We start from the raw sequence: 230,686 nt of genomic DNA, 5'->3' as shown, positions 1-230,686 counted from the left end.
CGGAGCCGACCGTCGATGGCTTCAGGCACATGCGCCTGGGCTACGCCCTGCGGGGTCGGGGCAAGGGCACGGGGGAGGCCGTGCTGCGACCTGTAAGGACTGTGGGGGTTCCTTGGTGATGTTGAGCTCTGATACGTTCTCGTGACGCACCAGACACTGGTGGTGACCACGCCAGATGCGGCGGCAGGTGCCGCGGCGGCCAACGAGCTTGAGGGCGACTACAAGGTCCTCGAGGTCGACATGGGCAAGGTGGCTGACGAACTCGAGCTCCCGGAAGGAGCCTGCAGCGATCGTGGCGGGGAGGTCCTCGTCGCACCGCGCAACGCGGTCAACATCACGTACTCGACGGCTCCCGCCCAGGACGCCGCTGACAAGGCCGCAGATGCCGGCGACGCCGCGGCGGATGCGCAGCTCGCACTGGAAGAACTCGCCGAGACGTCCGATTCCTGCAATCTGAACGTGGAGTGGGAAGAGTCGTCGGAGCCCGACGACATGACGCAGTACGACCCCGAGCAGACCCCTGAAGGGGCGTCGGTGAAGGCGGCGGCGGTCCGGCCGTACGCGCAGAAGATCGCCAGTGACTGTTTCCGGCGCAAGACTCTCTCTGCGAAATGGCTCGGAAGGAAGATCTACGCTGCCTTCAACGACAGCTGCTATCAGAACTGGGTGGAGAGGTACGACGGGAACAAGACGTGGAACTTCTATTCCAAGCGTGCCTTGAGTACATGTGACGGCTAGTACTCCAGCCGTAGATCGTGATCTTCATGTCTGATTCGCGGCTTGTCTTCGGTAATGGCTGGCGCGGGCTCGGGCCTGATGACGGCGTCGCCAGGCTGACCAGCTGAGCCGGTGGGCCACATCGTGCACATGGTGGGCGACGAGCATCGTGAACAGTCGCTGGATCTCGTTGCAGGTGAGCGGGATCAGCCCGTCCGGGGCGGGATGGCGGGTGTGTTCGTCGGCGCGCACGACGGCGAGGAAGGCATGGGCGAGCATGGCCAGGGTGACCCAGCGAGACCACGAGGTGAAGCGGCGGAGTTGGTGCTCGTCCAGTCCGGCCAGGCCCTTCCCAGCCTGGAAGGTCTCTTCCACCCGCCATCGTGACCCGGCGACGCGGACGAGTGTGGCCAGGGGCACCGGGGCCGGCGAGAAGCAGCGGTAGTAAGCGTGTTCACCGGTGGTGCGGTTGCGGCGGATCAGCAGCCGGTGACTGCCTGGCCGGGGCTCGGCCAGGTCGATGACGGCCCAGTCGTAGAAGCGGTGCCCCTTGGCGCCGACGCCTGCCGACAGCTTCTGCCAGGCCCGCTTCGGGACCTTCGCGGCCAGGGCGTCCGCGCGGAACTTTCCCGCACCGGTGGTCACTTCGGCTGAGCAGGCGACGGCGAGCACGTAGCCGACTTTGCGCTCTTCCAGGGTGGACCGCAGCTTGGGGTTGCCGCCGTAGACTTCGTCGCCTGCGACCCAGCCCACGCGGTGCCCGGCGTCGAGGAACCGGCCGATCATGCGGGCGGCCAGTTCCGGCTTGGTCGCGAAGACGGTGTCCTCGCCCAGGCCCGCGGCCCGGCAGCGGTCCGGATCGCACGTCCACGAGCGCGGGATGTACAGCTCACGGTCCACCGCCGCGTGCCCGTGCAGTCCCGCGTAGACGAGGTAGACGGCGACCTGGGCGTTTTCGATCCTGCCGGCGGTGCCGGTGTACTGGCGCTGGACGGCGACGGTGTGCGTGCCCTTCTTCACATCGCCGGTCTCGTCGACCACCAGCACCGCATCCTCGTCGTGCAGATGCTCCAGCACGTACTCGCGCACGTCATCACGCACGCGGTCGGCATCCCACCTGGCCCGGCCGAGCAGGTGCTGCATGCCGTCCGGACTCGGCTCCCCGGCCCACTCGGCGATCGACCAGCAGTTCTTGCGCGGCAGCTCCGACAGCAGCCCCTGCACGAAGGCCCTCAACCGGCGCCGGGGCTCAACCCGCGCGAACCGGCCCGCTATCCGACCCATCAGGACCTCGAACTCCTCCTGCCAGCGGGCAGGGTCTACGCCGTGACCCACGGCCACCGCATAATCTTCAGTCTTCACACACCGATGATCAGCGGTGGCCGCGACCTTCCCGCAGTCTGTCCACCAGCAAGAGCGCGTACCACGGCTGGAGTACTAGGAGCGGGTCCGGCACAGTTCCCGACCCATGAGTGTGGTCATGGCCTGCTGGGTGTCCTGGCCGCCGTCACTGGTGACGTACACCACGGCGGTCCGGGTCCCGTCTCGGGTGGCGCCACCCCAGGTGACATAGCCGAGGAGTTCGCCCCGGTGGCCGAAGTAGCTGCCGCCACAGGGCAACGGAATCTCGGCAAGACCGAGTCCATACCTCACGCCCAGCTCGGGCGCGGGCATGGTGGTCGTCATCTCGTCGAGCTGCGCCGGAGCCAGCAGACGGCCGCCGAGCAGCGCGGCATAGAACCGGTTCAGGTCGTGTGCGGTGCTGATGATCGAGCCGGAGCCGACGGCCATACTCGGATTGAGGGTCGTGACGTCGATGCTCCTGTCGGTGCCGAACGCGGCGTAGCCCCGGGCGTTGGGACCCAGGATGAACGGGAAGGTGTCGGGCGTCGTCGTGTCCGTCAGGCTCAGTGGACGGATGATCCGGTCGTGCACCTCCGTTGCCCAACTACGGCCGGTGACCTTATGGATGATCATGGCGGCGATGGTGTAGTTGGTGTTGGAGTACGACCAGCCACGGCCCGGCGGGAAGTCGGGTCGGTTCCGCATCGCCCGCTCCACCAACTCCTCGGCGGTGTAGGTGCGATACCGCTCGGCCCGATAGCCGTTTGCGCTGTTCAACGCGGGAATCTCCGGCTTGACGTCAGGGATGCCGCTGGTGTGCTGCAGCAGCTGCCGTACGGTGATTTGGCTGCCGTCGTTGCCGTTGCCCCGGACCACTCCCGGCAGCCACTGCTCGACGGTGTCTTCCAGGGACATTCGCCCCTCGCCGACGAGTTGCAGCACGACCGTGGCGGTTAAGGTCTTGGTGGCACTGCCGATCCGGAACCTGCCGTCCCGCGGCATCGGCCTCCCTGTGTTCATCGCGGCCGTCCCGGCGTACGCGCTGTCGCGTGCGTCCGGTGACGCCACCTCGGCGTGCACACCGACGGCCCCGGTGTGGTGGATCGCCTCCACCTGCCATTTGAGCGGATCGGCCGGCCGCGGCTTCGCCGCCGCCGTGGGCGCGGTCGATGCGACGAGGACGGCTGTAGCCAGGCTGGTCAGGACGAGCAGGCCTCGCCGACGCCTTCTTAACCCATGCATGGCGACCCCTTCTGTGTTCAGGTTGCGCGCGTTCAGGGACCGCTCAAGCTGTGGCCCGAGACTGCGTCGCCCCCGAATGCGGCGGTCGGCGACCATCCCACCAGCGGAGGGGGGATCGGCCCATCCGGCTTCCCCCCTGACGTACCGATGCGCTGTCGTCAGGGTGGTGTCGGGGGTTACCCCCCGTAAGGATGCTGAGGCTTTCCCCGGCCGGCCCCGACCAGCAAGATCACGATCTACGGCTGGAGTACTAGGGGGCCTGGCGTATCTCGCGGTGCGGGCACGGTGTGTAGCGCAATCCGTACGGGCCCGTTGTGCGGTGGCAGGACTGGGCGCCCAACGCCAGCCAGGATCGTAACGACTGCCGGAGCCGAAGTGCGAGCGTCTCGCTGTGGAAGGCCAGTGTCTCTGCGAGCTTCGACGTATGTGAGAAGCAGCTGATCTTCAAGTACCGCGAGCCTGGCAAGATGAGCAGCTACTGGAAGGGCAAGGCGTCCCACTCCCGTGGTACTCAGCACCAAGTCGCGGTGAAGCTGGGCCAGTACAGCGGCCGCCCGAAGTGGAAGCACTGGATCAACGTCGGCGCAACTGTCTGACCCCTCCGACCTGGCCGGCCCCACGGGGCGGGAGCAGGCTTCGGCGTGCTTCCGCCCCGTGCCCCATCTCTCCCATCGACCCGGATTTGTAAGGCACCCATGCGACGATCAACCATGCTCCCCGCTCTGCTGTGCGTACCCCTTCTCCTTGCGGTGAGTGCCTGCTCCGAAGAAAGCGACCCCCCGGACAGCCAGCCTCCTGCCGCAGTCAGCGAGAAACAGGCGAAGCAGGTTCTGGACCGTGTAGTGGCCCGCGCGCCGAAGCTGAGCGCGGCACAGTTCTGTAAGGAACTCGCCTACCAGGAAAAGGCGTGCGCATACACACGCAAGCAGGCAGACACCTTCTGCCTGAAGCCAGGCCCCAAACCTCGTGTGCTGCGCTCCGTGGTCGTCCGGAACACGGAGGAGTCCGCCGGCGGCAGGGTGTTGGAGATTGAGGGAAAGACCGCAGGCGGGCAGCGGTACATCTCCGAATTCTTCGTCACCGCGCCCGAGGGCACACCGCAGGCGTCGACCGCGGTCTACTGGTCAGGAGCCGGACTCGGCGACTCGCCCCTGGGCAAGGACAACAAGGTTCTGCCACAGTCCGAATGCGGCGCCCGCGGGCGCGGCTGAGCCTCTTCCGTAGCGACAACGGCAGGGAGGCTGAGGCAAGGTCTGATGCGTGTGGCGGGTAGTAGCTCAACGCGCTCCCTACCAGAGGGGGCAGCTACCTTCTCGCCGCAGTTGGACGTCGATTCTGCGGTCCTTGAAGGTCTTGCATCAGGCGCCCCGCACTTTGTGGCTGGCGTGGTTCGTGCCGTCCACAGCGAAGTAGCGCATGGCGGTCAATAGTGGGCCGGAGCCCGGATGCGGTGGCTCGTGCGGCACCGCACTGCAGGAGGGTACGACATGAGGTGGTGTGGCTGGCGAACTCGCATGGCAGCACGATGAGTTGGCCCAGCCGCCGACGGTCGGCGCCTGGAGCTGACCGAGCACGGACGCCGACTGGTGACGCGGGTGACGCGTAAGCACCGCCTCGCGGAGTGCCTGTCGAGATGATCGGCCTGGAGTGGGAGCAGGCCCACGCCGAGGCGTGCTGGTGGGAACGCGTGATGAGCGAAGCCGTCGAGCGCCGCGTCCTGGAACTGCTGAAGTATCCGATGATGTCGCCCCGCGGTATTCCCATCCCCGGCCTGGACGAACTGGGCCACCAGAGCGACATGGGTCCGGTCCCCGAGGAGGACGCGGTCCGCCTCGGTGAGCTGAATCCCGGACCGAACAGCGCCAGTCCGCTCGTCGGGCGCCTCGAGGAGACGGCCCAGACCGCCCCCCCCGACTGATGCACACACTGCGGCACGCCGGGGTCGGGCCCGGTGCGGTGGTCATCGTGACGTCGACACCCGGCGATGTACGGGCCGGCAGCTGAGCGGGGGCCGCCGAACTGCCTGGCGACCGTGTCATGGCGCCTGGTCAGGTCCGGCTGGCGGTCGGCTCGCCTTGCTCCAGGACGCCGTCCCGCGCGGTCGCCGCACACTTGCGAAGGTCGGCGCTTGTCGGCGGCAGAGCGCTACCAAGGGAGGGTTGTCAGCGGCAAGCGGCCGCTATATCGTTTTTCGATAGCATCGATAAACGATATGGTGGGGGAGTTCCTGATGGCAACGCTGCGCAATCCGCTGGAGCCGATGTCGACGGCAGTCAAGGGGGCCGTGGCCTTGATTGCCGCGGTGGTCCTCGTGACGCTGCTGGCCGCCCCCTTCGTGAATGTCACCGTGCTGGGCATCGGGGGCGATTCTGTTTGCGCCACGGACCAGGCCACGACGGTCGGCGCCGGCAAGAACCCCTTCCCGGACGACATCCGACCCGCCCCCGGAGCGGCAGTCACTCTCGATGCTCACCCGCGATACTGCACCGACGACCCCAGCGCACTCCAGGGCCTGCTCAGCGCAGCGCATGTGGTGGGCCCTCTTGTCTACTTCCTCGGTGCCCTTGTGTTGGCCGTCCGGCTGATCCAGGGGGCGGAACGACAGGGGCTCTACACCGTGCAGACCGCTGGACGGTTGCGCGTACTCGGATGGTGGATGCTGGGTGGAAGCGTGTTCGCCGCGGTCACGAGCTCGGTGACCGAGACGAGCATCGCCGCTTCCCTCAGCGGCGACGGTGGCATTCTCGCCGCGTCCGGGCTGTGGATGTGGGACGTCCCCTTCACGGCGATCTTCGCCGGTCTCGGCCTCCTCACCTTCGCCCGGATCATGCGCATCGGCGCCGGTATGCGTGAAGACCTCGCCGGGACTGTCTGACGCCGCAGGAGCGGAGAGAGCTGGCGAGATATCACCTCGGCCGACCGAGGCGGTGAGGCCGGATAGCTGAGCCGAAGCCTCGGCGGTGGGCCGGCAACTGCCTCTGCCTGAAGCCCCGGCATGCGGTCCCGCGATGCAAAGTGGGGCGCGCGATTGAGGATGCCAACGATGTCGAAGTCGACCGGAGCGCGAGCCAGGTCAGGTGCTTCCCCAGGCAGATCGGCAGAAACTCCTCAGGCCATCTCGTCGAGGCAGAGGCGCTCAAGGCATTCGTCGATGCGCCGACCGCCCCGCCCGCATCCGAAATCCGGCTCGCTGGTGGGGATGTCGCCATCGTGACGACGAGTGGCGCGACGTCAACCGAAGAGCATGATGGAACGTTCCGCCGAAGAAGAGCGTGCGCATCTCGCGCGTCTCGACGCTGAGGAGCACGCGGCGCCGTGGCGCCGCAGGTACCACGCCTCAGATCCGGCGAAGGAAGGCAACGACTCCATCACAGACCGGCTAACCGCCATGACCGGGCCGCAGCCAGGCCGTTAGGCAGGCTGTTCACGTAGTAGTGCACGGCAGGCCCCGGGACAGTCACCACGACAGCTCCGGGGCCCGCGCCGTTGCCGGGGTGTTCGGGTTGAGCCGACGCCTGTTGGCATCGGTGTCGCCTTGGCGCGACATGGCACACAGGTTGTGTCCGGCCCGCTCGGACCCCCGCCCGATCACTTCCAGACGCCAGTGTGACGGCAAGCCCCCGGCCGTGAGCGGAGTGCCCACGTCCGTCCGCGGCGCAAAGCAGTCTTGCGGGCGTCCTCGCGGTGCTGGTTGCGTCGGAGACCGCACCGTCCTCGCCCCGGATGGCGGGGTTTCTCGGCGGCATCCGCGAAGGGGACAACCATGGCGAAGGGAACCCGTACCACTACCCGCAGACGCGTCGTGGGGACAGCGGTCGCGCTGTCCGTGGCGGCCTCCCTCCTCAGCGCGGCGTCCTCGTCCGCCACGCCGCCGGGCGGCCAGGCGCCACGCACGGACATCGTCAGTACGGCCGAGGACGGCACGCGGGGCAACAGTCACTCGTACGGGGCCCGCATCAGCTACGACGGCCGGTACGTCGCGTTCGAGACCCTTGCGTCCAACCTGGTGCCCGGCGACACCAACGACACCAGCGATGTGCTCGTCCGCGACCGCCGCACCGGCGCCTTCACCCGTGCCGGCGTGGCGGACGACGGACGCCAGAGCCAGCAACGCGTCTCGCTCAAGGCGCTGAGCGGCGACGGCCGCGTCGTCGGTTTCGACTCCCCCGACCCGGCACTGGCTCCCGGGGAACGGCCGCCCGCCATCAGTCACGCGTACGTCCGTGATGTGCGCAGCCGTCACACCGAGTTCGTCGGCATCGGCCCGGAGGGCCAACTGTTCGAGTGGTCCCATCTCGAAGCCCTCAGCGGGGACGGCCGGTACGCGGCCTTCTTCGGCTACGCCCGCATCCCCAGGCCGCCCTTCTACCTCGCCACGCTCTACGTGCGCGACCGCGAGCGCGGCCTCACGGAGGTCATCAGCGAGGATCTGCATCCCGGGCCGCTCATGAGCGATGTCTCGATCAGTGCGGACGGACGCCACGTGGCCTTCCGGGTGTACGACCACGACAGGTACGGCGTGGCCAGCGCCGTGTACGTGCGCGACCGCCGCACGGGCCGCCTGCACCACATCAACCACACGCCGGGCGACCCCAAACCGGTCAGCGACTGGTACGGCGAGCCGTCCCTGAGCGCGGACGGGCGCTCCATCGCGTACGTCACCAACCGCGACGGCCTGCCCGCCAGACATCCTCGCGCGCTGTGGGAGATCTTCGTGCACGACCTGCGCACCGGACGCACTGTGCTTGCGAGCACGGCCCCCGACGACGGACCGCTCAAAAAGCCCGCCCGGTTGCCGCAGATCAGCCCCGAGGGACGGTACGTGGCCTACCCCACCTCCGCCTGCGCCACCGGCGAGCAAGACTGCAAGGCGGCGTTGTACCTGCGCGACGTACGGCGTGAGGGCCCCGAGGCCACCCGCCGCGTCACCGTCGCCCTGGACGGCGGCTTCCCCTCGCACGGGGCGAGTGGCCCATCCCCGGCATGGGGCGGCTGCCTGGTGGCCTTCACCTCGTCCTCCACGAACCTGGTTCCCGACCACCCGGAACAAGTCGCCGACGTATACGTCCGGCACTTGTGCTGAATGAGCGTTTCGCCTGGCTGATAGCGCTGGATGATGGTTCGCGGAGGCTGTTCCGCTGGCCTCGAGGCAAAGGCGGGCCGGTGATGGCGGGGGAGTCGAAGGTCGTGATCGGAATGTGCTCGGCTCTTCCGGGTCGTCCCCCCTACCCGTACGGCAGCTCGGACCACGAGCGCCGGTCGTCCATCGTCGGGTTGCCGATCGCCAGCAGCTTCGCGTCGCCCGTGAGCAGGTTGTTGGTGCCGTTGCCTTCCCCCCCCCGCGGGCCAGCTGCGGATGGCGACGGCCTGGGTCGCGGGGGGCGGGCCGGTCGGCGAACGGGTGCGGCACTGGAGGCGGGGACAGTGCGCGACTCCTGGGTGAGTGACCGAGTGCTTCACATTCAAGGAGACGTGGCAGCCCGGGAAGGTGTTAGAGCGCGTTTGCGCAGCGCCACGATGAAGAACCAGAGCGAGGACGAAACCAATCGGCCGCAGGCCGAGCCGCTCAGCCTGAAGCCGGGATTCACGGAGGCTCATCTCCCAAAGACTTCGCGAAGGGCGAGGCCGGTCGCGGGGCTTGGGGCAGATGTGAAAGTGCTGGTCGCAGTCCCCAACGAGTGGGTGCGACAAGCACTTTCACAACAGACCCCAGCCCCGCTCTTGGATGGTGCGGATCTTCGGGCGGATCGTGTCGTACGGCAGGCCGGTGGCCTCGGCGAGGTCATGGATCTCCCCGCCATGCCAGGAGCCTTCAGGGGGCACCCTGCGCCCCTCCCCTTACGCACCCTTAGGTAACTACGCACTTTTTTGTGCGTACTTGTGAGATGTCAGGGTCGCGCCGAAGGTGAGGGGAAGGCGGCATCTGATCATGCGAGCACACCAACGGGAGCGCTTGTGGGTAACACGGCAGTCACGGTCATCGGCCTCGGTGAGATGGGACGGGCACTGGCGGACGCTCTGATCACCTCGGGGCACCCCACGACCGTATGGAACCGCAGCGCCGGCAAGGCCGATGACCTGGTGGCTCGCGGTGCATCGCGAGCCGCGACGGTCGAGGACGCGGTGCTTGCCAGCCCGCTGACAGTCGTCTGTCTGCTGGACTACGACGTCACAGACGCGATCCTTCGGCCCGCCGCCGACGCTCTGCGCGGCCGGACTCTGGTCAACCTCACCAATGGCACGCCCGCGCAGGCGCGAGAGGCGGAGTCCTGGGCAGTGGGACATGGTGCGGCCTACCTGGACGGCGGGATCATGGCGATTCCGTCGACGGTCGCAACGTCGCAGGCGTTCGTCCTCTACAGCGGTCAGAAGGCGCACTTCGACGCGCACAAGGAGACGTTGCAGGCGTTGGGGGCAGCCAAGTACGTCGGCGCCGACGCGGGCATCGCCGCACTGTATGACCTGGCGCTTCTCAGCGCGATGAATGTGATGTTCGATGGCTTCTTCCACGCGGTCGCCATGGCCACCTCGCACACGGAAGGCAACGCGGCTGGTTTCACGGAGCTCCTTGTGCCCTGGCTGACGAACATGACCCAAGTGATGCCCGCGTTCGCTGCCGACGTGGACTCGGATGCGGAGCCGGTGCTTGCCCAGGGCCTCGATGTGCTGCTGGCCGGTGTGCGCAATATGGCACAGGCGTCGCGGGACGCGGGAGTGCGCGCCGACTACTTCGAGCGCTCAGCCGCGGCGATGGAGCAGCAGCTCGCCGAGGGGATTACCGCCTTCACCGCTCCTGAGGCGGTGCAACGCCTCAGGACTCTCAACTGAGCGAGACTTCGGTCGTTCCGGGGCGCCTGCCGGGTATACCGGCGGAGCCATGGCGTTGCCGCACCCCTCCTCGACCGGAACGGCACTCCCGTCGCCGCCGTCTCGGTCACCCCCGGCGCCCCGCCGATCCAGCGCGGTCAGGAGTTCGCCGCCGTCCTGGCGCACTCCCTCGCGCAGCACCGGATGCTGTGCGACCTGCTCAGCACCCAGGCGGGCGTCCTGGAGCACAACGTCTCCGCGGACGTGGCCGCCCGCTACAAACGAGCGGCGCTCGACAACGTCGCCGCTCTGGCCGCCCTTGCCCGCGGACACCTCCCCGAACTCGGCGGCCGCACCGACCAGTTCTGTGCCCGGGCCGTCATGGTGAGCGGCGCGGTATGGACCCATGCCCGGCCCTCCGCCGCCATGCAGGACCGAGGAATGGCCAGGACCCAACCCGCCTCGCCGCCGCGTCTGCAGGCCGTCCAACGGCCGTGCGCCGCATGCAGGTTGTTGGTTAGGGTGGCGAGCAGGGGCTGAAGGTGACGCCCCTTGGCCGGGGTGAGGGGCAGGCTGCCGGGTTTCGAGGCCGTACGACCGATGGCCCGGACGGCGGGCCACGTCAGACACGACGGGGGACTGATCGGTGCGTCAACGGCCCCGCCCGGAGGGGGAGGCGCGGCACGAGGTGCTGCCCGTAGCGCTGCGCGCGTGGCTCGGTCTTGTCGCGGTACTCGCCGCGCTGGTGGTCGTCGTGATCGGGGTCATGTACTCCGGCCACAGCAAGCCCGGCAAGGTGGACGCCTGGATCGTCTCGCCGACGGCGGACAGCGTACGGCCGCCGTGGCGGAACGTCGCCCTCGCCACGGACTTCTGGGGGGAGCCCGCAGGAGCGGCACTGCTGGTCGCGGCCGCCGTGACGGGCTGCCTGTTCCTGAGGAGGCCTCGCGCGGCGGTGCTCGTCGTGGTCGGCGCCGGTGCGGCCGTGGTGACGACGACGCTGGTCAAGTCCCTGGTGGGGCGCACCATCCATGGCGCGGACAACTTGTCCTACCCGAGCGGGCACACCGCCTTCGCCACCGCGCTCGCCTTCGCGGTGGCGCTGCTCGTCACCGGCCTGCTCGGCCTCGACAGAACGGCCGGCACGGTGCTCGTGCTCGGCTCGGCGCTGGCGGCCGGGGCCGCCATGGGGTGGGCGCAGGTCGCCCTCAGCGCCCACTACCCGACCGACGTCCTCGGCGGCTGGTGCACCGCCCTCGTGGTGGTCCCGGCGACCGCGTGGCTGGTCGACCGGATCGCCGACCGGATGGCCGACGCGGGTCAGCGGGAGCACCGCTGACACCACGCCGAGCCACCTCACCTCACGCCAAGCGGCGGAACACGGGCTTCACCGGCCGCCCGGCCAGCCAGGGTGCGGGATCGGCGGCGTCCAGCGCCTTCCGGTACACCGCACAGGCCTGGGCCACCACGTCGACGGTGCGGTCGATGTCGGCGTCGTCGAGCGCGCTGCTCACCACGAACGACGGGGCGAGCACCCCGCCCGCCAGGAGTTGGCGCAGGAACAGGGTGCGGTACGGCTGCGACGGCTGCCGGTGCTCGTCGAGGGTGGCGAAGACCAGGTTGCTGGCCCGGCCCCGGACGACGATGTGGTCGCCGACGCCCATGCTGGCCGCGGCCTCGCGGACACCGGCGGCCAGCCGCTCCCCGAGGGCGTGAAGGCGCGCGGTGATGCCCTCCTCGACATAGGTGGCCTGCACGGCCATCGCGGCCGCCAGGGAGTGCGTTTCCGCACCGTGCGTGGTGGACAGCAGGAACACCCGGTCGTGGGAGTGGCGAAGGCCGCCCCGCTCCATGAGGTCGCGGCGCCCGGCGAGGGCGGAGACGGCGAAGCCGTTGCCCAGTGCCTTGCCGAACGTGGAGAGGTCGGGGACGACGCCGTACAGGCCCTGGGCGCCCGCCTCGGACCAGCGGAAGCCGGTGATCATCTCGTCGAAGACCAGGACGCAGCCGTGCCGGTCGGCCAGCTCGCGCAGGCCCGCGAGGTAGCCGGGCGCCGGTTCGGTGTGGGTGGCGGGTTCGAGGATCAGACAGGCGATCTCGTCCTGGTACCGGGTGAGCAGCTCCTCCGTGGCGGCCAGGTCACCGTAAGGGAACGTCACGGTGAGGTCGGTGGTCGCCGCGGGAACGCCGGTGGACATCGGCGTGGTGCCGATGAACCAGTCGTCGACGGAGAAGAACGGGTGGTCGCCGCAGAGGGCCACCCGCGGGCGGCCGGTGACGGCCCGGGCCAGACGCACCGCCGCGGTGGTGGCGTCGGAGCCGTTCTTCGCGAACTTCACCATCTCCGCGGTCGGCACGGTGGCCAGGAAGCGCTCCGCGGCCTCCACCTCCACGATGGAGGGGCGGACGAAGTTGCTGCCGCGGCCGAGCTCCCGCCGCACCGCTTCGAGCACGCGGGGGTGGGCGTGGCCGAGGCTGACCGACCGCAGCCCCGACCCGTACTCGATGTAGCGGTTGCCGTCGACGTCCCACACGTGGGCACCGCTGCCGTGGCTGATGACCGGGGCGAGACCTTCGGGGTACTGGTCGTCCCCCTTGGCGTAGGTGTGCGCGCCCCCGGGGATCAGGGCGTGCAGCCGCTCGTTCGCCGTCCGCGACCGGGGCAGGGAGAACTCTTCGCTGTCCACGCTGACTTCAGCTCTCCTTCTGCTTCAGGACCTCGGCGAGGCTCGGCGCCTCCCGGTCCCGCCGGGACATCGATGTGGGCGGCAGCGGCCAGGGAACGGCGAGCTCCGGGTCGTCGAAGGCGATCGTCACGTCCTCGGCCGGATCGTGCGGGCGGTCGATCCGGTACGAGGTGTCGGCGGTCTCGGTCAGCGCCTGGAAGCCGTGCGCGCACCCCGCCGGGACGTACAGGGTGGCCTGCGTCTCGCCGGACAGCTCGAAGGAGGCCACGTTGCGGTAGGTCGGCGAGTCGGGCCGCAGGTCCACGACGACGTCGAAGATCTTCCCGTACGAGCACCGCACCAGCTTGGCCTCGCCCGCGCCGGAGCGCAGGTGCAGGCCGCGCAGCACGCCCCGGACCGAGCGGGACACGCTGTCCTGGATGAAGGCGCCCGGGTCGAGGCCCACCGAGCGGACCACGTCGGCGTCGAAGGTGCGACAGAAGAAGCCGCGCTCGTCGGCGTACGGCGTCGGCTCGAACAGGTACGCCCCGGCGATCGCCGGGACTTGGGTCGCCTTCATGGAGTCTCCTGCCGGGTGCGGGCGTGCGGGTGGTCGTTCGTCGGGAACAGGGCGGCCGTCAGGGCGGCGAACTGGTCCTGGAGTTGCCGGGCGGCGAGCCGGTTCCGCTCGGCGAGGGTCTGCCGCAGCTCCGCCGAGCGCTTCTCCAGCGCGCGGAACTGCTCGACGAGCCGGTCGGCGTCGACCTCACGAGCCGGGTGGCAGTACGCGCCGAGGCCCATGCGTGCCATGAGCGCGTCGCTCTTCGCCGCATAGCTGAGGGCGAGCGTCGGCGTGCCGACCTTCAGGGCGCAGACCAGGTTGTGGTACCGGGTCGCCACCACAGCGTCCGCCGCGGCCGTCTCCTTCATCAGGTCGGCGAGGGAGGCCGCCCCGGCGGCGGTGACCAGCGGCGAGTCCACCGCGTCGAGGATCGCGTCGACCACCGCCACGTCGCACGCGTCGCCGGTGAGCAGCCGGACCGGCCTGCCGTCCTGGACAAGCGCGCGGACGAACCGGGTCGTCCCGTCGAGGTAGCGCCGGTGGATCTCCTCGGCCCTGGCGCGGTCGTCGTTGCCGCCGTGGAAGGCCATGACGCCGACGCAGACCGGACCCGGCGGGCCCGGGGGAGCGCTCGGCGGCGCCGTCAGGGCGAAGGCGAGGTCCGGGTGGACCTCGTCGCGCGCGGTGTCCACGCCCATCTCCCGCATCGCGTCACGGGACTGGGTGTCACGGTACGACCGGTACGCGGCCAACCGCGCCGACCAGCGGACCAGGGCCCGGGTCGGCCGGTTGCCGATCGGTCCCGCGCCCACGCCGACCAGCGCGACCCGGGTGCCGAAGAGGCGGCCCGACGCGCAGAGCAGGAACAGCGAGTACGGGAAGCCCCAGGGCCGCAGCGGCAGCGTGGCCTCCAGGACGCCCATGCCCGGCACGATCACCACGTCGTGCCGCCGCACCCAGGCGGCGGTGCGGAAGACGTCGACGACCTTGCCGAGGCCCTTCGCCGCGACCGCGCCCGCGCGGGAGGCGGTCCGGTACTCGCCGCGGTTCCAGTGCAGCCGCGTCGCCGGGATCCGGTACCGGGCCGCGACCACCTCGGGGCCGCCGCACAGCGCGTCCACGACCGCCCCCGGGTGCTCGGTGCGCAGATACCCGAGCACGGCTTCGAGGGACCCGTCGTTGCCGAGGTTGCCGGAGCCGAGCAGGCCGAACACCCCGACGCGCGCCGGAGACCTCATGCCCGCCGCCCCTCGCGCCCGGCCACCAGGTCGTCGACGGAGACGGTGAGCCGGGCCGGGTCGACCGGGGCGCGGTCCTCGACCCGCTCGCCCGCGCCCGGCCGGGCGCGGCTGGTCGCCCACGCGGCCAGATGGCGGTAGCACGCCCGCCGGTCGGCAGCGGTCAACGGCGTCCGCCGGATCGCCGAGACGAAGCCCCAGACGTACTCGGCGAGCAGCCGGGGCGTCGGGTGCAGCAGACCGGCCCGGCGCGGGTCCAGGTTCACGCACCGCGAGCGCTTGGAGGGGTTGGCCCGCTCGGCGCGGGTGGGGTGGTCGCGGCGGAAGTAGAGCAGCTCCGGCACCTGGTGGAAGGGCCCGTGCAGGCCGATCTCGGCGACGAAGGTGCGGTCCGCGTGGTGGTAGCTGTCGTGCGGCTTCACCCTGCGCAGCACGTCGGCCCGCATCACGCCGTAGAAGTCGTCGCCGCCGGGCTCGAACAGCATGCTGCGGAAGCGCTCGGGCGCGCGCGGGGACGCGGTGGCGAGGGTGTACTCGTACGGGACCTTCACCCGGCCGTCCTCGTCGATGACCGCCTGGTCGGCGTGGGCGAGGATCACGTCCGGCCGTTCGTCGAGCGCTTCCACACAGCGCCGCAGCAGGTCACGGGCGTACAGGTCGTCGTGCGAGGCCCACTTGAACAGCTCGCCGTGGCACTCGGTGAACACGTAGTTGTGGTTCGGCGCGGCGCCGATGTTCCGGGGCAGCCGGATGTACCGGATGCGCGGGTCCTTCTCGGCGTACCGGCGGCAGATGTCCTGGGTCCCGTCGGTCGAGGCGTTGTCGGAGATGACCAGCTCGAAGTCCTCGTAGGTCTGGCCGAGCAGGGCGTCGAGCGCCTCGGCGAGGTACTCCTCGCCGTTGTACACGGGCAGGCCGATGCTGAGCCGGGGTTGGGCGGTCATGACGTCCTCACTTCGGGGATGGAATTGCGGTGGTGCTCGCGCAGGGCGGACCGCAGCTGCAGCCACCACGCGGCCGAGCCGCAGACGGTCGCGGCGGCGACGCCCCAGGCCGAGCCGACCGTGCCGCCCACGGCCGCCCCGCCGAGCCCGCCGCCGACGTAGCAGGCGGAGGCGAACAGTTGACAGCGCAGGCTGCGCCGGGCCGCGGCGAGCGCGCGGAGCCCGGCCGCGGCCCCGCTGCCGAGCCCGGCGCCCGCGACGCCGAGCGTGGCCGGCACGATGAGCTCCGACGCGGAGTGCCAGACGCCGCCGAGCACCAGCTCACCGAACCGGTCAGGGACGAGGAGCAGCGCCGCGCCCCAGAGCAGCGCGGCGACGGCCTGCCCGCCGCCGAGCAGGAGACAGAACAGGCGCAGCCGGTGCGGGGCCTGCCGGAGCACCCGTGCCGCCTCCGCGACGGTGACCAGCGAAAGACCCATCAGGACGGCCAGGAACGGGCCGAGCAGGAGCTCGGCCCCCCGGACCACGCCCACCGCGCTGACGCCGACGATCGCGCCGAGCCCGTACGCCCGCAGCTGGCTGGCGCCGCTGACGCCGACGTTCTCGACCAGATAGCGGGAGCCGAGGTCGCGCTGCTCGCGCATCCACTGGGGCGCGCCGGTCAGCCGGGGGCGGATGCCGGACTGGAGGCAGCCGTATCCGGCGGCCACCGCGGCGGCCGCGCCCCAGGCGAGCACGAAGGCGCCCACGCTGCCCACGCGGGCCGCGAGGACCATGGCGGGGACGAGCGCGACGCACCCCAGGACGTCGTTGACGAACGCCTTGCGGCCGGTGCCCGCGGCGAAGAACGAGAACCGCCAGGCGTCCTGAAGGAGCAGCCCCGGCAGCACGACGCCGAGGCAGGCGAACGCGGGCCCCACCCGGCCGCCGACGCCGAGCCCGACCACCAGGCACACCGCGCCGACGGCGGCACCGACGCCGAGGGCGGTGCCCGACGAACGGGCCGTCGCGGCGCGCCAGGACGCGGTCGGCACGCCGCTGAAGCGCACCACGAGCGGGTCGGTGGCCAGGCCGCGGGAGACGCTGAGCACCACGCCGTAGGTCACCCAGGCCAGACTGAACACGCCGAACGCGGTCAGCCCGAGGGAACGTGCCACATAGATGCCCACCGCGAAGTTGTTCATGCTGCAGACCGCCTGGTCGGCGAGGCCCCAGGAGAGCCGCCCCGCCATGGCCCGCTTGGCGGTGCGCCCCGCGGACCCGGGCGGGGCCGCGGGGGCCGTCGTCTTCTCCTTCTCCGCGGTCATCACGTCACGCTTTGATCAGTCCGGCGGCGCCCAGGGCGTCGGCCGCGGCGGCGACCGCGTCGAACGGCAGCCCGGAGCGCTCGGCCACGTCCAGGAGCCCGTGCTCGCCGTCGGACATGCTGAGCACCCAGAGCATCGCCATCTGCGCCTGTCGCGCGTCGCTGCGGCCGCCGAGCGAGTCGTACAGGCCGCGCCGCCCGAGCTGCGGCTCGCCGTAGGGGCTGAGGTTGACGTACCGCCGGTTGCGGTCGAGGACGGCGAACGCCTCGCGGCAGACCGCGAGGGTGTCCGCCATCGCCTCGGGGGAGACGAAGTCCGGGTTGTCCGCCGAGGTGTGGTACTCGGGGTAGCCGGCGTACGGGGTCCGGCTGAGCGAGCCCACCCCGAGGTCGAACCCGGGGGAGCAGTACTGCCGCTCGTCGTAGCCGTACGGAGTGAACTCGTTCACGCGGTGCGGGCGTTCGGAGGCGGCGAGGACGTGCCGAAGGACTCGGTCGATCTCCGCGTCGCCGCGCCTGCTCCGCTTGTACGTCAGTTGGCCCCGGTCACCCGCGCAGGCCAGCACGAGCCCGTGCTTGACGTGCTCGATCCGCTCCGCGTTGCGGGCCAGCCAGGTGATCGCCCCGATGGTGCCGGGCGCGTAGATGAACCGGTAGGTGTAGTACGGCGTCTCCCGCGCCAGCTCCCGGGCCAGGAACGTCGCCACCGCGATGCCGGCCAGGTTGTCGTTGGCCAGCGACGGATGGCAGACGTGGCAGGAGACGATCACCTCGTCGGCGACCTGCCCGGGGACCACGTGCTCGGCGTAGGTGAGGTGACCGTCCGCGAGGGTGGAGTCGATCCGCACCTCGTAGTCGCCGTCCGGCAGCGCGTCCAGGGTCTCCTGGGACAGGCAGAACCCCCACTGCGGCTTGTAGTAGCTGGTGCGGTAGGGCACCCAACTCGGCTGTTCCGGAAGGGTGTACAGATGCTCGCGCAGCTCGGCGAGCGGCATGGTCGCCGACACCGGCACGCTGTAGCCGAGCACGTGCAGGCTGGACGCGGCGAAGTCGACGACCCGGTTTCCGGAGGCGTCGGCGACGTACGCGTCCCGGATGTTCCACTCCTGCGGCACCGTCCAGTCCAGCACCTGCGTCCCGGTCGGCACCTCGTGCACCTGCAGGGGAACGTACTCGCCGACGATGTCCAGGGTGGCGCGCACACCGTCCCCCGTGATGCTCCGGCACAGCGGGTACAGCCGCTCCACCAGCGCGTGCATCTCCGCCCCCGCGCCGTCACCCGCACGCGTGGTCATCGGCGCCACCGCAGGGTGTCGTCGACCGCACCGGCGTCGGACGCCGCGCGCAGCACGGCGAGGCGGGTGAAGCGACGGTCGAAGTCCTCCCGGGTGAGGCCGTGCTCGCGGTAGGCGTCGGCGAGTTCGACGGCGCCCTGCTTCACCGTCCACTCGCAGTCGAAGCCCGGGATCGCGGCGCGGAACCGGGAGAAGTCCACGCGGTACGAGCGCGGGTCGGCGCCGTTCTCCCCGGTGATGTTCACCTTCGCGCCGGACACCGCCTCGGCGACCTGCTCGGCGATCTCGGCGACCGTGACGTTGTTGACCTCGCTGCCGATGTTGAACGCCCGGTCGTGCACGGCGTCGCGCGGCGCGGTGAGGGCGGCCGTGAACGCCCGCGCGATGTCGACGGCGTGCACCAGCGGGCGCCAGGGTGTGCCGTCGGAGAGCACGAGGACCTCGCCGGACAGGAGTGCGTGGCCCACCAGGTTGTTCAGGACGATGTCGGCGCGCAGCCGGGGCGAGTAGCCGAAGGCGGTGGCGTTGCGCATGTACACCGGGCTGAAGTCGCCGTCGGCCAGCGCGTGCAGATCGTCCTCCACCCGCACCTTGGACTCCGCGTACGGCGTCACCGGGCGCAGCGGGGCGTCCTCGGTGACCAGGTCGCCGCCGCCCGCCGCGCCGTAGACCGAGCAGGTGGACGCGTACAGGAAGCGCCCCACCCCGGCGTCGCGGGCGAGGCGGGCCAGGCGTACCGACGCGTGGTGGTTGATGTCGTAGGTCAGCTCCGGGGCGAGCGATCCGAGCGGGTCGTTGGAGAGCGCGGCCAGGTGGATCACGGCGTCCACCCCGGCCAGGTGCTCGGCCGTGACGTCGCGCAGGTCCACCCGGGGCCCGGGCGGGTCCGCGGGCGCAGGGCCGAGGACGCAGTCGGCGAACAGACCGGAGTCGAGGCCGACGACGTCGTGCCCGGCGTCGCTCAGGACCGGGGCCATCACGGTGCCCAGATAGCCCTGGTGCCCGGTCAGCAGTACGCGCATGGTTCAGTTCCCCAGGTTCAGAGTGAGTTTGGTGGTGGCGAACGCCTCGGCGTAGCGCGCGTGGCATTCGATGCCGCGGATCCGGGCGAGGCCGAGGAAGGCCTCCCGGTCGTACCAGGGCCGGTGCCGCTGCGAGGGGTAGTGCTCCTGCAGCAGCCGCACCTTCTCCTCGGCGACCTCCGGCGTCAGCGGCTGGTATGCCGCGGGGCGGCCGAGGTCGCCGTCCCACTTGACGATCTCGTAGGCGAGGACGAGATGGTCGCGGAACGCGGTGGTCATCAGCTGCGCCAGGCCGCGGTGGTCCTGGTGCGCGTCATCGGTGCGCGGCGCCAGGATCAGATCCGGATCGCTCCGCTCGCGCAGCTCCTCGACCGCGGCCTTGGCCTCCTCCCAGTGCGCGGGAAGGCGGCCGTCCGGCAGCTTGAGCACGGTCAGGCGCAGGTCGGCGCCCGGGCAGAAGGCGGCGAGCGCGGCCTGCTCCTCCTGCTCCCGCTCGCTGCCACCGCCGGAGAGCACGAGCGCGTCGACGCGGACGCCCGGCCGCGCCCGGCACATCGTCAGGAGCGTGCCGCCGGCGCCGATGGCGATGTCGTCGCAGTGCGCGCCCACCGCGACGACGCGGTCCAGAGGTCCCGCCCCGAGCCGGATCACGCCCTGGCTCCCGCGGTGTCCCGCTCCCACACGGCCCACGGCCGGTCACCGCGGGCGTACGCGTCGTCGAGCGCGGCCCGCTCCTTGACGGTGTCGGTCGGCTTCCAGAAGCCGCGGTGCTGGTGTGCCACGAGCCGTCCCTGCTTGGCCAGTTGGGCACATCCGTCGGCGACCAGGTCCCCGTTCTCCGGTATGTGGTCGAAGACCTCCTGGCGGAGCACGAAGTAGCCGCCGTTCTCCCACAGCGGCAGCTCGCTCACCGCGGTGATGCCTCCGACCAGGCCGTCCTCACCCAACTCCACGCAGTGGAAGGAGGACTGCGGCGGCACCACCATCATCGACGCACCGGCGTCCCGCCGGGCGAACCGGTCGATCATCTCCGGCAGCGGGGCGTCGGTGAGCACGTCGGCGTAGTTGGCGAGGAACATCTCGTCGCCGTCCAGGTGGTGCCGCACCCGGCGCAGGCGCTCGCCGATCGGCGACTCGATGCCGGTCTGCGCGAACGTGATCGTCCAGTCGGCTATGTCGGTGGAGAGCAGTTCGGTGCGCCCGCCCCGCAGCACGAAGTCGTTGGACGTCGTCTCCTCGTAGTTGAGGAAGAAGTTCTTGATGTGGTGGGCGCCGTACCCCAGGCACAGGATGAACTCCTTGTGCCCGAAGTGCGCGTAGTAGCGCATGACGTGCCAGATCAGCGGTCTCGGACCGACCATCGCCATCGGCTTGGGCACGTCGTCGGCGGCGCCGCTGCGCATCCGCATCCCGTAACCGCCGCAGAACAGGACGACCTTCATGCTGTGACCTCTTTCACGACGCCGACCTCGACAACGCTCAGTTCCGGGATGGGGAAGACGAGGCGGCCGCCCCAGTCGTGGACGAAGGACAGTTGCTCGATGAGCTCGTCCCGCAGGTTCCACGGCAGGACGAGGACGTAGTCGGGCTTGTCGGCGGCGATCCGCTCGGGCGCCAGGATCGGGATACGGGTGCCCGGGGTGTACCTGCCGTGCTTGTAGGGGTTGCGGTCGACCGTGTACGCGAGCAGGTCGGGCCGGACGCCGCAGTGGTTGAGCAGGGTGTTGCCCTTGCCGGGGGCGCCGTAGCCGACGACCTTCTCGCCGCGCTCGGCCGCTGTGACGAGGAACTTCAGGAGGTCCCGGCGCACCTTGGCGACCCGGGCGGAGAACTCGGTGTACCCGGACAGCTCCTGAAGCCCTGCGGCCTCCTCCCGGGCCAGCACGTCCGCCACCCGCCGGGACGGCTCACCTGCCGCCTCGGCCGGCCGGGCCCACAGTCGGATGGAGCCGCCGTGCGTGGGCAGCAACTCGACGTCCACGAGCGCGAGTCCGCCGCTCGCGAGGGCCCGGATCGCGGACGCGACCGTGTAGTACTGGAAGTGCTCGTGGTAGATCGTGTCGTACTGGTTCTCCTCGATCAGGGTCAGCAGGTGCTGCACCTCGATGGAGACCCAGCCGTCGTCGGCGACCAGGGCGCGCAGGCCCTGGGTGAACCCGACCACGTCGGGGATGTGCGCGTACACGTTGTTGGCCACGACCAGGTCCGCCGGGCCGTGCTCGGCGCGGACGCCGGCGCCGGTGGCCGGGTCCAGGAACTCCGTGAGCGTGGGCACACCCGCGTCGCGCGCCGCGGCACCGACGTTCACCGACGGCTCGATGCCGAGGCAGCGGATCCCGCGCTCCACCACGTGCTTGAGCAGATACCCGTCGTTGCTCGCGACCTCGACCACGAAGGCGTCGGGGCCGAGCCCCACCCGCTCCGCCGCGTCGGCGACGAAGGTGCGCGCGTGCTCCACCCAGGAGGTCGAGAACGAGGAGAAGTACGCGTACTCCTTGAACGTCTCCTCCGGCGTGATCAGCGGCGGGATCTGCGCGAGCCAGCATGCGGTGCAGACCCGCAGGTGCAGCGGGTACGCGGGCTCCGGCAGGTCCAGCTGGTCCGCGGCGAGAAAGCTCTCGCACGGCGGTGTCGCCCCCAGATCGACGACGCTGGCCAGCGCCTCCGAGCCGCAGAGTCGGCATCCTGTCATCTACTTCCCCCCAATTCCGCCCGCGCGGGTGCCCCGCGGCGAGCCGGTGTTTCCGTTTGTCACCGGCGGCGCGTCGACGCCGCCGGACCGACCCGCGATCGCGGTGCGGTACCCCTCCACCAGGCGCTCCAGGCCGACCACCGGGCTGAAGTTCTGCTCGTAACGGCGTCGGGCCGCCTGGCCCATCTCTTTGTTGCGGGCCGGATCGGTCGCGATCCGGCGCAGGTGGGACGCGAGCGAGGCGGGGTCGCCCGGCCGGTGCAGCAGTCCGGTCACCCCGTCCTCGACGAGTTCGACGAAGGCGCCGTGCGCGGCGGCGACCGCCGGGACGCCCGCCGCCATCGCCTCCGCGACGACCAGGCCGAATGTCTCCATGGCCATCGAGGGAGCCACCACGGCGACCGATCGCGCGACGGCCTTCCGGCACTCCTCGGGGTCCTGCAGGCCGACGTACCGGACGTCGTCCCGCCCCGCGGCCCACGCGGTCACCTCCCGTTCCAGCGGCCCCGCGCCGGCGAGCACGAGCGGCAGGCCCACACCGCCCGCCGCGGCGACCTCGTCCCACGCGGTCATGAGCAGCCGCGTGCCCTTGGCCTCCGCGAGGCGGCCGAGGAAGAGCAGGTGCTCGCCGTCACCCGCTCGGCGGGTGCCCGGCTCCGGCACGAAGTTGTGCTTCACCGCGAGGCGCTCGGCCGGCATGCCGGACCGCACCAGGACGTCGCGCTGCGCCGCGGAGATGCAGAAGAACCGCTCCACGCCGGTCCACCACCGCCGCCGGTTGACCGCCAGGCTCATCGCGAGGGGAACCGTCGCGAGGCGCGAGTTCCGGTAGCAGCCGTGCCGGACGGCGGGCAGCGACATCGCCGAGCCGACGCACTCGGTGCACTGCCGTCCGTCCCTGTGCAGGGTGCCGGGCGGGCAGACCTGGGTGTAGTTGTGCAGCGTGGCGACGACGGGCACGCCCACGTCGGCGCAGGCGGCCAGCACCGCGGGCGACAGGAGCGGGAAGACGTTGTGGACGTGCACCACGTCAGGGCGCGAGGCACGGAGCCTGGCGGCGAGCTCCGAGCGGACCGCAGGGTTCCAGGGCACCAGGAGCGGCACCGCGGCCTTGCCCAGAAGGGACCGGTCGGCGATGTCGTCGCTGCGCCGCTCGAACACGTCGACCTGGTGCCCTGCCGCGCGCAGCAGCGCCACCTCTTCGTCGACGACCCTGTTCTCTCCGCTCGGCTGTGCCGAGGAGTAGCGGTTGTGCACTACGAGGACGTGCAAGCCGTGCAAGCCGTGCGTGCCGTGCATGGTCGGTTCACCTCCGGGCCCATCGCGGGACGTGTCGTCTGGGGACTTGGGCCGTGGGGACGGCCGTGGCCGTGGCGGGCGCCGCGAGGAGCGAGGCGGCCAGGGCCAGGTGCAGCAGATACGGCGAGGCGTCGCCGAGCCCGGCCTCGGTGTAGGACGAGATCGCGCAGTAGCTGATCAGGAAGATCGCGCAGGCCCTCGGCAGCGACGGCGGCCGCAGCAGCGCGACGCCGCCGAGGACGAGGATCAGCGTCGCCACGATGGAGACGCCGATCAGACCCTGCTCGTGGTAGACGGCCAGCCAGCTGTTGTCGATCGGGAGGCCGCCGAACGACTTGTCGCTCAGGCCCACGCCGAACACCTTCTCCCCGGTCGACCGGGGCGCCGCGAGGAGCGCGTCCCAGACCTTGGCCCGGCCGGTGAGGTTGGACATGTTCTCCTGGCTCTGTCCGCGCAGGTACCAGGACTGCAGCGCGGAGCTGAACGCCACCGCGGCCACCAGGGCGCACACCACCGTCCAGGCGAAGAACCGGCGGGCGGCGGAGCTGGTCAGGACGAGCGAGCCGATCGCGAGCACCAACCCGATGAGCAGGCCAAGGGTGGCGGTGCGGGTATGGGTCAACAAGAGCAGGACGATCGACGGCACGATGACCACCGCCGCGCTTGTCCGGTCCACCTGGCGGCCCAGCAGGAGCAGCACCGTGAGGCCGATGATGATCGCCGCGTACTGCCCGATCTGCGGCGGGGTGAGCGGCCACAACGCGCCGACCAGGCGCCCTCCGTAGTACTCGGGCATCGCCGTGCCCGGTGACACGACCAGACCGGCGGCGACCAGGACGAGCACCGCGAAGTACATCCGGATGTGGTAGCGGACGAACGTCGGACTGCCGTCCCACCAGCGCGTGAGCAGCCACAGCGTGCCGATGAAGAGGGAAAGGCGGGCGCAGCGGAACAGCGCGCCGTACCCGACCTCCAGATTCGCGCTGGCGATCACGCTCGGCACGAGGAGGAGGGTCAGCAGGAAGACGAAGGCGCTGGCCCGGACGCGCAGCCGGAGATTGAGCGCGAGCGCCAGCGCGAACGCGGACACCAGCGCGCCCATGGTCGCCATCTGGATGAGCGAGCGGGGCAGCGGAACGACGGTCTTCGCCCCGGCGGAGCCGAGCGTGTTGAGGGCGAGGAGCGCCCAGACGATCCCGACGGCCTTCGGCGTGCCCGCGGGGGGCGGTGCGGCACCGGGCGGCTCGCCCGCCGTGTCCGGCCCGCCGGGCAGCGCGCCGCGCATCAGGTCACCACCCATGTCAATCACCGGCCACGAGGTCGAAGACGCTGTCGGCGTCCTGCCGGTAGGGCGCGCTCTGCCACTGGGCGGGGTCGAGCTTCCGGCCCGGGTCGCCCACGACGAAGCTCCACGGCCCGCGGTAGAAGTTGTCGTGCCAGCGGTTGTGCTGCTTCAGAGTGATCGCCTCGGCCACCCGCTTGCCCTTGTACGGCGACCACTTCGGGTAAGTGCCGTAGTTCGCGAGGACCGCCATGCGCCCGCACTCCGCCCCGCACTTGACGACGGACGTGTCGAGGACGAAGCGGTTGTCGTGGATGTCCACCCGCTGGGTCTTCCACCGGCAGTCGCCGTAGAGCGGCGCGGTGGTGATCGCCGGACGCGCGCAGCGGTCGGTGTCCTTCACCAGAAGCGTGCAGTAGCCGGTCGAGGTGTTGGCCGGGCTGTTGCAGAACCGGTCGGCGTTCTCCCACAGGGTGATCCCGGACCAGTTGTTCTCCATCAGGTTCCGGTAGATCTCGATCTTGCTCGTGCGGGCCCGGATCCGTGGCTCGCCGCCCGCCTCGGACACATAGACGGTCGCGTACGGGAAGTCGTCGCCGCGCTTGGCGCTCCTGCGGCCCTCGACCCAGTTGTTCCGCCGGATCGTGTTGTTCCGGATGACCGCGTTGTAGCTGGTCTCATACATCAGCGCGGCGCCGTCGTTGGCTTCGAGCACGTTGTTCTCGATGCGGAAGTCATTGTTGTTGTTGTCCGCCCACAACCCCGCTCCGCGGTTGCCGTGCACCCAGTTGCCGCGGATGTCAGCCTCGTTGACGGCCCAGAACTTGATGCCTCCGGTGCAGCCGCAGCCCGGCTTGCGCCGCTCCCAGTCGTCGGTGTTGTTGCCCACGATCTCGTTGCCCTCGACCACCAGGCCCTTGATGGAGTCACCGGCCTTGTACGCGTTCATTCCGTACTGTCCGTTGGCGCGCAGGCAGCTCGCGCGGACCCGCTGGCGCGCACCGGCCATAAGGCCGGCACCGGAGTTGTACTGGATCTTCGCGTGCTCGATCACCCATCCGTCGGCCATGTCGTGGTTGACCACGCCCTCGTTGTTCGGCGCGACGAAACGCTGCACGGTCAGATGGCGGATGGTGACGTCGCGGGCGGTGCCGCTGAACGCGTACTGATTGGTCTTGCGCCCGTCGAGCACCGCGCCCGGCGCGCCGAGGTAGCGGTTCCCCTTCTTGGGCATGACCTGGGCGTAGCGGTCCGGCTCCAGCCGGTGCTTGCCCGGCCGCAGCCAGAACGTGGTGTGCGGCGGGCTGCTCTTCGTCTTCGCCGCCAGGTCGCCGACCACCGCGGGGTCGACCGTCACCGCGCCCGCGGGCGCCTTCGTCGGCCCGGCCGCGGGATTGGCGCACATCCGGGCCACGGACGCGGAGGGCGCCCCGGACGACGGTCTGCCCGTCGACTCCGCCGGGGAGTCCGACGTGCTCGTACAGCCGGTCGCCGCCAGCAGGACCACCGCCAGCGGTGCCGCCGACAGTGCCCAGTGCCGTCCCTTGACGCCCACGCGTCCTCCCCTCTCCCTAGCCGTGGAACCTGAGTGCGGTGGTGAACCCGTGCGCGCCCTCGGCGAAGCCGGTGCCGACCAGCGTGGTGGCGGGCTCCTTGCGCCCGAAGCCGGGGGAGTACCAGCCCAGCGGCGGTTCGCTCTCGCCGCGGTGGGGCCGCCAGGACAGCTCCCCGGGCAGGTCGAGTACCGCGGAGCGGTTCTCGCCGTCCCGGGACCAGGTGAGCACCGCCCGGCTGCCCACCAGGTCCGCGGTGATCGCGGGGCCGAGGTGGAACGCCAGGCGCACGGGCTTGTGATCGCCGGGGCTGACCTCGTCGACGATCCGTAACTCCCTGGTCGCTGCCGTCAGTTCAACCCTGCGGCGGTGCACGGCGGACTGGTAGCCGTCGTGCTCGGCACACCAGCGGGCCACGCCCCCCTCGGACGGTTCCGCGACCAGGACCCGGCTGCGGGCGTGCCGCGTCCACAGGAACGGGCCGCCGGAGACGGACTGGTCGCCGCCGTCCACTTGCAGGGTGTTGTGCCCGAGGGTCGACCGGAAGTACTGCCGCCACGCGGGCTGCCCGTGGTAGCAGTACGTCCCCGGGTCGGCGAGCACGTCGACCCCGTCGTGCCGGACCTCCACCGACAGCGCGTCCGCGTGGGCGTGCGCGGCGATGGAGAGGAATCCGTGCGGACCGCCGTCGCAGCGGCACCAGATCTCCCCGGGCCCGCGCAGGATGGTCATCCCCGCGTCGGCGAAGTGGGCCGGTCGGCTCGGCGGCCGGCGCACGGACCCGCCGCGCGCGTACGGGCGGATCAGCGCGGCGAGGAGCGGGGTGCGCACATCGGTGCCGGACACCGTCGGCCACCAGGCGAGACGGCCGAACACGGCGTCCCCGGTGGCGAGGAGCGAGCCCCAGCGGTCGGTGCCCGCGCCGTCCACGACCAGACCGTGGCCGTCGTCCGCGTCCCCCTGGCGCGGGGGCCGCAACCGGTTGTCCACGACGGCCGCGAGCGCGTCGGTCATCCGCAGCAGCACGACGCGGAGCGACGCCGGGACCGGCACGCCGGCGGCGTCCGCCTCGGCGAGCGCGGCCAGGCCGAGTTCAAGGACGAGGCCGTGGTACTCGGTGGCCAGCTCGCGGTTGAGGCCGGACGGAAAGGTGTTGGCGCGCAGCTGCCGTTCGAGCGACCGCAGCGCGTCGGCGCGCCAGCGGGCCGACGCGGGGAACCAGCCGAACGCGCAGGCCGCGGCGAACTGCCCGGCGGTCTCCGCGATGACGTGGTTGTTCGCCGAGGACCCCCGGCTGGGGAAGGCGGCGAGCCAGCGCTGGTGGTGCCAGATCTGGTTCAGGGCCACCGGGTTGCCCTCGAAGAGACCCGCCACGCCCGGCCAGCCGTCGAGCAACCGGCGGATCCACACCCACGAGAGCAGCCGGATCCCCAGCTCGATGCCGCTGATCCAGTGCACGCCGCGCAGCGGTGGGTTGGCCGTCCACCACGACCGCAGGTGCGCGGCCACCCGCTCGGCGTACCGGTCGTCCCCGGTGACCGCGTAGGCGGCGGCGAGCACGGTGAGGTACTGGTGCCGGGACGGCTCCCAGATCTGCTTGATGTCCCCGACCGCGTCCTCGCTCCGGTACGGCACGTCGAAGGCGTAGCCCCACGGAGCACGGCGCCCCGTCTTCGGGTCGTACCACCAGTCCGGCTCCGTCAGGTCGTCGCGGACCACCCCGAAGAACTCGGCGTGCCCGGCCATCAGACGGTCGGCCTCCGCGACGAGACGCTTCGCGGCGTCCGGCGGCACCGCGGCGACCGTCCCGGTGGGCAGCACCGAGGTGAACAGGGCGTCGGTCACCAGGGGACACTCCGGTCGCGCGGATCGCCACCGCCGCCTGCGCACCGCGTCGCCCACCCGGCCGCCGAGCTCCCGCGGCCCCATCCGGGAGAGGCGTCGCAGGTACCAGCTCGGGCTCATGGTCATCGCGCCCTCGCCAACGTCACCGGTACGCCACCGGCCAGACCCGCCCGCACCGCGAGGGTCGCCGCCGTGGTGGCCACGAGCGACTCCAGCGGCACCGGCATCGGCCCGCCGGTCCGCACGGCCTTGACGAACGCGGCCAGCTCGGCGTTCTGCCCCTTGTCCCGGGCCTTGGGAAGCCGTGAACTGACCCACCGCTTGCCGCCGTACACCGAGGCACGGACGAAGTCGTCGAGCCGCAGCACCTTGCCGTCCGCGACGAGGTCGAGCGTCTCCTTGGGGAAGCCGGGCGCGCCCGTGGTGACGTAGCTGATGGTGGCGGTGGACCCGTCCGGGTAGCGCAGCACGACCTGGAGGTCCTCGTTGCCGGACGGCGCGGTCGCGTACACCGAGACCGGGTCGGCGCCGAGCAGCCAGCTCGCGGTGTCGATGAAGTGCCCGCCCTCACCGGCGAACCGCGAACCCTCGGTGCCCTGTTGGAGGTACCAGCTGCCGTGCTGGAGGCGGCCCGCGTTGACCAGGTAGCGCAGGCTCGCCGGACCGGTCCGGGCACCGAACCGCTCCTTGGCCTCCCGAAGGAGCGGCGCGAACCGGCGGTTGAAGCCCACCTGGAGCCGGTCGTTGCCGGACTCCTCCACCGCCGCGAGCACACCGGCCAGCTCGTCCTCGGTGAGGGCCAGCGGCTTCTCCACGAACACCGCCTTGCCCGCGAGGAGCGCCTTGCGGGTCAGTTCGGCGTGCGAGCTGTGGCGGGTGACCACGAACACCGCGTCGACGGACTTGTCGCCGAGCACCGCGTCGAGGTCGGTGGTCGCCTCGGCGAAACCGAACTTGCGGCGCGCGTTGGCCGCGGACAGCGCCGTCGTGGTGACGACGGTCGAAAGCTCGACGCCCTCGCGCCGCGCCAGGTGCGGAAGGAGCATCGACGTCGCGTAGTTCCCCGCCCCGACGAACGCGAGACGCACCGGTGTCCTGGTGGCCCGTGCCGGACCCGGCTTCACGTCCACGGCAGGCACGGCCACCGTCGGCGGCGCCGCCTCCACCTCCTGCTCGGGGTAGCGGAACAGCACGGCCACGGCCTTCAGCTCGCCGTCCTTGAGGCTCTGGTACGTCGTGACGGCGTCGTCGAAGTCGGCGATGTGGGAGATCAGGGGCTCCACGTCGACGCGGCCCCGGGCGACGAGATCGAGGAAGCACGCCAGATTGCGGCGCTCGGTCCAGCGCACATAGCCGATCGGGTAGTCCCGGCCCGCCAGTTCGTACTCCGGGTCGTAGCGCCCGGGGCCGTAACTGCGGGAGAACCGGACGTCGAGCTCCTTCTCGTAGTACGCGTTCCACGGCAGGTCCAGACGGCACTTGCCGATGTCGACGACCCGGCCGCGGTCCCGGCTCAAGTGGGCGGCCAGCTCGACGGGGTGGTTGCTGCCGCCACCGGCGGCCAAGTACACCTGGTCCACGCCGTGGCCGTCGGTGAGCTCGACGACACTGGCCTCCACGGCGGCGGACGCCGGATCGCCGCAGCTCACAGCGCCCAGGCGCTCGGCGAGCGCGCAGCGCGCCGGGTCCGGGTCGACGCCGACGACGCGGACCCCCGACGCGGTGAGGAGCTGCACCACCAGCTGCCCGATCAGGCCGAGGCCGATGACCAGGGCCACCTCGCCGAGCTGCGGCTCGCCCTGGCGCACGCCCTGCAGCGCGATCGACCCGACGGTGCCGAAGGCGGCGTGCCGCGGCGCGAGGCCGTCCGGCACCGGGGTGTACAGGTTCTTCGGCACCCAGTTCAGCTCGGCGTGCAGCGCGTGCTCGTTGCCCGCGCAGGCCACGACGTCGCCGACCTTCACGTCGTCGATCCCGGCGCCGACCTGCTCGACCACCCCGCACAGTGAGTAGCCGAGCGGCGTGTACGAGTCCAGCTTGCCCATGACCTTGCGGTAGGTGGCGGGCACCCCGTTGGTGGCCACGCTCTGCATGACCTTGGCCACCTGGTCGGGCCGCGAGCGGGCCTTGCCCAGCATCGACATGCCGGCCTCGGACACCTTCATCAGCTCGGTGCCGGTGGAAATCAGCGAGTAGGCGGTCCTGACCAGGACACCGCCCGGCTTGCACCCCGGCACCGGCACGTCGAGCACCGCCAGTTCGCCGCTCTTGTAGTTCTGCACAACCTGTTTCACCGAAGTCCCCTTGTTTCTACGCCGTCAGGCGAGCGTTGTCGCCGGACCCGGAGGTCGCGCCGCGATACCAGTACTCGAGGGTCAGCACATGCCACAGATGCTTGGAGAAGTCCCGCTGCCCGGCGGCGTCCTCGGCGACCATGCGCGCCAGCGCGTCGCGGCGAAGCAGCCCGGAGTTCACGAGCACGCCGTCGTGCACCACCTCGCGCACCAGTGGCGCCAGATCCCGGCTCATCCACGCCCGCAGCGGGGCGCTGAACAGGCCCTTGGGCCGGTACACGATCTCCCGGGGCAGGATCGAGGTGGCCGCCTCCTTGAGGACGGCCTTGCCCTGCCGCCCGACGATCTTGCGGTCGCCGGGCACGGCGAACGCCGCCTCGACCACCCCGACGTCCACGTACGGCACCCGCACCTCGGTCGACGCGGCCATGCTGGAGCGGTCCGTGTACGTGAGGTTCAGGCCCGGCAGGAACATCCGGGCGTCGCCTAGGCACATGCGGTTGACGAAGTCGTCGAGGTCGTTGTCACGGTAGACGTCCGCGTGCTCGGTCAGCACGTCGTCGACCGCCGGGGCCAGGTCCGGATCGATCAGGGCGAGCAGCTCGTCCTGGTCGTACATGGTGTAGCTGCGCCGGAACGCGGTCTCCTCCGGCAGCTCGGCGAAGGAGAGGAACCGCTTCGCGAACCGCACCGACCGGTACCCCCGGCGGGCCGTGGCGACCGGCAGCCGGTCCACGGCCCTCGACATCCCGCGCCGCAGGGGCCGCGGGACGCGCTGGTAGCGCAGCGCGATCAGATTGGCCAGGTGCTTGCGGTACCCGGCGAACAGCTCGTCGGCACCCATCCCCGAGAGCATCACCTTGACCCCGGCCTCCCGCGCGGCCTGGCAGATCAGATACGTGTTGATCGCAGCGGGGTCGCCGATCGGCTCGTCCAGGCTGTACGTCATCTGCGGCAGCAGGTCGAGCACGTTCGGAGCGATCTCGATCTCGTGCAGATCGACGCCGAACCGCTTGGCCACCTGCCGCGCGTAACGCAGATCGTCCGGCATCGCCTCGAACTTGGCGTCCTCGGCGCGGAAGCCGATCGTGTAGGCGGAGATGCCGGGCTGATGACGCGCCGCGAGCGCCGTCAGATAGCTGGAGTCGAGGCCGCCGGAGAGGAAGGTCGCCACGGGGACGTCGGCGAGCAGGTGCTTGCGGGTCGACTCCTCCACGATCGCGGCCAGGTCCGGCTGCTCCCCGCTGCGGGCCCGCTCCTGGCCCTCGGCGGCGACGTCCTTCAGGTTCCAGTAGCGGCCGCGCTCCACCCGGCCGTCGGGCCCGCACCGCAGCCAGCTCCCCGGCGGCAGCTTCTCCGCCTCGCGGAACGCGCAGCGCGAGTCCGGCACCCAGTAGTACAGGAGCGAGGCCACGAGCGCCGCATGGTCCACCTCCAGGGACCCGCCGGTCACGGCGGCGAGCGCCTTGAGCTCGGAGGCGAACACCAGACCCTCGCCGCGCCGGAGCAGGAACAGCGGCTTGATGCCCAACTGGTCGCGGGCGAGCACCAGTTCACCGGTGCGCTCGTCGAAGATCCCGAACGCGAACATGCCGCGGAGCCGGGGCAGACAGTCCGTGCCCCAGCGCCGCCACGCCTCGAGGACCACCTCGGTGTCGGAGGTCCCGCGGAAGCGCGCCCCGGCGGCCGCGAGCTCGGCCCGCAGCTCGGGCGCGTTGTACAGCTCGCCGTTGTACGTCAGGACCAGGCCGTCGGAGACCATCGGCTGGGCGCCGGTCTCGGACAGGTCGATGATGGCGAGCCTGCGGTGCCCGAGGTGCACCTCGCCGTCACCGACGGGGTGGCTGTACCGGCCCGCCCCGTCCGGACCGCGGTGGGCGAGGACGTCGGTGAGCCGGTCGGTCACCGCCTTCCCGTCCGGCCATCGGTAAGTGCCTGCGATGCCACACATGGTCTAGCGCGCCTCCTGGTCGTTGTCCGGGACCCGGGCGGCCGGCACTGAAGGGCGCTCGGTCCGCCGCTGTCCCGTCCCGTTCTGCCGGGCAGGCCGCTCGTAGCGGCCGCGCAGCGCGGTGTGCAGGCCGTCCCACAGGGTGCCGTCGGTCCGGTCCCGCGGATCGGGGTCGATCAGCACCACGCCGATCACCGGAATCCGCTGGTCCGCGAGTTGCCGCGCCACGGTGTGCAGCCATGCGGCGCTGCCGTGCCCGGCCCGCACGACGAGCACCGTCTGGCCGCCGAGGTACTGGAGGTCGGTCCACGCGGTGCCGGGCGCGACCGAGCCGACGCCGAGCCGCCGGGTCTCACGCGGCACGGCCGCGACGCCCTCGCCGCTGACCACGTCCGGGTCTCCCGACTCCTTGGGGCAGTCGGCGAGCTGCGGCCCCGGCAGCCCGTCGACGATCACCACGGGGCCCTCGGCCGCCAGTGCCCTGGCGACGTTCAGGGCGATCACGCTCGTGCTGTGCGCACAGCCCAGTTCGAGGAGCGACACCGGCTCCGTCGAGCCGCGCACGGCGCGGGCCACGGTCGTGGTGACCCGTTCGCGCGCCGTCCGGGTCCGCCGGGTCCGCCAGGGGCTGACCGACCTGCGGGGCACGCGACGCAGCTCCGCGATGACGGAGGCGCCCAGGTTCGCCGAGATCTCCCGGCGCAGTACGGGGCGGTCCGCCACCACCGTGCCGACCGCGGCCACCGCGAGCCCGAGGACGAGCCCGAGGACGAGCCCGATCCCGGCGTTGGTGACGGCGGCCTTGGGCAGGGAGTGCGGCACCGCGCGCGGGGCGTCCACGATCTGCGTACCGGCGATGAGCTTGGGCGTGCCGACACGTGCCTCCTCGGCGCGCTGGGCGAAGTCGGCGATCCGCGAGTTGAGCTCGGCCCTGCGGGCGAAGAGCGACTCGACGCTCGCCGACGTCTTCGGGTCGCCCTCCGGCGAGCGGCCTCCGATCGCCTCATTGACCTGGGCGAGTTCCTTGCGCATGCGGTCGCGCTGCTCCAGCAGGGCCGTGGCCTCGGCCTTCGCCGCGTTCCGCAGCCGCCGCACGTGGTCCGCGACGAACGCCTCGGCGAGGGCCTTGGCCCGGGCCACCGCGGCCGTGTCGCTGTCGGCCGTCACGTCGATCCGCAGCAGGTTGTTGGTCAGGCCGGTGCCCCGGTAGTCCTGCATGAAGTCCTCAGGCTTCTGGGGCGACTTGAGGGACTGGAGGGCCTTGGCGGCGATCCGCGTGGTCCCGAGGAGTTCGACGTCGGTGCGGATCAGCGTTCCGGTGTCGTTCGGCTGGTCCTCCTGGTGCGCGACGAGGACCTTGGTCATCGCGGCCGGTGGCGGCGGCCGCAGGAACGCCACCGCCGCGCCGGCGAGGAAACCGATGAGCGCCAGGGAGCACCAGAGGCGTCGGCGCCTGCGCACCGCCACCACCAGGGCCTGGAGGTCGAGGAGGGGAGTGGATGTTGACGACTCCGACGTCGTGCTCGTCGTCACACCGAATCTCCCGTCGTGTGGCCGGGGACCGCGAGCGCCAGGGTGGCGTTCTCCGGCGGCTGCCCCGTGGACCGCGTCGGACGGGCCCGGACGGTGTCGGCGATGACGATGCCGACGACCTCGTGGCCCGCGTCCGCACAGGCCCCGGCGATGCCCGCCAGTTCCCCCGCGGTCCAGCTGCCCGCGCTGAGCACGACCAGGGCGCCGGACTCGGTGTCGCGGTCCGGCACCATCGGCCGGGACACCGACACCTCCACCACGCGCAGCAGCGGATCGCTCTTGGCCTCGGCGGCGAGCTGCCCGGCGGCCCGGCGGGCGATCTCGTCGCCGTCCGGTACGACCACGAGCAGGCGCCGGGGCGCCGGGAGCTGCTCCCGGAGGCGGGCGCACACCCGCCGGTTGCGGACGCGTCTGCTGGCCTCGTCGCCGGACGGGCGCGGGGTTGGTATGTCCCACCGGGTGTCGACGCCGAGGAGCCGGCGGAGCCAGGCCCGCGGGTCACGGCCGAGCGGCCGGCGCGCGGACCGTTCCCCGGGCACGTCGACGGTGCCGAGCAGCGTCGAGCCGAGGGCCGCGGTGATCTCCGGTTCGGCGCGCAGCCGACGGTTCATCCGCGCGGCGGCCAGATGGCCGATGACCGAGACGAGGAAGAACAACAGCGCTCCGCCGACGACGAGTTGAATCCTCGTCGGCGGCGCCTCGCCGGTCGGCCTGGGCGCGGGGCCCATGACGACCATGCTGGCCTTGTCGGTCGCCGGGTCGGCCTCCTCCAGCTTCTTCATGGCGTCCTGCAGCGCGGTGCGCAGCTTCTCGAGTTCGGTGCGGGCCTGCACGCTCTCCACGGTCTGTCCGGGGTCGGCTGCTCTGGCCAGGTCGGTGATGCGCCGGTTGGTCTCTGCCACTTTCTTCCGTAGTGCTTCGGGCCCCGCTGCCGCGTCGGGGCCGGTGTCGTCGCCCGTGATGCGCGCGGCGAACGTGACGAACTGGCGGGCCATCTGGTCGGAGAGCCGCTGGGCCCGCTCCGGGGTCTCGGCCGTTCCCGAGATCTTGATGATGTTGCCTTCGGCGGCCTTGGCACTCACCCGGCCGCGCAGGTCCGTGCCGCTGACGCCCGCCCAGTCGAGCGCGGCGGCCGTGCGGTCCACCACCCCCGAACTGGTCGCGATCTGCGCCTGGGTGAGCAGCTCGCGCTCCTCCCACTGCCCCGGCAGCAGGACCGACGCCGACGCCGTGTAGCGCGGCGGGAACACCACCGAGACGCACGTGCCGACGAGCGCGCCCACCACGGTGAGGGCGGCCAGAAGTCGCCAGCGCCGACGGAGAATCCGCCCGATCGTGGCCAGGCGTATCGTGTCCTCGCTCAAGGGTGCTGCCTTGTTCCTTCCCGGTGCTGGTCGCCCGCCACTGCCGGGGTGCGACCCCGGCAGGCGGCGGCGTAGGCGGCGAGCAGCGACGCTTGCGAGTTCTGCCAGGAGAGCGGTCCGCTGATCCGCTCCTGGCCGATCTTGCCCATCCGGGCCCGCCTGTCCGGATCGTCGAGGAGCATCGCGACGAGTTCGGCGAACTCGGCCTCGTCGTTGGCACGCGCGTAGACCGCGGCGTCACCGGCGGAGACCCGTGCCTCCCTGAGGTCGAACGAGACGATCGGCCGGCCCATCGCCATGTACTCCAGGACCTTGTTCATGGTCGACACGTCGTTGAGCGGATTGCGCGGGTCGGGGGAGAGGCACACGTCCGCGGTGGACAGATAGCGCACCAGGTCGGCGTCCGGGACCCGCCCGGTGAACTGGACCTGGTCCGAGAGCCCGAGCTGCCGGGACAGCTCCACCATCGCGTCGAAGGCGTCGCCGGAGCCGACGAACACCGCGTGCCAGTCGGTCCGCCCCAGCTCGTCGCGGAGGGTCGCGAGGGCGCGCAGCGCGTAGTCGACACCGTCCTGCGGGCCCATGACGCCGAGGTAGCACAGCAGATGAGGCTTGCCGCGCTTCAACTCCGGCTCGGGCGGCACCGGTTGGAACCGCTCGATCGCGGGCGCGCTGCGCACCACGAAGACGTCCTCGGGTCTCTTGCCGCCGCGGCTCACCGCGACGTCCCGGTAGCTCTCGTTCGTGGCGATCACGATGTCCGCGGCCCGGTAGGTGAGCCGCTCCAGGGCGCGCACGGCGCGGTACAGCAGATCCTCGCCGCGGTCGAACCGGGAGAGGTACAGCTCGGGCACCAGGTCGTGCTGGTCGAAGACGAACCGCGCGCCGCGCCGCGTCAGCCACCGGGCCGGCAGGAACAACAGGTCGGGCGGGTTGCAGGCGTGCACCACGTGCACCGGGCCGACCTTGCGGGCCAGGCGGGCCGTGTGCCACAACGCCGTGCCGTACTCCCGCAGATAGCCGGCGGGGCCTCCGGTGGCCGCGCGCAACGGGTAGCGGTGGATCCGCACCCCGTCGATCACGGCCTCCGGCTCCGTGTCCCGCTTCTCCCCCCGCGGGCAGATGACGTGCACCGTCCAGCCCGCGTCGCGCAGTGTCGTGCACTCCTGCCACACCCGCCGGTCGAACGGCACCGACAGGTTCTCCACCAGAATCAGCGCGCGCCGGTTCGGCGCCTCGCCCCTGGTCGCGTTACCAAGCAAGTCCCACGTACCCCGGTTCGGTCCGACGCGCGTCGGCGTCGGGAAGGCGGATGAGATCGACGATCACCGGTCCGTCGCCATGGGGCAGCGCCCCGAGGACGTCCGGGTCCCTGGTCCCGACCAGGCACACCTCGGCATGGGCGAGCACCTCGTCGACGGAGTCGGAGAGCAGCTGCGCGAGGTGCGGGAGGCGGGTCTCGATGTACTCGCGGTTCGCGCCGAGCAGCCGCGAGAGGTTCACATTGGGGTCGTAGATCCGCAGGTCGTACCCCTTGCCGAAGAGTCTCTCCGCCAGCTCGACGAGCGGGCTCTCGCGGAGGTCGTCCGTGCCGGGCTTGAAGGACAGGCCGAACAGGCCCACCCGGCGCTTGCCGGTGCGCTCGACCAGGTCAACCGCCCGCTGCAGATGGTCGGAGTTCGAGGGCAGCACATGGGCGAGGATGGGCACCGACACGTCGGCCCGCTGCGCCGCGTGGACCAGGCTGCGCAGGTCCTTGGGCAGGCAGGAGCCGCCGAAGGCGAAGCCGGGCCGCAGATAGGCGGAGCTGATGTTCAGCTTGCGGTCGGCCAGGAACACGTCGATCACCTGGTGCGAGTCGACGCCGAGCGCCTGGCACACCGCGCCCAGCTCGTTCGCGAAGCCGATCTTGAGGCCGTGGAACGCGTTGTCCGCGTACTTGATGGCCTCGGCCGTCGGGACCGGCACCCGGAACACCTCGCCGGGCAGGCCTTCGTACAGCGCCGCCACCGCGTCGCCGCTCGCCGGGTCGAGCTCGCCGATGACGGTCTTGGGCGGGTCGAAGAAGTCCCGCACGCTCGTGCCCTCGCGCAGGAACTCCGGGTTGACCGCGACCCCGAAGTCCACCCCGGCCGTGCCGCCGACGAACTTCTCCAGGATCGGCACGAGGAGGTTCAGACAGGTGCCCGGCAGCATGGTGCTGCGGAACACGACGGTCTGCCGCCCGCCCCGCTCGGCGAGGGCGGCGCCGATCTGTTCGGTGACCCGCTCCAAGTACGTGGTGCACAGGCTGCCGTTGGGCTCCGACGGCGTGCCCACACAGATCAGGGACACCTCGCTGCCCTCGATCGCCTCGCGGACGTCGCGGGTGGCCCGTAACGCTCCGGTCCGTACGACGTCGGCGATGAGCTCACCGATCCGCTCCTCGACCACCGGGGCCTTGCCGTCGTTGACCAGGTCGACCTTCACCTGGTTGACGTCCACCCCGATGACCTCGTGCCCCATGCTGGCCAGGCAGGCGGCTGACACACAGCCCACGTAGCCGAGCCCGAAGACGCTGACTCTCATGATCCGTCTCTCCCCCCAAGCAGGCCTTCCTGGCCTGCGGTGCGTGCGCTGTCCGGACGACGACCCCCGCGCATCAGTAGGCCCCCTGCCCGTAGACCACCGCGCGCAGCGTCTTCCACAAGATCACTGTGTCCAGGGCGAGCGACCAGTCCTCCACGTACCGCAGGTCGAGGCGGACCGCCTCTTCCCAGGGCAGGTCACTGCGCCCGCTGATCTGCCACAGGCCGGTGAGCCCGGGCTTGACGAGCAGCCGCCGCCGGATGTCGGGGCCGTACGCCGCGGACTCCTCCGGCAGCGGGGGCCGGGGACCGACGAGCGACATCGATCCGGTGAGTACGTTGAAGAGCTGTGGCAGTTCGTCGATCGAGTACCGGCGGAGGACCGCTCCCACCCGGGTCACCCGCGGATCCCGGCGGACCTTGAACAACAGCCCCGCGCCCTCGTCGAGGCCGGCCAGCTCGGCGCGTGCCCCATGAGCCCCGGTGACCATGGTGCGGAACTTGAAGATGGTGAACTCGCGGCCGTCCTTGCCGACCCGGCGCTGACGGTAGACCACCCCGCCCCGGCTGTCCGCGAGCACGAGCAGCCCGACGATCACCATCAGCGGCGCGAAGAGGACCAGCAGGACCGCCGCGCCCAACCGGTCGACGACTGCCTTGACCACCCGGCGGCCCCCGGTGAAGGTCGGCATGCTGACCCGCAGGAGCGGGATGCCGAGCACCGCGTCGACGTGCAGCCGGGGTCCCGCGACCTCCATCAGGACGGGGGCCACGACCATGTCGGCGTCGCTGCCCTCGAGGTTCCAGGCGAGGCGCTGCAGCCGGTCCGGTGACCAGTGCGGGTCCGGCGTGACCGCGACGACCCGGTAGCCGTCGCGGCGGACGTGGCCCGCGACGTCCACGAGTTGGCCGACGACCGGCACTCCGTCCAGGTGGTCGCTGTCGAAGCCGGGCCCTTCCGTCGTGCACACCGCGTCCACCCGCCAACCGAGGTGCGGGAACTTGCGCGTTCGGGTGATCAGATCGTGCAGGGTGGCCGGGCTCCCGGCGGCGAGCACGGGTCTCAGGCACCGCCCTTCCTTGCGCTGCTTGTGCAGCCAGAGGCGGAGCAGATACCGCGCGGTCATGGTGACGAGTGCGATCGCGGGGATCGCGACGAAGATCCAGAGCTTGATGTTGCGCGAGGTGAGGGCGATCCCGCCGAGCGCGAGCACGACGGCCGCGGTGAACAGCGAACGGCCGAGCCGGCGGAATTCCTCAGCGCCCTGGCCGAGTACGGCCGGAGCCCACGCCCGGCTCACCGCGAGCGATCCGAGCACGAGCAGCTCGGTGCCGAAGGCGAGAATGCTCCACTTCTCGTGCCAGTTGGCCGCGTCCCGGACTCCGAAGAAGCCGCCGATCGCTGCCACCACCAAGGCGGTGGCCACGGTATCGCTGGTGATCACGGTACGGCGGTACCGCTGCTCCCAGTCGGTGGCGGGTTGGCTGATCGTCCCGTTCGTCAGACGCTCGCGCGTCGACGGAAACGGGCTGGCTAATTCCCCCTGCTGCACAGAACCCCCCCAGGTCGCCAGTGGCTTCGACGTGTTCGTCGCACACTGTTTCTTCACACGGGAGGACCAGCCCCCCGCGCCGCGCTGTTCCTCCCCTCGGGGACCCCCGCCCCCGCACATGACCCGTTCCGGCCATTTCAGCGCTACGTGAACAACCCACCCTGGCGGCAGCGAACTCGCCTGTCTGCCAGACCTTCGAGGTGTGCGGGAAACCCGTCGAAACCCCAGGTGCTCCCCGCACCCGAGGCCCCGTGCCGGGCCCCGAGAATCGATCACCCCCACGCCGGACGCCGTGGACGCGCCCACCGGCCGCCCACAACGCCGAACCTAAAGATCATTAATGGTTGCCTCGTGCCCGAAGAGCTGAAGCACGGTCAATTTAGACCATCGAGGCCAGTGTGTAGAGGGGCTGTGTGTAATTTGTGCTCAAGCTTTGAGACGGGCTCCACCGGACGGTAACCACCCGCGGCTGCCGCGACGGCGAGGGCATGCCGTGTGACCTGTGGTGATGAGAGTTCCCTGAGCTGTCGACGCCGGTGCCCCCGAGGCGTCCGGCGCGGGCAACTGGGGCGGGAACCAATCCTGTTGGCGCCCTCCAGTGAACGTTTTCGCGTGGACCAGTCCCCGAGTGGCGGCCCGCGGAAGCGGCTCCGCGGGCCACCGCGCCGCGCGCACTTCTCGTCCGGATCGAGCGTGCGGCCATTTCCTTCTTGCGTACTGTTGTTCGGCTGGCTGTGGCCGCGTCGAAGGGTGGCCGCAAAAAGAACTGAATTCAACTTTTCTTCGACGGGTGAGGGACTGAACCGGACCATTTCCCGTTCGATGGGCGAGGCGCGCTCAACGCTCGGCCGCGGCACGTTTCAGTGCCTCGTGCGTGGGAGAGCCTTCCTCCGCGGTGAGGACCACGAGTTCGAGAGGGCGTGCGCCGGGGACGACGTAGGCGGCGTAGTCCAGGTCGAGTCGGCCCGCCTGTGGATGGCGGAAGCCGTGGCTTCCTGTGGTCGGGCCCCGTACGTCGTGCTCATCCCAGATCGCGGCGAACCGGCTGCTCTGCCGGGTCAGTTCGGCTACCAGCCGACGGCCGCGTTCGTTGTGGGGGTCGGCGGCCAACGCGTGGCGCAGCCGGTGCACGTTGCCGCGTGCCACCTTCTCCCAGTCCGCGAGGAGCTCGGGCGCGCGGGGGTCGCAGAAGACGAACCAGGCGAAGTTCCGGCGCGGGGCGGGAAGTTCGGCGTAGTCGAAGAGCAGCCACGACTCGGCGCGGTTCCAGGCCACGATGTCGCGCATCGGCGTGACGACGTGTGCGGGATACAGAGTCAGTGAGTCGAGCAGCCGCAGGGTGGTCTCCGGCACGTGCGGGGCCGTCGCGGTTGCCGCGCCGGCCTGGTGCGACGGGCTCCCGGTGCCGAGTCGGTGCAGATGGCGGCGGCCGTCGTCGTCGAGTCGCAGGGCGGTGGCGAGCGCGTCCAGGACGTCGGGGGAGGGGCGGCGCTGACGGCCCTGCTCGAGGCGGGTGTAGTACTCGGGGCTGATGCCTGCGAGCGCGGCGACCTCCGCCCGGCGCAGACCGTGCAGCCGCCGGGTGCTGCTGCGGGACAGGCCGACGGCCTCCGGGGTCAGCCTCGCCCGGCGCGAGCGCAGGAAGTGGGCCAGGTCGGGCAGTGCGGAGGAGGGTGCCATACGCCGATTATCGGCGCGCCCCGCACCGCCGCTGGGGGTGGCCCTGACAGGGCCACCCCCAACGGTGCCTGCCCGCAGCGGTGTCTCGTGGCTGACGGCGTTCCGGCGGAGGCTGGGCTCCGGACGCGTCCGCGTCACTCTTCCTGCTCTTTTCGCACTCCTCGCTCTTCTCGTCTTTCTCGTTCTTGCTTCTCGTTCTAGGAGCTCGTCCATGTCCGCATGTTCTGGGGAAGCGCTTTCGCCTTCCTCCTCGCCCCGGTCGGCCCCCGCTGAACCTGTGGCGGTCGCCTGTCCCGATGCGCCGGGTTCCGCCGTACCGGTACTCGTCCGGTACGCGCCCCTGGCGGTGCTGAGTGCGGCGGCGGGCCTGGACGCGGGTGGTGTCGCCGTGCTGAACAGCGCGCTGCCCTCGATGGGCACGCACTTCGGTACCTCGGCGCAGAACCTGTCCTGGGCGGTGACCGGGTACGCGCTCGCGTTCGCCGGTCTGCTGCTGTGGGGCGGCGCCCTCGCGGACCGGCTGCGGCGCCGACGCGTGCTCGCCTGGGGCCTGGTGACCGTGGCGGCGGGCGCCGTACTCGCGTTGGTGGCACCCGCTTTCTGGCTGGTCGTGGCGGGACGCGTCCTCCAGGGGGCGGGTGCGGCGATCACCATGCCCGCCGCCACGGCCCTGTTGACCTCCGTGTACCCCAGTGGTCCGATGCGCTCGCGTGCCCTCGGCGTGTTCTCCGCGGCGCAGGCGGGCTGTTACGGGGCAGGCCTCGTGCTCGGCGGGGTGATCACCAGTGCTCTCGGATGGCGCTGGGTGTTCGCCCTCCAGGCCCTGGCGGCCGTGCTCACCGCCGTGGCCGCGGTGCGGTGGCTGCCGCGGGGAACGCGGCACCGCCGGACACGCCTGGACCGGACGGGCACCGGCGCGCTGGTGGCGGCCATCGTCCTGATCGTCCTGAGCGCCGACACGGGGTCCAGGACCGGAGGCGGCCCCCTCGCGGGCGTGCTGCTCGCGGCTGCCGCCGTCAGCGGATACGTGTGGTCGCGGCGCGGCCGTTCCCGTGACGGGGACGCGGTGGTCCTTGACCGGGGACTGCTGCGCCTGCCCGGCGTGCGGACGGCGACGGCCGTGGCAGGGGCCTTCTACTTCTGCGTCACCGGGACACTGTTCCTGCTGCCCCTCTACCTTCAGCAGGTGCGCGGGATGTCCCCCGCGTCATCCGGTCTCGCGATCCTTCCCGTCAGCCTCGCCGTCGCCGCTGCCGCGCTCCTCTCCGGGCGCCTGATGAAGAGCTACGGCCCGCGCCCCCTCCTGGCCTCGGGGATCGTGCTCACCGCGGGTGGCGTGCTGCTGTGGTGCACGGTCGGCGCACACAGCCCCTACGCGGGAGCGGTCCTGGCCGGGCTGATCGTCACCGGCATCGGACAGGGCGTGGCCTTCCCCGCCCTCACCGCCACCGGCCTGCGCGACGTCCCCGGCCGGGCCCATGGCACCGCCTCGGCCCTCACGACCACCGCTCTGCAACTCGGCAGCGCCGTCGGCCCCACCGTCCTGGCCGGGGCCGGGGCCGGGGCCGGTCAGGCCGTGGGGGCCGGGGGAGGCGACGCGCTGTCACTGTCCGGGTTCCACTTCGCCTTCGCCGCGGCGGCCGGCTTCCTGCTGCTCGTCGGACTGCCCGCCGCCGCGCGCCTCGGCGGGACGGCGACGCCGGGGTGACTGACCCGGGCACGGCGTCGCTGCGGGGCGGCCTCAGTGCGGCTTCACATACTCGACCCGTACGACGTCCGGCACCCGGGGCAGCTTCTCGCGGCCCGTCAGGAGCGCCTGCGCGTCGGTGTCGTTCAGCAGGTAGCGGCGGAAGAACGCGCTGGTGTAGCCCGTGGCGATGGTGCGCTGGGTGGTTTCGTCGAGCCCTCTGTGCTGCTGGTTCGTGCCGTCCTGGGAGACGCAGTGGCCGCGCCGCTTTCCGGGAATCGCGTCGTTCTCACCGGCCACCTGCCCACTGCGCGGAGACCACTGGGTGTTGAAGTAGTTGTGGTTGCCGCCGGTGAGGGTGACGCCGTGCAGCGGTGCCTTGTTCCGGCCCTTGTTCCACCTGACGTACTCACCGGTGTTGACCTGGTCGCACGTTCCCCACAGCACGGCCATCGGGACCTTGGTGACGGGCTCGTTCTCCCAGGTGGCGGTGGGTGCGAGACCGAGTGCCGCCTTCACCTTCACCCCGGCGGGCCAGGCGCCGTGCCGCTTGTCGGAGGCGTGCTGCATGACTCCGCCGCCGCCCATGGAGTGCCCGAGGGTGCCGACCCGCCCGAGATCCACGCGCCCGGCGAAGGCGACACCGCTCGTCCGGCCGGTCCTGGGATCCTTGAGCTTGCCCTTCAAGGGGCCCTTGCCCGCGTCGAGTTGCCGCCACAGGCCCAGGTGCTTGTTGATGAGGTCGGCGCGTGCCTGGTACACCGAGTCGGCCTGACCGCTGCTGGTCGCGTTGATTCCATTGGCTCCCATGGAGACCACCACGAAGCCTTGGCGGGCCAGTTCCTCGGCCAGATAGTCGTAGCCGGAACTGCTGGGCAGCGGGGCGACTCCCGGCCTACAGGGCCACGCCGACAGCCGGTCGCCCAGCTTTCCCACGATCCTGCGCTGCCGGTCGGCTTCGGCCCTGTCCCCGGCCTTCTCGGCCGCGGCCAGCGCCTTCCTGGCCTTCACCATCCGGTTCTGCGCGGCACGGTCCGCGCACGTGTTCCACAGGCCGTGCTGCATGACGATCAGCGGGTGCCTGCCACGGGCCACGCCCTTGGCGCCCTGCCCCTTCGGATAGTGGACCACCGCGGCGATCTCGTTCTTCCCCCGGTACGGCGGCGCCGGTACGAACGCCTGGTCTCCCAGGTCGTACGTCACCCTGCCCACGGCAGGCGAGCCGGCTTCCGCGGGGGCGGCCGCGGCAGGGTGCGGGATGGCCACCCCGAGCAGGGTCACCGCGGCACCCGCGAACAGAGCCCGCGCGCCGAATCGGCCACCGAGGAATTTCCTGCCGTGTATCTCCACCGCCACGCGGGGTCCCGCCTCTCACGTCCTCGTCGATGGAATGGCCCGCGCCTTCGGAGCGGCGACCAAGCCGCAGCGCATACGCGTATGCGACGCACCCTCCATCAACACCATGGCACTTTGCGATTCCGCAGGTTAATGCGTGCTTGTTAGGGACGTGTCAGGACGGAACAGGCCTGCGCCCACTCGACGGCCTGATGGGCGAAGGCGCGGGCCGCGGCGCTTTGGTACGTGCTTTCCCGGCGCAGCAGTGTGACGGTGCGGGAGGGGAGCGCGGGGGTGAGGGGGATAGGGGTCAGGTGGGCGTGGTCGTGAGCGATGGCGTCCGGCAGGACGGTGGCCAGCGGGGCGCGCGCCACGATCTCGGTGAGGGCGTTGATGGAGTTGGCCTCAAGCGCGATCCGCAGCCGTACGTGATGGTCCGCGAAGTGCTGGTCGATGTGCCTGCGCGTGGCGAAGTCCCCACTGAGCAGGGCGAATTGACGCTCCTCGAGATCGGTGACCGGTAGCGGACCGGGGGCGCCGAGGTCGGGGTGCTGGGGCCCGACGACCAGACTGAGGGCCTCGGTGAACAGCGCGGTGGCCTCGATGCCCGGAAGGTGGGCGCCGCTGAAGGCGATGCCGAGGTCGAGCCGGTCGGCCAGGAGGTCGGCTTCGATGCGGTCCTGGGTCGACTCGCGCACGTCCAGGGTGATGCCGGGATGGCGGGTGTGGAAGTCGGCGACGAGCGGGCCGGTGAGATAGGCGGTGAAGGTGGGGGTGACGGCGAGCCGGAGGTGTCCACGGGAGAGGTCCCGCACGTCAAGGACCGCACGCTCCCCGGCCGCGAGGTTCCGCAGCGCGCGCCGGGCGTAGTGGGCGTAGGTGGAGCCGGCGTCGGTGAGGCGCACGGTGCGCCCGGTCCGCTCCAGCAGTTGAACACCCACGGCCTTCTCCAACTGCTTGATCTGCTGGGACAGGGTGGGCTGGGCGATGCGCAGCTCCTCGGCGGCCCGGGTGAAGTTGGCGTGCTCGGCGACCGCGAGCAAGTAGCGCAGATGACGCAGTTCCGGCTTCATGCACCCAACTATAGATGAGAGCAATAGCAGTGAGTGATATTGCGTCTTGGACACTATAGGTGCAGGTCATGCACAGTGAATGACGTCGGCCTCACCGGCCACCCGATCGAAGGGAGTGAAAGGCCATGCGCCATCTCGACCAGGGAATCGACCGCTTTCAGCGGGAGGCCTTCCCCGCCAAGGCCGGGCTCTTCGCCCACCTGGCCACCACCCACCGGCCCGGCACGCTGTTCATCGGCTGCTCCGACGCCCGCGTCATCCCCGAGCTGATCACCCAGACCGACCCCGGTGAACTGTTCGTCATCCGCACCGCGGGCAACCTGGTCCCCGCCTACGCCCCCGGCGCCGACGGCGTCGCCGCCAGCGTCGAGTACGCGGTCGCCGTCCTCGGCGTGCGGGACATCGTCGTCTGCGGCCACTCCGCCTGCGGCGCCATGACGGCCCTCGCCGAAGGCCACGACCTCAGCGGCGCCCCGGCCGTCGCCGACTGGCTGCGCCACGCGGACTCCGCTCGGGCCCGGACCATGGCCGCCACCGACGGGCACGACCTCGCCGCCCTCGTACGGGAGAACGTCGCCGCCCAGCTGGCGAACCTGGCCACCCACCCCTCGGTGGCCCGCGCCCTCGCCGAAGGCGGCGTACGGCTGCACGGCTGGGTCTTCGACATCCCCACCGGCACCGTCGAGGACCTCGCCGCCGAGGCGCGCCCGGCCCTCGCGGCCTGACCCGCCCCTTCATCCCTCCACCGGACCGACGCTCCGGACCCCCTTCTTCCCGATCCCCCGCGACAGCGAGGGGACGGGTTCTGCGAAAGGAAACGCCTCTCATGGTGCACGCCCAGTTCGACAACACCGCCCGTCAGCAGCTCGCGATCGCCGCGGTCGAGGCCAAGACCCGCCGTGACCTGTCCTGGCAGCAGATCGCCGACGCCGCGGGCTTGTCCGTCGCGTTCGTCACCGCCGCCGTCCTCGGCCAGCACGCCCTGCCCGAGCCGGCCGCCGAGGCCGTCGCCGAGCTGCTCGGCCTGGACGACGACGCGGTGATGCTGCTGCAGACCATCCCCACCCGCGGTTCCCTGCCCGGCACCGTCCCGACCGACCCGACGATCTACCGCTTCTACGAGATGCTCCAGGTCTACGGCACCACCCTCAAGGCCCTGGTCCACGAGCAGTTCGGCGACGGCATCATCTCCGCGATCAACTTCAAGCTGGACGTGAAGAAGGTCGCCGACCCCGAGGGCGGCGAGCGCGCGGTCATCACCCTGGACGGCAAGTACCTGCCGACCAAGCCCTTCTGAGATACCCGGACAGCACGGCACACCCGGGGCGGGCCCGGGACCCCGGCCCGCCCCCCCCGCCCTGGAGGCTCCCCATGGACTTCGCACAGCGCACCATCGACATCGCCCGGCAGAACGTCGTCGAGGGCGGCCGCCCCTTCGCGACCGTCATCGTCAAGGACGGCGACATCCTCGCCGAGTCCCCGAACCTGGTCGCCCAGACCAGCGACCCCACCGCCCACGCCGAGATCCTCGCCATCCGCGAGGCGTGCACGAAGCTGGGCACCGAGCACCTGACCGGCACCACCATCTACGTCCTGGCCCACCCCTGCCCGATGTGTCTGGGCTCGCTGTACTACTGCTCTCCGGACGAGGTCGTCTTCCTCACCACCCGCGACGCCTACGAACCGCACTACGTGGACGACCGCAAGTACTTCGAACTCGACACCTTCTACGACGAGTTCGCCAAGGACCACACCGAGCGCCGCCTGCCGATGCGCCACGACGCACGCGAGGACGCCACCGCGGTCTACCGCTTCTGGCAGCAGCGCAACGGCGGCGAACGCCACGTGGCCGACGCTCCCACCGCCTGACGACCAGGGGTGTGTCAATTTATCGGCTGATCTTGGTTGTTGAGTGGTCAGTTGTTGCTCGGGGTCAGGCGACCCTCGAAGGCGATCTGGAACGCGTTCAGGGGTGCTTTCCAGCGCATGGTCCACCGCTTGCGGCCCTTGCCGGTCGGGTCCAGGCTCATCAGGGCCATGTAGATGCACTTGAGGGCGGCGGCCTCGTTGGGGAAGTGTCCGCGGGCGCGGACGGACCTGCGGATGCGTGCGTTGACGCTCTCGATCGCGTTCGTGCTGCAGATGACCTTGCGGATCTCGATGTCGAAGGCGAGGAAGGGCACGAACTCTGCCCAGGCGTCCGACCACAGCTTCACGATCGCCGGGTACTTCCGGCCCCAAGATTCCTGGAACTCCAGGAACCGCTCCGTCGCGGCGTCCTCGCTGGGTGCGGTGTAGACGGGTTTGAGGGCCCCTGCGACCTTGTCCCAGTCCTGGCGGGCGGCGTATCGGAACGAATTGCGCAGCAGGTGAACGACGCACGTCTGGACGATCGTGCGTGGCCAGACGGTTTCCACGGCCTCGGGAAGGCCTTTGAGCCCGTCGCAGACCAGCATCAGCACGTCGTCCAGGCCGCGGTTCTTCAGCTCGGTGAACACGTGCAGCCAGTACTTGGCTCCCTCGCCGCCGTCGCCGGCCCAGATGCCGAGGATGTCGCGGGTGCCGTCCACCGTCACCGCCATCACCACGTAGATGGGACGGTTCGCGACCTTCCCATCTCTGATCTTGACGTTGATGGCGTCCACGAACAGGACCGGGTAGACGCGGTCGAGCGGCCGGTTCTGCCATTCGGCCATGCCCTCCATCACTTGGTCGGTGATAGTGGAGACGGTCTGCTTGGACACCTCGGCGCCGTACACCTCGGCGAGATGAGCCGATATCTCTCCGTGCGTGAGGCCCTTCGCGGACAAGGAGAGCACCATCTCGTCGATGCCGGTCAGGCGTCGCTGTCGCTTCTTGACGATCTGCGGCTCGAAGCTGCCCGCAGTATCGCGGGGCACCTTCACTTCCACCGGCCCGACGTCGGTCAGCACGGTCTTGGCCCGGCTCCCGTTGCGGGAGTTGCCGCTGCCCCGGCCGACAGCATCGTGGCGTTCATAGCCGAGGTGATCAGTGATCTCACCTTCCAGGGCAGATTCCAGGACCCGCTTGGTCAGCTGCTGCAGCAGTCCGCCCTGCCCGGTCAGCTGCGGTCCCTCCGACCGGGCCCGTTCCACCAGCATCGCAACCAGTTGCTCATCCGACACGGGAGCAGGCTGCCCAGGCGGGACACTCTCGACAGGTTCCACGGTCTCCAACTCCACGGCGTTGTCAGTCACTTGACGTCTCTCCCATGATCGTCGGATCCGCCGTTAGATTTACACTCCCACGACCAGGGCGGCCCCTGCCGCGAGGCTCAGCGGCAGGGCGAGTCCTTTGCCAGGTGCGGGCCAGGGCGCGAATGCCCTTGGCGGTGCGGTCCGTGTCGGTGTTCCAAGGCGGATGGTGCAACGGCTCCGGCGGCGGCGAGGGTCCTGCCGTCCGGGAAGAAGGCAGCTGCGAAGAGGGCGGGAGCGCGTTCGGAGAAGGTGGCCGTCGCACGCAGTGTGGCCACGTCCCACAGCCGCAGGTTGCTGCGGCTTCCGTGGTCTGGCTCTGTCGGTGAGTCGTGGCTCTGGTCCACTTCGTGTGGTCGCGTACGCACGATGGCTGTTGATTCCTTGTGATGGCGGGTGAGTTCGCGGGAATTCGCCAAGCTGGATGGTGTGTGGTCGACAGTCGTCGGCGTGAAGGACGTGCTGTCGCAGCTGGATGAGCTGCTGTTCTCCCAGATTGAGGGCGTGTTGGTGGAGTCGGTCGAGGTGACCGACGCAGTCATCCGGGTCGAGCTCGGGCGACTGCAGGACGGGCGGCTTGCCGGGGATATGTGGCTCTTACCTGCGGTTTTCCCATGGCTTTCTGGCAGCGGGCAAGTTCGCAGACCGGGCAGGCGCCCGCCGACACCGCCGGTCTCACCCTTTCCTGGAACTCCGGCGTCGTGGAGGGCCACGTCAACCGGATCAAGATGCTCAAGCGTCAGATGTTCGGCCGCGCAGGATTCGAACTCCTCCGCAAACGAGTACTGCTGGTGTCATGACCACAGTCGGCAACGACCGGCCGCTCTGCACGTGAGCGACACCGGCGAACCCTCACATGGGATCGTGGGGCCATGAGTATCGTGATCTCGGTCAGCGAATACGACCCACAATGGGCAGCTGAGTTCACCCTGCTGCGTGATCAACTCGCCTCCCGTGTTGCGGACCTGGCGCTGTCCATCGAGCACGTCGGGAGTACGGCCGCACCCGGATGTGCAGCCAAACCGATCATTGATCTCGACATCGTGGTCACCGAGCCATCCACCATGGCAGTGCCGGTCACCCGGCTGGCCGCTGCAGGCTACCGACATGGAGATCTGGGAGTCGCGGGGCGAGAAGCATTCCAAGCCCCGCTGAACGCTCGCCCTCATCACCTGTATGCCGTTGTTTCGGAGTCAAAGCCTTACCTGGATCACATTCTGTTGCGCGATTACCTACGCCATCATCCCGATCAGGCACGGCGATACAGCCAGTTCAAGAAGTGGGTGGCACTGCAGTCCGCCGCCGACCGCGAGGGTCGGACAGCCTACTCGGAGGCAAAACGCATGCTGGTGAAAGAACTTCTCAGCAAAGCTTTGCCGACCAAGGCACCCGGAAACGTGACGCAAGTGGCAGCGGAGGAACTTCGAGCCCATCACGAAGAGGCCAACGGTGACACTGCGTACGCGACCACACGAAGTGGACCAGAGCCTGAGTCGCTACAGCCCAAGTACGGGTGACCTGGCAGACGTTCCACAAGGCCCTGGATTTGGTCTGGATCGAGCCGCGCAAGAAGCTGTCCCCGCATCCAACCAGGCTGGAGGCTTACAAGCCGCTGATCGACGAGATGTTCCGCAAGGATCCGGACGCGCCGTCGCAACGGCGGCACACCGCCAAGAAGGTCTTCGACCGGCTGCTGGACGAGTACGCCGCGGCGGGGATCTCGTATCAGGTGGGCCTGCGCAGTCCCAAACAGCCGGGGGATTGTTCTCCGTACCGTGCCGCCACATCGTGTTTCGCCGCGGTAATGTTCCTGACCGGGCTAGCCGCGCTGGCAGTGGTACCCACGCTGCCGACGGCCGCACGGGACTTGGATGGGGTGTCGCTCTACCCGCTGGCGGGATGCTTCGTGGCCGCGAGTCTGCTCGGCGGAGTACTGGGAGGCCATTGGGCAGACCGTGTCGGGCCGCAGCGTCCGCTGGCGGCAGGTATGGCGCTAGCTGTGGTCACCCTGCTGGTCTCGGGCGCCAATACGTCGGTCTGGCAGCTGAAAGCCGGACGTTACCTGGACGGGCTGGCGGGCGGGATGGTCGCGGTGTCGATCAACACCGCCATTGGCCAGGCGTACCCGGACCAGCTGCGGCCGCGAGCGCTGGCCTTGATGAGCGCCTGCTGGATCGTCCCGTCGCTGATCGGCCCCCCGGTGGCGGGACTTGTGGCCGAGTGGTGGTCCTGGCGCGCGGTCTTCTTGGGCCTGGCCGCGCTCACCGTGCTGCCCGCGTGTGCGGTGGTGGCCGTGTTGCGCAGACCTTCCTGGGCGGCCACGCTCGCCGCCCCGCCGGACCGTCGGCCGCCGCGGCCGGCGCTGATGGTCGCGACAGCGGTAAGCCTGGTTGCGGCGTTGGGACAGTGCGGCGTCTCGGGCCGGAGCATAGGCCACCTGCTGTTCGCAGCGGGCGACTTCGCCCTGGTGGTGGTGTTCGCGTCACGGTTGCTTCCTCCGGGCACCTGGCGTGCCGCGCGCGGCCTGCCCGTCACGGTGCTTCTGTGCGGCCTGGGTTCAGGGGTGTTCTTCACGTTGGAGGCCTACGTGCCCTTGCTCCTGGTCACCGATCGGGGCGCGCCTCCTTTGGTGATCGGCCTGGCCTTCACCGGCGCCGCCGTGGCCTGGGCCGGCTCCTCCTGGGTGCAAGGCCGTCTGCTGGGGCATTGCCCTCGTCACCGCCTGGTCATGGCCGGAGCACTCGTGCAGGCAGCTGCGGTCGTGGTCGCGGTCACCGGAACGATTCCCGCGGCGCCCGTGTACACCGCCGCATCGGCCATGGTCATCGCGGCCATCGGGATGGGCATGTATGCCCCTTCCCTTACCGTGCTGTCACTCACCCACAGTCCACCCGGCCGACTGGGCTATGCCAGCAGCGCGATGCAGACCACGCAGAACCTGGGCCAGACAACAGTGTTGTGCGTCTCTTCGGTCCTTTTCAACTCTTGCTTGGGCATCGGCTCAACCGAAGCCGTCAGCTACGGTGCCGCCTTCGGACTGCTGCTCGCGCCGTGCATCCTGGCCGCCCTGTTGGCAGCCCGCGCCCGCAGCGCGTGAGCCTCCGCCTACATTCGCCGCTCATTCATGTCCGGGTGCTCCGGCCCGCGGGCACCTCGTGATCGTCGACATCGGCAAGTCCGCCTCCCACTACGGGCATGGTGTGCCGATTGAGGGGTGTCATGCTCTGCTCCTGAGGCTGCGCTGCCGCAGGGGCGGCTCTGGCTGGGCTCCTTTGCGAGGAGAGGCCCCGCCTACACAGTTCAGACAGGGGTGTCCGTGGCGCTTCGGCATGTCAGCTGTCGACGGCAGGTTGTACGACCTCCCGGGTGGAGCGGACTTGTGGCCATAGCTCCATCCACTGCAGGAGGTAGTGGCTGAGGTGGTCGAGGAGTTGGCCCAGGCCCTCGAGCCGGGCGCCGGCCGGGGTGTCGGGGCCGAGGACGCTGACGCAGTCGTAGGCGGTCTTCGCGAGGGCGGTGTTGTGCCGGAAGTTGCCCACCACGGCTTGGTACAGCACGTCTTCTCCGACGATGTAGCGGTCGTTGCGCTGTCCTGCTGCCCGTTCCCGCCGGATCATCTCCTGTTGTTCCAGCAGGCCGACGGCCTTGGAGATGGACGCCGGACTGACAGCCAGGTGTTGGGCGAGTTCCGCGGCCGTCACGCTGCCGGAGTCCGTGACGCACATGAAGGCCAGCACGCGGGACGTCATCTGCTGCAGGCCTATCGCGGCGAAGAGTTCCACGAGGCGCTGCTCGCAGGCACGCACTGCGGCCTCGTCCCGGCCGTAGCCATGGTCGGCCACAGCAGCCGTCCGCGCCCTCTTGGGTCTCGCCGGAGTGCTCCGCCGGGCGCGCTGCCCTGCCGCGTGGTGCGCGCGGTCCGCCCGGTACTCGCGGGGCCCGCCGTTACGCATCACCTCCCGGGTGACGGTCGACGTCACCCGCTCCAGTCGCTTGGCGATCTCGGAGTACGACAACCCCTCAACCAGCCCTGCGGCGATACGTCGCCGGTCCTGCCGCGTCAGCCTGCTTCCTGCCATGATGCCCCCTCGCACGGACGAGGTCCTCGCATGCCCTCGTGTGAGTTCTCAACCTTGCTGTTGTGGAGAGGTCGCTCTGAGCTGCGCGGTTGCGTCGGCGAGTGACAGCCGCGCCTCAGACCTCCGCACCGCATTCTGAAACGATCAGTTAGTCCGCTCACCATCTCAGGCTCGCTCACTCGGAGCGGGAACCGGCGCGCTGTGTCCACATGTCGTGAGGCGTGCATCAGTTCTTGACGGCGTCTGCGATCTGCCAGGCAGTCTGGGTGGGGGTGAGGTGGGTGGTGTCGATGACCTCGGCCCGGGTGTGGAGCCAGGTGCGGGCGGCTTCGGCGTAGGGCTCGAGATGGGCGAGGCGGAAGGGGGAGTTGGGGCCGAGGACGGTGTCGCCCGCGATGCGGGCGCGGAGGGTGTCCTGGTCGGCGTGGAGGACGAAGTGCCGTACGGGAATGTCATGGCGGGCCAGGCCGGTGCTGATCTCGCGCCAGTAGGACTCGACCAGGACGGTCATGGGCATCACCAGGGTGCCGCCGGTGTAGGCGAGGACGTGGCGGGCGGTCTCGACGACGAGCGGCCGCCACGGCGGCCAGTGCTGGAAGTTGTCCGTTGCGGGCAGCCCCGGTGTGATGTCCATGAGGGTTTCACCGACCTTCTCGGCGTCGAACACCCGTGAATCCGGAAGCAGTTCCTGCACGAGCCTGCTGGTGGTCGTCTTGCCAGCGCCGTGGGTGCCGTTGAGCCATACGATCATGAGCCCCGAGGCTAGCGCCGTACCGGGCCGCGGGGCCAGGCGCTACGGAAAAGCGCCGTTCAGCCCCGAGCCCGAGCGGGACTGGCACGCCCCCCGGCGCCCCGTGGGCCGTCGCCGCCCTCGCCGCGCCCCAGTGCCGCCTCGCTTTTGAGGATCAGCCCGGCCGCCCCATCGCTGCGTAGAGTTGTGACCATGACGGACACGAGGGGGAGGTGGCCCAAGGTGGATCTGGACAGTGGCGTCGAGGACGCGACGCCACTGATCCTGGAGTGGCTCGGCGAGCAGGGTGCAGACGCGATGCTCCGGGTCGACGCCGAGCGCCTGCGGGAGGGGCGGCCCGCGTGGACCTTCGCCGCCCACGGCGGGCCGCTCTCCGAGGGGATGCGGGCTGACGGGGCCTCCGTCGCGGAATGCATGGGCAGGGCCCTGCTCCGCCTGCGCGAGGCCGGACTGGCCGTTCCTTTCTGACCTTGCGCTCAAGGCCTGGCCTGCCCGCGTTCGTTTGCAGGCCGTTCTCTGTGAGAGTCGCAGGCCGTTCTCTGTGGAATACGCGCAGACCGCGTCGGGCTCGGCTTCGTGAGAGCCGAGCCCGACCCGGCCGGTCAGGACTCAGCGGGGTAGAACCCCGTGCTACCCCGCTGGCCGCTGCCGGTTCAAGCCCGGTTCAGTTCGGCGGGCAGCCGCGGTGCGTCGACTCGCTGTGGGCACTCCGCGTCGGCCCCTCCGTCGGACAGGTGGGAGTCGGAGATCCATCCGTGGGTCTCGGTGCCGGCGATCCGCGCGTAGGTCCAGGTGTTGCCGTAGTCGTTGACGGTGTAGCACCAGTAGTAGACCTTGGTGCCCGTGTCCATTCCCCTGACGTTGCCGCAGGCGGCGTAGGGACCCACCTTCATGTTGGCGCCACGCGTGAGCGTGCCGGAGCCGTGGTCGAGGTTGGCGTAGTCCCATCCCGAGCAGGTCACTGCCTGCGGGGCCGCCTGGGTCGGTGCTGCGGCCAGGGCGCTCAGCCCGAGGGCGAGGCTGCCCACGGCGGCCAGGGCCGCGGTGTGCCGCTTGAGTCGTGTCATGGATGAAGTCCTTCCTGGTCGGCACGCCCACCGGGGGATCCCGGCAGACGTCTGGTGTTTCGCAGCACTGAACGGATGGCCCACCACTCGGTTGACCTTGAGGATCCGCCCTGCGCCGGTTGCTCCCCCTGACTGCCCAGGCGCGGGCTGGCGCTGCCTGCCGTCAAAGGGCCGCTGCCTAGGAGCCGCAGGGGAGGAGAGCGACGTCGCCCTTCTCGCCGAAGTTGGCATACGACATCCACCCGTACGTCTCGGTTCCCGCGACACGGGAGTAGATCCACTCGTTGCCGTAGGCGTTGACCACGTAGCAGTGGAAGTACAGCTTTGTGCCGCCGCGGAGGTTCTTCACGTTTCCGCAGGAGGCGTAGGGGGCCTTCTTCAGGTTGTACGTTCCGGTGAGCTTCCCCCAGCCGGTGGAGTTGTTGTTGTGGTACGGAGGCGTGCAGTTGACGTCGGCACTCGCCGGGGCGGCGCTGGCCGTGGTGCAGACGAGGGCCCCGGCTGCGAGGGCAGCCGCCGCCAGGGCCGAAGAGATCGCCGTGCGGGAGAGCATGATGCTCCTTCGTGTCGTCGGACGTACGCCGTGACGGCCCGGCTGCCGTGGAGTGCCGGGCCGAGCAGTGGCGTGGACCTGCCCTGGGGCTGCCCTCCAGCGATGGCGGGAGGGCAGCCCGAGCCGGGTGCCTAGCCGGCCACGCGGTCGTAGACGTAGAGGAACCACTTCATCCGGCCGTCAGTGCCCCGCTTCCACTTGCAGTCGGAGTCCTTCCACCAGCGCTTGCGCTCGCCCGCCAGGCCTTCCTGGACGCAGGCCCTCTTGGTCCAGTAGGCCCGGTAGAAGGTCCAGCCGGAGGCCATCGAGGAATCGGCGGTGGCAGGGGCGCCGTGGCTCACCGACACCCGGGTCTGGGGCGGCGTGTGCGGCGTTGCGTTCGCCACGCCGGCGAAGCCCACGAGGGTGCCGCCGGCCACGGCCACCGTGGCCGTGGCACCCACCAGGCGCTTGCGCCATGCGAAGGAAGCAGTTCCCTGATCACGATTCACGAAGTCTCCTCAGTGGTTGGGGCGTTCCGTAGCCCGAAGCCGTGTCGCGCTGGTACTGACTCGCGTCCGGCGCCACGTGTCATGCGGTCGGCAGGGCCGGGGCCCGGCCGGACCGGCAGGCCGTGGTGGGCGGTACGACATCGAGTTCAGCGGCCGTCGCGTTGTTGCACAGCCCCCTTCCGTGGTGTGAATCAAGCCAGGCTGTGGCCGAAAGGGCGAAGTCTCTGGCCGGGCCGCCGATTGCCGCCGCGTGAGGGGCGTTCGTAGGCTGTCGCTGATGATCGTCTGGGTGTCGGGGGGCCAGGATGGGGCGCAAGGAGAAGCCGGTTGATCCTTCGGCGGGGCCGGTGCAGCGCTTTGCGTTCGCGTTGCGCGCGCTGCGCCAGGAGGCCGGCGGGATCCCGTACCGGGACATGTCTGTCAAGGCGGGGTTCTCCGCGGCGATGCTGTCGCGGGCCGCGGCGGGGCAGAAGCTGCCGTCCTTGCCGCTGGCCCTGGCGTACGTCCGCGCGTGCGGCGGCGATGAGCAGGAGTGGGAGCAGCGCTGGCATACCGCTGCCGGGGAGCAGGCCGTTCAGGTGCCCGACCCGTCCAGCGACGACTCCGCGGCGCCCTACCGCGGCCTGGCGCGCTTCGAGGCCGGTGACGCGCACCTGTTCTTCGGGCGTGAAGCGCTGACCGACCATCTGATGGCCCGGACGGCCGAGCATCGCCTCATGGTGGTGGTAGGGCCGTCCGGCAGCGGCAAGTCGTCGCTGCTGCGGGCCGGGCTCATCCCGCGGCTGCGCGGGGTCGAAGGCCAGGCGCGGCCGGCTGCCGTTCGGATCCTCACCCCGGGCGCGACCCCGGCCCGCACGCACGCGAAGGCGTGCGTGCCGTCCGCCGACGAGGGCGACACCTGGCTGGTCGTCGACCAGCTCGAAGAGGTCTTCACCGTCTGCCAGGACGCGCAGGAGCGAGCCGCCTTCTTGGACCTGCTCCTGACCGCCGCCGAGCCGCACAGCCGGTTGCACGTCGTCCTCGGCGTCCGCGCCGACTTCTACGCGCACTGCCTGGCACACCCCGAACTCGCCACGGCCATACGCGAATCGAGCCTGCCGGTCGGGCCCATGAACGGCGGTGAGCTGCGCGCGGCGATCGTCAAGCCCGCCCAGGCGGAGGGGCTGATCGTGGAACGCGCCCTGACCGCCCGCCTCGTCGCGGAGGTCGAGGGCGAGCCCGGAAGCCTGCCCCTGCTCTCGCACGCCTTGCTGGAAACCTGGCGCCGCCGCCGCGGCCGCACCCTGACTGTCGAGGCGTACGAACAATCCGGTGGCATCCGGGGCGCCATCGCCCAGACCGCAGAGGACCTGTACACGCGGATGACCGCGGCTCAAGCCGCGCACGCGCGCCGCATCCTCCTGCGACTGATCACCCCCGGTGACGGCACTCAGGACACACGGCGCCCCGTCGACCGCGAGGAGCTGGACCTCACCGACCCCGACGGCGCCGCCCCCACCCGCGTCCTGACCGACCTCGCGGCTGCCCGACTGATCACCGTGGATGACGACACCGTCGACCTCGCACACGAAGCACTCATCACCGCATGGCCCAGGCTGCGGGGATGGATCGAGGAGGAACGCGAACGCCTTCGGACCCAACGCCGCCTGACCGAAGCGGCCCGTGCCTGGGGCGAGTCGGCCCGGGACCCAGGAGCCCTGTACCGCGGCACCCGCCTGGCCGCGGCGGAGGAACTCCTGGACGATCCGGCCCAGCTCACCAGCCTTGAGCGCTCGTTCGTGACCGCCAGTCGCATCGCCCACACCCGCGAACACCGCCGACGCCGTCGGCTGCGTACCGCCCTGGCCGCCGTACTCGTCCTGGCCCTGGTGGCCGGAGCCACCGCCTGGCAGCAGAACCGCGTCAACAGCCGCCAGCACCAGGAGGCGCAGGCCCGCCGCATCGCCGCCGTCGCCACCAGCATGCGTACCTCCGACCCCGTCAAGGCCATGCAGCTGAGCGTGGCCTCCTGGAAACTCGCGGACACCACGGAGACACGGGCCGCGCTCCTGGGGGCCATGACGCAAAAGGAGAAGGACGCGTTCCGCATCCCCCCGCCCGGCACCGCGGAGCCGAACCACCATCTGACCGCGTCCGGCCGCCGCCTCCTCTCCGTCGACAGCGGGCGGGTCCGGGAGTGGGACATGGAGACCGGCCGTCCGACCCACACCTATCGGGGCATCGGGAAACAGGAACCGCTGGACGAAGGACTTCTGAGCGCTGACGGCCGCACCCTGGCCATGAACGTCGAGGACGGGGTGCGCCTGTGGGACGTCCGAGCCGGGCGGGCCATGGGCACCCTGCCGGGCGTAGCGCCGTCGACCTGGGACTTCAGCCCTTCTGGACAACTCCTGGTGATTGCCGACGACGTCACCGCCGGCGTGGTAGCCGTCGACGAGAGCGGGAGAGTGGCTGAAGGGACAGCAAGCGATGCCGTGACGCAGGTGTGGGACGTGCGCAGCCGCCGCATGCTCCTGCGCCTGACCGACCGCGGTGGCAAGGCGCCCCTGCTGAACATGGCCGTGAGCCCGGACGACAGCCACCTGGCCGTCTGCCGGGAGCAACGCAGACCAGAGCTGTGGGACATCCGCACCGGGCGCAGGCTCACCACGAAGATCAAGGCAACCTGCGGTGAAGGACAGGCGGCCTTCACCTCCGACAGCCGCAAACTGGTCCTGTCCACGGCCACCGGCATCCGACTGTGGGACCTGGCCTCCGGCAGACAACTCGCCCGGATCAAGACCCCCGCCCCCGAGGCCCTGCGCGTCAGCGCGGACGGCGAATTCGTCGCTGCCGTGGCTGACAACGAAATTCTTCTGTGGCGCTTCTCGTCACCCGGCACCCCTGTGTTCCGCTATCCGGTGGCCAACGAGCGGCCCACCCAACTGGCACTCGACACGACGAGAGGCACCATCCGGTACGTCAACGGCGGCGGGACCGTTGTCCGTACGCTCAGCCTGGGGCGGTCGACCAGCAAGAGCTGGCAGCAAAAGGCACGAAAAAGCGCCCAGTTGAGCCCGGACGGTCGCACCCTGGCCGCTGTCCGTGAACACGGCAGCACCCCGACCCTCGACCTGGTCGACGTGCGCAGCGGTAGCAGCCGTGGCTCGCACGGGCGGGCACTCGGCGAACCCTGCCCGAAGCAGTCCACGTACTGCCATGACCACATCGTTTTCAGCCAGGACAGCCGCTACACCGCCCACGTCCGCCTCTGGGAAGGGCCGTCTCCGACCGACACGCCGCCTGGGCGGATCACCGTCGTGAACACCCGGACGGGACGCACCCACGCCCGCCTGAACGTACCCGCTGAGGGGCTGAGCTGGCTGACGTTCTCCGCCGACGGCCGCACCTTGATCGTGTCCCGCACGCTGATGGACCATTCCCTGGAGTTCTGGGACATCAGGACGAAACGGCGGCTGAAGACGCTCCCGGGCCCCGACTCCGACAGCCGGCTGACAGCACGGCACGACGGGAACAAGTTGATCTCCGAGGCCGGCGACGTGGTGGAACTGCCCTCGGGGCGCATGACAAAGAAGGCGCTGGCCGCCGACGAACTGGCCACCTTGGCCTTCAGCCCCGACGGAACCTACCTGGCCGCGGGTGACGTGATGGGTGGCGTCACCCTGTGGGACGGAGAGGTGCGCAAACAGATCGGCGTACTGCCCGGCCTCTCCGACACCCCCAGGAGCGGCCGACACGAAACGCTGACGGCCTTGGCCTTCTCCGCCGACGGCCGCTTGCTCGCCGTCGCCGGTGGCGCCGGGACCATCCGCCTTTGGGACGTCCCCTCAAGCCAGCTGCTCGGCACCTCTCTGCCCACCGCCGGTGACACCATCACCTCACTGGCCTTCAGCCCCGACAGCCGCACCCTGTACGCCACCGGGCGGCATGTGCCCCTCCAACGGCACGACATCGACCCCGCCACCCTGGCCACCCAAGTGTGCCGCCGAGCCGGATCGGGCCTGTCACGGACCGACTGGGCAACTCATCTGCACGACGTTCCCTACCGCGACACTTGCTGAACTGCTGCGCCGCCCGTGAGACCGCCGAGCGGTGCGTCTACGCGGTCGACAGGCAAGCCTTCGTGTGGGATGGGTGCGGGCGGGCGGCGACGACGCGGTTCCGGTGGAGGAACAGGTGTGGGACCGGGCCGCCGACGTCGCCTACGCCGGCCACGCTGGGCAGGACTTCTATCGCACCGGGCTGATCCCGCTGGCCGTGCTGTTTCCGTCCCGAGGGCCGCAGGGGGTGACACCGAGCGCGAGACACAGCGCTTTCTGGACTACGTGACCCACACCATCCACAGTGCCTGTCCCTGACTCTCCCCCTTGCCGATCGTGCCGTTCTCGTACGGGAGGGTGGCATCGCTTCCCAGCGGCCCCCATTCATCGGGGGAATAGCGGGCCAAGGCCATGACGTAGGTACAGCCAGGCTCTACCCGGGGTGAGCCCTTCCCCGCGAACTCCCTGCGTGTCTCGCCCTTGAAGGCCCAGCCCGCGAGGTCCATGGTGACCTGATCAGGAAGCGTGGGCGCCTGTGCACGGCTCCACAGCACCTGCTCCACGGTCAAGGTTCCTTCGCGCACGATCATCCCCTCGCCGACGCGCTCCTCTTCAGCTGAGGGAGGAACCTCGGAGTCCATGGTCGATGAGGCCAGCGTCATCGGGCTGCTGGGGCACGGCCTCGTGCAACCGGCCCCAGATGCCGGCTCTGGACCCGGATCAGGAACCGCCGGTGTGCAGTCGACTTCGAGCCCCCAAGCAGGACAGCAGCTGCCGCCAGGCACATCCACCAACCAGCACATAGATGATTGCGGCGAACGGAGGGATACGCCAGCTGTGTTCTCGTTCCGAGGGTAAGGAGCACATCATGCTTCCCGCCTACCTCGCGATCACCTTCGTCGCTGCGGCTGCCAACGGCTCGGCCGCCATCGCCAACCTCATCGGCCACGACTACCCCAAGAGCCAGGCCGATCGCTTGCGCCTGTCCCATTCCTGGATACGTCCGCTGGGCACATTGCTGGCATTGGGGGCGCTGGGCCTGATGGCCGGCATCGTCGTACCGGTGCTGGGAACGGTGGCAGCCGTCGGCCTGGTGCTGTATTTCCTCGGTGCGCTCTTCGCCCATCTGCGGGTGCGTGACCGTCAACTAGCCGCCTGGGCCGTGTATTTTTTCCTGTCCGTGGCAGCTCTTGCGGTGAATGTGGCCCATCACGGCGCCTGGTGATCCGGCTTCGACCGTCCCTCGGGAGGAGCCACACCCATCGCCGAACGCGTCGTCAGAGCTTGTAACAGGATCTTGGTGAGTTGTCCTGGCCGGGCGTGACCGGTGTGACGATTCGGCCGTTCGTGATGCTGTGAGTACTCGGCCGTGGATCGTGGACGACGGCTTGTGGGCACTGCTCGAGCCGCTGCTGCCACCCTGGCCCGAGAAGTCACCGGGGCCACGGCCGGTAGCTCACCGACACTGCTTGCTGGGCATCCTGTACGTCCTCTGCAACGACATAGCCTGGCAACTCCTGCCGCTGGAGCTGGGGTTCGGCTCCGGGCAGACCTGCTGGCGACGCTTGGAACGTTGGCAGCAGGCAGGGGTCTTCAACCAGCTGCACCGGATCCTGCTGGCCGAACCGAATGCGGCCGGCCGGCCGCCTCGACTGGTCGAGGGCCTGCGTGGACGGTTCTCACATCCGCGCGAAAAAAGGGGGGGCGCCGACACCGGTCCGTCGCCGGTCGACCGGCGGAAGACGGGCAGCAAACACCACTCGATCTGCGACGGACGCGGCACTCCGCTCAAGGTCATCACGACCGCGGCAAACGATAACGACGTCACCCAGACCCTCGCCCTGGTCGACGGCATCCCGCCCGTCGCGGGCCGCCCCGGCCGTCCCCGCAGACACCCCGAGGCCGTACTCGGTGACAAGGGCTACGACTCCAACGCCAACCGCGACGAGCTGCGCAAACGCCGGATCCTGCCGGTTATCTCTCGCCAAGGTGCCCCGAACATTCAGGGCATGGGCAAGCTCCGCTACGTCGTCGAGCAGACCTTCACCCTGCTCCACCACTTCAAACGACTCACCCTCCGCTGGGAACGACGCACCGCACTCCACGACGCCTTCGTGACCTGTGACGCGAAGCCCCTGAGCGCCGGGCCGATGCCGTACTTGTTGACGATCCCGATGTTGAGCAGCGCCTGCTCGTGCGGCACGGACTGCAGGACCTGGCCGTCGATATCGCGCGGCGTGTCTTCAAGCTCTGACCGCACACCGGCCAGGCCGGAACCGCGCCCGTGATCGTGTGGCCAGTTCTCGCTGCCGCCGCACCGCATGCGCAGAAAGACGTGTTGACCTCGCTCGGCGGGCCGCAGAACGATGAGCCAGCCTCCGGAACGGGTCCGGCGGTGGCAAGTCCATCGGCGCCCCCGGGGGGTGGCTGCACATGTCCGTGCTCGGCTCTGGTTCCAGCAGCCCGTTTCTTGCTGCCGACAGCTTCGAGATGCCCGACGAAGGGGAGAGTCCGGCCGCGTCGGCGCCGCCCGGCCCGGCGGCGTACGAGAGCCCCTTCCTCAGGAGCTATCTCCGCGACGGTGAGGACCCGGCGGTGGATCCGGAGGCCGAGGAGTTCGCCGCCTTCCTCGCCGAACTCTACGAGCCGGGGCTCGACGACGCCCTGCTGCGGCTGGCCGGTGAGGCCGCCGCGGAGCATGCGGAGCTCGAGTCGGGGGACGGTGGGGCGGTTTATACCGATCTGGTGGCTGTGCGGCAGTTGATGGATGACCGTTATGCCCCGCTTGTGCGGGAGTTGGAATCGGCCATAGATGCCGTGGCCGAGGCGGGCGGCGAGCGTGCGCTGCACGCGATGGACGAGAACGAGGTGGACACGCTCTTCGAGGCGTTCGCCGCGCCGCCGGGCGGCCATCCGCCGGGATCGCCCTCCTTCGAGTTCCTGTTCGGCATCGGCAACGTGCTGAAGAAGGTCGCCAAGGGCGCGGTCGGCCTCGCCAAACGCGGGCTCAAGGTCGTCGCGAACCTCGCCCTCGGCCCGCTGCTGGCCAAACTGAAGCCGATCGCCGTCGCCCTGCTCCGCAAGGCGGTCGCAGCCGGGCTCAAGTGGCTGCCGGAGGGGCTGCGCCCGTACGCGCAGAAGCTCGCCGAGCGACTGCCGCTGCTGGGCGCGGGCGAGAGCGAGACCGGCGACGACACCGACCGGGAGACGGTCGATGCCACCGGTGATGTCCGCGAGCTGCAGGCCGAGTTCGGGATGCGCGCGGCCGACACGGTGTTCGCCGACACCGAGGCGGCCATGGACCGGCTGGGCGCCGAGTACGCCCGGGAGGCGGACCGGGCCGCCGTCCGGCCCGACCCCGTCGCGGAACTCGACCGCGCTCGCGAGCGGTTCATCGCCGAGCTCGGCGCGGCCGAGGACGGCACCGATCTGACGCCGCAGCTGGAACAGTTCCTGCCCGCGGCGCTGCCGGTGCTGAAGCTCGCGCTGAAGCTGACCGGCGGGCGGTCCGTGCTGGTGAAGACCCTCGCCAAGTTCGTCGCGCCGCTCATCCGGCGGTTCGTCGGGCCGACCGCCGCCGCGGCGCTGTCCCGGGCGCTGGTGGACGCCGGGCTGCGCCTGATCCACCTCGAAGCCGGCCCCGAGGACGAACGGCAGGCGGCGGGGGCGGCGATGGCGTCCGTCGTGGAGGACACGGTGCGCGGCGTGGCCGCGCTGCCGGAGCACATCCTCGCCGACGACACCCTCCTCGAAGGCTTCGTCCTGGAGGCCTTCGAGCAGGCCGCCGCCCGCAACCTCCCGCAGATCCTCACCGAGGCCACCTACCAGGACCGCCCGGAGCTGCGCGAAGACCTCACCCTTCGCGGCGCCTGGCTGCCGAAGCCGCTGCGCGGCCGGCACCGCTACCGCAAGTACACCCGCATCCCGTGGGTGACGGTCTCGCCGTACCAGGCGGCACACATCGGCACCTTCTGCGGCCTCAATCTCGGTGACACGCTGCGGTCCAGGCTCGGATACGCGCCCGGCGCGCCGGTCCGCGCCCGCATGCATCTCTACGAGGCGGTGCCCGGCACCACGCTCGACTCGATCATGCGCGGCGAAGGACTGGAGGACCCCGAAGGCGAGCTGTCCGAGACGCCCGTGCTGCACCCCCTGACCCCGGATGCGGCCGCGCTGCTGCTCGGCGAGCCGGCCCTCGGGGAGGAGGCCGAAGCGCGTTACATGGACGGGCAGTTGCTCGGGGTGGGGCAGCGGCTGTACTACCTGGAGGCCGCGGACGCGGGCGGTGCCGCGGCGGCGGACCCCGGCGGAGCCTTGGCGGCGCAGCCCGTCGCGGCCCCCGCCCCCGCAGCCCGCCACACCCGCGCCCCCGCGTCCCGCCCCGGCCGGGTCCGTATCAACCTCGGCTGCACCGACGACACTCTGCGGACCGAGCTCTACCTCACCGAAGCCGAGGCGCAGCGGCTCGCCGCCGGACTGCGCCAAGGCCGGCAGGCCGGACAGCTCCTGGCCCCGCTGATGCGGCCGTTGCGCCGCCGGATCAGGGCCGCCCTCACCGGCCACCGGCTCCGCATCGTCCACGGCGCCGTACCGCCCGGCGCCGGTGCCGCGGCGCTGCGCACACTGCCGGCGGGCGCGCTGAACCGGCTCGCCGCGACGGTCGAGGAAGCGCTCACCCGCGGGCTCGCCACGCTGCTGAAGGACCACCGGGAGGCGTTCACCGCCGCCACCGAGGCGCCGGAGGACGGCGCGACCGTACGGGTCGTGCTCAAGGCGGTGCCCGTGCTTGCCCGGGTGCGCTCGGCCCTTGACGGCCGACCCGAGCGCCCCGGCCGCCCCGCGGCGCCCGCGGCCATGGACGTCTCCGTGACGGCCGGGCATGCAACGCACCGCCGTTGACGCCACACGGGCCCAGCTCGCCCGCCAGCTCGGCCACTGGACCGCGGCGGCCGACCGGCTCGGTGCCCTGGACGACCTCGCCGCGCCGGCCGCCTGGGCGGGCCTGGAGCAGTACCTCGGCGTCGCGGTGCGCCGCGCCCTGACCGAGGCGGTCAGCGGCCTGCGCACCCGCGGGCACATCCTGCGTACGGCCCTGCGCGCGGCCCACTCGCCCGCCGAACTCGACGCCGTCCGGCGCCGCTTGCTCGAATTCCGGCAGGGCTATCTACGGGCCGAGACCAGCATCGAGTTCTACGCCGACGCCGTGAACACCCGCACCAGCCCGCACATCGCCGCCCTGCTGCGGGCCTGCGACAGCCTCGCCCAGCGCAGCATGGCGGCCGTCCTCGACCCGCTGCTCAAGCCCGTACCGGCGGTGCTGACCTACCTCGACAACGGCGTCGGCGCCGCGATCCTCAAGGCGGGACTGCGGCTGTGGGACGGCAGCACCGAGAGCCCGGCCGCCACCATCAAGGTCACCCGGCACAGCCTGCTCTGCCCGACCTCCGTCCTGCACGAGTGCGGTCACCAAGTCGCCTTCCAGACTGGCTGGAACGAGGAGGCTGCCACGCTCCTCGCCCGCGCCGCCGCCCCTGCGGGACCCGACGTCGCCGCGCTGTGGGCGGGCTGGGCCTCCGAGATCACCGCCGACGTCTTCGCCTTCGCGCACGCGGGCTTCGGCGCCGTCGCCAACCTGCACGACGTGCTCTCCGGCGGCCCGGCGTACGTCTTCCGGCTGCTGCCAGGCGACCCGCACCCGGTCGCCTGGCTGCGCGTACCGCTCAACACGGCGCTGTGCCGACACGCCTACGGACCGGGGCCCTGGAACGCGCTGGAGCGGGAGTGGCTCGCGGCGTATCCGCTCGCCGACTGCCCGGACCCGGAGACCCGCGAATTCCTCGCCGCCTCACTGCCGCGGCTCCCCGCCCTTGCGGCCGCCGTGCTCGACGAGCCGCTCGCTGCCTTCGCGGGGCGCCCGCTGACCGCGCTCGTACCGCCGCAGCGGGTGTCCCCGCAGGCCCTGCGGGAGCTGGCCGCCCGGCTCGGCCCCGCGCTCTACACCTCGCCGCACTGGCTGTGGAACGAGGGCCTGCGGCTGCTGGCGCTCACCGGCTGGCGGGCGGCGACAGAACCGGAGCCGGCGGCCGGGCCCGCCGCCGGACAGGAGGCCTGGCTGCTGCGGCTCGGAGGAGGCGCGGCGCCAGCTGCCTGACGTAACCGACCGACCCACCACGACCAGGGGGGATCACCAGATGCCCGAGGAAAAGGCGTCCCGGACTACCGCGAAGCCACCAGCGCAGGCGCACCGCGCCACCGCCACCGGCTCGGGGGAGGACCAGCCCACCGACCCCGGCCCGATACCGCCCGACCCGCTGCAGAGGATCCGCGACCGCTACCGGCGCATCCACGACGACCTGCGGGTGGCCACCACCCAAGCGCCGGACGCCGACCGCAAGCTGTGGTGCCTGCCCGACGTGAGCTGTCCCGCCCGCAACCCCGGCGTCGACGGGCTGGATGCCGCGCGGGACGCGAACGACGCACTCTGCGGCCAGAGTTTCGAATGACGAGGAGCCCGCGATGTTCCGACAACTGACCCGGCAGATCCCGGGTGGCGCCGAGCTCCTCTTCCGGCTGCACCCCATTGATCTGACCTCCCTGCTGGAGCAGGCCTGGACCTTCCAGCGCAACGACCTCAGCCAGCCGGTCGGCCACCCCGACCACCGCAGCGACATCCCCGGCCTGCCCGAGCGGCTGCAGCGGCTCTTCGAAGGCTTCGACCGCAACCAGCGCGTCTTCTCCAGCACCTCTCCGGACGACTGCCGCCCCGGCTATGTCCGCTGGGAGCACCTCAGCTACGCGTACATGCTCGAGAGCACCCGGCTCATGGAGATCTTCCGCCGCGTCGTCACCCTCTACCGCGAGGGCGAGGAGCTGGGGGTGCCCTCGAACGGCGCCGAGCACTGGCTGCGCAACACCGAGGAGCTCTTCTTCCGGGAGTCGGCCCCCTTCTTCATCACGGCCCTCACGAGCTTTGTCCGCCCGAACGGCGACTCCATCCGGCGCAACGCCTACTACCGCATGTTCGGCATGGACCTCACCCACCCGGCGGAGCCGTATCCGAAGCCGGCCGCCGCCAACACCCAATTCGTCTCCATCTTCGAGGAGTTCCTGCGCGAGACCTGGATCGGCATCATCAACGTCCGCAACACCATCGGGCCCAACCCCACCGACCACGCAAAGATCGCGGACCTGGCGGAGCGGCTGTCCGACATGCTCACCACGCGCAGGCTCGCCTCGAGCCTCTCCCGGGAGGAGTTCTGGGCGATCTCGACGATGGCGTGGTTCCATCTGACACTCGACTTCAACTCGCCGATCGTGAGCTCGCTCCGCGCCGAGGCGACCAGCCCCGAGCAGCGGCTGTTCCGTATCGCGGAGCGGGTGCGGATACCCGCGCACGCGATGTCGAAGAGCTTCTTCGACATCGCCGACGCGATCTCGCGGCTGCTGATCAACATCGAGACCCGGGCGTTCGACGACGCGGCGAACGTCCCGGTGCTCTTCAACGACCCGCTGATCACTCCGGATGTGCAGAAGGTGATCACGCACTGGTCGATCACCACCGGGCGGGATCTGAAGGCGCCGAAGGTCGCCCCGAATCCGTAGGGGGGAGCAGGCCATGCCGTATGAAACGGGTGTCCCGTCGCCCTTCGCGGACGAGGACGCGCTGGAGCTGCCGGCGGGGGCGGCGGTGCCGCCGGCGTCGGTCGGCGGGCCGTTCCAGGCGGAGGGGGAGTTGTATGAGGGCGAGGCGTACGCGGGTGACGCGTACGCGGGCGAGTCCTATGCGGCAGAGTCGTATGCGGCCTCGGCGTACGAGGCCGATCCTGTGTCGTACGAGGCCGATCCCGTCGAGACCGCCGAGCAGGAGTCGGGCGAGGCCGCCGATGAGCCGGTGTCGGAGGCGGAGTGGCAAGTCGCCCAGTGGGAGGCGGAGCTGGAAGACGCCGCCGAGGAGGGCGAAGGCCCGGACGACTTCGCGGGCGAGGAGCCGGACTCCTTCGCGGCCGAGGAACCGGACACCGCCCCGGCCCGCGAGAGCGAGGAGCCGGCGCGGCCCGCCGCCGCCCTCGGTACCCGTATCGCGGCGGTCGCGGAGGAGGAGTGCGACCGGTGGGGCGACGGCGCCCGGAAGGAGACCGACCCGCAGCTGACGGCGGTGCTGCAGGACTACTACCGCACCGGCGTGCGCCGCACCGTCGCCGCGGCGGATCTGCAGAGCATCGCGTGGCAGGCGCACGAGCCGTGGAGTGCGGTCTTCGTCTCCTGGGTGATGGCGAAGGCCGGCGCCGCGACCTTCCCGCGCAGCAGCGCCCACCGCGGCTACATCAGCGCCATCAAACGCCGCACCGCGCAGGGCGACACGACCAGCGAGTTCTGGCTGCACCGGCTGGAACGTGCCCGGCCGGAACCGGGCGACATCCTGTGCGCCGACCGGCCCTGCGGCCCGAACAAGCCGTGCAACGGCGCCACGTACGACAACATCGACAACGGCCACGGGTGGTGCACGCACGGCGACATCGTCACCGCGGTCGACCTGGACCGGCGGACGGTCCGGGTGGTCGGGGGCAATGTCAGCCAGTCGGTGAAGGCGCGCACGTACCGGCTGGACGCGCAGGGCTTCGTACTGCCGAAGCAGGGCGGGTGCGGGCACTTCGCCCTGATCAAGGTCCGGGCACCCGGCGGCGGTGCTGCGGCCGGCGGGGCCGGTGCCTCCGGGCTCGGCTCGGTCTTCCGGCTCTTCGGGCTGCTTCCCCCGGACGCCCTGGCCAAGGCGATGCGGCTGAACCGCTCGTACGGGGAACGGCTCGGCTGGCGCGGCCGGATCGACGCCGTCGCGCGGCTGCTCGGCGACTCGCAACTGGCCGCGGACGAAGTGCGCTTCGCGCATGCGGTCGCCCAGTGGCAGGGGCAGCACGGAATGGCGAAGGACGGCATAGTCGGCCCCGATACGTGGGCGGCGCTCCGGCGGCTGCTCGACGCCGGGAGGCCGGCGGCACCTGCTACGGGACCCACTCCGGCCCCTTCCGCGCCCCCGTCCGCCGCGCCGCCCGCGACCGCGCCCGGCGTGCCGCCGCTGGGCGGGGACAGGCAGCCCAGCAAGGACTACCGGATCGTGTATCACGGCGAGGGCGCCGCGCGTACGGCCCGCGGGCTGGCCCGGTACTCCGCGGACCGCCCGCTCGCCGCAACGCTCAACGACCTGCGCAGACGCGGCGTCGTCACCATGTCCGAGGACATCCTCGACACCTTCGTACGCGTGTCACAGGTGGAGACCGGCGGGGCCGTGCAAGCCCTCAACACCTGGGACAGCGCGGTGGTCAGCATCGGCTTCCTGCAGCTCACCCTGCAGCACGGGAAGGTCCAGAAGTGGATCGACGCGGGACCCGAGGCGTTCCGCCGCTTCGGGATCGAGGTCGACCGGGGCCGCACGTACCGGTGGGGCAAGAGCACGCAGCAGGCGATTGTCGGAGCCGCCACCAGGGATGAGCTGCGCTGGGACGGCTGGGCCGAGCGCTTCTACCTGGCCGGGCTCGACGAGGCGGTGATCGTCGCCGAATGCGCGGTCTCCGTTCGGTGGCTGGAGGCACATCTGGCGGGCATGAACGCGAGGTTCACCAGGGAGCGCATGGGATGGGCCGTGAACGCCTTCCGGACGCACTACGACCGGTCGCCCTATGCGCGGGGGATGTTCCAGTCCGCGTACAACAATCTCCCGGCGGTGGCCCAGCGAGCAGTGATCAACGCGATGCACGCGGACCACAAGGCCGGCGGCCTGTCCACGGACCGCTTCATCCCGGTCCTCGCGAAGGCGATCAAGGCGGCGTTCGCGTCGTGGAAGACGCCGCTGCCGGAACGCGGGGTCCACGTCGTGGAGAAGACGCGGAAGGGGCTGCACGACTGACTGACTCCTAGTGAGCCGGTCCGGAGATTCGTGTGCAGTAGCGGCAGATGCGGTCGATGATCTGGTCGGCTGTCTTGGTCCACTTGAACGGTCGGGCGGTGTCGTTCCGGGTGTCACTGGCATGCGTCGAGCTTGTACTCAGCGAGGCGCGGTTCGGCGGTGGAGGTCGGCCGTACAACGCGTGCGAGCTGCCGGCGGACCTGCTTGGTGCGGTGCCCGAACGTTTCCAGCGGGTCGCACTGCCCGACTATTCGGGGCCGGGCGCGGGCCGACCTGGAGGCGATCTGCGAGACCGTTCCCGGACGGTGGGCCCTGGGATGCACCGAGTCACTGGACGCCGAACCGCTGCCTTTCTGAACCGTCATGAGACGGGCCTGTTGAAACGTCTCCAGCAGATGAGGCTGCAGGCCGGGGATGCGAAGGCGTCGTGGAGTGCGGTGCGTCGTTCCCAGCGGAGGGTGAGTCGTTTGAAGTGGTGGAGCAGGGCGAAGGTCTGCTCGACGACGTTGCGGAGCTTGCCCATGCCCTGAATGTTCGGGGCACCTTGGCGAGAGATGACCGGCAGGATCCGGCGTTTGCGCAGCTCGTCGCGGTTGGCGTTGGAGTCGTAGCCCTTGTCGCCGAGTACGGCCTCGGGGCGTGTGCGGGGACGGCCGGGGCGGCCCGCGACGGGCGGGATGCCGTCGACCAGGGCGAGGGTCTGGGTGACGTCGTTATCGTTTGCCGCGGTCGTGATGACCTTGAGCGGAGTGCCGCGTCCGTCGCAGATCAAGTGGTGTTTGCTGCCCGTCTTCCGCCGGTCGACCGGCGACGGACCGGTGTCGGCGCCCCCCCTTTTTTCGCGCGGATGTGAGAACCGTCCACGCAGGCCCTCGACCAGTCGAGGCGGCCGGCCGGCCGCATTCGGTTCGGCCAGCAGGATCCGGTGCAGCTGGTCGAAGACCCCTGCCTGCTGCCAACGTTCCAAGCGTCGCCAGCAGGTCTGCCCGGAGCCGAACCTCAGCTCCAGCGGCAGGAGTTGCCAGGCTATGTCATTGCAGAGGACGTACAGGATGCCCAGCAAGCAGTGTCGGTGAGCTACCGGCCGGCCTGTGCGTTCTCGGCATTGAAGCCCGCGCCGTCGTCGCTGATCTTCAAGGAGTCTCTGCCGCTGTAGTCCAAGTGCACGCACACCACTGAGGTCTGAGCGTGCTTGCGTACGTTCGCCAGCGTCTCGGTCGCTCGGCGCCGGGGGAGGATTCCTCCTCGCATAGTGCGCGGGCAAATCGAGGTGGTTCCCGCAGAAGCTGGAGGGGCAATAACTGTCGCCGGTTATAGAGGAGTTCCTCCAGTTCGTGGTGGGGCGGGCGGCTGGTGGTCGGGCTGTGCGCTTCGGCAACGAGCGTGTCGTGGAAAGTCATCGAGGACACGAACAGGCCAGGCGCCGACGCGGTGTCGTAACGTTCCACCGCGGGCTCTTCTCTCGGGCGGTACTCGTCGATGTCGTGATCGAGGCCGCCGACGAGGCCTCCTCGGTCGGCAGGAGGCCGACAAGTGGAACGGCCAGGCGCTGACTCACGGCGGCAACACGCATCACGTACTCCGCGCTGACCGAAAAGTGATGTGCCCCACAGGGGAAAGAACGTGTGAACGCGCAACGGTCCGCGGGTCATACTGATTGCCATGACGCCGACGGCCACATCCGTGGGCGCCTGCTGTTCGCTGCCGCGTGCAGGCCTCAAGCGCCCGGCCGAGATGTCGCGTTCGATCGACCCCTCCGGGGTTCGTCGACGCCGAGGGGGGACTGGTGGGCCGTGCCGTGTTCACCGACGCGGAACTCTGCCGACAGGGGTGGGGCCGCGTGTTTGCCCGGATCCGCGCCTGCCTCGACGCGTGCCCCTACTCTGGCTCCCTGGTGTGCCGCGCCGATTCCAGCTCGATCCGCAATTGCACCTGTACCCAGCACGGCTGGTCCTACGACCTGGCCGACCCGCTGGTGGGCGTGCTGAAGGGGTCAGGCCGTCCCGAGTCGTTCGACACCACCGCGTGGGATCTGGTCGGGGCGCCGTACGTCGCATCACCACACCGATTGATCTTCGGTACCCGGAATCCGGAGCCGGTGCCGCCGCTGGAGCCGCTCGGCGGCGTGGCCTGGCACAGGGACGCGATGTCCGACCACGATGATCAAGGAACGGTCATAGTCGGCGGGGTGCACGAGCGGGAGTTGCAAGACAACTGGAAGCCCGCTCCGCGCGAGCTTGGGCAGAGTCCTTACGTTCGCTCGCGATCTTCTGCCGCGGCGTTATGCCTGGGCGGCGTGGCGGAAAGGAGTCAGTCATGAGCCTACGTGCGCTCGCCCGCATGTATGCCGACGGTGAGTTGTCGACGACGGGGGTCCTTGCCGAGCTCGACAGACGCGTGGACATTCCTTTGTCCGAGGGGCAGCGCGGCCTGTGGGCGATTGCCAAGATGGAGCCGGAGACGTATGCGTACAACGTTCCCGTGTGCTTTTCGTTTGCGGACGTAGATACCGCTGCGCTTCAGGCTGCATTCCGCGACACGCTTTCCCGGCATCCGCTTCTCTCGGCCATGGTGCGCGAGACAGATGACGGACCGCGTCTGTCCCACGGAGACGCGGACCGTTTCTTCGTCGAGTACGTGGACGTTTCCGATGTGCCGTCCGGCCGAATGATGGAGTTGTTAAAGGAAAGCGCTAGGCGGCCGTTCGACCTGGCCGGTGATCCCTTGACCAGGCTGACTGTCCTGCGTCGCTCCGCGTCCGAGGCGTACGTTCTGCTGGTCGTTCATCACCTTGTGATCGATGGGGTGTCGGGGCGTCTCGTCATCGACACGCTGTTCAGTTCGTACCGGGCGCGGGTCGACGGGCGGGACGTGCCGATCGAGGTGGGCTCCGCCTCATTCGGTGAGTTCGTCGCGTGGGAGCGGGACGTACTCGCCGACGAACGCGCCGAGGAGGACCGGGAGTTCTGGGTGCGGGAGCTCGCCGGGGCGGACGTCCTCACAGGGCTGCCCACGCAGGTGACTCTGGAGCAGGACGCGCCTCATGTGGGCGAGGTGCACACCAGCCGGCTGCCGAAAGAGCAGGCTGCCGCCATCGCGGCCTTCGCCGCTTCGCATGAGATCAGCCCGGGGATCTTCTTCCTGGCGGCCTTCCTGACGCTGCTGCACCGGTACACCGGAAGCGAGGACCTCGTCATCGGGATGCCAGTGGCCGGGCGCCCGACGGAACGCTTCGACCCGATCGTCGGCTGCTTCGTCAACACCCTGCCCGTCCGGAGCAGGCCGAACGCTGCCGAGGAGTTCACGTCGTTCGCCCGGCGCGTCCAGTCCACGGTGCTCGAAGTACTGGAGCACGGGACCTACCCGTTCCGCCGGATCGTGGACGATCTCGGTGCTCGGGGCGTGAATCCACGTTCGCCTCTCTACCAGATCGTGTACAACTATCAGGATTCCGCTCTCTCCGGATACCTGGGCGAGCGGGCCCGCGCCACCGGTGAGACGGACTTCGAGCTGGTCGACGGGGTGCATCAGCTGGGTGAGTACGACCTCACGGTGGACGTGGCTCCCGGTGACGGGTTCCTGGTGAACTGGAAGTACCACCCCGACGCCTTCTCGGCCCACGCCGTCGCGGGCATGGCAGCACACCTCGCCACCCTGGTGGACAGCGTCCTCGACTCGGACGGACGGTCGCCGATAGGCAGGCTGAACCTGCTCGACGGCGACGAACGGCGCCTCGTCATCGAGGCATGGAACGGCACCGAGGCCGACTTCCCCACACATCGGACGTGCTGGGACCTCTTCGCGGAGCAGGCGGAGGCGAACCCGGACGCCCCGGCGGTCACCTGCGGGGAGCGGACTCTCACCTACCGCGAACTCGCGGACTGCAGCTCGGCCCTTGCCCAGGCGCTGACGCGTCAAGGCGTCGGCCCCGGGGACGTCGTAGGGGTCTGCTACGAACGGTCGCTCGACCTTGTCGTGGCCCTCCTCACCGTCATGAGGCTCGGCGCGGTGTACCTGCCCCTGGACGGCCGACTGCCGGCCGAACGCCTCTCCTACATGCTTGAGGACAGCGGCGCGCAACTCGTCGTCTGCCATGAGGCGGTGAGGGACAGGCTGGCCGCCGTGGGGACGCCGAAGGCGAGGCTGTACCCGACAGACCGCCAGGATGATCAGGTCGCCCAGGCAAAGACAGAGGCAGACGCAGCGGCGGGGGAGACGACCGCCGACGCGCCGGACCGGCGAGCCTCGACACCTGCTGCCGCCTACATCATCTACACCTCGGGCAGCACGGGGAAGCCCAAGGGCGTCGTCGTTCCGCACACGGCGCTGACCAATTTCATGCTGGCCATGGCGCACACGCTGGAAGTGACGTCCGACGACCGGCTGTTGGCCGTCACCACGCACAGCTTCGACATCGCCGCCCTGGAGCTCTACCTCCCGCTGATCACCGGCGGGCAGGTCTGCGTCTGTGCATCGGCCACGGCCGCCGATGCCACGTTGCTGGCCGACAAGGTCGCCGACTGGCGGCCCACCATCATGCAGGCCACTCCGGCGACCTGGGCCATGCTGGTGCGCGTCGGGTGGCAGAACACCGAGGGCGTCAGGGTGTTGTGCGGCGGCGAGGCGTTGCCCGACGGCCTGAAGGACCAACTCGTGGCGCGCGGCGAGGCCTGGAACCTGTACGGGCCCACGGAGACGACCATCTGGTCAGCGGCCAAGCGGCTGCGCCGTGAGGAGCCGGTGACCATCGGCAGCCCCATCGCGAACACCCAGCTGTACGTCCTCGACCAGAACCTGAGCCCCCTGCCTGTCGGCGTGACCGGCGAGCTTCACATCGCGGGCGACGGACTCGCCCTGGGCTACCACCGCAAGCCGGAGTTGACGGCCGAGCGCTTCCTGGCCAACCCCTTCGGGCCCGGACGGCTGTACCGGACCGGTGACCGCGCGCGCCGACTGCCGAACGGCGAAATCGCCGTCCTGGGCCGGATGGACAACCAGGTCAAACTGCGCGGCCATCGCATCGAACCCGGTGAGATCGAGACGGTGCTCAATGCCCAACCGGGGATCGACCGAAGCGTCGTCCTGCTCGAACATGTCGGCCTGTCGGACAGGCTCACGGCCTACTACACCGGGAACGGCAACGCACCGGTCGACACCGCGCTGCTGCGCGCGGAACTCGCCAAGGCCCTCCCCGCCTACATGCTGCCCGCCGCATTCGTGGCCCTGGACGCCTTCCCGCTCACGGCGCACGGCAAGGTCGACCGGGCGAAGCTGACCGAGGCCGCCCGGACGGTGCCGCTCCCGGCCGCCGAAAGGCCGGTGGCCGCGCTCGACATCGAGCGGACCGTGCGCGGGATCTTCGAAGAGGTGCTCGGCTCGCGTGACATCGATCGTGCCGCGGGCTTCTTCGACATCGGCGGTGACTCGTTCGCGGCCATCGAAGCGGCGGCGCGGATCAACCGCGAGTTCGGCTGCTCGTTGCGGCCCACCAGCGTTTTCGCGCACCCCTCCGTCGCGGCGATGGCCCGACACCTGACGGGGCTGCTGCCCGCCGGGCAGGCACCTGCGGCGCAGCCGGTCGAGCCCGAGCGGCAACCTGATCCGCGCCCTGCCACTCCGGCGGCCAGCGACGCCTCGCTCGATGACGCGATCGCGGTGATCGGAATCTCCTGCCGGTTCCCCGGAGCCATGGACCACCGTGCATTCTGGTCCGCGCTCGTGGAAGGACGCGGCGGCGGCACGTCGTGGTCGGTGGAGGAACTGCGGGCGCTCGGAGTGCCGGAGGAGCTGATCACCCGACCCGGATACGTGCCGCAGCGGTCGGTCGTGGACGGCAGGGCGGAGTTCGACGCGGCGTTCTTCGACATCTCCCCCCGCGACGCGGAGTTCATGGACCCGCAGGCGCGCTTGCTGTTGCAGCACGCGTGGCAGGCGCTGGAGGACGCCGGCTACCGCCCGGAGGACGTTCCCGAGACCAGCGTCACCACGTCCACGAGCACGAACTTCTACCAGGCCCTGCTCCCGGCCCTGATGGCGAACGCGTCGGGCCCGCGGGTCCTGGCGAGCGCTGAGACCTACGCCGCGTGGCTGTTCGCCCAAGGCGGCACGGTGCCCGCCATGATTTCCACCAAGCTGGGCCTGCGTGGCCCCAGCATGGCGGTGAGCACCAACTGCTCTTCTGCGCTGAGCGCGGTGCACGTCGCCTGTCAGGGACTCCTGGCCGGCGATGTCGACCAGGCGATCGTCGGCGCGGCCAGCCTGTTCTCCGCGGGGGAACTGGGATACGTGCACCAGCCGGGCCTGAACTTCTCGAGCGACGGGCGCAGCCGCGCGTTCGCCGACGGCGCCGACGGCATGTCCGGCGGTGAGGGTGTCGGCGTGGTCGTCCTCAAGCGCGCCAGCGAGGCGATCGCTGCCGGCGATCACCTGTACTGCCTGATCCGCGGCGTCGCGGTGAACAACGACGGCGGCGACAAAGCAGGGTTCTACGCGCCCGGTGTGCGCGGCCAGGCCGAGGTGATCCGCAAGGCGCTGGACAAGGCGGGCACGGACCCGTCGACGATCCGCTACGTCGAAGCGCACGGCACGGGCACGAGGCTCGGCGATCCCATCGAGGTCGCGGCTCTGACCCAGGCCTACCGCCACTACACGGCACGCAGCCAGTACTGCGGCATCGGCTCGGTCAAGAGCAACATCGGGCACCTGGACGCGGCCGCGGGGATCGCCGGCCTCATCAAGGTGGCCCTGGCCCTGCGGCACGGAGAGGTTCCGCGGACCCTGCACTGCGACGTGTCGAGTTCGGAGATCGACTGGGACGAGTCGCCGTTCTTCGTGGCCGACCGGAACCTGCCGTTGGACGGCGACGAGCCCGCGCGGGCGGGACTGAGCTCCTTCGGGATCGGCGGCACCAACGCGCACGCGGTACTGGAACAGGCGCCGACCGGTGCGCGGGCCGCCGGACGCCACGGCCCCCAAGCGGTGGTTCTCTCGGCCCGCGACGGGGAGCGGCTCGGCGTCCTCGCGCGGCAGCTCCTGGAGTTCCTGCCGGGATACCGGGACGCGCAGGGCGATCTGGCGTCGCTCGCGTACACGCTGCAGGTCGGGCGGCGGGCGATGGCCGAACGAGTGGCTTTCGTCGTGAACGACGTCGACGAGCTGATGGCATTCCTTCAGGACTACGTCGAGCGCGGGCCGCGCGGAACGGTGTTCGAAGGCACGGCCCGGCGGCCTGAAGACCCGCTGCTCGGCCTCTTCGATCACCCCGGGGAGCTGCGAGACCTGGCAGCTGGGTGGCTCGAACAAGGGGAGTGGGACAAGATCGCGCCCCTGTGGGTGAACGGCATCGACGTCGCGTGGGACGCTTACCACGGCGCGAATCCACCGGTGCGGGTGAGCCTGCCGACGTATCCGTTCGCTGCGAAACGGTATTGGCCCACTGCCGAGGCGGTGTCGGTCCCTCGGGCCACCGACCCGCTCGACGCTGAATTGCTGCTCGTGGCCGCGGCCAGGCCCGAGAGCGTCGAGACGTTCCTGGCCGGTCGCGCGTCCGCCACGGACGAGATGGACAGCCTTTCGCGCCCGCTCGTACTCGCACAGCTCGTGGCGGCGGGACTCTTCGACGCGCCGGTTCGTCGCGACCTGATCGGGCAGAGGATCATCACGCCGTCCTTCGCCCCGTGGCTCGACCATACGGTGACCGTGCTGCTGAGCCACGGAGAACTCGTGCGTGAGGGCGAATGCGTGGCGCCCAGGAAGAGTGCGCCAGGCCTCGAACAGGCGTGGCGCGCCTGGCGTGCGTGGAAGGACGTCCGTGCCGGAGATCCGGAGCTGGCGGCCAAGACCGGCCTGACCGAGCGCATGGTCGAGGCCTTGCCCGCGATCCTGTCCGGGCGGACGAAGGCCACGGCGGTCATGTTCCCGGGCGGCTCGTTCGAGCTGGTCGAACCGGCGTACCGGGGGAACGCGACGGCCGACTACTTCAACGACGTGACGGCCGGCGCGGTGCGCGCGGAGGTGGCCGCCCGCCGCGGCGGGGCCCGGCTGCTGGAGATCGGAGCGGGCACCGGCAGCACCAGCGAGCGTGTTTTCGCCCAGCTGAGGGGCCACGACCTCGCTGAGTACCGCTATACGGACGTTTCGAAGGCGTTCCTGATCGACGCGGAGCGGCGGTTCGCCGGCCAGGTGCCGTACGTGTCCTTCACGACCTTCGACGTGGAGCGGGAGCCCGGCGCACAGGGACTCACCGTGGGCGCCTACGACATCGTCATCGCCAACAATGTCCTGCACGCCACCGAGGACATCGTGCGGGCAGTGCGTCATGCCAGAGCACTGCTGCGGCCCGGCGGAGTCCTCGTACTGAACGAACTCGCCCGGAACGACTGGTGGTCGCACCTGACCTTCGGGCTCCTCGAAGGGTGGTGGCGGTTCACGGACGGAAGGCGTATCCAGGGCGGACCGGCGCTGTCCTCGGACTCGTGGCGCGACGTGTTGCGGGAGTGTGGGTTCGACACGGTCGAACTGTTGGCGGAGCCCGCCCGCGCCCTGGGCCAGCAGGTACTCCTTGCGCGCGCCGGTTCGCCCGTACCGCGCCGCGATCCGCGGCCTGCCGCACCCGTTTCGACCGAGGAGCACGTCCGCGCGAGCGTCGAGCGGATCCTCGCCGAAACGCTGAAGCTGACCGCGGATGAACTCGCGGCCGACAAGCCCTTCGCCGACTACGGACTGGACTCGCTCACCGGCGTCTCCCTGGTGGACCGGCTCAACGACTCGCTGAGCACGGACCTCGATCCGAGCGTGCTGTTCGAGAACCCGTCGATCAGGCGGCTGACGCGTTTCATCGTCGAGGAGGAAGGCGCCGCCATCGTGGGCGCGGTGTCCGGGCCGTCTGTGGTGACTGGCTCCTCCGTGGGTTCCGGGCTGTCTGCGGAGTCCGAGCCGTCCGTGAGTGCCGGGCCTTCCCTGGTGTCGAGGCCATCTGCGGTGTCCGAGCCGCCCGCGGTGTCCGAGCCGTCGGGCCGTGGCCGGGAGCCCGTCGCGATCGTCGGTATGAGCGGCCGGTTCCCGGGCGCCCGGGATGCCGACGAGTTCTGGGACCTGCTGGCCTCCGGCCGGGACGCTGTTTCGAAGGTGTCCCGCTGGGACCTCGCGTCGCTGGGCAGCGTGTGCCTGGACGGCGGTCTCCTGGACGGCGTCGACGAGTTCGACCCGCTCTTCTTCGGGATCTCCGGTGCGGAGGCCCTCTACATGGAGCCGCAGCAGCGGCTGTTCCTCCAGGAAGCGTGGCGGGCGCTCGAGGACGCGGGCCACGCGGGCGAGTCGCTCGACCGCGACCGGTGCGGCATCTACGTGGGCTGCGCCGCGGGCGACTACCTGGACTTGACGGGGCCGTCCGACTACCCGGGCCAGGCACTGTGGGGCAACATGAACTCGCTCGTGCCGTCCCGCATCGCGTACTACCTGGACCTGCACGGGCCGGCGATCGCGGTCGACACCGCATGCTCCAGCTCGTTGGTCTCCCTCTACCTGGCGTGTCAGGCGCTGTGGGCGGGCGAGGTCACCACGGCGATCGCGGGCGGGGTCTACGTCCAGAACTCGCCGCGGCTGTATCTGGCGGCGTCGCGGGCCGGGATGCTTTCCCCCACGGGCCGGTGCCGTCCGTTCGACCAGGCGGCCGACGGATTCGTGCCCGCCGAGGGAGTCGGCGCGCTGATCCTCAAACGGCTCTCGGACGCCGAGGCGGACGGCGACCACATCCACGGGGTGATTAGTGGAATCGGGATCAACCACAACGGCACGACGAACGGGATCGCCGCGCCGAACGGGACCTCGCAGGAACGGCTGATCCGGCAGATCTATCAGGACTTCGACATCGACCCCGCGGGGATCGGGTTGGTCGAGGCCCACGGCACCGGAACCAAGCTCGGCGATCCGGTGGAATTCCGGGCGCTCGATCGCGCCTTCCGCGGCTTCACGGACGCCGAGCGGTTCTGCTCGCTCGGCTCGACGAAAGCATCCGTCGGCCACGCGCAGGCCGCGGCCGGGGTGATCGGCGTCATCAAGGCACTGCTGGCCATGAGGCACGAGGTGATCCCCGGTCTGCCCCACCACACCGCGACGAACTCCAGTGTCACGTTGGTCGGCAGCCCGTTCTTCGTGCACAGGGAGCCGAGGCGGTGGGCCGTGCCCGAAGGGGGCAAGCGGCGCGCCGCGGTCACGTCGCTCGGCGCGAGCGGAACCAACGCCCACGCTGTCATCGAAATGCCGTCGCAGCCGTCGCAGCCGCCCCCGCCGCCGCGGAGCAGGCAGGACGGAGCCCGGTTGATCGCGCTGTCGGCGGCGACGGAGCACGCCTTGCGCGAACAGGTGGTCCGGCTCGCGCGCCACTGCCGCGAGCACCCGGACCTCGATGTCGGCGACGTGAGCCACACACTTCTGCTCGGCCGCAAGCACCTGCGGCATCGATGGGCGCGTGTGGTCCGGGACATCGCAGACCTGGAAAGCCAGTGCACCACCTGGCTCTCCGGGCAGGACATTCCGGTGCGGAGCGCGGACTCCAGGGCGCAGGCACTCGCCCAACAGTTCCTTGACGGTGAGGCACCGGATTTCGCCGAGTTGTTCCGCGACAGCCGCTACCGCCGCGTTCCGCTGCCCGGCTACCCCTTCGAGCGGGAACGCTACGCGCTGCCGATCCGCGCGGCGGCGGACGACGGGCCGCGGCGCGACGGGCGGGTCCTCACCGGCGACGAGTTCTACCTGCGTGAACATCAGGTGCGGGGGACCGGGATCGCCCCGGGGGCCATGTATCTGCAGTGGGCCGCAGCAGCGGCGAGGCGCACTGCGAGCGACGCGGTTCGCTTGCACGACATCGTCTTCTTGCGCCCCCTGTCGGTGTCGGGGGTGCCGCGCGCACTGCGGGTGGCTCTTCGCGCGGACGGCGACGTCACCCGGTTCATGGTGTCCTCCACGGAGTCCGCCGGAGACGAGCCCGTTCTCCACTGTCAAGGCGAGGTGTCCGCCGCGGAGCCGACGTCTGCACAGGCGCTCGATCTGCCCGCGCTGCTCCGGGATTTCCCGTCCGCGGAGTTCGACCCCCTGCGGTTCTACGCCGAGTGGCGGGATCGCGGCATCGCCTACGGCCCCACGTTCCAGGGGGTCGTGGCAGCCCACCGCAGCGAGAACGCGGTGCTCGCCGAACTGCGGCTGCCCAGCACGGCGTCAGGAACCATGGAGGGCCCCGTCCCGCACCCGGCGCTGGTGGACTCGGCGATGCAGTGCATGCGGTTGCTCGACGGCGACGATCGGGTCGGCCTTGTGTACAGCATCAAGTCGGCCGAATTCCTCGCCCCCGGCGCGACCACCATGTGGGCCCTGATCCGCCGCGCCGAGGACGCGCGCGGCGCGGACCGGATCGACATCGACCTCGCGACCGGCGACGGCACGGTGTGCCTGCGGCTGAGGGGCATCGCAGGCCGTCGAGCCGAGCGGACGCCGGACCCGGCGGACGGCGTCGCCACGCTGATGCCGGTGTGGGATCCCCTTCAGCGGACGCAATCCGCGACGTGGCCGCAGAGTTCCGAAGCAGTGGGCATCATCGCCTCGCCAGGTCAGGCGCGGGACGTACTCCTCGCGCTCCTGCCCGGCGCGCACGTGGTCGTAGACCCGTCGCTGAGTACGCACGACGACCTGGAGACGTCCGTCCGGTCCCTCCCGGACCTCGACCATCTGATCTGGGTGGCGCCCGGCGCCGTGGACGACCGGTCCGGTGCGAGCGTCGTCGAGGGCCAGTCCAGCGGCTCGCTGCATGCCTTCCGCACGGTGAAAGCTCTGCTGTCCGCAGGGTACGGCGATCGCTCACTGGGCCTGACCCTGATCACCGAGCGGGCGCACGCCGTCCATGAGGCCGAGGTCGTCGACCCGGCGCACGCCGGCGTGGCCGGCCTGGCGGGGTCGACCGCGAAGGAGTACCCCAACTGGCGGGTGCGGGTGGCGGACGTCCAGGACTACGACGCGCCCTCTCTCGCCGCGGTGCTCGACCTGGCCGCGGACCCGGACGGCGACCTGCGTATCCACCGCGACGGCCGCTGGTACGAGCAGCGGCTGATGACCGTACAGCCAGCCTCGTCGACGTCGTCGCGGCTGCGGCAGGGCGGCACGTACGTCATCATCGGCGGGGCCGGTGCCCTGGGCACGGTCATCAGCGAGTACATGATCCGCCGGTACCAGGCCCAGGTGGTGTGGCTCGGACGCAGGCCGCAGGACGCGCGAGTCGAAGCCGCTCTCGCTCAGGCAACCGGCGCGGACGGGCCCGCGCCGCTGTACCTGCGGGCCGACGCCACCGACCTCGCGTCCCTGCGCGTGGCGAAGGACGAGATCGTACGACGGTTCGGCGCGGTGCACGGCGTCATCCACTCGGGCCTGGTGTTCTCGGGGGCGAGCCTGGCCCGGATGAGCGAGGCGCAGTTCGAGGACGTGCTGCGCGGCAAGGTCGACGCGAGTGTGCGGTGCATGCAGGTGTTCGGCGGTGACTCGCTCGATTTCGCACTGTTCCTGTCCTCGATCAACTCCTACCTCAAAGCCATCAAGCAGGCGAACTACGCGGCCGCCTGCACGTTCCTCGACTCGTTCGCACTGACGGTGCAACGCCGGTACGGCGCTGTCGGCAAGGTGCTGAACCTGGGCTACTGCTTCAACAACGCACCCACCGAGGGAGAGCCGGGCGCGGTGGTCGCAGCGCAGGCGCCGCTCATCCAGCCGGACGAGCTGACGGCGGCGATCGAACGGCTGTGCGCGGGACCGGTCAGCAGGCTGACGTTGATGAAGTTCAGTCCCGCGCTCAACAGCCGGGGCATCGTTCTGGGCGACGACGAAGTCATCCTCCCCACGGCCGTGCCGCCGCACGCCGCGCTCGCCGACGTCCAGGAACCGGCGGTGGCGCCGGGCGGCGACCTGGAGCGGCTACGCGCCCGCATCGCAGAGCTGACCGCGCTCGCGATCTGATCGCGGCCTTCGAAGGGACTGATCGTGAAGAAGCTGCTGCTCGACTTTCTCTGGTCCCATCTGCGCACGCTCGGCGCGTTCCGTGAATCCGGGCAGACTCCGCAGGCCGCACGGGAGTCGGCAGGCCTCGCCCCGGGGTACGGCGCCTGGTTCGACGAATGCCTGCGCCTCTTCGAGGGGGCCGGCTACATCGATCGGCGGGACGGCAGGATCCTGCTCGACGATGCCGTGCGGCATCGGCCGATCGAGCAGCTGTGGCGCGAGTGGGAGACGGCGAAGCCCGCGTGGCAGGAGAATCCCGACCTCGCGGCCACCCACCTCCTGGTGGAGACCACCTTGCGTGCCTTCCCCGACATTCTCAGCGGACGGCGACCGGCCACCGAGGTCCTCTTCCCCGGGGGATCGCTGGACCTGGTGCAGAACGCCTACGCGACCAACCCGGCCTCCGCGTTCTTCAACCAGGTGCTGGCCGCCGACGTGGTGGCGCGGCTGCGACGGCGGGCACGGGACCTGACGGCGGATGCCGCGCGGATCCTGGAGATCGGCGCCGGCACGGGAGCCACGAGCGCCGTCGTCCTGGAGGCCCTGCGGTCCGCGCGCCTTGACGTGCGCGAGTATTGCTACACCGACGTATCAAGGGTCTTCCTGAACCATGCGGAGCGTTCGTTCGGTGCCGAAAACCCTTCGCTGACCTGCGCGATCCTGGACATCGAGCGCCCGGTGGCGGCTCAGGGCCTCACCCTCGGCGGGTACGACGTGGTGGTCGCCGCCAACGTCCTGCACGCCACCCGGGACATCCGCCGCACCCTGCGCAACGCCAAGGCGCTCCTCCAGCCCGGTGGACTGCTGGTCCTGAACGAGCTGACCGCGAACAACCTGCTCAGCCAGTTCTCGTTCGGCCTCCTCGACGGATGGTGGCGCTTCGAGGACCCGCACCTGCGGATCCAGGGCAGCCCGCTGCTCTCCACGGCGCACTGGCGGCACGTCCTGACGCAGGAGGGCTTCCGCGCGATCGCTCTGCCCGCGCGGGATGCCGAGGACCTGGGACAGCAGATCATCGTGGCCGAGAGCGACGGCGTCATACGGCAGGCGACGGCCGTACCGCGCCCGTCCGCGCCGCGAGTGACGCCGGTGCGCGAGAGTGCGGCGCGGGCCGTGGCCGATCCGAGCGCCGGGAGCGAGCCCGGAGACCGGCTGCGCGCCCACATCGAGGCGGTCGCGCTCGATGTGCTGGCACAGGAGTTGGACATCCCGCGGACGAGGATCGGGCGGGGCGAGCCCTTCTCGGACTACGGGCTCGATTCGATCTTCGCGGTGAACGTGGCCCGGACCCTCGGCGGGACGCTCGGCATCGACCTCGACATCACGGTGCTGTTCGAGCACAGCACCCTGGCCGAGCTGGGTGAGTTCGTCGTCCGCGAATACGCCGATGACCTGCGGGACGCGCTTCCTCAGGAGCCCGCGTCGCCGGACCGGGCGCCCGATCCTGTGCGGCCTCAACCTCAACCTCAGCTTGAGGTGGACGAGGCCGCGCTCGACGGCATGGCGATCGTCGGCATGTCCGCACGCTTCCCCGGGGCCGACGACATCGACGAGTTCTGGCGGATCGTCGAGCAGGGCAGTCGGTGCATCACCGCACCGCCGGAAAAGCGTGCGGACTGGGCGTGCTACGGCGACGAGGCAGCCGCGCTGCGGGGCGGATTCCTCGACGGGGTGCATGCGTTCGATCCGCTCTTCTTCCGCATGTCGATGACCGAGGCGCGCCAGGTGACGCCGGAGCTACGCCTGCTGTTGATGACGTCGTGGAACGCCGTCGAGGACGCGGGCTATCGACCGGCCGAGCTGCGGAAACGGCCCACGGGCGTGTTCGTCGCCACGACGCAGAGCGAATACCGGCCCGCGGCCATGGATCTGATGAGCCTGCCGTCGCCCGCGATGGTGCCCAACCGGATCTCGCACCTGCTCGACCTCAACGGCCCCAGCGAGCAGTGCGACACGACGTGCTCGTCCTCGTTCGTGGCCTTGCACCGGGCGATCCGGTCCATCCGCGACGGCGAGTGCGAGCAGGCGCTCGTCGGCGGGGTGAACCTGGTGATGTCGCCCGCGGGTTTCGGCGGGATGCGGGCCGCGGGGATGCTCAGCCCGCGCGGCGACGTCCGGCCGTTCCAGCAGGGCGCCGACGGTACGGCGCGCGGCGAGGGCGTCGCCGCCGTACTGATCAAACCCCTGAGGCGGGCCCTGGAGGACGGGGACGCCGTCCACTGCGTCGTACGCGGCACCGGCGTGGCCCACGGCGGCAGGGGTGTGTCCTTCACGGCACCGAACATCAAGGGCATGAAGACAGCCGTCGCGCACGCCTACGCCGACGCCGCGCTCGATCCGGGCGCCGTGGACTACATCGAGACCCACGGCATGAGTTCGACGCTGGCGGACAGCGCGGAGCTGGCGGCGCTCGGCGCCGGACTCCGCAGCGATGGCGACAGCGAGGACGACAGCGATGACGTGACCTATCTGGGCAACGTGAAGCCCTGCATCGGGCACACGGAGGTGGTCTCAGGCCTGGCCGCGCTGGTGAAGACCGCGCAGGCGATGCGGCACGGCGTGATCCCGGCGCTCCCGGGCTTCGGGCGGCTGCACCGCGACCTCTCCCTCAAGGGGACGCGGCTGCGCATCGCCGAGCGGAACCTGCCATGGCCCGAGCGCACCGACGACGCCGGTCGGCCGCTACCGCGCCGCGCGAGCATGCACAGCTTCGGGATCGGAGGCGTGAACGCGCATGTCGTGCTGGAGCAGCACATCGCCCCCGCGAACCGGGACGACGACCCGGGCGCGCAGGTCCTTGTGCTCTCGGCGCGGGGCGTCGACGCTCTGCGCGAGCGGGCGCGCCGGCTGATGCAGCGGCTTGCCGCAGCGGATCCGCGCTCCTGGGCGGACATCGCGTACACGTTGCAGGTCGGCCGGGAAGCGATGAGCTGCCGGCTGGCGTTCGTGGCACAGAGCACGGAGGAGGCCGCTCGCATGCTGGGCGGTTGGCTGGGTGGCGATCCGGACACGCTCGCGCGCGTGGCGTTCGCCGACGGCGTCGATTCCGCTGCCGACGCCGAGCACGACGGGACGCCGACGCAGCTCCAGGACGTAGCGGAGCGCTGGGCCGCGGGCGCGTCCATCGACTGGGACCGGATGCACCGCGGCGCTCGACGCGGGCGGATCGCACTGCCCGGGTATCCCTTCGCCCGTCTGACGTGTTTCGCCGAGCAGGCGCCGCGGTCGGATCAGGCCGCGCCCACAGGCGTCGGCCCTTTGGACGGCGAAGCCTTCGTCGCCGACCTCGTCGCCTCGATCCTCGGCCTGTCGCGCCACGAGATCGACGGCACGAGGTCGCTCGCCGACTACGGTCTCAACTCCCTGCTTCTGGTCGCGATGCTGGGCCGGATCAGCCATGTGTTTCCGGGTTTCCAGCCTGAAGGGTGGCAGCCGCACGACACGCTGAACGACGTGGTCGCGAGGCTGCTTGAGGCGGATGCCCGCTCCAGGCGCGTCCCGGCCCCGGAGCTGGTGCGCCTCAACGGCGCGACCGAGGGCAGGCCGGTCTTCTGGATCCACGGCGCCCTCGCCGGCGTCGAGTCCTACCGCACGATCGCCGAGCGGATCGACCGCCCCTTCTACGGCATCCAGGCCCGTGGGCTGCTGACCGAGGACGCGCCGATCGAGGGCATCACGGCCATGGCCGAGTACTACACCGAACTCATCCGCTCGGTGCAGCCCCAGGGGCCGTACGACGTCGGCGGATTCTGCCTCGGCGGCATCGTCGCCTATGAGGTGACCCGCAGGTTGCAGGAGCGGGGCCAGGACGTGGCCTCGCTGACGATGGTGGACTCGCCGGACGAGACCGGCCTGGCGAAGTCGAACGCGAACGGGTTCCAGTCGGCGCGGAGCGCGGCTCTGCAGGTCGTCAATTCCCTGCTCTGGCCGGCGGGGGAGAAGGACCCGGCGGCCTTGCGTGCCCGTCTCGTCCACCGGGACGAGGTCGCGCAGGACGTGGACCAGGCCGCGGAGAACCCGTACGAGGACGAGGACGCGTTCGTACGGCGGCTAGCGGAGCTGGCGGCCGAGCGCGGGCTCGCCATGCCACCTGCCCAGATCGCGCGGTTCGTCAGGCGCAACATGGCGATCCAGCTCGCCTACCGGCTCAGCGAGCACACCATCAGGCCTCTGCCGCGGCCGGACGCCGTGCTGTGCACCTACTTCCACAACCGGCGCGGGCTCTTCCTCGGCGAGGTCGAACCCTACTTCCAGGTCGCCGGGGAGACCTTCTCCCTCGACCACGTGAATTACCAGCAGGACTGGGGGCGCGAGCTGCCGGGCCTTCGCCTGGTGGAGATCGACGCCGCGAACCACATGACGATCCTGAACGACGCGGGGCCGCTCGCCGCGATCGAGGAGACCTGCCTGGCGCTCTACGCGTCCGACGAGATCGGGGCTACCCGTGGCTGACCAGACCGCCGCCCGGACGTACGACCGCCACGAGCCGGTGGCGATCGTCGGCATCGGTTGCCGACTGCCGGCACAGATCGAGGATCCGACCGCACTCTGGCAGGCCCTGCTCCAGGGTGTCGACGCCGTGCGTCAGGTGCCGGCCGACCGGTGGAACGCCACCGCATGGGCCGACGCGGAGGCGTCCGGCCAGGCGGCGAACCGCCGAGGGGGATTCCTCGACGACGTCACGGGATTCGACGCGGAGCACTTCGGCATCCCACCGGCCGAGGCACGGCAGATGGACCCCCAGCAGCGGATCGCCCTGGAGGTGGCGTGCGCCGCGGTCGAGGACGCGCGGCGTTCCGCGGCGAGCCTCGCGGGCACGCGCACCGGCGTTTTCATGGGCGCGATGTGGCAGGAGTACCCGCTGTTCACGCAGGGCGTCGCCGAGGCGATCCACGCCCACTCGGCCATCGGCTGGGACAACTCGGTGATCCCCTCCCGCATCGCCTACGCGCTGGGGCTGCACGGCCCCGCGATGGGCGTGGCGACCGCGTCCAGCTCCTCCCTGGTCGCGGTGCACCTGGCCGTGCAGAGCCTGCGCTCCGGCGAGTCGGACTTCGCACTCGCCGGCGGCGTCAACCTGATGCTGCATCCGCACACCTCGGTGGCCCTGACGAAACTCGGCACGCAGAGCCCCGCCGGACTGAGCCGGGCCTTCGACGGCGACGGCGACGGCTACGCCCGGGGCGAGGGCTGCGCGGTGGTCGTGCTGCGCCGGCTGTCCGACGCCCTCGCCGACGGCGACCGCGTCTACGCGCTGGTGCACGGCAGTGCCGTCAACAATGACGGCGCGACGGACGGACTGACCGCCCCCGGCCACGAGGCGCAGACAGAGGTGCTGCGATCGGCGTGGGAGGACGCCGGCGTCGCGCCGAGTGCCGTGTCGTACGTCGAGGCGCACGGCACCGGCACGCCCCTGGGCGACGTGACGGAGGCGGGCGCGCTCGGCACCGTGTTCGGGCCCGGCAGGACCGCGCCGTTGCGCATCGGCTCGGCGAAGACGAACTTCGGCCATCTGGAGCCGGCGGCCGGCGTGCTCGGGCTCGTCAAGGTCGCCCTGGCGGTGCACCACGGCGTCATTCCGCCGAGCCTGCACTTCCGCACACCGAACCCGCGCATCGACTTTTCCGCCGCACGTCTGGACGTGGTCACCGAGGCCGCAGCGTGGCCGGCCGGGCCGCGGTTCGGGGGGGTCAGCAGCTTCGGATACGGCGGCACCAACGCGCATGTCGCCCTCGGCGAGGCGCCCGAGGGCGCCCCGGCACAGGCCACAGCGGATGCGGGCGGCCCGGTCTGCCTGGCGGTGTCCGGCACGAACCCGCACGCGCTCGCGCGTAACGCCGCACGGCTGGCGAGCCACCTCAGGCAGTCACCCGGGACGAGGCTGTGCGACGTCGCCTACTCGCTGGCGACGACCCGCACGCACCACCCCACGCGCGGCGTGGTGATCGCCGCGACGACGGACGGGGCGGTGGCCGGTCTGCGGGCGCTCGCCGCGGACGAGAGCCACGACGCGGTGGTGACGGGCGAGGCTGAAGGCCGCGGCCGCGTCGCGTTCGTCTTCCCCGGCCAGGGCGCCCAGTGGTGGGGGATGGGCCGGTCGCTGTGGGAGCAGAACGACGCGTTCCGCGAGGCCGTGACGGCCTGCGACGAGGCCCTCGCCCCGCACACCGGGTTCTCGGTCGCCGCAGTCGTGCGGGGGCAGGACGGTCTCGCGCCGCCCTTCACGCGGACGGACGTGGTGCAGCCGGCGTTGTTCGCGACGTATGTCGGTCTCGCCGCGATGTGGCGCGCCTGGGGCATCGAGCCCTCGGCGGTCGTCGGCCACAGCCAGGGTGAGGTGGCCGCGGCGGTCGTCAGCGGGGCCTTGAGCCTGGCGGACGGCGCGCGCATCGTGGCGTTGCGCGCTCGGGCCGTGCACGACCATGCGCCGGACGGGGCGATGGGACTCGTGGAGCGCCCGGTGGGCGACGTCACCGAGGAGCTGAGGGCCTACGGCGAGGAGCTGTCCGTCGCGGTGGTGAACACCGCGCGATCGACCGTCGTGGCCGGAGACACCGAGGCGGTGGACCGCTTCCTCGTGCGGATGGAGGCCACCGGCGCGTACTGCCAGCGCGTGGACGTGGACTACGCGTCGCACAGCCCGCACATGGATGTGCTGCTGCCCGCGCTGCGCGAGCAGCTCACGGGCCTTGCCCCCGCGGAGGCGGGGATCGGCTTCTATTCGAGCGTGACGGGGGAGCGGGCGGCTGGGCCGGACCTCGACGCGGACTACTGGTGCCGCAACCTGCGCGAGCCGGTGCGCTTCGATCGCGCGCTGGAACGCCTGCGAGCGGACGGCTTCGGGGTCTTCGTCGAGGTGAGTCCGCATCCGGTGCTCCAGATAGCCCTGGCACAGGGAACCGAGGCCGACGGGGCTGCCGTCGTGGTGGGCAGCTTGCGCCGCGATCACGGCGGGATCGAACAGGCGCTGCGGGCGCTGGCAGAGCTGCACACCCAAGGGGTCCCGGTCCCATGGAAGCGCGTGTACGCGACCTCGGATGCGCGCAGGGCGGACCTTCCGACGTACGCGTTCGCCCACCGCAGCTACTGGCTGGACGAACACGACGACGCGATCCCGGTCGTCGACAGTGCTTCGTGGCGCGAGGACGTGATGGCCCTGCCAGCACCCGAGCGTCTGGGCTCCATGGTCGCACTCGTCACGGAGGAGGCCGCGGCTTTGCTCGGTCGGCCCGCGGAAGGCGTGCGCCCCGACATGACGCTGCGCGAACAGGGTTTCGACTCCCTCATGGTGGTCGAGCTGCGCAACCGGCTCAGCGCACGGACACGGGTCGCGCTGCCCACCGTGCTCGCCTTCGATTACCCCACACCGCAAGCGATCGCGACCCTGCTGCTGACGCACGCCGGTGCGCGGCACGAGGCTCCGGAAGCCTCAAAGGCCCCGGAAGCGTCGCCCGCCGTCGCCGCGGCGCCCCTGCGGCCCGACGATGACGACCCCGTCGTGATCGTGTCCATGGCCTGCCGGCTTCCGGACGGAATCGACACGCCCGAAGCGTTCTGGGAACTGCTCGTCGACGGCCGCGAAGCCTCCTCTCCCTTCCCGCGGCGCTGGGACGGGTGGGATCTCAGCACGCTCGAGGAGGCGGAGCGCGCCGCCACCGGCCGGCGCTTCGAGCGCAAGGGCGGCTTCGTACGCGACGTCGAGGACTTCGACGCGGCGTTCTTCGGGCTCAGCCCCCGTGAGGCGCTGTCCCTGGAGCCGCAGCAGCGGCTCGTTCTGGAAGTCGTATGGGAGGCACTCGAGCGGGCCCATCTGCGCCCCGCGACCCTCGAAGGCAGCAACACGGGCGTCTACCTCGGCGCGATGAGTTCGGACTACGACATCGCCCGGCGCTGGGACATCGGGAGCAGCGACGGCTACAAGATCACCGGCAACGGGTCGAGCCTGATCTCCGGGCGTGTGGCCTACACCCTGGGCCTGTCCGGTCCTGCGCTCACCATCGACACCGCGTGCAGCTCTTCGCTCGTGGCCCTGCGCCTGGCGTGCGAGGCGCTGCGCGGCGGCGAATGCGACCTGGCGCTCGCCGGCGGAGTGACCGTGATGAGCACCCCGCAGATCTTCGTCGAGTTCAGCCGTCTCAACGGGCTCGCGGCCGACGGCCGCTGCAAGAGCTTCGCCGACGACGCCGACGGTACGAGCTGGGCGGAGGGCTGCGGCGTCCTGGTGCTCAAGCGGCTCTCGGACGCGCGGCGTGACGGTGACCGGGTGCTGGCCGTCGTGCGGGGCACCGCCATGAACCAGGACGGCCGCAGCCAGGGGCTCACCGCGCCGAACGGCCTCGCGCAGCAGCGCGTGCTGCGCGGTGCCCTGGCCGACGGGGGACTGGCCCCGGCCGACATCGACGCCGTCGAAGCGCACGCCACGGGCACCGTGCTCGGCGATCCCATCGAGGCCGGCGCCCTCGCCTCAGTGTTCTCGGGCCGCGTGCGACCTTTGCACCTGGGATCGGCCAAGTCCAACATCGGCCACGCGCAGGCGGCCTCCGGCGTCATCGGCGTCATCAAGATGGTGCTGGCCCTTCAGCACGAGTGGCTGCCCCGCACCCTCCACGTGGAAAGGCCGAACACCCGGATCGACTGGAGCGGCGGCGAACTGGAGCTCCTGCGACAGCCGAGGCGGTGGCCGCGGACACGGCGGGTGCGGCGCGCGGGCATCAGCTCCTTCGGCATCAGTGGCACGAACACGCACGTCATCATCGAAGAAGCACCGCAGACCGTCGTCGCGGACCAGCCCGGCGACGATCTCGTCCACCCGTTGGTGATCTCAGGCACCGACGCGGCCGCCCTGCGTGCGCAGGCCCAGCACTGGGCCGAGTGGCTCGACGCGCGGCCCGCCGCGTCGATGCGGGACATCGCCTACACCGCCGCCGTCGGCCGTACGCACTTCGAGGCGCGCGCCGTGGTCTTCGCGGGCAACGCCATGGACGCTGCCGAAGCCCTGCGGGCGGTCGAGCCCGGCTCCGGCACGGCGCTGGGCAAGATCGCCTTCGTATTCGGCGGTCAGGACACGCAGCCGCAAGGGACGAGCAGGCAACTGCTGGAGCAGAGCGCGGTGTTCCGCGACACCGTGGCGGAGTGCGACGCGGTCCTTACGCCGTTGACCGGCTGGTCCGTGCTGAAGGTGCTGCGCGGCGAGGAGGACGTGAACAGCCCGGATGTGCTGCCGTGCACGCTGTTCGCGACCTGCCTCGGGCGTGCGGCGCTGTGGCGCAGTTGGGGTGTGGAGCCGGCGGCGGTGGTGGGCGCCGCGCACGGCGAGGTCGCCGCCGCCGTGGTGAGCGGGGCGTTGAGCTTGGAGGACGGCGCCCGCGTCATCGCCCTTCGGGCTCGCGCGCGCTCGGGGGACGAGGCCGGCGGTGTGATGTCAGGGATTGTCCCTGCCCGGACTTCCATCCCCTTCTATTCGCGCCTGACGGGCGAGGTCGTGCCGGGCCCGCAGCTCGGCGGCGACTACTGGGTCCGCGACCTGCCAGGAGCAGAGCCAGAGCCGGAGCCGGAGCCCATGAGGCTCGACCGCGCGTTGGAGCGGCTGCGCGGTGACGGCTTCGGGGTGTTCGTCGAGGTCGGCCCACCCGCTGAAGGTGCCTCGGGCGGCGTGGACCAGCTCTGGCGGACGGCCGCCACGTTGTTCGAGCGGGGCTTGTCCGTGGACTGGGAGCGAGCCCTCGGCTCCCGTGGCGCGGGCAAGGTCGACGTCCCGACGTACGCCTTCCAACGCCAACGCTTCTGGCTCGGCGAGCTTCCGGCCGGGCCCGCCGCGGTGACGCCCGGTCAGTCCGCGGACGGCCACCCGTGGTTCGACGCGATCACGACTCTCGCTGGCAGCGGCGGTTACCTGTTCACGGGCCGACTGACGCTCGACGACTGCCCGTGGCTGGCCGATCACGTCGTCAGCGGGCAGGTCTACGTGCCGGGCGCGGGTCTGATCGACGCTACGCTGTTCGCCGCCCGGACCGCAGGTGCCGACGCCGTGGCAGACGTGACCCTGCTGGAGCCGGTCGTCCTGCTTCCGGGCCGCGCGCTGCGGATCCAGGCCACCGTCGGCGGTCCGGACGCACACGGACGACGCCCCTTCGCGTTCTACAGCCAACCTCAGGACACGGATGAGCCGCTGATCTGGCAGCAGCACGTGAGTGGGGAGTGCGTGTCCGGCGCGGGCGCTGGCGCTGGCACTGGCGCCACCATGCCGCCGGACATCGACAACTGGCCGGTGTCCGATGCCCAGGTCCTCGACATCGAAGCCTTCTACGGACGCGCCCTCGCGAACGGCCTCGACTACGGCCCGGCCTTCCGAGGAGTGCGCGAACTGGCCTGCCGCGACGGCGTCTACTACGCGCGGGTCTCCCTTCCAGGAGAGCTGGATCGGGCCGGTCACGGCCTGCATCCGTCGCTGTTCGACGCGGCACTGCAGGTCGTCGTCGCCGCTCTGATGGAGGCGGGTGCGCCTCCCGGGCCGCTCGTCCCGTTCATCTGGTCCGACGTCGAGCTGTTTCGTGCCGCAGGCAGCGAACTGACGGTGCGCGTGTCGTTCGAAACCGGCGGGGACGAGGACCTCGCGCCGGCCACCGTATGGCTGGCCGACCCGGCAGGCCACCTGGTGGCCCGGATCGGCAGGCTGCAGTTCCAGCGCGGCAGGCGTCGCGGACACCCGTTCGCCGAGCACCTCTACCGCGTCGGCTTCGCACTCCTCCACCCCGTGGCCGAAACCACCGACCCCGCGCGCACCCTCGTGGTCGGCGACGCGGAGTTGGGCGCGGGGCTCGGCGCCGACGTCGTACCCGACCTGGACGCCCTCGTGAAGCGGCTCGATGCCCAGGAGGACACGCCTCGGCGACTGCTGTTCGCGCTGCCTGACCGCGCGGCCGCTCAGGGGCACGGCGCGCAGCGGAGCGCCGCCGAAGCGCTGCGGACGCTTCAGATGTGCTTCAGCGATGCCCGGCTCCAGGGCACGGAACTCGTCTGGATCACCCGCGACGCAGTGTCATCGAGCCCGGACGATCAGGTAGGGAACTGGGCCCATGCCGCCGTGTGGGGCATGGTGCGCACGGCCCGCACGGAACACCCCGAGCGGGTCCTGCGTCTGATCGACCTCGATCCCGGCACCCCGGACTTCCCGCTCCTGACGCGCGTGATCGAGACCGGGGACGAGCCGGAGTGCGTGCTGCGCGGTGAGACCGCCCGCGTGCCACGGGCAAGGCCGACCGTCGAGGAGGCCGACGCGCTCGTCCTGCCGGACGAAGCCGGCTGGCACCTGCGTCAGCGGGAAGACGATCAACTGGACGTCATCGCCGCCCCGCACGACCAGGGCGCGCCGGAGCCCGTCGCGCCGTGGGAAGTCCGCGTCGAGGTGCGCGCCGCCGGGATGAGCCCGCAGCGCACCCAGGTCCTGGAGTTCGCAGGGATCGTCATGGAGGTTGGCAGCGGCGTCACCTCCGTACACGCGGGTGACCGGGTCATGGGCAGTGCGGCAGCCGCGCTCGGCAATCAGATCCGGGTGGACGGTGCCACCCTCAGGCCGGTGCCCGCGAACCTCACCTTCGCACAGGCGGCCGCTGATCCGTCCGCCCCCGATCCGAGGCAGGACGATCCGGGGCAGGACAATCCGACGCAGGACGATCCGGGGCAGGACAAGGGGTCCTTCACCGCCTACGACGTACGCGACGCGCCGTACGCCCTGCGCCACGCGCAGCAGAACACCGCACACAAGATTGTGCTGACCTTGCCGCGCGCCCTCGACCCGCACGGCACGGTGCTGATCACCGGCGGTCTCGGTGAGCTCGGCAGCGCGCTCGCCGCACACCTGGTCCGCGCGCACGGAGCGCGGCGGCTCGTGCTGCTGTCGCGGCGCGGTGGCAACGCCCCCGAAGCCGGCTCGTTCGTACGGGAACTCGAAGCGGCGGGCGCCGAGCGAGTGGACCTGGTCGCGGGCGACGCCGCGGACCGGGCCGCATTGGCCGCGGTACTGGAAGGCATCCACCCGAGCCATCCCCTCACGGCCGTGTTCCACCTCGCCGGCGTGCTCGACGACGGCCTGGTGGAGGGCTTCACCGCGGAGCGGCTGCACCGGGTGATGGCACCCAAGGTCCAGGGCGCGCGCTGGTTGGACGAGTTGACCGAGCGGCTTGACCTGGCCGCGTTCGTCCTCTTCTCCTCGGCGGCCGGAAGCCTTGGCACCGCGGGACAGAGCGGGTACGCCGCGGCGAACGCGACGCTGGACGCCCTGGCGGCGAACCGGCGCAAGCGGGGTCTGGCAGGACTCAGCCTCGCTTTCGGCCTCTGGGAACAGGCCGGAGTGGGCATGACCGCGCACCTCGGCAAGGCCGACCTTGGACGCCTGCGGCGCCAGGGGATCGGTGCCCTGACCCTGACCGAGGGCCTCAAAGCCCTGGACGTCGCACTCGCACGGCCCGAGACCCAGCTGATGCCCGTGCACCTGGAACTGGCATCGTTGCGACACGCGCTCGGCGATGCGCAAGCGCCTCCCTTGCTGCGCGACATGCTGCACCGCACAACTGAAGGGCGCCAAGCCGAAGGTGCGGAGACCGCACAGTCACTCGATACGCGGATGGCGGCCGCATCCGAAGCCGAACGACCGGCTCTGCTCCTTGACCTCGTCCGCAGCGAAGTCGCCGACGTGCTCGGCCTGCCCGGACCCGACAGCGTGCCGGCCGACAGAGCACTGCGTTCCCTCGGGATCGACTCGCTCACCATGGTCCAGTTGCGCAAGCGCCTCGCCAAGCGGCTGGACACCACGCTGCCCGCCACCCTGGTCTTCGACTACCCGACCGCCGAGGCCATCACCGGGCTCCTGCTCCACGACGTCACCACCCTGAGAGGGAACGAGAAGTGAAGACAGAGGCCCTGTTCATCGCGGGTACCGCAACCTACCTGCCCCCGGCGACCAAGGTCGAACAAGCCGTCGCCGACGGCCGGTTCGACGCCCAGGACGCCGAGGACACGCAGCTCGAGTCGGTCTGCGAGGCCACGGACGAAGCTCCGCCCGAGATGGCAGTGGCCGCTGCCAGGGACGCCCTGGAAAGGTCGGGTCACCGGCCCGAGGACATCGCGCTGCTGCTGCACGCCTGCGTGTACTTCCAAGGCCTCGAGCTGTACCCCACGGCTTCCTACATCCACCGCGAAGTACTCGGAGACCATTCGGCGCTCGCCTTCGAGGTCAAGAACGCCTCCAACGGCTGCATGACCGCGTTGGACATCGCGGCGCGCTCCCTGACGGCCACCGACGACGTGGCGGCGCTGGTGACCACCGCCGACAAGGTCAGCCGACCGGCGATCGACCGCTGGAACAGCGACATCGGCATCGTCCCCGGCGACGGCGCGTCGGCGATGGTGCTCAGCAAGAGGTCGGGGTTCGCTCAGGTGCTGAGCACCTCCACGGTCTCGGATCCCACCCTTGAGCGCCTGCATCGCGGCGACGCGCCCTTCACCCCCCACCACGACCCCACGCTCCCCCTCGACCTGCGTCTGCGCAAACTGCAGTACCTGGGAGACGTGGAACTCGACGAGTTCACCCGCCGATTCCGGGCCGGCCTCAGCGACTGCGTCAACCGAGCCCTGCACGACGCGGACATTCGGCTGGGCGACGTCGCCCGGTTCGTCGTTCCGCACTTCGGACGCATCGTGCTGCAACGCGAGGTCCTCACCGCACTCGACATCGACCTCGACCTCACGACCTGGCCCTGGGGCCGCACCGTCGGCCACCTCGGCGCGGGCGACCAGATCGCCGGACTCGACCACCTCGTGCGGGAACGCGCCGTAGCCGCCGGCGACCTGTGCATGCTGCTCGGCGTCGGCGCAGGCTTCACCTGGACGTGCGCCGTGGTCCGGATCACCGAGCTTCCCCAATGGCCGACACCGTCGGCCGGAATCGGCCTCGGAGACGGACGGACCTGATGCGCTGCTACGTCTTCCCGGGACAGGGCACCCAGAAGAAGGGGATGGGACGAAGCCTGTTCGGACGGTTCCCCGACCTGCGTCGCCGCGCCGACCGAGTGCTCGGATACTCGATCGAAGAGCTCTGTCTGGCAAACCCGGACCGACGGCTGTCCGAGACCGCCTACGCGCAGCCCGCGATCTACGTCGTCAACGCGCTGCACTGGTCAGAGGCGCAGCAGGACCTGCCACCCGCTGACTTCTTCGCGGGCCACAGCCTCGGCGAGTACAGCGCACTGTTCGCCGCCGGCGCCTTCGACTTCGAAACCGGCCTGACGCTGGTGCGACGCCGAGCGGAACTGATGGGCCAAGTCAGCGGCGGTGCGATGGCCGCAGTCATCGGCGTCTCCGAACAGATCGTCGAGGAGACCCTGAAACAGCACGACGCCACCGGCGTCGTCATCGCCAACTACAACGCGCCCGAACAGTTCGTGCTCTCCGGCAGCCGCGAGGAACTGGCCCGGATCAAGCCGGTCTTCGAGAAGGTGGAGGGAGTCCGAGGCTTCGTCCCCGTCCACGTCAGCGGCCCCTTCCACGCCCCGGCGATGGCCCCGGCCGCCGCGCGCTTCCGCTCCCTGCTGGCGTCGGTCGACGTGGGCGACCTACGGACACCGGTCATCTCCAACGTGACCGGCCGACCCTTCGGCCCCGACGCGCAGCAAGTCCGCGACCTACTCGCCGAACAGATCGCCAAGCCCGTCCGCTGGACCGACTGCATCCGCTACCTGCGGGACGCGGGCGTCACGGTATTCACGGAACTGGGCGAATCAAAGGTGCTCACCTCCCTCATCGACCGCATCACCACCGCACAAGAGCCCGCGCCCGACCCACGCCAAGACCTGATCGAACGCATCAAGCGCGAGATCCTCCAGCCGGAAATCGGCGACGAGGCACTGGACTTCGACGAAGACGCCTCGTTCCGACAGCTCGGCCTGAACTCCATCATCTACGTACGCCTGGCCCGCCGGGCCGGGACGGCCCTCGGCGCTCCCATCAAACCGGACGTCATCTTCCAACACCGTTCCTGCGCCGCCCTGGCGGACTACCTCCTGACCCGCGACGACATCGCCCAAGCCACAGCGCCCGAGACCCCACCCGAGCCTTTGCGTGAATACCAAGACGAACGGGTGACGGCCCTGCTGCGCGACTGCGCGAACGGCACCCTCAGCGTGGCCCGAACCATCGAGGCGATCCGCGCCCTCGCCTGACGAGCACCGAACGCGCCACCACTTCTGCCGTATGGCCTGTGGCGCCGTCGGGTGGTTTGTGTGTGGGGGGCAGCGGTGTGTGTGGAGGTAGCTGAGTATCGGCCGGGGCTTGTCTCGCCAGTGGTGGGGGCGGAGTGAGCGGTTGGCCGGGGGTGATGGGGGTGCTGCAGCGTTCGCGTGCGGTCAGGTGGTCTACGCCGAGGGGGCGGCCTGGCTCGCACGGGCCGTAGGGGCATCGGTGGCAGGTGAGGGTGTGGTGGTGCCGGGCGAGGGAGGTGGTCAGGGAATTCGTCCTGTCCTCGCGGCAGACCAGGCAGCCGTGGGGGCGGAAGGGGCCGGGGCTGGAGCGACGTGCCCGCGGTCACGTCGCCGAAGGGCAAGGGCTCATTCTCGACGGCCCGCAACGGCTGGTCCTGCACTGCCAGCTGGTCCTCCAGCGGCCGGCGCTGGGCCGACGGGGCATCCAGCACCCCGATCACGTGGGGCCGCCACCCGGGCACCACCGCGTAGCGCCAGCCGCAGACGGCAGCCGCCTCTTCGGCAGCCGCGAACTTCACCGCATCGCCCTCCCTGATCAGACGACGCGGACGCATGTCCAACAGCCACCGGCCGCTGTCCGGCCAAATCGCGAGGAAGTCAGGCGTGTGCGCAGCACGTCCCCCGGGGTGCTCGAAGTCCAGCCGGAACGGCTGCGACAGCACCTGTGCCACCTGCAGAGTCCAGCACGAGCAGCAGTCGCTGTTCCTCCGGCGACTCGAACCCGTGAAGACGCCCCGTGGACACCAGGAACTGCAGCTCCGGACGGTGATGCTGGCGAGCCCTCCAGGTGAATCGCCGAACTGGTTCCGAACCCAGCACCGGAACCGCTGCCAGATCACGCACCGGCCAGACCACGTCACCGCCGGTGAACCGCCACGTCGACGACCATCGCCGCGGCCAGCCCTCGTCCAGCACCAGCCGTTCGCGTACGGCGTCAGCGATGGAGTACGGGCCGGTCAGCTGATCCAGCCCGCACCTGTCCGACTGCACCACGGCCCGCGTAGCCACCTCACCAGCACAGCAGCACGAGAAGACGCCCAGGAGGCACTTCACCGACATGCGCACAACCCGTGCCGCGTTCAGCCCAGGCCCGGCAGGCTGCGCAGTTCCCCGATCCGAAAGAGGCGGGCCACGGCCATGGAGACATCGGTGTGGCCCGCCATTCCGTCTGCTGGTCGCGGCCGTTGTCGCGGCCGTTTCAGGCTCGGTTTCCGTGCTGGAGCCTCAGCTGTTGGCCAGGGTGCGGTCCAGAAGCGAGAGCAGGCGATCCCAGTGGCGCTTCAACCCGGAGGTGCTGAAAGCGTCGGTGTCGGACATGGTGAAGCCGTGGATGGTGCCGGGGTAGATCTCGGAGGTGTAGCCGACACCTGCCGCATCCAGGGCCTGGTTGAGCTCGCCGAGGGCCTCGGGCGTCACGTCGCCTTCGGCGTGGCCGAGGTGGACCTGGGCGGTGAGCCTGGAGAAGAGATCGGCTCCATCGACACCCACGGGGCCGTGGAACGCGGCGACGGCCGCCACCTGGTCGGCGTGGGCCGCGGCCGTGCGCATCGCGTAGAGGCCACCTATGCAGTAGCCAGTCACGGCGACCGGCCCGGCGCCGACCTCGGGCTGAGTGGTGAGGAACCTGAGGTAGGCGTCGGCGTCGCTCAGGACACGTTCGGCGGTGTGCGCCTCGATCAGGGGCATCAGCTGGGCGAAGACCGCGGGCCGGACCTCTTCTCCGATGTACTCGGGAAGCTCGACCAGCGGCGCCGGGCCGTGCCGGTAGAAGGAGTTGGGGACGAGCACGTAGTAGCCGTGCCCGGCCAGTTCGCGGGCCATCTCCCGCAGCACGGGCCGGATGCCGAAGCCGTCCGCGTACATCAGCACCCCTGGGTTCCGCCCACCGTGGTCGGGGAAGGCAGCGAACGCGTCGGCCTGGCCGTCCGCAGTGGGAATCCGCAGAGACTTGATGGGCATGAATCCTCCAGTCGTGGTTGATGTGCAGAGCCTGTGATCAACACGACGAAGGCGGAGCCCGCGCAGCAGCGCAAGAGCCTCGATCAAGCAACGGGCCCAAACCGGCCCGTACGGCGCTCAGAAGAGCACCGGGTCACCAATCCGTGTGTGGCGCAAGGCCGTCCCGGTATTCATAGCCGCACAGCGTAGCCCACCGGATATGAGCCGACGGACGCCGTCGTGGCCAAATAGCGCTGCGAGTGGCCAACCAGCAGGTCTGTGAGGCGCCAGCACTCCTCGTTTCAGGCAGCGTCGAGGCCCTAGGAGGTGAGGGCCTTCGGACGAGGCCTTCTGGGTGGGGTCGTAGCCAGGGTGCGGAGGGCATCGTCGAGGTTGAAGGTCAGGGTTACCTTGCTTCCTCCGACGGTGTTGCTGCCGAGGTGATCGTCGGCGTCCGGGAAGTCCTCGTCGTAGAGGGACACGGTGTCGCCAGTCTGCCGGAGTCAGGAAGAGCGACATCGTCAAGCAGCGCTGAGCCGTCTCCTGACCCCAGGAGGTCAGGTTCTCCGAACCGTCAGAGTGTCAGAGTCCTCCGACGATGACGGCGAAGAAGACCACACCAACGCTCCCGATGAGCAGCCCGGCCAGTGACTGATTCCGTTTGAAGCCGCTGGCCAGACCCAGCAGGCCGAAGGTCACCGCGAGTACGCCGGCAAGCAGTGCGAACGCGATGCCGGTATAGGCACTGAAGACGGAAGCGGTGGCCGCAGCGACTCCCAGACCGAGCGAGACAGGCCCGTACAAGGTCGCGGCACTGCTGTTGGTACTCGGACTGTCACTCATGTCATTTCCTCACTTCAGTGACGGAACGGAGCAAACGAGGACCCTGACCATTGCATCATGGCCCGAGTCGGAGTGAACGGCCGGGTGGCCTCAACGCGGAGAGGTTCGCACCTGAAGAGCGGCAGGAAGCCGCACGGCGGAGACGGCGACGTAGATCGCATACCTGGGAGCGCGCACCTCACCACAACAAAGCCTCCGGGGCGTTGAGTTGGTCAGAGGGCCGGCTGACTCGGTCCAGGAGTCCCTCGTTGTGGTGGGTACGTGTCGTGGCGTACGGCGCTGGCCGTTCTAGCCGACGAGAGGCCCGGCTTCGTTCAGGCTTTCATGGTCACCGCACGTTCGAACTCGTGCGGATCCGGGCCCGGGTCCGGGCAGCTCACCGGCGACCGCGGTGCCTTGGCGACGTGGATTGTGCGGGCGGCGGTTGGTGGTGCTGGAAGCTGGTCGGGCCGACACACAGCAGCCCTCCTCCGAACCAAGCGGTCACGCCACTTGACGATGTGTGTAGCCTGCGGCCGGTGGACATGGGAGTGGATGCAGATGACTGGTTGGCGGAAACGCGGACGTCTTATGACACCGTCGCTGCCAGCTACGCAGAGCTGACACGTCACCTCTTGGACGAAACACCCGAGGAACGCGTGGCCTTGGCCCTGTTTGCCGACGTGGTACGTGCCCGAGGCGGCGGGCTGGTCGCGGACGTGGGGTGCGGGACAGGAAGGATCACAGGCCACCTGCGGAACCTTGGCCTGGACGCGTTCGGCATCGATCTGTCGCCAGGCATGATCGATGTGGCCCGTCGTGAACACCCCGGTGTTCGGTTCGATCTCGGTTCCATGACGGACCTCGCCTTGGCCGATGCCTCCGTGACTGGCCTGGTCGCCTGGTACTCACTGATCCACATTCCTGACGACGAGATCAAATCGGTTCTCGCACATTTCCGTCGAGTGCTTCGGCCGGGTGGGCCCTTGCTGCTCACCTTCCATGTCGGCGATGACTCACAGTTGAAGACCGAGGGCTATGGCGGGCACCCGATGAAGGTCTATGTCCATCGCCGGCAGCCCGACCAGACGATGGAGTGGCTGAACGAAGCCGGCTTCGCCGTCGAGAGGCACCGGACTCTCGCCTCCGCCGAGAGCAAGCTGGGAGGGATCATCCTCGCGCGTCGTCAACCTTGACCGGTTCCGCCGGTCGCGTGGCGGAGCCGATCAGTTGGGCCGTGCGGCGCTCTCGCCGGAGGCGGGCAGGCCCAGGAGAATGACTGAGGGCTTGAGAGCGGCATCGAGCTGGGACAACTTGTCCTCGGCGCTAGCCAGGCCGATCTCCAGGCCCTTGGCCTCTCAGAGCCAGCTCTCCCGCTGAGCTTCGGCGATCTGGTCGAGCAGGTTGTCGCGGATCTCGGCCAGACGGTCTCGCTGGGAAGAAGCGATCGACGGCGGCGAGGCGACGCACGTCCTTGCGGACATCACCGAGGCACTGTCGAACGCGGGCCTCTACTCCGGCCGTCACGAGGACGACGTGACCGTCAACGCCCTTACCGCCAAGCTGATCGACCACTTCACCCGCGACACCGAGCTGGAGGTCACCGGCACTGCGGCGATTCGCTATGGCGCCCGCCTCATCGTGCCCGCCGAGCGCCGGGCCGTGCGCGAACTGCACAAGGAACTGGTCTGGTGCTACGTCATCGACCGCCCCGCCCCGGCGACCCAGCAGCACGGCAAGCGCTGCATCGTGGCTGAACTGCTGCGCTGGACCCACGACACGCTGCGACTGTTCCCCGCGGACCGGGCCGAGGAACTGGACCTGCACGGCGACTCGCTGCGGGCCGCCGCCGAACCGCGTCGCGTCGCTCTCCGAGGATCAGGCCATCGTCCTGCACCGCCGCCTGTCGGGCACCGGCCTGGGATCCGTGAGTGACAACGTCTGGCTCTGAGTACGGCAGTTGCGCGTTCTCATGGTGTTCAGCCCAGGCATGCCGTTGACCTGATGGTGTCCTAGGCTTGCGTGATGGATTCGGCGAGGAAGCACAGACCCAACCCGGGCAGGGGCTGCCTCGCAGCGGCGGTCGCCGGTTTCGTGTCCTTGGTCGGAGTGCTGATCTGGCTGCTCCCCGAGACCGACCCGCCCATCGACTGCCGTTCGAAGTTCGTCGTTGAGCCTCCCGACGACGCTGTAGAGGTTGCGTGCGACGGCCGTACCGGGCAATGGCATTTCACGATGGCCACGGACGAAGTCGAGTCCTGGTGGGCCGGGCAGTCGGACACTCCGCTGGGCCTGCGCACCTGGTTCTCGCCCGGTGCGAGAATGCTGCTCCCGAGCGGACACATCGCCACCAACTCGGGGGTGAGCGTGGAGTACCCCGAGGACAGGGACGGCTACATCGTGGTCAACCCGATGCCGGGCGGGATGTCGGAAGTGACCGTCAGCGGCGGATGAGACCAGTCGGCGGCTGAATTCATCAAAGCTCAGTGCGGCGGCCAGACGGAGGGGCGGTTTCGCCCCATTTTCCCGCTGCCGATGCCGCGCCCGGCACATGTTTGCCTGAAGTCGAGGCGCAGTTGAGGGGGCCATGGTGGCTGAACTTGTGTTGGGGGGGGATCTGGAAGAGGTCCTCAGCCTGAGGGCGATCATGTGTGTGACCAGGCCGGACGTGCTCCACTACACGAGGGCAGTGACACGGTCCGTTTCCGTGCTGCCGGACACAGGGCCAGCCGTTCTCTGGGGCGACGCCAAAGCACCCGAACACCGGACGGCGACGGTAGAGGCCCTGTACCGCGGGCTGAACCTCGACGGCATCCACGAACCTCGGCTTCGGCACCTGCGGCATCATCCCGGCCCGGTTCCAGGGCTGATCCGCAGGGCGGCCGGCACAGTCTGCTGACGAATCGGCCCAGCCGCTTTCGAACCTCGCGCCTGGCCTGACGAACTTCACTGCCCGTTTCGTAAGTGCCGCTTGAGGAAGACGGGGTGCTACAGGTGCACACCAGTACGCCGGTGCCTGCGAGTGACGAAACGTCCGCCCCGGCCGGAGCCTGCCTGCCGCTCTGCTCCCGTGTGCCCCAGGAGGCGTGCCATGGCCGACCAGTCGACGGAACCCATGTGAATCGTGTACTCGGCCTGCGGGCCGTGCCCGCTGGGTATGCGGTGCTGCTCGGCACCGGGCCCTGCCGCCCGCTCCATGTGCGCCCCGGTCCGGGGGAGTGGTGGGCAGGCTTTCAAGGGCTGTTCGGCCCTATCTCCGGGGACCTGTTCCCCTTAAAGATCAGTTGATATCTGAAGCAAAGTCAGGGCTGTTGGACAGCGGCAGCGTTGAGCCGCGCTGCCACAGAAGCCACAGAAGTTGCCCCTGGTGTCGACCAAACAGGAGTGGAAGCGGCCGCATCCCGTCAAAGACCACGGCCGCCCACCCGTGTGCATACACAAGGAGAGAGTACGTGAAGCGCACAACCCTGCGCGTGAGCGCGGCCACGGCCATGGCCGCCGTCACCTTCGGTATCGCCGCCCCGGCCGCCTCAGCCGGGGAGGAGCACCACGCCAAGGCCCCCGTCGTTGCCGCCGCCCCGGCCAAGTCCGCCCTCAGCGCCGCCGAGGCCGAGGCTCTGCTGGCCACGCCCGCAGTCCGTGCCGAACTCACCCCGGAGGCCCGCGCCGAGCTGCGGGCTGTCGCCGACGGCACCGCCACCGAGGCCCAGGCCAAGGGCGCTGCTTCGTCTGCGGCCAAGGCGTTCTGGAAGCTGGTCAAGAAGGCGGGCCCGAAGGTCGTCAAGGCGGCGAAGAAGGCGGCCCGGAAGTACTCCACCTTCCGTAACTGGGTCAACGACCTGAAGTGGTACAACCCGATCAAGCTCGCTTGGATGGCGGCGGGCCAGGAAGCCCAGTACCGCATCTGGAAGTTCGTCCACAGCCAGACCGGCTGACACACGCCCGGCCGCGGGGCCGGGCACCATCCCCTGTGCCCGGCCTTACGGTCACCCATCCTCAAGAGAGCGCACATGCCCTCCTCACCCCCCGCCGCCAACGAGACGGCCATGACCTCGCCGCAACATCGCACCGAGACCGTCCTCGCAGCGCTGCTTTTCGTCGCGTTCGTCGGCTTCTTGTGCCTGTTCGTCGCCGACGCTCGCCACAACGACACCCTCGCCACTGTCGGACTGGCTCTGCACTGGGCATCCGGAGCAGGCACCTTGGCCACCATCGCCCTCAGCCGCACGGTCCTGCGCCGCTGGCGCTCCGGCTTCGACTGGATCTTCGCGGCCTTGTGGTGCGTACGGACAGTCCTCATATTCCTCAACGGCGAGCTGTAAACCCGATGCCCAACCACCCTGCCGCGCAAGAGCCGCCCACCCGCCCCGCCGACGCTCCGTGGGAGAACTGGCCGCCGAAGCAGCTGGATCTCACCACCAGTCCGAAGCCCGGCCCCACCCCCGCCCCGTCCGGCTCGCCCTACCACGTACAGGGCAGGAACGGCCGGGCCACCAGACGTGACTGGTGGGGAGAGCTCCTGCTGGTCGTGGGCCTGATCGTGGTGACCGTTCTCGGCGTCTACGTGATCGGCATGATCCTCGCGGCCGCACTACACGCCGGTCCGGCCGCAGCCGACAGCGACCAGGTCTTCTCCTCCCCACTCGCCGACATGGCCCTGCAACTGGCCGCACTGGCAGCGGCCATCCCTGCCGTCCTCGTGGGCGTACGCCGCTTCGGCCGCCGTCCGGCCGGCACCGTCTCCTCCGTCACCGGCGGCCTGCGCTGGAGCTGGCTCCTGCGCTGCGTCTTGGTGGCCCTTCCCGTGATGATCGTGCAGTTCGGGCTGCTGCTGGTGTGGACGGGGGATGAGGACGGCGCCATGTCATCGGGGCAGGGCTTTCCCGGCTGGCCGATGTTGCTGCTGAGCCTTGTGGTGCTGTGGACGCTGATCCCGTTCCAGGCCGCCGCCGAGGAGTATGTGTTCCGCGGCTGGCTCCCCCAGCTCACAGGACGCGTCACTCGATCTCCGTGGCCTGGTGTCGTCCTCGCGTCGTTGCTCTTCGCCCTGGCCCACGGCTTCGGCGAGCCCACCGGCTTCGCCCTGCTGTTCTACTCCGCGATGTGGTGGGGCTGGCTGGTCATCCGCACCGGCGGCCTGGAGGCCGTGATCGCCCTGCACACCGCCAACAACGCCCTGGCCATCGGCCTGGCCGCCGCCCTCGGCGAGCTCGCCGACGACAGCACCGCAGCCGACGCCCCTTGGCAGGCCCTCGTACTCGAAGTGGTCTTCACCCCGCTGTACTGCCTGACCATGGCACGCCTCGCCGACCGGCACGCACTCGCCTCCCGGACCCCGTAACCGCCGCCTCCGGGGCCAACCTGGCTCGCTGCCGCGCCGGATCGGTAACGGCCTACCCAGGACCTGGTCGCGAGGTGGGCGGGCCCGAAACCCGCGCAGGATAACCAGCTCCTGGCCGCACGGCTGGCCTGCCCCACTCCTGGTTCAGCAGAAGCGGACAGGGCTTCCGCTTCGACCACATCTTCACCACCACCGCGCACACCCCCCGGATCCGCGCCTGCGCCTACGACCAGACTCCGCGGGCGGCATCGCTCACCGACCACGCCGCACTCAGCCCCAGCCTCGCCACCGACGATGACCGCGACGAGCAACGCCGGGTACCCATGGCCGAAACCACGGCCCCACCCGGCGCCCTCGCGCTGCCATGCGCGCGATCCGCCAACGGCACGACCATGCCCCGTCGTCCCTCCAGCGCGAGCCTCCCCGAACCCGCTTCACGCGATCGATGAATCGCCCCGCAGGGCCCGACAGGCACCGCGTGTGGAACGTCGCGATAATCCGTGGCCCCCACCCGGCCGCCTGAGGGAACTCTGACCGTGACCGCATCCTTCACGCCGCGCGAGCGCCACCGCCGCATCTGCGACGTCCACCTCGTCCTGCTGACCCTGCGCAAGGGCGGATACGCCGCCGTCCCGTGGCAGTTCCCCTCCAGGGCTCAACGGTGTGCCTGTCGCTGTGCGGTGCTCAGCAGGGAAGCCAGACGACTGTGATCCAAGCCGCGGTCAACGTGCGCGCTGGTCGATGAGTGCGGCCAAGCCGTCCAGGATCCGCTGCAGGCCGAAATCCCATGCCTGATCTTGCCCGTCGGACTGGGTGGCTGAATCGAGGGCCGCAGCGAGCGCGGGGAAACGCTCGCCGTGCGCCTGCATCAGATCGCCGAGGATGGTGCCCAGTTGGGCTTCGGGGTTGCCTGCGGGGCCTGCCGCGCGGGCCTGCTGGGTGATGCCGCGTACGTGACCGACCAGCAGGACAGCCGCGTCCATCCGCTCGGCTCCGCTCAATCCGGTGCCGTCCAGGGCGGATACGGCACGCTCCAGCCAGGACAGCTCTCCAGGCCCCATGATCCGCGGCCCGACGGTGGCGTCCAGCGCCCAGGAGTGCTGACGAAAGACAGTGAGTAGCTGCCGGGCCCATTCCTCCAGTTGCTCACGCCAGCCACCACGCCGTGCCTTCGCTGCCGGGTAGGGGCCGATCGCGGCATCCACCATCAGAGCGACCAGCTCGGCTTTGCCGGGCACGTACCGGTACAGCGCCATCTTGGTCACGCCCAGTCGCGCGGCGACCCGCTGCATGGAGACAACGGCCAACCCCTCCGAGTCGGCGATCTCGATCCCGGCCTGCGCGATGCGGTCCAGGTCGAGGGTCGGCCTGGGTCCGCGGGCGGGCTTGGGGTGTGGCCCCCACAGCAGCCGCACCACCTCGGCGTGCTCGCCACCCATGGCCGCCCCTTCCTGCCCTGCCTTGCCGAATCAACTGTGTCTAGAGTACACAGTAAATATCAGTGTCCGGTGGACACAGTTTTCGAGCGGAGGGAAACCCGTGAACAGGAACGTCCTCATCTCCGGCGCGAGCATCGCCGGTCCGGCCCTGGCCTACTGGCTGGGAGGCCATGGCTTCCAGCCCACCGTCGTCGAACTGGCCCCGGCCCTGCGCCAGGGCGGTCAGGCCGTCGACTTCCGTGGCGAAGCGCACCTGACCGTGCTGGAACGCATGGGCCTGCTCCCCGAACTGCGCCGTATCCAGACCGGCGGCAGCCCGATGCGCTTTGTTGATGAACGCGGCCGCACCCTGCTGGACCTGCCGGCCGAGTTCGCCGGCGGTGAGATAGAGGTGCTCCGCGGAGACCTGGCCCGCGTGCTCTACGAGCACAGCGCCCCCTGCACCGAGTACCTCTTCGGCGACTCGATCGTCAGCCTCACCGAGACCTCCTCCGGCGTGCGGGCCGACTTCCAAAGCGGAATCTCACGCGACTTCGACCTGGTCATCGGAGCGGACGGGCTGCACTCCAACGTCCGTCGCCTCGCCTTCGGACCGGAGCAGGAGTACGTGAGCCACCTCGGCTACTACGCCGCCACCTGGCAGCTGCCCAACAACCTGGGAGTGGGAAAGGGCTCCGTCGGGTACAACGTGCCGGGGCGGCTGGCCTCTGTCGGCGCTGACCACCGGGATCCGGCACGGGCAGGGGCATTCTTCGTCTTCGCCTCGCCGGAGCTGTCGTATGACCGCCACGACCCCGCACAGCAGAAGCGTCTGATCGACAACGCGTTCTCCGGCCTCGGCTGGGAGGTGCCCCGCCTGCTCGCCTCGCTGCACCAGGCCCCCGACCTGTACTTTGACTCGATCAGCCGGGCGGACGTGGACACCTGGTCCACAGGGCGCGTGTGCCTCGTCGGCGACGCCGCTTGCGGGGCCACCATCGGCGGCATGGGCACGGGAACCGCGGTGGTCGCCGCGTACGTCCTGGCGGGCGAACTCGCGCGAGCCCAGGGCGATCACCGGGCGGCCTTCGCCCGCTACGAGAGCAGGCTCCGCACGTACGCCCAGGGCTGCCAGGCAGGCGGCGACCGCACCGGGAAGTTCCTCGCCCCCGCCACCGCCACCGGCATACGTCTCCGCAACACCCTGCTGTCCCGGCGCCTGTTCCTGAACGGCATGCTCAAGCTGGGCGAGAAAGTCAGCAGCACCGTGGCCCTGCCCGACTATCCAGCCGACACCAGCCGCGTCAGCTGGTGACTCACGCGTTCTTCACTGAGGGGAGGCCCCGCGGTGGCGGGGCCAGCGGCTCTCATATTCGCGCAATGCCTCTCGCCATGGGGTCTGCGACATGTCAGAGCCCGTCGAACCGGCCGCCACCGTCGAACATTTCGACTGCCCCATCTGTTTCGACTGCCCCATCTGTAAGGTGCCCGCCGGAAGCACCTGCTGCTCTCGCGGCGTCAAGGTCGCCCCCGAAATACCACACCCCGCGCTTCATGCTCATCCCCCAACTCCGCGCCGAGCTCGAAGTCCGCGCCCCCACCGACCGCGGCCCCGGCCACAGGTGGGAGAGAGGCTCCCGCCGTGCCCGAGGCCACCAGGAAGCCCACGAGAGTGGGTACCACCGTTGCCGTACCGCTCAGCAGGAGCTCCAGAGCCAGCTCGACGCCCTCGAAGAGGCGGGCTGTGATCCGGTCTTCTCCGAGAAGGCCAGCACCCGTGTCAAGGTCCGGCCCGAATTCGTCAAGGCCATGGAGTTCGCCCGCACCGTCAAGAAGGCCGTCCCCGACGACCGACTGCGCCGCGCCGCAACGGCTGCACTGCGGCAAGCTCGGCCGCAGCCCACCCCGGCGTCGGCCCCGTCAGCCAACTGCCGCGTCATCATGCCGAGCAGCCGCAGCTCGGGGTCCGCGTAAAGGTCGCGAACAGAGGCCGAGAGGTCCTCGACCATTCCAGGGTGGATCGGCATCGCACCCCCTCGACCGGCACCGTCTGTCGCCGACGCGCGGCATGGATGTGTCACGCCGACCGGTCAGGCCGTCGTGGAAGACCCTCCGGAAGCGTGACAGCTCCGCAAGCGGATCGCCCAGCACGCCCTGTTCCACCACGCTCACCAGCATGGCCTTCGCGTTGAGTCCTGTATCTCTTGGAGGTCCGGAATCATGCGGGGGCGGTTCCGCTGTCCTGGAAATCCTCTGGTGGGTGACCTGCGCTCGCCGTCGGACGGCTACTGCGTCAGGCAAGGATCCTCGAGCGTGGGCTTCCTCCGCTCGCCTTCGGGAGTGAAGGTCAACGATCCGTGGAACGAACCGCCGCCGAAACGCACTGCGAGGAGCAACGGTTGTTCAGGCTGGGGCGGCCACGGTTCGGCCTCTGGCTCGCTGCCGTTCCACAGGTGGAAAACCACCATCGGCAGTTGCGGATCCTTCGGGAGGTAGCCGAGCGTCTTCCCGTACAGAGGATTGGTCCCTCCGAACAGCACAGAGGGAGGGCCGAACTCCGCCGTCACGTCAGCCCAGGTGCGGTCAACCGCGGCCCACCCCCGGACTCGGCCTGTGAGGGCCTCGTATTCCTCAACTGCCAGAACCCGATCAGGCTTGAGCCAGCCCCTTCGGTGTGCGAACTCCGCGTACACCGAGGCGACTTCGTAGCTGCCAGGCTGGGCGGGGAAGACATCCTTGAAGGCCCCCCTGGGGCCGAGGGGGGTCCAGAGCCCCTGCTCTTCCCAACTTCGCTGCAGCTCGTTCCACGCCTCGGGCTGACGCTCGACGAACAGCAGGTGGTCAATCAGGACCCGAAAAGCCACCTCGCCCCCGTACATCCCCGGCCGGCGCAGGGCGAGGTTGAGCTGATCAATGAGGTGATCGTAGATCTCTTCAGCAGCGGCAAGCGGAGTAGGAAGCGTCACGCACACAGTCTTCCGCCTGATGATGACCACGACCACCTGTTCCACTGACGAAGACGAGTGGATGAATCACAAGCTTACTGAGCGAGGTGGCGTTGCAGATCGATGTGCCGGAACTGGTACACCGAACCGACCTGCCGAAGCACGCCGCGCTCGTGGGCGTCCTGAAGGAACTCCATCAGATCCCATGGGACTTTGCCGCGAGCCGCCAGATATGCCCTGGCCATCACAAAGTGACCCCACGCTGTGTGGCTGAGCCAGAGCCCGAGCCAGCCCGCAAGCGCGATGCCGTGCCCGATCCCGAACCGGCCCAGGGACAACCCGACCCCGGGCGTAAGCGCGACTGCGAGCGCGACCGCGAGCAGGCCTGCGACCGCGACCGCGAGCCCGAGGGTGAAGGTACGGCGATCTGAGGAAAGCAGTGCGCCTGGCGCGGTGGTGGAGGCCAGATCGGGCTGCTCCGTCTTCAGCCCGAACGCGAGTACAGCCACGAGCATGACGGTAAGCCCGACCACGAGCATGACTGTGGGCTCGAGTCCGTGCCCGCGCTCGAGCCCGCGTACGAGCCCGCCCGCGAGGCCCGCGAGCCCGAATACGAGCCCGACCACGGACTTGCGGGGTGACCAGCGCAGCCGTGTACTCGGGGCGCACCCTTGCCCGGCCAGGATGAGCCCGGATGCGAGCCCGAGCATGCCCATCAGCCCGCCCATGACCGTGTGCGCGCCCGAAATCAGCACCGGCGCGAGACCGAGCGCGATGCCGACGCCGACGTTGTAGGTGTACGTGGGGAGGACGCGGTGGAGTTCCCACCAGACCAGGTCAGGGCTGCCGCCGCGGTGGGTCTGCAGGAATCGCGCGAGGAAGACCAGAGTGCGATGGGTTTGTTCGGCCTTCCAGCGGAGCGGGCGCGGGTGGTCGGGGGCGTAGGCAGCGGGAACGAAGGCGTCGAAGAGGTGGGTGTCCACGGCGGTGCGGTCAGGGAAGGCCGAGGTGTCACACAGCTGGTCCGGATGCGGGACGGCAGCGGATTCGGGCGCGGACTGGGGTCGAGGAGTGTAGATGCTGCGGGCCAGGAACAGCCCCAGCGGTGTGGTCAGCGCCTGGCCGACCGGGGCGTCAGTGCCCAGGCGGGCGATCACGGCATCCCAGCGGCGGGCGGCGGGGGCGTACGGCCCCCCGGCATCCCGGCGCAGATAGGTGGCCGCGGACTCCGGAGCGAGGGGGAGGAGGCGGATGGCGGCGGCGCCGTTGAGGCGCACCGTGGCTTCCGGCCGGGTGAGAGCGGCCCGGTAAGGGGCGGTGCGGCTGGCCAGGACCAGGGGCTGCTTTGCTGGCAGCGCACGGTTGAGGGCGTCGAGCGCCTCCAGGTGCAAAGCGGGCGGTAGTTCATCGAACCCGTCGAGCAGGAGCTGGATGCGGCCCGCGTCCAACAGTGCCTGGGCCAGGTCACCGGGACCGTTCGTGGCCGTGGTGGTGACCGGGGGCGGGGCCGGGGCGCGTAGGCCGGGGTGGGCGCGGCGCAGCTCCTCAGCCAGCCATGTCTTCAACGGCTGGCTGGGATTCCAGGAGGCCAGCGAGAACAGCACGGGCACCGGGTCACCGTCGGTGCGGCGTTCGATCAGGTCCTGCAGGAGCCGGATCAGCAGCACACTCTTGCCCGCGCCGGGCTCACCCAGGATCACCAGGCGCCGAGTGGGCACGCGGTCGGTGAACACCTCCCCGATCTGGCCATCCAGGCCGGCCAGTCCGACCGCGTCCTGAGGCCACTTGTCGGGATCGCCGGGCGGCCCGCCGGGCCAGGCGCGGGCCAAGTCGGTCAGCAGCGGCCAGGGCTCGGCCAGGTCGTCGTCCGCGGGCCGCCAGGCGACCGGCAGCGGATAGGGATCGTTGACCCGGCGCACCTTCGCCTCGTCCTCCCACTGGTTCTTGACCGCCACAGCCAGCTTCCTGGCGACCCCATCCAGATCCACGGGGGGCACCGTGCCCCGGAACGCCTCCCAGGCCAAGAAGCCCGGCGCCAGGCCCAGCAGCACCGTCACCGCGGTTTCGGCCAGACTCAGGCCGAAAGACCAGGCCACAGCCAACGCCCCGGCCGCCCCCAGCACGAACAGCAGCGGATACACACCCGCACGCCCCGGCACTCGGCCAGGCCCCCCACGTCTCATGCCCCGTCATCCTGCCGCACCCGGTGGCCTCCAGGCATGGGCTCAAGCACAGTAGGACGTTCCTCAAAAGGGTGCGATGCCTTCTGGGTGACGGCGCGTCATGGCCGCGAGGTGACCTCCCGGCCCTCTTGCTTCAACTGTCCGGAGCGCCCGTGTCCACGTCGACATGTACTGCCGTCATCAGCGGAAGTCCGCCGCGTGGTCCGCCGCCCACTCCCGGAAGGATCGTGCGGGGGTGCCCGTGATGCGCTCCACCTCGTCGTTGACCGGCTCCGGATTCTCGAGCATCTCCGCCTGGGCCGGCAGCACGGCCTCCACCAGCTCTGCGGGGTAGCCGGCGGCCTTCATCTGCTCGATGGCCTCGTTCAAAGTGATCTCCTCGAACCGGACCGGCCGCCCGATCGCCTCGCCGATCAGCGCTACCTGCCGTTCCTGGGTGATCAGTTCGGGGCCGGTGATCACCGGGCGGGCACCCAGCAGAGCGTCGCTAGTGAGGGCCTGGACGGCGACCGCCGCCATGTCCGCCTCGTGAATCAGCGGCCGGGCCAGCTGCGCCAGCGGCGCCCGTACCGCATTGGTAGCGCGGACCTCCTGCGCCCATCCCAGCGTGTTGCCCGCGAACCCGGTGGGCCGCAACGCCGTCCACTGAAGGCCCGATGCCTCGACCAGCCGCTCCAGCTCCGTGTGGAACATGGTGATCGCCTCGCCCGGCTTCTCGCTCTCGCCGCCGACCCCGGCGGACGACAGGTACACCACCCGCCGGGCATGCTTCCCGATCACGTCGATCACGTCCGAGGCGCCCTCGGCGCTCAGGAACGGCCACACCAGGAAGACCGCATCGACACCCTCCAGAGCGGCGTCCAGTGACGCCGGGTCACCGAGATCGCCGCGTACCGCCTGTACCCCCTCCGGGAAGTCCGCATCCCCTCTCACCAGCGCCCGCACGGGCACCCCCGCTGCGTGCAGCTGGGCCACCACCGCGCCGCCGACCTTTCCGGTCGCGCCGGTCACCAGGATCCTGGGCTGTGTCATCGAAGTCTCCTCGTCTCGCCGTTCGATGACACGACTCTCGTACATCAACCAAGGTTCAGGTCAACCCCGACCAACAGAGTCACCGACTCAGCACCTGACCTCGACCGACCATCACTCCAGAGACATCGCACCCAACAGCTTTAGGACGCCCGCAAGAAGACCCTCCGGCCTCTCGTTGACCTGTTGGGCGCCCAGGACCATGGTGTCCGGCCACCTGAACCGCGACACCGTCCCGCGCCAACCTCAAAGCCCCACTCGGCAGCCAATAAGGCGCGGTCCAGCAAGTGCGGCACCACGTCGCGTTCGCGGCAAGCCGCTCCTGCGGACCGGCACCCCCCACCAGTCCGGCACGACGACGTGCGCGACATCCGGCCGCACGGGCAGGGCCTGCGGCTCCATCCTCGCGGTCCTGCCATTGCATCAGCGTCCTTGCTCACTCGGCCCGACCACGAGCTGGCAGGAACAAGCCCTTCTGCAAGGTCGGCGGCCTAGGGAGGGTGTATGGGCCTCTTAGCACAGGCGGCTCCTCCACGCCTTCACTGACCACGGAGGTGTCATATCGTTCCGGGCGGCCAGCCACCTCGTAGGTCAACCGCCGGCCGGGAAAGACCACGCGGTACCACTCGTCTCCCCGTCCCGCGGTCGTCACGTTCACCTCGACACCGAACTTGCAGTCCTTATTCCTGGTGAAGAAGGAAAGGTCGAACGCCCTGGCGTCGAAATCTTCGCCCCCGTCAAGATAGATGGCCTTGGCGAAGGCGTTCCCAGAGAGCTTGTACGCGTCCTCGGTAGGTACCCAGCCTTCGTGCTTCCACGGCCTCGGGCTGGGCTCGGTAAGGTCGAAGGCGACTGCTGTGGGGAGCGCCTCGCCTCCGCTGTCTCCGAAGCTGGGGGGAACCACAGCAGTGCCGGTGTAACGAGTGGGCTTGCAGGAGAGGTTGGTGATCCGCATGTTCTGGATCACCACCGTGCCCCGGTGGATGGGAAAGATGGTGACGCGGACCGTGGCCTCATTGACTCGCAAGCCCTTGTTCTTCGCGAACCAGGCCCAGTACTTGTTCGACAGGAATCCGTCGTCTGGCAGACTCTCTTCATTCGTGGTGCGCTGAGCTAACGCGTACCGGCGACTGAACTCGAGGTTCGGCTCTCCAGCCGCGATGTCGATCGCAGGACCGATCGTGAGTCGTTCCTCTTTGGCGTTGTCCTGCTTTTCTTTGTTCCGTTCTCGAGTCTCGGCCTGCTTCGCGGCCTCAGAACTCTCCAGGGCCGCAGGTAATCCCCAGATCGCGACGGCCGATGAGACAAGGACACCTATGACGCCGATCACTGCGAACACCCGAAGGGTCCACTGCCAGACAGTGTTCGGCCGGGCGTTGCCGTCCCCTGCCCCCTCACCGGACGCGGCGGTATCTGTGCGGGTTGGCCCGGGACCAGATGTGTGCGGCCCGGCCGCACCTGCTCCACCCGAAGTCCTTGCCCCAGCCGGGAACGGCTCGCTCGAAGGTGAACCGCTTCTCGGCGGCCCACTACCCGAGGGCGGGACTGACGGAGGCGGGGTGGAAGACATGAAGGCCCCCTGGATGCCGCTGGTGTCGACATACTTCAAGACCGCCCGCGCCCGGCGCTCTTCGCTGTCTGGCACATGCGTGATCGGGTTCTCACAGAGGCCGAACAACCGAACTCATCAGGCTTGAACGGCATCAACGTAACAGCGCGTGCCTACGGCCGGGAGGCCGCTTACGCCATCGGGCAAGAACGGTCATGAAGCGCGATTCTGTGATCAGCACGGTGGGCGAAGAGGCGCTGACGCATCGAACATGACTACCACGAACTCAAACACGGCCTGGGCCTGGACCACTTCGAGGGCCGTACCTGACGCGCTCCGTCTCCGTAGCCACTACCCGTCTGGACACGGTCCGGACCAGCAGGGCACCGGTCGCCCACGGCGCGGTCATCATCAGCGCCACCAGACCGTGTGGAAGGAGATCCACGCCCGCCACCCGGCCGTACCGGACATCTGTGTGACCACCCCGTCCACCCCCAACAGGCACGATCCCACCAGGTGCACCACACTGCGCACCAGGTCACATCCGCCACCTTGAGCTACGGAGGGCGCATGATGCTGGAAGGGCTGGTGCACCACGCCGCCCAGAGGCTGGCCCCGTACCGGGGGATCACTGATGTCAGCGGGCTCGTGCGGTGCGTCCCGAGGCTGGAACGTCCTCATCTCGGGCAGGCTCGCCTTGCGCACTGCCCTGCCGACGACCCATGACGACGGCACCGGGCCGTGATGCCGGGAGTTCGTACTCAGGGGCTGATTGTCGCCCAGGACGACCACGTGACCGGAAGGCACCAGTGTGCCCGGCTTGCTGCACGGAACGTCCGCAGGCAGGGGATCGCCTGGCAAGGCCGCGACCCGTTTGATCGTCAGCGGATCTTGGCCTCGGTCTCGGTGTCCAGACCGGAGCTGGGCTCGTCCAGGATCAGCAGATCCTGGCGCCCTGGTAGGCGCCGATGGCTTTGACGACGTCGGGCGGGGTGTCGATCAGGGTGTAGGAGAGCTGGTCGTAAAAGCGGCGCCAGTCCAGTCCTGGGGAACCGTCGATGCGCACGGCCCATAGCCGCTCGTCGACGGCAGTCCCCCGTACGTCGGCGACCTTGTCCACGCGGTGCTGGAAGAGGTGAGCCGTCGCCGCGACCGAGTCCCCGATCTCGCCGGGCGTGACCTCGGCGACCCAGATGGAAGGGGCCTGTCCGTCCGACGCCGCGTAGCGGGTGTTCCACAGCGGCTTGTAGACCACCGGCCCGTGCTCGACAGCCATACGTCTGGCGGCCGCGCCATCGCTGGTGATCGTCGTGCGCGGCACCCGCAGCCCGCACCGCACGGCGGCGGCGAACTGCGCGGGCTTGTGCTCCGCGTCGCGAATCCGCCAGGGATGATTGACGTAGTGGGCACCGGGCAGCGCGGCCAGCACGCCGCCGAGACCGTAGAGGGCCTGGTCGACACACCACCGCGCGGCATCACCGGTCACCTGTCCGGAGGCGGTGTATGCGCTGGGGCGCCAGAACACCGACCGCACACCGGCGACATCGATACGGCGTGTGGCCGTGGCAATGGTTCCGTGCTGGCCGCGCTCGTCGGCGTGTACGTCTAGGGCGACAGTGCCGGGGAAGTCACCGGGATCGAGCCGAGCCGCCCTGGGCCTGCTCACCGAAGGCATCGGGCTCGGCCTGCTGATCGTCGCGCTGCCGCACTTCAACGACGCCCAGGCCGCGCACCCCGCTCTCACCCGACACTTCGACGTCCTGCGCGAGGCGGACGTCACCGTGCTGCTCGGGCAGGGCGGGTTCACCCCGCACCAGCCCCGCCACGGCGATCTCGACGCGTACCCCTGGCAGGCCGCCACCGACGCGCTGCCCGCCTGACCGGCACCCAGGGGGCGCCCTTGCGGGACTTCGTGGCTGACAGATCCGGGACGGGCGCCGGCTGGGCTGACGTTGCAGCACCAACAGTTCGCGAGCGCGGGCTTCTTCGCCACGGGCCTGCCCGAACCCCCCCCGCCGGACGTGAGCTCGTCGAGCTCGCATGGCCATCCACCGCGGTGATCGGACGGGAGACGGCCGGGTGTCCTCGGGCAGGGGAGCAAGTCGACAACGGGCCTTTGACCTGCGGCGGCTATCTTCCTTGTCAGGAGAAGTTGTCCGGGTGAGAAGGTGAGCGGAGTCATCAGATGACAGCGAACGACATCACGTTGCACGTCGACCGCGACAGGGTCCATGCGGGGGACGATGACGTCCCGCCGCACCGCATCATCGCTGCGACCCTTTCCCTGGGCGGGGACATCACCATCGGCGAGGCCGTTGACGCCATCACCCGGGGCCCCGACCGCTACTTCCTGGCTTCCGTGGTGGGTGGGGCGACCTGGGTGCTGTACGGGGGCCCTGGCATCGAGAAGCCCTACGCGGATCGTGCTGTTGCGCTCGCTGTCATCGCGGAGGGTTCAGACCGGCCCGGGGGGCCGAGGCTAGTGGTCGATCCTGACCTGCCACTGTCCCGTCTGGCGGACGCGGACGGGAGCGTGTCGTTCCATTTCGACTACCTCCGCAGCGCCGACCCGCAGGAGACGTGGCAACGCCTGCGCGCAGCCTGAGAGGGGCGGGGGCCTCTAGAGCGTTCATGCCTGCGTCGGCCCGCTGGCCCGGTATCGGGCCCCCGCCGCTCGCAGCGGTCATCGACTGCGTTCGGTGGCGCAGCTGGCTGGAGGACTGGATTCGCTGTCGAACGCCTCAGCTGGATGGCAGAGGCCTCGCGCCTGGGGCTGATGCCGTTTCTTAAGTGCCGCTTATAGAAGGCGGGTTGCCGCAGCCCGGGCGCCTCGGCCACCTGGAGCGCGCTGCTCTCCCATGGGCTGCAACCGCGCATGCTGGCCGGTGCTCCGCCGGGTGACGTCCCCTCGCTGACCGGAGGCGCGAGTGCGCTCCTGGCAGTTCAGAGAGGGCCTTCGCGTTCTGCGCCGCCGCAGCGACGGCAGCGGCCCTCTGGTGTGTCGGGTGGGTGGTCATGCTCGGCGTAGGAGACGCGCTGCCGACCCTCCGGCAGTGATCCTCCAGCTCGGGGATGGACCGCTTCCTGCCCCCGGTCGGGGGCAGGAAGGGAAGGCCGGCTGGCGAGCCGGGCATAGCAGACATCCTCGGTACGGGTCCGCGGTCTGGGGCCCGAGGCCCCGTTTATCAGCCCGCACCCTGCGCCCTGACCAGTACCGTAAAGGCCACGAATCGTGTCGCAAATGCAATGCTGTGTGAGGAGCTGGTGCGCGGGGAGACGGACAGCGATGGCCAGCACGCAGGCAAAGGGCACGGGTAAGGGAACTCGCCGTCGGCCGAGGGCCGCTGTCTGAGACCATCGGCCGTATGGGCAAGCACCGCCGACCCGGACCCCCTAACCAGCTTTCCCGCTCCGTTCCGCGCGCAGACGCCGCCAACATGCTGGCCGCTTACCACAAGCGGCGCCGACCACCGATGGACGTCTACCGCCGCCACCGGCCCGCGCACGGCGGCGCCGCACACCTGCGACCCGACGAACCACGCGTCCTGGGGCAGTGGAACGACTTCACCTGCATCGTGGTCGGCACTGCCCCGAACCTCGCCACGGCTCAGGCGTGGGAGACCGGGCCGCCGTCCGACGGCGATCCTGCCGTGTAGCAGCCGCCTTCGCTTCCGTTTCTCTAGGGAGAGGCATCGTAGGCGGCACTGCGCAGGGCGTCCTCGTCCTGGATGGTGAGAACGAGGCCGGGAGCAGGGACGGTGGTGGCAGAGGTGACAGGCACGGTGACGTGCTCCTGAATGCGCCGCCCGGCCCGATCCTTGAGGACCTCCTTGACCAGCGGGACCGAGCGCTCCGGGGCTACCCGCCGTGCGACGTAAGACCCGGCCCGGCGCCGCACCCGCTCTCCCGCCCTCAGGGCTCCGCCGGGACCGACGCTGTCGTCAGCGCCACCGGGATCAACGACGCCCTCGCGGGCGGGGCCTGCTGTTCCCGACTCCGGCGTCTACCGGTTGTGCCCGGCGCCGGGTACGTGCACGGCCACGTCGTAGTTGCCGATTCAGGCTCAACGAAGGAGGCAGGACCCCTCTCAAGACGGCATCCACGTGCCGGGCCACACGAGGGGATATCCCCTGTGTAAGGCCCTTCCTGTGCCCTGGGTCGGCGGCTCTCTACCGATGAGGCTCGCGCGGTCAGCCCCACCGATGCTGACGACGCAACGAACTGCCATTTCGCCCGGGCCGCTCCCGTGCTGCGGGCGGTGATCCGCGCCTCCGCCCGCCGTACCGGCACTGCGGCTACTGCGCCTGCTGCGGAGCGGACGGGGGACTGGTCGGCGGCGCTGCCGATGAGGGCGTCACCGGGCTGGCCTCGGCAGGGGTGCCCTTGAGGGGCTGGTGAGTTGTCATGGGGCCCATGCTGCAGAGCGCGCCGCTCCCGGTGTCAGTATCCGCACCCAAGCAAGTGATCGGGAGCGGCTCCGGGGCGTCGCTGGACCACGGATGCGTGCGGCCGGGCCTGGACGGAGCCCATCTGCCACGCTGCCGTCGGGGGCGGTCCCCGCCTCCGACGAGCCGGGGTGAAGCGACTGCCCGCGATTGCGCGGCGTGGGAGTTCTGGCGTGCGGGGCTCCTCCGCGCTCGTGTGGCCGGTGGTGCAGGGCTGGTACCCCATCGGTACCGGCGGCCACCGGTGAGGCGGTTCGCGAACCAGGGGGTGGGACGACATGCCTTCGTCTGCTTCGGTCTCCGCCGACGGCGCCTCCGCGCGGCCGGGTCGGCGCGGCGGGGCGTCGTCGCCGTCACGCTCTGCGCCGAGGTGGCCATCAGATCCACGCCCGCCTTCGACCGGCACAGCGCCGGGGCGTGCGGTGGCTCCTGGTCCTCTCTCTGGCTCGCGGAGCCGCGCAGCGCTGGCCTGCACCGTACGGAAGAGCAGTACCCGAGCTCCCGGCCGAACTCCCTCAGCACGGGGGTCCAGCTCTGCCCAGCAGGCAACCACCGGTTTGCTGCACAGCATTTACCCGCCCCTCCCGCGCAGACTGCGGGTGCCTGCCCGGCGGGAAACGGCCGTGCAGCACGACAACCTGGCCATGTGAGACGTGACAATTCGACGGGCCGTGCCCAGGTCCTTTTGGCGCCGAATCACGTTGACTGCCGCAGTTACGCTCTGAAACGTTCATCTCAGGACATGTCCTTTGAGACATGGACCCGTGATACGGATCAGCACCAAACCGAATTCATCATTGGACTTTCGTGAGGGGAGTGCGATGAGTTCCCGATGGGCATGCAGAGCCACGGGGGCGGTACTGGCCGCTGCCGTAATGGTTCCCTTAGGCGCACAGACAGCACAAGCTGCACTGGCAGCGGAGCGATCGACGCAGTCCGTGACAGAGCCGGGCGCGGCACCATCAGTACAAGCCATCGACTACGTCGCTGTCGCGAAGGCAGCGTACGCCGCCTATCAGCTGTTCACCGCGGGCGGCCTGTCGTTGGAGGAGGCAACGCAGCGGATTCTGACTGCGATCGACTCGGCGAAGACGGAGATCCTCGCCCACATCGACAAGGTTGCCACGGCGGAGGTGCGCTCCTGCGCCCGTCAGGCGGTCATCGACGTCGCCGACATCAGGCTCTTCACGCCGGATACGCTCCAGGCGTTCGCCCGCGACACCACCGGCTGTGTGACCCTGGCCGACAGTCTTCTCGGCGCCGTCTCCGACAAGGGAGCGGTGGATCAGCTCGGCTTCGCCGTCAATGCGGTGGGGCCGATCGCGCTGCTTGCCCGGGCGCGTGCCGGCTTCGACACCGCCGGGCTGAAGAGCACTCTGCGGAGTGCCAATAACTCGGTCCTGACCAAGATGGAACCGGTGTGTACGCGGAAAGTCGTCACGGAGCCCGGCCCGGTCCGGCCCATCGTCGAGGAACAAATCACTTGCACCGCCTACAATGGCAATTCCGCCTCCGATTACAGGCGTATCTCGCCGAACCCGGAACCGCCCATCGACGTTGACAAGCTGAAGGCCGCGGCAGCGGCGAACACCAGCTGGCCGGTGGCAAAGGCGGTGTTGCCTACGCTCTAGTTCTGGCCCGTGTGCCCAGGGTCGGCGGAGGCCCGACCCTGGGCACACGCTGATGCCCTACGGGGTCCCACGGTTTTGCAATCTTTCCCGCCTTTCATGGCATGAAGGCACGAAGGTCGCGACCACGGCAGTGGGCGGAGCTCCTGGCCATCTGCGTAGGTCCTGTGGGGTGGCTGCGCTCCTGCGCCGGGCAGGCCCCTGTCATGGGCGTATCCGAAAAACTGCACGCGCTGGCGCTGGAGGCGTGCGACCGCATGATCGGCCTCGTGCTCGACGAGGTGTTCGTGGACGGCTGCATCACCAAGGCATCCTGCGGCGGTGAGAAGGCTGGCCGCCCCCGGTCGACCGGGGGCGCAGGGCCTGAAGCGTTCGGTGGCCTCCGAAGCCCACGGCGTCCCACTCGGTCTGATCTCCGCCGGGGCTGGAGCAGCAGGCCGCGCTCCGCTGCTCCCTCCCGCCCGGCCTCTTTCAGCCTGGGGCCATCGGCTGTGGTGAGCGCGATGGACAGCGCCAGGTCGTGCCAGCCGGCCTTGCGGGCCAGGACCGCGAGTTGCCGCGCCGACTCGGCGATGGCCAGGACGTTGCCGCTGGTCTCGGCGAGCTGGCGTGCGCGATCGGCAGCCATCCAGCCGAGCTGTTGTTCATCTAGCTTCACCGGCATGCGGGTGGTCATGAGGTAGTTCTGGGCAAGGCGCTCGCAGTGCGCATCCGCATCGCTGCCGGTGCCCGCGGTGAGAGCGTGGCCGGCCCGGATCAGCCGGGGAAGCCACGGAGAGCCCCGTGTGGTGGCAGGCATCGAAGTCGGTGCGAGCACGGGCGAGGTCCCTCTCCAGGACCTGGGCGGACGGCACGGCCACAGGATGGCCCAGGCCCAGCACGGCGTCGCGCAGTTCGGCGAGCAGGGCGTCCCCCAGCAGGGCCTCCCGTGCGGCGGCCGCACGGCCGGGGACGAGCGGAGTGGTGGCCGCTGCGGCAGCCGTCAGCGCCAGGTTCGCGAGCGACTTCCTTCGCCGCACCTGATCATCACTGTCCTCCTGTCCGGGTCTACCCACCCTAGGAGCGGGCAGCCGGGGCAAGGCGGTGGTCGCTTCGATCGCCTGACCGTGTCGGATGTCCGGCCCAGGTGCGGGCGCGAGGAGACCGAACACCCCGTGGGGTAGCTCGAGGGCGTCCGCAAAGTTGCGCCGCACGTCCACGTCGTTCATGGAAGCGATGCCCCGCTCGTAGCGGGAGACCTGGGCGGCCGAGTACCCGGTTTTCTCCCCGAGCTGGGCCAGAGTCATCCTCCGCGCCTGACGGGTCTGGCGTACCAACTCCCCGGGCCTTTCCCCAGCGCCAGGGGCCGCGCGCGTTGCATCTGCCACCTCTGCACCCCGTCTCGTCCGGGTGTAGATTCCCGAATCGATTGCCCCTTTCTCCTCTTCGGTGTCCCTTGTCCGGACCAAGGGACACCGAAGTGAGACGGATGCGCTGTGCTGCACCATCCGAACTCGGCCTCGGCAGTGGCGGAGGAGTCCGGTCCCGCCACGCGAGCTTCTTCGGCCATGGGTTTGACGCTGCTGTGACCGTCGCCGGCCGGTTTCGGCTCACCGGGTGGCGTCGAACCCGCGTATCACTTCCGGCAGCGCCTTGATGACTGTCGTGTTGTGGTCAACGTTTCCTTCGTCGCTGAGCTTGGGATGAACCCCGTTGGCGATCAACTGCCGTCGGCAGTGCTGGGAGTTCGCGAAGGAGACGTCCTTGTCGCCCTTGGCGTGGAAGAGGTGCACCGGGGCTTCGGGCCGCCAGTCACAGGTGGTGTCCAGGGCGTGCAGTTGTCGCCGCAGTTTCCCCGTGGGCTTGCGCACCTTGTCGAGGAAGTCCGCGGTGAACAGTTCTTTCGAGGTCCTCGGCAGTGCGGCTGCGATCTCTCCCCCTGTGTGGTTGCCGTCGAAGAGCGTCTCGACCTTCTTGTCGTACGGGGCTCGGAACGCCTGGCTCGGTGTGTCGTACAAGCCGTACATCCGGTTCCACGCGGTCGCGAAATAGGCGAGGTAGAGCGGTGAGCGGTTGAGGTCGTCGTCTGCCGCGCCGGCCTCGAAGCCGCTCAGGTCGAACGGGCCGGCGATCGGGGCGAGGGCGCCCACGCGGAAGGACGGGTCGTGCCCCTGTTGGAGGGCCCGTCCGACCATCATCGCGGCGGGTCCGCCCTGAGAGAACCCGCTGATGAGTACGGATCGTGCGAGGGTATGGCCGTCCCGCCGGGCGAACTCCCGTGTCGCCCGCAACGCGTCCACCGACGCGGTGACGGTTGCCCTCGGATGCCCGTACGGATGGGATCCGGGGCCCTTGCCCAGGCCGAGATAGTCGGGGGCGGACACGGCGCGGCCGGTGGATGCGAACAGCAATGCCGTGGCCCGGTCGGTCGACTCGTCGTTCACCGAGGCCACGTCACCTCGGTACACCTGGGTCCCGTGCAGCCAGGACACAGCCCGAAGCTCGCGTGGGCCGTTCTTGGGCATCGCCACCAGCTCGCTGGCGGTGGTGGGTTTTCCCTTGGCGGTGACGGTGCGGTAGATGATGCGGTGGGCTTGGACGCCGTAACGGACCTGTGCGGTCTCGATGCCGGCTTTCTTGAGGCGGGACTCGACCTCCTGTGCGGTCAGGTCGGCCACGGAGGTCGCAGATATGACAGAACCGCGTTCCACGGGCCGCTGGTGCGCGGCCTGGGCGGTCTGCGAGCCGGGTCCCTGATGGCCGCCGCAACCTGTCGCCAGCAGCATGGTCGCGGCGCTCATCGCGACGACTGCGGCAGGAACAACTGAACGTTGATGAAACCGAGTTGAGATCATGCCTGGACTCTGCCGTTCCCGTGGTGCTCGGCACAGTGAGGCCAGGGCCCCGAGAGTTAAGGGGGATACCCCCACCCCGCAGTGCGGTCGGCGAGTTGTTGGACTCGACTCGACCTCAGCTGCTGCCCCCGGCCGACGTGGAAAGGACACGGAGACGGTCCCCTACGGGGCAGGTGACCGGCGTGGTGGGGGACGTCGGAAGCGAGAACCTGCACCGGGGCCGCGGGCCGGTGAGGCCGGTGCTGAGCGCGATCCCGGCCGACAAAGATTGCACTGCACGCTGCTGCATGCGCTGGAGGCCGGTGTCGACGAGGCCGATGACGTCGACGTGGACAAGACGGTGACGGACCTCCGAGAGCGCGCCGGGGAGCTGTCCCCCTTCACGCTCACGTTCGACCAGCCCTTGATCGGGCGCATGACGGTCGAGATCAGCGGCTGATCCGGGGCTGCGTTCTCGGAGCTGGTCGGTGAGGTGACCGCGGTCATGCGCCGGCACGCCGGGAGCGAGTTCACGGCGGCCGCGAGTCGGCACCCGCACATGTCGATCGCGTACACGAGCACGGGGGCAAAGGAGGTGAGCCCGGGGGACCTGCGTGAGGCCCTTGCGGGAATCGAGCAGCCGCTTGTGCAGACGGTGCGGGTGGATGCGCTCCATCTGGTCGAGCAGTGGCACGACGGGTCGATGATCCGGTGGGAGCCCCGCTCGCGGTGGTGCCGGTGGGCGGGGAGAGCGCGTGACGCAAGTGTGGCCGGGGACCGTTCCGATCCTGGCCGAGGCCGCCGAGCTTGCGGTGATTCCCGGGCAGACGTTCACGCTGTCCGGTGAGATCACGGCGCAGGGCATCACCTGCGACGGGCAGGGTTGCCTCGAACTGCGTCCCGCGGATGCGGATCCGCAGCAGCGCCGCATGCTGTCGCAGTCACGGACCTACCAGGTCCGCATCTACCGGGGTGACAGGTACATCTACACCTCTCCCTGGCTGCGGGCCAACGCTGTTGCCTGTACCACCAAGGGCCTGGCCGTGACCGGAGCACCCGGATCCCGCGACTGACGACGGCTCATCCCGGGCACCAGCGCATCCTCACCCGTGGTGAGATGCGAGGCCGGTCGCTCCTCGGGCGCCCTGGCCACGGCGGACCGTCATGATCGGCGGGGGGGCGTCGCGTCCCCTTGCGGGCGGCAACGGCCCGTCAGTGCCCTACGCCGTTGTCGGGAGCGAGAGGGACCGGTGGCGGCTGTGATCCGCCGGGTGCTGGGCCGGGCGCTCCGGTTTTTGTCGGGCAGGCCTGCGGCCCGGCAGGGCGGGTGCGTCCCGCACGGCGCCTGAGACGATCGAAGCAGGGCCAAGCACCGTGGACCAAGACCGCCACACCAGCCCAGGTCGAACCACGCCGACAGGCCTGCGTGCCCGGTGGCGAGATGTGCCCGCGCACGCCTGCCTACTGCAGCGCTGACTGGACCCTCCCGCTTGCCTCCCCATCCGGTGGGCAAGCAGTGTGCTGTGGCTCCTGCCCTGGCGTGGTCCTGGCCCGCCACGCGCAGCGCTTGGACGGAGCCCGGGCGGTGCGACGGGCCCCACCCGTGCCGCCGCAGGCCCGTGGTGGTCCGTCGGAGGGCTTCACAGCCGCTGAGGTGGGGTGTCCCAGCCCTCGAGCGCGTTCAGGGCGGCGTAGTTGCGCAGCAGGCGGGCGGCCGGGCCGGGGTTGGCCTCGAGCCGCTGGACCGCGTACGTCGCCCCCGCGTACTGGCTGTCGTGCATGCGGTTGGTGATGATCAGCCAGCCGATGAGCGGGTCGAGGAGCGGCGCTTGCTCGGTGCCGTCGTCGGGGGCGGGCCAGGAGCAGCCCGCCCATGATGAGCGGGCTGCCCCGGCGGTCTCCCGTCAGGCCCCGTACCGCAGGGTGTGTACGGGGGTTCCGCCCGTTCAGGCTCCTTGCAGAGAGAACATCATCGCCTTGTCGGAGTACTGCACGAGGAGCGCGCGTTCTTGGGCGAACTCGTCCTTCTGGATCGACACCCAGGCTCCAGAGTGCAGGACCTGCATCGCGAAGGGGCCGTTGGCGGGGTGGTGGTCGAGCCAGAACTTCTGGTTGGTGCCGATGTAGTCGCCGCAGTCACCCTGCTGGAACGCCTGGCCGTCGTCGGGCTTGTAGCCGACCATCGTGATGCACTGGCCGGTGAGCGGCGATCTGAACACCCAGTCCGTGCTGTGTGTCGGGCTCGGCCATCTGCATGCCCGCCACTGCTGGTTGTGACCTCCCCAATAGCGGTGCTGGACGATGGCTCCGGGGTTGTCGGGCCCCTGGGAGATGTCGACGGCCATTCCCCCCGGCGTGTTGATGCGGTAATAGCCGGGCTCGCAGATCCACCCGCCCCAGTTGGTGCCGGACGCGGTGGACGCGGGGGGCGCGGTGGGGAGCAGCGTCACGAGCGCTGCCGCCGCGGTGCCCAGGGCGTAGCGCAGTCGGCGGCGGGCGCTGCGCGGTGCGCGTCGGATCATGTGGCTCACTCGGCTCTCCTCGGTCTGTGTGCTGGGGGTCGCGGTCGGACGGAGATGGCGGCGGTACGGGGTGCCGTGGGCTGCGTCGCGGACGGCGTTGACCCATACGCCGGTGGTCTGCCCGGTCTGGGCGCAGACGTACTTCACGTACTCACCCTCGACCTTGCGGGTGCCGCGGTAGAGGGCGTACTGCCCCGCGCGGTTGAAGTTCCAGGTGTTGGTGATCTGATGGGTCTTCGTCGACGAGGTGGTCTTGGAGACGGAGAAGCGGACCTTGGCCTCGACCTTGGCGAACAGGGCGGCAGCCGATGCGGTGATCTCGGTCTGCCGGTCGACAGTGGTGGTCACTGAGTTTTCCTGCTTGAGGGACACGGTCTGCTGCGTGGTGCTGCCCTCGGCGATCGTGATCGACTGGAAGTCGGTGATCACCGGGGTGACCTTGGTCGTGACGTCGTAGTACATCGTGTTGACGGTCGGGTTGCAGTTACCCGTGGGGGGCGGTGGGGGTGCGGCGTGATCGTCTTGCTGCTGCGGACGCTGCCCTCCCAGACGTTCAGCCAGGCCGTGGGGTGCGCGATGGACTGCTCCTGCTTCTCCGAGAGCTGGGCCTCAGCCGTCGTCATGCTGGTTCCGGAGCCGGTCGAAGAGCGACGTCAGCAGCGAGCCGACCTCGCCGGAGCCGTCCTCGTCCTTCGGCGGGACCAGGTGCATGGACTTGTCGACGGCGATGCCGATGCCGCGCAGGATCTGGACGGCCTCGGCGTTCGGCGGGGCGGGGAAGGCGTGCTCGGCCTAGTCGTTCTCTTTGCCGCCGAAGGAGTAGACGGTGCAGGGCTGGCGGAGGCGGGCGCGGAGCTGCTCGGCGAAGCGGGCGCGGGGGTCGGCTAGGTCGGCCTGGCGGACCTCGGTGGCGGCGCGGACTTCGGCGGCGCGATCGAAGCTGATGCCCAGCTCGTCGGCGAGGGCGCTGATGGTGCGGCCGGAGCGGCGCAGCTCGCGCGCGATCTCGTTGCGGCCTTTGCCGTCGGCGTGGAGGCGGCGGACGGCTTCGCGGTCGGCGTCGGTGACGGGGCAGGCCTTGCCCATGGAGGCCACCCCCGTCCGGACGTGCGGGGGCCCGGCCTCGCAGCGGCGGGGCCGGGCCGGTCAGTTCGGGGTCAGCGGCGGCGGAAGAGGCAGATCAGTGCGGAGCGGTCGCCGGACAGGGCTTTCCCCTCGGCGGCGCACATGTTGTAGAGGGCCCATCCTTCGGCCTCGATGGCTTCGATCTGCTCGCCGACGCCCGACATGACGCCGGTGGTGCGGTGGCTGACGTTCGCCTCAATGATCTTGAAGGTGAGGACCTGTCTGCCCTGCTGGTAGGCCTTCTTGGCTTCCTGCGTGGCGACTTCGGCCTTGGCGTTGTTGAGGAACCCCATGTGTACCCCCCTGGTACCGGTGGTGAAGGTGGTGTGAGGGGTTCAGGGTGCCAGCGGGGCGTGATCGCTCGTGGGGATGTCGCGGTTCCGTGACATGACGAAGGCCCGCACTCGGCGGGCCCATCTGCGTCCGGGCACACCGGACTTGACACTGGCATGAAGCATGATCTATCCGAAAGCAACCAGGGCCTGTCTGCGGACTTCCTCGTGTCCTCGTTACCGGGACAGGCTGCTCAAGTAGCCATGACACTGTTCGCGTGAGGATGAGTGAGGCGTACGCAACGACGGTCGCGACCGTGGCCTCGGTGATCATTCTGGTACTTGCGGTTGAAGTAAACGCTCGTCGGCCCCAACCCCATCAGGGCATGGATGAGGCGGGTGAGATCGATTCTTCTATGGCATCGCTCTTCGCGAATGGTGCGATCCCTAGTCGACAACAGATAGAAGAGAACGAGCGGAGAATTGCCCCCCTTAGGGTGAGGGGTTGGCATCGTACGGCTGTGCATGTCTACGTACTTTCCGCAATGGTTGTTGTGATTCCCCTCTTCACGGCCGAGTGCGCGGCGCTGGAGTGGCTGGCAGAAGAGAGGAAGGGGGATGGCGCTGGCGTAGCAATCTTTTGCTACCGGGCCCTTCGTTGCTCAATTGCGCTATATCAAGTTGCGTCGCCAATGCCGCCGTGAGGCAGAATTGGACGATCCGGACAGCGATTAGCCATGCCTGTATCCCGGCAATACTCCAGGGCTGTCGTGACGGTACTTCCGTATCAACGGTTCATGCCGCTCGGGCGGCGTCGCGCAGTGCGGTGTGGGCGTCCCGGCTCCGTTCCTGCCCGGCAGTGAGAGTGGCCTCCACGTTGTCGCTGAACCGCCCGTCCGTGACCGCGCCGAGTTCGATGTCACCGAGGTCGATGGCCGACCAGGCGACCTCGACGGCGATCTCAGTGAGCGCGGGGTCGGCCGTGGTGAGCGCCAAACGGTCAAAGGCCTGGGTGACAACCGAGCGGGCTCGGTACAGGTCTGCACGTGCTTCCCGCGTCTGCGGCTCGCCGTCGCGCAGAGCGGCGATGTGGAGCCAGAACAGCTCGCGGTACGCCAGGGCGGCGGCGAGGAGTTGCGCAGTGGCGTCGAGGACTCGTTGGCGGTGCTCCTCGGCGCGGGCGCGGCGGTCCGTCCAGTGCGCGGTGAGGCTGGCCGAGGCGGCACCGGCGAGCGTGCCGAGCACGGCGATCAAGGTCGACCACATGGGGCCCTCCTGGTCAGGCCGACGGGTTGGTGCCACGACGGTAGCCGCGCTCACCGGCCAGGGCCTGCGTCACGTCCTCGCCGTACCAGCGGTTGGCGCCGTCCGCGCTGCCCTCCGGATCGGGCGCGGGCCAGCGTCCGCGCGAGAGGTCCGCGCGAATGGTGGTTGCGCTGATGTCACTGGCTGTTCCAGCTCGCGCGGTGCAGAGGCGGCGCGGGCTCCAGCTTGGCTGCGGGGCGGGCGACGCGATCACGGACGAAGTCGGCGATGTTCTGCGCGTCGTACGCCTTGTACCGGCCCTGCTTGTGAGAAGTCGGCCAGTCCGGGTGCTATGCCCAGCTCTTGGCCGCGGTGTGGATGCTCACGCTGCACTTCTCGTTGTTCTACCGCGGCGATCAGATAAGGGAGAGTGGCGTCCAGAAGCTGGCGCACGAGGTTCCCGGGCTACGGCGCGCTGCGTGGGAGAGGCGATGGGTCTCGAAAGTGAGGTTGACGCTCCCTTGGCGTGGCGGGACGCTGCGCTGGGTGGAAGAGGGGGGAGTAGCCGGGTTCATCCGCCACCGTTTTGGGGTGTGAGGTGGCGTCGTGAAAAGGAGCCTTGTTTTGAGGTTGCTGATATTAGGTGGAGCCATTCTCGTACTTGGGCTCCTGGGGATTAAGGTTGCGCGAAGATCCGGTGTAAAGGCTGATGGCTGCGTATTTGTATTCGGGTTGATCCTTGTCCTTATCTTGACGGGGTACCTCACTGTGGATGTGTGATTCTCCATAGTCGATGAAGAGTGCGTGTCGCCCTCGCCTGACTACAGCGCTGATTCTGATATTCCATATGGCGAGTGGGAAACTCCTGATTATGGTGCTTCGTATGAATCGACGCCGACCTCTGACTGTGATGTTCCCTGAATCTCAGCGAATTGCGGCGGTGCCTCTCCCCGAGCAGTCACTTCGCCTTTCGGAGGATTGTGTCCACGTGTGCACTGCGGGGCGCAGTGTGCGAGGGCCCCTCCCGTTCCTCTCAAGAGGGCGTAGCCCTGGTCGCACAGAGAGACGGCACAGATAACGGGTGCGGTTCGCGCGCGGTGCGGCGGCTACCCGACCACAGCTGGGTAGCAGGTCGCCCGGTTCAAGCGACGTAGGTGCGCCTGCGGAACCTCTTGGCGATGTCGGCGAAAGGAGTATTGAGCGCATAGACGGCGATGTGCTCGAAGGATCCCCAGACGCTTCCGGCGTTTTGCGCATCCAACGAGATCCGCTCACGCTCGAGATAGGGCCACACGGCCAGCCACACCTCACGGAGGAAGCGGTAGTAGAGAGCCACGATCAGGTACTCCGGAACGACCCCCAGAACCACCAGAGTCCCCAGATCCTGGTAGAAGCCGCCGACTTGTTTGACCTGACTCTGTAGGGGCTCGGGGAGACCGGAGATGCCTCCCTGTGGGTCCGGTGCCGATTCGCTTCTCAACTCCGCCACCACCGTCCGCTGGGCGGCCTGGAAGTCCTGTGTGCGACACACGACGATGAACTCGGCTACCAAGCGCATGATGGCCGCCTTCTGGGCGTCGGCGGTCTGCCGGCGGGCGGACCACAGAGACACCATCAGGGCCGAGATGGCGACCAGCATGCTCAGGGCGGTGACCACCCACGACGCGGACTCCATGCGGGCAGTATGGACAGCACTCAAAGCCGACGGAAGAGTATTGCCACGCTGCGGACGCCCACCGCGCGGCGTGGCATCTATCTGGGAGTCCGGACTCCGGGTGGGGCTGTTCTCCGGTGGCGCGTGTCTACGCCTGCGGGCTTCTGAGGTGGTGGCCGGACGGCACGGTGCCGACACCGTGCCGGAGCAGGTGCTGGCGGGCGCGGCGTTCGTCCGGCTCGGGTGTGGTGGTGGGCATGGGTTCCCCAGGGCATGAGGCGTGGCAGTGCGACGCGGCCGCGCGAGGAGGCGGCGGTCGTCAGGCGCTGAAGGCGACTGGGGCGGGAGGCGGCGCAGCGAGGTGCGGCTCGTGCTGCTCGACTTCGGTACGGAGTTGTCCGCGGATCACGCCGTAGGAGGGCGCCTCGAAGCCTGCGGCGACGATGGCGGTGCGGATGGCCTTCGTGCCGGGTCGGAGGCCGTCGTAGAGCGGGCGGATGACGGCGCACCGGGGGTCGTTGTAGGCGATCGGCTCCGGGGCGGGCTCGGGCACCTCGGCGGACGCGGGCGGGACGACAGGGGCCGTCACGGGCTGCGCCTTGGTGACGACGGGCGTCACGCGCACGGGCGTTGCGGCGAGGTGCAGCAGGTGGCCCAGCACAAGCGGCGGGATGCACGAGACGGCGACGATCAGCACGTCCCGCGCATCCGTCTTCGCCTCGGCCGGGTAGAGGTCGGCGATCCGCCGCATCGTCAGCCCTGGCAGATAGGCGACCAGTCAGCCCATGTCTCTCGCAACCGCCACCGGCTGGGCCCCGATTGAGGCTGGCTGGTCGACCACGACGAGCACGGTGCCGTGCTTGGCCTGGAGTTTCGCGGACAGCTCGCGGAGTTTGGGTTGGGTGTTGGGCAGGCGTTTGGCGAAGGCTTTCTTCCTGAGCCGGAGTGACGGCGGTGGCATGGTGTTCGCTCTTGTCGACGTCCAGGCCGAGGAAGACGTCGATGCCGCCGGTGTCGATCACGTGCAGGCCCCTCCGGTCACGCTTTTCGTCCGGTCTTACCACGGCATCGAGCTGCCACACCCACGTTACGGAGAGCTCTTCCGGCTCAGGTGAAGCCGGTGCTCAAGCCTCTCATCAGCCGTCCGACGATGCCCCGGGCCCGGTGACACCACCCCCCCCGGATCATCAACAACAAGGGGGGAAGTCATGCCGGATCCGAAGGCCGGAGGCCCCATTGCGGAGCCACGAAAAGGGTAACGGGGGCGGCTCACCGCCCGGGAGCCGCTTCCCCGGGGTGATCGCAGACGTCTGCGCGCGTGCCTGCTGCCCTGATGGCACCGGTGTGCCTTCCTTCTCGCCTGTCCGACTCACCATGGCCCACCGGCCGGGGCCACTACGGGGCGTCTCCGCGGCGGCGGTCCGGCCGGCCGTTCATCAGCTGGGTCCTGGCCAGCTCGCCGTACAGGGCGTCGGTCCTCAGCAGCTCGGCGTGGGTGCCCACCGCCCGGACCCGGCCGGCCTCCATGACCACGATGCGGTCGGCCGTGGTGACCGTGGACAGTCGGTGGGCGACGGCCAGGACGGTGACGCGGCGGGCGGCGTCGGTGACGGTGTCGCGCAGTGCCGCCTCGTTGGCCGCGTCGAGCTGGGAGGTGGCCTCGTCCAGCAGGAGCAGCCGGGGGCGGCGCAGCAGGGCCCGGGCGATGGCCACGCGCTGCCGCTCGCCGCCGGAGAGCCTGCCGCCGCGGTGACCGACGTCGGTGTCCAGACCGTGGGGCAGGCGGTCCGTCACGGTCTCCAGGCGGGCCAGGCGCAGGACTTCCCGGAGCTCTTCCTCGGTGACGTCGGCGGTGCCCAGCGTCAGGTTGTCGCGCAGGGTGCCGGCGAGGACCGGGCTGTCCTGTTCGACGTACCCGATGGCCGCGCGCAGCGCGTCCAGGGGCCACAGCCGGACGTCCTCGCCGTCCAGCAGCACTCGGCCGGCGTCCGGCTCGTAGAAGCGCTCGATGAGAGAGAAGACGGTGGTCTTGCCCGCGCCGGACGGTCCGACGAACGCGGTCAGGCCGCCGCCGGGGACGGCGAAGGAGACCCCGTGGTGGACCGGGGGCAGGCCGGGGGAGTAGGCGAAGCGGACCTCGTGGAAGGCCACCGCAGCGGGGCGCGGATCCCGCACGGGCGGGCCGGCGGCGGGAGCCGTGTCCCCGGCCCGTACGTCCTCGACCGCCAGGTCCTCGACCTCCCGGATGCGGGCCGCGGCCGCCGCCCCGATCTGGAGCTGGCCGACCCCTTCGACGAGCTGGCCGATCCGGGGGGCGAGCGCGAAGAGGTAGAGCAGGAAGGCGACGAGCGTGGAGACGCCGATGGCGCCGGAGGTGACGCGTGCGCCGCCCACGCCCAGGACGACCAGGAAGCAGATCTGCACGACGACCGCCGAGACGGTCGCGGACACCGCGTCCCAGGCGGCGGCGCGCACCCCGGCGCGCCGGGCGTGCTCGGCCGCCCGGTGCAGCGCATCGGCCTCGCTCCGCTCGGCGCCCGACGCCTTGACCGTGCGGAAGGCGCCCAGCACCCGCTCCAGCGCGGCCCCCATGCGGCCCACCGCCTCCTGTGTGTGCCGGGTGGCGCGCCCGATGCGCGGGGCCACCACGGCGACCACGACGCCGACGAACGCGGTCACGGCGAGCGTCACGCAGAGCAGCACCGCGTCGAGCAGCCCCATCATGACGACCGTCGCGAGGGTGATCAGGGTGCCGGTGACCCCGGCCGACACCGCCTGAGGGGCGCTCTGCCGCAGCAGCGCCGTGTCGGAGGTGACGCGGGCGATCAGGTCACCGGGTTCGGTGCGCTCCACCACCGGCACGCGCAGCCGCAGCAGACGGTCGGTCAGTCGGCGGCGGGCGGCACAGACGACGGACTCGGCGGCCCGGTCCAGGAGGTAGTGGCCGAGACCGGCGATGATCCCGCCTGCCACCACCAGCAGGCTGAGGGCCAGCACGGGGCCGGCGGCCAGGTCTCCCCGGCCCATGCCGTCCATCACCCGTTTCGCCACCATGGGCTGGGCCAGGCCCATGACGCTGCCGACCAGGCCCAGCAGGACACCGGCGGCCATGCGGACGCGCTGCGGGCGCAGGTGCCCGGCGAGGGCCCGGAGGCCGGAGCGGGGGCGGCTGGGGCCTGTCGGTGTGTCCCGGGACGGGTGCGCGCCCTGGCTGGTGTCGTTGGGCGCGGCGGGAGGTGCTGCGGTCACGGCCTCACTCCACGGCGAAGAAGCGCTGGAAGTAGCCCGCCGGCACACCCTCGCCGACCAGTTCGCCCTCGGCCTCCACCCAGGCGTGCGCGGCGAACGGCGGCCTGGTGCGCACCCCCACGCACCAGGTGGGCCACTGGCCACGGCAGCGGCAGAGCAGCACGGTGGCCAGGGACCTCGGGAGGCACCCCTTGTGGCCGCCGGCGGCCAGGCTCACGGCGACCACTGTCTCCCGGGCGCGTTCCGCCTCGGCGAGGGTGGCGGGCCGGGCTCCGCGCCGCAGCCGGGTCAGGACGGCGCGGATGCGGTCGGGCGGCAGGGCGGCGAGTACGTGCGCGCAGCCGACCACCACGCGCACCGCGCACCGGCGGGCCAGGGGGACGGAACGAGGGCGGTAGGGAACCGCTTCCGGCGTCGACATCGGGTATCTCTTCCCTGTCGGAGAACGCTCTTCCCGGTGCGCGGACGGCGCCCGCCCGCCCGGCTGTCACGGCGTGATGAGCCCGGCGGAGCGCAGGTCGTCGAGGAGGTCGGTGACGTCCCGCACGGCGAGTTCGGGGTCGACGTCCTCGTAGCGCTCGGTCAGGGCCTCCACCGCCTGCTCGGCGCCGTGGCCGTCAAGGAGCGTCCGCAGGACCATGGCCGCCGTCGGGTTGAGGGTCCAGTACTCGGCGTTCTTCTGGTCGAGCAGGGCGATGCCGTACTCGGTCTCGGTCAGCAGGACGCCGGGCTTCAACGTGCACATCGGCTCACCTTTCGGGGGCGGCTGGGCGGCGGCCCGAGGGCTGAGGGGACGGTGTCATCTCCCGTGAGCGCAGCCATACTTCGCAGGCCACGGTCGTGTGCAGCAGGTAGCTCTCCGTCTCCGCCGACAGGGACTTGCGGCACCACTCGCGCAGGATGCGCGCGTCGACGAGGCCGAGCCGGGCCAGCCGGGAGTCGTCGCACAGCGCCAGCAGCTCGCCGCGGTGCCGGCGCAGCCCCGCCTCTTCCTCGAAGGTGGCGTTGGCCTTGGTGTCGCGCGTGCGGCTGGTCTCGGGCACGATGCCGCGCATGGCCTCGACGATGAGCGGCTTGTACCGCCAGGGGGTGATGCGCTCCGGTGTCCGGACGGCGAGGGCCGCCTCGATGACGCGGTCGTCGTAGTAGGGGGCCGCCACGGTGACGCCCAGGGGAGCGGCCATCTGGCCGATGTGCCGGGTCCACTGGGAGATCCCGTCCATCGCGACCAGCTCGCGGTGTTCGCCGTGTCCCCTGCCCCGGGGCTCGGCGTCGGCGAGGCGGGAGCGGAGGAGCTCGCGTACGGCCGCGACGGCGTCGGGGGTGGCCCAGGGCGGCATGCGCGGGGGTATGGACCAGTCGAGCAGCGGTTCGTCCGCGGGGGGCGGCGGCGCCGTCAGGTCGCGGGCGACCCGGTCGAGCCAGGCCCGGTAGGGGCGGCGGTCGAGGAGCTGGCGGAGCGTGGCCCACCGGGACCACTGGTATTTGGCGGCGTATCCGCGCAGGTCCCGCAGGGCGGTGCGGGGGTGGGTGCGTATCAGCTCGTGCAGCCGGGCCGGTGTGCCGGCGAGGAGTTCGTCGCCGCCCAGGCCGGTCAGGTGCAGGCCGGATCCGCGGGCGGCCGCGAGGGCCACGATGTGCATGCGGCGGTTGCGGTCGACCGTGAGCATGCTGGGTGTGTCCAGCAGGTCGTCGAGGGTGTCGATGCCGTCGAACGTCATGGCCACGTCGTGAGCGGGTACGACGTGGTGCTCGATGGTCTCCAGCGCCTCGGTGGTCCGCCGGGCCCAGTACACGTCGTCGCCGAGCTCGTCGTGGATGGCGGCGGTGTACGCGACGACTTTCGCGTCCCCCCGCGCGGCGGCGCAGCACACGGCAGTGGAGTCCAGTCCGCCCAGGTCCGTGGTGACCAGGTCGCGTGCCCGCGTGCGTGCCTCCACGGCAGCGCACAGCGCCTCGCGCAGGCGCACGGCGCCCTCGGCGAGCGGAACAAGGGGATCGGGCGGCGCCCACCGGCGGGTCACCCGGGGCCGTCCGCCGGCGTCGAGGCTCAGGCTGTGGCCACCGGGCACCGCGTCGACGCCCCGCCACATCGGGGAGCCCGAGAGCGGGTACGGCACGCCGGAGGTCAGCAGTTCCAGCGCGAGTCGGCGCTCGTCGAGTTCGGCGCCGACCAGTTCGGCGAGTACGTCGGCACGGTCGGCGGCCAGGCTCACCCGGCCGGAGCGCGGGAGCGCGGGGTTCGTGTAGAACACGCGGCGCAGTTCGACGGCGCCGCCCTGGGCCCGGACCCGTCCGCCGCCGCTGGCCACGAGGTGGAAGCTGCCGGCCCAGGTGGCGCTGACGCGGTCCAGTGCCGCCAGGGACGCCGCCGAGGCGGCGGCGGTCGCGGCCCGCACGGCCTCCTGGGCGCTGACGGCGTGGTCCCCGATCACGGCGACACGGGTGTCGCCGCATTCCCCCGTCACGATCGTCTCCGGTGTCCAACGGCCCACCAGCCACGGGCGTCCCGACCGGTGGAGCAGGCTCTGCGCGGCGTGGGAGAGCGCCTTGGCGGCGACGGCGGCGGCCGCGTCGGTATCGGGCAGGACGACGAACCAGGCGGGCAGGACCTGGAGAGACAGGGACTCTTCCATGGCTACGGCCTTCGGTCGGCGGAACCAGGGGCAAAGGGATCGGGTGGCGGCTGGATGCCGCCACCCGATGGCCGGGTCGATCGGTGACCGGCCCGGCCCTACGCCGGTCTCCGGGCCGCGTCAGCGGCCCGGGTTCACAGCGTCAGAGGAGCTGCTTGCCGCCGAGGACGTCCTTCGGCCCGGTGTTCTTGATACCGGTCACCTTGCGGAAGGAACCGGCCTTGGCAAGTGTCGGGCGCTCGTACGTCATGGTGAACTCCTTCTCCCTGGTGGAGACAGTGTGGTTCGCGGGTACCTGCGACGGACTGAAGCGGGCTTCCGTCCCCGGAGGCCCATGAGCGGTCCAGATCCGCCCCGCCACGGTAAGTAGGATTAACGCATCATCACAACACTCGCCCGAGGGGGGCGCGCAGCGCGCTGACGGCGCACTTTCCCCGGCTGTCACCGCAGCGCGATCCCAACCGCCCCCGCCGGTCTGTGTTTCTCATTCCTGATGAAGAGCAAGAGCGACAACCAGTCTCTGACTCACGACCACCGCGACGGTGTCACCACTCCGTCCTTCGCGAACGCTCCACAGGCCGGGCGCCAGATCGTCAGCTCCCTCGGGCAGGCCGACGTGACCGGCGAGCAGCGCGCATACAGACGCCGTAGCAGCCCGCAGGCCATGGTCGAAGCAGTCGAACGGGCCGCCCGCCCTCTCACGGCAACGGCCCTTCCATCCCCTGTCGTTGGAGGCCGGCATGCTGCTGCCCTATCCCGTCATCGTTCACGATCATCGTGCTGGGCGAGGGGGTCGCCAGGCTCACGGTTGTCGGCTCCTCGGCGCAGTGGGGCTGGAGCGTGCGTGTGCTCGGCCTGGGCGGCTTTCTGTTGCTGGTGTCGATCTGGGTGCTGTCGCTTGTGTACGGCTAGGGAGGGGTGCCGAATTTGCGTGCGGCGGCGCTGCCGCCGCGCATCGCCCTGCTCCTGCACAGCGTGACCAACGGTGCTCTCGTCGCGCTGGCTGCCGGGCTCGGTGCTCTGGAGGAGCACCGGCACGACGAGCTGTCGCCGAGCGTGCGCTGGCTGCTGTGCGCGAGCTTCGCGGTGTGCGTGCTGATCAGTCTGGCCGGAGCGGTGGCCGCACAGGCCGCTGCCGGTGAGAGGCTGTGCTGGGGTGGCCTGCTGGTGCACTCGGTGCCGCCGCTGGCTGTGGCGCTGCTCAACGGCCTTTCGGCGGGCGGCTGCCCGCGGCTGCCGTGGTCTGGCTGCTCGTGGCGGCGGCGCTGCGGGGCCATCTGGAGCGCCTGGCGCGCGACGGCCGCCCTCGGCGGGTGCTCGTCCGACCTGTACCGGTCTGTGCCCGGTCATGCAGGCGATGGCGCGACGGAGGCCGGGCCGGATGCCGCGGTGTGCTGATCGAGGCCGCCGAGGATGAGCGCGAGGCCCGCCTCGAATGCCTCTTCGTGGTCGAGTACGGGGACGTCGTCCGGTAGGTCCTCGCTGTTCGGCGGCGGGTCCGCTTCCGCCTGCTCCTCCAACACGCAGCCGACGGTGTAGCGGCTGGAGGCCAGCATCGCCATCTGCGCGTGCCGCTCGGGCACTCCGGAGGCGACCAGGAAGGCCATCTTGTGACGGATCCGGTCGAGTTCGCCGGTCGGAGTGCTTCCGGCGTGCAGTCGGGCGCCGTCGCGGCGCATCAGCAGCGTGCGGCGGAAGCTGCGGGAGTTCTCCAGAAACCACTCGCGCCAGTCGTCCCCGGGGGACGGCAGCGGCGCGTCGGCATGCGGGGCCATGGCTGCCTCGGCCATGGCCCCGAGGAGGGCCTTCTTCGTCTTGAAGTGGTAGTAGAGCGAGGGCTGTTCGACGCCGAGGCGCTTGGCCAGCCGCCGGGTGCTGACCGTTTCCAGGCCCACCTCGTCCAGCAGATCCAGCGCCTCTGTGACGACGGTCTGACGGTTCATCTTGGTCACGTTGACAATCTATCGCTGATAGAAGAATCTGGAAAAGAATCAATCACCGATAGATTTTGAGGTGGTCGAACATGCCGGACAAGATCGAGAAGCGTTCGCTGCGGATTCTCGTCGCAGGCGGCGGCGTCGCAGGGCAGGCGCTGGCCTTCTGGCTCACCCGCGGCGGTCACCAGGTGACGGTCGTCGAGCGCTTTCCGGCGCTGCGCGCTTGGGGCGCGCAGGTCGACCTCCGCGGGCAGGGCATCGAAGCGGTTGAGCGCATGGGGCTGCTGGAGGCGGTGCGCAGCCGGCTGGTGGACGAGGCGGGCGTGGCCTTCGTCGACTCCCGCGGCAAGCCGAAGGCGACGATCATGGCAAACACCTCCGGCAGGGGCTGCCAGACTCTGACCTCGGAGTACGAGATCATGCGCGGCGACCTCGTGCGCATCCTGCACCAGGCGACCCGGGACGACACCGAGTACGTCTTCGGCAAGAGCGTCGACGGCTTCGACCAGGACGCCGACCGGGTCACGGCCCACTTCTCGGACGGGACCTCCGACGCGTACGACCTGCTGATCGGCGCCGACGGGCAAGGCTCGCGCACCCGCCGGGCGCTGCTGCCGGAAGGCTTCGACCCGTACTGGCGCGCGGGCATCCACATGGCGTACTGGTTCGTGCCGCGCATCGACTCCGACAGCAACATCCGCGACACCTACATGGTCCCGGGCGGCCGGCAGATCATGCGGCGCAGCCACAACGTGACCGAGACCCAGGTGTACTTCGTGATGCGCGAGGAGTCGGCGGAAGCGTCCGCGATCCACCGCGCGCCCGTCGAGCAGCAGCAGAGGTTCTGGGCCGATCGGTTCCAGGACGCCGGATGGCAGACCGACCGCTTCATCGAGGGCATGGAGACGAGCCCGTTCTTCTACTCCCAGGAGATCGCACAGGTGCGGATCGACCACTGGTCCAAGGGCCGCGTGGTCCTGGCCGGTGACGCCGCGCACTGTGCCTCCCCCTACAGCGGCATGGGCGTCTCCGGCGGGCTCGTCGGCGCGTACGTCCTGGCCGGGGAGATCAACCGGCACGCGGACGATCTGCCGACCGCGCTGGCGAACTACGACCGTGTCCTGCGGCCCTTCGTCGACGAGATCCAGGGCGAGGTCAACCCCAGGATCCTGCGCCTGGGCCTGCCGATGAACAAGCACGCCATCAGCGCCTTCCAGAACGCCACCGCGCTGGCCTGCTTCTTCCGCGTCCCGGACCTGGTCGCGCGGTTCTCCAAGGAGGACCGCGGCGGCGACTGGCAGCTGCCGGCCCGCGCCGATGCCCTCGCCGCCTGAGCCGCCGCCGCGATGCGCTCGTACCCCGGCATGGGGCACGGCGGGCGATGGGGACGCGGGCCGGTCGGCCGACAGGAGCGGCCAGATGCCTTGCCCTGGAGGTGGGACTGTGCGGCGCCCGTACTGCGCCTGCAGTACGGGCGGGTGTCTGCAGGAGCGGGACGACGTCGCGGCCCGTGTTGCCAACGATGGAGCCGAGACCGCGGGACGTCTGCGCCGGCGACGCGCACGGCACGGCTCGCGGTGCCATTCCTTTTCCTCTTCGACTGGAGTGCCTGGTCATGGCTTCCTTGCTCTATCGGCTCGGCCGGATGTCCTTCCGGCGACGCCGCTACTTCGCCCTCCTGTGGGTGGCGATCCTGGCGGCCTGCTCCTTCGCCGCTCTCAGCGCCCCGGCCGCCGAGGAGGACGGGTTCTCCATACCGGGCACCGAGTCGCAGAAGGCGTTCGACCTGCTCGACGAGCGCTTCCCCGGGGACAACGCGGAGGGCGCGGACGCACGCATCGTCTTCGGCGCGCCCGACGGGCAGAAGGTGACGGCCCGCGAGAACCGGGCGGCCGTCGAGAAGGTCGTGGACACCATCGCGCGTGGCTCGCAGGTGAAGGACGCCTCAAGCCCCTTCGCTCCGGAAGCCGTCAGCAAGGACGCCACCACCGCGTTCGCGACCGTCACCTACGCCGTCTCCAGCGACGACCTCAGCGAGGCCACGTCCGCCGAACTCATGGACGCCGTCGAGGACGGCCGTACCGCGGGCCTGACGGTGGAAGTCGGGGGCTCGGCCGTCGAGGGCGGTCCTGAACTCGGCGGCGTCACCGAACTGATCGGCATCGCTGTCGCCGCGCTCGTGCTGTTCATCACCTTCCGCGCGCTGGTCGCCGCCGGACTTCCCCTGATCACCGCGCTGATCGGTCTTGGCGCGGGAGTCTGCGCCATCATCGCCGCGGGCATGTCCACCACGACGATCACTCTGGCCCTGATGCTGGGCCTGGCCGTGGGCATCGACTACGCCCTGTTCATCGTCTCCCGCTACCGCGCGGAACGGGACGAGGGCCACACTCCGGAAGAGGCCGCGGGCCGGGCGGTGGGCACCGCCGGATCCGCCGTCGTCTTCGCCGGCGCCACCGTCGTCATCGCGCTGGCCGGGCTGTCCGTGGCCGGCGTGCCGATGCTGACCGACATGGGGCTGGCCGCCGCCGGAACCGTCGTCATCGCCGTGCTCGTCGCCCTGACGCTGCTGCCCGCCCTGCTCGGGTTCTTCCCCCAGGCGGTCCTGCCCCGCACTCGGCGCCGCACCGCCATCGCACCTACGTCCGCACCCACGCCCTCACCCACGCCCACGCCCTCACCCACGCCCGCGCTCGCACCCGCACCCGCGCCCGGGCCCGGGAAGGAGCCCGCGGGAAGCCGGTGGGCCCGCTTCGTCATCCGCCGGCCCCTGGCGACGCTGCTGCTGAGCGTGGCGGGCCTCGGCGTCGTCGCCATCCCGGCACTGGACCTACAGCTCAGCCTGCCCGGCGACGAGGCGCAGCCCACCTCGACCACCCAGCGCCGCGCCTACGATGCGCTCGCCGACGGCTTCGGCCCCGGCTTCAACGGGCCCCTGACCATCGTCGTCGACGCCAAGGGCGCCGACGACGCCCAGGCCGCCGCCGCGCAGGCCCGCACGGCCCTGACCGCCACCGACGGCGTCGTGGACGTCTCACCGGCCACCTTCAACAAGGCCGGCGACACCGCGACCATCGCCGCCGTGCCCAGCACCGGCCCCAGCGCCGGCGCGACCAAGGACCTCGTCAAGACGATCCGCTCCGAGGCCACCGACCTGAAGTCCACCTCCGGCGCCTCCATGTGGGTGACCGGGCAGACCGCGATGAACATCGACGTCTCGAACAAGGTCACCGCCGCCCTCATCCCCTACCTCGCGGTGGTGGTGGGACTCGCCGTTCTGCTCCTGATGATCGTCTTCCGTTCGGTCCTCGTCCCGCTGAAGGCAGCCCTCGGCTTCCTGCTCTCGGTCGCCGCGGCCTTCGGTGTGATCGTCGCGGTCTTCCAGTGGGGCTGGCTCGCCGACCTGCTCGGCGTCCCCCAGACCGGACCGGTGATGAGCATGATGCCGATCTTCCTGATCGGCGTCGTCTTCGGCCTGGCCATGGACTACGAGGTCTTCCTCGTGACCCGCATCCGCGAAGCCCACGTCCACGGAGAATCGCCAACGCAGGCCATCGTCACCGGATTCCGTCACAGCGCCCGCGTCGTCGTGGCCGCTGCCGTCATCATGATCGCCGTCTTCGCCGGATTCATCGGCATGACCGACTCCATGATCAAGATGCTCGGACTGGGACTGGCCGCCGCCGTCCTCTTCGACGCGTTCATCGTCCGCATGACCATCGTCCCGGCCGCTCTCGCGCTCCTGGGACAGACAGCGTGGCGACTGCCCAGGTGGCTGGACCGACTGCTGCCCGACCTGGACATCGAAGGCGAGAAACTCACGCGCACCCTCGCGGCCGAGCACCCCGCCCCGGTGACACCCTCGGCACAGGAGGAATCGGTGCACGCCTGACCCACCGCCACCCCGGAGGCCCGCCAATCCGCGGGCCTCCGGGGCGCCCCCGCCTGCACGGGGGTCCGTCCGCCCGAATCATTCACATCCCCCCTGGTCATCCACATCCACCCCGTGCAGCCACGGACGACAACCGTCAAGCACACTCGTGAAGGAGAGCCTGTGATCGCCGACATCCGGTCGTGGGCCCGCCGCCACCCCAGAGCCTTCGACGCCGCAACGGCGGCCGCCCTGTGCGCCCTCGCCGTGCTCTCCACCACCATGGCGCAGCCGCCTCGCATCGTGCACTGGCCGCCGCCGGCCGCCGCCACCGTCGCCGCCCTGGCCTGCGCGGCACTGCTGGCGCGCCGCAGCCGCCCGCGCCTGACCGTGATCACCACCACCGCGTGCACCGCCGCCCTCGGCGCCATGGGCCCCGCCCTGGGCTACGAGTTCGGCTCCACCCTCACCGGCCCCGTCATGGCGGCACTCGCCTCACTGGCCTGGCACACCGACAGCCGCACCGCCGCCCGCTACACCGCCACCTCCGCCCTGGCCCTGCTCGCCGCCTCCGCCCTGTGGCCGCCGGGCGGCCCGCAGCTGCGACCCGAACAGGTGGGACTGGCCGCCTTCATCCTCGTAGCCCCAGCCGTCGCCGACTCCCTGCGCAGCCGCCGCGACTACGTCACCGCGGTGGAGGCACGCGCGGAGATGGCGCTGCGCACCCGCGAGGAAGAGGCCCGCCGCCGCGTGGGCGCCGAACGGATGCGTATCGCCCGCGAACTGCACGACGTCGTGGCCCACCACATCACACTCGCCCACGCCCAGGCCGCCACCGCCGACTACCTGCTGGCCAGCCGCCCCGACAAGGCACAGCAGGTCATGCACAACCTCACCGCCACCCTCAACTCGGCGCTGGGCGAACTGAGATCGACGGTGGGACTGCTGCGCGAACGCGACGAACCCTCCGGCCCTTCGAGGGAGCCCGCCCCCGGACTGGCGCGACTGCCGGATCTGATCGCCTCGTTCGACCAGGTCGGCCTCACGGTCACCCTCACCCAGGACGGCGCCGAGCAACCGCTGTCACCCGGCGTCGACCTCACCGCCTACCGCATCACGCAAGAGGCACTCACCAACGTCTCCAAGCACGCACTGACCACGACGGCCGCCGTCCACCTGCACTACACCGACGACCTGCTGACCCTGACGGTCACCGACGACGGCCCGCCCGTACAGGTCCGCGGCGCCGCCGGATACGGCCTCATCGGCATGCACGAACGCGCCCAGGCAGCCGGAGGACACCTGCACGCCCGCCCCCGCGACGACACCGGTTTCGAGGTGAGGGTCGAGCTTCCCACCCTCGCGCCGCCCGCCCGCCCGTCCGCCCACGACGAGGACACCCTGTGACCATCCGCGTGCTGCTCGCCGACGACCAGGCACTCCTCGCCGCAACCTTCCAGGTCCTCATCGACGCCACCGACGATCTAGAGGTCATCGCCACCGCGGCCGACGGCGACCAGGCCGTACAGCTGACCCGCACCACCGCACCGGACGTGGTGGTCATGGACATCCGCATGCCAGGCCAGGACGGGCTGTCCGCCGCCGCGCAGATCACCGCCGATCCCCAGCTCTCCGGCACCCGCGTCCTGATCCTGACCACCTTCGAAACGGACGACTACATCACCCGGGCCCTGCGCGCGGGCGTCAGCGGCTTCCTCGGCAAAGGCGTCGGCCCCGCCGAGTTCCTCGCAGCCATCCGAACTGTGGCGGCCGGCGACATGGTGCTCTCCCCGTTGGCCACCCACGTCGTGGTCTCTCGCTACCTCGCCGCCTCCAGCCCCGACCGCCCCCACGCCACCCCCGCGAGATGGACAACCTCACCCCCCGCGAACAGGAAGTCCTCCTCTGCGCAGCAGAGGGGCTCACCAACGACGAGATCGCCGAGCGCCTGTACGTCAGCCCGCTGACCGTACGCACTTTCGTCCAGCGCATCATGCACAAACTTGGTGCCCACCACCGCGCCCAACTCGTCGCCCTCGCCTACCGAACCGGCTTCGCCCGCGTGCCACAGCCGCCCCCCGCTCGCCCTTCAGCGGACGCGTTCCCTGAAGCGCGCGCCGCCTACGACGGCCGGTAAGCTCGACTCGGTCGGGGATCTTGGAGTCGCCGGGGCCAGCTGCCCAGGGTTCGCCAGGACTTCAGCCGGGGGATCTCACGCTGGTCGAGGTAGTCCTGGAAGGCAGTCGGCCGACGGGGTGGCCGGGGTTCCTCGGTTGGTGACAGTCCTCTGAGGCGCTGGATGTTCACGGCGATGGCCGTCAGGACGTGCTGGATGCGGGCCTTCCCCTGTCCTCGATAGCGGTAGCGGCGCATGCCGTGTCCGTGGGTGAACTCGTTGACCGTGCTCTCCACTCCGGAGCGGACCCCGTGGGGGAAATCTCATGATGCGGACGTTGTCGGCGGTGCTGGCGGGTGGGGTGGCTCTTGAGCGGCCCGGAGACGGTGACCTGGTGTTCGCGGGCGGCTTGTTCCAGGTGGGGCAGGGAAGTGTAGCCGGCATCGACCAGGTGCTCGGCGGGCAGCAGCCCGCGACGGGCGAGACGGGTGTGGATGCCGGGCAGGACCTGGCTGGCGTGGGTGGTGGCTGCGGTGGTGGCCACGTCCGTGATCACGTTGGGGCCGTCGGCAGCACAGCTCTCGGTCAGATGGGCGGTGGACCCCTTCCAGCTGATGATGTGTCCGTGGCGTGCGTAGCGGGCCGACGTGTCGTAGGGAGAGACGATCGCCCGAGAGGAAGGCGGCAGTCCGGGCCGCCTTCCTCTCGGCGGTGCGCCAGCGTAGACGGCCCGCGGCGTCGTGGTGGTAGTCCCGCCCTGTCCTGCCTCCTACCTGCTGGCGGGGGACCACGCCATCGCCGAGGTAGTTGACCGGCACCTTGCAGTGGGTGAGGTGGCCGGCGAGCAGCCGGGACTGCGTGGGAGCGCGCGAGGCAGATCTGCCGGGCGGTGCGCCGCACGAGTGTCGTCTTGCCGCTGCCCGGGGCGCCGACGATCGCCAGGAGCACGGGCCGGCGGCGGTCGAGGAAGTCCTCCAGCGCGTGACGCCCTGTCCCCCTCCCCGGCAGGTGTGCGAGCAGATCCCGCCCGGCGGCGTTCGGCGTCTGGTGGACGAGGCTCACATCGATGTACACCTCTTCCAGCTCGGGGGTGCAGAGGCCGCGGGTCTCCAGGCCACTGATCTCGACATAGCGCAGGCTGCCCAGCAGCGCGGCCCGGTAGCGATCGGGGAAGCGCGAGAAGCGGAGGGTCAGTGACCGATCGAGGCTGTCGACGACGCGCTGTTGCCACCGCTTGGCGAGATCGCTGAGGATCCTCCAGGCGATGACCACGAGGGCGAGGACGCCCTGGTAGGCCACCAGGAGTACGGCGGCGAGAAGGGGGTGCTCCACCACCAACGTCCGCCACAGGGCAGCGTCGACCGAGGGCGGAAGCACGGCCGCCACGATCAGACCGGCCACCCTGCCTGGCATGGGCCACAACCCCCGTACAGGAGACGGCTCGTGGAGTATGCGTGCGGCATGACGGACCGCACGCACAGTGTGGCCGGTCATGAGCGCTGTGTGGCTGGTTCGCGAGGTCGTATCTTCTCTGGCGGCCTGGGCGAGTGGGGCGGGGCAAAGCGACCTCGCGCGTCAGGCCCTGGCCGCACGGCGGCTTCCGCGGCCGGTGAGTTGAACGATTGTCCGGGTGTGCGGCTGGGCCCTACTGGGCAGTTCCTGGCTTTCCCAGGGTGGGTGTGCCGCTCGTTCCTGGCCCTGGTGGGGCAGGCCCCCTTGTGCGCCCGCCGTCAGCCTCGTACGCGCGGTGACATCACGGTATGAGCGACCCCTCAGAACTGAGGCGGATCCACCGTCGAAACGCGCTGCCCGGCGGGGCCGGGGGCACTGGTGGCAGAGATTGAGCCAGCGGGGCCGTCCCGCCGATCCGGGCGCTGTGGTGCCCGGGCTCCCGGTCCGGTCCTCAGCTGAACCGCCAGGGCCCCAGCTTCTCGGGGTTCCTCATCGCCCAGATGCGCCTGATCCGGTCACCCGCGCACTCGAACGCGTACACCGTCGCGAGCTTGCCGTCCTGCCACGCCACCAAGCCGGGCAGGCCGTTGACCGTGCGCTCCAGGAACGTGGTGCGGTGGCCCGAGACACGGGCGATCCTGACGTAGGCACGAGCGACCTGCTCACCGCCCACGAGCGGGCGCGGGTGGGTGACGGCGAGGCCGCCGCCGTCGGCGGTCGCGATGGCGTCGGGGTCGAGCAGGCCGATCAGGCCCTCGATGTCCTTGGCCTGCCACGCCGTTCTGAACCGCCGGACGACGTCGGCCTGGCCAGCGCTCGGGCCCGCCGGGGCCCGCGCGGTGCGGACGCGCCGCCGGGCGGAGGAGGCCAGTTGGCGGCAGGCCGCCGGAGTACGGCCGACGATCTCGGCGACCTCGGCGAAGGGGTAGCGGAAGACGTCGTGCAGGACGAACGCCACGCGCTCGGCCGGGGTCATCGCGTCGAGGACGACCAGGAAGGCCATCGTCACCGACTCGTCGAGGGTGACCCGCTCGGCCGGATCGGCCCCGCCCGCGCCGGTGTGCCCGGCGATCCACTCCGTGGGCTCGGGCAGCGGCTCGGGGATCCAGTCGCCGACGTACGTCTCCCGTCTGACCCGCGCCGAACCGAGCAGGTTCAGGCAGACGCGGCTGGCGACCGTCACCAGCCAGGCGCCGGGCGACTCGATGGCCCGCTGCTCCCGCGGGGACATGGCGTACCAGCGGGCGCAGGTCTCCTGTACGACGTCTTCGGCGTCGGTGAGGGATCCCAGGAGCCGGTAAGCCAGGTTGATCAGCCGACGCCGCTCGTTCGTGATCACGCTGAGGCCCGGGTCGCCCTGGTCCTCGCCGGTCTCGGCCCTGGTGGTCATGGTCTGGGCACGGGTGGTCATGGTCCGGCCGTCTCCCTCGCTCGCTCCTGCGCCTCTACCTGTGATGACAAGACAGCGCATCGGAATGTGAGGCCGCCACCTCACCTCACATTCCCGAGGACCGCGTTGTCGTACTGACGAGGACGACAACGAGACCAGAGCACGAGACCTGAAGAGGACTTCGATGAACGACTTCCAGGCCGTCGCGGACCGCGTCGAGATCGAGGCGCTGCGCGGCGAGTTCACCGACGCGGCGATGATGCGCGACCGGCCCCGCCTCGCGTCGCTGTTCACACCGGACGGTGCCCTGCGCATGCCCAACATCCCCGTCGAACAGGTCGGCCGCGAGGAGATCCGCGCCGGGGGCGAACTGTTGCAGAGCCAGTGGGACTTCTTCGTACAGACCACACACCCCGGCACGATCCAGCTCGACGGAGACACCGCGACCGGCCGCGCCTACATCCAGGAACTGGGGCGCGCTCTCGACGGCCGCCAGGGTCTGAACTACGCCGTCTACCACGACCGTTACCAGCGCACCGCGGAGGGCTGGAAGTTCGCCGAGCGGGTGTACGAGGTCAGGTATCTCGACACATCGCCGCTGGCGGGCACGGCTCCCCACGGGGCGCGGGGCACCGAAGCCGGCCCGGGAGAAGCCGCCACGGCCGCGCCGGCCCCGGCCGCGTCCTTCACCGGCCCTGCGTCGGCCGAACGGCTGGAGCGGGTGGCCGCCGCGCTGCGTGCGGGCGGCTTCGCCGCCGAGATCCTCGACGACGTGGCCACGGCGCGCGCCCGCGTCAAGGACCTGATCCCCGAGGGCACCAGCGTGCTCACCGGGGCCAGCGAGACCCTCCGGCTGTCCGGGATCGACGAGGACATCAACGCCAGCGGCCGGTACGACGCCATCAGGCCGCGCGTCCTGGCCATCGACCGCGCCACCGGCGCCGACGAGATCCGACGGCTGGTCTCCGGCCCCGACTACGTCGTCAACAGCGTCGCCGCGGTCACCGAGACCGGCGCCCTCGTCCTCGCCTCGGGCAGCGGTAGCCAACTCCCCGCCAACGCGGGCGGCGCCGCCCACGCGGTCTGGATCGTCGGCGCCCAGAAGGTCGTGCCCGACCTGAGCACAGCCCTGCGCCGCGTCGAGGAACACGCCCTCCCTCTGGAGAACGTCCGCGCCCAGGCGGCATACGGCATGCCCAGCGCCGTCAACCGCCTGCTCATCCTCAACGCGGAGCCCCGCCCGGGGCGGGGGACGGTGCTACTGCTTCGTGAGGCCGTCGGATACTGACACCTTCCACGTTTCTGTCCGGTGACACGGGCATGGCGCAGCCCGTACTGCGTGCCTCCGGGGCGACGCACACGGGCGGCCATGCCCGCCCCCCCCGCGTGCCGGGTTCCCTGCTCGGCGCGGCGGGCCAGGAACTGTTTCGCGTGGCCTCTTCCTGCCACGGCCCTTTGTGTCCAGCAGGCAGCCATTGCCCCGCCGGACCACGTCGCCAAGGATGAAATCGCTGTGGTTAATGGGCCTGTCCTCCGGTTCCGCCGACAGGACAGGGTCCCGTTCTCCGACTTGTCTTCATTCCTTGGCCATGAAGGGTCCGATTGATGGTGAACCGCCTGAGCGAGGGCCAGTTGGCCGAATTCGACGAGAACGGGTTCCTGGTCGTTCCCGATGTCCTCGGGACCGCTGAGGTGGCCGCGCTCGGGGCGGAGGCGGAGGCGCTCTACGGCACGGACTCGCCGCGGCGCACCTTCGAGGCCGACGGGCGCACGGTGCGTGCCGTGCACGGGTGTCACCAGATCCCCGGGGGCTTCGCCGACCTGGTCACGGACGCGCGGCTGCTCGTGCCCGCCCGCCAGATCGTCGGCGGCGACGTCTACGTGCACCAGTCGAAGATCAACGCCAAGCGGGCCCTCTCCGGCGACATCTGGCCCTGGCACCAGGACTTCACCTTCTGGAACCGCGAGGACGGCATGGCCGAGCCGCGTGTGGTGAACGTCGCCCTCTTCCTCGACGCGGCCACGGATCACAACGGGCCGCTCCTTCTCATTCCCGGTTCTCACCTCGTCGCGGGGACGGAGACCGTACGGCCCGGGAAAAAGGCGGAAAAGGAATCGTGGCAGGCACATCTCGCCGCCGATCTGGAATACACCGTCAGCCGGGAAAGCGTGGCCCGGCTCAGCGCGAGCGCCGACATCGTCTCGGCGCTCGGCGGCGCCGGGTCGCTGCTCTTCTTCGATTCCCGGATCGTGCACGGCTCGGGCAGCAACATGTCCCCGGCCGACCGGCGCATGGCCATCTTCACGTACAACAGTGTCGACAACGTCCCCGGCGCCGTCGCCGCGCCCCGGCCCGACTTCCTGGCCGCCCGCGACCACTCCCCGCTCCAGGTGACCCGGTGACCGCATCCGGTCCCGGCGCCCCCGAGTCCTCGGCGGAGTTCCCGCTCACCCAGCAGCAGTGGGCGGTCCTGACCTCCCAGCGGCTGCACCCGGACAGCGACGCGTACCACGTGCCCATCGGCTACCGGCTCACCGGTCCGCTCGACGAGGCGGCGTTGGAGCGGGCGCTGCGGCGCGTACTGGAGCGCCACCCGGTACTGCGGGTGGCGCTCCACGACGGGGCCGACGGGCTCCTGCGGCAGCGGGTGAACGGTGTGCCCGACCGGGTGCTCGCCACGCACGCCGTCACGGCCGACGAGACGGACGCACGGGTCGCCGCGGCCGTAGCCGCTCCGTTCGCCGCGGAGGCGACCTGCCGGCTGCGGGCCGACCTGTTCCGGCTCGCCCCCGAGGAGGCGATCCTCGTTCTCGTCTTCGACCACCTCGTGGTGGACGCCCCGTCCGTCGCCGTCATCGCCGACGAACTGGCGCGTGCGTACGCCGAGTTCCGAGCGGGTGTGGAGCCCGGGCCGGTCGCCCCGGAGTCCGGCTACTTCGCCTATGCCCGCGACCAGGAGGATTTCTTCCTCGGCGCCGAGGCCGCGCGGCTCGGTGACTTCTGGGACGGATACCTCAGCGGCCTGGCGGCACCGGCCGTCCCGGGCCGAGCGTCCGGTGCCGGGCGCACCGCCTCGCTGCCGGTGCGGGTGGCCGACGGGCTCACCGTGTCGGCCGAGCGTGCGGGCGTCACCCCCGCCGCCCTCCTGATGGCCGCCCTGTCGCTCACCACCCAGCTGTGCTTCCGGGTGACCGACACGGTGATCTCCTACCCGGCCGTGGACTGGCGGCGCATGGAGTACGAGCCGGTCGTCGGCCTCTTCACCGACATGCCGGCCTTCCGGTGCCCGCCGCACGACAGGACGAGCCTCCAGGAGTACGTGCGCACGGTGCACGCCGACCTCCTGGAGTGCCTGGGTCACCAGGGGGCGCCCCTCGCGAAGCTCCGCGCCCGGCTCCGCGCGGCCGACCCGCGGGGCGACGGCACGCCCCCCGTCATGCTCTCGGTCAACAACGTCCCCGGCACCGGGCTCCGCCTGCCCGGGCTCACCGAGGAGTGGCTGGGGCTGCGCCCCGCGCACCCCAAGACCGGCCTGGCGCTCAGCGTGTTCTTCCGCGACACCGGCGTGGAGGCCCGCCTCGACTTCGACCCCGGGCACCACGACGAGGCGGCGGCACGGCGCTTCGCCACCGCCTTCGAGCAGGTGCTCGGCCAGGCCGTGGCCGGCTGGGACGGCCCGGCGGCGGCCGTGGAACTCGCGGGCGCGGCCGACCGTTCGCTGGTCCTTGACATGTGGAACCCACCGGCCCCCGCGGCCCCGGAGTGGACCGTGCCCGGCCTGTTCGTGGCCCGCGCGGCCCGCACGCCCGACGCCGTGGCGCTCGTGGCGCGGGGCCAGGAGACCACCTACGGGCGGCTCGAGGCGGACAGCCGGCTGCTCGCCGCCCGGCTCGCCGCGCTCAGCCTGCCCGCCGGGAGTGTCGTCGCGCTCTGCCTGCCCAGGTCGGCGGCGTTCGTGACGGCGGCTCTCGCCGTGCTCCGCAGTGGTCTCGCCCTTCTTCCCGTGGACATGGAACAGCCGCCGGGGCGCCGGGCGTTCCTGCTCGCCGACGCCGGGGTGGCCGCGGCGATCGTGGCGGGCCCCGAAGGCCCCGAGGGACTCAAGGGCACCGACGCGGCGACGGGCCCGCTCCCCGTCGTCGACCTCAGCCAACCCGCGGACCCGCTCCCCGGGTACGCCGACGCCGAGCCCGCCCCCGACCACCCCGCCTACCTCATCACCACCTCCGGCAGCACGGGCCTGCCCAAGACCGTCGTCGTCCCGCACCGGGCCATCGCCAACCACGTGCGCTGGAAGGCCTCGGAATTCGGCTTCGACGCCGAGGACCGCTTCTACTTCAAGACGCCGCCGGTTTTCGACGCCTCCCTGTGGGAGTACCTCCTTCCCCTGACCATCGGGGCGAGGACCGTCGTCGCGCCGCACGGCGCCCAGCGCGATCCGGCGCTGCTGCTCGCCGAGATGCGCCGGTACCGGGTGAGCGTCGTCCAGTTCGTACCGACCGTCCTCAAGGCCGTCCTGGCCGAGAAGGCCGTGCCGACCGAGAAGGCCGTGCCCCCTGCGAGGCCCGTGACGACCGTGCCGGGCCTGTCCCAGTGCACCGCCCTGCGCTGGATCTTCTCCGGCGGGGAGCCGCTGGAGACGTCGGTCGCCGCGCGGGTCCGCGCCGCGACCGGGGCCCGCCTCGTCAACCTGTACGGGCCGACGGAGGCGACCATCGACGCCACGTTCCACGTCTGCGACCCGGACGAGCAGGACCGGGACGGCTTCGTACCGATCGGGCGGCCCGTCGGCGGCGGCCAGGCGTACGTGCTCGGCGAGGGCGGCCAGCCGCTGCCGCCCGGCCTCACCGGAGAGCTGCACATCGGCGGGCTGCCGCTCGCCACCGGGTACGCCCACCGCAGGCAGCTCACCGAGGAGCGCTTCGCCCCGCACCCCTTCGCCGCCGTGCCCGGCCAGGTCCTCTACCGTACGGGTGACCTCGCCCGCTTCCGCGAGGACGGGGCGCTGGAGTTCCGCGGCCGGGAGGACGCCGAGGCGAAGGTGCGCGGCATGCGCGTCGACCTCGCCGGGATCGGGGCGCTGCTCGGCGAGCTGGCGGGGGTGCGCGACGCGGTCGTCACCGTGCTGCCAGGCCGGGACGACGCGCTGGCCGCCTACGTCGTCGCCGACCCCGGCGTCCCCGACGCGGCCCTGCGCGCCCACCTCGCCGACCGGCTGCCCCGGGAACTGGTGCCCGCGGCCGTGGTCCGGCTGGACGCGCTGCCCGTCACGGCGTCCGGCAAGACCGACGTACGGGCCCTTCCGGTGCCGGAGGCCGGACACGCGCCGGACTCGGGCGGGGCACCCCGCTCCGCCCTGGAGCACCGGCTCACGGCGCTCTGGGCCGAGGTCCTCGGCGTGGGTCCGGAGCGGGTGCCCAGGAACGTCAGCCTGTTCGAACTGGGCGGCACCTCACTGACCTTGATCCGCCTGCACCAGCGGATACGGGCCGTGCTCTCGCCCGGCGCGGCCGTCACCGACCTCTTCAAGTACCCCACCGTCGAGGCGTTCGCCGACGCCCTCGACGGCTCCGGCACCGGCCCGGTCACACGCTAAGGATGAACATGATTGCTGCTGAGGACGGGCAGGCCGTCGCGGTCGTCGGGATGAGCTGTCGCTTCCCCGGGGCCCCCGACCTGGACCGGTACTGGGCCGGTCTCCTGGACGGCGCCGGCGCGCTCACCCCCGCGACCGAGCCGGAGCTGGCGGCGGCCGGAGTGCCCGAGTCGCTGCGCCGACGGCCGGAGTACGTGCCCGTGTCCGGCCGGATCGAGGACTTCGACCTCTTCGACGCGGAGTACTTCGGGCTCTCCCCGGCCGAAGCCACCGCGACCGACCCCCAGCAGCGGCTGTTCCTCCAGGAGGCCGTGCACGCCCTCGAACACGCCGGGTGGACCGGCGCCGACGGCAGGCGCGTGGGCGTCTTCTGCGGCAGCGGCGAGAACACGTACGCCCAACTGCTCGGCCAGGACGCCCCGGTGGTGCCGGACAGCCCGGCCACCCTGCCCCTGCGCGTCTCCTACCACCTCGACCTGCGCGGCCCGAGCGTCTTCGTGAGCAGCCTGTGCTCCACCTCGCTCACCGCCGTTCACCTGGCCCGCCGGAGCCTGCTCGCCGGGGACTGCGACCTCGCCCTCGCGGGCGCCGTGAACCTGCGCCTGCCCGACCACCACGGCTACCTCGCCCGGCCGGGCGGCGTGGCCTCGCCCGAGGGGGCCCTGCGCCCCTTCGACCGCGAGGCCTCGGGCACCGTGCCCGGCAGCGGCGTCGGCGCGGTCGTCCTGAAGCGCCTCGACGCGGCCCTGCGCGATGGGGACACCGTGCACGCGGTCGTGCGGGGTTCGGCCCTCAACAACGACGGCGCGGACCGGCAGAGCTTCGCCGCCCCCAGCGTGCGGGGGCAGCGCGACGTCGTCCTGGCCGCGCTCGCCGACGCCGGGGTCGACCCCGGCGACATCGCCTACGTCGAGGCGCACGGCACCGGCACGTCGCTCGGCGACCCGGTGGAGATCGCCGCCCTCCTGGAAGCCAGGGAGCGGCTCGGGGTGACGACGGACTGCGTGATCGGTGCCGTGAAGTCGTCCGTCGGCCATCTGGACAGCGCGGCCGGTATGGCCGGGTTCATCAAGGCCGTCCTGGCCGTCCGCGAGGGCACGGTCCCGCCGACCGTCGGCCACGAGGAGCTGAACCCGCGCATACGCCTGGACGGCACGGGACTACGCGTCAACGGGCGCGCCGAGCCCTGGCCACAGACCGGTGGCCCCCGGCGGGCCGCTGTCACCGCGCTCGGCATCGGCGGCACCAACGCCCACGTCGTCCTGGAGGAGCCACCGGCCGTACCCGCCGCCCCCGCGCGTTCCGGGGAGGCGGGCCCGGCCCGGATCTTCCCCGTCTCGGCCCACAGCCCCCGCTCCTTCGAGCGCTGGCGCGGGTTGCTCGCGGAACGGGTCGCCGGGCTCACGGCGGCCGACGTCGCCCACACCCTCCAGCACCGGCGCACCCCACGCCCGCTGCGCCGGGCCTGGCTCGCCACCTCGGCGACCGGGCTCGCGGCCGCGCTGAGCGAGCCCGCCGCCCCGGTCGAGGCCGGTCCTGTGGTCCTCGGCCTCGACCCCCGCAACCTCGCCCCGCACGGCCTGGACGCCCGGCTCCCCGAGTTCCTCCCCGCACTGCGGGCGGATCTTGGCAGCCCCGGCGAGGACGGTACCGAGGTCCTGCGCGCCGCGCTGTGGGCGCTCGGGGCCCTGGCCGACGTCCCGGTCCTGGCGGGCGCGGGCGCGGGGGAGTACCTCGCGCTCGCCGCGGCGGGCGTGCTCGCCCCCGAGGTGGCGCTGCGCTGCGCGGACGGGCACGGCCGGGCGGTGGCCGCCGCGCTCCCCGGCGCCGACCTGAGCGCGTGCGAACGCCACCTGGACGCGGTGGAGGCGGAGTTGAGGACAGCGGCCTGGGCGCCCGCCGCGCGCGAGGTCAGACTGGCGGGCGCCGGTGTGCGCGTGGCCCCGGGCGGGCTTCCCCCGGCGGACCGCCTCCTGGACATGACGCGCGGCGCGGTGATGGGCGCCGAGCCGCCCGCGGCGACCTGCGAAGGACCGGACCTGTTCGCCGCGCTCGGCGCCTGGGACAGGTGGCTCGCGCTGGTCGCCCACTGCTGGGAGCGGGGTACGGACGTGCCCTGGCATCTCGTCGAGGGGTCCGGAGAGGGGCGCGTGGCCCCGCTTCCGCCCTACCCGTTCGAGGAAACCCGTCACTGGCCCGCCGAGGCGCCGCCCGCCTCGGAGGCCGCGGTGCCCGCCCCCGCGCGGCCCACGCCGGCGGACGCCCGCCGCGAGCCGCAGGAACACCTCGCCGCCATCTGGCAAGAGGTCCTCGGCGTCGACGACGTACAACCCGACGACAGCTTCTTCCTGCTCGGCGGGCACTCGCTGCTCGCCTCCCAGGTCATGGCCAGGATCTGGGAGCGCCTCCAAGTCCGGGTCTCCCTGGGCGACCTCCTGGAAGCGGAGACGCTGGAGGGCATGGCCGGCCTGGTGGCCGAGCGCCTCGCGGCGGAACGGCTCTTCACCTCGCTGGCTCCGGCGGCCGACGACACGGTCGGGACGGTCGAACTGTGAACACGACCGCCCCCGGCTCCGCCGCCCCCCTGAACGTGACCCGCTTCCTGGAAGACCTCGCCGGGCGCGGCGTGCGCATCCGACGCAAGGACGAGAAGCTCGCCGTGTCCGCGCCCGAAGGGGTGCTCACCCCCGAACTGGCCGACACCATCCGTGCGCACCGGGAGGAGGTGCTGCGGTTCCTGCGCGCACACGAGCAGGAGGAGGCCCGCCGCGGCGTCCGCATGGAGCGGGTCGACCGCACCCGGCCGATCCCCGCCTCCTACGCGCAGCACCGGCTGTGGCTCATCGAGCAGACCGGCACCGACCTGCCCGTCTACAACATGTACTTCGTCAGCGAGCTGCGCGGCCCCGTGGACGTGGTGGCGCTGCGCGGGGCCGTCGAGGACGTCGTACGGCGCCACGAGGTGCTCCGCACGTCCCTGGCCGAGACCGCGGACGGGGGTCTGGAACAGCGCATCGACGCGGACTGCGGCGCGGCCTTCACCACGCACGAGGCGACCGGCGACGACGAGCTGGACCGGCTGGTGTTCTCGCTGGTCACCACGCGCTTCGACCTGTCGAGGGCGCCGCTGGCCCGCTTCGACCTGATCCGCACAGGTCCCGAGCGCTGGACCTTCGTGGTCACCCAGCACCACGTCATGTCCGACGGCTGGTCCGCCAACCTGCTCAAGCGCGAGATCTCCGAGCTGTACGCCGCCCACCGCGAGGGACGCGCCCCCCGGCTGCCCGAGCTGCCCGTCCAGTACGCGGACTACGCGGTCTGGGAGCGCGGCTGGCTCGGCAGCGAACTCGCCGAGGAGCAGCGTGAGTTCTGGCGCACGGCGCTGGCCGGTCTGCCGCCCGCGCTCGACCTGGTCCCGGGGCGGCGGCGCGACGCCGTGCAGAGCTACCGGGGCGAGGGCTTCGACTTCCACTACGGGCACCGGACGCTCGCCCGGGTGCGGGCCCTGTGCGAGGAGACGGGCGCCACGCTCTACAGCACCCTCATGGCGGCGTACTCCTTCTTGCTGTCCCGCATGACCCGGCAGACCGACGTGGCGGTCGGTAGCCCGCTGGCCAACCGGCCCTATCCGGTCCTGGAGAACACCTTCGGGCTCTTCTTCAACTCGATCACCCTGCGCAGCCGTGTCGAACCGGACCTGACCGTGCGGGAGTTCCTCGCCCGGACCCGGCAGACCGCGTTCGACGCGTTCGCCCACCAGGACCTGCCCTTCGACCAGGTGGTGCAGGCGGTGGCCCCGGAGCGGACGCTGTCCCACGCGCCGGTCTTCCAGTCCATCTTCATCCTCCAGAGCTATCCGGCCGTCGAACTGGACCTGGCGGGCGTCGAGACCACGACCGTGGTGCCGCCCATCTACTCGGCCCAGTACGACGTGATGTTCAAGCTCCGCGCGGTGGACGACGGGTTCGCCGGGATCATGATCTACAACAGGACCCTGCTCGACGAGGCCGACGCCCGGCGCTTCACCACCTGGTTCGAGGACGTCGTCACCCTGTTCGCCGAGTCCCTCGACACCCCGCTCGGCCTGCTCGCCCTGCCCGACCCGGACGGCGCCCGCGACGTGGTGCGAGGGAACGCGGAACGCCGGCTCCCCGTGCCCGACGCCACGATCGATGCCCTGGTGCGCCGTCGGCTCGCGGCCGCCCCCGACGCCCCCGCCCTCACCTTCCGGGACGTGACCGTCTCCCGGGGCGAACTCGCCCGCCGCGCCGGCGCCGTCGCCGCGTCCCTGCGCGCGGCGGGCCTGCGGCCCGGCGAGCGCGTCGGACTGCTCCTGCCCCGCACCCCCGACCTGGTCGCGGTGGTGCTCGGCGTCCTTCAGGCCGGACTCTCCTACGTCCCCCTGAGCGGCGCCCTGCCCCCCGCGCGCACCGACGCCATGCTGGCCGCCGCCGACTGCTCGGCCCTCGTGCTCGGCGCGCCCCACGAGGACCGCGTGCCCGGCTTCTCCGGGCGGCGGCTGCGCGCCGCCGACCTGCTCACCGGGGCCGGGCCCGGCACACCTGGGACGGCGACCGCCCAGGACATCGCGTACACGATCTTCACCTCCGGCTCCACGGGCCACCCCAAGGGCGTCGAGGTCACCCACGCCAACCTGACGAACCTGGTCGCCGCGCTCGACGAGGCGGTCCCGGTGGACGGCGACACGGTGTGGCTCTCCGTCACCGACCTCACCTTCGACATTGCGGTGGTCGAACTCCTGTGGACGCTCACCCGCGGCGTCCACGTCGTCCTCGCGGAGACCGCGGAAACCCTGCGCCTGCTGCCCGCCACCGGGTCCTGGCGGGAACCGGCCGGCGCACCGGAGCTGATCCTGCGCCACGGCGTCACCGCGCTCCAGGCGACCCCCACGTTCGTACGCGAGGTGCTGCGCCTGCCGGACGCCGAACGGGCCCTCGGCGCCTTGGAACTGCTGCTCGTCGGCGGCGAGGCACTCGACCCGGCCCTCGCGGCCCGCCTCAAGGCGCTGGGTATCCCGCGCGTCCTGAACATGTACGGGCCCACGGAGACCACGGTCTGGTCGACGTGCTGGGAAGTCCCGGCGGAGCCGGGCCGCGTCCTCGTGGGACGGCCCCTGGCCAACACCTCCGTACACGTCGTCGACGCCGCGCTGCGGCCGGTGCCCGTCGGCATGTACGGCGAACTGCTCATCGGCGGCGCGGGGGTCGCGCGCGGTTATGCCGGGCGGCCCGACCTCACCCGCGAGCGCTTCGTGACGCTGCCGGAGACCGGCGCGGAGAGTCGCGTCTACCGCACGGGGGACATCGCCCGGCTGCTTCCCGGCGGCGTGCTCGAACTGGCCGGGCGCGTCGACCACCAGGTGAAGGTCAACGGCTACCGGATCGAACTCCAGGAGGTCGAGCACGCCGTCGACTCCCTGGACGCGGTGGCCGCGTCGGCGGTGACCGTGCAGCGCCGGGGCGAACGCGACGTCCTCGTGGCGCACTACGTGCCCCGGGCCGGCCGGGCGGCCCCGGACGACACGGAGCTGCGCGCCGCCCTCGCCGCCCTGCTGCCGGAGCAGATGCTGCCCGCCGCCTTCGTGGCGCTCGCCGCGCTGCCCACGACGCCCGGCGGCAAGACGGACCGGCGCGCCCTCGCGCCCGTGCGGTTCGCCGAGCCCGCGGCGGAGCCCGTACCGGTGGCGACGGACCTGGAGCGGCGGCTGCTCGCGGTGTGGCGCACGGTGCTCGGCAACGACGCGGTGGGCCCGGACGACGACTTCTTCCGATCCGGCGGCACCTCCATCCTGATGGCCCGGCTGCTCCAGGACGTACGCCAGGAGATACGGCCCGACGCCCGGATCGTCGACCTCTTCCGCCATCCCACCGCGCGCGGCTACGCCGCCCACCTCACCGGCTCCGCGGACCCGGCCCCGCAGCCCGCGGGACCGGACCCCGCGACCGGGGACCGGCGCGCCGCCCAGGCGCGGCGCCGACAGCAGGTGGCCCGCAAGCGGCGCGAACGATCGGAGCACAAGCAGCCATGAGTGACGAGATCCCCGTGCCGTACGACGAGCAGCCGCAGGGCGAGAGGCCGTACGGCGAGCAGCCTGACGGCGACGAACCTGATGGCATCGAGCCTTATGGCGACCCGGCTGACGACGTGGGCCTCGTCGCCGTCATCGGCACGGCCTGCCGGTTCCCCGGCGCCGACTCCAGCGCCGCCTACTGGGACCTCCTGCGCGAGGGGCGCTCCCCGCTGGAGCGGGTCTCCCGCGAGGAGATGCTCCGGGCGGGCCGGACCGCCGAGGTCATCGACGACCCCGCGTACGTGCCGTTCCGCAAGCCGTTCGCCGACCAGTCACTGTTCGACGCCGAGTTCTTCGGCCTCACCCCCGCCGAGGCCGCCGCCACCGACCCGCAGCAGCGGTTCCTCCTGGAGACCGCCGTGCACGCCCTCGAGGACGCCGGGCTCGACCCGGCGGCCCCGCCCGGCGGCGTCGGCGTGTACCTCGGCATGAACCACTCCGACTACCTGCTGCGCAACGTCCTCGGCCACCCCGAGGTGATCCAGCGGCTCGGCTGGCACCGCGTCCTGATGGGCAACGACCGCGGCTTCACCGCGACGACCCTGTCCCACCGGCTCGGCCTCACCGGCCCGAGCATCGCCGTGGACTGCGCCTGCTCCTCCAGCCTGGCCGCCGTCCACCAGGCGTGCCGCGCCCTGCTCGCCTACGACACGGACGTGGCGCTGGCCGGCGGCTCGGCCATCCGGCCCCAGGACGTGGGCCACCTCCACGTGGCAGGCGGCATCGCCGCGCCCGACGGCAGCTGCCGCCCCTTCTCCGCCGACGCCGACGGCACCGTCTTCGCCAACGGGGCAGGACTCGTCGTCCTGCGCCGCCTGGAGGACGCGCTCGCCGACGGCGACCGCGTCCTGGCCGTCGTCCGCGCCAGCGACATGAACAACGACGGCGCCGCCAAGAGCAGTTACACCGCGCCGAGCGCCCGCGGCCAGGAGGCGGTCATCGCCTCCACGCACCGCCTGGCGGGCATCACCGCCGACCGGGTCTCCTACGTCGAGGCGCACGGCACCGGCACCCCGCTGGGCGACCCCATCGAAGTGGCCGCGCTGACCGCGGCGTTCCGGCAGAGCACCGACGCGACGGGCTACTGCTCCATCGGCTCGGCGAAGGCCAACGTCGGACACCTCGACTCGGCCTCCGGCATCGCGGGCCTCATCAAGGTCGTCCTCGCCCTCAAGCACCGCACCCTGCCCGCCACGCCGGGCGGCGGAGAGCTGAACCCGCACATCGACTTCGCCTCGTCGCCGTTCCGGGTGGACCGCTCGCCCCGGCCGTGGACGGCGCCCGGCGGGCCGCTGCTCGCGGGCGTCAGCTCCTTCGGGGTGGGCGGCACCAATGTGCACGTCCTGGTCGAGGAGCCCCCGGCCGCCCCGCCGCGAGGCCCCGGGCCCGACGGGCCGGGCGCGACGCTGCTGCCCTTCTCGGCCCGCTCCCTCGCCTCCCTGGACGACCTCGAAGCCGTGGTGCGGCAGCGCGCCGGGGCCACCGATGCCGCCGAACTGCCCGATCTGGCCCGCACGCTGACGCGGTCCAGGAGCGGGCACCCCCGGCGGCGCGCCCTGCTGTGGCGTCCCTCGGGCGCGCCCGTCACGTTGTCCGGCGGGGCCGGGAAGCGGGACGGCCGCCCGCCCGCTTTCGTGCTCCGGTACGCACCGGGCCGCCCGCCCCTGGAACGGACCGCCCTCCAGGCGCTGCTCGCCGAGCGGCCCGCCTTCCGCGAGACGGCCCGCCGCCTCCTCGCCCCCTGGGCCGCGACCGCCGGGCGGAGCGTCGAGCACGCCCTTGACGGCCTCCTGGAGGACGCACCGGCGCTGGTCACCGACACCGTCGTGGCGCTCGCCTGCGCCGCGGTGTGGGCCGGCCAGGGGGTCACCCCGGCGGCCGTCGTCGCCGAGGCACGTTCCTGGCTCGCCGCCGCCGCCCTTGCCGGATGCCTGCCGGAGCCTGAACTGCCGTGCCTGATCGCCCAGTTGGCCTCCGGTGACGTATCCGGGCAGGAGCTGCGCGAGGCCTGCCGCCCCGCGCGGATCCCGTGGTACGACGCGGACGGCTCGGAGTGGTGCGCGCGCGGTACGAGCCCCGACCTCGCGGCAGCCGCCGCCGGTGCCCCGGCCGTCCCCGGGCGGCGCCGGCTGCCGCCGAAGGTGACCGCCGCCGTGGCCGTCCTGCCGGGTCCCCTTCCCGAGGACTGGCTCCCGCCCGCCTTCGCCGACGCCGCTCCCGTCGCCTTCCCCGGCCTGCCCCCGGCGGAGGGCCTGGCGGCCGCACTCGGACAGGCCTGGGTCCTCGGCCTCGGCGTGCGCGCCGACCGGGTCACCCCCGTGGGACCCGGCCCCGTCGTGGACCTGCCCGGCTACCCCTTCGAGCGCCGCCGCCACTGGCTGGAACCCGCGGCCCCGGTCCTGCCCGCGGCGGCCCCGCCGGACGAGGAGCCGCGGGACCTGGCCGGCGCCGCCCGGCGGATCGTCGCCGACGCCCTCGGCGTCGCGGACGTGGCGGCCGAGGACAGCCTGTACGACCTGGGCGGCGACTCCCTCCTCGCCACCCGCGTCGTCGCCGAGGCGCGGGCCCGCTGGGGCCTGGCCGTGCCCGTCGGCTCGTTCCTGCGCGCCCCGTCCCCCGCGACCCTCGCCCGGCTCGCGGGGGAGGCCGCGGGGGAGGGGACGCAGACCGCGCCGCCGCGCGCCGCGGCGGGAGCGCTGCCCGTCACCCGCCTCCAGGAACGGTTCTTGTACCTCAGCGGCATCGAGGGGGCCGCCGAGTCCTACAACGTGCCCGTCCTCGCGGACCTGCGCGGCCCCCTCGACACCCGGGCGCTCGACGCCGCCTGGCGCGACGTGGTCGCGCGCCACGAGAGCCTGCGGGTGTCCTTCCGCGTCACCGCCGAGGGGGCGACCCAGGAGGTCGCGGCCGAGGTCCCCACCGGGCTCGCGGTCACCGAGGTCGCCGACGGCGCCGCGCTGCGGGACCGGATCACGGCCCTGCTCGACGCCACCCTGCCCGTGGACCGGGCCCCGCTGTTCCGAGCCGCGCTGCTGCGGACGGCACCCGAGCGGCACGTCCTGGTCGTCGTGCTGCACCACATCCTGGCGGACGCCGCCTCCACCGGCGTGCTGCTGCGCGACCTGTACGCCGCCTACGCCCGCCACACCGGAACCCGCCCCGGCACCGCCGCCGAGCAGTGCCCCCTCGACGGACTGTTCTCCGCCCAGCTGCGGGCGGAGACCCAGTGGCTCGACTCCTCCGAGGCCGCGCGCCAGCTCGACTTCTGGCGCGGGGAGCTGACCGACCTGCCGGAGCGCGTCGAACTGCCGGGGGACCGGCCGCGTACGGCCCGCGCCGGCCACCGCGGCGACAAGGTGGAATTCACCCTGACCGCCGAGGTCTCCACCCGGGTCAGCCGGCTCGCGGCACGCACCGGCACCACCCCGTTCACCGTCGTCCTCGCCTGCTTCGCCACCGTCATCGCCCGCGTCACCGGACGGGACGACTTCCTGGTGGGCGTCCCCGTGTCGGGGCGTCACCGCCCGCACACCCGGGACCTGATCGGCAACTTCGTCAACACCCTGCCGCTGCGGCTCGCCGTCGACCCCGAGCGCACCCTCACCGAACTGCTCGACCCGCTCGCCCGGCGGGTCACCGCCGCCCTCGACCACCAGGACCTGCCCTTCGAGGTCCTCACGGAGAAGCTGGGCACCGCCGACACCCCGCTGTTCGACGTGCTCTTCAACATGCTGAGCCCCGAGGCCAGTGTCGTCGAACCCCCCGCCGGCCTGCGCGCGGTGCCCGTCCCCTTCGAGCGCCGTACGAGCCCGTACGAACTCTCCCTGGACTGGTGGTTCGACCGCGCCGGGCTCCTCGCCGGACGCTTCGTGTACGACACCGGGCGCTTCGACCGTGCCACGGTCCAGGGCTGGCAGGAACTCTTCTCGTACGCGCTCGACCAGTTGACCCGTACGCCCGAGGTGCCCCTGACCCGCGCCCCCGAGCCGCCCGCCACCGCCGCCCGCGCCGCCGCCCTCCTCACCGGGCCCGCCGTCGCCGTCCCCGAGGAACCCGTCCACGCGGTGTTCGCCCGGCGCGCGGCGGAGGCTCCCGGCCGCCTCGCGGTGCGGGACGGCCACAGCGCCCTGACCTACGGCGAACTCGGCCGGGCCTCGGCGGCCGTCGCGGCCCGGCTGACCGGCCTGGGCGTCACCACCGGCGACAGCGTCGGCCTCGCGATGCCGCGCGGCGTGCCCCTGGTGGCCGCGCTGCTCGGGGTGTTGCGGGCCGGTGCGACCCCGGTGCCGTTCGACCCGGCGCTGCCCCAGCGGCGGCTCGCGGCCCTCGCGGAGGACTGCGCCCCCCGGTTCGTCCTGTGCGCCGACGCGGCCGACGCGGGGTTCGCGCCCGGCGCGCGGGCGGTCCCGCTGCCCGGCCTCGCCGCGCTGGCCGCCGAGGGGCCGGACGGCCCGGTGCCCGGCGACGCCGTCGGCCCCGAGGTCGGCGCGTACGTCACGTACACGAGCGGCACCACCGGCCACCCGAAGGGCATCCACTTCCCGCACCGGGCGCTCACCAACCTCATCCACTGGGAGACCTCCGGGTACACCAGCGGCCTTCGCTGGCTCCAGCTGGCGTCGTTCGGCTTCGACGCGGCCTTCCACGAGACGTTCGCCGCCCTGTGCTCCGGCGGCTCGCTGTTCGTCGCCGACGAACGGACCAAGCACGACCACGACCTGTTCGCGGAGTTCACGCGGGTCCACCGGATCGAGAAGGCCATCCTGCCGGTCTCGCTGCTCCACGCGCTCGCCGCACATCACGCAGAGGACCCGGGGGCCTTCGCCTCGCTCCGGGAAATCGCCTCAACTGGAGAGCAGTTGAGGGTCAGCGAGAGCCTCGTCGCCTTCTTCGAGCGCCTCGACGGCTGCCGACTGATCAACAACTACGGCCCCGCCGAGACCCATGTCGTGACGTCCTACCGCTTCACGGGACCGCCGCGCGAGTGGCCCCGGCACGCGCCGATCGGCACGCCCCTGCCCAACGTGGTCCTCGACATCCAGGACCGTACGGGCCGCAGCGTGCCTCTGGGCTCGGTGGGGGAGCTGCTGATCAGCGGCGTCTGCGTGGCCAGCGGCTACCTGGGCCGCCCCGACCTGACCGCCGAGCGGTTCACCGGCACCGGTACTGATACCGGCACTGGCACTGTTACCGGCACCGGCGCGCCGCGCGGCTACCGCAGCGGCGACCGCACGCGCCTCACCCGCGCGGGCCTCGTCGAGTTCAAGGGCCGCGCCGACCAGCAGCTCAAGATCCGCGGCCATCGGGTGGAGCCCGGTGAGGTGGAGGTCGCGATCCGCCGGGAGCCCGACGTACGGGACGTCGCCCTGGTGGCCGGCGGCCCGGACGGCGACCGGCGTCTCGACGCCTACCTCGTCGCCGCGCCCGGAGCCCGGGACCTCGTCGGGCGGCTGCGCCGACGGCTGCGCGAGGAACTGCCCGCCGCCCTGGTGCCCTCGTCGTTCACCCTCGTCGACCGCATGCCGGTCAACGGGAACGGCAAGGTGGACCCGGCCCGGCTGCCCGCCGCCGGCACCCCCGCCGCGCCGCCCGTGGCTCCCATGAACCACGATCCGGTCACCGCGGCGGTCCTCGCCGCCTTCCGCCAGGTCCTGGACGCCCCCGAGCTGGACGCGGACACCGACTTCTTCGACGCGGGCGGCCACTCGCTCCTGGCGACCCGGCTGATCTACGCCCTCCACGAACGCACCGGCGTCCGCCCCGGCATCGACGAGCTGTACCGGCACGGAAGTGCCGCCGCGCTCGCCAGGGTGCTCACGGAACGCGGCCCCGCGGCGGACGCGGACGCCGGGCCCGAGGAGGACCTCACCAGGCCGGGCCCGCCCGCCGCACTGCCGCCGGGCCTGCGCCCGCTGGCGGCGGCGTCCGCGACGCTCCAGAAGACGTTCGTCTTCGACACCGTCAGCCCCCTGGACCCCGAACGGGTACGGGCGGCGGCCCGCACGGTCCTGGCGCGCCACCCCGCGCTGCGCCTGACCTTCCCCGGCAGTGGACGGATCGTGCCCGGCACGCCCGGCGCCTCGGCACCCGTGGACGTCGTACAACCTCTTGAGGAGACGTCCGACGCGGCGGCCGCGCTCCACGCGCTGGCCCAGAGCCGCCCGATCGACCCCGCCCGCGAACCGCTGCTCCGGCTGACCCTGGCCGGCCCGCTCCTCGCGGTGACGGTCCATCTGACGGTGCTCGACGGGCGGGGCCTGCTCACCCTGTGCCGGGCCGTCGCCGACGCCTGCGCGGCGGAGCCCGGCGGCCAGGACGCCCCTGCCGCCGACGACGGCTTCCTGCGGTACCTCGCCTGGCGCGACCAACTCGCCGGCGGGGAAAGGGCGGTGGCGGCGGGCGCCCGGTGGCGCGGCCTCCTCAGGTCCGGCACCGACGGCACCGGACCGGCCCGCCCCGACATCGGCGCGCTCGCCGGCCGGCGCACCTGGGAGCCGGGCCGTCGGCTGCACCAGGTGCTGCGCTCCCTGGCCGCGGAGCTGCGGGTGACGCCCTTCACGCTGCACCTGACGGCGTTCGCCACGGCCATGGCGTGGGCCCAGGGCCGCGCCGACGTCTGCCCGGCGGTGCCCCTCGACGGGCGCTGCCACACCGACCTGGACCGGTCGGTCGGCGCCTTCGCCAACGTGGTCCCGGTGCCGCTGCGGATCCTTGAAGGGCAGCCGCCGCGGTCCGCTCTGGCCGCCGTGCGCGAGGCGTTCGACCGGATCCAGGAGCTGCGGACCGTCCCGTACGCCGATCTCGCCGCGGCCGACCCGGCTCTGCGGCCGTTCACCGACCTGCCCGTCGTCTTCACCTACGCCCGTGACGAAGGGGACCGGCCGCTCCTGGGCACGGGCCGCATGCGCAGTGTCGGCCCCGACCCGCTGACCCCCGGCCAGCGGGTGCGCTTCTCGGTCGTGGACACCCCCACCTCGTTCCGGGCCTCCCTCACCTTCGCGCACAGCGCCCTGGAGGGGCAGGACGCCCGGCTGCTGACCCTTTACCAGAAGGCCTTGTACGCGCTGGTGTTCGCGTCGGACGACGAAGCGCTCGAGGGCGCGCAGGCGGCCCCCGCGGACTCCTGGCACGCGGGAATCATGGAGCGGATATGAAGTTCAGCCTGTTCTTCTTCGCCAACGGCTCGGACGCGGGCGAGCAGTACCGGCTGCTGCTCGAAGCGGCGCGGTTCGCGGACCGTGCCGGGTTCACCGCGGTGTGGACGCCGGAGCGGCACTTCCACGACTTCGGGGCGCCCTTCCCCAACCCGGCGGTCACCGGTGCCGCCGTCGCGTCCGTGACCCGCCGGATCGACGTGCGGGCGGGCAGCGTGGTGCTGCCCCTGCACGAGCCGCTGAGGGTCGCCGAGGAGTGGGCGGTCGTGGACCAGCTCTCGGGCGGCCGGGCCGGCCTCGCCGTCGCCTCCGGCTGGAACCCGCACGACTTCACCCTGGCCCCGGACGCCTTCGCCGAGCGCAGGGCCGCGCTCCGGGACGGCCTGCGCGAGGTGCGGGAGCTGTGGGCGGGCCGGACGGTGTCGCGCAGGGCGCCGGACGGCACCCGGCACGAGGTCCGCACCCACCCCCGCCCCGTGCGCGGCGCGCTTCCCACCTGGATCACCGCGGCGGGCTCCGGCGACACCTTCGCCTGGGCGGGGGAGCAGGGGTACGGCGTCCTCACCCACCTGCTCGGACAGGACTGGCAGACCCTGGAGGACAACCTGGTGCGCTACGGGGACGCGCTGGTCGATGCCGGGCACGGCCCCGACGAGGAGCGGGTCGGCGTCATGCTGCACACGTTCGTCGGGGCCGACCGGGACTCCGCCGTCGCCACGGCCAGGGGACCGATGACCGCGTACATGCGCTCCTCGATGACGCTGTTCGGACTCGACGCGGCGGAGCCGGCCGGGGAGCCGGTGTCCGAGGAGGCCGTCGAGGAACTCATCGCGCACCGCTACGCCGAGTACGCCGCGACCCGCTGCCTCATCGGGTCCGTCGACAGTTGCGTGCCGCTGGTCGCCGCGCTCGCCGACCTTGGCGTGGACGAGATCGCCTGCCTGATCGACTTCGGGGTGGGCACGGACGAGGTCCTCGCGTCCCTGGCGCACCTGGACCGGCTGCGGGAGAGGTGCGCCGACCTGTGAGCGTGTGCCTCAGGGCGGCCGCACCCCGCTCCTCAGGCCGCCGCGGGGGCGAACCGGTCCACGGCCTTGGTGAGGCGCCCGACCGTGCCGACCGCCGCCGCCGGGACGGCCGGGGCGATGACCCGGTTGAGGTTGGTCAGGACTCGGCCCGGCCCGACCTCGACGAGGGCGCTCACCTCCTCGGCCGCGAGCAGCTCCACCGTCTGCTGCCAGCGCACCGGCGCGGCGAGCTGGCGCCGCAGCAGCTCGCGGGCCCGCGCGCCCGAGTCGACGTACTGCGCCGTCACGTTGGAGATCACCGGCACCCGGGGCTCGCCGAAGTCCACCGCGTCGAGGTGGGCGCCGAACTCGTCCTCGATGTCCGCCATCAGCGAGCAGTGGAAGGGGGCGCCGGTGCGGAGCGGCACCACCCGCTCCGCGCCCGCCTCCGCCGCCCGCCGCGCGAACTCCGCGACCCCCGGCCCGCTGCCCGAAACCACCGTCTGCCGACCGGAGTTGTAGTTGGCGATCTCCACCGTCTCCCCGCTCTCGCGGGCGGTCCGCGCGCACAGCTCCGCCACCCGGGCGGACGGCAGGCCCAGGACCGCCGCCATGCCGCCCGGGGTGCGCGTGTTCACGCCCGCCATCAACTCCCCGCGGGTGCGCACCAGGCGCAGGGCGCTCTGCCAGTCGAGCACCCCGGCCCACACCAGAGCGGTGTACTCGCCGAGGCTGTGGCCGGCCACCACGTCGGCGGTCAGGCCGCGCTCACGCAGCGCCGCGCCGAAGGCCAGGCTCGTGACGAACACCGCGGGCTGGGTCACCGCCGTGTCGAGCAGTTCCTCCGGGGTGCCCTCGAAGCACAGGCGGCTCAGCGGGAATCCGAGGACGTCGTCGGCCTCCCGGAAGTAGGAGCGGGCCACGGAGTCCTCGAGACCGGCGAGGTCCGCGCCCATTCCGGAGGTCTGGGAACCTTGTCCCGGAAACACGAAGGCGTGCCTGCTCATATGCCCCTCAATTCTTTCTCGAAAAGGGTTGATCGGTGCAGCAACAGTACCGGAATTCGATCTGTTGTAAACACCCCTGAATTTCAGCTGTCCAACGCTGCTGATTTTCTCCGCTTTTCTCCGCGAAATCGACCGGGTCTGAGAATGGTGTATTGATGACCGAGATGAAAGCCGCAAGCCGAAGTAATGCGTCCGGCTTCGCGCGGCTCACCGGGGGAGAGGCGTGGAAGATCGCCTCCGTCGCGCTCCCGCTCTACGTGACGATGGTGGCCGCGTCCGCCGGGGCCCTGGTGGACACCGCCGTGCTCGGCCGGCACGGCACCGTCTCGCTCGCGGCCTTCGCCGTCACCATGGCGGTGTACGGGCCCGCCGCCGCGGCCGTCTCCGGCGCCATGCGCGGCGTCATGCCGTTCGTCGCCGCCCACAAGGACAGCCCCGGCGAACTCCTGCCGATGGTCCGGCACGCGAAGTGGCTGGGCCTCTGCGTCGGCCTGACCGGAGCGGCGGCGGTCGCCGCGGTCCCGCTGATCGGCCGGGCCGCGGGGGTGCCCGCGAGCACCCTGGACGACCTCGGCGTCTTCCCGGCCCTGCTCGCGGTCAGCCTCGTCGTGACCTCGCTCGGGGCCGCGTCCACCTCCACCCTGGTGGGCCTCGGCCGGGGCAAGCAGGTCATGCGGGCCGGACTCGCGGGCACCGCCGCCGCCGTCGTCCTCTCCCTGCTCCTGGTGGGCGGGGTCGGCGGCTTCACGGGCCTCGGCCTGCCCGGCGCGGGCCTGGCCATGCTCGCGTCCAGCACCATCAGCGCCTCCTGGGCCCACCACGCGCTGCGCACCTCGCCGGCCCTCGGCGGCGGCCCGCTCGCCTTCGGCCGCCCGCACCCCCGCGAGATCCTGCGGATCGCCCGGGTGGGCGTGCCGCTGGCCGCCACCGTGCTCATCAAGTTCGCCGTGCTCGGCGTCATCGCGTTCGCCGCGGCCCGCGCGGGCACCCGCAGCGCGGCCGTGCACAGCGTCGCGATCTCCCTGGTCAACCTCACGTTCACCGCGGCCGTCGCGATCGGGCAGGCCACCGTGCCGCTCATGACCGACCACGTACGGGCCGGGGAGACCCGCCGGATCCGCCGGGTGCTGCTCGCGGGCGCGGGCGTGGCGCTCGGCGCGATGGCCGCCCTGGCCACGGCGCTCCTCGTGCTGCGCGACCCGGTGGTGTCCGTCTACACCGACGACGCGGCCCTGCGCGACCGCGTGGTGGCGCTCCTCCCGCTGGTCGTGTTCGTGGTGGTGGCCGACGCGCTCCAGGCGGTCTGCGGGTTCGGCCTCATCGGCCTGAAGCGGACGATGCCCAGCCTCGCCGTCTTCGCCGCCGGCTACGGCGCGCTCGTCCTCGCGGTCCTCCTCGTCACGGCGTACGGCGGCGGCCTCACCGCGCTCTGGGCAGCGCTGGCCTGCGCCAACGTGCTGCTCCTTGCCGGGCAGGCCTTCTTCTTCCACCGGCACAGCGCGCGGGCGGCCCTCGATGCGAACTGAGCGCACCCCGTGGTTCCGCAGATACACCGGGCGCGCCCCGTCCGTCCGCCTGGTGTGCTTCGCCCACGCCGGCGGCACCGCGAGCCTCTTCCACGGCTGGCGCGCCCGGCTCCCCGATCACGTCGAGCTGCTCGCCGTGCAGTATCCGGGCCGCCAGGACCGCCTCCGCGAGCCGTGCGCCGAGACCGTGGAGGAGCTGGCCGAGGCGGCCCTCGACGCCCTGGCGCCCGAACTCGGCCTGCCCTTCGCGCTGTTCGGGCACAGCATGGGCGCCGCCGTGGCCCACGAGGCGACCCGGCTCCTGGAGCGGCGGGGTGGGGCGCGGCCGCTCCGCCTGTTCGTGTCGGGCCGGGGCGCCCAGCACGTGATCCAGCACCAGAACGTGCCCGGTCTCACCGACGCCGAGATCATCGCGTCCGTACGCGAACTCGGCGGGCCCGGCCTCGCGGCGTACGACGACCCGGATCTGCGTGGCGTCCTGCTGCCGCCGCTCCTCGCCGACCACCGGCTCCTGAACCGCTATGTGGTGGCGGGGCCGCAGCGCCTGCGGACCCCGATATCCGCCTTCGGCGGCACGGACGACCCGGTCTGCTCCATGGCGGAACTGGACGCCTGGCGTGACTGCACAGAGCAATGGTCGGGGGCGCACGCATTGCCTGGCGGACATTTCTATCTGGTGCCCGAAGAGCGGGAAATCGTCGCTCGCATTGTCCGGCAGCTGGGGTGAAGGAGATGCCCGGGCACCGCTCAGGGCCTCAATATGCCAAGTCCGGTTCTGGCCACAGAAAAGATCTTTTCCATCGGTGGGGGACGGGGCACAGTGGACGAGCCCCGGGAACGGAAGCCGCGGCGCCGCACGGCGCACCGGACCGTCTGCCGAGGGCCGTACGCACGAACAGGGGAGACACCGTGACAGAACGCGCGCCGCGGCTTCGGCACCACCACTTCGGCGGTGCCGGATGAGCCCTCCGGCCCCGCCGGTCACCCTGCCGGTCACCTTGTCGGCCGTCGACGCGTACTTCCCGGACAGGGAAGTCACCGTCGACGACGTCCTGGACGACCACGGCCTGTCCGCCGCCCAGCTCCGCGTCTTCCGCCGCATCCACGGCCTGGACCGGATGCGCCTGGACCCCGACCTCCCCCTGATCGACCTGCTCCTGCCCGCGGCCCGCGACGCCCTGGCCGCCGCGGGCGGGCCCGAGCGCGTCCGCCACGTCCTCTACGCGCACGCCGTGCCCCAGGTGGCGCCCGCCGGCACCGACACCGCCCGGCTCCTGGCCGACGCGCTCGGCCTGGCGCACGCCGACGCGTTCGCCGTGGTCCACCACAACTGCGCCCAGGCGCTGGTCGCCCTGGACCTCGCCGCGGACCTGCTGCGCGCCGAGGGGACCGAGGGTGACAGCGCGCTGATCATCTCCGGGGAGCGCGTGTTCACCCCGCTGATCCAACTGGACTACGGACTCGGCCAGTTGCTCGCCGACGGCGCGGCCGCCTGCCTGCTCACCCTGGGCGGCTCCGGTGACGTGATCCGCTCCCACGCGGTGCACAGCGACCCTCGGCCGGCGGGGGAGGGGGAACAGACCGGCGAGACCGGGGTGCGTCACCTCGTCGCCACCATGCTGCGCGCGGTCGCCGACGCGGGGCTCGTCCTGGACGACATCGACCTCGTGCTCCCGCACAACGTGAACAGGACGTTCTGGCGCCAGGCCGCGAAGGCGCTCGGCATCCCCACCGACAAGGTGTTCCTGGAGAACATCCCCCGCTACAGCCACTGCTTCTCGGCCGACCCCCTCATCAACTACAAGACGCTCGACGACGGTGACCGGCTGCGGCCCGGAGGGAACTACCTGATGGCGGCGGTCGGAGTGGGTGGCAGCTACGCCGCCACCGTTCTCACCCGCCCGCCCCGGCCGCTCGCCACGGCGGGCGACCGACCATCCGAAGGCAGCCAGCCATGAATCACAGCACCGTTGTCACCGCCATCGAGGCCGGTGTGTCCGAGGCCCTGCACCAACCGGTGACCGGCCTCACCGACGACACCCGCCTCTTCGAGGACCTGCACCTCGACTCCACCACCAGCCTGGAACTCCTCATGGCCATGGAGGACGCGTTCGGCCTGCTCGTCGACCCCGAGACGCTCGACATGGACGACTTCAGGACCGTGGGCACCTTCGCCGCGTTCGTGCTCCGCGAGATCGCCGCGCGGCAGGGCCACGAGGTGCGTCCTTGACCGGCAGGGCGGCCCTGCGCGCGGCCGCCGCGGTGACCGTCGAGCGGGGCGGCGGCTGGGAGTGGGGCCCGCTGGAGCTGCTGTACCTCCAGGACCTGCACCGCCCCTACGGTGCCCAGGTCGACGAGGCGCGGCTCCGCTCCGGCGCCGGGGTCAGCCATCTGGACCTGGCCGAGCGGCTGCTCGCCGACGACACGGTCGCCGCGGCGGCCCGCGGCGCCGACCTGGTCGTCGTCGCCACCACCCTCCCCGACCTACACCCCTTCACACCGGTCTCGCCCCACCTCCAGGAGCGCCTCGGCGGCACCGGCCGCCGCTTCGCGGTCACCGAACAGGGCAGCGCGGCGCCCTTCACCGCGCTGCGGATCGCCGCCGCCGGACACCGCACGGGCCGGGCCCGCACGACGGCCGTCATGATCGCCGAGCAGAGCACCCACGCCGCGCGCGACGAGCGGCTGGCCGCGGCCACCCCGGCCGACGCGGCGGCGCTCCTCGTCCTGGGCGCGGGCGAAGGCCCGGACATCACCCGCGTCGCCGAGGTGCGGGGCTCCGGCCCCGACCCGGTCACCGACGGCCTCGCCCGCGCCGCCGACGGCGCCCACCACCCGCTGGTCGTCCTGGGACCGCACGTCGCCCCGTCCGTACGGGCGCCCGCGGGGGCCGCCGTGCACCGGGTCGAACGGGCCGCCTACGGCGTCGGCGTATGGCGGGAACTCGCGGAACACCACCGCGCGTGGTCGGCGGCGTACGACCGCGTCGTGCTCTGCGAGACCGACGCGCTCTCGCCGGAGCGCACCCACCTCCTGATGCTCGGGGGCGCGCCCCGCCCGTCCGCGGTGCCCTGTCCCGGCGGAAGCGAGGCCCACGCATGACGACCGACCCCCACGTCCGCATCCAGGGACTGCCGGTCTCCGCCATCGCGGAGGAGTTCGGCACGCCGTTCTTCGTGTACGACGCGGACACCGTACGGGCCGACTACACCAGGCTCCGGGACGGGCTGCGCCCCTCGGTGGACATCTACTACTCGCTCAAGGCCAACCCGAACGTCAGCGTCAGCGCCTGCCTCAGGGCGCTGGGCGCCGGGGCCGAGGTCTCGTCGGAGACCGAGCTGATCACCGCCCTGCGCGCGGGGTTCGCCCCCGAGGACATCATCTTCCTCGGACCGGGGAAGACACCCCGCGAGCTGGCGGCGTGCGTCCGCGCCGGCATCCGCGCCGTGGTCTGCGAGTCCCTCGGCGAGCTGCGCCTCCTCGACGGCATCGCCGCCCGGTCCGCCAGGGGCGGCCCGCTGCCCGTGATGCTCAGGATCAACCCGTCGTTCCCGTCACACGGTTCGGGCCTGGCCATGGGGGGCCGGCCGCGCCAGTTCGGCATCGACGCCGAGCTGCTGCGCGGGTCCCGCGCCGAGCTGAGGGCCCTGCGGCACCTGCGCGTCGAGGGCATCCACGCCTACGTGGGCACCCGCTTCCTCGACCCCGAGGACGTCACGCAGAACACCCGGGGCATCCTCGCCGAGGCCGCCGGCCTGGCCGAAGCCCTCCACCTCCCGCTGCGCACCGTCGACTTCGGCGGCGGCATCGGCGTCGCCTACTTCGACAACGAGAAGGACCCCGACGTCGGGCGGCTCGTCGACGGGATCAACGAGGCCGTGGACGAATTCGCCCGCGGCCACCCCGACTGCCGCTACATCCTGGAGGCCGGGCGCTACCTCACGGCCGCGTCCGGCACCTACGTGGTCCGGGTGCTCGACGTGAAGGAGTCCATGGGCGAGGCGTTCGCCGTCACCGACGGCGGCACCAACCACCACATGGCGGCCGTCGGCGTCGGCAGCTTCGTGCGCCGCAACTTCCCCCTCCGCTCCCTGGACCGGCAGGGCGAGCCCGCGGCCGGCCAGTACACCGTCACCGGGCCGTTGTGCACCCCGACCGACGTCCTGGGCAGGAAGGTCGCGCTGCCCGCCGTCCGGCCGGGCGACCTGCTCGGCGTCGGACGTTCCGGCGCCTACGGGCCCAGCGCCTCACCCGGCCGTTTCCTCAGCCACGGCTACCCCGCCGAAGTGCTCGTCCACGAAGGGCGCGCCCATCTGGTCCGCCGCCGCGACACCCCCGACGACCTGCTGTCGCCGCAGCGGCTCGTGGAGGTGTAGGCCGTGCCGCCGACCGCACCCGGGCCGGAACTCCTGGTCCGGCCCGGCGTGGACGTCCTGTGCCTCGGCGAACTGGACCGCCTCACCACTCGGCCCTGGTTCCTCCGCTACGCCTACAGCGACCGTGAACTCGGCCTCGCCGGGGCCCTCGGCCCGGCCCGCAGGCGCGAGTTCCTCGCGGCCCGCTTCGCCGCCAAGGAAGCCGTGGCCAAGGCGCTCGGCCGCGGCTTCGGCCGGGGTCTGGCACCCCGGCACATCGAGATCGACCGCCGGGACGACGGCCGCCCCGAGGTACGCCTCATCGGCCCGGCCACGGCCCACGCCGCCCGCGTCGGCGCGATCACCGTGTCGATCTCCCACAAGAACGGCGTCGCCGTCGCCGTCGCGCTCGCCCACCTACGCCCGGAGTGAGGAACACCCCCGTGCACACACCCACCGACATCACCGCCCGGATCCGCGTCCGGCTGAGCCAGGCGGACGCCCACTACGGCGGCGACCTCATCGACGGGGCGCGCGTGCTGCGGGTCTTCGGTGACCTGGCCACCGAGATAGGCATCCGCTCCTGCGGCGACGAGGGCCTGCTCGCCGAGTACTCCTCGCTGCGGTTCACCGCACCCGTGCGGCCGGGCGACTACATCGAGGCGACGGCCCGGCTGAAGCGCCGCTCCCGGCTGCGCTGTCTCATCGAGTTCGAGGCGCACAAGGTGATCGCCGCCCGCTACGACCGGGGCCCCACCACCGCCGAGGTCCTCGATCCGCCGGTCGCGGTCTGCCGGGCGGAGGCCACCCTCGTCCTGCCGTGGGCCGCCGTGGCGTCCGCCCGGACCGCGCCGACGGGAGACGCACGGTGACCTCCACGCTCCTGCACCACCTGGTCGACGCCGGGGCGCGCGCCTGGCCCGCGAAGCCCGCCCTCTCCGACAGTCGACGCCTTGTGACCCACGCCGAACTCGCGGCCTGGACACGGGAGTTGGCTGACCTTCTGTACGCCGCCGGGCTGCGGCGCGGCGACCGCATGGTCATCGCCCTGCCCACCGGGGTGCTCGTACCGGCTCTCGCCTTCGCCGCGTCCCGGCTCGGCGCGGCCTTCTCCATCGTCCACGAACAGGTCCGGGGCGTCCCCCTCGACCACGTACTGGACGACTGCCACCCCGCCCTGGTGGTCTCCGACGACCCCACGGCGCTGCACGCCGCCAGGGAACGGGGCCTGGGCGCCATCGCCCCGGAGACGCTGGAGGACGCGGGCCCGACCGGCCCCGGACCCGACGGGACGCGGCGTCCCGCACCGGCACCAGACCGGACCGAGCCGCTGGCCGTCGACGCCCTGTGCCTCATCTACACCTCCGGCACGACCTCGGCGCCCAAGGCTGTCGTCAGCACGCACGCCCAGGCCCTCTTCGCGCTCGACGCCATCCAGTCCGTCCTGCGCTACCGGCCGGACGACACCGTGTACTGCCCCCTGCCGCCCTCCTTCGACTACGGCCTCTACCAGGTGTTCCTCGGAGTCCTCTCGGGCGCCCACGTCCGGCTCGGCGATGCCGCCGACTCCGGTCCCGCCCTGCTGAGACGGCTCCTGGAGTGCGAGGCCACGGTGCTGCCCCTGGTGCCCTCGCTCGGCGACACCCTCGCCTGGCTCCTCGGCCGCGCCTCCGGCCGGCGCCCACCGCTGCGGCTGCTCACCAACACCGGTGCGGCCCTGTCCGCCGCCACCTTGGCCCGGCTGCGCGAGACCCTGCCCGCGGCACGCATCCATCTGATGTTCGGCCTGACCGAGTGCAAGCGCGCCACCATCATGCCCGCCGACGGTGACCTCGAACGCCCCGGCTCCTGTGGACTGCCCCTGCCCGGCACCGAGGTCGTCGCCCTGGACGAGGACGGCGGCGAACTGCCGCCGGGCTCCGTCGGCGAGCTGGCCGTGCGCGGCCCGAACGTCATGGCCGGGTACTGGCGCCGGCCCGAACTCACCGCCCGGCGCTTCCCCCGCCGCCACGGCCTCTTCCCCGAACTGCGCACCGGCGACTACGGCTGGACCGACCCCGACGGCTACGTGTACTTCGACGGGCGCCGCGACGACCTCTACAAACAGCGCGGGTTCCGCGTCAGCGCCACGGAGGTGGAGGCGGCCGCCCGGCGGGTGCCAGGGGTCGCGGGAGCCGCCGTGCTTCCGCCCGCCGACGGCCACGCCGCCGAACTCGTCGTGGTCACGGCCCTGGAGCCGCCGGAGGTCATCGGCCTGCTGCGGGAGCAGATCGAGCCGGCGAAGATCCCGCCGCGTTGCACCGTGGTCGCGGACCTCCCTCTGAACGGCAACGGCAAGGTCGACCGCCGGGCCCTCGCCGACCGGATCGGCCGCCGGACGGACCCGGCCGACGCCAACTGACGGCGTACCCCCGACATTTGCCGACCGCGCGGACACATCATGCCAAGGCCGGCTCAGTCCGCGGGAGGCCCCTGTTCCCCACCCGCCCCCGACGGCACAGTGGAAGGCGGAGCCCGGGCAGCGGCCCGCTCGGCGAAACGCCCCTCCGGCTCTCTCCCCGCCGTGCCCCCGGACACCCGTGCCGGTGAAGCGGCGCGCACACCAACGGAAGGAAAGCACCACCATGCAGACCACCCTGTCCCCGCAGGCCGACCCCGGCTCCGGGACCCCCCTGGTCGTGCCCGCCCGCCGGGCGACCAGCGGCGACGGCAGCATCAAGACGGTGTGGCGCCTCCCCGACGGCAACCAGGTGGAGAGCCTCTCCTTCACGCTGGGCGACGCGGATTCGCACGCCACCCCCGACGGCCGCGTGGCCACCCCGGTGCAGGAGTCACGGGGCCACGTCGTCTGCGTGTCGAGCCAGGCCGGCTGCAACGTGGCCTGCACCTTCTGCGCCACAGGGCTCATGCCGATGCGGCGGAACCTGACGGCCGAGGAGATCGTGGACCAGGTGCGCCAGACCCGGCTCCTGGAGGAGCGGGACGTACCGTCACGGGTCATCTTCGCGGGCATGGGCGAGCCGCTGCTCAACCTCGACGAAGTGCTGCGCGCGGTGTCCCTGCTGGAGACGGAGCCCGGCGTCGCGCACATCTCGGTGTCGACCATGGGCGTCCTGCCCGCCCTCGACCGGCTGGCCGAAGAGGCACCGTCCGTCGACCTGTTCCTGTCCCTGCACGCCACGACGGACGAGGTGCGCGACCGCCTCGTCCCGCTGAACAAGGCCAACCCCATCACGGACATCTTGCGCTCGGCGGAGAACTTCGCCCGCACCCACGGCCGCGTCACCGATGTCAGCTACCTGCTGTTCAACGGCGTCAACGACAGCGACGCGGACGCCGACCGGCTCGTCGAACTCCTGGACCCGCGCTACTTCCGCGTCCAGCTGCTGCTGTGGAACGAGGTCCCCGGCCTGCCGTTCAGCCGCGTCGAGGAGGACGTCATCCTGCGCTTCCGCGAGCGCCTGCTCGCCGGCGGCCTGCCCACCTACATCATGCCCAGCAAGGCCCAGGACATCGACGGCGGCTGCGGCCAGATGCTCACCGAGGCGGCCAAGGAACACCGCGTCGCCCGCTCCCACAAGGCCATGCTTCCCCTCGTCTGAGGAGCCCCTCCATGTCCCCGACCAGCCTCACCGGCCGGCTCTTCGCGATCAGACCCCTGGGCAAGCGGCTGGCCTTCGCCGAACTGCGCTGCCCGGACCGGACGTACCTCTGTGTGTTCCCCGGCCGCCCCGACGTCACGGAGGAGAGCGTCGTCCGCGTCACCGGCACGCTCCGGCCGGCCGAGAGGTCACGCAAGTTCGCCGAGGAGATCCACGTCGACGGCTTCGACGTGCTCGCGGCGAACACGGTCGGCACCTCGGCCCGGATGCGGCACCTCCCGTACAGCAGGGACATCCTCGCCGAACAGCACGTCCACATGCGACTGCCGGAGGTTCGCGACCGGCTCCTGAAGAAGTGGACGGCGATCAAGTCCGTCCGCGACCTGATGGAGGAGGAGCGGTACGTCGAGGTCCAGTCGCCCCGGATCGTCGGCAGCATGGCGGACGGCCCGACCTTGAAGTTCAAGGTGGACTTCTTCGGCCGCGAGGCCTACCTGACGCTGAGCAACCTGCTGTACCACACCGCCTTCGTGGCGGGCGACTTCACGTCGGTCTTCGAGATCTCCCCGCTCTTCCGCGCCGACATCAACCACAGCTCCCAGCACCTGAGCGAGTTCCTCATCCTGGAGGTGACCGCGGCCCACCGGGGAAGGGACGACATGATCGGCCTGTCGAACCGGATCGTCCGCCGGGTCTGCGAGCACACCGGCGCGCCGCTGCCCGAGGGCGACCTGGACGACATCCCCGTCGTCACCTACCAGGACGTGCTCGCCATCACGGAGAAGGACGAAGACTGCCAGGACCTGCGGCCGGGGCACCGGATCAAGCGGTACCACGCGCGGTCCGTCTCCCGGTACCTGGGCCGCACCCTGTTCTGGGTCGTCGACATGCCCGCCCGCCACAAGGCGTTCTTCTCCTCCACCCGCCACGAGCCGCTCGCCGGAGCCGAAGTGGCCAACGACTTCCGGCTCTACTGGGACGAGGTCGACATCATCGACGGCGGCGAGCGGGTCACCTCCCCGCGGCGCCTGCTGGAGCGGATGGTGGAGCAGAACCTCGACCCGGAGCACTTCGCCTACTACGTCCACGTCCTCAGGAGCGGACTGCCGCCCCTCACCGGCTTCGGCATGGGCATCGACCGGCTCATGGCCAAGTGCCTGGGCCTGGGCAACACGCGCCAGCTGGTCCCGTTCCCCCGGTTCATCGACCACCTCGAACCGTAGTCGCCCCGCGCGTTCGAGCCCCTGCCCGCGAGTCCCGCACGGAAGGAACAGTCATGCAAGCCCAGGCCCAGGAGGCACCCCGCGTCGCGGGCCGCACGCTCGTCCCGGTCGACGACCTGGAGACCTACCTCCGCTACGCCCGCGAGGCCGGGCGGCCGGGCGCCGCGCTGCCCGTCATCGCCGGGCACTGGGAGCGGCTGCGGACCACGCTGGCCACCCTGCCGACGGTGTCCGAGGTCTCCCGGAAGCCTTGGCACGGCGCCGTGTTCGTCCAGGACGACGCGTCCGGTGCCGAGGACGCGGCGTACGCGGCGGTCGGCGAACTCCTCGCGGAGGTCACCGGGCGCCCGCTGCTGCGCGGCGGCTTCGAGGCCGCGCTCGCGCACAGCCTCCGGGAGCCGGCGACCCTGGTGGCGGGGGTCGCGGCCGTCACCCCCGAGCAGTTCGCCTCGCTCCCGCACGACGCGCGACTCGGGCTCTTCGTGACCCGGAGCGCCGCCGCGGCCTCCGCCCTCGCCGTGCGCACCGTCCTGCACGGCCCGGCCGCCGCGGCCGACTGGGACGACCTGTCCTTCGACGCGGTGACCGTCGACGCGCCCACGCCCCGGCGGCTCGTGGGCGTGGCCGCGACCCCGGTCACGCTGCGGGAGGCGATCGGCCCGGGCGTGGCGATGCTGGCGGGCCGCAGCCACGCGCGGGACTGCGTGATGCACCTCAACGGCGGCGGGATCTGCGGGCGCGCGGAGCCCGACCCGCAGATGCCCCTGCCGCTGTCGGCCGCCGACGCCTTCCGCGGGCACCCGACGTCCTGCCAGCAGGGTGCGGGCTGCTGGCGCGCCGACGTGGAGGTCGAGCAGCACGTGCGCGCGGCCGAGGTGCGGGCCGCGTTCGCCGTCCTGGACGGTTGCCGTCTGGCCGTCGCGGGGGAGGGCCCGGTCATGGCCGACGTGTCCGTGCCGCTGTCCATGCTCGAAGGCACCGCGGTCGCCGTCGCCACCGGCACCGGCATCCGCAAGGGCGCGGGGCACGCGGGCCAGCTCTTCCAGGGCCTGATGCGCGGCGGCCTGCCGCTCGGGCGGGCACTGGCCGAGGTCAACGGCGTCATCGAGGCCGAACCGGACGCGATGGGCCGCCTTGTGCTCTTCGGCGACGCGGGCCTCGCCCCCGTCCCGGACGGCACGCTCGCCACGGTGGCCTGCCCGCCGGGACCGGGCGGCGCGTACCTGGCGGCCGGGCCCGCGGCCGTCCTGGTCGAGGGCGGGCCGGTCCTCGCTGACGACGCCGCGGGACCGGTGACCCTGGCCCGCCTCGACGGGGTGTCGAGCTGGGCGCTCACGGGCGCGGCGGGCCGCGGCGCGGGGCGCGTCCTTCCGGTACGGGCCGACATCGACCGCCGGTGGGCGCGGCGCGTCTCGCCCTGGCTCGACCGGCTGCGCGGCCTTCAAGACGTCGGTGTGCAGGGGGATTTCACCGCGCTCGACGAGGTCCGCCGTACGGCCGCGCAGGCACTGCACGCTCGTGCCACGGCCACCCGCGCCGCCGAGGCGCTGGCCGCGCTCGACGCCTTCGACCAGGCGGTGCGCGACCTCACCGCGTTCCAGTCCCGGCTCGTGCGGGCCGAGACCGACTGGATCGCCGGGAACTTCTCCAGCTACGTGGACGGCTGGCGCCGCCCCTGGCTGGTCCGGGCGGACGACGAACCGCGGGACTGCCCGCAGTGCGGCAGCCGGACCGTGACCGCCCACCTGGTGCGGCCATCGGCCGGAGCGGCCGGGGAGCTGCTCTACCTCATCTGCGCGCGCTGCGGCGAAGTCGCCGCGGGCAGCCCGGAGACCGGCGTCGGCATCGAGGTGCTGCTGCCGTCCGAGGTGCCGCGCGGAACGGACTTCGCGCTCGGCGTCGCCCTGTCGGCGCCCGCCGACCGGCCCGTCACGGTCGCGGTGGGGGCCGCCGTCTCGAACGAGCCCCTGGTGCACTGCCGGCTCCACGCCCACGCGGAGGTCGAACTGCGGGCGGGGGAGCGGAAGGTCGTCGAGTTCACCGGCCGCAGTGACGCCGTGAAGACGCGGCCCGACCAGCATCCGCTCAAGGTCGTGGTCGCCGCCGACGGCGCGGTGCGCTGCCTGACCAGGGGCCTGTGGCTGCGCGCTTGAGGAGTCCGGGCCCACGGGCCCGGGACACAGAGGGGATCACGGATACACATGTCGCTGCTGACCGACGTACGGAAGCTGCCGGGGCCCTGCCGCGGGCTCTTGCTGCTCAGCCTGGTGAACAACCTCGGGACCGGCCTGGTCATGCCGTTCCTCGTCGTCTACGTCCACGAGGTGCGGGGCCTTGACGTCACCGTCGCGACCACCGCGCTCGCGTGCTTCTCCGGCGCCGCCGTACTGGGCGCCCCCTTGGCGGGCTGGCTGGCGGACCGCAGCGGCGCACGGCCCGTGGCCGCCCTGGCGATGCTGGTCCAGGCGGTCGGGTTCGCCGGTTACGCGTGTGCCACCGACGCCGTCGGCTTCGCCGCCACCGCGTCCGCCGCGGGCCTGGGCGTGGGCGGCCTCGCCGCCTGGTACACGCTCCTCGCGGAGGCCGCTCCCGAGGGCATGACCTCCGTCGTCTTCGGCCTCAGCTACAGCGTCGGGAACGCGGCGATGGGGCTCGGCGGCCTCGCCGCGGCTGCCGTCGTCTCGGTGACCCGGCCCGTCTCCTTCCAGGTCCTGTACGTCGCCGACGCCGCGACCTGCCTCCTGGTGGCCGTCCTGCTGCTCCGGGTCCGCGCCCCGGCGCGGGAGGCGCCCGCCCCCGGCGGGACCGGGCGGGCTCCTGCGACGGCCTCGTACGCCGTGGTCTACCGCAGTGCCGGGTTCATGGCTGTGCTGCTCGTCGGCGGGCTGCTCCTCGCCTCCAGCTTCGCGCAGCTGGAGTCGGGCCTGCCCGCCTACCTCACCCAGGAAGCGGGCGTCACGCCACGGCAGTTGGGGCTGGTCTTCGCCCTCGACACCGCCGCGATCATCGTGTCCCAGTTCCTCCTGCACGACCTGCTCAAACGGGCCCGGCCCAGCCCGCTGATCGCCTGCGCGGGCGGACTGTGGGCCGTCTCCTGGGCGCTGGTAGCCCTGGCGGCGCGGCTCGACGGTGACCTGGCGCGGCTCGCGTCGATCGGGGTGGCCGTCGTCGTCTTCGGCACCGCCTCCACGTGCTTCGTGGCGGGGATGCCGACACTCGTGAACCAGCTGGCGCCGCCGGGGGCACGCGGGCGCTACAACGCCGCCTGGAGCATGGCCAAGTCGCTCGGCTTCATGGCCGGCCCGCTCACCGCGGGCGCCTTCCTCGACCGGGGCCTCGGCACCGCGTACCTCGTCGGCCTCGCCGTGATCTGCGCGGTGACCGCCCTCGCCCACGCCGCGTCCGGCCTGTGGCTCCGTACGGGTCCCCGCGCATTTTCCGAAAGGGACCGCGCACCCCGCGTCACGGAGGAACCGACGCGCTCCGTGTGAACGGAGTTTGAATTCTCCGACCCCGACCAGGCGTCGTGCAGAAGGCTGTTGAGGCCGTCGAAACGCGCGTGTAGGGTGAGGACAAAGCGATGACGGAGACGAGTAGTCACCGGACAAGGGTGAGAGCGAGAGAGCCGCCGGCAGCTGAGAAGGCGGACTCACCCCCGGGCGGCGAAGACCCTCCCGAGCGCGGGGAGAAAAGGTGTTTCCACCCAATGCCTCGCCGGACGGCCCCCGTTATCGGGCCCATCGAGGCCGATTCCTTTTTGGTGTCGGCGAAAGTGTGGTGGCACCGCGAGTTCCCTTATCGCCCACACTCCCAAGGGATCAGCATTCACTCACCAGGGGTTGATGATGATCTCCCAGCAGACGACGGGCCCCGTCCCGGGCCGTGTCCTCGCCGCGGACCTCTCCCGGCACGCCGGACATGACGTGGTCCTCGAGGGCTGGCTGCACCGCAAGCGCGCCCTGAAATCCGTGGTCTTCCTGGTCCTGCGGGACCGCTCCGGACTCTCCCAGGTGGTGCTCACCGACCCGTCCGCCATGGCCGGGGCCGACGGCCTCACCGAGGAGACGGTCCTGCGGGTCCGCGGCACCGTGACCGAGAACCCGCAGGCACCCGGCGGCTGCGAAGTGACCTCCCCCGAGGTCACCGCCCTGTCGGGGCCCGCCGCGGCCCCGCCCTTCGACCTCTACCGGCCCGCGGTGCCCGCCACCTTGCCGACCGTCCTGGACCACGCCCCGGTGGCCCTTCGCCACCCGCGCCTGCGCGCCCCGCACGCCATCGCCGCCGCCTCGGTCGCGGGCTTCCGTTCGGCCCTCGACACCCGCGGCTTCACCGAGATCCACACGCCGAAGGTGGTGGCATCCGCCACGGAGTCGGGCGCCAACGTCTTCGCCATCGACTGGTTCGGGAGCGACGCCTACCTGGCCCAGTCCCCGCAGTTCTTCAAGCAGGCCATGGTCGGCGTGTTCGAGCGGGTCTACGAGACCGGGCCGGTCTTCCGCGCCGAACCCCACGACACCGCGCGCCACCTCGCCCAGTACACATCCCTCGACGTGGAACTGGGCTTCGTCAGCGACCACCGCGAGGTCATGGCGGTCCTTCGGGACGTCCTCGCCGCGATGGCCGATTCGGTCACGCGGCGCGCCGCCGAGGAGTGCGCCCTGCTCGACGTCGACGTCCCGCGCGTGCCGGAGCGCATACCGGAGATCCACTTCGCCGACGCCCAGGAGCTGATCGCGCGGCACACCGACAAGGACCCGCGTGGCGAACCCGACCTCGCGCCCGCGCACGAACGCTTCCTGTCCGCGTGGGCGCTGCGCGAGCACGGCAGCGAGTTCCTGTTCGTGACCGGCTACCCGATGGCCAAGCGGCCCTTCTACACCCACCCCGAGCCGGGGCGCGAGGAGTACTCGAACAGCTTCGACCTGCTCTTCCGCGGCCTCGAACTCGTCACCGGCGGACAGCGGCTGCACCGTTACGAGGACTACCTCGACGCCCTTCAGCGGCGCGGCGAGTCGCCCGAGCCGTACGCCGGCTATCTGGCCGCCTTCCGCCACGGCATGCCCCCGCACGGTGGCTTCGCCCTCGGCCTCGAACGCTGGACCGCCCGCCTGACCGGCGCGGACAACATCCGCCGCACCACGCTCTTCCCGCGCGACCTGCACCGACTGACCCCCTGAACCGGGGCCCCGCCGTATGTACCTCGTCCACGCCCGCCTGGGGCCGGCCCGGGACACCGGTCTGCCATCGGACGCGGCGGCGCTGGTGCGCCGGTGTGCCCAGCCCCGGGACGGCGTGGAGTTCGTCGTGGCCCACCCCGAGGTGCGGGGTGGGCCCGTCTTCGGCATTTTCCTCCTCGCTCCGTCCCTGGAACTCGCCGAGAGTTCCGCCGAACGCGTCTGCCTGCGCGCCCTGTCCCGCTACCCGGCCTTCCGCGGATTCGCCCTGCTCTCGTGCGCCGTCGCCATGCCGAGGGCCTATTTCGAGAAGCTCTTCGAGGAATCGGGCGAGCCGCCGGGCTAGTGCCGCGCACAAGGCGTGGACGCATCAGGTCACGACCGAATCAGTCCGACGGAAAAACCTTTTCCCGATGCCTTGGTGCGGGCACAGTGGGGCGGGCAGGAAGACGTCCCGGGAATTCCAGGGAGTCTTCGCCGCTCTCGATCCCCTGACCTGAACGGGAATTGACACATGCCTGTCGTGAAGAGAATTCAGACCGCCCTCGCCGCGTGCGCCTGCACTGCGCTCGCCGCCCTCCTGTTCGCGGCGTCCACCGCCGAATCCGGCGAACTCACTTCCCGGACCATTGTGACGGCGGCCGCCGCCGACGTGACGTGGGGCAGCTGACCGGAACACCGCCCCCTGGGCATGCGCGCATCGGCATTCGAGAAGAGAGTCAGGAGACAAACCCGTGCCCGTCATGGAGAAGTTCTCGCACGGTGGATGGCGTCCCGCGACGGACAGATTCATCAAGATCATGGACGACCCGTTCTACCGCACCCTCATCGACCTCCAGGACCTGCTGACCGTCCGCACCGCGTCCTTCTGGCACCAGCGGCAGGTGAAGGCGCTCCACCTGCCCATCACCACCGGCAGCGTGTCCAGCCCGATGGGTCTGGGGAGCGACTCGTCGCCGGTGGCCGTCGACCTCTTCGGCCAGCACACCTACCTGGCCGACTCCATGCAGTTCATGCTGGAGTACGGCTGCCGCTTCAACCCGCGCGGCGCCTGGTACCTCATGCCGAGCTTCCGGGGCGAGGACGCGGACGAGACGCACCTCAACCAGTTCTTCCACAGCGAGGCCGAGATCGAGGGCGGCCTGGACGACGTCGTCGCGGTCGTCGAGGACTATCTGAGGACCCTGGCCCGGGCCGTCCTGGACGCACTCGGCGACGAGGTCGCCGCCCAGGCCGGCGGCACCGGCCACCTGGCCCACATGACGGATCTCACCACCTTCCCCCGCATGACCCTCGACGAGGCGATCCGCCACCTCGGCCCCGACCCCCTCGCGGTCGAAGTGGCCGACGGCTGGCGCACGTTGACGCGGCACGGCGAGCGACGCCTGATGGCCGAGGTCAGCCCGGTCCTGTGGGTCACCCACTTCGATCACCTCTCGGTGCCCTTCTACCAGGGCTACGGCGACCCCGACCGGCGCACCTCGCTCAGCGCCGACCTGCTGTTCGGCGTCGGCGAGGTGGTCGGCGCCGGCGAACGGCACACCACAGGTGAGCAGGTGCGCACCGCACTGGCCCAGCACGGCGTCGCGGAGGCCGACTACCAGTGGTACGTCGACATGAAGGACGCCCGCCCCATGCGCACCGCCGGCTTCGGCCTCGGCGTGGAGCGCTGGCTCCTGTGGGTCCTCAACCGCTGGGACATCCGCGAACTGCAACTCGCCCCGCGCCTCAACGGCGTGGCCATCGCACCGTGACGGGCCCCCTCCTGACGCCTTTGCCGCTGCGGCCGGGGGACCGCGTCGCCGTGGTGAGCCCCTCCTGGGGTGGCGCCGGCCTCTTCCCCCGCCGCTTCGAACGCGCGCTGACCGCGCTGCGGACGGCCACCGGGCTCGTCCCCGTCGTGATGCCGCACGCACGCGAAAGCCTGGACTGGCGTTCGGCGACCGCCGAGGACCGCGCGGCCGACCTGACGGCGGCGTTCACCGACCCCGCGATCCGGGGCGTGATCTGCGCGATCGGCGGCGACCACGCGGCCCAGGTGCTGCCGCTGCTCGACCTCGACGCCCTGCGGGCGGACCCGAAACCACTGATCGGGTACTCGGACATCACCGTCCTCAACCACGCGCTGTACGCGGCGGGCCTCAGCAGCTTCTACGGACCCGCGCTGCTGCCCCAGTTCGGCGAGTACCCCGCCCCCGACCCGTACACGGTGGAGCACTTCCGCCGCGTGGTGATGGGCGACGGCGCCGGCCCGGCGGGCCCGGTGCCCGCCTCCGGCGACATGGTCGAGGAGTACCTGGACTGGGGGGCCGAGGAGACGCGGCCCCGCGAGCGCCGGCCGGCGCCGCCGCGCCTCCTCCTGCGGCCGGGCACGGGCGGCGGACCGCTGCTCGCCGGATGCCTGCCCAGCGCGCTCCAGCTCCTGGGCACCCCCTGGCAGCCCGACTACCGGGGACACGTACTCGTGCTCGACGTGCCGGACGGCGGCTACGGCGTGGCCGACGCCGACCGCGACCTGACCCAGCTGCGCAACGCGGGCCTGCTCGCGCGGCTCGGCGGACTGGCCATCGGTCGGCTGCGGCTGTCCTCCGAGGAGGAGGACCGCAGGGTGCACGAGGTCGTGCTGCGCGCCGTCCGCGACTACGACTACCCGGTCCTCGCCAACATCGAATGCGGGCACACCGACCCGATGGCGACCCTGCCCCTGGGAGCCGACTGCGTCCTGTCGGGCACGCGGCTCCTACTGCGCCCGCCCGTCACCGCCCCACCGGCCCCCGGAGCCTGAACAGCCCCGTCCCGGGCCCTTCACCCGCCCCCCTCCGAGATCGAAAGCTGTGTACTGATGACTGACGGCCCTGTCGCGACCCTGGACGAGATCCGCTCGTACTTCAACGGAAAGGCCGACGCCTACGACGACGTCGACGCCCAGCCGTACTGGGTGCTCTCCGACGAGCTGCTGTGGTCCGCGCTCACGGAGTACGTCCTGCCCCGGCTGCCCGAGGACTTCCGCTTCCTCGACGCGGGCGGCGGCACCGGACGCTGGTCCCACCGCTTCGCCACGGCCCGCCCCGACGCCACCGGCGTGCTGTACGACCTCACGCCCGCCATGTTCGGCCACGCGCGCGCCAAGGCCGAGCGGTACGGCTACGCCGACCGCCTGGCCTGCCGGGAGGGCGACCTGGGCCGCGTGGGCGAGGAGCTGGCCGGGGAGGGCTTCGACCTCATCTTCAACTTCCACAACGTCCTCGGCTTCGTGGACTCCCCGACCGACGTCATCAAGCAGCTCGCCGGTCTGCTCAACCCGGGCGGGCTTCTGGTGTCCTTCGTCCCGAGCCGCTGGCACGCCGCGTGGTTCAACCTCACCCTCGGGCAGACCGCCGAGGCCGGGCGCAACCTCGAAGGACGGGGGCGCTTCACCGACACCATGCCGGACATGCACCTGTTCACCCCCGAGCAGCTGCGGGCCATGAACGAGGACGCGGGCCTGCGGGTCGACCTCACCACCGGCTTCCCCGTGCTGCTCTACCCCGGCTACCAGGAGACCCAGATCAGCGGTTCGACCCGGTCGCTCGCCGAACTCCTCGGCGACCGCGCCGCCTTCGACGAGGTGTTCGCCCTGGAGCGGGGCCTGCTCGGCACCGCCGACGCGGTGGGACGCGGCAACAACCTCTTCGTCCTGGCCTCGCGACCCGCCCGCTGACCCGCCGTGCCCGGGAAGCGGAGCGAAGGAGGACCCATGAGCAACTGGCCGCCCCCACACCCCCCTGCCGTGACCGAGTGGAACGACACCGCCCGCGGCTATCCGCGCCACGAGACCCTGGTGGACCTGCTGGACCGCGCGGCCGCCGCCCACCGCGACCTCCCGGCCGTCCGCACCACCGCGGGCACCGCCCTCACCCACGGGCAACTCGCCCTGGAAAGCGTTGAGTTGGCCGTGGCCCTGCACGGCACCGGGGTCGAGCCCCGCACCCCCGTCGCGGTGCTCATGGACCACCTCCCGGAGACGGTCCTCGCCCTCCACGCCGTGGTCCGCGCGGGCGCCCACTACGTGCCGCTCGACCCCCGCTGGCCGGCGGCCCGCGTCGCGCGGATCGTCCGCTCGCTCGGCGTGCGACACCTCATCGCGTCCGACTCCCTCCGGGACGAGGCGTACGAGATCACCGGGCAGGCCGGGGACGTCACCTCGCTCCTGCTCCTGTCCGCCGCGGCCGACGGCTCCCCGGCCCCGTCCGCGCGGTGGCTGACCCGCCCCGCCGACGGCGAGGAGGGCGAGCGCATCTGGAGCGCCCACCACCTCCCGCGGGGCCCGGCAGCGCTCACCCCGCCCGCGGCGGACGACCTCGCGTACGTCATCTTCACTTCGGGCTCGACCGGCGACCCCAAGGGCGTCGCGGTGCGCCACCGCAGCGTGGTGAACCTGGTCGACTGGTTCAACCGCCGCAACGGCGTGGGGCCCCACGACGTGCTCCTCCAGGTCGCCGCGTTCAGTTTCGACCTCTCCGTGTACGACGTCTTCGGGGTGCCCGCCGCCGGCGGCAGCCTGCTCCTGCTCCCCGCCGCCGAACTCGCCGACCCGTACGCCGTCAGCGACGCGCTCCTCGACCACGGCGTGACCCTGTGGAACTCCGCTCCGGCCGCGTTCACGCTGGTCCTGCTCTTCGCCGCGGAGTCCGACCGGGGCGACCGCGGCAAGCTGCGCCGCGTCTTCCTGAGCGGTGACTGGGTGCCCCTCGACACGGCACCGGCGCTGAAGCGCGAGTTCCCCGGCGCCGTGCTCGTGGCGCTCGGCGGCGCCACGGAGGCGTGCGTCTGGTCGAACGACTTCGTCGTGGACCGCGTCGACCCCGCCTGGAGCAGCATCCCCTACGGCCACCCCATGCAGAACTCCCGCTACTACGTACTCGGGCCCGACCTGACCCCCTGCCACGTGGGCGAGGCGGGCGAGCTGTTCATCGCGGGGGACTGCGTCACCGCGGGCTACGTCAACGACCCGGCCCTGACCGAGGCCCGCTTCCTGCCCGACCCGTGGGCGGCCGGGGCGGACGAGCGGATGTACCGCACCGGCGACCGGGCCCGGTGGACCGAGGCCGGCTGGGTGGAGTTCCTCGGGCGGCTCGACTCGCAGGTCAAGGTGCGCGGCTTCCGCGTCGAGCTGGGCGAGGTGGAGCAGGCCGCGAGGCGCCTGCCGGGCGTGGACGAGGCCGTCGCGGTGACCTGTGGCGACCCCCGGGACCCGGCCCTCGCCCTTGCCTTGCGCATGGCCGCGCCCGAGAGCGGCAGGGACATCCTGCGGCTCCTCGCCGACGAACTGCCTGAGTACATGCTGCCGGGCAAGATCCACGCGGCGACGGCGCTGCCCGTGGGCCCGACCGGGAAGGTCGACCGCAAGTCGCTCGCCCGGCTCTTCGAACGGGCCCCCGCGCCGCAGCCCTGACCCGCCCCGACCCCTACCCTTCTGGAGGAAGCCATGCCCCATCAGGACGCCCCGTACGACGTGCTCGTGGCGGGCGCCGGAGCCGCCGGACTCTCCGCCGCGGTCATGCTCGGACGGCAGAAGCGGCGCGTCCTCGTCGTGTCGCGCAAGGACCGGCGGAACTCACCCGCCGACCGGGTCAACAACATCCCCTACGCGCACGGCACCTCGCCCGCGGAGCTGTACCGCAAGATGGAGGCCGACGCGGCCGCGTACGGCGTCGAGTTCGTCTGGGACGAAGCCGTCGCCGCCCGTGCCACGCAGGAGTCGGTGACCGTCGACACCAAGGCCTCCGGGTCGCACACGGCCGGACGGCTGCTGCTCGCCACCGGCCCCGTCACCGAACTGCCCCCGTGGCTCCCCGAAGGCCAGTGGGGCAAAACGGTCTTCGACTGCCCCTACTGCCACACCCTCGAACACGACGGTGCCGACTTCGTGGCCGTGGGCACCGGGGAGGAGACCCTCCAACACGCCCTGCTCTGCCGCCAGTACGCGGGCCGGCTCACCGCCGTGGTGTCCGACCCGGCCGCCGCGGGCCACCCGCTCGCCGAGCGCCTGACGGCGGTCGGCGGGGAACTGATCGTCGGCACGGTGCGCACCGCCGACCGGCTGCCGACCGGTGAGCTGTTGCTCGTCACCGACGCGGGCCAGGAGGTCACCGCGGGTGCCGTGGTCCTCGACACCGCGATCCAGCGGCCCAACCAGACCTTGCCGCTCGCACTGGGACTTGAGTTGAACCCGCACGGGTTCCCGCGGACCACCCTGTTCGGCCAGACCTCGCACCCCCGCGTCTACAACACGGGAAAGAGCAACCCCTCTTCGCCGTACTTCGCGTGGACGGGGGCGGCGGCCAGCGGCCTCAACGCGGCACGAAAGATCTCCGAGGACCTGGCCTTCGGCTGAAGCCGAGCTTCCCTTTCCCTGCCGCACCCCTCTTCCTGCTGCGCCCCTCTCCCTCCCGACCCCACCCAGACCGCCCCTGGAGCCACCGTGACCGCTGTCCCTTCGCCCGCCCTCCCCGATGTCGCACAGACCGTGACCGCCCGCTGGATGGCCGTCCTCCAGCAGGACGAGGAACTGGAGGACTACACCTTCTTCGAGCTGGGCGGCACCTCCATCGCGGCCAGCCAGCTCATCCTGCAACTGGGCCGGGACTTCGGGCAGCGCATCCCGCTCACGGCGCTCACGAACCATCCGACGCTGCGCCAGTTCAGGGATCATTTGGTCCAGATCGTGACGCGGTAGCCCCCGCGGCCGGGGTTCAGTGTGTCGGCATTTTTAACGCGTCGTGAAGCCGATTCGTGACGCGTTGACGCCGGTCTGGTGATCAACTTCAATGCTTGGGTCCCCCACAAGATCAAAAACGGGGCGAGGCGCGATAACAGCGCGCGGGGGCGCCTGCAGTGAACTTGAAAGGCCCGACATGCTGAACACCTTGGGGATGGATCCTCTCGCGGAATCTCTGTACAGGGCCATGGTGGCCCATCCGGGAGAGCCGATCGCCGGTCTCGCTGCACTGATCGGCGCCGAAGAAGCCGAGGTGGAGACGGCCTTGTGCACTCTGAGCGCCCTCGCCCTCACCCAGGGGGACGGGGAGGGCTTCAGGGCGCTGAGCCCCCAGGTGGCCATGGGAATGATCCTGGCCCGGCGAAAGGCGGAACTGGCCGCCGCCCAGCAGAAACTGGAAGAATCCCGGGTGGCGGCGACGCGGCTGATCGCCGAATGCTCCGATCTCATTCCCGCCGTGGACGACCCTGAATTCGAGCGGCTGCACGACGCGAGGGAAATCCAGCAACGGCTTGCCGCGCTGGCGTCCGAGACCGTGCAAGAAATCATGACCTTCGCGCCGGGCGGGGCGCACTCCGCGGAGGACCTGGCCGCCAGCAGGGAACCCAACGCGGCCCTGCTCGGCCGCGGCGTGCGGGTGCGCACCGTCTACGTGGAGAGCGGCCTGAAGCACCAGCCCACGCTGGACCACATCGGCTGGCTGCACGCGCAGGGCGCGGAGGTGCGCACCGCGGCGGGACTGCCCATCCGGATGATCGTGTTCGACCGCCGCCTGGCTGTGCTCCCGGTGCGGATGTCGGACGCCCGGGCCGGAGCGATCGTGACCCGGGGCGAAGGGTTCGTGGCCGCCGGAGTGGCCCTCTTCGAGGCCGTCTGGGCCACCGCGAGCCCCCTCGCCGCGGGGCCCGGCGCCGACGCCAGTGGCCTCGCCGCGCAGGAGGCCGAAGTGCTGCGGCTCCTGGCGAACGGCTTCACCGACGAGGCCGTGGGCAAGCGCCTCGGCGTCTCCTCACGCACGGCCCGCCGCATCACGGCCGACCTCATGGAACGCCTCGGCGCGGCGAGCCGCTTCGCAGCGGGCGTCCGGGCGGTCCAACAGGGCTGGCTCCCCGCCGAGTGACCGCCCGCGCGGCGCCTTTCCCTCCCCGGCGGCCGCGACTTGGTCATTTCAGGAAAAATGCAAGTAGGCTGCTTCGGCGGCAACGGGGAACGCTCGGCCGGAGCCGTTTGCCGTGAGCCTCTAAAGGCCTCTAAAGGGCGATCTATGGCCACGTCTGAGCAGGTGAAGAGAGCCACCCAGGCAGGCGCCCGATGCCCGGGCCGCGGCGGCCCGCCGCGTGAGGAGGAGCTGCGCCTTCCTCGCGGGACGGGCCGCCGCCCGGGCCGTTCACAACGCCACCGTGGCGTTCCCCGGCCGCCGCGGAGCGCTACTTCTCCCAGCCCACCGTCTCCGGCAGCGGGCTGTAGAACATGGTCGCGCCCACGTTCGCCAGGCCTTTCTTGACGCTGTACGTCGACGGGCCGCTGAAGAGCGGGAGCAGGGCGTAGTTCCGCAGGGCCTTCCGCTCGACCTTGTTCGCCGCTGCCGCCTGCTGATCCAGGTCGGGGATGTCCGCCGTGGCGCGGATCTCCTTGTCCAGGGCGGGGGACCCGGCCCCGGTGAGGTTGGATTCGCGGTCCGAGCAGTAGAACTCGCACAGAGCGCGGGCCCCGAAGGGATCCATGGAGCGGTTGCCCGAGAGGATCAGATCGAACTTCCGCTCGTTGAGGACGCTGGCGAAGTCCGTGTCGGCGGCCTTCTTGATGGTGAGGCGTACGCCGACCGGCTTCAGCATCGCGGTGAGGGCGCCGGCGGTGGCCTTGCCCAGCGGATCGTCGCCCAGAAGCGTGTAGCCGATCTCCAGCTTCTCGCCGTCCTTCTCCCGGATCCCGTCGCTCCCGGGCTTCCAGCCCGCCGCGTCGAGTTCCTTCTTCGCCTGCTCGGGGCCGTACTTCAACACGGCCGATACGTTGTCCTTGTAACTCTTCTGGAAGCTGTAGAACAAGGCAGAGCCGGGCAGCGGCTCCTTGTAGTCCAGGCCCTGGAACTGGATCTTCGCGATCTGCGTGCGGTCGATGCTCTCCTGGATCGCCTTGCGCACCGCCTTGTCCCCGAGGACCGGCGACTTGGTGTTGAAGCGGAGCGAGTACTCGAACGGGCTGCCGCCGCTGCGGATCTCGGTGCCCTTCAGCCCCTTCAGCTGCTTCAGGCTCTCGGCGTCGCCGGGGGTGACGTAGTCGAGCTGGCCGTTCTTGAAGGCGTTGAGGGCGGCCGTCGACTCCAGGTTCACATACACGCGCTTGTCGAGCTTGCCCCTCTTGCCCCACCACTTCGCGTTGCGGACGAAGGTGATGTCGCCCGAGTGGGTGTCCCACTTGCCGACGGTGTACGGGCCCGCGCCCCACTCGGGGTGTGCCTTCTTCACGTACGCCTTGTTGAAGTTGTCGACCTTCGCGGCCTTCGGGTGCAGGAACGTGGAGAAGAGGCTGGGCCAGGAGGCGTAGACGCCCTGGAAGGTGACGACGGCCTGCTTGTCGTCCTTGCCGCGCGTGACGCTGGTGATCTGGTCGTAGCCCTCCGTGGTCGAGGCCGCGTAGGCCTTGTCGGAGCCGTTGTTGGCCTTCCACGTGGCCTTGATCGCGGTCCAGTCGATCGGTGTGCCGTCGTTGAAGGCGGCCTTCTTGTTGAGGGTGAGCGTGACCTTCTGGGTGCCGCCCTTGACGGACACCTTCACATCGCTGAAGTAGTCCGGGTTGTACTGCACTTCACCGGTCGGCGAGAAGGTGATCGCGTTCGCGTTGTACCAGCTCCACACCCGGGTGGCCGTCAGCGTGGAGTTGACGTTGAACGGGTTGCCCTGGTCGTCGAAGGTCCCCGCCGTCGTGTACGTCCCGCCGTCCTTGAGCTTGTCGTACGGCGTCGGGTTGTAGTCAGCGGCTCCCGAGGCGGAGGTCGGGGTCTTCGCGTCCGGGCCGGCGCCGGCCTCGGACGAGGACTGACACGCGGTGGCGGCGACGGAGATGGCGGCTGTCAGAGCGATGGGCAGGGCCAGTCTTGCACGCATGAGAGAGGGTCCTTGAGTTGATGGTGTGACGTGAGGTGGGAGTGGATGCTCGGCCGGCAGAAGGGGCCGAACAGGGGCGCCGGTTACGCGGCGTGGCAGGCGTACTCGTGGCCCGGCTGCCCCGGCACCGGCCTGGGCGCGGGGCGCTCCGTGCGGCAGCGCTCCCGGACGTCGTCGCCGGCGAGGCGGTACAGGGGGCAGCGGTCGATGAACACGCAGCCGCGCGGCAGGTCCGTGGCGCTCGGCTGTTCGCCCTTCAGGACGATGCGTTCGCGAGCGCGTTCGCGCTGCGGGTCAGGTACGGGGACCGCCGAGAGGAGCGCCTGGGTGTAGGGGTGCTTGGGGTCGGAGAAGAGGGTCTCCGTATCGCCGGTCTCGACGATGTGGCCCAGGTACATCACCGCGACGCGGTCGCAGACGTGACGGACCACGGCGAGGTCGTGCGCGACCATGAGGTAGGCGAGTCCCAGCTCGCGCTTGAGCCGGGTCAGGAGGTTGATGACACCGGCCTGTACCGATACGTCCAGGGCGGAGAGCGGCTCGTCGAGGGCGAGCAGTTTCGGGCCCGTGGCCAGGGCGCGGGCGATGCCGACGCGCTGGCGCTGGCCTCCCGAGAGCGCGGCGGGGAAGCGGTCGCTCACCGAGGCGTCGAGGCCGACGAGCGTCAGCAGTTCGTGGACGCGGGAGCGGATCGCGGCGCGGTCGCTGCCGACGGCCCGCAGGGGTTCGGCGAGCAGCTGGTGGACGGGCAGGCGCGGGTCCAGGGCGCCCAGCGGGTCCTGCATGACGATCTGCACGTCGTGCCGCAGGGTGCGCACGTGCCCGCCGGAGCGGGTGGCGGGAGTGTCGACCGCGGTACCGGCATGGACGCCCGACTTGGCCCCGACCTCCCTTCCCGCGATCTCGATGCGACCGCCCTCGGGCCGTTTGAGCCGCAGGATCTCCATCAGCGTGGTCGTCTTGCCGCTGCCCGACTCGCCGACCAGGCCCAGCGTCTCCCCGGTACGCAGCTCGAAGCTGACCTGGTTGACCGCGTGCAGCGTGCCGACCCGGCGCTTGATGAACGCGCCCTTGGTGACGGGAAACGTCTTGACGAGGTCCTCGACGCGCAGCACCACGTCACCGCTCCCGGCGGCGCGCTCCGTGTCCACCCGCTGGTCGACGGGGGCGACACCCCCGGTGGGGTCAAGGGTGCCCTCGGCCATCTCGGCGGCGCGCAGGCAGGCCACGTCTCCGTGGCCGGTGACATGGCGCAGCTCCGGTTCGTCGGAGCGGCACGCGTCGAGCGCGACGGCGCAGCGGTTCGCGAAGGGGCAGCCGTCCGGCAGGCCCGAGAGGGCGGGCGGCTCTCCGCCGATGGGTACGAGGGGCCGGCGGGCCCCGCCGTCCACGGTCGGCACCGCGGCCAGGAGGCGTGCGGTGTACGGCATCGTCGGCCGGCGGAACAGCGCGTGCACGTCCGTCTTCTCCACGAAGCGGCCCGCGTACATGACGGCGACGTCGTCCGCGTGGCCGGCCACGACGCCGAGGCCGTGGGTGATCAGGACGAGCCCGGCGCCGGTTTCCTTCTGCGCGAGCCGCAGGACGTCGAGGATCTGCGCCTGCACGGTCACGTCGAGCGCCGTGGTGGGTTCGTCGGCCACGAGGACGCTCGGCCGGTTGGCGATCGCCAGGGCGATGACCACGCGCTGGCGCATGCCGCCGGAGAACTCGTGCGGGAAGGCCGAGGCCCGTCTGCGGGGGTCGGGGATGCCGACGAGGTCGAGCAGTTCGACGGCCTGCTCCCAGGCGGCCTTCTTGGACAGGTCCTGGTGGACCCGCAGTGCGTCGGAGAGCAGTCTGCCCACGGAGAAGATGGGGGTGAGCGCGGACAAGGGGTCCTGGAAGACCATGCCGATGGAGTCGCCGCGTACCCGCGACAGGGCTCGGTCGTCGAGGCCGATCAGGTCCTGACCGCCGAGCAGGACCTGGCCGCGCAGGTCCGCGGTGGGTGGCAGCAGGCCCATGACGCCCATCGCGGTGGCCGACTTGCCCGAGCCGGACTCGCCGACGATGCCGAGGGTCCGGCCGGGCAGCACATCGAAGCTGACGCCGCGTACCGCTTCGACGCGCCCCGTCTCGGAGGGGAAGGAGACCCGCAGGTCCCGAACGGAGAGCACGGGAGCGGCACCGGCGGCGGAGACCCCGTCGCGCAGGGGAGTGGTGAGGGTCATCGTCGGCCTCCCGCCGCGCCGGTCACAGAGGTGGGGTCGAGGGCGTCGCGCAACCCGTCGCCGATGAAGGTCATCGACACGGTGAGCAGCACGACGAGGCCCGCGGGAAAGGCGAACAGCCAGGGGGCGCTGGTGACGGTGGTCGCCCCGTCGGCGAGCATCGTGCCGAGGGAGACGTCCGGCGTCTGGACGCCGAAGCCCAGGAACGACAGCGCGGTCTCGCTGAGCACGGTCGACACGACGCCGAGCGTCAGGTTGACGATGAGCAGGGAGCCGAGGTTGGGAATGATGTGGCGCAGGATGATGCGTGCCGGGCTCACACCCATGAACTCCGCCGCCGTCACATAGTCCCGCTCGCGCAGCGAGGTCGAGACGGACCAGATGACCCGGGCAGTGGACATCCAGCCGAAGACGGTGAGGACGAGGATGAGGACGCGCCAGTCACCGGCCAGGTGGTTGGACACCAGGGCGAGGACGAGGAACGAGGGCACGATCAGCAGGAAGTGGATGAAGCCGAGCGTCAGCCGCTCCACACGCCCGCCGAAGTACGCGGCGCTCGAACCGATGACCGCGGCGACAAGAATCGTCAGGACGGACACGCTCACGGCGATCACCAACGAGCGCCGCAGTCCGTGCACCGCGCAGGCGTAGATGTCGTTGCCGCCCTGGTTGGTGCCGAACCAGTGCAGGTCGCTCGGCGGCTGGGTGAGGGAGGTGAAGTCGGCGTCGGTGTGGGCGTAGGAGGTGAACAGGCCGCCGAAGACGCTGAAGAGCACGAGCAGCGCGAAGATCACGACGCCGGCGACGGCGAGGCGGTTGCGCAGGAAGCGGCGCAGATAGAGCCGACCGCGGCCGAGGTCGCGACGCGCCCCGACGGTGTGGAGCGTTGCCGTCATGTCAGCTCACCCGCACCCTCGGGTCGAGGAAGACCGTGGCGATGTCCGCGAGGATCGCACCGACCGCGGTGAGCACCGCGGCGAACGCGGCCGTCGCGACCGCTCCGTGTACGTCGTTCTTGCTGATGGTCTGGATGAAATAGCGGCCCATGCCGTTCCAGCCGAAGATCGTCTCGGTGATGACGGCTCCGGTGAAGACGGCGGGCACGCTGAACGCCACGGAGGCCGCCGTCGGGATCAGCGAGGCCCGCAGTGCGTGCCTGCGGACGGCCTGGCCGCGGGTGAGGCCGGTGGCCTGCGCCGTACGTACGAAATCGGCGTTGACCGTGTCGAGCAGCAGCGAACGCTGCGTCAGGTGGTAGCCCACGTAGCCCATCAGCGTCAGAGTGAGCGTCGGCAGGAGCAGGTGCAGGAGGCGGTCGCCGATCGTCGGCAGCAGTCCCTCGACGTCGGGTGAGTTCTCCCCGGCGACGTAGAGGAAGTCGAGCCCCGCGTGCTGGTTGAGCCAGATGGCGACGAAGACGACGGCGAGGGCGGCCACGGACGCCGGGATGTTGAACACCGCGATGGAAATGGCCTGTGAGATCCGGTCGGCCGCACCGTACTGGCGAGCGGCGGTGTATACGGCAAGCGCGACGCCGATGACGACGGACAGGACGGTCGCCGTGATCACCAACTCGGCGCTGACCAGGGCGCGGTAGCCCACCTCGCCGTTGACCGGGACACCGGTGGGTGACGTACCCCAGTCGAAGTCGAGGGCCACCGACGTGAGCCAGTGCCACCACCGCTCCACCAGCGGCGTGCCGGGGTCGAGGTTGTACGGGGCGAGGGCCCGGGAGATCTGCTCCTGGCTGGGGGCGGGGCGCAGCTCCTTGAAGTTCGATCGTGGGTCGAGGAACCAACTGGCAAGGAAGTAAGTGGCGTTGGTAGCGACCACGATCATCAGGATCCAGCCGCCCGCCTTGCGCATCACATAGCGCATGGTGCGGACCGCCCCCTCACCACACGCGCGGGACGCGCCGGATCGGCGCCGGGGAGACAGGTTGAGTACATGTGCGGTGGAGCTTTCTCTGGGCGTGCGGATCGAGGTGCCATGAAGGGGGCGCACGCCAGCTTGTTGTGCGGTGGGTGACTACGCCAGCTTTCAGCGGGTTTCGCCACGAGGCCGCAATGTTGCGGCAGGACCTGCAATGTCGCTGTAGCAAAACGATCTTTGGTGGGGGCTGGAACGGGCTGATGGCGGCAGGGCTCCGACCGCCTGGCGCTGCGGGCCGTGGGGCCACGATCACCCGCTTGGACACCTTCGTCGAGCGCCGCCCGCAGGGGCGTGTTGATCTTGGGGGAGGTCTCGTATCCCGCGAAGGGAGCGACATGCCGCGGACATGGCGTGAACTCCTTGCGCAGGTGCACGACGATGCAGACAGATGCCGGCCGCTGGGCTGCCGGGCACCCAGGGGTGTAACGGGCCTGCGCGCGCAGGGCGCCGCTGAGACGCCGCGCGCAGGGCTCGCGTGATCGGGACAGCGCCGCGCGCATCGCGCGCGGCCCCCTTACTGAGTGTTTCGCCCTGTGAGGTGTGCTTGATCCCGGGTCAGGTGCCGCGCCAGTTCGGGGTGGCTTGGCCGGTGATGCGACGGGCCATGAGGTCGATCATGGCGAGGTGGATCATGGCTTCAGACCGGGGGGTCGTAGTCGCGGGCGAGTCGGCGGTGGTGCATGAGCCAGCCGATGCTCCGCTCAATCGTCCAGCGTCTCGGGATGACCGTGAACCCCTTGACGCCCGGCGGGCGTTGGGCGGGGTGGACGTCGATGCCCAGGCGGGCGCCGTGGTCGATGGCGGTGGTGCGGTAGCCGGCGTCCGCCCAGGCCTTGCGGATGCGCGGATGAGCCGCGGCGATGCGGGACAGCAGGGTCACGCCGGCCGCGGTGTCGGACACGCTGGCGGCGGTGACCAGCACGGTCAGCAGTAGGCCCAGGGTGTCGCAGCCGAGATGGCGTTTACGGCCAATGATCCGCTTGCCCGCGTCGGTGCCCTGGTCGGCCAGGGGTACGTTGGCGGAGGTCTTGATCGTCTGGGAGTCCAGCACGCAGGCCGACGGTTCGCCGTCGCGTCCTTCGGCCTCCCGGACCAGGTGCCGCAGCAGCCCGGTGAGCTGGGCGAAGACGCCGTCCTGCTGCCAGCAGGCAAAGTAGTGGTAGGTCGTGGGCCAGGGCGGGAAGTCGTGCGGCAGGTAGCGCCAGGGGACGCCGGTGCGGTCCACGTACAGGATCGCGTTCATCAGCGCGCGCAGGTCGTGCTCGGGCGGACGGCCGATGTCCAGGCCGCGGCTGCGGCGCTCGGCCCGCCAGGCGGTGAGCACCGGCTCGATCAGCTGCCAGCGTTCGTCGGACAGGTCGCTGGGGTAGCCGCTGTGGGCGGTCATGTTTCAGATGTGCTGCGCGGTCGCCGCCCCGACCAGCGGTCAAAGCCCACCGAGCAGGCCCGGGTTGGGATCAGACAGGAGGCATCGGGATCAAACAGCCCTCTGGCGCCTCACGTCGAACGGGCGGCCCGCCTCTCACTTCAGTGCCGTCCTGTCAGCCGCCTCGAACCATCACGTAACGGATTCGGACAGGGCGAAACACTCAGTAAGGGCTGCAGACAGCGTGCGGAACGCTTGGAGGTAGACCTCAGCGTGCAGTTGCACCCGCCCGAGGTAGGCGATGGCGAACCTGCTGCTGAAGCAGTCATGTCAAAGGAGCGCGGCGGGTTGTGTCGGGGAAGGCGTTCGTAACCTCAACGTCGCACCAGCCGCATGATGGTCGGTGCGATGTCCTTGAGGGGCAGGACGAGGTCGGTCAGGCCCGTGTTGATCGCTGAGCGGGGCATGCCGTGGAACTCGGCGGTGTCCGGGTCCTGCACGATGACGGTGCCACCGTGTGCCTTCACGGCAGTAATGCCTCGGGTGCCGTCGCCGTCGGTTCCGGTAAGCACGCAGGCGATGGTCTTCGAACCGTAGGCTTTCGCGGCCGATTCGAAGAGCGGGTCGGCGGCCGGCCGGGAGAATTTCACCGGCGCCTCTTGTGTCAACGCGAGCTTGCCTGCCGTGCGCACGCACAGGTGCTGGTCGGGCGGGGCGATATACACCGATCCCAGGCGCGGCTCTTCCCCGTCCTGCGCCAGTTTGACCTGGAGGCCGGTGCGGCGGGACAGCACGGGGACGATTTTAGTCTCGCGGCCGCGGCGCAGGTGCTGCACCACCAGCACGAACGCCGGCAGCTCGCTGCTCAGGCCGCCCAGCAGCGTTCCCAGACCCTCAACTCCGCCCGCGGAGGCGGCCAGCAAAACGCAACAGTGATCAGATGCAGAGGAAGAGTCGGTATTCACGTCAGGAGAGTAGCCACTGGAGCCGCGTAGTCGGCGATGCGGCTCCAACTGCCTCGGACAGTCGGTCATGGCTCGGGGGCTGGGAGCCTGCGATGGGTGATTACGTCCAACTCCACCTGGATCGAGAGCAGAAGACCGACCGGGAGATCAGAAGCCGCTCCGCTCACGCCGCCTGGAGAGCCGCTGTGGGGCGGACGGCGGCCGCGGTGAGGTGGGCCGCGGGCCGGGCGAGGCGGCGGGACATCAAAATGATGAGCGCACGGTTGACCATTGTTTCCGCATGGACGGGCAGCCTCTCGTAATCTCTGACCAGCCGTCGTGCGTGCAAGATCCATGCGAGGGAGCGCTCCACGATCCACCGGCGCGGCAGCAGCACGAAGCCACTCGCACCTTGGGGCGGCTGACAGTCTTGACGGTCAGCCCGAGAGACGTCCTGGCCCAGGTGACGAGAGTGCCGCGGGCCGGAAGCGGTAGAGCGGGCCGCTGCTCTTGTCGTTCGTCATCTGCCACGTGCCGGCGCGGACGAGGGCCTGCACTGTCGGAGGCTTCGGCGGGTGAGAGGTGGCAGAGCGCGGCGAGCAGGTCCTCGTCTGCGGTGTGGATGCCGTCCGGCAGACGGCACGTGTACTGGTGGGCACGGGCGGCGCGGGGCGTCAGCTCCTGGCGGTCGTTGGGCACGGTCTTTCTCCTGAGGCTGGCGGGGGCGTGCTGGAGTGTTCGGGTCGGCTAGAGCGGGAGGTGGGGGAGCACGCTGAGTCTCACCGGGATTTCCTGTACCGCGACTACTCACACCCGCCGTCGGACTGATGTAGGGAGTCGTCGTCGTTCGGTATCCGAAGGCCAGCTCACCAGGGGACGACCTCGTTGTCGTCGAACTGCTGGCCGGTCGGGCCGTCGTCCGGGAGGGTCGCAAGACGGATGGCGATCGCCGCGCCCTGCTCGGGGGTGTGGGTCCCGTTGAATCCGTTGAGGTCGGTGGCCACGTAGCCGGGGCAGGCGTTGTTGATCAGGATGCCGGTGCCGCTCAGCTCCTTGGCGTACTGGATGGTGAGGGCGTTGAGGTAGGTCTTGGTCGGCGCGTAGCCCCCGCTGATCCCTCCGAGGTCGACGCCGGGCGTGGTCTGCAGGGTCATGGAGCCGACGTGGCTGGACTGGTTGACGATCCGCGGGTGCTCGGAGCGGTGCAGCAACGGGAGCATCGCGTTGGTGACCCTGATGACGCCGATGACGTTGGTCTCCACCAGCCGCCGCACGGTCTCCAGGTCGACGGTCGTGGGTTCGTCCGGCCAGCTGCCGGCCACGCCGGCGTTGTTGACCAGTACGTCGAGGCGTCCCGCCCGTTCCTCGATCAGTTGGACCGCGGCGCTCACGCTCCCGTCGTCGGTGACGTCCAGGGGTACGCCGAACGCATCGGCACCAGCGGCGCGCAGCTTCGCCACGGCGTCCTCCCTGCGCTGCCCGTCCCGGGCGCCGACACCGACGCTCCAGCCCCGTGCGCCAAGACCGGCCGCGATCGCATACCCGATCCCCTTGTTCGCGCCAGTGACCAGTGCGACCATGTTCTCGCTCGTGTTCTCGCTCATGACAGCGAGCATGCCCGCGCCGCCGCCGGGCACCAACACCCTCTCGGTAGTGCGGCGATACCCGAACGGTATTGATCTGCCGGCTGCCGTCACTAGCCTGGGCTCATGGAGATACGCGAGCTGAGGTACTTCGTCGCCGTCGCCGAGGAACTGCACTTCGGCAAGGCCGCCCAGCGCCTCGGGATAGCTCAGCCGCCGCTGTCCCGCACGATTTCCCAGCTTGAGCGGCGGCTCGGCATCGCACTGCTGGAACGCACCAGCCGCAAGGTCACGCTCACCGAGGCCGGGGCCGTACTGCTGAACGAAGCGCGCGCGATCCTCAGCGCGGTGACCGCAGCTGAGCGGCGTACCCAACGGGCCGCAACTACACATCCCAGCCTCGTCCTCGCCGTCAAATCCGGCACCGCAGGCGAGCTGCTGACGAAACTGCTCGACGCCTACGCCGCCGAACCCGGCGCAGCCACCGTTGATCTGCTGCTCTGCGAGGCACACCAGCATCAGCAGCTGCTGCAGGACGGGCAAGCCGACGTGGCCCTACTGCACCTGCCCTTCGACTCAGCAGCCGGGCTCGACACCGAAACCCTGCGCACCGAGGGACAGGTCGCGATCCTGCCGGCCTCACACTCGCTCGCCGGCCGCTCCCAGGTCCGGATGGCCGACGTCGCCTCATTGCCAACGCTCCCGGTAGCCCGCTGGCCCGGTCCCGGCGGCAGCTACCCGGAAGGGCTGGGCCCAGAGGTACGGAACCTGACACAGGTCTTCCAGCTGATCGCGCTCGGCCGTACCACCGTGGTCCTTCCCGAGTCGGCCGGCGGCGACCTGCGCCGGGACCTCGCCGCCGTGCCGGTCCTGGACGCTCCGCCCGTGACGACGGTGATCGCCTGGCCGCCGCACAGCCGCCTTCGCACAGTCGCTGACCTGATCCGCGTGGCCACACGTCTTTGAACTCCGATGAGCGGGGCGGCCGCCCGACGACAGCCCCGTTCAAGCAACTGGCAGCCCAACGCTCCGGGACAGCTGCCCAACCCGGAAGATTTCTTGGACGGTGGTTCGTGATGAGTGGGGTAGGGCTGGACGAGATCGACCGGGGGCTGCTGCAGGCGCTCCAGATCGACGGGCGGGTGGCATTCAGCGCCGTCGCGGAGATCCTCGGAGTGTCGGACCAGACGGTCGCCCGCCGCTACCGCGCGCTGCGCGCGGGCGGTGCGGTGCACGTACGGGGCACGACGTGGCCCGAAGCGGTCGGCCAGGAGGTGTGGTTGGTGCGCGTGCAGTGTGCTCCGGAGGCGGCCGGCGCGCTGTCGCGCTCTCTGGCCCGCCGACCGGATACCTCCTGGGTGCTGGAGATGTCCGGAGGTGCGGAGATCCTGAGCATGCTGCGGATCGGCCCGGCCTCCACGGCCCTCGCCCAGCTACCGCGCACACCCCGGCTGACGGGCGTCAGTGCCCACTGCGTCCTGTACACGTTCTGCGGGGGCGCCGTCAGCCCGCTGGTCAAGCACGGCCCGCTCACCACCGCGCAGTGCGCCGTGCTGCCGTCGCCCGCCACGGCCCCGGACCGCGACCGCGCGGTGTTGTCGGACCAGGATCAGGCGCTGCTGGACGCGCTGGCCGAGGACGGCCGCGCCGGCTACCGGGCCCTGGCAGCCGTCACGGGCTGGTCGCAGACCTCGGTGCGACGTCGGCTCGCCGAACTGCGCCGTACCTCGGTGGTGTACTTCGACATCGACTTCGATGCCGCGATGCTTGGTCTGCGGTCGCTGGCCTCGTTGTGGCTGATGGTGGAACCGGGCGCGCTGTCCGCTGCCGGGGAGGCACTGGCCGCCCACCCGGAAGTGAGCTTCGCCGCCGCGACGACCGGCCCGGCCAACCTGTACGCCAGTGTGCAGTGCCGCGACACCAAGGCGCTCTACGCCTACCTGACCGGCCCGGTGGCACAGCTCCCGGGCATCCGGTCGGTGGAGACCGCACCGGCGACACGCACCATCAAGCAGGTCGGCCGCCCGCAGGAGGGCGGTCCCGCCCGGCGCATGCCACGGCAGCGGCCCTGAGCCGGCCGGATCGCCTGAAATAGCCTGCCGTGAACCTCCGACACCCTGCTCGTCGGTGTGTCAGAGCTCGTGTCCCCTGCCCCGCCCTGCCTCCGTGACGAACCGTTCCATGAAGGCGAGGAAGAAAACGCTGCGGTCGGACGCGCTGTCATCGGATATCGCCAGAACTCCCGGGCCGGCTGGTCGTGGAGCGGGCCGGTTGTCAGGGTTGGCAACTGCCGCACCGGCTCTGCCACCCGTAAAGGAACCGCACCTCATGACCACCGCCTTCGCCCCCATCGTCCTGGGCTCGCTGACGCTGCCCAACCGCATCGCCATGGCGCCGCTGACCCGCCGCCGCGCCTACGGCGAGGGGCTGTCCGCCACGGCGCTGATGACCGAGTACTACGTGCAGCGCAGCACGGCGGGCCTGATCATCGCCGAGGCGCTCCAGCCCAGCCGCGTGGGCCAGGGATACACCGACACCCCCGGCCTGCACGACGAGCGGCAGGTGAGGTCCTGGCGCCCGATCACCGACGCGGTGCACGCGGCGGACGGCCGGATCTACGCCCAGCTGATGCACGCCGGGCGCAACAGCCACCCCGAACTGCTCGGCGACGGGCTGCACCCCGTCGCCCCCTCCCCCGTGGCGGCCGACGGGATGGTGCGCATCAGCAGCGCCGAGCCCGCCGTCCGCAAGCCCTACCCCGCACCGCACGAACTGAGCATCACGGAGGTGCGGGAAACGATAGAAGACTTCGCGCAGGCCGCGCACAACGCCATCCGGGCCGGCTTCGACGGGGTGGAACTGCACGGCGCCTATGGCTACTTGATCCAGCAGTTCCTCTCCGACAACGCCAACCACCGCAACGACCGCTACGGCGGCTCCATCGCGGGCCGTATCCGCTTCGTGCTGGAGCTGGTGGACGCCGTGGCCGCCCGGATCGGTCCGCGACGCCTGGCCCTGCGGATCTCACCCGGCTGCCCCGCCTTCGGCCTCACCGAGACCGACGTCGATGACCTGTACCCGGCCCTGGTGTCCGAGCTGCGGGGTGACCTGGCCTACCTCCACATCTTCGAGTTCCCCGGTCACCGGGCGCTCACCAGGCGCCTGCGCGCCGCCTGGCCGTCGGTCTTCATGCTCAACCCGCACGAGACCCCCGAATCCTGGCCCGCTGGGCCGGGCGACCTGCACCTGATCGAAGACGGCCTGGCCGACATCCTGGCCTTCGGCACCCTGTACATCTCCAACCCCGACCTGGTGCGACGGCTCCGCACCGGCGGCGCCGTCGCCCCGGCCGACCAGGCGACCTTCTACCGCGGCGACCACCGCGGCTACACGGACTATCCGGCACTGACCGAAGCCGGTGTGCACGCGACGCCCTGACGGTCGGGTCAGACCAGGAGGACGACGGCGCCGGACACTCCCACCCTGCACTGGTTCCGCTGTTCGACCTGCTGGTGGCGATGGACAAGCCCAGGAGCGGGCTGGCCTGGCTGGAGATGCGCCGCGGCCAGCCGGGAAACGCCTCGCAGTTGCTGCGTCGGCTCGGCCTCGGCGAGATCCCGCTGACCCACGACGCCTTCCACGAGCTCCAGCCCTGGCGGGCCGCCGCTCACCTGGAAGAACTCCTGATGACGTGCGGAGTCCTGCCCGCGGTCGACAAGTACCTGTGTTCCTTCCAACGCTGGCTTCCCGGGCATCTGGCCCGCATCGCCGACCCCGAGCACGTCAAGACGATCAAGCTCTTCGCGACCTGGCGTGTCCTTCCTCGGCTGCGGGCCCGAGCCGAGCGAAGCCACATCACACCCAGCGTCCGACGGTTCGCCGCCGAGCAGATCAAGTACGCGACCGCATTCCTGCAATGGCTCGGCGAGCGCAACAGCACTCTCGCGTCCTGCGGCCAGATCGACATCGACGCCTGGTGGTCCGGGAACACCGAACACGGCCGCACCTGCCTGCGAGCCTTCCTCAGCTGGGCGATGCAGAGCCGCCGCTGCCGCCGCACCCTCTCCATCCCCGCGATGAAGGTCTCCCGGCGGGCCGCGCTCAGCGAGGACGAGCGCCTCGATGCCCTTGGCCGACTGCTGACCGACGCGGAGATTCCGATGCGTCTGCGTGTCGCGGGAGTCATCGTGCTCCTCTACGCGCAGCCCGTGAGCCGCATCGTCCGGCTCGGCGTCGACGACGTGATCCGCGAGGGCGACAGCGTGCTACTACGGCTCGGGGAACCCGCCTCACCCGTTCCCGCACCGGTCGCAGCCCTGCTGCTGGAGCACATAGCGAACCGCGACAACATGAACATCGCCACCAACCCAGCGTCCCGCTGGCTTTTCCCGGGCCGCCGAGCCGGCCAGCCGTCCCGCCCGGATCATCTGTCCGCGCTCCTGAACGAGGTCGGGGTCCCGGCCGCCGCTGCCCGCGGCGCCGCCATCCGGCAGCAACTCCTCGAACTACCCGGCCCCGTCGTCGCGGATGCCCTCGGCTACCACGACAAGACCACCAGCCGCCTCATCAGAGAGACCGGCGGAGCATGGAGCCGATACGCCCCAGGAGATCACGCAAGGTCACCAACAGGCTGGCTTCCTCGGCGAGCCAGCGACAGTTGAATACGAGAGCCCACCAGTACTCCGTGCAGGACAGGCTCTCGCACTCACCTGCTAAGATCTCCACCAGTAGTGAGCCTTCCTGGCCCGGATACGACATCCGCCGGGGAGGCTTTTTTCATGCCCTGGGGCCGCTTTTCCGGGGACCAGCGCTGATCAAATGGACGTCAGTCCCGAGCCTCGGTATCGCCGATCCGCGCATACGGAGCTCGCTGGTTGACCACCTCTGCAAAAGGAGTCTCGTGCCAGACGTATCCATTCGCCTCGCAGGTATCGCCGACCGCCCCATAGTTGAGCGGTTATGGCTGATGTTCCGCCATGACATGTCGGAGTTCGACGGTCTGCTGCCCAACGCTGACGGAACCTTCCGCAGCGACCGGCTCCACATGGCCTTCTCTGAGCCCGACTGGGCGCCGTACCTCCTCACGAGTGGTGACAGCCCTGCTGGGTTCGTGTTCGTCCGCAGTTTTGACCGTCCCGACGCGCGTGCTGAACAGCTTTTTCGTGGTGCGCGGCGCGCGGCGGACGAGGATCGGACTGCTCGCCGTTCAGGAGATCGTGGCCAGGCACCCAGGCTCGTGGGAAGTTGCGTTTCAGGATTCCAACATCGCCGCAGTGCACTTCTGGCGTCGCGTCGCCACGGAGATCACCGACGACGCATGGACCGAGGAACGCAGACCGATACCAGGTCGGCCCGACTTGCCTCCTGACGTCTGGATCTCGTTCAATACCCTCGCGGTGACTCACGACTGAGCATCAAAGCAGGGACGCCGCCGAGCACACTCGGCGGCACCACCCACAGTGGCCTGGGCAAGACAATGAGCCACCGAGCTGCTTTAGAGGTCGCGCAGATAGGCGTGTATTCATGGGCTGCGGTGTGGGCGTGCGTCCCAGCGGTGAGTCATCCATGCCTGACGTATCAGGCTACGTACGGTGATGACGGCGTCGGCGAGGTCGAAGGAGGCGTCAATGACGGTGAGCCGGCGCTCGTAGCAGCGGGCGAGGCGGTGGAAGGCGTTCTGCCAGGCGTGGGTGCGTTCGACGTGCCAACGCTGGCTGGCTTGGATGGGCGCCTTCTCCCCCTTGTGCGCGATGCGTCCGTGCAGGCCGCGTTCGCTGAGTAGCGCGCGGGTCTTGTCCGAGTCGTAGCCGGCGTCCAGGTGCACGGTGATGTCGTCGGGTAACGGCCCCAGGTCGTCCAGGCGGTCCGGGGTCGGGGCGAGCAACGGGGAGTCGTGGCGGTTGGCACCGGCCAGGACGCGGCCCAGGGGAATGCCGTATCCGTCCGTCATGCCTGAGCGTTTCAGGCCCTGTTTGCCGCGGTCGACCGGGGAGCGGCCGGACACCTCGCCGCCTCCAGGGGCTTTGGTGATCGAGCCGTCGACGGCGATCTGGTCGAGGACGAGGCCGACGATTCGGTCGTAGGACTCCAGCGCGATCTGCTTGAACCTGGCGAAGACGCCGAGTCGTATCCACTCGTTGCGGCGGTTGCGGATCGTGGTGGCCGAGCAGGTTGTGTCGGCGATCGCCTGGTAGGAGCAGCCGAAGCGCAGGAGTTGCAGCATTTTGTCGAAGATGATCCGGTCGCTGATGCGCGGGCGGTGGCAGCCCAGCGGATGGTCCGGGTGGTACTCCGGCCGCTCGGGCAGCAGGGACGCCAATTGGTCCCAGAGCGGTTCGGTCAGCCGTGATGGCAGCACAGGCACAGGTCTCCCCAATGAGTGATGTGCATCGTGGTCACGGCTCTGGGCAGGAGAACTACTCGCGCTGCTCGTCGGCTGGTGTCCACGACGATCAGGTCAGAGGCCACGTGGCCTTGCCGCGGGCTCGAACTTGGTCCGCAGACGTCCCCGGGCCACGAGGCGGTCAAGTCGTCGCTGCTCGGCTCGTAGAGCGACAGCAGACCCTCGACGTCACCGGCCTACAGGTAGTCCATGAACAAGGGCCCCACCTGCTGAGCGTGTCTCGGCACGGCGCCGGGCGATGAGACCGACCTGCTTGTCGCCCCGGTCGGCGGCGGCAAGAGGTCTGGCTGGGGTGCGTATCAACGCGGGAGGGTCGGGCCTAGGCCTCGCACTGTCACGCGGCGGGGCGTCCCGCGGGTGATCGGGGACGAAGTCGATTTTCAGGCCGCGCAGATGGTCAGGCTGCTGGTGCGAATGCCGTGATTGCGTCGACGAGGTCGGCCGGAGCTTCCAGCGGGATCAGGTGACCCGTGTTCGGAATCACCGTGAAATCGGCTCCGGAGAGGTAGGGCACCAGGTTGTTGACGAGCACGTCGACGGGCTCGACATGGTCGTTCTCCCCGGCGACGACGAGGGCGGGGACGCTGATCATGCGGGTGTGCTCGCAGACGTCCTCCGCGATGCCGCGCAGCGGCCACTCCGTGCGGGCGGCGTCGGTGCTGGCCCGCGAGTCGGTCGCGATCTGCGACTTGATCGATTCAGGCAGCTCGGTCGCGGTGAGGATGTGATCCCGTGCGCCGGCGACGGACTCGTCGGAGTCGTAGGCGTGGGAAAGGCCTTCCCGGTACTCGGGAGTGATCCCTGCGGCGGGCTTCGCCGGACCGGAACCGACGAGGATGATCCCCCGGAGGCCGACGGGCCGGGTCGCCGCGATGAGCTGCGCGACCTTGCCACCCATGGAATGTCCGACGAGGACGTAGTCGGTGACGCCCGCGTCGGCGATCACGGCGAGCGTGTCATCGGCGAGTTGGCGGAGGGTGTAAGGGCCGGCCAGGTTGCTCGAGCGACTCCACCCGCGGAAGTCGACAGTGAGCATGTCGCGTCCCGCCAGGCGGTCGACGACGAGGTCCCAGGTGCGGGCGGATCCACCCCAGTAGTGCAGAAACACCAGGGTCGGTCCGGTCCCCGGCCGGTGGTCATAAGCGGGCAGTAGCGGCTGCTGCGTCGTGTTCATCGTGAATCTCTCGATCAGTGTTCTGGGGCGGTTGTTCTGTGTGTTCATTGAATCTCTGCCGCTGTGCCGGGGCATCGGCATGACTGGTCGCCTGATGGTGGAAACTGGACAGATGACTGTGATCCGGCAGATGACCTACCAGCCCGTCGGGCGCCGTGCCGCCACTGTCGAAACCATGACGTTCGACCGCCTTCGCGAGCTGAACGACGGCGGGACACAGCGTGCCGACTTCCACGTCCTCGCCGTCGTCGATGCCGGGCACGGATCCGTCACCGTGGACTTCCTCCGACATCCGCTCCAGGAGCGGTCCGCGGTGTGGGTCGCTCCTGGAGCTGTGCACCGATGGGATGACATCGCTGGCGTGGCTGGGCACGTCGTGCTGTTCGTGCCGACCGCGCCGGTCACCCACGCCACCCGGGAGCTCGTCGGGTCCCCGGACCTGGTTGCACACTGGAACATTCCCGACGCCGACTGGCCGTTCGTCGACACCGCCCGCAACCATCTCCTCCTCGAAGCATCCGCCCCACCAGGGGATAGCTCGACGGAGCTGCCCGAGATCCTGCTCTCCGCGCTCATCGCCCGGCTCCGGCCCCCGCACGCCGAAGCACGGTCGATCAATCCGGTGTTTAGACTGTTCCGGTCCAGCGTCGAAGCGCACTACCGGGAACATCACGACGCCGGCTACTACGCCCGGACACTGGGATACGCGCCCCGCACCCTCTCAAGAGCGGTGCAGCAGGTCACCGGCCGCAGCGCGAAGGCGTACATCGTCGATCGGATCGTCCTGGAAGCCAAACGGCTCCTCGCACACGACCGCCTCACCGCGGCCGCCTGCGCCAACACGCTCGGCTTCCCCGACGCGTCCAACTTCTCGGTGTTCTTCCGGAAGGCGACCGGCATGCGCCCGGGCGCATGGCAGGCGACGGTGGCCGTCGAGTGAGGGGGTCTACTTAAGAATGGCACTCAAATCCATGATCACAGAGTGTTGCACCTCCGTGATCGCCAGGGCCCAGTACCCGCCTCGCTGTTTGGGTACCACCGCGCCTATCTGCGCGGACTCTTAGCTACATACAGTCAGCATCGCCCTGGCTTCCCCCAAGAACCGGCGACGGTTAAATACGCGAGCCCACCAGTACCAACCCCGTATGTGCTGACGGTCTGACGGCAAGGTGGCGATCCCGTATGACGCAGCGGAATGCTGGGCTGGCGGTCCGTTAGGGGGATGTGCGGGGGGGCATGACGCGGGGCGGAAGATCGCGGTCGTGGTGCTGGCGGCGGCGGGCATCGTTTCGACGCCGTTGGTCTGGCTGTTGGACAGCCCGGGTGCGGGGGAGCTGGCCGGGGCCTCCATCCAGGGCGCGGTCGGTATCGTGGCCCTGCTCTGGGTTGTGGTCCAGCGCCCGCCGCCTGCCGGGCCGACGGACTGGGCCGTTCGGACAGGGAAGGCCCACCGTGGGGGCGTCAGCGGCATCAAGCGGCCCGGTGGCTGGGGCCGTGGCAGGGCGACCGCCCAGCGGACGGGAGAGGCCAGCGGCTTCCCCGCGCCCAGCTTCCTGGCCATGAGGACCTCAATCACCTGATTCGGGTCAGTTGAAGCCGCCCGGCGGGGCCGCAGGTGAGAGGGCCCTTGTCAGGCCCGGGCCGGGCCTGGGTCCGCTCTGCCTAACTGCCGGTCGCCGTCACAAACGTGGCCACTGCACGGCAGAGCAGTGTCGCCCCAGGGCGGGTGCTGCTTGCGGGGTGCCTTGCGGTGGTTGCTCTTCGCCGCGTTCCGTACGGCGGCTTCGTTCCAGGAAGGCTGCATGCCGCAGGCGCCGCGGGTGCGGTCCCGGGGAAGGGCTGTAGCGCCGAGGCCGCGGGCGGATCTGCGCCGGCGGCTGAAAGATCACCGTGCTGCGGAGGGCGGCACCGGCGCGGGGGAGTCCGTCCTGGGTTTCCGGTAGTGCGGGCGGCTGGCGTGCGCCCCGTGGCACGTGGTGCCCGGGGGAGTGGCGGACCGCGCCGCTGGCGTTTGCGGTGCGGCACCACCAGGCCGGTGTTGAAGTACGCGCCGTCGCCCAGCACGGTGACGCCCTCGCAGTGCCGGGCCAGCCCGGAGTTCCGCCACACCTGGGCGTCGGCCTTTGTTGCCCGGGGCCGGGCGGGCGGTTGCTACCACCAGGCGCGTGTCGGCATCGATGATGACCTGCACGTTCGCCGAGAACCGGTAGTTGCGCGAGGAGGCGGCAATGGTGCGGTCGCGGACCGGGATCAACGTGCCGTCCACGATCCACAGCCGGTCCGCTGCGTCCGCCGGAGGCGTCACCGGCTCCAGCGTCAGCAGTGGTCCCAGCTTTCGGATCACTCGGCACACAGTGGCCGGCGAGACCCCGAACAGCGGCGCCAGCTGCCGCATGGTGAGGTTCGTGCGGTAGTACACGGCCACCAGCAGCACCCGCTCGCCCAGCGGCAGACACCACGGTCGCCCCCTCATGGTGCCGTTGCCGCCTCGCTCGCGCACCACCTTCAGCAGCCGCTGGAAGGCACCGAACCGCAGCCCGGTGAACGTCTCCACCCACTCTCGCTCAGCCCTCAGCACCCCAGCCATACCCAGAAGGTGCCCAGCTCACAGCCTTCTGCAACAGGCTTTAGGGGTTGTCGTGAAAGTGTCACGCCCACATCAGGAGCGACGCGAGGGTGATGGCTGCCTGGTAGGACTCGGCGGTCTTGTCGTAGCGGGTGGCGATGCCGCGCCATTGCTTGAGCCGGTCGAAGCACCGTTCCACCACGTTGCGCTGCCGGTAGGCCGCCTTGTCGAAGGTCGGCGGTCGCCCGCCCCGGCTGCCGCGGCGGAGCCGGTTGCGGATCTGGTCGGCCCGTTCGGGGATGGTGTGGCGGATGCCGCGCCGTCGCAGCCAGACGCGGATGGCTTTGGAGCTGTAGCCCTTGTCGCCCAGGACATGGGTGGGCCGCACGCGGGGCCGACCCGGCCCGATGCGCGGCACCCGTATCGCCTCCATCACGGCGGTGAACTGGATGCAGTCATTGGTGTTCCCGCCGGTGACAGTGAAGGAGAGCGGGCGGCCCAACGCGTCGCAGGCGAGATGAATCTTGCTGGTCAGGCCGCCTCGGGAGCGTCCGAGGCCGGGGGCGCGAGGCCCCCTTTTCGGGCCCCGGCCGCGTGCTGGTGGGCACGCACGATGGTGGAGTCGACCGACACCAGCCAGTCGATGTCGCCTGCCGCGTCGGCTCTGGTCCGGGCGGCGTGCAGCATCCGCTCGAACGTGCCGTCCTTGGCCCAGCGCCGGAAACGGGTGTGCAGCGTGGCCCATGCCCCGTACCGCTCGGGCACGTCCCGCCAAGCCGTGCCGGTGCGAAACTTCCACACGATCCCGTTGAGGATCTTCCGGTCGTCCAACCGCTTGCGCCCCCGCAACGACGCGGGCAGCAGCGGCCGGACGAACTCCCACTCGGCATCGGACAGTTCATGGCGACGTATCACCCCACCATGATCCACCACCCAAGATCGTCATTTGACGACAGGACCTAGAACAGTAGGACAAGCTCACGTCTGCGGCGGTGACCAGTATGTGGTCGCGTTGTCGGCGGTCGTGGCCCTGGCTGGTGCGGGGGCTGTTCCCCTGGGGGCGCCCGCCGGGGGTGGCCAGCTGTGTCCTGGCTGTTGGCGGGCTGGGCGGGCGGTCACGACCCGAGTGACGAGCCTTGGGGTGAGCAGCGCGGAGGGACGGGAGGTCATGTTCACCACGTTGAGGAAGGTTTTCTGGACGTGCGGGTCGCGGGTGCCGGCGCGGATGACGTGGGTGAGGTAGCGGCCCAGGATCCGTTGGGTAGGGGTCAGGGCGGGGCCTTCGGTGGTGGGGAAGCGTGAGTCTGCGGTGGTGGAGAGCAGCCAGCAGGTGTCGTGGAGTGTGGCCAGTCGCCGGTGGTAGGCGGCGGCGAGGCCGTCTGGGCCGTGGTGCCGTTCGAGGCAGTGGTGCAGGAGGTCGGCTCCGAGGACGGCGGCGGTCATGCCCTGGGCGTAGATGGGGTTGAAGCAGCAGGCTGCGTCGCCGAGCAGGACGAAGTTGCGGGGCTGGGTGGTGAGGTTCTCCATGTGCCGACGGCGGTTGGCGCTGGTGTGAGTGGTGGTGACGGGCGTCAGCGGGGTGGCGGTGGCGAGGGCGTCGGCGAGGGCCGGATGGTGCAGGGTCCGTGCGTAGGGGAGGAAGTCGGCTTCGGCGTTGGTGGGTTGGTCGTCGCCGATTCCGCCGAGTGTGACGATCCACCGGCCGCCTTCCAGTGGGGAGATGATGCCGCCGCGGGTGGCGGGGGCGGTCATCATGAGGTAGCAAACGAGCCAGGGCGGTGGGGGGTACGGGATCTTGTAGGTCCTGGTGGCGTAGGCGAGGTGGGGGTCTACGACCGTGGTGGGCGGGCGGGGGTGGCCGAGGGCCGCGAGCCAGTGGGCGGCGCGGGAGCCGCGTCCGGTGGCATCGACGACGAAATCGGCGTCCAGGGTGTCGGCGCGGCGGTTGTCAGTGTTGCGCAGAGTGACGCCGGTGACCGTTGTTGCCGTGCCGATGAGTCCTTCTGCCCGGTGCCGGGGGAGCAGGGACACTGGGGGCAGGGCGGTGACGCGTTGCCGAACCGCCCATTCGAACAGGGCACGGCTTGCGGCGAGGACGTGGTGGCCGGAGGTGAACCGGCTGCCCCAGCCGTGGATCGTGCCCCAGGCGTAGTCGGCGCCGATGTCAACGGGGACCGCGCCGCGTGCCACCAGGTCACTGCTGATGCCGGGCAGCAGGCGTTCCAGGACGCGCAGGCCCTGGACGAACAGGCCGTGGGCGTGGTTGCCCTGGGGTATGCCGGATCGGGAGTGCGGCCCGGCGGGCAGGCTGTCGCTGTCGACGATGGTGACGCGGGGGAAGTGGTCGGCGAGCGCCAGGCCGGCGAGCAGGCCGGCCATGCCGGCGCCGAGCACGACGGCGTGCTGGCGCCGGGGCGAGGGGGAGCGGGGCATCGCGGACTCCCGGCGGTTGTGGCGGTCTGCGGATGGGGTATGCCGTCGTGAAACTTGTGGGCCGCGCGGTGCGCAGCGTGCTCGTTCACACCAGGGGGAAGGGGAAGCTGTCCGGCCATTGCTGTCCGGGGATGAGGCTGACCAGCCAGTAGCTGGCGGCGATGCTCAGGGCGCAGACGTTGATGAAGCCGATGCCCGCGAGTGTCCGGGCCGTGGTGTGCAGGCGGCTGGGGAGCCGGTGGACGCCCCGTGTGATCGTCGATCCGGGGCCGTGCTGGGAGTAGTGACGCCAGACCAGGTACGGGACGGTGGCCCACAGCAGGCCCATGATCACGGCGTAGTAGACGGGCATCTGGTACCAGGCGCCTGCGGCGAGGGTGAGGGCGGGGAACCCGGCGGGGTAGGACCAGACGCCGGAGAGGATCCAGAGCCATTCCAGTACGACGTCGACGACGGCTCCGACGGCCACGGCTGCGAGGATGAAGCGGATCCCGCTCAGGTGGGGGCGTCGGCGCAGGAGGACCAGCCATACCGCGAAGGCCGTGACGACGGGCCAGATGCCGCTGGTCAGGAATCCAACCCCCGCACCGAACAGCGGTTCTATCTGGCTCGCGGCGTCCGGGCTGCTCCATCCGGGGATGTGCGGTCCCCACGTGGGGACATGGATCGTTGCGGGGTTGTAGAGCGTGCCGTGGTGCCGGAACTGCAGCAGCGGCCCCATCCAGAACACCGATGCGTAGCCGGTGCACAGCGCGGCTTCGAAGGTGTAGGTGCGGTGCCGTCGGCAGTGCAGGACGGCGCACACGATGAGCGCGACGGCGATGAGGAGGACTCCGCCCTGCCCGGCCCAAACCTTGATCTGGTCTGCGGTGCTGAGGGCGGAAGTGTCGCCGGTCCTGGGGTGGAACCCGTCTGTGGTGAGCCACCGGACCATGACGTAGGCCCCCATGAGAGGGCTCAGGATTCCGGCGGCCGCGAAGTACAGGACCGGGCGGCGCCACCAGCCGGCGGCCGCTGCGGGAGGCGGTGTTGCCGGGATGGGCTGGGGGGTGCGGAGTGTGTGTTCCGTCATGTCAACGGCCCTCCACAGTGAGGTCGTCGTGCGCAGGGGTGTGGTCGTGCGGCGTCGGAGGGAGCTTCATGGCCTCCAGCAGCGCGTCGGCCAGGGCCGCGGCACTGGGGTTGACCCAGATGACGCCGGGCTTGATCTTGATGTGCAGCGCGTTCTGGAGGCGTTGCTGGAGCTGTACGGCGCCGAGCGAGTCCAGGCCCAGAACGACCAGGCTGGTGTGGGCACCGATGTGGCGGGCGGTATTGCCGAGCAGTTCACGGACCTGGTCGATGACGAAGTCCTGCAGGAGCTGGTGGCGTTCGGCGGCGTTGTCCGTCGTGAGGACCGCGTCGCGCACTGGAGACGTATCGTCCACGGCGGCGGGGGCGTCGGTGAGCAGCTCGGCCAGGAGGGTGGAGTGGCGGAGGGCCGGGTACGGCGCGGTCCACACGGCGGCGTCGATCGGTGAGTAGGCGATCTGGTGGTGCCCTTCGGTCAGGATGCGCTCGAAGGCGTCCGTGCCGTCGCCCGGGTTGATCATCACGAAGCCGCGGTCGACGAGGTGTTGGCCGCGGCCGACCTGGGACCAGGCGCCCCAGTGGATACCGGTGGCAGGCAGGCCCAGGGCGAGGCGGTGGGTGACCAGGGCGTCGAGGAAGGCGTTAGCGGCCGCGTAGGCGCCCTGCCCCGGGGAGCCGATCAGGGAGGCGATGGAGGAGTAGAGGACGAAGTGGTCCAGCTCCGCGCCGAGGGTGGCGCGGTGCAGTGCCCAGGCGCCCTCGGCCTTACCGCGCCAGACCCGGTCCAGCAGGGCGGTGTCGAGGTTGGTGAGGGTGGCGTCCTCCACCACCCCGGCCGCATGGATGATGCCCCGCAGCATGGCCCCGTTGGCGCGGGCCGCGGCGAGCGCCCGGCGGACGGTGTCTTCCTCGGCGATGTCGCCGAGAACCACCTCGACGGCGGCGCCGGTGGCCGTGCGTAGTTCCTCCAGGGCCCGTTCGGCCTCCGGGCCGGGCGCGCTGCGGCCGGCCAGGACGAGGCGGCAGGCGCCGCGTTCCGCGAACCGGCGGGCGGTGAGCAGGCCCAGCCCGCCCAGGCCGCCGGTGATCAGGTAGCCGCCGTCGGGGCGGACCAACGGGGAGGGCGGACTCGCCGGGTGGCGTGGCCCGGGACCGCGGCGGACTTGGGTGAGGCCGCGCGCGCCGTGGTGCCAGGAGATTTCGGTGACCGGGGTGGGCTCCTTCAAGAGGTCTGGCAGAACGGCCTCCAGGGCGGTGCTGCCGGACAGCTCCAGGCTGCTGGGTTTCAGCTCGGGGTGTTCGAAGGCGGCGGTGCGCAGCAGCCCGCGGACTCCGGCGGCGGCCAGCGGCTGGTCCGCCCGGCACAGCACCCACAGGCGGGGCGGCGTCGGGCGGGCGGCCAGCGTGCGGAGCACGGTCAGCACGCGGAGTACGGCGGCGCGGCCACCGTCCGCGGCGGCCTGTGTGTCCTCGCCGTTGAGGGCGAGCAGCACATGGCTGGGCGAGGGCCGGCTGTCGTCGTCCAGGGTCTTGGTGAGCTGTTCCGGGTCGAGCGGGCGGCCACAGGGCCAGCTGAGCAGGTGGCTGCCTGCGGCATGCTTGCTGAGCATGAGGTGCAGGCGCTCGCTCCACAGAGTGTCCTGTGGGGCCACAACCAGCCACTGCTGGGCGGTGGTCCGCTCCAGCGTGGGCGGCGGCGCGGGGGTCCAGGTGAGGTGGGCGAGGCGGTCGGTGTAGCGCTGTTCGGGCGGGGTGATGTTGGTCAGGCGCAGGCCGCGCAGTTCGGCGACGACGGTGCCGTCGTCGGTGGCCAGGGTGCCGGAGGCGGTGCAGGTGAGGTCGTCGGCGTGGTGCAGGGTGACGGAAGCGTGCCGGGCGTGGCCGGTGGGCCCGTAGATCCGGATCTCGTCGAACCCGGCAACCACCACTGGGCCGGGGCTGGTGGCGCAGGTGTCCAGCCAGGCGGCGACGGCGGTCTGTACGAACTCGTCGGCCAGCGCCGGGTGCAGGCGCATCGCGGCGGCGGAGACGCGCGCGCTGTCGGCGATCCGGACCGCCGACAGCGCGCCGCCGCGCTCGGGACGGAGCCGGATGCGGTCGATGGCCGCGAAGGCGGGGCCGTGGTGGACGTCGTGCCGTTCCCGGAAGTGCCGGTACAGAGCGGCCGGGGCGGTGTCGCGCCAGTCGCCGGTGGGCCGGTGCACGGCGTCCGGGCAGGGGGCCGGGGCGGACGTGGCAAGCGCCTGTACGGCTGCATGGGCATGGATCACGGTGCCGTCGGCGGTGCGGGTGAGGACCTCGGCACGCCACTGGTCGCCGTCGACGGTGAGGTGGGTGGTGACCTCGGGCTCAGGGTCAAGGACCAGTGGCGCCTCGATACGCAGTCCGGTGAGCAGGACGGGGCCGGCGTCCAGCACCTCGGCGGCGGCCAGGATCATCTCGGCGAATCCGGTGCCCGGCAGCACGGGGAGGCCCGCCACCTTGTGGTCGGCAAGCCAGGGCAGCCGACGGGGGCCCAGCGGGGTCTGCCACAGATGACGGCCGGGCCGGTCGGGGTCGTGCACGTGGCCGCCGAGCAGCGGATGCTGGCCGGCTGCCGGGAAATGCGGCGCGACGAGGGTGTACGGGGCGGCGGTGCCACCATGTCGGGTGCGGTTCCAGGCGGTGGTGGGCAGGTCCACCAGCTGTCCGTCCCCGTAGCGGCTGGCGAGGTCGAGAGCGCCGCATCCAGCCGCGTGGGCTGTGGCCAGATGAGTGAGAAACGCCTCCTGATCCGCTGCACCGCGGCGCAGTGAGCCGACCGTGACGACGTCGTCGACACCCGTCTGACGGGCGATCTCGTGGATCGGCCGGGCGGCGAGCGGGTGCGCAGTGCACTCGACGAAGAGCCGGTGCCCGTCGGCGAGGGCGGCGGTCACCGCCCGCTGAAAGTGCACGGTGTCGCGCTGGTTGCGCACCCAGTAGGAGGCATTCAGCGGACCGGGGCCGCGCGGGTCCTCGCTGACCGTGGAGTAGAAGCGGATGTCACCGGGCAGGGCGTCAGGCAACTCGGACAGCACGGCGTGCAGATCATCGATGACCGGGTCGACCTGCGAGGAGTGCGAGGCCACGTTCACGTCGACCATCCGGGCCACGGTGCCGGTCTCGTTCCAGTGCTCGACCAGGGCGCGGACCTGCGCCGCGTCGCCGGAGATCACCGTGGTGCGAGGTGCGGTGAGCACCCCCAGGTCGACGCCGTCGGCCCCGGCCGACTCCAGCGCCGCCCGGGTCTCCTCGGCGCTGAGCAGCACCGAGGCCATCGCACCATGGGCGATCCGCGCCAGCAGGGCCGCCCGGCGGCAGATCACCTTCGCCCCGTCCTCACGCGAGAGCACCCCGGCGACCACCGACGCCGCCACCTCGCCGAGCGACTGCCCGATCACCGCAGCTGGTTCCAAGCCCCAGGAACGCCACAGTTCCGCCAATGCCACCTGCACCCCGAACAGGGCGGGCTGAATTCGGTCGACGCCGACCGGCCCCTCCGGCTCCTCGATCATGGACCGCAGGGAGAACCCCGACTCGGCGAAGATCAGCGCCTCCAGCTCATCAACGGCGGCGGCGAACGCCGGCTCGCTCGCCAGGAGTTCCCGGCACATCCCGGGATACTGCGAGCCCTGCCCCGTGAACACGAACACCGGCCCCGGATGCCCGGGCGCCAGCAGCGGCACACCGCTGGCCACCCCGTCCGTTTCATCCTCCCCGGCGAAGGCCCGGGCGCGCGCCCGTAGCTGCACCGTGTCCGCGGCGACGATGCCGAGCCGGTGTTCCGCATGGCGGCGGCGCATGGCCAGGGTGTGCGCCACATCGCCCAGATCCGCCTGCGCACCCGGGCCCTCCAGCCAGGCGGCCAGCCGCCTGGCCGAGTCGGCGAGCGCCCCGGCCGAGTCCGCCGACAGCAGGAACAGCCGCGGCCCGTCCGCGGCGTGCCGGGCGGCCTTCCGTGCACGCCTGCGGCGCGGCGCCGGCGCCTGCTCCAGCACCACGTGCGCATTGGTGCCGCTCACCCCGTACGAGCACACCGCGGCTCGCCGTGGCACGCCGTCTACCGGCCACTCGGTCAGCTCGGTCGGCACGAACAGCCGCGAGCCCGCGTCCCGGTCGATGCCCGGGTTCCACGAGCGGAAATTCTGGTTGGGCGGGATCACCCCGCGACGCAGGCACTCCACCGTCTTGATCAGCCCAGCGATCCCGGAGACCGGCTCACAGTGCCCGATGTTCGTCTTGACCGAACCGAGCGCACACCGCCCCCGCCCCTTGCCGTACACGGCGTTGATGGAGGTGTACTCGATCGGGTCACCCACCGCCGTACCCGGCCCGTGCGCCTCGACCAGACCCACCTCGCCGGGGTCGATGCCTGCCCGCCGCACGGCCTCGCGGAACAGTTCCTGCTGCATCTCGGTGGACGGCGCGGTCAGCCGGGTGGCCTGGCCATCGTTGTTGACCGCGCTGCCCCGGATCACCGCGAGCACCCGGTCCCCGTCCCGCTGAGCATCCGTCAGCCGCTTGAGCAGGATCATCCCCGCGCCCTCACCGCGCACATAGCCGTCGCCCCGGGCATCGAAGGCATGGCAGGCACCACGCCGCGACAGCAGCAGCGGCGCCTCGAAATAGTGGGTCTGCGGCGCCAGCATCAGCAGCACACCACCAGCCAGCGCTGCATCGCACTGCCCCAGGGCCAGCGCCCCGCAGGCGGTGTCCAGGGCCACCAGCCCCGCGGAACAGTGCGTGCCCACCACCATCACCGGGCCGCGCAGGTCCATCGCGAACGCCACCCGACCCGCGGGACCGGCATGGTAATTCCCGAAGAGATAGGGGCTGTTGGGGGCGTCCTCCACCGGGCGGGCCTCACGGAAGAGGTTGTCCAGGGCGTACGTGCCCACATAGACGCCGGTGCGGGTGGCACGCAGCTGGTCCACCGGGAGTCCGGCGTGCTCCACCGCCTCCCGGGCAGTCTCCATCAGCACCCGGGCCTGCGGATCCACCCACTCGCGCTCGGCCGGCGCAACCGACAGCGCCTCGGGTTCCCAGGCCCAGACGTCCCCGTCCAGGAAGCAGCCCACAGCGGCCCGTTCCCGCAGCTCCGGGTCGTGCAACAGCGCGAGCTTCTGGGCGTCCCAACGGTCGGCCGGGACCGGGCCAACCGTCTGCCGACCGTCCGCCGCCAGCTGCCACAGCCCCTCCGGCGTCTCCACTCCCCCCGGGAAACGGCACCCCACACCGGTGACCGCGATCGGTTCCGCACCCAGTGCCGACACGACGCCCCCGTCCTACTCTGCTATGGCTGTGCTGTAGGCGAACCGGAACACCGGCACCCGCCGCCCCTCAATCAGCTCGGTCTCACCCGTGGGCTCGAACCGCTGATGCCGCCCGTAGAAGGCCACCACCACCCGTGACACATCAACATGACCGTCCGCAAGCCGGTACAGGCGCGGGAGCTCCGGCGGACCACCCATCAGCACAACCAGCCGCCCCGATCCCGTCACCACCTCGCCTGGCATCTCCCCACCTCACCATCCACAGACACGGCCGTGGAACCGCCTGTGCGAGAGCGCTACGGACGGTTCCTCCCCTCCCAACTTGGCCCGCACAGAGCAAACCGGAAGGCGCATGGACACGGCGCGTGGCGTGCGCCAGACGTGACGCCGGTCCTCACACGCCCCAGACAGGCGCCCCCTGAACGGCCTGAATCTGCAGCAAATCCCGGCCCTATCGCGGCAGAGCCTGCTGACCGCCCTCGGGGCCCGACGCGATACCGCTCATGCGCCCCTCACAACGTCCTGCAGGGCCGACGCCGGGGCGGCACGCCGCTTACATCCCAGCGGCCGGATTATCCGTGGCGACACAACGAGCCAACCGTGCAGGAGACGGTAACCGCGGACCGGGAATCGGTGTCGATGCGGTGCCAGCGCAGGCCCGGCACACCGTCGAGGGCGGACTGGACGCCCGGCACAGTCCTCGTAGCGGGCCAGGCGGGCTGCGGCCTTCTCTCCCTCGTCGCTGCCGCGCCGAGTCAGTTCCGTGCCGCAGGCGCCGCACCGGTCCGGCCTCGTGGGCTCGACCTGCGCCGGGTGGCGCGGGTCGTCGGGGTCCGGGTCGCAGCCGGTGCAGACGCGGCGGGTGGCCGGGCGCTCGGCGAGCGTGTCGGGGTGGGCGGTGAGCTCGACCACGGTGAGAGGGCGGCTGCGGGAGCGGCTCATCACGTGCACCGCGGCGGCCTGCTTCCTGTTGCCGGGGAAGCCTTCCAGGATCAGGGGCCGGTCCGCGGTGGCATCAAGTGCGTCGCGAACCAGGGCGTCCGCGATCAGGTTCGGGATCCAGCCCAGCGGATCCGTACTGGGCAGCGACCAGCGGGTCCGTGGGCGCTGCTTGGTGGGCGGCTTCGCGGACCCGGCAGACCTCCGCGCTGAGTGCGGCGGCCAGCACGCGGGTCAGGGTGGTCTTGCCCGCGCCGGGCGGGCCGAGGACGGCCACGACGGGGCAGGGGACGGCTTTCAGTGTTCCTCCAGTGAGCAGGAAGACGTAGGGGGAGGCGGCTCGGGGCTGTGCCGGGGGCAGGGCCCCGGCAGTTCGCTGTCCGGGGTGCTGCGGATCGTGAGCATCTGGACTGCCCACCACCGTGGCCGGACAGGGGCCGGGGCCGATGCAGTGTTGCACCACCACACGCCCCCGGCGTTCGGGCGCCGCACGGATGCGATCACCACAACGCTGAGCATGGGGGCCTGCGTACCTACGAGGGCGGACGAAGCGCGATCGCTGCCGCTCCGTCGGGGGCGGCCGCCTGGCAGGGGCAGGCCGGCGGCCGCCACTGATTGCAGTTCGGGCATCGCCCCCTGCGAGCAGGAGCAGTACGACGAGTTGCGGCAGCGCCCGCAGGAACCGGCAGCGGGCGATCCCCTCGCCGCAGACCGGACACGAGACCTGCGGAACCGTGCGGGGAACCGGAAGCAGCAGAGGCTTCTTGAGCAAGATCATGAATCTGGGGCATCCTCGGGTAGGCATAGCGCATGACGGCGGTCAGGAGAGGCCGGAGCGAAGGATCACGAGCGACACCGCCACGGCGACGCCCGCCAAGATGATCAGCCTTCCGAGCACGGTCCGCTCCTTCCTCGGCAAGGGACCCGCCGCGCCCGCACCAGCGGGGGTTGAGGATGCGGACGCGGCGGGAGAGAGGGGCCCGGGAGCGGGGCCAGCGGGTTCCCCGCTCCCGGGATTCCCGCTACTGCGCGTGGTTGTGGAGGCCGCACGCAGAGGCGGGGGTGGGCGGCGCCCCCACGACGCCGCACCGGCCGCCGCCACCGCGATGCCCCATGGGCAGGGGCGCCTGCGGTAGCGACGACGTGTGGGCCCGCCACACCACCCCCCCCGAAGGGCGTGGCCGGTGTTCAAAGCCGGGGCAGCGGTGCAAGCCAGCAGCTGCCCCCGGGGCCCGCCCCGGGCGGATCTGGCCGGGACAAGCCCGGGGCGGGGGTGGGCAGCACGAACGGGGGGCCGCGGCTGCCCTGACCCGTCAGCGACTAGGCCTCTCCCCGGGCCGTCGCTGACGGGAGTTCATGACTGGGGCCAGGCTCACTGGCCCCAGTCCCCGGCCTGAGAATGTGACGTCCCTGGCCGGGAGCTTCGGCGCGGCCTACAGGGGCCGCTCGCTGTCAGTCGTCCACGACATCGACGACGACGCCCACGATGCTGACGCCGGATGCGAACCCGACTTCGTCATCAACCGCCGCCCCCTTCGCCCGCTCGGGCCGTGTGGAAGGCGGTACCGAGCCCTCACAGAGGGCGTACGCCGCTCCCTTCCACCCGGGAGTCTGGTGGAGGTCTTTCATCGTCACCGGGTTCCCTCCTTGGGTGTAGGAGCCACCACGCCAGCGCTTCCGTGTAGTCACGTGCCGGCCCATCGGGCCCTGGGGCCCGTCGCACGCGTGCAGGATGCACGCGTGCGACAGGAGCATTGAGCACCGTGACGGCGCTCTCCCTGGGGCGGTGTCCGGGCCCGCGAGGCACCCTTCCCGCGAGACCGGACACCTTGGGGCCCGTCGCGCCAGCACCAGACCGTGACTTCTGTGGGTGTGCTGACGTGACGGCCCCTTCGCGGCAGCAGAATCAGAGCAACGCCGCATGCATCCGAGACCGCGGCCGCAGCGCCGCACTCGAGGGTGATTTCCCCCGGAGTGCGAGCGGGGCCAGGACAGCCTGCATAGCCCGGTGAAAATCCCAGCCTTCTGCGGTCACCCCCTCCGAGCCAGAAGGGGATCTCTCCACGCCACCCGCCCCCGGGAACGCGGAGAAGCTCTATCAAGGTGCGCCGGTCGGCGCGCGGACGGTCACGGATCCGGCAGCGCGTCCACGACACGTTCCGGGACGCTCACCGACGGAAGCTCCCCACCCCCGGCACCTGGAGGTCCTTGTCTGCCAGCCCGGCGCGGGCACCCCGCGCCGGGACCACCCTGCCCGGGGCGCATACACGTCTCCGGCGGCCATCGCACGCGTCGCCGCGCGCAGCCGTCCAGGCCCGTCAGACGGTGGTCACACAGATAGAAGGGGTTGCACCGACGCTCTCCAGCCCTGTGTCCCTCGAGATCGCGATGGGCCACACGTGGGAGGGCGTGCGTCAGTCAGTCCTCATCAGCGCCGTCCTCGGCGAGCGGCCGGGTGTCGAGGTCGTCGGCCCAGGGCAGTGCCCAGGCGCGGAGTGCGGCTATGTGTTGCGGGTGTAGGCCGTAGTCGGTGAAGTCTTCGGCGTCCCGTCATTCGGCGCGGCGTCATGGCGCCATGTACGGCATGACGACGAACCGAAAGGTCCATGCCGCGTAGACGGCCAGGACACATCCGAGCCGGCATCTCCCGCCGCCACCGCGTACCAGGCGCGACCCCCGTCATCGACGGTCTGTCCTCGCGTGCGCTGTCCGAGATCTGCTGTCTTGAACGCACCCGAAACTATCTCCAGCCGGGCGGCGTCAGCGCAGCCGTGCGCTTGTGGAAGGACTACGTTCGTCGTCCCGAGCGCGAGCTGTGGCACGACTACGAGTGGGGCAACGTGCACTGGTACTGCTGCGGCAATCCCCTTGAAGCGCGCGCTCTTCTCGACACCGTGATGCAGGCCATGTCGCCTGGGACATGGCTTTCCCTTCGTTGTGTTTGCGCTGGCAGTAATACTGGGAGACGGGGCAGCAGCGCTGGTTGGCCATCGCGGCGAGGCAGCAGGCTCGCAACAGGCCGCGATGGTAGTGGCGGGGCCGGTGCAGGTTGCCGCGAAGGCGGCCGGAATCGTGTGGGACCGGGGCCAGTCCGGCGAAGCCCGCCAGCCGGCCGGGGTGCCGAACGCCGTCAGGTCTCCGCCGGTGGCGGCGCTGAACTCGGCCCCGAGGCGGGGCCCCATGCCGGGCAGGGTCTCGATCACCTTGGCGTGCGGAAGGTCGTGAAAGCGGGCCTTGATGAGCGCATCGAGTTCGGCGAACTCCGCGTCCAGGTCCAGCATGCCAGTCGCGATCCGGGCCACCATGTCCATGGCCAACTTCTCTCCGGGCAGTGCGGTGTGCTGGGCTTCCGCCGCCTCGACGACGGTCCGGGCGAGTGGGGAAGGGCTCCGGGCGGCCAAGCTTTTTCAGCTATCAAACGGCGACAAGCTCACTGCCGTACCGGGGGCCCTCGGGCTCACCGATCCCTTCCTGGAGGGACGTCTGCTGACTGGCCAGCCCTATGGCGCACACCGTCAGCACCTGACGCAAGAGTGCCGACTGGCCCGCGCTGGTCAGTGCCAGCGTCCGTACCCGGGCACAGCCGCCAGGCCCTGGAGCTTGCCCGCCCTCGCCAGTTGAGGAGCCTCATCCTGAAGCGTCGGGACTCGATGGCGGCTGCCCGGCTCGGTATCGCCGGGCGAGCCCCGCGCAGCGCCCGACGGCTGAAGTCGTCTGCGCATGATGGCGGCCCTGGTGCTGGCGGGCTGCGTGTTCCGCTCAGCGGAACAAGAGTTGCCTGGGTTTCGAGTGTGTCGCAACGCTGTCTTCGACATATCAGAACTTGCTGTCGATGTGTGGCTGGTGCGCAGGGCTGCCTTGAGACGAGTTCTTGCCTACACACTTTCAAGGGGGCTTCGTGGAACCGTTGTTCCGTATGTCATTGGTCCGTCCCGCGGTGAGTCAGGACGGGGACCGCCCGAGCATCGACCTCTCTCAACAGTCCGCATTCCAGAACGCGTTGGCCTCCGCGGCCACCTCCGAGAAGCCGCGTGTCGAGGCACGCAAGGCCGCGACGCAGTTCGTGGCGTCGGCCGGGTTCGTCGGTGATCCGTCGCGCACTCCGCTGGCCGCGCAGACAGCCGCCTTCACGGCCACGCTCGGTCGGGTGCTGGCGGCTCCGCCCAGCCAGCCCGGCGCGTTGCGTACGGCGGTGGTGAAGGCCGTACGCGACACCTACGGCTCCGAGCCGTCCGTCCTCGTCGCGTCCCAGCCCTACCTGGACGCCGTCGCCAAGCTTCGGGACAGCCTGCTGGCCATCAAGTACCTGCCGGGGGAACACGGCCGGCCGCTGGCCGCCCTCACCGAGCAGCTGCGCCACCTGGACCTGATCGCCCGGCTGGCGACCGACACGTCCTTCCCCGCGAAGGCGGACGACGCCCATCGCACCCTGCGTCGTCCCCTGCGGTTGCCGCGACCCACCGGGCTGGAACCCGAGCTGTCCACCAAGGCGGCCGAGCAGCGGCAGCGGGAGCGGGAGGCCCAGGCTGCCGCGGCCCGCCGCGAGCGCGCCGCCACACTGCTGACCACCCACCGACGGCTGCGGGAGGCGGTGGGCGAGCTGACCGGACTCGGCGGCGAGCACCTGCAGTCCACCCAGCAGACCCAGGGCGCGGGCACCGTACCCCCGGAGGAGTTCCAGCCGGCGGCCGCGCTGACCCGGCAGGTGCACTTCCACAGCAAGCTCGGCGAGGCCAATCTGCGGGCGCTCGGCGGGCCCGTGCCCCCGGCGGCATCAGCCGATGCTTCCGGGAACGGGGCGCGTGCGGCCGACGGCCCGGACCCGGCGGGCACCGGTGCGGAGCCCCGTACGGACGGCGACACGGGGCCGACTCCGGCCTCCGGCGATGCGCCGGACGCCGCCACGGCCGGTGAGGGTGACCCTCCGACCCCGCCCCCTCTGCCCGTGGAGGGAGCGGCCCACCTCGCAGGCCAGCTCTTCGGCGCCCGCCCCGATCTGCTCTCCGGCACCCCGCCCTTCAAGCCGTCCGCCCTGTCCGACCTCGGTTTCCGGCTGAACCAGGCGGCGGCCGACAAGCTCAGTCCCGGCACCAAGACCGTGCTAACCGATCGGGGGATCAGCCCGGTGGGTCAGCCGCTGGACCGCATCGTGGACACGCTCAGGGACGAACAGGACGTGATCGGCGGCGAACTGGAGACCCTGGTGGGCCGGCCCACCAGGCTCAGCGTGAAACGCGTGGGCGACACCCTCGTCACCGTCTCCACCCCCTTGCCCTCCCCGTGGACGGCCCTGGTCGTCGGTACGACACCGCCGCCGGAGCAGATCCCCCTGGAGGACGACCGCGTACCGCGCAGCCGCGGCACGGTGGCCCCCTCCGGGGTCGCCGACCTGATCCTGGTCCGCCAGCAGTTGGTCGGGTACGAGGGCGCGGACATCGCGCACATCGAGAACGTGCTGCGGGGCGAGAGCAAGCAGCGGGAGCACACCCGCCGCCAGGAGACTGAGCAGATCACCGTCAGCGAGTCGGAGGTCACCACCACCGAGGAGCGGGAGCTGGAGTCCACCGACCGCTATGAGATGACGCGCGAGGCCAGCACGGTCATCAAGGAGGACGCGCAGCTCAAGGCGGGTCTGACGGTCTCGGGCAAGTACGGTCCCACGATCGAGTTCACCGCCTCCGCCGAGGGGTCGCAGTCCCGGAACAAGGAGGAGGCCACCAAGTCGGCCGCGGTGTTCGCACAGGACGTGACGCAGCGCAGCGCCAACCGGATCTCCGAGCGGGTCCTGGAGCGCACCTCGCTGCGCGTCACCACCGAGGTGACGGAGAAGAACAGCCATGGCCTGGACAACCGGAACGGCCTGAACAACATCTCCGGGGTGTACCAGTGGGTCAACAAGGTCTACGAGGCCCAGATGTACAACTACGGCCTGCGCACCATGTTCGACTTCATGATCCCCGAGCCGGCCGCGTACTTCGTGGAGACGCTGCAGTCGGCGCACGCCAGCGCCGTGGACCTGAAGAAGCCTCGGCAGTTCTCCCTGCGCCCCGACCAGATCACCGAGCTGAACTACGCCCAGTGGGTGCAGCTCTACGACGCGACGGACGTCTCCCCGCCGCCGGAGCCGTACCGGACGAAGTCCTTCGACTACAAGGCGGGCGGCGGCGACAGCAAGACCGACTACACCCACTCCGGCCAGGTGGCCATCGACGACGGCTACATGGCCGTACAGGTCTCCTGCGGGGCGCTGTTCAACCTGTGGGAGCAGGGCTGCTGCGTCGACGTGCTGGTGGGCAACCGCGCCCACCGGTTCAGCAATGACGGCGACTGGCTGTGGACCACCCCGCTGGCCGAGGAGCGCGACTCGGTGCCGGTCGCCATCCAGACCTGGCGGCTCGCCCATGTCGCCGTCGGCATCGAGGTGAAATGCCAGCGCACCGAGCGCGCCATGCGCAAGTGGGCGCTGGACACCCACGCCAAGCTCACCAACGCCTACCGGGCCCGGCTCGCGGAGTACGAGGAGAAGCTCGCCGCCCTCCAGCTCCAGGCCGGGGTGCCGATCCAAGGCCGCAACCCCCGGGCCAACCAACTCCTCATCGCCGACGAACTGCGCAAGAACTGCGTCAGCATCCTCACCGACCAGCACTTCGACCTGTTCGGTGCGATCGAGGTGAAGCAGGGGCCGGGCGGCTCTCCCCTCTCGCAGATCGACGTCCAGGAGGCCGCCGCCGAGGGCGCGTACGTGCGCTTCTTCGAGCAGGCCATCGAATGGGAGCACCTGACCTGGGTGGCGTACCCGTACTTCTGGGGCCGCAAGGAGCAATGGGACGAGCGGTTGAGCTACGACGACCCGGACCCGCAGTTCAACGAGTTCCTCAAGGCCGGCTACTGCCGGGTGACCGTGCCGGTGCGCCCCGGCTTCGAGGGGGCCATCGACCACTACATGAACTTCGGCGAACTGTGGAACGGCGGCCCGCTTCCCCCCATCACCAGCCCCCTCTACCTGCCCATCGCCGAGGAGATCGCCGAACGCCTCGACCGCCCCGGAGCCGAGGTGCCCCAAGGCGACCCGTGGCGGGTCCGCATCCCGACCACCCTGGTCAAGCTGCGTCCGGACGACAAGCTCCCGACCTGGCACAAGGACGGCTCGGGGGAGTGGGTCGAGGACTGAAGGCAACACCGGGGCAAAGGACCACCACCGGCGCCGTGGCGGCGGCACACCAGCGGCGGGCGAGGCGCGGAACACGACACGAGGACAGGAGAGGAGACCGTCGATGCCGGTGAACGCGAGGCCGTTCCTGGAGCAGTTGGCCGCCGCGGAGCTGCGGCTGTTCCAGCACCTGCTGCGCCCGCGCACGCCTGCCGACGAGGTCGCCGTCGCGCGCCGCACGGTGGACATCATGCGCGAGGACGTGGCCACGGGTCCCGCCCTTGCACAGGCGTACGCGGGCGGCGGGCGGGGCCGCACCACCGGCCTCAGCGGCCCGGAGCGCTGGTACGCCGCCGTGCTGGAGCGAGCAGGGCGTGAGGTGAACCGGCCGGTCGACGCCGATCTGCTCGCGCGCAAGCACCTGGAGTACCTCGCCTTCGCGGGTCGATTGCGCACCCAGGTGGCAGTGCAGCAGTCCTACACCAAGGACCCGCGCAACGGCGTCGACTACCTGATCACACCCAACGAGAAGACCTCGAAGCTGTACATGACCGCCGTCGCCGACGAGTTGATGACCTGGTTCCGCGCCCAGCCGTACGACACCGCCTTCCTGCGACTGTCGGCGGAAGCCGGCTACTACACGGTCTTCCTGCCCCAGCGCCCCGACGTGGTCGCCCTGCTGCGGGCCGCCCAGCGGCTGCTGCCGGACGTCGAGCGCGGTGAGATCCCCATCGAACCGCCGCTGGAGGCCGAACTGTTCGAGACCGCCGTCGGCTCCCTGCCCCTGATCGGCAGCATGCTCGCGGCGTACGAGGCGTACGAGGGCCGCGACCTCTTCGGCTACCGGCTCGGCGACATCGAGCGCGCGGTCCTGCTCGCCACCCTCCTGCTGCCGTTCGCGGGCCGGATGGTCAAGGCGGGCCGCCTGATGTACACCGAATCCCGGCTCGCCCGCCTGTACGGCCACGACGGCGCCGCCTGGCGGCGCCTGGTCCTCACGGCCGACCGGATGGCGGTCAACGGCCCGGCCGTCCAGTCCGTGCGGCAGGCCGAGGAGGCCCTGCGCGTCGAGGGCCGCATCACCGGGAAGCTCGGCCGGGAGGCGGCCGACGGACTGCCCAAACTCCTCCGCGGTGGACGCGGTGCCTCCGGCGGTGGCGCAGGCCGGGTGGCCGGGGACCTCGATGACGAGATCGAGGCGCTGCTCCGCCGGATGACCGGCCGGCACCCCGTGCTCGAGGACCTCGACGTCCCCGCGGTGCGCCGGGTCCTTTCCAAGGGGCCGTACGTCAACAACCTCAAGGGCCAGTTGCTGGAGGAACTGGTCGAGAACCGCATCGTCCCGTGGCTGCGACTGCGCACCGGCCCCCAGGCACTGGGCATCAGGGCCTACCGCGAGAAGCTGGAGTTCATCCCCGGCCACCTCATCTCCGACCGGAGCGGCGGCGCGGTCACCGACGGCATCCTCGCGATCCGCCGGAACGGCGTCCTGCACATCGAGGCGATCTTCGAGGCCAAGGCCGGCTTCGGCCAGACCGCCCGCGGCCTGAGCAGGGGACGCGGCGGTCTGTCCTCCCTCAAGAGCGCCGAGGACCGGGCCACGTTCCTGAGCCTCGTCAAGAACAAGTTCCGCAGCGAGCGCGAGATCGCCCGCGTCACCGGAAAGCCGTACCACAAGACCTTCTTGGAGCTGCAACAGGAGTACCAACTCGCCGAGGCGGGCGGCCAGTTCCGCAAGGACGTGGAGCGCCTTTCAGCCAGCGACATCGGAAAGCTGGAGCAGATCTACATCGGTGAGGAACTCGTCAAGGTCCGGATCTCGGCGACCAAGGTGAAGCTCTTCGCGGTCGTCCCCGGCGACCTCCCCGTGGCCCAGGCTCAACTCATTCGCGACGAGTTGGAGGCGGACCACTTCCAGTACGTCGAGATCATCGGCGCGGACACCACCCGCGCGGAGCTGAACCAGATGGCCGGGCAACTGAAGGGCCTGGCCCAGCGCCTGGCGGAGGAGGAGGCGCCCTGAGCGCCAGCTGCACATGCCGGTGCGGGACTGGTTCGGCGCCCGAAGGGGTCGTCGTGGCTGAAGACCAGCGGGCGCGGGCTGGCCTGCCGGGGATGTCGTCACGGCACGGATGGAGGGCGGGGGCGGGCGGACCGGCTGCCCTCAGGGCGGCTTCGGCGTCGACATGGCGTCTTAG

The 230,686-nt window shown here is 70.9% G+C and carries 162 protein-coding genes and 11 pseudogenes; 90 read left to right on the top strand and 83 right to left on the bottom strand.

The features are described from left to right. Nucleotides 1-141: 141 nt before the first annotated feature. Entirely contained in the window at nt 142-738 is a 597-nt protein-coding gene (locus CP982_RS01575; protein WP_150508785.1) for a hypothetical protein, read from the top strand. Nucleotides 739-762: 24 nt separating this feature from the next. Here the strand turns inward: CP982_RS01575 and CP982_RS01570 are convergent, their stop codons facing one another. Beyond that, nucleotides 763-2,001, bottom strand: coding sequence for an IS701 family transposase (locus CP982_RS01570; protein WP_150515250.1), 1,239 nt, complete (start codon nt 1,999-2,001; stop codon nt 763-765). Nucleotides 2,002-2,154: 153 nt separating this feature from the next. Then, entirely contained in the window at nt 2,155-3,303 is a 1,149-nt protein-coding gene (locus CP982_RS01565; RefSeq protein WP_150515249.1) for a serine hydrolase domain-containing protein, read from the bottom strand. 467 nt (nt 3,304-3,770) lie between these two features. Between CP982_RS01565 and CP982_RS42935 the strand changes: the two genes are divergently transcribed. The 5 genes and pseudogenes from CP982_RS42935 to CP982_RS01545 all read left to right on the top strand — a co-directional run bounded on the left by CP982_RS42935 (nt 3,771) and on the right by CP982_RS01545 (nt 8,386). After that, on the top strand, nt 3,771-3,899 hold the full coding sequence (locus tag CP982_RS42935; RefSeq protein ID WP_260423211.1) for a hypothetical protein: 129 nt from the start codon (nt 3,771-3,773) through the stop codon (nt 3,897-3,899). A gap of 114 nt (nt 3,900-4,013) precedes the next feature. Further along, nucleotides 4,014-4,514: a hypothetical protein gene (locus CP982_RS01560; RefSeq protein WP_150508784.1), complete on the top strand. Its 501-nt coding sequence runs from the start codon at nt 4,014-4,016 to the stop codon at nt 4,512-4,514. A 330-nt stretch (nt 4,515-4,844) separates the two neighbouring features. Beyond that, nucleotides 4,845-5,307: pseudogene (locus CP982_RS01555) on the top strand (metal-dependent transcriptional regulator); the annotation flags it as partial. A gap of 226 nt (nt 5,308-5,533) precedes the next feature. Continuing rightward, entirely contained in the window at nt 5,534-6,178 is a 645-nt protein-coding gene (locus CP982_RS01550; protein WP_170316318.1) for a DUF2975 domain-containing protein, read from the top strand. 888 nt (nt 6,179-7,066) lie between these two features. After that, a complete protein-coding gene (locus tag CP982_RS01545; protein WP_150508782.1) occupies nt 7,067-8,386 on the top strand; it encodes a TolB family protein in 1,320 nt (439 codons plus the stop codon). A gap of 614 nt (nt 8,387-9,000) precedes the next feature. Here CP982_RS01545 and CP982_RS42930 read toward each other — a convergent pair. After that, nucleotides 9,001-9,126 (bottom strand): hypothetical protein, encoded by a 126-nt coding sequence (locus CP982_RS42930; RefSeq protein ID WP_260423210.1) that lies wholly within the window; start codon nt 9,124-9,126, stop codon nt 9,001-9,003. A gap of 132 nt (nt 9,127-9,258) precedes the next feature. On the opposite strand from CP982_RS42930, the gene CP982_RS01540 reads away from it, so the two are divergent. The 3 genes from CP982_RS01540 (at nt 9,259) to CP982_RS01530 (ending at nt 11,449) form a co-directional block, all read left to right on the top strand. Continuing rightward, nucleotides 9,259-10,131, top strand: coding sequence for an NAD(P)-dependent oxidoreductase (locus CP982_RS01540; protein ID WP_150508781.1), 873 nt, complete (start codon nt 9,259-9,261; stop codon nt 10,129-10,131). A 126-nt stretch (nt 10,132-10,257) separates the two neighbouring features. Then, nucleotides 10,258-10,650, top strand: coding sequence for a hypothetical protein (locus tag CP982_RS01535; protein WP_268255510.1), 393 nt, complete (start codon nt 10,258-10,260; stop codon nt 10,648-10,650). 106 nt (nt 10,651-10,756) lie between these two features. After that, nucleotides 10,757-11,449 carry a phosphatase PAP2 family protein gene (locus tag CP982_RS01530; RefSeq protein ID WP_229879379.1) on the top strand — a complete coding sequence of 231 codons (693 nt, stop codon included), beginning with the start codon at nt 10,757-10,759 and terminating at the stop codon, nt 11,447-11,449. Nucleotides 11,450-11,471: 22 nt separating this feature from the next. Here the strand turns inward: CP982_RS01530 and CP982_RS01525 are convergent, their stop codons facing one another. The 22 genes from CP982_RS01525 to CP982_RS01420 form a co-directional block, all read right to left on the bottom strand. After that, a complete protein-coding gene (locus tag CP982_RS01525) occupies nt 11,472-12,797 on the bottom strand; it encodes a glutamate-1-semialdehyde 2,1-aminomutase (RefSeq protein ID WP_150508780.1) in 1,326 nt (441 codons plus the stop codon). A gap of 7 nt (nt 12,798-12,804) precedes the next feature. Further along, entirely contained in the window at nt 12,805-13,356 is a 552-nt protein-coding gene (gene rfbC / locus CP982_RS01520; protein WP_150508779.1) for a dTDP-4-dehydrorhamnose 3,5-epimerase, read from the bottom strand. Then, nucleotides 13,353-14,576 (bottom strand): polysaccharide pyruvyl transferase family protein, encoded by a 1,224-nt coding sequence (locus CP982_RS01515; RefSeq protein ID WP_150508778.1) that lies wholly within the window; start codon nt 14,574-14,576, stop codon nt 13,353-13,355. Before CP982_RS01515 ends, rfbC begins: the two co-directional genes overlap by 4 nt. Beyond that, entirely contained in the window at nt 14,573-15,520 is a 948-nt protein-coding gene (locus CP982_RS01510) for a glycosyltransferase family 2 protein (RefSeq protein ID WP_150508777.1), read from the bottom strand. The genes CP982_RS01515 and CP982_RS01510 overlap by 4 nt, the downstream gene beginning before the upstream one ends. Then, nucleotides 15,517-16,827 carry an MATE family efflux transporter gene (locus CP982_RS01505; RefSeq protein ID WP_150508776.1) on the bottom strand — a complete coding sequence of 437 codons (1,311 nt, stop codon included), beginning with the start codon at nt 16,825-16,827 and terminating at the stop codon, nt 15,517-15,519. The genes CP982_RS01510 and CP982_RS01505 overlap by 4 nt, the downstream gene beginning before the upstream one ends. A 4-nt stretch (nt 16,828-16,831) precedes the next feature. Further along, complete coding sequence (locus tag CP982_RS01500; RefSeq protein WP_150508775.1) at nt 16,832-18,121, bottom strand: DUF4910 domain-containing protein; 1,290 nt, start codon at nt 18,119-18,121, stop codon at nt 16,832-16,834. Then, complete coding sequence (locus tag CP982_RS01495) at nt 18,118-19,143, bottom strand: NAD-dependent epimerase/dehydratase family protein (RefSeq protein ID WP_150508774.1); 1,026 nt, start codon at nt 19,141-19,143, stop codon at nt 18,118-18,120. Before CP982_RS01495 ends, CP982_RS01500 begins: the two co-directional genes overlap by 4 nt. Before the next feature lie 3 nt (nt 19,144-19,146). After that, nucleotides 19,147-19,794 carry a PIG-L deacetylase family protein gene (locus CP982_RS01490; protein ID WP_150508773.1) on the bottom strand — a complete coding sequence of 216 codons (648 nt, stop codon included), beginning with the start codon at nt 19,792-19,794 and terminating at the stop codon, nt 19,147-19,149. After that, nucleotides 19,791-20,585, bottom strand: coding sequence for a glycosyltransferase family protein (locus CP982_RS01485; protein WP_150508772.1), 795 nt, complete (start codon nt 20,583-20,585; stop codon nt 19,791-19,793). Before CP982_RS01485 ends, CP982_RS01490 begins: the two co-directional genes overlap by 4 nt. Further along, complete coding sequence (locus CP982_RS01480; RefSeq protein ID WP_150508771.1) at nt 20,582-21,835, bottom strand: class I SAM-dependent methyltransferase; 1,254 nt, start codon at nt 21,833-21,835, stop codon at nt 20,582-20,584. The genes CP982_RS01485 and CP982_RS01480 overlap by 4 nt, the downstream gene beginning before the upstream one ends. Then, nucleotides 21,836-23,107, bottom strand: a complete 1,272-nt coding sequence (locus tag CP982_RS01475; protein ID WP_150515247.1) for a glycosyltransferase — start codon at nt 23,105-23,107, stop codon at nt 21,836-21,838. A 34-nt stretch (nt 23,108-23,141) separates the two neighbouring features. Next, complete coding sequence (locus tag CP982_RS01470; protein WP_150508770.1) at nt 23,142-24,434, bottom strand: O-antigen ligase domain-containing protein; 1,293 nt, start codon at nt 24,432-24,434, stop codon at nt 23,142-23,144. 1 nt (nt 24,435) lies between these two features. Beyond that, complete coding sequence (locus CP982_RS01465; protein ID WP_150508769.1) at nt 24,436-25,971, bottom strand: right-handed parallel beta-helix repeat-containing protein; 1,536 nt, start codon at nt 25,969-25,971, stop codon at nt 24,436-24,438. 16 nt (nt 25,972-25,987) lie between these two features. Next, the gene (locus CP982_RS01460) at nt 25,988-27,940 is read right to left on the bottom strand and encodes a heparinase II/III family protein (RefSeq protein ID WP_150508768.1); all 1,953 of its coding nucleotides are present in this window, start codon (nt 27,938-27,940) and stop codon (nt 25,988-25,990) included. Then, complete coding sequence (locus CP982_RS01455) at nt 27,937-30,108, bottom strand: bi-domain-containing oxidoreductase (RefSeq protein ID WP_150508767.1); 2,172 nt, start codon at nt 30,106-30,108, stop codon at nt 27,937-27,939. Before CP982_RS01455 ends, CP982_RS01460 begins: the two co-directional genes overlap by 4 nt. 16 nt (nt 30,109-30,124) lie before the next feature. Continuing rightward, the gene (gene asnB, locus CP982_RS01450) at nt 30,125-32,059 is read right to left on the bottom strand and encodes an asparagine synthase (glutamine-hydrolyzing) (RefSeq protein WP_150508766.1); all 1,935 of its coding nucleotides are present in this window, start codon (nt 32,057-32,059) and stop codon (nt 30,125-30,127) included. A 3-nt stretch (nt 32,060-32,062) separates the two neighbouring features. Next, nucleotides 32,063-33,592, bottom strand: coding sequence for a Wzz/FepE/Etk N-terminal domain-containing protein (locus CP982_RS01445; protein WP_150508765.1), 1,530 nt, complete (start codon nt 33,590-33,592; stop codon nt 32,063-32,065). After that, nucleotides 33,589-34,956: a Wzz/FepE/Etk N-terminal domain-containing protein gene (locus CP982_RS01440; RefSeq protein ID WP_150508764.1), complete on the bottom strand. Its 1,368-nt coding sequence runs from the start codon at nt 34,954-34,956 to the stop codon at nt 33,589-33,591. The genes CP982_RS01445 and CP982_RS01440 overlap by 4 nt, the downstream gene beginning before the upstream one ends. Continuing rightward, complete coding sequence (locus CP982_RS01435; RefSeq protein ID WP_150508763.1) at nt 34,953-36,218, bottom strand: glycosyltransferase family 4 protein; 1,266 nt, start codon at nt 36,216-36,218, stop codon at nt 34,953-34,955. Before CP982_RS01435 ends, CP982_RS01440 begins: the two co-directional genes overlap by 4 nt. After that, complete coding sequence (locus tag CP982_RS01430) at nt 36,208-37,524, bottom strand: nucleotide sugar dehydrogenase (protein WP_150508762.1); 1,317 nt, start codon at nt 37,522-37,524, stop codon at nt 36,208-36,210. Before CP982_RS01430 ends, CP982_RS01435 begins: the two co-directional genes overlap by 11 nt. Nucleotides 37,525-37,597: 73 nt before the next feature. Beyond that, nucleotides 37,598-39,076, bottom strand: a complete 1,479-nt coding sequence (locus CP982_RS01425; protein WP_150508761.1) for a sugar transferase — start codon at nt 39,074-39,076, stop codon at nt 37,598-37,600. An 837-nt stretch (nt 39,077-39,913) separates the two neighbouring features. Then, nucleotides 39,914-40,756, bottom strand: coding sequence for a helix-turn-helix domain-containing protein (locus CP982_RS01420; RefSeq protein ID WP_170316317.1), 843 nt, complete (start codon nt 40,754-40,756; stop codon nt 39,914-39,916). 277 nt (nt 40,757-41,033) lie between these two features. On the opposite strand from CP982_RS01420, the gene CP982_RS01415 reads away from it, so the two are divergent. Continuing rightward, a complete protein-coding gene (locus CP982_RS01415; RefSeq protein ID WP_170316316.1) occupies nt 41,034-42,464 on the top strand; it encodes an MFS transporter in 1,431 nt (476 codons plus the stop codon). A gap of 33 nt (nt 42,465-42,497) precedes the next feature. On the opposite strand, the gene CP982_RS01410 is transcribed toward CP982_RS01415, so the two are convergent. Beyond that, nucleotides 42,498-43,799, bottom strand: a complete 1,302-nt coding sequence (locus CP982_RS01410; RefSeq protein ID WP_150508758.1) for a poly(ethylene terephthalate) hydrolase family protein — start codon at nt 43,797-43,799, stop codon at nt 42,498-42,500. A 143-nt stretch (nt 43,800-43,942) separates the two neighbouring features. Next, on the bottom strand, nt 43,943-44,851 hold the full coding sequence (cynR, locus tag CP982_RS01405) for a transcriptional regulator CynR (RefSeq protein ID WP_150508757.1): 909 nt from the start codon (nt 44,849-44,851) through the stop codon (nt 43,943-43,945). 125 nt (nt 44,852-44,976) lie between these two features. On the opposite strand from cynR, the gene CP982_RS01400 reads away from it, so the two are divergent. The 3 genes from CP982_RS01400 to CP982_RS01390 all read left to right on the top strand — a co-directional run bounded on the left by CP982_RS01400 (nt 44,977) and on the right by CP982_RS01390 (nt 46,720). Next, nucleotides 44,977-45,576 carry a carbonic anhydrase gene (locus tag CP982_RS01400; RefSeq protein WP_150508756.1) on the top strand — a complete coding sequence of 200 codons (600 nt, stop codon included), beginning with the start codon at nt 44,977-44,979 and terminating at the stop codon, nt 45,574-45,576. 101 nt (nt 45,577-45,677) lie between these two features. Continuing rightward, complete coding sequence (cynS, locus tag CP982_RS01395; RefSeq protein WP_150508755.1) at nt 45,678-46,148, top strand: cyanase; 471 nt, start codon at nt 45,678-45,680, stop codon at nt 46,146-46,148. A gap of 74 nt (nt 46,149-46,222) precedes the next feature. Next, nucleotides 46,223-46,720, top strand: a complete 498-nt coding sequence (locus CP982_RS01390; protein ID WP_150508754.1) for a nucleoside deaminase — start codon at nt 46,223-46,225, stop codon at nt 46,718-46,720. Nucleotides 46,721-46,767: 47 nt separating this feature from the next. Here the strand turns inward: CP982_RS01390 and CP982_RS01385 are convergent, their stop codons facing one another. Further along, complete coding sequence (locus tag CP982_RS01385; RefSeq protein WP_229879412.1) at nt 46,768-47,973, bottom strand: IS256 family transposase; 1,206 nt, start codon at nt 47,971-47,973, stop codon at nt 46,768-46,770. 707 nt (nt 47,974-48,680) lie between these two features. Here CP982_RS01385 and CP982_RS01380 point away from each other — a divergent pair. From CP982_RS01380 to CP982_RS01370, 3 genes are all read left to right on the top strand, one after another. After that, nucleotides 48,681-48,866, top strand: a complete 186-nt coding sequence (locus CP982_RS01380; protein WP_221516006.1) for a hypothetical protein — start codon at nt 48,681-48,683, stop codon at nt 48,864-48,866. A gap of 72 nt (nt 48,867-48,938) precedes the next feature. Then, nucleotides 48,939-49,583 (top strand): GrpB family protein, encoded by a 645-nt coding sequence (locus CP982_RS01375; protein ID WP_150508752.1) that lies wholly within the window; start codon nt 48,939-48,941, stop codon nt 49,581-49,583. A gap of 287 nt (nt 49,584-49,870) precedes the next feature. Further along, nucleotides 49,871-51,163 (top strand): MFS transporter, encoded by a 1,293-nt coding sequence (locus tag CP982_RS01370; protein WP_229879414.1) that lies wholly within the window; start codon nt 49,871-49,873, stop codon nt 51,161-51,163. A 235-nt stretch (nt 51,164-51,398) separates the two neighbouring features. Here the strand turns inward: CP982_RS01370 and CP982_RS01365 are convergent, their stop codons facing one another. Next, entirely contained in the window at nt 51,399-52,145 is a 747-nt protein-coding gene (locus CP982_RS01365; RefSeq protein WP_150508751.1) for a GbsR/MarR family transcriptional regulator, read from the bottom strand. A gap of 226 nt (nt 52,146-52,371) precedes the next feature. After that, nucleotides 52,372-52,896, bottom strand: a complete 525-nt coding sequence (locus CP982_RS01360) for an AAA family ATPase (RefSeq protein WP_150508750.1) — start codon at nt 52,894-52,896, stop codon at nt 52,372-52,374. 192 nt (nt 52,897-53,088) lie between these two features. Between CP982_RS01360 and CP982_RS01355 the strand changes: the two genes are divergently transcribed. After that, nucleotides 53,089-53,364 carry a hypothetical protein gene (locus CP982_RS01355; protein ID WP_150508749.1) on the top strand — a complete coding sequence of 92 codons (276 nt, stop codon included), beginning with the start codon at nt 53,089-53,091 and terminating at the stop codon, nt 53,362-53,364. 185 nt (nt 53,365-53,549) lie between these two features. Here CP982_RS01355 and CP982_RS01350 read toward each other — a convergent pair whose 3' ends face one another. From CP982_RS01350 to CP982_RS01340, 3 genes are all read right to left on the bottom strand, one after another. Further along, nucleotides 53,550-53,963: a hypothetical protein gene (locus CP982_RS01350; protein ID WP_150508748.1), complete on the bottom strand. Its 414-nt coding sequence runs from the start codon at nt 53,961-53,963 to the stop codon at nt 53,550-53,552. Between the two features lie 178 nt (nt 53,964-54,141). Further along, nucleotides 54,142-54,516: a hypothetical protein gene (locus tag CP982_RS01345; RefSeq protein WP_150508747.1), complete on the bottom strand. Its 375-nt coding sequence runs from the start codon at nt 54,514-54,516 to the stop codon at nt 54,142-54,144. Nucleotides 54,517-54,647: 131 nt separating this feature from the next. Beyond that, nucleotides 54,648-55,007: a hypothetical protein gene (locus CP982_RS01340; protein WP_150508746.1), complete on the bottom strand. Its 360-nt coding sequence runs from the start codon at nt 55,005-55,007 to the stop codon at nt 54,648-54,650. 413 nt (nt 55,008-55,420) lie between these two features. On the opposite strand from CP982_RS01340, the gene CP982_RS01335 reads away from it, so the two are divergent. Next, nucleotides 55,421-59,068 (top strand): WD40 repeat domain-containing protein, encoded by a 3,648-nt coding sequence (locus tag CP982_RS01335; protein ID WP_229879382.1) that lies wholly within the window; start codon nt 55,421-55,423, stop codon nt 59,066-59,068. 260 nt (nt 59,069-59,328) lie between these two features. Here the strand turns inward: CP982_RS01335 and CP982_RS01325 are convergent, their stop codons facing one another. After that, complete coding sequence (locus tag CP982_RS01325; protein ID WP_150508744.1) at nt 59,329-59,688, bottom strand: hypothetical protein; 360 nt, start codon at nt 59,686-59,688, stop codon at nt 59,329-59,331. A 1-nt stretch (nt 59,689) separates the two neighbouring features. Beyond that, nucleotides 59,690-59,866 (bottom strand): annotated as a pseudogene (locus tag CP982_RS42070) (transposase); the annotation flags it as partial. A 49-nt stretch (nt 59,867-59,915) separates the two neighbouring features. Here CP982_RS42070 and CP982_RS01315 point away from each other — a divergent pair. The 7 genes and pseudogenes from CP982_RS01315 to CP982_RS01285 all read left to right on the top strand — a co-directional run bounded on the left by CP982_RS01315 (nt 59,916) and on the right by CP982_RS01285 (nt 68,948). Then, nucleotides 59,916-60,272 carry a DoxX family protein gene (locus tag CP982_RS01315; RefSeq protein ID WP_150508743.1) on the top strand — a complete coding sequence of 119 codons (357 nt, stop codon included), beginning with the start codon at nt 59,916-59,918 and terminating at the stop codon, nt 60,270-60,272. Between the two features lie 85 nt (nt 60,273-60,357). Continuing rightward, a pseudogene (locus CP982_RS01310) lies at nt 60,358-61,164 on the top strand (IS5 family transposase); the annotation flags it as partial. A 373-nt stretch (nt 61,165-61,537) separates the two neighbouring features. Continuing rightward, entirely contained in the window at nt 61,538-63,946 is a 2,409-nt protein-coding gene (locus CP982_RS01305; RefSeq protein WP_150508742.1) for a hypothetical protein, read from the top strand. Next, the gene (locus CP982_RS01300) at nt 63,927-65,198 is read left to right on the top strand and encodes a hypothetical protein (RefSeq protein WP_150508741.1); all 1,272 of its coding nucleotides are present in this window, start codon (nt 63,927-63,929) and stop codon (nt 65,196-65,198) included. The genes CP982_RS01305 and CP982_RS01300 overlap by 20 nt, the downstream gene beginning before the upstream one ends. Nucleotides 65,199-65,238: 40 nt before the next feature. After that, a complete protein-coding gene (locus CP982_RS01295; RefSeq protein WP_150508740.1) occupies nt 65,239-65,550 on the top strand; it encodes a hypothetical protein in 312 nt (103 codons plus the stop codon). A gap of 13 nt (nt 65,551-65,563) precedes the next feature. Then, nucleotides 65,564-66,649, top strand: a complete 1,086-nt coding sequence (locus tag CP982_RS01290; RefSeq protein ID WP_150508739.1) for a hypothetical protein — start codon at nt 65,564-65,566, stop codon at nt 66,647-66,649. A gap of 13 nt (nt 66,650-66,662) precedes the next feature. Next, on the top strand, nt 66,663-68,948 hold the full coding sequence (locus CP982_RS01285) for a DUF2272 domain-containing protein (RefSeq protein ID WP_150508738.1): 2,286 nt from the start codon (nt 66,663-66,665) through the stop codon (nt 68,946-68,948). 361 nt (nt 68,949-69,309) lie between these two features. Here the strand turns inward: CP982_RS01285 and CP982_RS01275 are convergent, their stop codons facing one another. Further along, on the bottom strand, nt 69,310-70,119 hold the full coding sequence (locus CP982_RS01275; RefSeq protein WP_229879383.1) for an IS5 family transposase: 810 nt from the start codon (nt 70,117-70,119) through the stop codon (nt 69,310-69,312). A 627-nt stretch (nt 70,120-70,746) separates the two neighbouring features. On the opposite strand from CP982_RS01275, the gene CP982_RS01270 reads away from it, so the two are divergent. From CP982_RS01270 to fabD (CP982_RS01245), 6 genes are read left to right on the top strand one after another with little or no spacing between them, the layout of a single operon-like run. Beyond that, nucleotides 70,747-71,268 (top strand): Rieske (2Fe-2S) protein, encoded by a 522-nt coding sequence (locus tag CP982_RS01270; protein WP_150508737.1) that lies wholly within the window; start codon nt 70,747-70,749, stop codon nt 71,266-71,268. Continuing rightward, on the top strand, nt 71,265-81,944 hold the full coding sequence (locus tag CP982_RS01265; protein WP_150508736.1) for a non-ribosomal peptide synthetase: 10,680 nt from the start codon (nt 71,265-71,267) through the stop codon (nt 81,942-81,944). Before CP982_RS01270 ends, CP982_RS01265 begins: the two co-directional genes overlap by 4 nt. A gap of 24 nt (nt 81,945-81,968) precedes the next feature. After that, entirely contained in the window at nt 81,969-86,438 is a 4,470-nt protein-coding gene (locus CP982_RS01260; RefSeq protein ID WP_150508735.1) for a beta-ketoacyl synthase N-terminal-like domain-containing protein, read from the top strand. Beyond that, the gene (locus CP982_RS01255) at nt 86,431-94,893 is read left to right on the top strand and encodes a type I polyketide synthase (RefSeq protein WP_150508734.1); all 8,463 of its coding nucleotides are present in this window, start codon (nt 86,431-86,433) and stop codon (nt 94,891-94,893) included. Before CP982_RS01260 ends, CP982_RS01255 begins: the two co-directional genes overlap by 8 nt. After that, entirely contained in the window at nt 94,890-95,954 is a 1,065-nt protein-coding gene (locus tag CP982_RS01250; RefSeq protein WP_150508733.1) for a ketoacyl-ACP synthase III family protein, read from the top strand. Before CP982_RS01255 ends, CP982_RS01250 begins: the two co-directional genes overlap by 4 nt. Further along, nucleotides 95,954-97,201 (top strand): ACP S-malonyltransferase, encoded by a 1,248-nt coding sequence (gene fabD / locus CP982_RS01245; protein WP_150508732.1) that lies wholly within the window; start codon nt 95,954-95,956, stop codon nt 97,199-97,201. The genes CP982_RS01250 and fabD (CP982_RS01245) overlap by 1 nt, the downstream gene beginning before the upstream one ends. A 1,263-nt stretch (nt 97,202-98,464) precedes the next feature. On the opposite strand, the gene CP982_RS01235 is transcribed toward fabD (CP982_RS01245), so the two are convergent. Then, nucleotides 98,465-99,199, bottom strand: a complete 735-nt coding sequence (locus tag CP982_RS01235) for a dienelactone hydrolase family protein (RefSeq protein ID WP_150508731.1) — start codon at nt 99,197-99,199, stop codon at nt 98,465-98,467. Nucleotides 99,200-99,760: 561 nt separating this feature from the next. Further along, a complete protein-coding gene (locus CP982_RS01230; protein ID WP_150508730.1) occupies nt 99,761-100,021 on the bottom strand; it encodes a hypothetical protein in 261 nt (86 codons plus the stop codon). 530 nt (nt 100,022-100,551) lie between these two features. On the opposite strand from CP982_RS01230, the gene CP982_RS01225 reads away from it, so the two are divergent. From CP982_RS01225 to CP982_RS41470, 7 genes are all read left to right on the top strand, one after another. Then, entirely contained in the window at nt 100,552-101,196 is a 645-nt protein-coding gene (locus CP982_RS01225; protein WP_150515245.1) for a class I SAM-dependent DNA methyltransferase, read from the top strand. 208 nt (nt 101,197-101,404) lie between these two features. Next, on the top strand, nt 101,405-101,935 hold the full coding sequence (locus CP982_RS01220; protein ID WP_184925815.1) for a hypothetical protein: 531 nt from the start codon (nt 101,405-101,407) through the stop codon (nt 101,933-101,935). Between the two features lie 300 nt (nt 101,936-102,235). Continuing rightward, the gene (locus CP982_RS01215; RefSeq protein ID WP_150508729.1) at nt 102,236-102,454 is read left to right on the top strand and encodes a hypothetical protein; all 219 of its coding nucleotides are present in this window, start codon (nt 102,236-102,238) and stop codon (nt 102,452-102,454) included. A 998-nt stretch (nt 102,455-103,452) separates the two neighbouring features. Next, a complete protein-coding gene (locus CP982_RS01210; protein WP_150508728.1) occupies nt 103,453-103,935 on the top strand; it encodes a hypothetical protein in 483 nt (160 codons plus the stop codon). 75 nt (nt 103,936-104,010) lie between these two features. After that, nucleotides 104,011-104,322: a hypothetical protein gene (locus tag CP982_RS01205; protein ID WP_150508727.1), complete on the top strand. Its 312-nt coding sequence runs from the start codon at nt 104,011-104,013 to the stop codon at nt 104,320-104,322. Between the two features lie 5 nt (nt 104,323-104,327). Beyond that, nucleotides 104,328-105,341, top strand: coding sequence for a CPBP family intramembrane glutamic endopeptidase (locus tag CP982_RS01200; protein ID WP_150508726.1), 1,014 nt, complete (start codon nt 104,328-104,330; stop codon nt 105,339-105,341). A 536-nt stretch (nt 105,342-105,877) separates the two neighbouring features. Next, nucleotides 105,878-106,051: a hypothetical protein gene (locus CP982_RS41470; protein WP_170316314.1), complete on the top strand. Its 174-nt coding sequence runs from the start codon at nt 105,878-105,880 to the stop codon at nt 106,049-106,051. 12 nt (nt 106,052-106,063) lie between these two features. Here the strand turns inward: CP982_RS41470 and CP982_RS01195 are convergent, their stop codons facing one another. After that, nucleotides 106,064-106,780, bottom strand: a complete 717-nt coding sequence (locus CP982_RS01195) for a TetR/AcrR family transcriptional regulator (protein ID WP_150508725.1) — start codon at nt 106,778-106,780, stop codon at nt 106,064-106,066. A 100-nt stretch (nt 106,781-106,880) separates the two neighbouring features. Here CP982_RS01195 and CP982_RS01190 point away from each other — a divergent pair, with 100 nt between their 5' ends. Both CP982_RS01190 and CP982_RS01185 read left to right on the top strand, forming a co-directional pair. After that, nucleotides 106,881-108,074 carry an FAD-dependent monooxygenase gene (locus tag CP982_RS01190; RefSeq protein ID WP_150508724.1) on the top strand — a complete coding sequence of 398 codons (1,194 nt, stop codon included), beginning with the start codon at nt 106,881-106,883 and terminating at the stop codon, nt 108,072-108,074. A 239-nt stretch (nt 108,075-108,313) separates the two neighbouring features. Beyond that, on the top strand, nt 108,314-108,733 hold the full coding sequence (locus tag CP982_RS01185) for a recombinase family protein (RefSeq protein WP_170316313.1): 420 nt from the start codon (nt 108,314-108,316) through the stop codon (nt 108,731-108,733). 311 nt (nt 108,734-109,044) lie between these two features. Here CP982_RS01185 and CP982_RS01180 read toward each other — a convergent pair whose 3' ends face one another. From CP982_RS01180 to CP982_RS01160, 6 genes are all read right to left on the bottom strand, one after another. Beyond that, the gene (locus CP982_RS01180; RefSeq protein ID WP_229879385.1) at nt 109,045-109,770 is read right to left on the bottom strand and encodes a hypothetical protein; all 726 of its coding nucleotides are present in this window, start codon (nt 109,768-109,770) and stop codon (nt 109,045-109,047) included. Between the two features lie 29 nt (nt 109,771-109,799). After that, nucleotides 109,800-111,845: an NACHT domain-containing protein gene (locus CP982_RS42065; RefSeq protein ID WP_212669166.1), complete on the bottom strand. Its 2,046-nt coding sequence runs from the start codon at nt 111,843-111,845 to the stop codon at nt 109,800-109,802. A 222-nt stretch (nt 111,846-112,067) separates the two neighbouring features. Then, the gene (locus CP982_RS01170; RefSeq protein ID WP_150508722.1) at nt 112,068-112,919 is read right to left on the bottom strand and encodes an NAD(P)H-binding protein; all 852 of its coding nucleotides are present in this window, start codon (nt 112,917-112,919) and stop codon (nt 112,068-112,070) included. A gap of 433 nt (nt 112,920-113,352) precedes the next feature. Continuing rightward, the gene (locus CP982_RS01165) at nt 113,353-114,255 is read right to left on the bottom strand and encodes a hypothetical protein (RefSeq protein WP_150508721.1); all 903 of its coding nucleotides are present in this window, start codon (nt 114,253-114,255) and stop codon (nt 113,353-113,355) included. A 621-nt stretch (nt 114,256-114,876) separates the two neighbouring features. Then, on the bottom strand, nt 114,877-115,326 hold the full coding sequence (locus CP982_RS43195; protein ID WP_362137252.1) for a S26 family signal peptidase: 450 nt from the start codon (nt 115,324-115,326) through the stop codon (nt 114,877-114,879). A 76-nt stretch (nt 115,327-115,402) separates the two neighbouring features. Next, entirely contained in the window at nt 115,403-115,951 is a 549-nt protein-coding gene (locus CP982_RS01160; protein WP_150508720.1) for an MvdC/MvdD family ATP grasp protein, read from the bottom strand. 130 nt (nt 115,952-116,081) lie between these two features. On the opposite strand from CP982_RS01160, the gene CP982_RS01155 reads away from it, so the two are divergent. The 5 genes and pseudogenes from CP982_RS01155 to CP982_RS01135 form a co-directional block, all read left to right on the top strand. Beyond that, entirely contained in the window at nt 116,082-116,345 is a 264-nt protein-coding gene (locus CP982_RS01155) for a hypothetical protein (protein WP_229879386.1), read from the top strand. Between the two features lie 305 nt (nt 116,346-116,650). Further along, nucleotides 116,651-117,070, top strand: coding sequence for a hypothetical protein (locus CP982_RS01150; RefSeq protein WP_150508719.1), 420 nt, complete (start codon nt 116,651-116,653; stop codon nt 117,068-117,070). Between the two features lie 832 nt (nt 117,071-117,902). After that, on the top strand, nt 117,903-118,121 hold the full coding sequence (locus CP982_RS01145; protein ID WP_229879387.1) for a hypothetical protein: 219 nt from the start codon (nt 117,903-117,905) through the stop codon (nt 118,119-118,121). A 1,727-nt stretch (nt 118,122-119,848) separates the two neighbouring features. Then, nucleotides 119,849-120,541, top strand: a complete 693-nt coding sequence (locus CP982_RS01140; protein WP_150508717.1) for a hypothetical protein — start codon at nt 119,849-119,851, stop codon at nt 120,539-120,541. Between the two features lie 203 nt (nt 120,542-120,744). Continuing rightward, nucleotides 120,745-120,997 (top strand): annotated as a pseudogene (locus tag CP982_RS01135) (IS5/IS1182 family transposase); the annotation flags it as partial. 185 nt (nt 120,998-121,182) lie between these two features. Here the strand turns inward: CP982_RS01135 and CP982_RS43190 are convergent. Then, nucleotides 121,183-122,025, bottom strand: a complete 843-nt coding sequence (locus tag CP982_RS43190) for a helix-turn-helix domain-containing protein (protein WP_150508716.1) — start codon at nt 122,023-122,025, stop codon at nt 121,183-121,185. Between the two features lie 102 nt (nt 122,026-122,127). Next, a complete protein-coding gene (locus CP982_RS01125) occupies nt 122,128-123,318 on the bottom strand; it encodes an alpha/beta hydrolase (protein ID WP_229879388.1) in 1,191 nt (396 codons plus the stop codon). A gap of 322 nt (nt 123,319-123,640) precedes the next feature. Between CP982_RS01125 and CP982_RS41465 the strand changes: the two genes are divergently transcribed. Together CP982_RS41465 and CP982_RS01120 are read left to right on the top strand one after the other, a co-directional pair. Then, nucleotides 123,641-123,811 (top strand): hypothetical protein, encoded by a 171-nt coding sequence (locus tag CP982_RS41465; RefSeq protein WP_170316311.1) that lies wholly within the window; start codon nt 123,641-123,643, stop codon nt 123,809-123,811. A 295-nt stretch (nt 123,812-124,106) separates the two neighbouring features. Beyond that, nucleotides 124,107-124,424 carry a hypothetical protein gene (locus CP982_RS01120; protein WP_150508715.1) on the top strand — a complete coding sequence of 106 codons (318 nt, stop codon included), beginning with the start codon at nt 124,107-124,109 and terminating at the stop codon, nt 124,422-124,424. A gap of 567 nt (nt 124,425-124,991) precedes the next feature. Here CP982_RS01120 and CP982_RS41460 read toward each other — a convergent pair. The 13 genes and pseudogenes from CP982_RS41460 to CP982_RS01060 form a co-directional block, all read right to left on the bottom strand. Then, nucleotides 124,992-125,132 (bottom strand): hypothetical protein, encoded by a 141-nt coding sequence (locus CP982_RS41460; RefSeq protein WP_170316310.1) that lies wholly within the window; start codon nt 125,130-125,132, stop codon nt 124,992-124,994. A 165-nt stretch (nt 125,133-125,297) separates the two neighbouring features. Next, complete coding sequence (locus CP982_RS01115; protein WP_150508714.1) at nt 125,298-126,335, bottom strand: RICIN domain-containing protein; 1,038 nt, start codon at nt 126,333-126,335, stop codon at nt 125,298-125,300. 330 nt (nt 126,336-126,665) lie between these two features. Further along, nucleotides 126,666-126,959: a helix-turn-helix domain-containing protein gene (locus CP982_RS42350; RefSeq protein WP_150508713.1), complete on the bottom strand. Its 294-nt coding sequence runs from the start codon at nt 126,957-126,959 to the stop codon at nt 126,666-126,668. Between the two features lie 71 nt (nt 126,960-127,030). Continuing rightward, the gene (locus CP982_RS01105; protein ID WP_150508712.1) at nt 127,031-127,291 is read right to left on the bottom strand and encodes a hypothetical protein; all 261 of its coding nucleotides are present in this window, start codon (nt 127,289-127,291) and stop codon (nt 127,031-127,033) included. Between the two features lie 774 nt (nt 127,292-128,065). After that, the gene (locus CP982_RS01100; protein ID WP_150508711.1) at nt 128,066-128,536 is read right to left on the bottom strand and encodes a hypothetical protein; all 471 of its coding nucleotides are present in this window, start codon (nt 128,534-128,536) and stop codon (nt 128,066-128,068) included. Between the two features lie 13 nt (nt 128,537-128,549). Continuing rightward, nucleotides 128,550-128,789 (bottom strand): hypothetical protein, encoded by a 240-nt coding sequence (locus tag CP982_RS01095; protein WP_150508710.1) that lies wholly within the window; start codon nt 128,787-128,789, stop codon nt 128,550-128,552. A gap of 867 nt (nt 128,790-129,656) precedes the next feature. Next, nucleotides 129,657-130,190, bottom strand: coding sequence for a DUF4760 domain-containing protein (locus tag CP982_RS01090; RefSeq protein ID WP_150508709.1), 534 nt, complete (start codon nt 130,188-130,190; stop codon nt 129,657-129,659). Nucleotides 130,191-130,851: 661 nt separating this feature from the next. Further along, nucleotides 130,852-131,191 (bottom strand): annotated as a pseudogene (locus CP982_RS01085) (IS110 family transposase); the annotation flags it as partial. A gap of 373 nt (nt 131,192-131,564) precedes the next feature. Beyond that, nucleotides 131,565-133,418 carry an ABC transporter ATP-binding protein gene (locus CP982_RS01080; RefSeq protein ID WP_372503318.1) on the bottom strand — a complete coding sequence of 618 codons (1,854 nt, stop codon included), beginning with the start codon at nt 133,416-133,418 and terminating at the stop codon, nt 131,565-131,567. 4 nt (nt 133,419-133,422) lie between these two features. After that, a complete protein-coding gene (locus tag CP982_RS01075) occupies nt 133,423-133,839 on the bottom strand; it encodes a lasso peptide biosynthesis B2 protein (RefSeq protein ID WP_150508708.1) in 417 nt (138 codons plus the stop codon). Between the two features lie 66 nt (nt 133,840-133,905). Further along, on the bottom strand, nt 133,906-134,163 hold the full coding sequence (locus CP982_RS01070; protein WP_150508707.1) for a lasso peptide biosynthesis PqqD family chaperone: 258 nt from the start codon (nt 134,161-134,163) through the stop codon (nt 133,906-133,908). A 4-nt stretch (nt 134,164-134,167) separates the two neighbouring features. Then, nucleotides 134,168-136,054 (bottom strand): lasso peptide isopeptide bond-forming cyclase, encoded by a 1,887-nt coding sequence (locus tag CP982_RS01065; protein ID WP_150508706.1) that lies wholly within the window; start codon nt 136,052-136,054, stop codon nt 134,168-134,170. A gap of 142 nt (nt 136,055-136,196) precedes the next feature. Then, a complete protein-coding gene (locus CP982_RS01060) occupies nt 136,197-136,304 on the bottom strand; it encodes a keywimysin-related RiPP (RefSeq protein WP_150508705.1) in 108 nt (35 codons plus the stop codon). A gap of 668 nt (nt 136,305-136,972) precedes the next feature. Here CP982_RS01060 and CP982_RS01055 point away from each other — a divergent pair. Beyond that, the gene (locus CP982_RS01055) at nt 136,973-137,452 is read left to right on the top strand and encodes a hypothetical protein (RefSeq protein ID WP_150508704.1); all 480 of its coding nucleotides are present in this window, start codon (nt 136,973-136,975) and stop codon (nt 137,450-137,452) included. Here the strand turns inward: CP982_RS01055 and CP982_RS01050 are convergent. Continuing rightward, nucleotides 137,401-137,997 carry a TetR/AcrR family transcriptional regulator C-terminal domain-containing protein gene (locus CP982_RS01050; RefSeq protein WP_170316610.1) on the bottom strand — a complete coding sequence of 199 codons (597 nt, stop codon included), beginning with the start codon at nt 137,995-137,997 and terminating at the stop codon, nt 137,401-137,403. The two genes, CP982_RS01055 and CP982_RS01050, sit on opposite strands and share 52 nt — an antisense overlap. 80 nt (nt 137,998-138,077) lie before the next feature. Between CP982_RS01050 and CP982_RS01045 the strand changes: the two genes are divergently transcribed. The 4 genes and pseudogenes from CP982_RS01045 (at nt 138,078) to CP982_RS01030 (ending at nt 143,999) form a co-directional block, all read left to right on the top strand. Beyond that, on the top strand, nt 138,078-139,325 hold the full coding sequence (locus CP982_RS01045) for an FAD-dependent monooxygenase (protein WP_150508702.1): 1,248 nt from the start codon (nt 138,078-138,080) through the stop codon (nt 139,323-139,325). Nucleotides 139,326-139,606: 281 nt separating this feature from the next. Then, a complete protein-coding gene (locus CP982_RS01040) occupies nt 139,607-141,883 on the top strand; it encodes an MMPL family transporter (RefSeq protein ID WP_150508701.1) in 2,277 nt (758 codons plus the stop codon). A gap of 162 nt (nt 141,884-142,045) precedes the next feature. Beyond that, complete coding sequence (locus CP982_RS01035; RefSeq protein WP_150508700.1) at nt 142,046-143,269, top strand: sensor histidine kinase; 1,224 nt, start codon at nt 142,046-142,048, stop codon at nt 143,267-143,269. Next, nucleotides 143,266-143,999, top strand: a pseudogene (locus CP982_RS01030) (response regulator transcription factor). Before CP982_RS01035 ends, CP982_RS01030 begins: the two are co-directional and overlap by 4 nt. Here the strand turns inward: CP982_RS01030 and CP982_RS42345 are convergent. Together CP982_RS42345 and sigJ are read right to left on the bottom strand one after the other, a co-directional pair. Next, the gene (locus tag CP982_RS42345; protein ID WP_229879417.1) at nt 143,984-144,235 is read right to left on the bottom strand and encodes a transposase; all 252 of its coding nucleotides are present in this window, start codon (nt 144,233-144,235) and stop codon (nt 143,984-143,986) included. The pseudogene CP982_RS01030 and the gene CP982_RS42345 overlap by 16 nt on opposite strands. Before the next feature lie 1,646 nt (nt 144,236-145,881). Continuing rightward, nucleotides 145,882-146,820 carry an RNA polymerase sigma factor SigJ gene (sigJ, locus tag CP982_RS01020; protein ID WP_150515241.1) on the bottom strand — a complete coding sequence of 313 codons (939 nt, stop codon included), beginning with the start codon at nt 146,818-146,820 and terminating at the stop codon, nt 145,882-145,884. A gap of 184 nt (nt 146,821-147,004) precedes the next feature. Here sigJ and CP982_RS01015 point away from each other — a divergent pair, with 184 nt between their 5' ends. The 7 genes from CP982_RS01015 to CP982_RS00985 all read left to right on the top strand — a co-directional run bounded on the left by CP982_RS01015 (nt 147,005) and on the right by CP982_RS00985 (nt 166,690). Beyond that, nucleotides 147,005-148,108, top strand: a complete 1,104-nt coding sequence (locus tag CP982_RS01015; protein ID WP_150508699.1) for a nuclear transport factor 2 family protein — start codon at nt 147,005-147,007, stop codon at nt 148,106-148,108. Between the two features lie 317 nt (nt 148,109-148,425). After that, nucleotides 148,426-149,223 (top strand): phytanoyl-CoA dioxygenase family protein, encoded by a 798-nt coding sequence (locus CP982_RS01010; protein WP_150508698.1) that lies wholly within the window; start codon nt 148,426-148,428, stop codon nt 149,221-149,223. Further along, complete coding sequence (locus tag CP982_RS01005) at nt 149,220-152,417, top strand: non-ribosomal peptide synthetase (RefSeq protein WP_150508697.1); 3,198 nt, start codon at nt 149,220-149,222, stop codon at nt 152,415-152,417. The genes CP982_RS01010 and CP982_RS01005 overlap by 4 nt, the downstream gene beginning before the upstream one ends. Nucleotides 152,418-152,425: 8 nt before the next feature. After that, a complete protein-coding gene (locus CP982_RS01000) occupies nt 152,426-154,972 on the top strand; it encodes a beta-ketoacyl [acyl carrier protein] synthase domain-containing protein (RefSeq protein ID WP_170316309.1) in 2,547 nt (848 codons plus the stop codon). Continuing rightward, nucleotides 154,969-158,466 (top strand): non-ribosomal peptide synthetase, encoded by a 3,498-nt coding sequence (locus tag CP982_RS00995; RefSeq protein ID WP_150508695.1) that lies wholly within the window; start codon nt 154,969-154,971, stop codon nt 158,464-158,466. Before CP982_RS01000 ends, CP982_RS00995 begins: the two co-directional genes overlap by 4 nt. Continuing rightward, on the top strand, nt 158,463-165,662 hold the full coding sequence (locus CP982_RS00990; protein ID WP_150508694.1) for a non-ribosomal peptide synthetase: 7,200 nt from the start codon (nt 158,463-158,465) through the stop codon (nt 165,660-165,662). The genes CP982_RS00995 and CP982_RS00990 overlap by 4 nt, the downstream gene beginning before the upstream one ends. Continuing rightward, on the top strand, nt 165,659-166,690 hold the full coding sequence (locus CP982_RS00985; protein WP_150508693.1) for a MupA/Atu3671 family FMN-dependent luciferase-like monooxygenase: 1,032 nt from the start codon (nt 165,659-165,661) through the stop codon (nt 166,688-166,690). Before CP982_RS00990 ends, CP982_RS00985 begins: the two co-directional genes overlap by 4 nt. A 32-nt stretch (nt 166,691-166,722) precedes the next feature. Here CP982_RS00985 and fabD (CP982_RS00980) read toward each other — a convergent pair whose 3' ends face one another. Next, on the bottom strand, nt 166,723-167,676 hold the full coding sequence (gene fabD / locus CP982_RS00980; RefSeq protein ID WP_150508692.1) for an ACP S-malonyltransferase: 954 nt from the start codon (nt 167,674-167,676) through the stop codon (nt 166,723-166,725). 155 nt (nt 167,677-167,831) lie between these two features. Here fabD (CP982_RS00980) and CP982_RS00975 point away from each other — a divergent pair, with 155 nt between their 5' ends. The 23 genes from CP982_RS00975 (at nt 167,832) to CP982_RS00875 (ending at nt 191,436) form a co-directional block, all read left to right on the top strand. Further along, entirely contained in the window at nt 167,832-169,202 is a 1,371-nt protein-coding gene (locus tag CP982_RS00975; protein WP_229879391.1) for an MATE family efflux transporter, read from the top strand. After that, nucleotides 169,192-169,929 carry a thioesterase II family protein gene (locus CP982_RS00970; protein ID WP_150508691.1) on the top strand — a complete coding sequence of 246 codons (738 nt, stop codon included), beginning with the start codon at nt 169,192-169,194 and terminating at the stop codon, nt 169,927-169,929. The genes CP982_RS00975 and CP982_RS00970 overlap by 11 nt, the downstream gene beginning before the upstream one ends. A 232-nt stretch (nt 169,930-170,161) precedes the next feature. Further along, the gene (locus tag CP982_RS00965; RefSeq protein ID WP_150508690.1) at nt 170,162-171,160 is read left to right on the top strand and encodes a 3-oxoacyl-ACP synthase III family protein; all 999 of its coding nucleotides are present in this window, start codon (nt 170,162-170,164) and stop codon (nt 171,158-171,160) included. Beyond that, nucleotides 171,157-171,432 carry an acyl carrier protein gene (locus CP982_RS00960; RefSeq protein ID WP_150508689.1) on the top strand — a complete coding sequence of 92 codons (276 nt, stop codon included), beginning with the start codon at nt 171,157-171,159 and terminating at the stop codon, nt 171,430-171,432. Before CP982_RS00965 ends, CP982_RS00960 begins: the two co-directional genes overlap by 4 nt. Further along, on the top strand, nt 171,429-172,304 hold the full coding sequence (locus CP982_RS00955; protein WP_150508688.1) for a hypothetical protein: 876 nt from the start codon (nt 171,429-171,431) through the stop codon (nt 172,302-172,304). The genes CP982_RS00960 and CP982_RS00955 overlap by 4 nt, the downstream gene beginning before the upstream one ends. Next, a complete protein-coding gene (locus CP982_RS00950; protein WP_150508687.1) occupies nt 172,301-173,578 on the top strand; it encodes an alanine racemase in 1,278 nt (425 codons plus the stop codon). Before CP982_RS00955 ends, CP982_RS00950 begins: the two co-directional genes overlap by 4 nt. 3 nt (nt 173,579-173,581) lie before the next feature. Then, nucleotides 173,582-173,989: a holo-ACP synthase gene (gene acpS, locus CP982_RS42340; RefSeq protein ID WP_229879397.1), complete on the top strand. Its 408-nt coding sequence runs from the start codon at nt 173,582-173,584 to the stop codon at nt 173,987-173,989. Between the two features lie 11 nt (nt 173,990-174,000). Beyond that, nucleotides 174,001-174,429: a hotdog family protein gene (locus CP982_RS42335; protein WP_229879404.1), complete on the top strand. Its 429-nt coding sequence runs from the start codon at nt 174,001-174,003 to the stop codon at nt 174,427-174,429. Then, on the top strand, nt 174,426-175,958 hold the full coding sequence (locus CP982_RS00940) for a class I adenylate-forming enzyme family protein (RefSeq protein ID WP_150508686.1): 1,533 nt from the start codon (nt 174,426-174,428) through the stop codon (nt 175,956-175,958). Before CP982_RS42335 ends, CP982_RS00940 begins: the two co-directional genes overlap by 4 nt. A 223-nt stretch (nt 175,959-176,181) precedes the next feature. Next, nucleotides 176,182-177,159 carry a 23S rRNA (adenine(2503)-C(2))-methyltransferase RlmN gene (locus CP982_RS00935; protein ID WP_150508685.1) on the top strand — a complete coding sequence of 326 codons (978 nt, stop codon included), beginning with the start codon at nt 176,182-176,184 and terminating at the stop codon, nt 177,157-177,159. 11 nt (nt 177,160-177,170) lie between these two features. Then, nucleotides 177,171-178,382 carry an amino acid--tRNA ligase-related protein gene (locus tag CP982_RS00930; protein ID WP_150508684.1) on the top strand — a complete coding sequence of 404 codons (1,212 nt, stop codon included), beginning with the start codon at nt 177,171-177,173 and terminating at the stop codon, nt 178,380-178,382. 53 nt (nt 178,383-178,435) lie between these two features. Continuing rightward, the gene (locus CP982_RS00925) at nt 178,436-180,535 is read left to right on the top strand and encodes a hypothetical protein (protein ID WP_150508683.1); all 2,100 of its coding nucleotides are present in this window, start codon (nt 178,436-178,438) and stop codon (nt 180,533-180,535) included. A gap of 48 nt (nt 180,536-180,583) precedes the next feature. After that, nucleotides 180,584-181,873, top strand: coding sequence for an MFS transporter (locus CP982_RS00920; RefSeq protein WP_150508682.1), 1,290 nt, complete (start codon nt 180,584-180,586; stop codon nt 181,871-181,873). 354 nt (nt 181,874-182,227) lie between these two features. Next, entirely contained in the window at nt 182,228-183,559 is a 1,332-nt protein-coding gene (aspS, locus tag CP982_RS00915; protein ID WP_150515239.1) for an aspartate--tRNA(Asn) ligase, read from the top strand. A gap of 16 nt (nt 183,560-183,575) precedes the next feature. Next, nucleotides 183,576-183,902: a hypothetical protein gene (locus CP982_RS00910; RefSeq protein WP_150508681.1), complete on the top strand. Its 327-nt coding sequence runs from the start codon at nt 183,576-183,578 to the stop codon at nt 183,900-183,902. A 168-nt stretch (nt 183,903-184,070) separates the two neighbouring features. After that, nucleotides 184,071-184,226, top strand: a complete 156-nt coding sequence (locus CP982_RS41455; RefSeq protein WP_170316308.1) for a hypothetical protein — start codon at nt 184,071-184,073, stop codon at nt 184,224-184,226. Nucleotides 184,227-184,299: 73 nt separating this feature from the next. Next, complete coding sequence (locus CP982_RS00905; RefSeq protein ID WP_229879418.1) at nt 184,300-185,310, top strand: amino acid--tRNA ligase-related protein; 1,011 nt, start codon at nt 184,300-184,302, stop codon at nt 185,308-185,310. Continuing rightward, the gene (locus CP982_RS00900) at nt 185,307-186,341 is read left to right on the top strand and encodes a S66 family peptidase (RefSeq protein ID WP_170316307.1); all 1,035 of its coding nucleotides are present in this window, start codon (nt 185,307-185,309) and stop codon (nt 186,339-186,341) included. The genes CP982_RS00905 and CP982_RS00900 overlap by 4 nt, the downstream gene beginning before the upstream one ends. Before the next feature lie 57 nt (nt 186,342-186,398). Next, entirely contained in the window at nt 186,399-187,256 is an 858-nt protein-coding gene (locus CP982_RS00895; RefSeq protein WP_150508679.1) for a class I SAM-dependent methyltransferase, read from the top strand. Between the two features lie 36 nt (nt 187,257-187,292). Next, nucleotides 187,293-188,990 carry an amino acid adenylation domain-containing protein gene (locus CP982_RS00890; RefSeq protein ID WP_150508678.1) on the top strand — a complete coding sequence of 566 codons (1,698 nt, stop codon included), beginning with the start codon at nt 187,293-187,295 and terminating at the stop codon, nt 188,988-188,990. A 33-nt stretch (nt 188,991-189,023) separates the two neighbouring features. Further along, nucleotides 189,024-189,932 carry an NAD(P)/FAD-dependent oxidoreductase gene (locus tag CP982_RS00885; protein WP_150508677.1) on the top strand — a complete coding sequence of 303 codons (909 nt, stop codon included), beginning with the start codon at nt 189,024-189,026 and terminating at the stop codon, nt 189,930-189,932. A gap of 87 nt (nt 189,933-190,019) precedes the next feature. Further along, on the top strand, nt 190,020-190,274 hold the full coding sequence (locus tag CP982_RS00880; protein ID WP_150508676.1) for an acyl carrier protein: 255 nt from the start codon (nt 190,020-190,022) through the stop codon (nt 190,272-190,274). Between the two features lie 295 nt (nt 190,275-190,569). After that, nucleotides 190,570-191,436: a helix-turn-helix transcriptional regulator gene (locus CP982_RS00875; RefSeq protein WP_245004344.1), complete on the top strand. Its 867-nt coding sequence runs from the start codon at nt 190,570-190,572 to the stop codon at nt 191,434-191,436. Between the two features lie 307 nt (nt 191,437-191,743). Here CP982_RS00875 and CP982_RS00870 read toward each other — a convergent pair whose 3' ends face one another. The 8 genes and pseudogenes from CP982_RS00870 to CP982_RS00835 all read right to left on the bottom strand — a co-directional run bounded on the left by CP982_RS00870 (nt 191,744) and on the right by CP982_RS00835 (nt 201,491). Continuing rightward, nucleotides 191,744-193,420: an ABC transporter family substrate-binding protein gene (locus CP982_RS00870; RefSeq protein ID WP_184925821.1), complete on the bottom strand. Its 1,677-nt coding sequence runs from the start codon at nt 193,418-193,420 to the stop codon at nt 191,744-191,746. Between the two features lie 83 nt (nt 193,421-193,503). Continuing rightward, a complete protein-coding gene (locus CP982_RS00865) occupies nt 193,504-195,633 on the bottom strand; it encodes a dipeptide ABC transporter ATP-binding protein (RefSeq protein WP_150508674.1) in 2,130 nt (709 codons plus the stop codon). After that, nucleotides 195,630-196,529 carry an ABC transporter permease gene (locus CP982_RS00860; protein WP_150508673.1) on the bottom strand — a complete coding sequence of 300 codons (900 nt, stop codon included), beginning with the start codon at nt 196,527-196,529 and terminating at the stop codon, nt 195,630-195,632. The genes CP982_RS00865 and CP982_RS00860 overlap by 4 nt, the downstream gene beginning before the upstream one ends. Nucleotide 196,530: 1 nt before the next feature. Beyond that, nucleotides 196,531-197,511 carry an ABC transporter permease gene (locus CP982_RS00855; RefSeq protein ID WP_150508672.1) on the bottom strand — a complete coding sequence of 327 codons (981 nt, stop codon included), beginning with the start codon at nt 197,509-197,511 and terminating at the stop codon, nt 196,531-196,533. A 609-nt stretch (nt 197,512-198,120) separates the two neighbouring features. Next, nucleotides 198,121-198,952, bottom strand: a pseudogene (locus tag CP982_RS00850) (IS5 family transposase). 353 nt (nt 198,953-199,305) lie between these two features. Next, nucleotides 199,306-199,896, bottom strand: a complete 591-nt coding sequence (locus CP982_RS00845) for a chemotaxis protein CheB (RefSeq protein WP_229879410.1) — start codon at nt 199,894-199,896, stop codon at nt 199,306-199,308. A gap of 223 nt (nt 199,897-200,119) precedes the next feature. Then, nucleotides 200,120-200,352: pseudogene (locus CP982_RS43185) on the bottom strand (transposase); the annotation flags it as partial. Between the two features lie 389 nt (nt 200,353-200,741). Continuing rightward, on the bottom strand, nt 200,742-201,491 hold the full coding sequence (locus CP982_RS00835) for an SDR family oxidoreductase (RefSeq protein WP_150508670.1): 750 nt from the start codon (nt 201,489-201,491) through the stop codon (nt 200,742-200,744). Between the two features lie 93 nt (nt 201,492-201,584). Between CP982_RS00835 and CP982_RS00830 the strand changes: the two genes are divergently transcribed. The 5 genes and pseudogenes from CP982_RS00830 (at nt 201,585) to CP982_RS00810 (ending at nt 206,869) form a co-directional block, all read left to right on the top strand. Next, on the top strand, nt 201,585-202,424 hold the full coding sequence (locus CP982_RS00830; RefSeq protein ID WP_150508669.1) for a LysR family transcriptional regulator: 840 nt from the start codon (nt 201,585-201,587) through the stop codon (nt 202,422-202,424). Nucleotides 202,425-202,534: 110 nt separating this feature from the next. Continuing rightward, entirely contained in the window at nt 202,535-203,530 is a 996-nt protein-coding gene (locus tag CP982_RS00825) for an Lrp/AsnC family transcriptional regulator (protein ID WP_150508668.1), read from the top strand. 256 nt (nt 203,531-203,786) lie between these two features. After that, nucleotides 203,787-204,896 carry an alkene reductase gene (locus CP982_RS00820; RefSeq protein WP_150508667.1) on the top strand — a complete coding sequence of 370 codons (1,110 nt, stop codon included), beginning with the start codon at nt 203,787-203,789 and terminating at the stop codon, nt 204,894-204,896. An 80-nt stretch (nt 204,897-204,976) separates the two neighbouring features. Then, nucleotides 204,977-206,119, top strand: a complete 1,143-nt coding sequence (locus CP982_RS00815; protein WP_229879411.1) for a site-specific integrase — start codon at nt 204,977-204,979, stop codon at nt 206,117-206,119. A gap of 239 nt (nt 206,120-206,358) precedes the next feature. Then, a pseudogene (locus tag CP982_RS00810) lies at nt 206,359-206,869 on the top strand (GNAT family N-acetyltransferase). A gap of 110 nt (nt 206,870-206,979) precedes the next feature. Here CP982_RS00810 and CP982_RS00805 read toward each other — a convergent pair. Further along, nucleotides 206,980-207,822, bottom strand: a complete 843-nt coding sequence (locus tag CP982_RS00805) for an IS5 family transposase (protein WP_150508666.1) — start codon at nt 207,820-207,822, stop codon at nt 206,980-206,982. A gap of 436 nt (nt 207,823-208,258) precedes the next feature. Then, nucleotides 208,259-209,035, bottom strand: coding sequence for an alpha/beta fold hydrolase (locus tag CP982_RS00800; protein WP_150508665.1), 777 nt, complete (start codon nt 209,033-209,035; stop codon nt 208,259-208,261). 112 nt (nt 209,036-209,147) lie between these two features. On the opposite strand from CP982_RS00800, the gene CP982_RS00795 reads away from it, so the two are divergent. After that, a complete protein-coding gene (locus CP982_RS00795) occupies nt 209,148-209,975 on the top strand; it encodes a helix-turn-helix domain-containing protein (RefSeq protein ID WP_144323997.1) in 828 nt (275 codons plus the stop codon). A gap of 1,043 nt (nt 209,976-211,018) precedes the next feature. On the opposite strand, the pseudogene CP982_RS00785 reads toward CP982_RS00795, so the two are convergent. From CP982_RS00785 to CP982_RS43075, 9 genes and pseudogenes are all read right to left on the bottom strand, one after another. Beyond that, nucleotides 211,019-211,622 (bottom strand): annotated as a pseudogene (locus CP982_RS00785) (transposase family protein); the annotation flags it as partial. 61 nt (nt 211,623-211,683) lie between these two features. Then, a pseudogene (locus tag CP982_RS00780) lies at nt 211,684-212,516 on the bottom strand (IS5 family transposase). A 63-nt stretch (nt 212,517-212,579) separates the two neighbouring features. Then, the gene (locus CP982_RS00775; protein WP_150508664.1) at nt 212,580-214,034 is read right to left on the bottom strand and encodes an NAD(P)/FAD-dependent oxidoreductase; all 1,455 of its coding nucleotides are present in this window, start codon (nt 214,032-214,034) and stop codon (nt 212,580-212,582) included. Nucleotides 214,035-214,119: 85 nt separating this feature from the next. Further along, nucleotides 214,120-215,106 carry a spirocyclase AveC family protein gene (locus CP982_RS00770; RefSeq protein WP_150508663.1) on the bottom strand — a complete coding sequence of 329 codons (987 nt, stop codon included), beginning with the start codon at nt 215,104-215,106 and terminating at the stop codon, nt 214,120-214,122. Nucleotide 215,107: 1 nt separating this feature from the next. Beyond that, complete coding sequence (locus tag CP982_RS00765; RefSeq protein ID WP_150508662.1) at nt 215,108-220,399, bottom strand: type I polyketide synthase; 5,292 nt, start codon at nt 220,397-220,399, stop codon at nt 215,108-215,110. Between the two features lie 12 nt (nt 220,400-220,411). Continuing rightward, a complete protein-coding gene (locus CP982_RS00760; RefSeq protein WP_150508661.1) occupies nt 220,412-220,642 on the bottom strand; it encodes a DUF5988 family protein in 231 nt (76 codons plus the stop codon). A 258-nt stretch (nt 220,643-220,900) separates the two neighbouring features. After that, complete coding sequence (locus CP982_RS43180; RefSeq protein ID WP_372503499.1) at nt 220,901-221,446, bottom strand: adenylate kinase family protein; 546 nt, start codon at nt 221,444-221,446, stop codon at nt 220,901-220,903. Between the two features lie 1,344 nt (nt 221,447-222,790). Beyond that, a complete protein-coding gene (locus CP982_RS00750; protein WP_150508660.1) occupies nt 222,791-222,973 on the bottom strand; it encodes a hypothetical protein in 183 nt (60 codons plus the stop codon). Between the two features lie 1,125 nt (nt 222,974-224,098). Beyond that, nucleotides 224,099-224,428, bottom strand: a complete 330-nt coding sequence (locus tag CP982_RS43075) for a hypothetical protein (protein WP_308294326.1) — start codon at nt 224,426-224,428, stop codon at nt 224,099-224,101. A gap of 910 nt (nt 224,429-225,338) precedes the next feature. Between CP982_RS43075 and CP982_RS42925 the strand changes: the two genes are divergently transcribed. Continuing rightward, nucleotides 225,339-228,509, top strand: a complete 3,171-nt coding sequence (locus CP982_RS42925; protein WP_150508659.1) for a hypothetical protein — start codon at nt 225,339-225,341, stop codon at nt 228,507-228,509. Nucleotides 228,510-228,612: 103 nt separating this feature from the next. After that, complete coding sequence (locus CP982_RS00730) at nt 228,613-230,511, top strand: hypothetical protein (protein ID WP_150508658.1); 1,899 nt, start codon at nt 228,613-228,615, stop codon at nt 230,509-230,511. The last annotated feature ends 175 nt before the right edge of the window (nt 230,512-230,686 follow it).

The organism is Streptomyces spectabilis, assembly GCF_008704795.1.
In the GTDB taxonomy this organism is placed as follows: domain Bacteria; phylum Actinomycetota; class Actinomycetes; order Streptomycetales; family Streptomycetaceae; genus Streptomyces; species Streptomyces spectabilis.
This window is presented reverse-complemented; position numbering and strand designations above follow the sequence as displayed.

Excerpts from the sequence above, each read along its gene's own strand:
- CP982_RS01115 (WP_150508714.1), bottom strand. The coding sequence starts at position 126,335 with ATGTACTACGACGTCACGACCAAGGTCACCCCGGTGATCACCGACTTC.
- CP982_RS01010 (WP_150508698.1), top strand. The coding sequence starts at position 148,426 with ATGGTGAACCGCCTGAGCGAGGGCCAGTTGGCCGAATTCGACGAGAAC.
- CP982_RS00965 (WP_150508690.1), top strand. The coding sequence starts at position 170,162 with ATGAGCCCTCCGGCCCCGCCGGTCACCCTGCCGGTCACCTTGTCGGCC.
- CP982_RS01515 (WP_150508778.1), bottom strand. The coding sequence starts at position 14,576 with ATGAGGTCTCCGGCGCGCGTCGGGGTGTTCGGCCTGCTCGGCTCCGGC.
- CP982_RS01360 (WP_150508750.1), bottom strand. The coding sequence starts at position 52,896 with ATGATCGTATGGCTCAACGGCACCCACGGCGCTGGCAAGACGACCACC.
- CP982_RS01375 (WP_150508752.1), top strand. The coding sequence starts at position 48,939 with ATGAGTATCGTGATCTCGGTCAGCGAATACGACCCACAATGGGCAGCT.
- CP982_RS01355 (WP_150508749.1), top strand. The coding sequence starts at position 53,089 with ATGACGGACACGAGGGGGAGGTGGCCCAAGGTGGATCTGGACAGTGGC.
- CP982_RS01195 (WP_150508725.1), bottom strand. The coding sequence starts at position 106,780 with ATGGGTGGCGAGCACGCCGAGGTGGTGCGGCTGCTGTGGGGGCCACAC.
- CP982_RS01385 (WP_229879412.1), bottom strand. The coding sequence starts at position 47,973 with ATGCTGGTGGAACGGGCCCGGTCGGAGGGACCGCAGCTGACCGGGCAG.
- CP982_RS01040 (WP_150508701.1), top strand. The coding sequence starts at position 139,607 with ATGGCTTCCTTGCTCTATCGGCTCGGCCGGATGTCCTTCCGGCGACGC.
- CP982_RS00905 (WP_229879418.1), top strand. The coding sequence starts at position 184,300 with ATGGAGAAGTTCTCGCACGGTGGATGGCGTCCCGCGACGGACAGATTC.
- CP982_RS01290 (WP_150508739.1), top strand. The coding sequence starts at position 65,564 with ATGTTCCGACAACTGACCCGGCAGATCCCGGGTGGCGCCGAGCTCCTC.
- CP982_RS00960 (WP_150508689.1), top strand. The coding sequence starts at position 171,157 with ATGAATCACAGCACCGTTGTCACCGCCATCGAGGCCGGTGTGTCCGAG.
- CP982_RS01015 (WP_150508699.1), top strand. The coding sequence starts at position 147,005 with ATGAACGACTTCCAGGCCGTCGCGGACCGCGTCGAGATCGAGGCGCTG.
- CP982_RS01365 (WP_150508751.1), bottom strand. The coding sequence starts at position 52,145 with ATGGCAGGAAGCAGGCTGACGCGGCAGGACCGGCGACGTATCGCCGCA.
- CP982_RS01390 (WP_150508754.1), top strand. The coding sequence starts at position 46,223 with ATGGACTTCGCACAGCGCACCATCGACATCGCCCGGCAGAACGTCGTC.
- CP982_RS00865 (WP_150508674.1), bottom strand. The coding sequence starts at position 195,633 with ATGACCCTCACCACTCCCCTGCGCGACGGGGTCTCCGCCGCCGGTGCC.
- CP982_RS01570 (WP_150515250.1), bottom strand. The coding sequence starts at position 2,001 with ATGGGTCGGATAGCGGGCCGGTTCGCGCGGGTTGAGCCCCGGCGCCGG.
- CP982_RS01495 (WP_150508774.1), bottom strand. The coding sequence starts at position 19,143 with ATGCGCGTACTGCTGACCGGGCACCAGGGCTATCTGGGCACCGTGATG.
- CP982_RS01470 (WP_150508770.1), bottom strand. The coding sequence starts at position 24,434 with ATGGGTGGTGACCTGATGCGCGGCGCGCTGCCCGGCGGGCCGGACACG.
- CP982_RS01125 (WP_229879388.1), bottom strand. The coding sequence starts at position 123,318 with ATGAGCGCCGCGACCATGCTGCTGGCGACAGGTTGCGGCGGCCATCAG.
- CP982_RS00975 (WP_229879391.1), top strand. The coding sequence starts at position 167,832 with ATGACCGAGATGAAAGCCGCAAGCCGAAGTAATGCGTCCGGCTTCGCG.
- CP982_RS01265 (WP_150508736.1), top strand. The coding sequence starts at position 71,265 with ATGAGCCTACGTGCGCTCGCCCGCATGTATGCCGACGGTGAGTTGTCG.
- fabD (WP_150508732.1), top strand. The coding sequence starts at position 95,954 with ATGCGCTGCTACGTCTTCCCGGGACAGGGCACCCAGAAGAAGGGGATG.
- CP982_RS01305 (WP_150508742.1), top strand. The coding sequence starts at position 61,538 with ATGCCCGACGAAGGGGAGAGTCCGGCCGCGTCGGCGCCGCCCGGCCCG.
- CP982_RS01315 (WP_150508743.1), top strand. The coding sequence starts at position 59,916 with ATGCTTCCCGCCTACCTCGCGATCACCTTCGTCGCTGCGGCTGCCAAC.
- CP982_RS01230 (WP_150508730.1), bottom strand. The coding sequence starts at position 100,021 with ATGAGTGACAGTCCGAGTACCAACAGCAGTGCCGCGACCTTGTACGGG.
- CP982_RS01145 (WP_229879387.1), top strand. The coding sequence starts at position 117,903 with ATGCTGGCCGCTTACCACAAGCGGCGCCGACCACCGATGGACGTCTAC.
- CP982_RS01565 (WP_150515249.1), bottom strand. The coding sequence starts at position 3,303 with ATGCATGGGTTAAGAAGGCGTCGGCGAGGCCTGCTCGTCCTGACCAGC.
- CP982_RS00985 (WP_150508693.1), top strand. The coding sequence starts at position 165,659 with ATGAAGTTCAGCCTGTTCTTCTTCGCCAACGGCTCGGACGCGGGCGAG.
- CP982_RS00895 (WP_150508679.1), top strand. The coding sequence starts at position 186,399 with ATGACTGACGGCCCTGTCGCGACCCTGGACGAGATCCGCTCGTACTTC.
- CP982_RS01510 (WP_150508777.1), bottom strand. The coding sequence starts at position 15,520 with ATGACCGCCCAACCCCGGCTCAGCATCGGCCTGCCCGTGTACAACGGC.
- CP982_RS01105 (WP_150508712.1), bottom strand. The coding sequence starts at position 127,291 with ATGGGGTTCCTCAACAACGCCAAGGCCGAAGTCGCCACGCAGGAAGCC.
- CP982_RS00885 (WP_150508677.1), top strand. The coding sequence starts at position 189,024 with ATGCCCCATCAGGACGCCCCGTACGACGTGCTCGTGGCGGGCGCCGGA.
- CP982_RS42350 (WP_150508713.1), bottom strand. The coding sequence starts at position 126,959 with ATGGGCAAGGCCTGCCCCGTCACCGACGCCGACCGCGAAGCCGTCCGC.
- CP982_RS01300 (WP_150508741.1), top strand. The coding sequence starts at position 63,927 with ATGCAACGCACCGCCGTTGACGCCACACGGGCCCAGCTCGCCCGCCAG.
- CP982_RS01285 (WP_150508738.1), top strand. The coding sequence starts at position 66,663 with ATGCCGTATGAAACGGGTGTCCCGTCGCCCTTCGCGGACGAGGACGCG.
- CP982_RS01060 (WP_150508705.1), bottom strand. The coding sequence starts at position 136,304 with ATGACGTACGAGCGCCCGACACTTGCCAAGGCCGGTTCCTTCCGCAAG.
- CP982_RS01325 (WP_150508744.1), bottom strand. The coding sequence starts at position 59,688 with ATGGACTCCGAGGTTCCTCCCTCAGCTGAAGAGGAGCGCGTCGGCGAG.
- CP982_RS00925 (WP_150508683.1), top strand. The coding sequence starts at position 178,436 with ATGCAAGCCCAGGCCCAGGAGGCACCCCGCGTCGCGGGCCGCACGCTC.
- CP982_RS41460 (WP_170316310.1), bottom strand. The coding sequence starts at position 125,132 with ATGCACGACAGCCAGTACGCGGGGGCGACGTACGCGGTCCAGCGGCTC.
- CP982_RS00950 (WP_150508687.1), top strand. The coding sequence starts at position 172,301 with ATGACGACCGACCCCCACGTCCGCATCCAGGGACTGCCGGTCTCCGCC.
- CP982_RS00870 (WP_184925821.1), bottom strand. The coding sequence starts at position 193,420 with ATGCGTGCAAGACTGGCCCTGCCCATCGCTCTGACAGCCGCCATCTCC.
- CP982_RS00775 (WP_150508664.1), bottom strand. The coding sequence starts at position 214,034 with ATGCCCCGCTCCCCCTCGCCCCGGCGCCAGCACGCCGTCGTGCTCGGC.
- CP982_RS01075 (WP_150508708.1), bottom strand. The coding sequence starts at position 133,839 with ATGTCGACGCCGGAAGCGGTTCCCTACCGCCCTCGTTCCGTCCCCCTG.
- CP982_RS01070 (WP_150508707.1), bottom strand. The coding sequence starts at position 134,163 with ATGTGCACGTTGAAGCCCGGCGTCCTGCTGACCGAGACCGAGTACGGC.
- CP982_RS01235 (WP_150508731.1), bottom strand. The coding sequence starts at position 99,199 with ATGCCCATCAAGTCTCTGCGGATTCCCACTGCGGACGGCCAGGCCGAC.
- CP982_RS01380 (WP_221516006.1), top strand. The coding sequence starts at position 48,681 with ATGGCTTTCTGGCAGCGGGCAAGTTCGCAGACCGGGCAGGCGCCCGCC.
- CP982_RS01295 (WP_150508740.1), top strand. The coding sequence starts at position 65,239 with ATGCCCGAGGAAAAGGCGTCCCGGACTACCGCGAAGCCACCAGCGCAG.
- CP982_RS01550 (WP_170316318.1), top strand. The coding sequence starts at position 5,534 with ATGGCAACGCTGCGCAATCCGCTGGAGCCGATGTCGACGGCAGTCAAG.
- cynR (WP_150508757.1), bottom strand. The coding sequence starts at position 44,851 with ATGAAGCCGGAACTGCGTCATCTGCGCTACTTGCTCGCGGTCGCCGAG.
- CP982_RS01560 (WP_150508784.1), top strand. The coding sequence starts at position 4,014 with ATGCTCCCCGCTCTGCTGTGCGTACCCCTTCTCCTTGCGGTGAGTGCC.
- CP982_RS00820 (WP_150508667.1), top strand. The coding sequence starts at position 203,787 with ATGACCACCGCCTTCGCCCCCATCGTCCTGGGCTCGCTGACGCTGCCC.
- CP982_RS01400 (WP_150508756.1), top strand. The coding sequence starts at position 44,977 with ATGCGCCATCTCGACCAGGGAATCGACCGCTTTCAGCGGGAGGCCTTC.
- CP982_RS01350 (WP_150508748.1), bottom strand. The coding sequence starts at position 53,963 with ATGACACGACTCAAGCGGCACACCGCGGCCCTGGCCGCCGTGGGCAGC.
- CP982_RS01430 (WP_150508762.1), bottom strand. The coding sequence starts at position 37,524 with ATGAGAGTCAGCGTCTTCGGGCTCGGCTACGTGGGCTGTGTGTCAGCC.
- CP982_RS00795 (WP_144323997.1), top strand. The coding sequence starts at position 209,148 with ATGACTGTGATCCGGCAGATGACCTACCAGCCCGTCGGGCGCCGTGCC.
- CP982_RS00835 (WP_150508670.1), bottom strand. The coding sequence starts at position 201,491 with ATGCTCGCTGTCATGAGCGAGAACACGAGCGAGAACATGGTCGCACTG.
- CP982_RS00815 (WP_229879411.1), top strand. The coding sequence starts at position 204,977 with ATGGACAAGCCCAGGAGCGGGCTGGCCTGGCTGGAGATGCGCCGCGGC.
- CP982_RS00910 (WP_150508681.1), top strand. The coding sequence starts at position 183,576 with ATGTACCTCGTCCACGCCCGCCTGGGGCCGGCCCGGGACACCGGTCTG.
- CP982_RS01215 (WP_150508729.1), top strand. The coding sequence starts at position 102,236 with ATGGCCACGGACGAAGTCGAGTCCTGGTGGGCCGGGCAGTCGGACACT.
- CP982_RS01505 (WP_150508776.1), bottom strand. The coding sequence starts at position 16,827 with ATGACCGCGGAGAAGGAGAAGACGACGGCCCCCGCGGCCCCGCCCGGG.
- CP982_RS00930 (WP_150508684.1), top strand. The coding sequence starts at position 177,171 with ATGTCCCCGACCAGCCTCACCGGCCGGCTCTTCGCGATCAGACCCCTG.
- CP982_RS00770 (WP_150508663.1), bottom strand. The coding sequence starts at position 215,106 with ATGACGGAACACACACTCCGCACCCCCCAGCCCATCCCGGCAACACCG.
- CP982_RS41455 (WP_170316308.1), top strand. The coding sequence starts at position 184,071 with ATGCCTGTCGTGAAGAGAATTCAGACCGCCCTCGCCGCGTGCGCCTGC.
- CP982_RS00860 (WP_150508673.1), bottom strand. The coding sequence starts at position 196,529 with ATGACGGCAACGCTCCACACCGTCGGGGCGCGTCGCGACCTCGGCCGC.
- CP982_RS00990 (WP_150508694.1), top strand. The coding sequence starts at position 158,463 with ATGAGTGACGAGATCCCCGTGCCGTACGACGAGCAGCCGCAGGGCGAG.
- CP982_RS01485 (WP_150508772.1), bottom strand. The coding sequence starts at position 20,585 with ATGAAGGTCGTCCTGTTCTGCGGCGGTTACGGGATGCGGATGCGCAGC.
- CP982_RS01500 (WP_150508775.1), bottom strand. The coding sequence starts at position 18,121 with ATGACCACGCGTGCGGGTGACGGCGCGGGGGCGGAGATGCACGCGCTG.
- CP982_RS01480 (WP_150508771.1), bottom strand. The coding sequence starts at position 21,835 with ATGACAGGATGCCGACTCTGCGGCTCGGAGGCGCTGGCCAGCGTCGTC.
- cynS (WP_150508755.1), top strand. The coding sequence starts at position 45,678 with ATGGTGCACGCCCAGTTCGACAACACCGCCCGTCAGCAGCTCGCGATC.
- sigJ (WP_150515241.1), bottom strand. The coding sequence starts at position 146,820 with ATGACCACCAGGGCCGAGACCGGCGAGGACCAGGGCGACCCGGGCCTC.
- CP982_RS43190 (WP_150508716.1), bottom strand. The coding sequence starts at position 122,025 with ATGGTGCAGCACAGCGCATCCGTCTCACTTCGGTGTCCCTTGGTCCGG.
- CP982_RS00760 (WP_150508661.1), bottom strand. The coding sequence starts at position 220,642 with ATGCCAGGCGAGGTGGTGACGGGATCGGGGCGGCTGGTTGTGCTGATG.
- CP982_RS01185 (WP_170316313.1), top strand. The coding sequence starts at position 108,314 with ATGCTCATCCCCCAACTCCGCGCCGAGCTCGAAGTCCGCGCCCCCACC.
- CP982_RS00935 (WP_150508685.1), top strand. The coding sequence starts at position 176,182 with ATGCAGACCACCCTGTCCCCGCAGGCCGACCCCGGCTCCGGGACCCCC.
- CP982_RS01205 (WP_150508727.1), top strand. The coding sequence starts at position 104,011 with ATGCCCTCCTCACCCCCCGCCGCCAACGAGACGGCCATGACCTCGCCG.
- aspS (WP_150515239.1), top strand. The coding sequence starts at position 182,228 with ATGATCTCCCAGCAGACGACGGGCCCCGTCCCGGGCCGTGTCCTCGCC.
- CP982_RS01150 (WP_150508719.1), top strand. The coding sequence starts at position 116,651 with ATGACAGCGAACGACATCACGTTGCACGTCGACCGCGACAGGGTCCAT.
- CP982_RS01345 (WP_150508747.1), bottom strand. The coding sequence starts at position 54,516 with ATGCTCTCCCGCACGGCGATCTCTTCGGCCCTGGCGGCGGCTGCCCTC.
- CP982_RS42345 (WP_229879417.1), bottom strand. The coding sequence starts at position 144,235 with ATGCGCCGCTACCGCTATCGAGGACAGGGGAAGGCCCGCATCCAGCAC.
- CP982_RS01100 (WP_150508711.1), bottom strand. The coding sequence starts at position 128,536 with ATGTGGTCGACCTTGATCGCCGTGCTCGGCACGCTCGCCGGTGCCGCC.
- CP982_RS00825 (WP_150508668.1), top strand. The coding sequence starts at position 202,535 with ATGAGTGGGGTAGGGCTGGACGAGATCGACCGGGGGCTGCTGCAGGCG.
- CP982_RS01370 (WP_229879414.1), top strand. The coding sequence starts at position 49,871 with ATGTTCCTGACCGGGCTAGCCGCGCTGGCAGTGGTACCCACGCTGCCG.
- CP982_RS01420 (WP_170316317.1), bottom strand. The coding sequence starts at position 40,756 with ATGGCACCCTCCTCCGCACTGCCCGACCTGGCCCACTTCCTGCGCTCG.
- CP982_RS01000 (WP_170316309.1), top strand. The coding sequence starts at position 152,426 with ATGATTGCTGCTGAGGACGGGCAGGCCGTCGCGGTCGTCGGGATGAGC.
- CP982_RS01335 (WP_229879382.1), top strand. The coding sequence starts at position 55,421 with ATGTCTGTCAAGGCGGGGTTCTCCGCGGCGATGCTGTCGCGGGCCGCG.
- fabD (WP_150508692.1), bottom strand. The coding sequence starts at position 167,676 with ATGAGCAGGCACGCCTTCGTGTTTCCGGGACAAGGTTCCCAGACCTCC.
- CP982_RS00855 (WP_150508672.1), bottom strand. The coding sequence starts at position 197,511 with ATGCGCTATGTGATGCGCAAGGCGGGCGGCTGGATCCTGATGATCGTG.
- CP982_RS01045 (WP_150508702.1), top strand. The coding sequence starts at position 138,078 with ATGCCGGACAAGATCGAGAAGCGTTCGCTGCGGATTCTCGTCGCAGGC.
- CP982_RS00800 (WP_150508665.1), bottom strand. The coding sequence starts at position 209,035 with ATGAACACGACGCAGCAGCCGCTACTGCCCGCTTATGACCACCGGCCG.
- CP982_RS01170 (WP_150508722.1), bottom strand. The coding sequence starts at position 112,919 with ATGACACAGCCCAGGATCCTGGTGACCGGCGCGACCGGAAAGGTCGGC.
- CP982_RS01090 (WP_150508709.1), bottom strand. The coding sequence starts at position 130,190 with ATGGAGTCCGCGTCGTGGGTGGTCACCGCCCTGAGCATGCTGGTCGCC.
- CP982_RS42935 (WP_260423211.1), top strand. The coding sequence starts at position 3,771 with ATGAGCAGCTACTGGAAGGGCAAGGCGTCCCACTCCCGTGGTACTCAG.
- CP982_RS00970 (WP_150508691.1), top strand. The coding sequence starts at position 169,192 with ATGCGAACTGAGCGCACCCCGTGGTTCCGCAGATACACCGGGCGCGCC.
- CP982_RS01200 (WP_150508726.1), top strand. The coding sequence starts at position 104,328 with ATGCCCAACCACCCTGCCGCGCAAGAGCCGCCCACCCGCCCCGCCGAC.
- CP982_RS00830 (WP_150508669.1), top strand. The coding sequence starts at position 201,585 with ATGGAGATACGCGAGCTGAGGTACTTCGTCGCCGTCGCCGAGGAACTG.
- CP982_RS00890 (WP_150508678.1), top strand. The coding sequence starts at position 187,293 with ATGAGCAACTGGCCGCCCCCACACCCCCCTGCCGTGACCGAGTGGAAC.
- asnB (WP_150508766.1), bottom strand. The coding sequence starts at position 32,059 with ATGTGTGGCATCGCAGGCACTTACCGATGGCCGGACGGGAAGGCGGTG.
- CP982_RS01545 (WP_150508782.1), top strand. The coding sequence starts at position 7,067 with ATGGCGAAGGGAACCCGTACCACTACCCGCAGACGCGTCGTGGGGACA.
- CP982_RS01050 (WP_170316610.1), bottom strand. The coding sequence starts at position 137,997 with ATGAACCGTCAGACCGTCGTCACAGAGGCGCTGGATCTGCTGGACGAG.
- CP982_RS01460 (WP_150508768.1), bottom strand. The coding sequence starts at position 27,940 with ATGACCATGAGCCCGAGCTGGTACCTGCGACGCCTCTCCCGGATGGGG.
- CP982_RS00730 (WP_150508658.1), top strand. The coding sequence starts at position 228,613 with ATGCCGGTGAACGCGAGGCCGTTCCTGGAGCAGTTGGCCGCCGCGGAG.
- rfbC (WP_150508779.1), bottom strand. The coding sequence starts at position 13,356 with ATGAAGGCGACCCAAGTCCCGGCGATCGCCGGGGCGTACCTGTTCGAG.
- CP982_RS01065 (WP_150508706.1), bottom strand. The coding sequence starts at position 136,054 with ATGGAAGAGTCCCTGTCTCTCCAGGTCCTGCCCGCCTGGTTCGTCGTC.
- CP982_RS00920 (WP_150508682.1), top strand. The coding sequence starts at position 180,584 with ATGTCGCTGCTGACCGACGTACGGAAGCTGCCGGGGCCCTGCCGCGGG.